The organism is Vibrio sp. QJM3NY_27 (assembly GCF_057785955.1).
Genome location: NZ_CM173511.1, coordinates 115,343 through 346,028, shown reverse-complemented (window position 1 = coordinate 346,028; position 230,686 = coordinate 115,343). Strand labels below are relative to the sequence as shown.

Below are 230,686 nucleotides of genomic sequence, written 5' to 3'. Positions count from 1 at the left end.
CCATTGGGCATGTAACGAATTTCAGGGTCATTACCTAGGTTACCCACTAATATAACTTTGTTAACTCCACGGCTAGCCATGATTTGCTCCGTCTAAATTCATAGTCTCAGAAAAATTTTAGCGCACAAGAATAGCATGCTTTTCTGCAGTGATAAATCGCATTCCTATTCTCGCCTCACTACAAAGAATAAAAACGTAACAAATCATGATATTCAGAGCGATGTTGCTTTTTTCTCCACTTACAAACCACTCATTTACTTTGATAATTGATATTCAACGCAAGTCACTATGAAGGCGGTAGAGAAGCGAAGGCCTGCATGACAACGTGGAATCTAATTCTACTTAAACAGGACGTTTCAATGAGAAAATCTCGATACGCTCGCACTTTGCATTTTCTGTGCATCGACCCAAACGACACCTATCTACATGTAAAAGAGATAGAAAAGCACTTATCTATTATTCTCTACAAAATGACACCGGACGATTTGATGTTATTTGATCGCAAGCAGAGCAACCGAATTTTACTGGTTGATTACAAAGAGGTCCCTCGATTAATCAACCTTCATCCAAATCTACCCGTGATGTGGAAAAATCATGAGATCATTTTATTCAATGTCCCCAAAGCTCTTCCCACATCGGAGTTGATTACGTTTGGCGTATTAAAAGGTCTCTTTTACAACTCTGAAGAGAAAGCCAAAATAGCGAAGGGACTTGAAGAGGTCATTAATGGAGACAACTGGCTACCTAGAAAAGTGGCAAGCCAATTACTCTTCTACTATCGAAATATCGTGAGCACCAATACCACCCCTACTAATGTCGACTTAACCATTAGAGAGCTGCAAGTGATTCGCTGCCTTCAATCAGGCTCATCAAACACGCAAATAGCCGATGACTTGTTTATTAGCGAATTCACCGTCAAATCTCATCTTTATCAAATATTTCGTAAGTTAGCCGTTAAGAATAGAGTCCAAGCTATTGCATGGGCAAACCAGAACTTGCTTGCATAATTGATCAGCCTCTTAAACTGACGATAATTTTGAGGAAAACTCTAGTGAACCATACGGATTGTTGCTGAATTTTCGACATAACTTATGCTAGAGTTGCCCTCAGAAATATCAACCATTCAGGTTGAATCCATAATTATTATAGATAAAGGGTCTTACCATGATCAAAAAGTGCCTTTTCCCGGCAGCTGGCTACGGTACACGTTTTTTACCTGCAACTAAGTCAATGCCGAAAGAAATGATGCCTGTCGTCAACAAACCTCTGATTGAATACGGTGTTGAAGAGGCGATCGAAGCCGGCATGGACGGCATGTGCATCGTGACTGGCCGTGGTAAGCATTCATTGATGGACCACTTTGATAAGAACTACGAGCTTGAGCACCAGATCAGCGGCACCAATAAAGAAGATTTGCTGATCAATATCCGTGAGACGATTGAAGCAGCAAACTTCACTTACATTCGTCAACGTGAAATGAAAGGCCTTGGCCACGCTATCTTAACGGGTCGCGAACTTGTGGGTGATGAACCTTTTGCAGTAGTGCTTGCTGATGACCTTTGTGTTAACGAACAGCAAGGTGTACTGGCTCAAATGGTTGCACTATACAAACAATTCCGTTGCTCAATCGTTGCTGTACAGGAAGTACCTGAAAACGAAACACACAAATACGGTGTTATCTCTGGCGAAATGATTAAAGATGACCTTTTCCGTGTTGATGACATGGTAGAAAAACCAGAACCAGGCACTGCGCCAAGCAACCTAGCAATCATTGGCCGCTACATTCTGACTCCAGATATCTTTGAGCTTATCGAGCAGACTGAACCAGGCAAAGGCGGCGAAATCCAAATCACTGATGCATTGCTAAAACAAGCAAAAGCAGGTTGTGTATTGGCTTACAAATTTAAAGGCCAACGTTTTGACTGTGGTAGTGTTGAAGGCTACATCGAAGCAACAAATTACTGCTTTGAAAACCTATACAAAAAAGACCAGCAACAAATCGAGCTAGGTAAGCACTCAACAACAAAAGAAGCTTAATCGCTAATTTTGGCTTACTCACTGTTTAGCTACTGAGCGGTTTAACTATTTAGCTATTTAGCTATTGAGCTATTGAGCTATTGAGCTATTGAGTTAACAGCAATTAGCGGTTGGTTAACAGCACATTAAATGATTCCAAGGGTGACTCAAAAGAGCCGCCCTTTTTTTGTTTACTGTTTTTTTATCCAGTAAAACTTTGCACAAATCTCACTCTATGTAATACTTTAGCCACTTAAAATTACATGGTCTGTTGAGATGGATAAAATAGAAATTAGAGGCGCTCGTACGCATAACCTCAAAGACATTAACCTAACCATACCCCGTGATAAGCTGACGGTTATCACCGGTTTATCAGGTTCAGGAAAGTCGTCACTTGCGTTTGATACTCTCTATGCGGAAGGCCAACGTCGTTATGTAGAATCTTTGTCTGCCTATGCTCGCCAATTTCTATCTCTTATGGAAAAACCCGATGTCGACCACATCGAAGGTTTATCTCCAGCCATCTCGATAGAACAAAAGTCGACCTCTCACAACCCTCGCTCAACCGTCGGTACCATCACTGAGGTCTATGATTACCTAAGACTGCTTTACGCGCGAGTTGGCGAGCCACGCTGTCCTGATCACAATATCCCTCTAGCGGCGCAAACCATCAGCCAAATGGTCGACAAGGTATTAGAACTGCCTGAAGGCTCAAAGATGATGCTGATGGCACCGATCGTCAAAGAACGTAAAGGTGAGCATGTAAAGACACTGGAAAACCTAGCTGCGCAAGGCTTTATCCGAGCTCGTATTGATGGCGAGACCTGTGATTTGTCCGATCCACCCACATTGGAACTTCATAAGAAGCACACCATTGAAGTCGTGGTAGACAGATTTAAGGTTCGTCCTGATCTTCAACAACGTTTAGCCGAATCGTTCGAAACCACATTAGAGCTATCTGGTGGCATTGCAGTTGTCGGTTGGATGGATGATAAAGAACAAGAAGAGATCGTGTTCTCAGCTAACTTTGCTTGTCCAAAGTGTGGCTACAGCATGCAAGAACTTGAGCCGCGCCTATTCTCATTCAACAATCCTGCAGGTGCATGTGGTACTTGTGATGGACTTGGTGTTCAACAATATTTTGATCCAAGTCGAGTGATTTTAGATGAGAACCTAAGCATTGCAGAAGGTGCAATAAAAGGCTGGGATCAGAAGAATTATTACTATTTTCAGATGCTAACGTCGCTATCAGACCATTATGGTTTTGATCTGTATGTGCCATTCAACTCTCTACCTAAAAAGACTCAAGAGATTATTCTTAAAGGATCAGGGCGTACTGAAGTGGAATTCAAATACATCAATGACCGTGGTGATATCCGAGTCAAGCGTCACCCATTTGAAGGTATTTTAAATACGCTGGAACGCCGTTACCGCGATACTGAATCTAGCGCGGTGCGTGAAGATCTTGCCAAGTACATATCAACAAAGTCGTGTTCTAGCTGTGATGGCACGCGTTTAAGATTAGAAGCTCGAAATGTCTTCATTGGCGATACCACACTGCCCGAAATCGTTGAGCTCAGCATTGCTGATGCACTCGAGTTTTTCCAAAACTTATCACTCAGCGGTCAGCGTGGTCAGATCGCTGATAAAGTAATGAAAGAGATCAATGACCGTCTGCATTTCTTGGTGAACGTTGGTTTGAATTACCTTAATTTATCACGCAGTGCTGAAACACTGTCTGGTGGTGAAGCGCAACGGATTCGTCTCGCAAGTCAAATTGGTGCTGGTTTAGTGGGTGTTATGTATGTACTCGATGAACCATCAATTGGCCTCCACCAGCGTGATAATGAACGTCTACTGCAAACTTTGGTTCACCTCAGAGACTTAGGAAATACCGTGCTTGTTGTTGAACATGATGAAGACGCAATCCGTTGTGCTGACCATGTTATCGATATCGGCCCAGGTGCGGGTGTGCATGGTGGACACGTGGTCGCAGAAGGCACCATGCAAGACATCATCGAAACCCCGAATTCTTTAACCGGGCAATACCTCAGCGGCGCCAAAGAAATTGCGATACCAAAACAAAGAACGCCTATCGACAAGAAAAAGGTCGTCGAGATCGTTGGCGCAACGGGGAACAACCTAAAGAATGTCACTGCGACGATCCCTGTAGGCTTGTTCAGCTGTATTACGGGGGTATCGGGGTCAGGTAAATCTACACTAATCAATGACACCTTCTTTAAAGTTGCCCACACTCAATTAAACGGTGCTACAACCGCAGTTCCGGCGCAGCACAAAAAGATAAAAGGCTTAGAGCATTTCGACAAAGTGATCGATATTGATCAAAGCCCTATCGGTCGCACCCCTAGATCAAACCCTGCAACCTACACTGGTATTTTCACGCCAATTCGTGAGTTATTTGCCGGTACCCAAGAATCACGATCTCGTGGCTACAAGCCAGGTCGATTCAGTTTTAACGTTCGTGGTGGTCGCTGTGAAGCGTGTCAGGGAGACGGTGTCATCAAAGTAGAGATGCACTTCTTGCCAGATGTGTATGTGCCGTGTGATGTGTGTAAAGGTAAGCGTTATAACCGTGAAACTTTAGAAGTTCGCTACAAAGGCAAAACCATTGACGAAGTTCTAGAGATGACAGTGGAAGATGCTCGAGAATACTTCAACCCTGTTCCTGTTATCGCTCGTAAGCTGCAAACATTGATGGATGTTGGCCTTTCTTACATTCGCCTCGGACAAGCAGCGACAACCTTATCTGGTGGTGAAGCGCAGCGTGTTAAATTAGCGCGTGAATTGTCTAAACGAGACACGGGAAAAACATTATACATTCTTGATGAACCAACAACAGGTCTTCATTTCCACGATATTCAGCAGCTATTGACGGTATTACATAGGCTGCGTGATCACGGTAATACAGTAGTGGTGATTGAACACAACCTAGATGTCGTCAAAACAGCAGACTGGATCTTAGATCTTGGTCCTGAAGGTGGTCAAGGGGGTGGTGAGATTGTTGCAGAAGGTACACCTGAAGATGTGGCGCTAGTCGAAGGTTCACACACTGCTCGCTTCCTTAAGCCTATGTTAAATTTGAAGTAGGTGTAAAATAGCGCCCTGCGATCAGACAGAAAAATGTTAAAGTAACAGAGCTTGTTTCAGAAGGAACAAGCTCTGTTTTTATAAGGTTAGGGATTTATGGCAACAATACACACTAGCGGTACCCAACTAGAAAATCAGGTAACTCAGCTACCACTCAATAAAGCATTTCTGGCTTCTTTAGCTGTTGTATTCTTGTTAGCCATGCATTTTTTCATGCCGAATCCTGGAGGCTCAGGCCTTGCGTTATCGTTTAACCCAACAACTTGGTTAGCTCTTAGCTTTACGTTAGCAATTGGCTTCTACCAACTCGCGACTAACCGAGTACTCAAATATTCCAAGTTAACCGTTGGCTTGCTGATCAGTTGCGTGATACTTACGCTACCCACGCTCTACAGTAACGCCTCTCCTCAAGCCGCATCAGGTCGACTACTTGGATTGTGGGCGGGCTTCGCTTTATTCGTTGTACTTCAGCAATTTAAGTTCAGCAATAAACACAAGCAACGCATGCTGTGGTTCATTGTGCTTGCTGTGGTTATACAAGCACTCTTTGGTTACGTGCAATATTTCTTACTGGAACCCGGCAATCTATTTGGTTACAACACTGCGGCTAATCGACCTTATGGGATATTCCAACAACCGAATGTAATGGCTAGCTTTTTAGCTACTGGTTTTGTGCTTTCAGCGTATCTTTTAGCGAGACAGCCCGCTAAATATAATCACAAAATTAGCGAGTCATTCTTACTATACCTAACCCCGACCTTAACCGTACCTTTGCTGATCATCATTGCATCACGTACCGGATGGTTGGCTGCCGTCATTGGATTTGTCTGCATTCTGCCTTATCTATACAAATTCTCGACCAAGAAACGCTTCTACGGATGGTGCGCATCAGTGCTAGTCGGTATCGTGGTCGCTTTTTCGGTAATCAGTCTCAGTACAACGGATAGCCTCGCCAGTAAAAGGGCTAACTTAGAAAGCCCACGAGCTTATACCTTTCCACAAGCGCTCGATATGATGATCGAAAAGCCATTTACAGGGTATGGCTACGGGAAGTTCGAATCCGAGTACACGCTATACACAGCTCGCCAGCATCAACTCAACCCAAATTATCATCCCGGCCTTCCTTCAATGGATCACCCACACAATGAGTTCTTGTTTTGGGGGGTTGAGGGCGGAATAGTACCAATCATCGGGATCTTGCTTGCTGCGTTCTTAGTCATGTCACGTATAGCAAGCTCAGCGAAGGGAACACGTCTAGCACTGCTCGCACTATTTATACCGATACTCTTACATTCTCAGCTCGAGTACCCTTTTTACCACTCAGCGATTCACTGGATAACCTTTATCATTTTGATTTACTGGGTCGATCAACGAGCTTCTCGTCACTACCAACAGCCGTTTAGTATCATCAGTAAAACCCTATTTAGAGTATCGAGCTTAGTCGTCCCTATCTTGGTCAGTTTTTATATGTTGAGTGCCTTACACACCAATTATGTCCTGACTCAATTTGAACTGTCTAAACCCAGAAACCCGGATATTCTTAAGCAGGTAACGAACCCTGTAGTCTGGAAAGATCGCTATGATTGGGACGTATACAGCACCTATCTAAATATCGGCCTCTACAAAGCTGATCCTAGCTTGATCCAACCTTATATAGATTGGTCGTTAGAGATCATAAAACGTAAGCCAAGGCCTGCTTTCTACAGCAACCTGATTCTTGCATATCAAGGATTGGGCGATCACAGTAAAGCGGAACAAATTCGTAGTGAAGCGAGCTTCTTGTTCCCAAATAGAGACTTTTCCAAGGTTCAATATAAGAAAATATCAGAAGCTGAAAATAACATTTCTTCTGCTAAATGACGCCAAGGAATCTAGAGTTAATTCACCATATTGACGTTTAGTCTAGACACAAAAAAGCGCACGATCTCTCGTGCGCTTTTCTTTTGAACTTGAGTTTATTGCCGCTATTTTAAAACGTCTTGCAACGCTTTTAAGCACAAAGCGACATTCTCTTTTCGAGCGCCATAACCCATTAAACCAATACGCCAAGCCTTGCCAGCCAAAGAACCAAGTCCCGCGCCAATTTCAAGGTTATATTCTTCTAGAAGTTGTGTTCTGATTTTGGCTTCATCGATTCCTTCAGGGAAATAAAGCGCATTGAGCTGCGGAAGACGACTCTCTTCATCAACCACAAACTTTAATCCTAGTGCTTCTACGCCTTCTTTAAGCTCTTGGTGCATCGCATGGTGACGTGACCACGCATTATCCAGGCCTTCATTTTTCAATAAAACCAACGACTCATGCAAAGCATACAGGCTATTCACGGGTGCCGTATGGTGGTAGCTACGCTTGCCTTCTCCACTCCAGTAACCCAGTACTAAGCTTTGATCTAGGAACCAGCTTTGTACCGGCGTTTGACGCGCCTTCATCTTCTCAACCGCACGTTGAGAGAAAGTCACTGGAGACAGGCCAGGAACGCAAGATAGACACTTTTGACTACCTGAATACACCGCATCGAGTTGCCATTCATCAACCAACAATGGCACACCACCTAATGACGTCACCGCATCCACAATCGACAACGCATCAAACTGACGAGCGACTGCTGAAATCGCTTGAGCATCCGATAACGCTCCAGTAGACGTCTCTGCATGCACAAAAGCGACAGCAACAGCATCAGGGTTTTCTGCCAATGCTTTTTCTACCTTTTCAACGGAAACGGGCTTGCCCCACTCGTCATCAACAAGGATCGCTTCACCACCACAACGCACAACATTCTCTCGCATACGCTCACCAAAAACGCCATTGCGACAAACAATCACCTTCTCACCGGGCTCAATCAAGTTAACAAAACAGGTTTCCATACCTGCACTGCCGGGCGCAGAAACAGCAATAGTAAATTCATTCTCTGTTTGGAATGCATACTTAAGAAGTTGTTTCAGTTCATCCATCATCGCGATAAATAACGGGTCGAGGTGACCAATAGTAGGACGGCTTAAGGCCTGTAAAACTTGAGGAGAAATGTCTGAAGGCCCCGGCCCCATTAACGTTCGGTGTGGCGGATAAAAGCTCTCGATAGCAGTAGCGAGTGTTAAATTAGACATGTACATCCCTTACGTTAATGTTGTGAACAATCCACCCTAAAGCAAATCGATACCGTCATCAATTAGCTAAAAGTATTGAGGTCACACCAGTGTCACATAATTGTTAAAATTATTTTTTAAATATCTCCAGTTACGGATTGACATTGTTACCGCAAACACGTTCAATGAAATGGCTATCTAGCAGAAGAGGAGCACTGCCCAGGCAGATGTTTTGTGGAACCGCATTTCCAATACAAAGCATCAAGGGGGAGCAGTGCCGAGATAATAAAAGGATGCAGGACCTTTATTATCGGTTGAGCGGGCTGAATCCCGGCAACTGTCGCCATTTCTATATGGTGAAGAGCTTCTGAGGTTACTATTCTAATAATTCCTCTCTTTTTGCTCTAAATACTCTCTTCGAAAAACATCGGACGTTGGATTACCCAACCGTAATTTTATTTTAGGAAGTCGTGGGAGATATATCGTGAGTGCATCTAATGTAGCTGGTTCTTTTAATGTCGCTAAGTTTGGTGGAACAAGTGTTGCCAGCTTTGAAGCAATGAGCCGTTGTGCTGCCATTATTGAAAATAACTCGAATACGAAACTGGTTGTGAGCAGCGCGTGCTCAGGCGTCACCAACTTGCTGGTTGAACTAGCGAATGGTGTCCAAGACAAAACTCGTCGTCAGGAATTATTGACGCAATTGACTGACATTCATAACGCGATTCTTGATCAGCTAGCTGACCCAATTAGCATTGAAAAAGATGTACACTGCATTCTCGATGACATTGCGAGTGCAGCCGAAGCGGCATCATTCCAAGCCAGTACTAAACTCACCGATCACCTAGTGGCATGTGGCGAACTAATGTCGACACATATCCTCGCTCAAATCATTCGCGAGCGTGGCACACCCGCTGTCCGTTTTGACATCAGAGAAGTGATGCGCACCAATGATGACTTCGGCAAAGCTGAACCACTGTTAAAAGATATTGCAGCCTTAGCTCAACAGAAATTGATTCCACTATGCCAACAGCAAGTTGTCGTTACCCAAGGCTTTATCGGCGCCGATAGCGAAGGTAACACCACAACGTTAGGTCGTGGTGGTAGTGATTACTCAGCGGCACTGATTGCAGAATCTGTACAAGCGATTGGTTTAGAAATCTGGACTGATGTTCCGGGCATCTACACCACGGATCCACGTATCGCATCGAAAGCATCTCCTATCCCAGAGATCAGCTTCAGCGAAGCATCGGAAATGGCAAACTTTGGCGCGAAGATATTACACCCTTCGACTCTAGTCCCGGCACTACGCCATCAAATCCCGGTATTTGTCGGCTCATCAAAAGCACCAGAGCTCGGTGGCACATGGATTCGTCAACAAGTTGAAAGCTCCCCTCTGTTCAGAGCGCTTGCCCTACGCTGCAACCAAACCATGGTTACGCTACGCAGCGCCAATATGTTCCATGCTTATGGCTTCCTCGCAAAAGTGTTCGAGATCCTGGCTAAGCATAAGATCTCTGTCGATCTTATCACTACCTCAGAGATCAGTGTCTCACTGACACTCGATCAAACAGATACATCAGGTGGTGCTCCTCAGTTACCAGAAGCCGCTCGAATTGAGCTTGAAGAGCTGTGTTCTGTGGATATTGAACACGACCTATGCCTTGTTGCTCTTATTGGCAACAACATGAGTGAAAGCAAAGGCTATGCGAAGCAAGTATTCGGCACGCTTGAAGACTTCAACCTACGTATGATTTGTTACGGAGCGAGCCCACACAACCTGTGCTTCTTGCTTGATGAATCTGTCTCCAAGTTAGCGATTCAAAAACTGCATCAAGAGCTGTTTGAATAAAACGACGGTTGCTCGATTAGTTAAAATCACCAAACGACAGATACAAAAAGGGTTGCTCTTAAGCAACCCTCTTATTTTTACGAATCAAAGCCCGTCATAGATTCAAACTAGTTAATGTTTGGACCTAACCACTTCTCAGCTTCCAACATATCCCAACCTTTACGGTCGGCATAGCTATCCACTTGATCCTGTTGAATCTGTGCAATCGCAAAGTATCGGGCATCAGGATGTGAGAAATACATACCAGACACTGAGGCACCAGGCCACATTGCGTAGCTCGTGGTTAGTGACATGTCGATTGCTTTTTCAACGTCCATCAACTCCCACAACGTGCCTTTCTCTGTATGCTCTGGGCAAGCAGGGTAACCCGGGGCTGGACGAATACCTTGGTACTTCTCTCGAATCAAATCGTCGTTAGACAAATTCTCATCAGGTGAGTAGCCCCAAATGTCCTTTCTCACTTCTTTATGCAAGTATTCAGCGAACGCTTCAGCCAATCGGTCAGCAACCGCCTGAATCATAATCGCGTTGTAGTCATCACCATTGGCTTTGTATTCATCAGCCAGCTCTCGCTCACCAATACCACCCGTTACTGCAAAACCACCAATCCAATCCGCTTTACCACTGTCTTTTGGCGCAATGTAATCTGACAAACAGTAGTTAAATCCTTTGGGCTTTTCGGTTTGTTGACGAAGGTTGTGCAGAACCTTTAACACTTCAGTACGCGATTCATCGGTATACACTTCAATATCATCGCCAACACTGTTTGCTGGGAACATGGCACACATACCGCGAGCTTCAAGTAGCTTCTCTTTCTGCACTCGATCCAACAAATCATTCGCATCTTTGAATAAGCGTTTCGCTTCCTCGCCCACTTCTTCATGATTGAGAATTGCTGGGTACTTTCCAACTAATGACCATGTCATAAAGAACGGAGTCCAGTCGATGTACTGACGTAAAGTAGCCACATCAAAGTCCTTGAAGATGTGTACTCCCAGCTTAGCGGGTGCTGGGGGAGTATACGCATTCCAATCGATAGCAACTTTATTGGCACGCGCTCTCTCTAGCGAGACTGGCTTAGTGCGCGGCTTTTTACGGTTGTGTTGATCGCGAACGCGATCGTAATCAATATCCAACTTCTCAACAAATGCAGGCTTCAGTTCGTTAGATAGTAGAGAAGTACACACACCAACAGCACGTGAGGCATTGTTTACGTAGACCACGGGTTCAGAGTAGTTCTGTTCAATCTTAACGGCTGTATGCGCTTTAGATGTGGTTGCTCCGCCAATAAGAAGAGGCAGCTTAAAGCCTTGTCTCTCCATCTCTTTAGCCACATGAACCATCTCATCCAATGAAGGAGTGATCAAACCCGAAAGGCCAATGATATCGACGTTCTCTTCTTTAGCTACCTTAAGGATTTTTTCACATGAAACCATCACGCCCAGATCGATAATTTCGTAGTTATTACACTGCAAGACAACGCCAACAATGTTTTTACCAATATCATGAACATCGCCTTTTACGGTCGCCAGTAAGATTTTTCCGTTAGTTGCACCAACGTCTTTGGTTGCATTAATAAATGGCTCTAGATGGGCTACCGCCTGCTTCATAACACGGGCAGATTTCACCACTTGAGGAAGGAACATCTTACCTTCACCAAAGAGGTCACCAACTACGTTCATGCCATCCATTAATGGACCTTCAATCACCTCGATAGGGCGAGAGGCATTAACACGAGCTTCCTCGGTATCTTCAACGATGAAATCAGTAATGCCTTTCACCAAAGAGTGCTCTAAGCGCTTTTCTACTGGCCAGGTGCGCCACTCTAACGCCGATTTATCTTCAACTTTGCCAACTGCACGCTCTAGATATTCAGTCGCGATATCGAGTAATCGCTCTGTTGAGTCGTCTCGGCGGTTTAGAACTACATCTTCAACGGCTTCACGCAAATCCTCAGGCACATTATCGTAAATCTCTAACTGCCCAGCATTTACGATGCCCATATCCATACCGTTTTTAAAACAGTGGTATAGGAATACTGCGTGGATTGCCTCACGAACGTAGTTATTGCCTCGGAATGAGAACGAAACATTAGATACACCACCAGAGATCATCGCATGAGGGAGATCGCGTTTGATGTCCCCTACTGCTTCAATGAAATCGACCGCATAGTTGTTATGCTCATCAATACCAGTAGCTACTGCGAAAATGTTCGGGTCAAAAATAATATCTTCTGGCGGGAAACCTACTTCATCAACAAGAATATTGTAGGCATTAGTACAAATCTCGACTTTACGCTCTCGAGTATCAGCCTGCCCTAGTTCATCGAACGCCATCACGATGACTGCTGCGCCATAACGACGAACCAGTTTAGCTTGCTCGACAAACTTTTCTTTCCCTTCCTTCAATGAGATAGAGTTAACGATGCCTTTACCCTGAATACATTTCAGACCCGCTTCGATAACTTCCCATTTTGAAGAGTCGACCATGACTGGTACTTTCGAGATCTCTGGCTCAGACGCACATAGATTAAGGAATTTAACCATACACGCCTCAGCGTCTAGCATCCCTTCATCCATGTTGATATCGATGATCTGAGCGCCGTTCTCAACCTGCTCTCGAGCAACACTCAAAGCTTCGTCGTAGAGCTCTTCTTTAATCAATCGCTTAAATCGAGCAGAGCCGGTAACGTTAGTACGTTCACCGACGTTCACAAATAGAGATTCTTTGGCAATCGTTAATGGTTCTAAGCCAGATAAACGGCAAGACACAGGCAAATCAGGTAATTGACGTGGAGTTACGCCTTCAACGGCCTCAGCCATGTGACGTATATGTTCTGGCGTCGTACCACAACAACCACCAATTAGGTTCAAGAAGCCACTCTCGGCCCATTCCTTAACGTGTTCAGCCATATCTTCAGGAGAAAGGTCATACTCACCGAACGCATTAGGTAAACCCGCGTTAGGGTGGGCGGAAACGTTACATTCTGAGATACGAGACATCTCACCAACGTACTCTCGCAATTCGTCAGGACCTAATGCACAGTTCAATCCAAATGAGATTGGTTTAACATGACGAAGGGCGTTGTAGAAGGCTTCTGTTGTCTGCCCTGAAAGCGTACGACCTGAAGCGTCAGTAATGGTACCGGAGATCATCACAGGAAGCGTGATGCCTACCTCTTCAAAAACAGATTCAACCGCAAAAGAACATGCTTTTGCATTTAACGTGTCGAAGATAGTCTCGATAAGAATAAGATCTGAGCCGCCTTTGATAAGTGCTCGTGTCGATTCGGAGTAAGCTTCAACAAGCTCATCAAAGCTAACATTACGATAGCCCGGATCATTAACGTCTGGGGAGATAGAACACGTTCGGTTAGTTGGACCTAACACACCCGCTACGAAACGGGGTTTGTCTGGGGTCTTTGCCGTCCATTCGTCTGCCGCTTCACGAGCTAATTTTGCAGCTGTAAAGTTAATTTCTTCGCTAAGGCTTTCCATATCGTAGTCGGCCATAGCGATGGTTGTAGAGTTAAAGGTATTGGTCTCGAGGATATCAGCACCGGCTTCCAAATATTCCATATGGATATCTTTGATAAGCTTAGGTTGTGTAAGTACCAAAAGGTCGTTGTTACCTTTTAAATCACTATGCCAATCAGCAAAGCGCTCACCACGATAGTCTTGCTCTTCCAATTTATAATCCTGAATCATGGTACCCATGCCACCATCAATCAGTAAAATTCGTTGCTTCAACAGAGCGTCAATCTTTTGCCTTACATTACTTCCCACGGTACAACCTCATTCCTTTAATTATCTCTCCATCCTACCACACATTAAAAAGGAGTCTAGACGTCTAAAAGATGAAATTGATTACCAAGTCATGACAAAAAAATGTTTGCTATTTGAGCATGAGACAACGAAAATTCATATTCATACTTTGTTACATGTTGGGATCCCAATGTCGGTCTATTACACCTTATGCTTCTTGTCCGCAGCTGCCATGCTTATTGCTTTCGTGAATACCAAAATTGGTAAAATGCAGACAACCATCGCCATTACAGCTGGCTCGATGATGTTATCTCTATTAATTATCATTGCGGGACAAAACAATTGGTTCCAATTGGCTGACATCGCCTCAGAAACCGTTGCCAGTATCAACTTTGAAGATTTCCTCCTGAAAGGAATACTGGGATTCTTACTCTTTGCAGGTGGTTTGGGGATTAAGTTACCTAATCTAAAAGATCAGAAATGGGAAATAACGGTACTCGCTCTTGGCGCTACACTGTTTTCGACATTCTTTATTGGCTTTGTACTGTATGGATTCTGTCAGTTTATCGGTATTCAATTTGACCTAATTTATTGCTTACTTTTTGGTTCTCTAATCTCTCCAACCGATCCAATTGCTGTATTAGCAATAGTGAAGAAGCTCGATGCTCCCAGACGAATCTCTACTCAAATCGAGGGAGAATCTCTATTCAACGATGGTTTTGGCCTAGTGATCTTCGTGACCCTATTTACCATTGCGTTCGGTACAGAAGCACCGACTGTAGGTAGCGTGACCATGTTATTCGTCCAAGAGGCTATCGGTGGTATCGTCTATGGCTTTGTTCTAGGTTTAATATTCCATTACCTAATCAGCAACACCGATGACCACTCGATGGAGTTGCTATTAACCATAGGTATTCCGACAGCTGGTTATGCCTTTGCTGAAGTCCTACATGTATCAGGACCGTTAGCAATGGTGGTATCAGGTATCATGATTGGTAACTGGACGCGCTTTATTGGATTCTCGAAAGAGAGTGAGGATCACCTAGACCACTTCTGGGAATTGATAGATGAATTCTTAAATGGCGTATTGTTCTTATTGATCGGTATGTCGATGTTGTTATTCAAATTCCACCAAGAAGACTGGATCTTAATGGCGTTCGCAGTACCTCTAGTGCTAAGCGCACGCTACCTAAGTGTTTTCTTGTCTTATATCGGATTCAAACGCTTTAGAACTTACAACCCTTGGTCAATCAAGATCTTAACTTGGGGTGGGTTGCGTGGTGGACTAGCTCTAGCCATGGCACTTTCAATCCCTTCAGGTATCTGGGTGATTGAAGACAAGGCAATAGATGTTAAAGAGATAATCCTCGTCATGACATACGCTGTTGTTGTGTTCTCAATCTTAGTTCAAGGTTCAACAATTACTCCGATGATAGAGAAAGCGAAACAAGCTGAGAAAGAGTTAGATTAACATCTCAAAATATTAAACTAGGCTGCCTAATATAGGTGGCCTTTTTTGTGTCTGATGAAAATCAGATTCACCAATTTCCTAACTGAAGCTCTAGCTGAAAGGTATATGTTACACATCGATCGTATCTCGACATTTGATGAACAATAATTAGAGTAGTCAAAGCTTAATCGGGGAATTTAGATTTGGCCTGAACCAAAGCGAAGACAAAGGATGTTTAATCATGATGCGAGCGACGTGATGAACAGCGATCTTAGCCAAAAATCTTACTGGCAGTGAAGCATACAAAGAACTCGTTCTTCTGCAGAGCTAGCGAGTCTATCCACTAGAAAAGAGTTCCGTTGCATAAGCATTCCTTCCAGAAAAATAATGAGACTCAAGGCCTAACAGCAACAGCTTTAGTCACTACCAGAAACTACGCAGCTAGATGAGTACTGAACAGAAAGCTCTAATGTTCGACTAAGTCTTTAAATACGGCAAGGTTGTACTTAGTAGGTGTTAAGCGATTCGATTAAATAGGGATAGCTAAAGGGAGACTTAATATTTCTAACATTACGTTAAAGGTGACAGGCATAAAAAAGCTCCAGCATTTCTGCCGGGACGCGCAGTCTAGAGCCTTAAATATCGCAGGGGTGGACTGAGCCGGCACTCCGGAGATTAGACCGGGCTGGCGATCCAGCTCCCAACATTGCTCCGTAGAAGCAACAGATGCAAAAAAGCCTCAGCATTTCTGCTGAGGCTTCGTATATGGCAGGGGTGGAGAGATTCGAACTCCCAACACGCGGATTTGGAATCCGCTGCTCTGCCAATTGGAGCTACACCCCTAAAACTTTTTACTACGTCAGATTCGAAAAAACCTCGCACTAGGCGAGGTTATCGAATAAGTGGCGGAGTGGACGGGACTCGAACCCGCGACCCCCGGCGTGACAGGCCGGTATTCTAACCAACTGAACTACCACTCCGCAGTGGTCAACTCACTAAGTGAGCGTCCATATCTCCAGGTCGGTCAACCTAAAGATTTAATTTAAAGCCTGGCGATGTCCTACTCTCACATGGGGAAACCCCACACTACCATCGGCGCTATTGTGTTTCACTTCTGAGTTCGGCATGGAATCAGGTGGGTCCACAATGCTATGGTCGCCAAGCAAATTTTAAAATTCGGAAAGCTTATCTAAAAGTATTTCTCTTCAAACGCATTCAAGGTCTGGTACATCTGAGTCCACAAAACCCCTTGGGTGTTGTATGGTTAAGCCTCACGGGCAATTAGTACAGGTTAGCTCAATGCCTCGCAGCACTTACACACCCTGCCTATCAACGTCGTAGTCTACGACAACCCTTTAGGGCACTTATAGTGCCAGGGAAAACTCATCTCAAGGCTCGCTTCCCGCTTAGATGCTTTCAGCGGTTATCGATTCCGAACTTAGCTACCGGGCAATGCCATTGGCATGACAACCCGAACACCAGAGGTTCGTCCACTCCGGTCCTCTCGTACTAGGAGCAGCCCCTTTCAATTTTCCAACGCCCACGGCAGATAGGGACCGAACTGTCTCACGACGTTCTAAACCCAGCTCGCGTACCACTTTAAATGGCGAACAGCCATACCCTTGGGACCGACTTCAGCCCCAGGATGTGATGAGCCGACATCGAGGTGCCAAACACCGCCGTCGATATGAACTCTTGGGCGGTATCAGCCTGTTATCCCCGGAGTACCTTTTATCCGTTGAGCGATGGCCCTTCCATTCAGAACCACCGGATCACTATGACCTGCTTTCGCACCTGCTCGAATTGTCATTCTCGCAGTCAAGCGGGCTTATGCCATTGCACTAACCACACGATGTCCAACCGTGTTTAGCCCACCTTCGTGCTCCTCCGTTACTCTTTGGGAGGAGACCGCCCCAGTCAAACTACCCACCAGGCACTGTCCGTAATCCCGATTCAGGGACCAACGTTAGAACATCAAAACTACAAGGGTGGTATTTCAAGGACGACTCCATCACATCTAGCGACGCAATTTCATAGTCTCCCACCTATCCTACACATGTAGGTTCAATGTTCAGTGCCAAGCTGTAGTAAAGGTTCACGGGGTCTTTCCGTCTAGCCGCGGGTACACTGCATCTTCACAGCGATTTCAATTTCACTGAGTCTCGGGTGGAGACAGCGTGGCCATCATTACGCCATTCGTGCAGGTCGGAACTTACCCGACAAGGAATTTCGCTACCTTAGGACCGTTATAGTTACGGCCGCCGTTTACCGGGGCTTCGATCAAGAGCTTCGACCGAAGTCTAACCCCATCAATTAACCTTCCGGCACCGGGCAGGCGTCACACCGTATACGTCATCTTACGATTTTGCACAGTGCTGTGTTTTTAATAAACAGTTGCAGCCACCTGGTATCTGCGACTCTCGTCTGCTCCATCCGCAAGGGACTTCACTGATAAGAGCGTACCTTCTCCCGAAGTTACGGTACCATTTTGCCTAGTTCCTTCACCCGAGTTCTCTCAAGCGCCTTGGTATTCTCTACCCGACCACCTGTGTCGGTTTGGGGTACGATTCCTTACAATCTGAAGCTTAGAGGCTTTTCCTGGAAGCATGGCATCAATGACTTCACTACCGTAGTAGCTCGACATCGTATCTCAGCGTTAGTAGTGGTCCGGATTTACCTAAACCACCCGCCTACATACTTGAACCTGGACAACCGTCGCCAGGCCCACCTAGCCTTCTCCGTCCCCCCATCGCAATTGTAAGAAGTACGGGAATATTAACCCGTTTCCCATCGACTACGCCTTTCGGCCTCGCCTTAGGAGTCGACTTACCCTGCCCCGATTAACGTTGGACAGGAACCCTTGGTCTTCCGGCGAGGGAGTTTTTCACTCCCTTTATCGTTACTCATGTCAGCATTCGCACTTCTGATACCTCCAGCAGCCCTTACAGACCACCTTCAACGGCTTACAGAACGCTCCCCTACCCCACATACCCTAAGGTACGTAGCCGCAGCTTCGGTGTATAGCTTAGCCCCGTTACATCTTCCGCGCAGGCCGACTCGACCAGTGAGCTATTACGCTTTCTTTAAATGATGGCTGCTTCTAAGCCAACATCCTGGCTGTCTGAGCCTTCCCACATCGTTTCCCACTTAGCTATACTTTGGGACCTTAGCTGGCGGTCTGGGTTGTTTCCCTCTCCACGACGGACGTTAGCACCCGCCGTGTGTCTCCCGGATAGTACTTACTGGTATTCGGAGTTTGCAAAGGGTTGGTAAGTCGGGATGACCCCCTAGCCTTAACAGTGCTCTACCCCCAGTAGTATTCGTCCGAGGCGCTACCTAAATAGCTTTCGGGGAGAACCAGCTATCTCCAGGTTTGATTGGCCTTTCACCCCTAGCCACAAGTCATCCGCTAATTTTTCAACATTAGTCGGTTCGGTCCTCCAGTTGATGTTACTCAACCTTCAACCTGCCCATGGCTAGATCACCTGGTTTCGGGTCTAATCCTAGCAACTGTACGCCCAGTTAAGACTCGGTTTCCCTACGGCTCCCCTAAACGGTTAACCTTGCTACTAAAATTAAGTCGCTGACCCATTATACAAAAGGTACGCAGTCACACCACGAAGGTGCTCCTACTGCTTGTACGTACACGGTTTCAGGTTCTATTTCACTCCCCTCACAGGGGTTCTTTTCGCCTTTCCCTCACGGTACTGGTTCACTATCGGTCAGTCAGTAGTATTTAGCCTTGGAGGATGGTCCCCCCATATTCAGACAGGATATCACGTGTCCCGCCCTACTCGTTTTCACTGATTATGATGTGTCGGTTACGGGGCTATCACCCTTTATTGCGAGACTTTCCAGACTCTTCACCTGCATCATTAAAAGCTTAAGGGCTAATCCAATTTCGCTCGCCGCTACTTTCGGAATCTCGGTTGATTTCTCTTCCTCGGGGTACTTAGATGTTTCAGTTCCCCCGGTTTGCCTCCTGTTGCTATGTATTCACAACAGGATACTTGCTTATGCAAGTGGGTTTCCCCATTCAGGAATCCCAGACTCAAAAGGTTATTACTACCTAATCTGGGCTTATCGCAAGTTATTACGCCTTTCATCGCCTCTGACTGCCAAGGCATCCACCGTGTACGCTTAGTCACTTAACCATACAACCCGAAAGGGTTTCTATTTGCTTTCACTTTAAAAAGTGAAGACAAATAAGCGTATGGCAACTAACCAAGGTTTTTGGTTGTCATCAAGAAGGGTTAATTCCTGATAACTGTTTGCCGGACTCAATTGTGAATCAAATAAATTTGATTCGAATACAAGACACTTGAATGTGTTTGTTGTGTTTATCTAATGAAAGATAAACATTGAGAACTTTTAAATTTGATTGAATTACTCGTAAGTAATCAATCAGTCAGCTTTCCAAATTGTTAAAGAGCTTGATTCAAACTAATGAACCATTTTTAAATACTCTGATAGAAGAGAATACTTAAAGATGGTATCCCGTAGGGGAGTCGAACCCCTGTTACCGCCGTGAAAGGGCGGTGTCCTAGGCCTCTAGACGAACGGGACACTAGTATCTCTTTTACTTTCTAAACCTAATCAATCTGTGTGGACACTCATCGTGGTATCTTCGTATAAGGAGGTGATCCAGCCCCAGGTTCCCCTAGGGCTACCTTGTTACGACTTCACCCCAGTCATGAACCACAAAGTGGTGAGCGTCCTCCCCGAAAGGTTAAACTACCCACTTCTTTTGCAGCCCACTCCCATGGTGTGACGGGCGGTGTGTACAAGGCCCGGGAACGTATTCACCGTGACATTCTGATTCACGATTACTAGCGATTCCGACTTCATGGAGTCGAGTTGCAGACTCCAATCCGGACTACGACGCACTTTTTGGGATTCGCTCACTATCGCTAGCTTGCTGCCCTCTGTATGCGCCATTGTAGCACGTGTGTAGCCCTACTCGTAAGGGCCATGATGACTTGACGTCGTCCCCACCTTCCTCCGGTTTATCACCGGCAGTCTCCCTGGAGTTCCCGACATTACTCGCTGGCAAACAAGGATAAGGGTTGCGCTCGTTGCGGGACTTAACCCAACATTTCACAACACGAGCTGACGACAGCCATGCAGCACCTGTCTCAGAGCTCCCGAAGGCACACCTGCGTCTCCGCTGGCTTCTCTGGATGTCAAGAGTAGGTAAGGTTCTTCGCGTTGCATCGAATTAAACCACATGCTCCACCGCTTGTGCGGGCCCCCGTCAATTCATTTGAGTTTTAATCTTGCGACCGTACTCCCCAGGCGGTCTACTTAACGCGTTAGCTCCGAAAGCCACGGCTCAAGGCCACAACCTCCAAGTAGACATCGTTTACGGCGTGGACTACCAGGGTATCTAATCCTGTTTGCTCCCCACGCTTTCGCATCTGAGTGTCAGTGTCTGTCCAGGGGGCCGCCTTCGCCACTGGTATTCCTTCAGATCTCTACGCATTTCACCGCTACACCTGAAATTCTACCCCCCTCTACAGCACTCTAGTTCACCAGTTTCAAATGCAGTTCCGAGGTTGAGCCCCGGGCTTTCACATCTGACTTAATGAACCACCTGCATGCGCTTTACGCCCAGTAATTCCGATTAACGCTCGCACCCTCCGTATTACCGCGGCTGCTGGCACGGAGTTAGCCGGTGCTTCTTCTGTTGCTAACGTCAAGATGTGCAGCTATTAACTACACACCCTTCCTCACAACTGAAAGTACTTTACAACCCGAAGGCCTTCTTCATACACGCGGCATGGCTGCATCAGGCTTTCGCCCATTGTGCAATATTCCCCACTGCTGCCTCCCGTAGGAGTCTGGACCGTGTCTCAGTTCCAGTGTGGCTGATCATCCTCTCAGACCAGCTAGGGATCGTCGCCTTGGTGAGCCATTACCTCACCAACTAGCTAATCCCACCTAGGCATATCTTGACGCGAGAGGCCCGAAGGTCCCCCTCTTTGGCCCGTAGGCATTATGCGGTATTAGCCATCGTTTCCAATGGTTATCCCCCACATCAAGGCAATTTCCTAGGCATTACTCACCCGTCCGCCGCTCGACGCCCATTAACGCACCCGAAGGATTGTTAGTGTCGTTTCCGCTCGACTTGCATGTGTTAGGCCTGCCGCCAGCGTTCAATCTGAGCCATGATCAAACTCTTCAATTTAAGATTTTGTGACTCAACGAATACTGACTTCAAAACTAATATTCATGTAAACATGAACATGTAATTCTAAAGCTATTACCATTCCAACAGAATGGTAATGAATTGACTGTGCCAAATAACCGAAGTTATTCGTATTGGTCACTCAGTTCATTGAAATCAAGTTTGTTACCGAAGTAACTGTTTTATCCAAAGGATAAAACGTTTTGATATTCATCAACGAGTGCCCACACAGATTGATAGGTTTAAATTGTTAAAGAGCGTGTTCTCTAAAAAGAGAACGCTTTCAGTGCCTTAGCACTTAAGCAGGACGCGTATAATACGCTTTCCACTTTGAAAGTCAACATAAAATACTAAGAAAACTTAGAACTCTATGGTGACTTGTCTAGAAACTAGACAAAGTCGAAATTAAAGCCTGGCGATGTCCTACTCTCACATGGGGAAACCCCACACTACCATCGGCGCTATTGTGTTTCACTTCTGAGTTCGGCATGGAATCAGGTGGGTCCACAATGCTATGGTCGCCAAGCAAATTTTAAAATTCGGAAAGCTTATCTAAAAGTATTTCTCTTCAAACGCATTCAAGGTCTGGTACATCTGAGTCCACAAAACCCCTTGGGTGTTGTATGGTTAAGCCTCACGGGCAATTAGTACAGGTTAGCTCAATGCCTCGCAGCACTTACACACCCTGCCTATCAACGTCGTAGTCTACGACAACCCTTTAGGGCACTTATAGTGCCAGGGAAAACTCATCTCAAGGCTCGCTTCCCGCTTAGATGCTTTCAGCGGTTATCGATTCCGAACTTAGCTACCGGGCAATGCCATTGGCATGACAACCCGAACACCAGAGGTTCGTCCACTCCGGTCCTCTCGTACTAGGAGCAGCCCCTTTCAATTTTCCAACGCCCACGGCAGATAGGGACCGAACTGTCTCACGACGTTCTAAACCCAGCTCGCGTACCACTTTAAATGGCGAACAGCCATACCCTTGGGACCGACTTCAGCCCCAGGATGTGATGAGCCGACATCGAGGTGCCAAACACCGCCGTCGATATGAACTCTTGGGCGGTATCAGCCTGTTATCCCCGGAGTACCTTTTATCCGTTGAGCGATGGCCCTTCCATTCAGAACCACCGGATCACTATGACCTGCTTTCGCACCTGCTCGAATTGTCATTCTCGCAGTCAAGCGGGCTTATGCCATTGCACTAACCACACGATGTCCAACCGTGTTTAGCCCACCTTCGTGCTCCTCCGTTACTCTTTGGGAGGAGACCGCCCCAGTCAAACTACCCACCAGGCACTGTCCGTAATCCCGATTCAGGGACCAACGTTAGAACATCAAAACTACAAGGGTGGTATTTCAAGGACGACTCCATCACATCTAGCGACGCAATTTCATAGTCTCCCACCTATCCTACACATGTAGGTTCAATGTTCAGTGCCAAGCTGTAGTAAAGGTTCACGGGGTCTTTCCGTCTAGCCGCGGGTACACTGCATCTTCACAGCGATTTCAATTTCACTGAGTCTCGGGTGGAGACAGCGTGGCCATCATTACGCCATTCGTGCAGGTCGGAACTTACCCGACAAGGAATTTCGCTACCTTAGGACCGTTATAGTTACGGCCGCCGTTTACCGGGGCTTCGATCAAGAGCTTCGACCGAAGTCTAACCCCATCAATTAACCTTCCGGCACCGGGCAGGCGTCACACCGTATACGTCATCTTACGATTTTGCACAGTGCTGTGTTTTTAATAAACAGTTGCAGCCACCTGGTATCTGCGACTCTCGTCTGCTCCATCCGCAAGGGACTTCACTGATAAGAGCGTACCTTCTCCCGAAGTTACGGTACCATTTTGCCTAGTTCCTTCACCCGAGTTCTCTCAAGCGCCTTGGTATTCTCTACCCGACCACCTGTGTCGGTTTGGGGTACGATTCCTTACAATCTGAAGCTTAGAGGCTTTTCCTGGAAGCATGGCATCAATGACTTCACTACCGTAGTAGCTCGACATCGTATCTCAGCGTTAGTAGTGGTCCGGATTTACCTAAACCACCCGCCTACATACTTGAACCTGGACAACCGTCGCCAGGCCCACCTAGCCTTCTCCGTCCCCCCATCGCAATTGTAAGAAGTACGGGAATATTAACCCGTTTCCCATCGACTACGCCTTTCGGCCTCGCCTTAGGAGTCGACTTACCCTGCCCCGATTAACGTTGGACAGGAACCCTTGGTCTTCCGGCGAGGGAGTTTTTCACTCCCTTTATCGTTACTCATGTCAGCATTCGCACTTCTGATACCTCCAGCAGCCCTTACAGACCACCTTCAACGGCTTACAGAACGCTCCCCTACCCCACATACCCTAAGGTACGTAGCCGCAGCTTCGGTGTATAGCTTAGCCCCGTTACATCTTCCGCGCAGGCCGACTCGACCAGTGAGCTATTACGCTTTCTTTAAATGATGGCTGCTTCTAAGCCAACATCCTGGCTGTCTGAGCCTTCCCACATCGTTTCCCACTTAGCTATACTTTGGGACCTTAGCTGGCGGTCTGGGTTGTTTCCCTCTCCACGACGGACGTTAGCACCCGCCGTGTGTCTCCCGGATAGTACTTACTGGTATTCGGAGTTTGCAAAGGGTTGGTAAGTCGGGATGACCCCCTAGCCTTAACAGTGCTCTACCCCCAGTAGTATTCGTCCGAGGCGCTACCTAAATAGCTTTCGGGGAGAACCAGCTATCTCCAGGTTTGATTGGCCTTTCACCCCTAGCCACAAGTCATCCGCTAATTTTTCAACATTAGTCGGTTCGGTCCTCCAGTTGATGTTACTCAACCTTCAACCTGCCCATGGCTAGATCACCTGGTTTCGGGTCTAATCCTAGCAACTGTACGCCCAGTTAAGACTCGGTTTCCCTACGGCTCCCCTAAACGGTTAACCTTGCTACTAAAATTAAGTCGCTGACCCATTATACAAAAGGTACGCAGTCACACCACGAAGGTGCTCCTACTGCTTGTACGTACACGGTTTCAGGTTCTATTTCACTCCCCTCACAGGGGTTCTTTTCGCCTTTCCCTCACGGTACTGGTTCACTATCGGTCAGTCAGTAGTATTTAGCCTTGGAGGATGGTCCCCCCATATTCAGACAGGATATCACGTGTCCCGCCCTACTCGTTTTCACTGATTATGATGTGTCGGTTACGGGGCTATCACCCTTTATTGCGAGACTTTCCAGACTCTTCACCTGCATCATTAAAAGCTTAAGGGCTAATCCAATTTCGCTCGCCGCTACTTTCGGAATCTCGGTTGATTTCTCTTCCTCGGGGTACTTAGATGTTTCAGTTCCCCCGGTTTGCCTCCTGTTGCTATGTATTCACAACAGGATACTTGCTTATGCAAGTGGGTTTCCCCATTCAGGAATCCCAGACTCAAAAGGTTATTACTACCTAATCTGGGCTTATCGCAAGTTATTACGCCTTTCATCGCCTCTGACTGCCAAGGCATCCACCGTGTACGCTTAGTCACTTAACCATACAACCCGAAAGGGTCTTAGCGTATGGCAACTAACCAAGGTTTTTGGTTGTCATCAAGAAGGGTTAATTCTTGATGACTGTTTGCCGGACTCAATTGTGAATCAAACTAAAGTTTGATTCGAATACAAGACACTTGAATGTGTTTGTTGTGTTTATACCGTTCTTATTGAATAAGAGCAGATAAACATTGAGAACTTTTAAATTTGATTTGAATTACTCGTAAGTAATCAAATCAGTCAGCTTTCCAAATTGTTAAAGAGCATAAAGCAAAAAGCTTTAATCAATAACTTACGTTATTAATTAAAGCTCTGGCTTTAACTAAATCTAAACCATCAATCTGTGTGGACACTCATCGTAAGTATCTTCGTATAAGGAGGTGATCCAGCCCCAGGTTCCCCTAGGGCTACCTTGTTACGACTTCACCCCAGTCATGAACCACAAAGTGGTGAGCGTCCTCCCCGAAAGGTTAAACTACCCACTTCTTTTGCAGCCCACTCCCATGGTGTGACGGGCGGTGTGTACAAGGCCCGGGAACGTATTCACCGTGACATTCTGATTCACGATTACTAGCGATTCCGACTTCATGGAGTCGAGTTGCAGACTCCAATCCGGACTACGACGCACTTTTTGGGATTCGCTCACTATCGCTAGCTTGCTGCCCTCTGTATGCGCCATTGTAGCACGTGTGTAGCCCTACTCGTAAGGGCCATGATGACTTGACGTCGTCCCCACCTTCCTCCGGTTTATCACCGGCAGTCTCCCTGGAGTTCCCGACATTACTCGCTGGCAAACAAGGATAAGGGTTGCGCTCGTTGCGGGACTTAACCCAACATTTCACAACACGAGCTGACGACAGCCATGCAGCACCTGTCTCAGAGCTCCCGAAGGCACACCTGCGTCTCCGCTGGCTTCTCTGGATGTCAAGAGTAGGTAAGGTTCTTCGCGTTGCATCGAATTAAACCACATGCTCCACCGCTTGTGCGGGCCCCCGTCAATTCATTTGAGTTTTAATCTTGCGACCGTACTCCCCAGGCGGTCTACTTAACGCGTTAGCTCCGAAAGCCACGGCTCAAGGCCACAACCTCCAAGTAGACATCGTTTACGGCGTGGACTACCAGGGTATCTAATCCTGTTTGCTCCCCACGCTTTCGCATCTGAGTGTCAGTGTCTGTCCAGGGGGCCGCCTTCGCCACTGGTATTCCTTCAGATCTCTACGCATTTCACCGCTACACCTGAAATTCTACCCCCCTCTACAGCACTCTAGTTCACCAGTTTCAAATGCAGTTCCGAGGTTGAGCCCCGGGCTTTCACATCTGACTTAATGAACCACCTGCATGCGCTTTACGCCCAGTAATTCCGATTAACGCTCGCACCCTCCGTATTACCGCGGCTGCTGGCACGGAGTTAGCCGGTGCTTCTTCTGTTGCTAACGTCAAGATGTGCAGCTATTAACTACACACCCTTCCTCACAACTGAAAGTACTTTACAACCCGAAGGCCTTCTTCATACACGCGGCATGGCTGCATCAGGCTTTCGCCCATTGTGCAATATTCCCCACTGCTGCCTCCCGTAGGAGTCTGGACCGTGTCTCAGTTCCAGTGTGGCTGATCATCCTCTCAGACCAGCTAGGGATCGTCGCCTTGGTGAGCCATTACCTCACCAACTAGCTAATCCCACCTAGGCATATCTTGACGCGAGAGGCCCGAAGGTCCCCCTCTTTGGCCCGTAGGCATTATGCGGTATTAGCCATCGTTTCCAATGGTTATCCCCCACATCAAGGCAATTTCCTAGGCATTACTCACCCGTCCGCCGCTCGACGCCCATTAACTCACCCGAAGGATTGTTAGTGTCGTTTCCGCTCGACTTGCATGTGTTAGGCCTGCCGCCAGCGTTCAATCTGAGCCATGATCAAACTCTTCAATTTAAGATTTTGTCGGCTCAATGAATACTGACTTCAAAACTACAAAAAGTAATTCTAAAGCTATTATCTTTCCAACAGAAAGATAATGAATTGACTGTGCCAAATACTTTCTTTCTACAAGAGAAAGTAGTTATTCGTATTGGTCACTCAGTTCATTGAAACCAAAGTTGATTCCGAGGAATCTGTTTTACTTCTCTTAATAAAAAGGGAAGATAAAACGTTTTGATATTCATCAACGAGTGCCCACACAGATTGATAGGTTTAAATTGTTAAAGAGCTTCTCTTCGTTGTGACTTACATCACTTCGGAAGAGGCGGCCATTCTAGCGTTTTAATTCTCAGTGTCAAACACTTTTGAAAATTAATTTCTACTTTTAAAAAGTAGAAGCGAATAATCGCTTAAAGCTAGTTGCCTTACTAACATTCTTCGCTGAAGCCTTGTGGCGTCTACCGTGTCAGTGAGGCGGCATTATAGAGATGTTCCTCACATTGGCAAGTGTTTATTACCGAAAAATGTAAAAATAACGGTTAGGTGACAAATAAACACTCAAAGCCTTATTTATGCAAGTTTAACTACAAAGTACTTACAGAATAACCACAGACTTATCCACAATTGCTCTAATTTTCATCCTAGAAACTAAAAAAGCTGCCTTGAGGCAGCTTTTTAAATGGCAATGAGTCTAAATCCCAGAGCCATATTGCTCTCCATCGTCTTCATGGAGACCACATTCTCGTTTTAGACCATTAAAACGGGTTTCTTCTTCAGTCATACCCGGTTCCCATTTCTTAGTCGTATGAGTATCTCCAACAGAAAGGTACCCCTGTTCGCGAAGTGGGTGGTAACTGAGACCATGCTCTTCTAAGTAATAATGAACATCTTTATTTGTCCAATCAATTACTGGCAAGAACTTAAACACACCATTTTGGATAGATAAGATAGGCAAGTTTGCACGCGATTGAGATTGCTCTCTTCTCAACCCAGAAAACCAAGTGCCAGCCTCGAGTTCATCCAGCGCTCTTCTCATCGGTTCAACTTTATTAAGCTTGTTGTACTTCTCTATCCCTTCTATACCTTGCTCCCAAAGTTTGCCATATTGCGCTTCTTGCCAATTAGGGCTCTGCTGAGAACGAAAAACTTGAAGGTTTAGAGTCAACTTCTGACTTAACTCATCGATAAATTGATACGTTTCCGGGAATAGATACCCAGTGTCCGTAAGAATAACCGGAATATCTGGTTTTGCTTGAGTCACTAAGTGCAGCATCAACGCCGCTTGGATTCCGAAACTAGAAGACACAACATGTGTCCCTTCTAAATGTTCGAGTGCCCACTTAACTCTTTCTAATGCGGTTAGCTGCTCTAACTCAGCATTGATTTGTCCAAGACGAAGTATTTGCTCCGTCTTAGTCAATGCGAGTAGCTCTGCTAACTTCAGTTTTGAAGCGACAGAATTATGCATGCAGATCCCTCTTTGAAATGATCACCTCTTCGATGATGCCAGCTCGGATTGTAAAATCACCGAACCCTTCATTGTCGTTACGTTCCGTAGCCCAACGTCCCACCAGCGAATCAATCTCTTCTAAGATCTGAGCTGAAGTGATGTTCTCTTTATACATCTTCGGGATACGAGTTCCGGCTTTGTTGCCACCTAAGTGCATGTTGTAACGCCCCGGAGCCTTACCGACTAACCCCAGTTCAGCCAACATTGCACGACCACAACCGTTTGGACAACCCGTGATACGAAGGATGATGTTATCTTCTTCTGGTAATCCATGTTTCTTCAGAATGTCTTCAACATCCGTTACAAACTCAGGAAGAAAACGCTCAGCTTCTGCCATTGCTAAAGGACATGTTGGGAATGCCACACAAGCCATTGAGTTTTTACGCTGCTCGGAAACGGCATCATCCATCAGACCGTATTGACGTGCCAGCTTTTCAATTTTTGTCTTTTGGCTCTTAGGTACACCAGCAACAATGAGGTTTTGGTTCGCTGTCATACGGAAGTCACCTTTGTGGATCTTCGCTATTTCAGCAACACCTGTTTTCAGAGCTTTACCCGGGAAATCAAGCAAACGACCATTTTCGATGAATAACGCTAAGTGGTGCTTACCATCAATGCCTTCCGCCCAACCAATACGATCGCCACGGCCAGTAAACTCATAAGGACGGCTTTCAGAAAACTCAACGCCTGCACGTTTTTCTACTTCTGCTTTAAATACATCAATACCAACACGGTCTAGTGTGTATTTGGTTTTTGCGTTCTTACGGTTCGAACGGTTACCCCAATCACGCTGAGTCGTTACCACCGCCGCTGCTACATCTAACGTTTTATCTAATGCCACAAAACCAAAATCGTCAGCTTTACGTGCATAAGTAGAAGTATCGCCATGCGTCATTGCAAGACCACCGCCCACTAATACGTTAAAGCCCACCAGCTTTCCGTCTTTAGCAATCGCGATGAAGTTAAGATCGTTAGCATGAACATCTACGTCATTTTGCGGAGGAATTACAACCGTCGTCTTGAACTTACGTGGTAAGTAGTTGCTACCTAAGATAGGTTCTTCGTCCGTTGTTGCTAGCTTTTCACCATCTAACCAGATTTCTGCATAAGCACGAGTCTTAGGTAATAGATGTTCACTGATCTTTTTCGCCCACTCATAAGCTTCTTGATGGAGCTCAGACTCAACCGGGTTTGTGGTACACAAAACATTTCGGTTTACGTCACCCGCCGTCGCAATGGAATCAATACCAATACTGTTTAGTGTTTGGTGCATTAACTTAATGTTCGGCTTCAACACGCCATGGAACTGGAAAGTTTGACGAGTTGTGAGACGGATAGAACCATAAGAGGTACTTTCATCTGCGAATTTATCAATCGCGAGCCACTGCTTCGGAGTGATGATCCCGCCAGGCATACGCGCACGCAGCATGACGTTATGTAAAGGTTCTAGCTTTTGCTTGGTACGTTCATTACGAATATCACGGTCGTCTTGTTGATACATACCGTGGAAACGAATCAACTGAAAGTTATCAGCAGTAAAACCACCCGTAATTCTATCTTGGAGATCTTGTTCAATCGTACCGCGAAGATTTTTACTTTCACGCTTAAGACGTTCGTTATCAGCCAAAGGTCCCAGTACTTGACCTAGCACTTCTTGCTCTATTACTTGCTTGCTCATTAGTACACATCCCTTTGGTAACGTTTCGCTTTACGTAAATCATTAATATATTGTTCAGCTTGCTCGCGGCTCTGATTGCCATGTTTTTCCGCAATTGTAACTAACGCTTCATGAACATCTTTCGCCATTCGAGTCGCATCGCCACATACATAGAGGTACGCGCCCTCTTGAAGCCATTGCCAAACCTGAGCTGCTTGTTCAATTAAGCGGTCTTGAACATAAACCTTTTCTTTTTGGTCACGACTAAAGGCAACATCAAGCTTGGTTAGCGCACCAGACTTAAGGTACTTCTGCCATTCAACTTGATATAAGAAATCTTGAGTGAAAGTTCGGTCACCAAAGAAGAGCCAGCTTTTGCCTTCAGCATCATTGTTTTCACGCTCTTGAACAAAACTGCGGAACGGTGCGATACCGGTACCCGGCCCAACCATGATGATTGGTGTATTGTCGTCTTGTGGTAGTTTGAAGTTATTGTTGTTCTCAACAAACACCTTCACTTCACCACCTTCTTCCAAGCGCTGAGCTAAGAAGCTAGAAGCTCCGCCTAAACGAGATTCATCGCCTTTTTGGTATTCAACCAAACCAACCGTCAAGTGAACTTCTTCATCCACTTCAGCTTGGCTTGATGCAATAGAGTAGAGACGCGGTGTCAGCTTACGTAGTAGACCAATCAATTCATCAGCCGATAGCTTAGTTTTCTTCTCAGCTAAAACATCGACAACTTGAGTATTACCCGCGTATTCACGAAGCTTGTCTTTATCTTCCACCAGCTTAATTAACTTCTTGCTGCCCGAAAGCTCAGCAAACTTAGTCACTAGTTGAGGATTTGAAGATGTAATTTCGAATTTACTGACGAGTGCGCTGTGGATAGATAAGTTATCACCATCGACATCAACACTTTCGATACCAGACAACCCAACCTTAGAAAGGATCTGATTTGCGAGTTCTGAACTGTTTTCAAACCATACACCTAGCGCATCACCCGGTTGGTAAGTAATACCCGACTCATCAAGATCAATCTCGATATGACGAACATCTTTGCCCGAGTCGCGACCGGTGATCTTTTGGCTCGTCAATAGTGTCGCGGTGTATGGATTTTGTTTAGTGTATTGCGAATGACCGGCAGCCGCTTGACCTACTGGTAATTGAACCACATCGGCTTCAGTGCCTGTCGATAGCGTCTCTTTTACTTGCTCTAATGCTTTAGCGCGCCATTCCGTTGCTGATTCTTCGTAATCAACATCACAATCAAGACGGTCGACAAACGATTTAGCACCAAGCTTAGCGAGGAAGCTATCGAAGTCTTTAGCCGTTTGGCAGAAGAACTCATAGCTTGAGTCACCTAAACCAATCACACCATATTGTAGGTTTGATAATTTTGGCGCTTTCTTCGATTGTAGGAATTCATGCAACTCAATAGCGTTATCAGGGGCTTCGCCCTCACCATTGGTTGAAGCCACAAAAATGACGTGTGTCTCTTTGGCTAGGTTCTTACCTTTATAATCACTGGCATCGAAAAGCTCGACCGCAATACCCAAGGCTTTAGCTTCTGCCTCAAGCGATTCAGCGACACCTTTAGCATTACCTGTTTGAGATGCGAAGATAATGCTGAGCTTACCCGCTGGTTTAGCCGCTACTGCAGCGGCCGCTTGAGCGATTGGCGCAGCTGCACCGACAGGCTGAGCTTGGCTAACTCCCCAAAGGTAACCACTGACCCATGCCAGTTGTTGTGAAGATAACTCAGAAACAGTGTGTTGAAGATGACCCAATTGTTGGTCATTAAGTGGTGCTGCTAGCCCAGGTAACTCATTAGCCCCAGACTGTGCATTATTATTTTGTGAAGACTCTTTCTTATTTAAAGACATGGTCACGACATCCCTAATCATTGCGTGACGATAGATTAACCACTCCTTTTAATAACAAGAAAGAATAGAAAAGTATGTTTTATAACTTTTTGGAAGTAAAAACCGATTGAAACCTAAATTGACTTACTGGTTTTCAATACGCACTTGCTGAAAGCCAACCGCCATTGCCGATTTAGATGCTAAGTCTAAATCCGCGTAATGGCACTCTTCACCATGAACATCAGTAAGCAGAACAAAGCCACCTCCCATATGGCGAAACTCCACAACCCAAGACCCTTCTTGAATTGAGGGCTCTATGATCGCTTCAACTAACAGATTTTCTCTATATAAATTTCGTAATTCATTGAGTGTCATATTCCATCCCTTGCTTTGACCTCACAACATAGACCTTATAAGAATAGACGCTAATTAGCTCTCTGTATAAAGGATGGTCGAAAGTGATGAATGTGCTAACTAATTCCAGAAAGATATATACCCAAGTAACCTCAAGATGCTTGGTTCAGCGAGAATGACTTGGTTTGTAGACGCGGCGACGATTTAAAGGTCTAGTGGGCCTAAATCAAGAATCGACAACAAAGTATACAAGCCAAGACAACTCGCCCTTTGGGAGCGTGTCATTGAACCGATTGCTGCGTCAAACAACTTGGAAAGAGCCAGCTATCACGCTGCGTCGTTTTCCTTACTTACTTTCGGTAATTAGGGGCTCAATGACAACGCTCTGAATCCAGCATCTTGAAGCCACTTGGGTATAACCAATAGATATAAAAAAACGCCACTTAATAAAGTGGCGTTCTCAAAATTCGTTCTAAATTTGCTTTCTATGGCCTAGAAGCGCACTTCAGCGCCAGCAAACCAGCCATCAACCATGACAAACTCTTTGCCAACCTCTGAAGAGAAGAACTCTTCCGAATCAAGGTCGATCACGCGGTAACCACCACGCAGTGCTATCTCAGTTTCTGCTACAGGAATTCGGTACTGAACACCTGCCATCAAATCCGTGCTCTTAATACCACTGCTATCACCGAACTCCATCGTACCGATGATATCGAAATTGGTCTCAGGAACGTTGATCTCTGCGTTGCCGTAGAAGCTCCAAGTGAACTCATCAAAGCTTGTTTGAGCGCCACCCGCTTTCGGTTCGATGTAATTCGAGTTTGAATACTGAGTAAACGTCACACCCGCATCGAAGTTCATCAGCTTATGATCTAACAGCGTGTAATAGAAGGTGTAGTCGTACTTATCGAAAGCCAATGAATCTGCATCAACAGAAGTAAAGCGAAAGCTAGCGTTTGGTAGCATCGGGGCATTATGCTCAAATGCGAGATACAACGAAGGTGAGTTAGAATCATCATCTTGTCTAACTTCGTTTAGCTTTGTACTTCCCCACCACATATCGGCACCGACTTTAGCCGTGTAAGAAAACTCTTCTTCAGCAGACACTGCCGAGCTTAAAGATAGCATTCCCACTAAAGCAATTAATGGCATTTTATTCATTTGAGATAGCTCCAATTCCATATCGTTGTGCTAATTGTATGCACATTCATAGATTATTGGGGAAAATTCTATCACACATCTTAAATTCTAAAACGATAAACCGCTGACGATCAAAGATTTGACGACACCATGACCTTAGTAACGTCTTTGGTTAGAACTGTGTACAAAGTTTTTGAAAAACCAGATACCCAATGCAATCACAATTAACCAAGGCAGCAACTTAAACACAACCCCCATCATACCCAAGACCAACATGACGACTAACGCGATTCCGGTTGCAGCCAATACCGTCATAAACGTGATACCAGTGACAAGTAGAGTTGCGACGAAAATAAGAACAAAGATTAATTCAAACATAATGGTCTCCCTAATGAGTTAATGACCTATCTTTCCTACTTTCTAACATTGCAGCTTCCATACCAAGTTAGTAAAACCAATAAAACCCTTACTTATCAGATAAATAAAAAGCCACACATCTAAATGCGTGGCTTTTAAAGAAACTATCAATGGCAAATTTAGCCTCTAGTGGCGAATTTAACCTTAGGTTTTTAAGCTTAGGTTTATAAGCTTGTTTTTTTAGCTTGGGCTTTTAAGCTCGAACTTTTAACCTAGAGGGAGGTTATACGTTTAGCTCTTTAGGGATTTTAGCCAATGCTGTCTGCATCACTTCGATACCTGCACCTTTCTTATGTGCGTTTTCACTGATGTAGCGACGCCATTGCCTTGCGCCCGGCATGCTTTGGAACAAACCAAGCATATGACGAGAGATGTGTCCTAAGCTTGCACCATTTGAAAGCTCACGCTCAATGTACGGGTACATTTCTTCAACCACTTGTGAGCGCTTCTTGATTGGCGTGTCTAAACCAAAGATCTGCTGATCGACTTCAGCCAAGATAAACGGGCTATGGTAAGCCTCTCGACCGATCATCACACCATCAAGGTGTTGCAAGTGCTCTTTAGTTTGCTCAAGAGTAGTAACGCCACCATTCACGGCAATCACGAGATCAGAGAAGTCTTTCTTGATTTGGTATGCACGATCGTAATCTAGCGGTGGAATCTCACGGTTCTCTTTCGGGCTAAGGCCACTCAACCATGCTTTACGAGCATGAATAGTAAATTGCTCACAGCCGCCTTTTTCAGAAACCGTCGAAACAAACTTAGTTAAGAACTCATAAGAGTCTTGGTCGTCGATACCAATACGCGTTTTCACGGTAATTGGAATATCAGTGACTTCTTTCATCGCCGACACACAATCTGCCACCAGCTCAGGCTCAGCCATTAGGCAAGCACCAAAGCGACCATTCTGAACTCGGTCAGAAGGGCAACCGACATTAAGGTTGATTTCATCATAACCACGCTCACCAGCAAGCTTGGCACAAGCAGCTAGATCAACCGGGTTTGAACCGCCGAGTTGAAGTGCAAGAGGATGTTCTTGCTCGTTATATTCTAGAAAGTCGCCCTTACCATGTAAGATCGCACCTGTTGTTATCATTTCCGTGTACAGAAGCGTCTGCTGAGAAAGCAAACGGTGAAAGTAACGACAGTGGCGGTCAGTCCAATCGAGCATTGGAGCAACGGATAAGCGGTTAGCCGCGTATTTACTGGTATTGTCAGGTTTCATAAAGCGTTACTCAAAATCTATACACTGCATATATATACAGAAACTCGCCAGTTCAGCCGCAAGCTCATCCACTCAGTACGCTTATAGTACGTATTGATGAAGTGAAACGAAGGCATCATTTAGCATTAAAAAAGGAACACTTCAAAGCGGTGAATCACGCTTCACAGTGGACATTGTAGTCAAAAATAATTGGGCGATTATACACAGGGAATCGAAAACATTCAGGAACAAAGACGAACTTATTTTCCCGTACAACTCACGAAGCGTTAGCGCAGGCTTTCAGCGAGTAAGGAACGAATTAGGTATTGAGGATTTGAGATATCACGACTTGAGAAGAGAAGGTGCTAGTCGTCTGTTTGAAAAAGGCTACTCCATTGAAGAAGTAGCCCAAGTAACAGGTCATCGGAACTTGAACATTTTATGGCAGGTTTATACGCAGCTATTTCCACATAAACTGCACAACAAGGCTCAGTAATTAGGCTTTCAATTTATATATATCGTCAAGTAGTTGTTGTTCTTCTTCACTTATGGGCAATTTAGGTGCATACACATATCCCAATTCTGAAAGTGTATCGTCCAACTTACTATCTTTCTTGCTGAAGAGGTTATCGAGCACGGCTTTAACTACATGGTCGTGCTTAACTAGTTCATCCATATACTCAGGCCTGTTCAAATCTTTTGCATGCGCTAATGCTCTGAATTTAGGGTTATCTAAGTAATGATCTCTCAAGCTTTCTGTTTCGTGGATATCCAAGTCTGCAATCAAGTCTAAAATACCATTAAAGTTATTAGTCTTATTTCTTAGTGCAATATAATGTGATTCAAAACTATCTGCACTTTTTTGACTATCTTCTAACTTGGTCTTTAAAGATTTAAGTTCTTCGTCTTGATTTTGTTGGATTTCATTCGAAGAATCGAATAGAGATTGCAGATTGCTAGTTGCAACTTCTGCGTCTTGCCTTAGTTGTGTTTGGTGTGCAATTTCGTCATTAAGTGTGACTATTTTTCCATTTAGAATATTACGTTGCTCTTCCCACTGATCTAAATTTCGACCTAACTTTTCTTTTTGATATTCCAAACTGCATTCAGCTTGTGCTCTTGCAGCCCCTCCAAGACTTTCATACTTGCTTTTATCTCGACTGTGTTTTGCTGTTATACGTTTATCATCAATAAAACCATGCTTTAACTGATCAACTTGGTGTTGTAGCCAAGGTAACCCGAAAGTATATAAAGCCGCCATAACTGCAGGAGTGAATAAATCAGACCAAAAATGAAACTCTAGTGATTTAACAAACGTTATCTTTTCTTTGCTTTCACTAAAAAAAAACTCTATGACATAGACATGATTCCAAGCCAACCAAGCTAATATGAATGCCCCTAAAATAGGGGTGTTAAGTCTATTTGCTGCTGCTTGTGATAAAGCTGAAATCAGGTCTTTCATTCTGTCATCCCTCAATATTTAACTAGGCACATATTACTACAGTGCATCTCAAAACAGTACGCATACACCATTAATATAAATAAGCATGAAATTCTCGGTTAAGGGATTGGATATAACTTAAGAAGTCATAACAACATTCCTAAATCAAAAAAGCCCTACGAATTAGGACTTTTACTTTCAAGTCGAGTCAAACGCTCATCCATCTTTTCCATCATCAAGCGCAGCCACTTAACATCGGTTTTGAGCGTGATGCCTACACCTACACCACTAGACAAAGCACTAACAACGGCAACAATTATTGTTTGATATTCTGCCATTTACTTGAACTCATTGCGTAGGGTTTCCTATAGGCCAAATACTATTGGAGCACTTGCGCTAATAATGCCACCGAATTGAACATCGTCTGCCGATACGCTCGCGGTGACAAGTTCAGGGTGACCGGCTACCAAAGCCGCTCCCGCGCCAAGTAACGCTAAACCTTTCTTAGTCGATGGCAAGCTAATGTCGATTGAGAGCTTTTTATTAAAAGCACCTTATTGCACATTTTTTTATAAACACATTCACCAGATCTCTAATTCAGCCTCATTAATCAGTTATGCCTTGAGTCACACTGTCATTTTGAGTTACCTTGTCTTATTCAAAGTCGTGGGTCACAATACGCTCTGTACCTGACTTTAATAGAAATCATTGGCTCCCAAAACGTAGTAACCTAGAAATAGGGTTTGAATAGGGATGTCCGATTGAATGGTGAAAAATTTGGACCACACATTAATAGAGCAAGTTGAAGGGATATGCGCATCTCGAGGCGTTAGATTAACACCTCAGAGAAAGCGAGTGTTTGAGCTCATTTTCTCTAATAAAAAAGCCTCTAGTGCTTATGAATTATTAGAGCAGTTGAAAGTCAGTGAACCGCAAGCCAAGCCTCCTACAGTTTATCGTGCTTTGGATTTCTTGTTGGAACAAGGTTTCATTCACCGAGTTGAATCAACCAATAGCTTCATATGTTGCTGTTCTTGCAATGCAAACAAACATTTCTCCCAACTACTGATCTGCGATAAATGTGGCACTGTGATAGAATTGCAAGACGATGCGCTTGTCACTCTACTCGCTAGTAACGCTGAGAAGCATGGCTTTCAATTGACCAATCATGTCATTGAATCGCATGGCATTTGCCAATCTTGCTCCTCCGAAATGAAAGAATAAGATTATAGAAGAACATTATGCGCGCTGAATTTGTAAACCCGTTTTTAGCTTCTTTGATGAATGTACTAAAAACGATGGCTTCTCTTGAATTGAAGCCACAAAAACCAAGAGTTAAGAAAGATGAGATCGCTCGTGGTGATGTATCCGGCCTAATTGGTATGGTTGGCACACAATCTCGTGGCTCAATGTCGATCACTTTTGATGAAGGTCTTGCCCTAGAAATCATGGAAAACATGTTGGGTGAACGACCAAATGGCTTGAACGAAGAAGTGACCGATATGGTGGGTGAAATCACTAATATGGTGACTGGTGGTGCAAAACGTATTCTTGCAGAAAGCGGCTTTGATTTCGACATGGCAACGCCAATCGTCGTTTCAGGTAAAGGCCACACCATTCGTCATAAGTGTGAAGGTGCTATTATCATCATGCCTTTCACGTCTCAGTGGGGTAACGCCTTCATCGAGATCTGTTTCGAATAGAGACAATCGAGTAAATAAAAAACGAAAGGCTGACGTACATACGTCAGCCTTTTTTATTGCCGTAAAATCAACGGACATAAAAAACGCCAACCGAAAGGTTGGCGTTTACAGTTATTACTTGGTGTTACTTAAACAGTCTTAAGCTTTCAACGCTTTAAATGCGTTGATTAGACCGTTAGTTGAGCTGTCGTGAGAGGTTACTTGAGCATCGTCAGCAAGCTCAGGAAGAATTTGGTTTGCTAGCTGCTTACCAAGTTCTACACCCCATTGGTCGAAGCTGAAGATGTTCCAGATAACGCCTTGAACGAAGATCTTGTGCTCGTACATCGCGATTAGGTTACCTAAAGAGCGAGGGTTGATTTGCTTAACAAGAATAGAGTTCGTTGGACGGTTACCTTCAAATACTTTGAAAGGAGCAAGCTCCGCTGCTTCTTCTGCTGTTTTACCAGCCGCTAGGAATTCAGCTTCCACTGTCTCTTTTGTCTTACCGAATGCTAACGCTTCAGTTTGAGCAAAGAAGTTAGACATTAGCTTCTGGTGGTGATCAGATGCTGGGTTGTGGCTGATTGCAGGCGCAATGAAATCTGATGGGATCAGCTTAGTACCTTGGTGAATCAGTTGGTAGAAAGCGTGTTGGCCGTTTGTACCAGGTTCACCCCAGATGATAGGACCTGTTTGGTACTCTACCGGGTTGCCTTCACGGTCAACAAACTTACCGTTTGATTCCATGTTACCTTGCTGGAAGTAAGCAGCAAAACGGTGCATGTATTGATCGTAAGGTAGAATCGCTTCTGACTCAGCGCCATGGAAGTTGTTGTACCAAACACCGATAAGCGCAAGGATCACTGGAATGTTGCTTTCAAACTCAGTTGAAGCAAAGTGGTTATCCATCTCGTGTGCGCCGTCTAGTAGCTCAGCGAAGTTATCGAAGCCGATAGAAAGAGAGATAGAAAGGCCGATTGCAGACCATAGTGAGTAACGACCACCAACCCAGTCCCAGAATTCGAACATGTTGTCAGTATCAATACCAAACTCAGCAACTGAAGTTGCGTTAGTCGATAGCGCTGCGAAGTGCTTAGCTACGTGTGCGTCATCACCCGCTTCAGCCAGGAACCAATCACGAGCAGAGTGTGCATTCGTCATTGTTTCTTGAGTCGTAAATGTCTTAGATGCTACTAGGAACAACGTTGTTTCTGGGTTAAGAGGCTTAAGTGTCTCAACAATGTGAGTGCCATCTACGTTAGAAACGAAGTGCATGTTCAGGCGAGTTTTGTATGGCGTAAGTGCTTCAGTCACCATGTATGGACCAAGGTCCGAACCGCCGATACCGATGTTAACTACATCAGTGATCTCTTTACCTGTGTAACCTTTCCACTCACCAGAAACGATGCGGTGCGTGAACAGTTCCATTTTCGCTAGTACTGCGTTCACTGCTGGCATTACGTCTTTGCCATCAACCATTACTGGGTTGTCGCTACGGTTACGTAGCGCAGTGTGAAGTACTGAACGACCTTCAGTCTTGTTGATTGCATCACCGCCGAACATTGCTTCGATTGCAGACTTAACTTCAGTCTCGTTCGCAAGAGCAAATAGGTGCTGCATCGTTTCAGCATCGATAAGGTTCTTAGAGTAATCCACTAAGATGTCAGAACCGAAACGAGTAGAAAAGCTCTCGAAACGCTTTGCATCTTGAGCAAACAGCTCTTTCATATCCATATCTTGAGCAGACTCAAAATGTGCAGTTAGAGCTTTCCACGCTTGTGTTTGCGTTGGGTTGATATTTTTCAACATGGTATCTATCCCGATGTTACTGTAGGTTTTATTCTAAACGTCACCTGGGTGATGAATAGAACCCCCGATTAGGCGAAAGTTTATATTTTTCTGTGATGACCAAACCGCGTCACCACTGAAAGATTCTTTGTAATTTTTTTTCACGACGTATTATGCCGCATATGAAGAGCTGTACCTTGAGATAAATCAGGATTCGATTTCCTGATACAAGAATCGGTACAGACTCTAGCTCTAACATAATTAAATGTGAGCGATACCTGATAAATTCAAGTTCAAAAGATAGCGTTAAACCACTTTTTTTCCAAATACATTATAAAGGATGGCGTATGTGGATTCAGAAGACTATACACCTAAATGCACGAAAGCGTGGATTTCATCTCATTACTGATGAAATTGAACAACAGATACACGATATCAATTCTCTATCTGTTGGTTTATTACATCTTTTTATCCAACATACCTCTGCCAGCCTCACGCTAAACGAGAACGCTGATCCTACCGTTCGTACCGATATGGAATCACACTTTAATAAGTTTGTACCTGAGCGAGCACCCTACTACAGACACACCTATGAAGGCGATGATGACATGCCAGCCCACATTAAAGCATCGACACTTGGCACCAGTGTGACAATACCAATTAGCAATGGTCGTTTAGCTTTAGGAACATGGCAGGGCATTTACTTAGGAGAACACCGAGATTGTGGTGGAAGCCGTACGGTTATTGCGACCATTCAAGGTGAATAACCTTAAGTAACCAGCTATAAAACATTATTAAAAACATAATGATAGAAAACAAAAAAGGGTGACACAGTTATGTGTCACCCTTTAAAATATGAGATATTCGAGTTAGTAAAACCAGATTAGAAAGGCTGGTTTATCATGACCCTAAAGGTCCCTTCATCACCACCTCGAGCTAACTCAGCACGAACAACAATACCCTCTACTTGGAAACGAACCGCGCCACCTAGGCTCCATTTCATATCCGAGTGCAGTGTTTTTATATCGTACTCATCCGCAACGCGCCCGACTTCGGCAAACGCCACCCATTGCCACCAAGGCAAATCGTAGTAGTTAATCAGTGGGATATCACCCAAAGGTTGCCAGTCAGGAATCACTCGGTACTCAGCAGAGTAATGAACCGCAGAACGTCCATGATAGCGACCTCCGGTATAACCTCGTAAGCGATATAAACCACCCAATCGAGCTTGTTCAGTTTCCGGTGGACGAGCACAATCTTGCCCAGAGCAGTTATCCCAGGTTGGTGTATCAGCGGTATAGAAATCGAGTGCCACGACTTGTTGGTCGAACAGGTCACCTAAAGGGCCTAATGCGAAGTACTGACTGTTTTGGAACGTCCACTTCAACCATAAATCATCGTTAGACCAGCTTTCTGCGCCAGTCGTGAATTCAAGGTTGGTATGAGAGCCCGTGGTTGGGTTGCGTGTGCTATCACGGTTATCCCAATCCAATGCCAGACTAAAGCCTGTCGCCTCTTCGGTGTTGTTTAAACCTTCTAGCTCACGAGCAGTATAAAAAGGCGTGAAGATAATCGAGCTGACACCCGACTCGACTGGCGAAGCAAAACTCACATCTTTGATTGGCTGAAAAGCCCCTAACAAGCCATGTTCTGCAACATTGCCCCAAGGTAGCAAATACTTAAATTCAAACTGATAGTTTTGCTCTAAGCCATCGGCAATGGTTTTATCATCAATAGATGAGTCGTTATCGCCTTGAGAACCAATATAATAAGGATTGTCGTTGAAGCGCGCTTGGTACATCTGAGTACTGAATAAAACATTCTCAGACAAAGCGTAGTTAAAGGCAGATAGAAAACCGACGTAACTGTCTTTGTCTGAATAAAGCGCCATACCAAACAGAGCGGCTTGAGGTTGCCAAACACCCTTTGCGACACCCGCAACCCCAAAGGTATTACCCAATGTTTCAGTACTAAAATAGAAAGGGACAAAGGCTGAATCTTTTTCTTCACTCAAGACAGAAGAAGAAAAGCTAACACCGAGCAATGCCATAGCTGACGTTAACCAGTGTCGAGTCGTTCGCTTGAACATCATTTAGTTTACAATATCCATAGCTACTTCACATACTCCATCGCAACACGTGAAGTCAGCTTAGTGACTAACTCGTACGCGATAGTGCCGATATGATCTGCTACTTCTTCTGAAGGTAAGCCTTTACCCCACAGAGTCGCTTCATCGCCCACTTGATCTGCAGCATCAGGGCCAAGGTCGACCGTTAGCATGTCCATTGACACTCGTCCTGCGATCGGTACTTTTCGTCCATTAACGAACACTGGAGTGCCGTTAGGTGCCATGCGTGGATAACCATCACCGTAACCAATCGCGATCACGCCAACCTTGGTATCACGTTCACTGGTCCAGTTAGCGCCATAGCCTACGCTTTCACCCGCTTTAACATCACGAACCGCAATCAGATGTGAGGTCAGAGTCATCACAGGCTTAAAGCCAAGTTCTTGCGCTGATTTATCAGCAAAAGGCGAAACACCGTAAGAGATGATTCCCGGACGAACCCAATCAAGGTGGCTGTTAGGCCAAGCCAATAGACCCGCAGAGGCAGCAAGTGAACGCTCACCTTCACAACCGTCAGTGAGAGATAAGAAAAGCTCAGTCTGTTCAACGGTGGTTGCTCTATCAAGTTCATCAGCACAACCAAAGTGGCTCATGTAACGTAGAGGTTTGGCAACATTCGCACATTGATGCAAACGCTCAACAAAGTTTTGGTATTGCTCAGGGCGAACACCCAATCGGTGCATGCCACTGTCGACTTTAAGCCATACCACAACCGGTGTTTCCAAATCTGCATTCTCTAGCGCGCTTAATTGCTCTTCACAATGCACCACGGTTTGAATGTTATTGGTCACCAGGATGGGTAAATCACCCGAAGAGTAAAACCCTTCCAGCAACAAAATGGGTTTAACAATACCACCAGCTCGCAGCTGTAAGGCTTCTTCAATACGTGCCACACCAAAAGCATCTGAGTTTTTCGAGTGCTTAGCGATATGCAGTAAGCCGTGCCCGTAGCCATTCGCTTTCACAACCGACATAACTTTACACTGTGGAGCCTTCGACTTTATCTGGTTCAGGTTATGTTCGAGCGCGTTTAAGTCAATGCTTGCCGTCGCTGCTTTCATATAAGTCATTAACTTACTCATCATCAAATGCAGGACCTGCATAGTTATCAAATCGGGAGTGTTGACCTTGGAATGTTAAACGAACCGAACCGATAGGACCGTTACGTTGCTTACCAAGGATGATCTCAGCGATGCCTTTCAGTGAACTGTCTGGGTTATAAACCTCATCACGATAGATAAACATGATCAAATCGGCATCTTGCTCGATAGAACCTGATTCACGCAAATCCGAGTTTACTGGGCGTTTATCAGCACGTTGCTCTAGGGAACGGTTAAGCTGAGAAAGTGCCACAACCGGAACGTTCAACTCTTTCGCTAGCGCTTTTAGGGAGCGAGAAATTTCGGCGATCTCTAACGTACGGTTTTCAGACAACGAAGGTACACGCATTAATTGGAGGTAATCTATCATGATCATAGAAATACCATCATGCTCACGAGCAATACGTCGAGCACGCGAGCGTACTTCTGTTGGTGTTAAGCCCGAGCTATCATCGATATACATATTCTTCTTATCCATAAGAATACCCATACTCGATGAAATACGCGCCCAATCTTCATCATCCAATTGACCGGTACGAATCTTGGTTTGGTCGACACGAGAAAGTGACGCAAGCATACGCATCATCAGCTGTTCGGCTGGCATCTCAAGAGAGAAAATCAGAACGGGCTTATCTTGTTTCATCGCCGCGTTTTCACACAAGTTCATCGCAAACGTGGTTTTACCCATCGATGGACGCGCAGCAACAATGATTAAGTCTGAACCCTGTAGGCCTGCTGTCTTCTTGTTAAGGTCGTTAAAGCCAGTATCGACACCAGTAACACCATCTTGTGGCGATTTATATAAGATTTCGATACGTTCTAGCGTCTTCTCGAGAATGCTATCAACGTTTTGTGGGCCTTCGTTTTCACTTGCTCGGCCTTCTGCAATCGCGAAGACTTTACTTTCAGCAAGATCAACCAGCTCTTCCGATGTACGACCTTGAGGGTCATAACCAGAATCGGCGATCTCATTCGCCACACCGATCAGGCTGCGAACCAGTGCTCGCTGTGCCACGATATCAGCATACGCATTAATGTTAGCGGCACTTGGGGTGTTTTTGGCTAAGTCAGCAAGGTAAGCAAAGCCACCTACGTCTTCTAGCTGCTCACGAAGCTCTAAATGTTCAGAGAGTGTAATCAGGTCCAGAGGAGAACTTTCTTCAAGGATATCCTTTACCGCTTCAAAGATCAGACGGTGAGGACGGCTATAAAAGTCTTTGGCCACAACCTTTTCAGCAACTGTATCCCAGCGTTCGTTATCCAATAACAAACCGCCAATAACAGATTGCTCAGCTTCTAATGAATGTGGCGGGACCTTGATGGCGTCCACCTGATCGTTGGCTGATTTCTGACTTTTGGTATCCACTATGACTACACTCAATAACTAATAATGATCGTTCATTATACCCAAGAACACTCATTTGTAATCCGTTCCTAAGCGTTTGTTTTATTCTTCAGGAAGAATTTACCTATTGCTGACGGAATTAACCAAGGGTAGCATTACGATCCTGCCATTCACTCACTGTATAACTAGAGGTATGCGTGTCCAAATTATTGGCTCTGAGCACTGGTCTTCTAAGCTCTGGTCTTCTAAGCACCAGCCTTCTGAGCTCTCCGTTGGCCTTAGCTGATGATGATGCTAAAGCCTCTGTCGATGCAATCCTCGACTCTATAGTAGTTTCAGAACCTACTGTTGAGCCGATCGTCGTTGCACCGACACCTGAAAAAGATATGGATATCGCACCGAGTGATACGAGTGACACAGAACTGCCGAACCCACTCAAGACGGAAGTCGAATTTGGGTATCAGTCGCATACTGGTAATTCTGATTCACGATCGCTAAATGCCCGCCTAAACGGTGAGTATACGGCTGGCCGTCATAGAACCAGTGGCGAATGGAAATACTACAACCTCTACAAAGACGGTGAAGAAGATAAAAGGCAATCGACTTACTCGGCTCAGAGTGACTACAAGTTAAGCCCTAAAACCTACCTTTACGGCAGCTTTAAAGGTGTCGATTCACGATACAGTGCTTACTTTAAAGACTACACAATCTCTAGTGGTTTGGGTTATCAGTTCTCGAACACTGAAGAGTTTGTGTTGGAAGTCGAAGTCGGACCGGGTTTTCGTTACCAAGAACCTAATCTCGATGAATTGGACGACGATGACATCATCTTCCCAGAGATTGTTGAAGAGGCGATTTTCCGTGGCAATGTGAATACATCATGGCAGGTGTTGAAGAATTTGCAGCTCAAGGCTGATGTGACGTTAGTATCTGGCCACAGTAACCTGAAATTTGATACAGAATTAGAAGCGATCAACGATATTACTGACAATATCGCACTGAAGATTGCTCACTCTCGTCAATACCACGATAAAGTGCCTCACGGATTAAGCAAAGAAGACTCAGTGCTGTCGATTAACCTGCTCTTTCAGTTCTAGTTTCAAGAACTATTCTAGTCTTAAGGCGACTTATAACCTTGAGAACAGCCTGTTCAGCAATAAGAGCTTTTGGATCACTGTAAGCTTTTTACTTACCATAACCCCTTCGCTATGCTTTCCTATATTTCAGACATAAAAAAACACCAGCCGAAGCTGGTGTTTAAAACTTTCAAAAGAAAGAATTCGTCTTGGTACTGAAATTACTCAGCTGCAACGATAGCGATTTTCGCAGTAGCAAAAACTTCAGAGTGAAGTTGGATGCTTACTTCGAATTCGCCGATGTTACGTAGAGCGCCTTCAGGTAGGCGTACTTCGCTCTTAACTACTGCAACACCAGCTGCTGTAATAGCATCTGCGATGTCACGAGTACCGATAGAACCGAATAGTTTGCCTTCGTCACCAGCTTTAGAAGCGATTGTAACGCCTTCTAGAGTGTTAACTGTCTCTGCGCGAGCTTCTGCAGCAGCTAGTTGCTCAGCAACTTTAGCTTCTAGTTCAGCACGGCGAGTTTCGAACATAGCAACGTTGTCTTTAGTTGCCATAACTACTTTACCCTGTGGGATAAGGAAGTTACGAGCGTAACCAGATTTAACGTTTACTTGGTCGCCAAGGCCACCTAGGTTACCGATTTTATCAAGTAGAATAACTTGCATTATCTTAGTCCTCTTAAACTATTGTTAACTATTACCGATTACTGATGCTTGTCAGTGTACGGTAGTAGAGCTAGGTAACGAGAACGCTTGATAGCGCGAGCTAGCTGACGTTGGTATTTAGCACTTGTACCAGTGATACGGCTAGGTACAATTTTACCAGCTTCAGTGATGTAGTTTTTTAGAGTTGCTACGTCTTTGTAGTCAATCTCTTGTACGCCTTCTGCAGTAAAACGGCAGAATTTACGACGACGGAAGAAACGAGCCATGGGCTATCTCCTGATCTAAATTTAATAATGCGGTATTAACACAGGCTTATAAATAAGCGTAAGCAAATGCTTGTAGTGAAAATACCTAAACGAGTTGAATAAAATTTAATGACCTAAAAGGCCAAAAAAGAATTACTCAGCAGCAGCTTCTGGCTTAGCTTCTTCTTCACGACGTGGTGCACGTTCTTCACGGTCATCACGACGAGGAGCACGCTCTGCACGCTCTTCTTTTTGCTTAAGCATGATAGATTGCTCAGTCACAGCGCCTTTAGTGCGCATGATCATGTTACGTAGAACTGCATCGTTAAAACGGAAAGCAGTTTCTAGCTCGTCCATCACTTCTTGGCCAGCTTCAACGTTCATAAGAACGTAGTGAGCTTTGTGAAGTTTGTTGATTGGGTAAGCCATTTGACGGCGGCCCCAGTCTTCTAGACGGTGGATAGTACCGCCAGCTTCAGTGATTGAACCAGTGTAACGCTCGATCATGCCAGCAACTTGCTCGCTTTGATCAGGGTGAACCATGAATACGATTTCATAATGACGCATTTGGTTGCTCCTTACGGATTATTAGCTTCCACGAAAGGCTCGGTCGTCCAAGGGAAGCAAGGAACTAAAGAAAAATGACCGAGTTTTAAGGACGGCAAATATTATAGAAAGAACCCGGTATTGGCAAGCGGTATTTGGCTAATAATGAAACAGTTTTTCTTTCGCCATCTAGCCATCTGACAAACCAAACGATTCCGTCATAACAGCCTAAAAAGAAACGCCCACCAGCAAGTGGTGAGCGCTAATAAATTCATAGACTTAGAGTCGTTTTGCCTTTTGACTCAGCTTAACGCTATTGAGCTAGGCGCTGACGTACCGCTTCGAACAGACAGATGCCTGATGCTACCGAAACGTTGAGGCTCGACACGCTGCCTGACATTGGAATCTTAATTAGGTCATCACAGGTTTCACGCGTTAAACGACGCATGCCGTCACCTTCTGCACCCATAACTACCGCAAGAGGACCCGTTAGCTTCGCTTGGTAGATGTCATGCGTCGCTTCACCTGCGGTACCCACGAACCATACACCTTGCTCTTGTAGAGCGCGCATTGTACGGGCTAAGTTGGTTACGCGCACTAGAGGAACGGTTTCAGCCGCACCACACGCTACCTTGCTTACGGTTGCCGTTAGCGGCGAAGAGCGATCTTTAGGTACGATAACAGCCGCCACACCCGCAGCATCCGCGTTACGTAGACAAGCACCTAGGTTATGAGGGTCTGTTACGCCATCTAGAACCAACAGCAGAGGCTGTTCGTGCTGCGCTAGGATATCGTCTAGGTGAGTTTCATTAAGCTGCTTAGCAGGCTTCACCTTAGCAATAAGACCTTGGTGATTTGCACCCTGTGCTTTTTCATCAAGCGGCTTACGGCCCATTTGTTGAATCGACACACCAAATTGCTGCAGTTGATTCAGTAATGGAAGAAGACGATCGTCTTGACGACCTTTAAGCACGTACGCTTCAATAAAGCGCGCTGGATCTTTTTCTAGTACGGCTTTCACCGCGTGAATACCGTAAATAAATTCGTTACTCATTGTCTCTGGTTACTCTTATTGCTCAGAGATGAATGACATCAAACCCGATGCACCCACCCCTGTGTTGTTTATTTCGAGAGTATGCGTCTTGCGCCTGATACTCTCGCATTAAAATCTTTTCGCGTTAAAGTCATGTCGCATTAAATTAGCGCTGTGCTAAACCTAACTAGCAAAGCGCCTTATTAAGCTTAAGACTTATAAACTTAAGACTTATCAGCCTTTGGCTTACGACTTGCGGTACGCTTTTTTTTAGCTCGCGCTTTCGCAGCACCGGTTTTATTCGCTGACTTCTTCTTAGCTGAACTTTCAGAGCTACCGTCTGGTCGCTTAGTAGGTTCAACTAAAGGCGTCGCAGGTACACCCGGCTTATTACTCTTCACCGCTGAACGCTTCTTGCTTTTCGCCTTTTTCATCGCTTCAGCTGCACGCTTCTTGGCCGTTTTACCTTTACCACGCGGCTGACGATCGGTGTCTTCTAAATCAAAGTCGATTTGGCGAGTTTCTAGATTAACCGCAGAAACCTTCACTTTAACCGAATCACCCAAGCGGTAGATATTACCTGAGCTTTCACCGACTAAACGCTGACCAACAGCATCAAATTGGTAGTAATCATTCGCTAGCGCTGAGATATGTACCAAGCCATCGATGTGCAGTTCAGTAAGACGAACAAAGAAGCCGAAGCCAGTCACGTTAGCAATTACGCCATCCATCACTTCGCCGACATGGTCTTGCATGTACTCACACTTCAGCCAGTCGTTCACTTCACGCGTAGCATCATCAGCACGACGCTCAGTCATTGAACACTGCTCGCCGTAGAAGTCCATATCATCGAAAGTGTAGTGGTAACCACCCGTTGGCGTCCAACGCTCACTCTGACGGCCTTCTTCTTTCGCAATAAGGTACTTAATCGCGCGGTGCAATAGCAAATCTGGGTAACGACGAATTGGCGAGGTAAAGTGAGCATAGCGTTTAAGAGCTAAACCAAAGTGACCTGCGTTGTCCGCGTTGTATACCGCTTGCTTCATCGAGCGCAGTAGCATGGTTTGGATTAACTCACGATCTTCACGCTCATTAATCTGTTGCATCAGTTGTGCATAGTCTACTGGTGATGGCGACAGGCCACCTTCCAGCGTTAAACCTAGCTCACTCAGGAAGCTCTTAAAGCCCGTTAAGCGCTCTTCTCCCGGAGTATCGTGAACACGGTACAGTGCAGGTTCTTTCGCTTTTTCTACGTAAGACGCCGATGCGATATTCGCAAGAATCATACACTCTTCGATGATCTTGTGTGCATCGTTACGGATGACGGGTTCAATACGGTCAATCTTACGATCCGCATTGAAGATAAACTTAGTTTCTACCGTTTCAAACTCAATCGCACCACGTTCGTCACGCGTTTTCTTAAGTACCTTGTACATCTTATGAAGCTCTTCAAGATGTGGTACTTCAGGCTCGTAACGCTCACGAAGTTCTTCATTGCCATCTAAGATAGCGCCAACTTTGTTGTAAGTCAGACGGGCATGAGAGTTCATTACCGCTTCGTAGTGCTTGTAACCCGACAGTTTACCTTTGTCTGAGATAGTCATCTCACACACCATACATAAACGGTCGACTTGAGGGTTCAATGAACATAAACCATTAGAAAGGACTTCTGGCAGCATTGGCACAACTTGTGACGGGAAGTATACCGAGTTACCACGGTTAATCGCTTCTTTGTCTAGCGCAGTGTCTGGGCGAACGTAGTAACTTACGTCAGCAATCGCTACCCACAGGCGCCAGCCTCCGCCTTTCTTCGCTTCACAGTAAACCGCATCATCGAAGTCACGCGCATCTTCACCATCAATGGTAACCAATGGCAGTTTGCGTAGATCAACACGTCCTTCTTTTGCTTCTTCAGGAACATGCTCACCGAGGTTTACGATTTGCTTATCTACCGCTTCAGGCCACTCTTGTGGGATCTGGTGAGTACGGATCGCGATCTGCGTTTCCATACCCGGAGCCATGTTTTCACCAAGAACTTCGGTCACTTTACCCATCATGTTACGAGAACGACCACCACGATCCGTAATTTCGATCACAACCACATTACCCATTCGAGCACCGCCTTTATGCTCAGTAGGGATCTGGATGTCGTGACTAATACGAGAATCATCAGCAACCACGTAAGAATGACCGTATTCTAGGAAGAAGCGGCCAACAAGTGGGGTTTTGCGCTCTTCAAGAACACGAACCAAACGACCTTCACGACGGCCACGCTTACTGTTGTCAGTAGGCTGAGCCAGTACGTAATCACCGTGCATGATGGTTTTCATCTGGTGATGCGGCAACACGATATCATTGTCTTTACCCACACTGCCGTCTGGGCGAACCCAACCATGACCGTCTTTATGACCAATCACATAGCCTTTAATCAATTCCATCTTCTCAGGCAATGCGTAGCACTGACGACGGGTAAAGATAAGCTGTCCATCACGTTCCATTGCACGTAAACGACGACGCAGCCCTTCATATTGTTCCTCTCCAGCCAAACCCAAAGCTTCGAATAGATCGTTACGGTTCATTGGGATATTCGCGTCTGTTAGAAACGAAATAATGAACTCTCGGCTTGGTACTGGGTTTTCGTAATTTTTCGACTCTCGGTCGGCAAAAGGATCAACAGTGGTTGTCGCTGTCGTGTTTTCTGACATTGGTGTGTTTTTTGACATAGGCGGGCCTGCTTAAGCAAGGAATGTATATACCCCTAGTATATCTGATGCTAGGGGTAAGCTACAGATATGCTTTGGAAAAGCCTAAAATAACCTAAGATTGATACATATCTTCACTTTGTGAAACATCGCTTCATAGAGGCGGACTATCATCAAAATTTCAAGCAAACGATAAAACAAACGTTTGCGCCATGAATGAAATACACTATTATCCTGACACTTTACCAACTCCTGTTCTGAGTATTGATATGAAACTAAAACGCACCCTATTGGCTTCAGCAATGGCAAGCCTCGCTCTATTTCCATTTGCGAGTTCAGCAATGGAAAAAGCCGATCTAATGATTACCGATGCGATGGTTCTAACCATGAATCAAGACAAAACGGTTTATGAGAGCGGTACTGTTGTCGTAAAAGACAACAAAATCATTGCCGTTGGTGATGCTTCACTAGAGAAGCAGTACCAAGCGAAACAAGTGTTAGACGTGGATGGCGATATCGTGATGCCGGGTCTCATCAATACTCATACTCACGTATCGATGACGGTTTTCCGCTCGCTGGCCGATGATGTGCCTGACCGTCTTCACCGTTATATCTTCCCTCTAGAGAAGAAACTGGTATCGCGAGACATGGTACGCATTGGCGCTAATCTCGGTAACGTTGAAATGGTGAAAGGCGGTGTCACGACTTACGCCGACATGTACTACTTCGAAGATGAAGTTGCGAAAACTGTCGATAAGATCGGTATGCGTGCCATTCTTGGTGAAACCGTGATTAAGTTCCCAGTAGCGGACGCTGCCAACGCGGAAGAAGGCATCCAATACGCGCTGAATTTCATTGAAGAATACAAAGACCACCCGCGTATCACACCCGCGTTTGCACCACACGCGCCTTACACCAACACCACAGAGATACTGCAGAAGATCTCTAAGCTCTCTCTAGAGCTCGATGTACCAGTAATGATTCACCTAGCAGAATCACACCGTGAAGAAGAGAAAATCGCCGAGCGTTCAGATGGACTATCACCGGTTCAATACATGGACAGCATTGGCGCACTCAACAAAAACTTGGTGGGTGCACACATGATCTTGGTTGACGATCATGATATCGAGCTGGTGAAAAAATCGGATATGGGTGTGGCTCACAACATGAGTGCTAACATCAAGTCAGCAAAAGGCGTATCTCCTGCCCTTAAGATGTACGACGAAAATGTACGTATCGGTTTAGGTACTGATGGCCCAATGTCTGGTAACACACTGAGCACCATTGATGAATTCAACCAAGTCGCTAAAGTTCACAAGCTGGTTAATAAAGATCGTGCCGCAATGCCGCCGATCAAAGTGATCGACATGGCAACAATGGGCGCAGCAAAAGCGCTACACATGGAAGATAAGATCGGTTCTCTTGAAGCCGGTAAACTCGCCGACATCATAGTGATCGATACGAAAGCGCCAAACATGGTTCCAGTCTACAACCCATACTCGGCATTAGTTTACTCAGCTAACTCGGGTAACGTTCGCCACACCATCGTTGACGGTAAGATCATCATGCAAGACCGCGACATGCTAACGGTCGATGAAGATAAGATTCGCCAAGAAGCACTCGATTTCACCAAAGTCGTTCGTAAGACGGTGATTGAATCTGGTGAAGTTGTTCAATAACGGCTAGGACTATAAATCACTGCGCTTTCTTTTTAATCTAAAAAGCGGTTAAACAAAAAAGCAGTTAAGATCAAAAAAGGCCTCATAGGTATTTACCTACGAGGCCTTTTTAATACGATATCTTTCTATATCAAGATAGATAGCTAACGAGTGCAGTCGTTCACCATCAACCTTAATTAATATTCGTCATTACCAGAACACGTCTCGACGTTTTGCTCGAGCGATAATGTTGTCCGGCATTCTCTGTTCCAGACCGCTACGAAGCACGGTGATGCGTTTGTGTTGCCTATCATCCGCAGTCACCGAGTTGTATAACCAGCGGTAAGCATCTTCATAATCTAACGGGCTACCGTAATCACGCAGCAAGAGTTCCGCTAAGTGAATGCTTGCACTTAGATTACCCATAGAGGCCGCTTCACGTAAATACGGAATCGCGCGCTCTTTGTCTTGTTGAACCAAGGTTCCACGAGAATAATAACGACCTAGCTGCTCTAGTGCAGCCGGTAAACCTTGATGCGCCGCGTTTTCCATATAGTAAATGCCAAGCTCGACATCTTGTGGAACACACACGCCCCAAGCCAACATATCACCGTATAAAAACTCATAAGAAGGCAAGCTAATACGCGTTGCACGAGCAACGATATCTTCAACTAACTGGCACTTATCAGCTTTCACTCGCTCTAGGTGTTGATTATTCTCGATTAAATTAATCAGTTCAGCTTCTGTATATATTGGAACGGGCTCTCCCACGTCAGTCAAATTTGCATGACTCAAGGGTGAGCTCAGCGCCATTATCAATGAAGCTGCTACAATTCGTAGCTTCATACCTGCACTCTATTATCTGTCGCTAAAGTTATCTATTGAGGGCCGCAGAGGATTTCTACACGCACAAAACAGGGTGAACTTCACTTTCCATGATATCTGTATCGGCAATAACCCTGACGGCTTTAGACAAAACTTGCCGCTAATGGGCAATATTTTGCCTGATGACGCTTAAAAGATCACCATCAAAGAGTGCGTGGCTAAATTGCAGGTATTAAAAAGCCGACTTAATAAAGTCGGCTTTTAGAAAACTATTTCATTATCAGAGCACTTTAATTACCACAGCACGGTTAGTGCCTGGTAATCACTCAGCGGGCATTACGCGCCGTATGGGTGAACCTTAATGATAGTTTCGTTACGATCTGGGCCAGTTGATACGATATCAATTGGAACGCCAGTTAGGTCTTCGATACGCTTGATGTAATCTAGAGCAGCTTGTGGAAGCGCGTCGATAGATTTAGCACCAAATGTGTTTTCAGACCAACCAGGCATTGTTTCGTAAATTGGCGTCGCTTCTTCGAATGACTCAGCAGCCATTGGAGAAACTTCTAGGATAGAACCATCTTTCATCTTGTAACCAGTACAGATTTTTAGTTCTTCTAGGCCATCTAGAACGTCTAGTTTAGTTAGACAGATACCAGATAGAGAGTTGATTTGGATTGCACGACGCATAGCAACAGCATCGAACCAACCCGTACGGCGTAGACGACCAGTCGTTGCGCCAAACTCGTGACCAACATCGCCTAGGTGCTTACCAACTGGGTCTTGTTTTTCAAGGCCATCGTATAGCTCAGTTGGGAATGGACCTGAACCAACACGAGTACAGTAAGCCTTAGTAATACCAAGGATGTAACCGATGTGACGAGGACCAAAACCAGAACCTGCAGCAACACCACCAGCAGTCGTGTTAGAAGACGTTACGTATGGGTAAGTACCGTGGTCGATATCTAGTAGCGTACCTTGAGCACCTTCGAACATGATCTTGTCGCCGCGCTTACGTGCTGCGTCTAGTTCGTCAGTTACGTCGATAACCATCGCAGTTAACATGTCTGCGTAGCTCATCGCTTGCTCAAGAACTTCTTCGTAGCTTACTGTTTCAGCTTTGTAGAAGTGCTCTAGTTGGAAGTTGTGGAATTCCATAACTTCTTTTAGCTTCTCAGCAAATGCTTCTTTATCGAAAAGGTCGCCAACGCGTAGACCGCGACGAGCAACTTTATCTTCGTAAGCAGGACCGATACCACGACCCGTTGTACCGATAGCTTTAGCGCCACGAGCGATTTCACGCGCGTTGTCGATTGCAATGTGGTACGGAAGAATTAGAGGACAAGCTTCAGAGATGAAAAGACGCTCACGTACTGGGATACCGCGATCTTCAAGAGGTTTCATTTCTTTAAGAAGTGCGTCAGGCGATAATACTACACCGTTGCCAATAACACATTTAACGTTATTGCGTAGGATACCTGATGGAATTAAGTGAAGAACGGTTTTTTCACCGTCAATTACAAGTGTGTGACCTGCATTGTGACCGCCTTGGTAGCGAACCACGTATTTTGCATCTTCAGTTAAAAGGTCAACGATTTTACCTTTACCTTCATCACCCCATTGGGTGCCTAGAACGACTACGTTATTTCCCATCTTTCCAATTTCTGTTGCTAATTAAAAATGGATTCTAGCACCGAATCACATTTCTTGCAGTCATTTTTTGTTCATAATTGTTAAAGCTAACGACAAGCAAATTTGCAATGACACCGCGAAGATCCGTAAAGATGCTGATATTATTATCTTTTTACAGACAAAAGGCAGCAACATGTCTAATTCTATCTGGCTCGCAATCGGGCTTGTTCTTATCGTTGAAGGGCTGGGGCCCTTGATTGCACCCAATGGCTGGAGAAACATGGTTGCTCAATTAAGCCAACAGCCAGACACGCAACTGCGTCGAATTGGCGGTTGCCTTGTGGTTGCCGGCGTCGTTATCGCTTTCATGACCTACCGCTAGGCTCTCTCAAAGCACGGCTCTGTCGCTCGATTTCCCTCGAGGACGCAATGGCCAATATTCAGTCTTTAGTCTTCAGTCTTCAGTCTTCAGTCTTCAGTCTTCAAAGAATAGAAAACAAAAAGGCTCCCATAATGGGAGCCTTTTAAGTTTTAACGTATTTTGCTTATTGAGCTAAGCATCCGCTAACGCATCAGCTTATTTTGCTGGAGCGCCGCTCGCTTGATTCATGTATTGGAAGAAGTCAGTCTTCGGATCCAGTACTAGAATGTCGCTCTTATCGCTAAATGAAGTCTCATAAGCTTGCAATGAACGCATGAAGCCATAGAACTCAGGATCTTTACTGTACACATCAGAGTAGATCTTCGCTGCTTCTGCATCTGCATCACCACGAGTGATTCGAGCTGTACGGTCAGCTTCTGCAAGAACTGTTGCTACTTCTAGCTCAGCTTGAGCACGGATAACTTCTGCTTTCTCACGACCTTGAGAACGGTGTCTACGAGCAACCGATTCACGTTCTGCACGCATACGGCGGTAGATAGATTCACTGATTTCGTCAGGAAGGTTAATCTTCTTCATTCGGAAATCAACAACTTCAACACCTAAATCAGCCATCGCACTTTCTGACGTTCCAGACAAAACGTTTTCCATGATCTTGTCGCGTTCGCCATCAACTTCTAGAGCTTCTGCAGCCGCTACCGTTGTAACAACTTCGCTATCAGCAGAGTCTGGCAGGATGTCCTTATTACGAGGGCCTGACACGATCTGCTTAATTTCACGCGCACCAATTTCAGAACGAAGAACATCTGTCACTTTACGCTCAAGAAGTGCTTCTGCCGTCATGATATTGCCGCCGCCGGTACTCAGATAAAAACGTCCAAAATCAGCAATACGCCATTTTGCGTAGGTATCAATTAGAACGTCTTTTTTCTCTGATGTTACGAAACGGTCAGAACGACCATCCATCGTTTGAATACGAGCATCAAGTACTTTTACGCGATCAAACAGTGGCAGTTTAAAATGCAAGCCTGGTTCATAGATTCGTGATACGCCGTTGTCATCGAGAACTCGACCAAAACGAATTACCATGCCACGTTCGCCTTCTTGAATCACAAATAGTGACATCAATAGAAGGGCAATCGTCACAACTAATACAGGGATCATTAATTTACGCATTATTAGTATCTCCCTTGACGTGAACTGTCTGAACGAGTTTGAGTGCTAGACTTTGGATCCGCTTGAGTTTCTAACTCAATTTGATCGTAAGTTGATGATGCTTTTGCAGGGCGAGTGCCCGACTGAGAACCACCTTGTGCGCCTAGCTTATCAATTGGTAGGTATAGCAAGTTACCGCTTGATTCAGAATCAATCAGGACTTTCGATGTGCTTGAGTACACTTTTTCCATTGTATCAAGGTACATACGGTTACGTGTTACTTCAGGAGCAGCTTGGTATTCAGGTAAAAGCTTCTCGAACTGAGCAACCTGACCCAAAGCACCATTAACAATACGCTCAGAATAACCGACCGCTTCTTTCTTCAAACGCTCAGCTCGACCTGTTGCTTTTGGAAGAATGTCATTTCGGTAAGCTTCAGCTTCACGTTCAAAACGCTCTTCATCCTCACGAGCAGCGATAGCATCATCAAATGCATCTTTCACTTGCTCAGGTGGACGTGCTGACTGGAAGTTCACGTCAACAATCAGAATACCCATGTCGTAGCTATCAATAATACGGTTCAACGTTTCTTGAGTGCTCTGACGAATCTGCTGACGACCACTTGTTAGGATACTATCCATTAGTGAGTCACCAATTACCGCACGAAGCGCAGAATCAGTTGCTTGGCGTAAGCTATCATCCGCATCCGTTACACGATACAAGTACTTGTACGGGTCAGAAACACGGTATTGAACGCCCATTTCAACCGTCACAACGTTTTCATCTTTCGTTAGCATGGTGCCAGAAGCACGTAGAGAACGAATCGCTTGAACGTTAACCAGTTGCTCATCTTTAATTTCATCGATGAAGCGTGGGTGCCAGTTAAGACCCGGTTCTTCGATACGGTCGAATTGACCCAGTCGAAGTACAACGGCTCTTTCTGCTTCGCCAACGGTGTAGAAACCAGCGAAGAACCAGATAGCAATCGCAATGACAGCAATGACACCAAAGCCAATCGCACCGCCACCACCAATAGATGGCCCGTTACCGTTGCCACCTTTTTTACCAAACTTGCCACCTAACTTTTGACTTAGTTTACTAAACACTTCGTCTAAGTCTGGCGGTCCTTGATCTCGGCCGCCGCGATTATTGTTCTTACCCCAAGGGTCATTATCGCGGCCGTTATTATCGCCGTTGTTATTATTTCCAGGCTCATTCCACGCCATTAGAAAGCTCCATCATTTGATATGACGTTATACTGTAGCAGTCTCTTTGGTAACGATAAAGTCACCTAAGAGCGCCCCTTCTCTTTTTTCAAGTTTAGACCAATCTATTTGTTGCATTCGGATATCTATCAACAAGTTACCATTTTCATCATACTCTTCCTGTTGAATACATTTCATCTCGAAGAATAAGCTGCGAATACGGCCTTGATGTTGATGTGGAATACACAACCGGAATTGAACCATTTGACTCGCTAAACGCTCAGTTAAAGCCTCAAACAGCAGTTCAATTCCTTCTCCTTCCATTGCAGAAACCCAAACAGCGCGTGGTGCGCCCTCTTCGTCTCTTTCAATTCGAGGTTTTTGGTCTTCCATGCAGTCAATTTTGTTCATGACTACAAGGGTTGGCACTTCATGAGCATCGATTTCTTCTAATACTTCATGAACAGCCTGAATGTTCTCACGAAAGCGGTCATCACTGGCATCAACAACATGTAACAAAATGTCAGCTTCCTGCGTCTCTTGTAACGTAGCCTTGAACGCAGCGACCAAGTCGTGTGGTAGATGACGGATAAAACCTACGGTGTCTGCGAGAATTGCAGGCCCGACATCTGCCAATTCAATCTTACGTAGTGTTGGGTCTAGAGTTGCAAACAGTTGGTCTGCCGCATAAACACCTGCACTAGTGATTTGATTGAAAAGTGTTGATTTCCCTGCGTTGGTATAACCAACCAAAGAAATTGTTGGGATTTCAGCTCGATTACGAGCACGTCGTCCTTGTTCACGCTGCTTAGCCACTTTCGCTAAACGACGTAATATCGCTTTTATACGGTCACGCAACAAACGTCGATCGGTTTCCAGTTGAGTTTCACCTGGACCACGAAGACCAATACCACCTTTTTGCCTTTCAAGGTGAGTCCAACCACGAATCAATCGGGTAGAGATATGACGAAGCTGAGCGAGCTCAACTTGTAGCTTACCTTCATGAGTTCGCGCACGTTGTGCAAAGATATCTAAGATTAAACCCGTGCGATCAATCACACGACATTTACACAATTGCTCGAGGTTTCGCTCTTGGGCAGGAGAGAGAGAGTGGTTAAAAATCACAATTTCAGCACCGGTCAGCTGAACGGCTTGAGCGATTTCTAGGGCTTTACCTTCTCCAACGTAGTATTTAGGGAGTGGGGATTGTCGGCTACCAGTTATCACTTGTAGCGTTTCTACCCCCGCTGAGGAGACCAGCATTTCACATTCGCTTAGGTCTTCCCATTCTCCCTCTTGCGTGAAGTTGATATGAACAAGTACGGCTCGCTCGCCGGATTCATAACGGTCAAACAAGCAACCAACTCCTTATTACAGCGCAAGCTGTATCAATTGAACGATTAATCTTCAGTCTTCTCTGGACGATCAGATGGCGCACGCTGTTGCTCGCCGCTGTGGTGACTAACTGCACGAGCAGGAACCACAGTAGAAATCGCATGCTTGTAAACCATTTGGTTTACTGTGTTCTTCAATAAGATCACGAATTGATCGAAAGACTCGATCTGACCTTGCAGCTTGATGCCGTTAACAAGATAGATAGAGACTGGAATGCGCTCACGACGGAGTGCATTTAGGAATGGGTCTTGTAGCGATTGCCCCTTAGCCATTTTATTTTCCTTATTTATATTTTGTTGTAATTATTTAGCTAGTGGTGCACAAAAAGGTGCGGCCTTTGCATCTGAGCTAAACGAATAAAAAAACTCCGTTGTTATTGAAAGGCTGTGATTTTTAAAAGCCTCAATAACTGATCCTTTTCAGAGTATATTCACGCAAAAAGCGATCACATTATACACAGCAATACTAATCAGATGCTATTGCATCTGAAAGAGTTTCTAACGCCTGATCAATGTTTTCGCTATCCAACCAAGTTAAATCATCCCAACTGCGTAACCAGGTGATTTGTCGCTTGGCCAATTGACGGGTTGCGCAGACACCACGGAAAACCGCTTCGTCTAAATCGCAATTCCCATCTAAATAATCCCACATCTGCCTATAACCAACGCATCGGATCGATGGCAGTTCAGGGTGAAGATCGTCTCTGGCATATAACGCCTTCATCTCATCTTCAAACCCCGCCTCTATCATCTTCTCAAAGCGAAGTTCAATGCGGCGATGGAGCTCTTTCCTTTCCTTGGGAGCTATTGCAAATTGTTTTACACGAAATGGCAGGCTATCGCCTTTCGTTTGAGTTAGCTCTGTTAATGTTTTACCCGAAATTCGGTAAACTTCCAATGCCCTTGAAAGCCTTTGTGGATCATTTGGGTGTATTCTTTCAGCGGATACGGGATCTATCTCTCTTAATTGATCATGCAATGCCTGCCAACCCTGTTCAATAGACTCCGCTTCAATCTGCTTACGAATCTCTTGATCCGCGGCCGGTAATGGCGATAAGCCTTCCAACAATGCTTTGTAGTACAGCATTGTGCCACCAACCAGTAACGGAATTTTTCCTTCCGCTACAATCTTATTCATTTCATTGATCGCATCACGACGAAAATCTGCCGCAGAATACGCTTCGCTTGGATCGAGAATATCAATCAAACGATGGGGCGCGAGCGCGAGCTCTCCTGCATCCGGTTTAGCGGTGCCGATATCCATGTCTTTGTAGATCAATGCTGAGTCGACACTGATGATCTCTACTGGGTATTTCTGACGTAAGCGGATAGCTAAATCTGTTTTTCCTGATGCCGTAGGGCCCATTAAAAACAACGCTAAAGGTAATTTTTCAGTCATGATATTTTGTATTTGTTTCTCTGTTAGAGCGCTTTATAAAAAAGGGCTTTGTGTCGCGACGTATTCAGCTAAAAAGACAAATGCCATCGCGAAAAAGTTAAACCGTAAACGCGGCTATGGTCGCTGAAAAGTCGATAGGATTGACAAACTCTGGATCATCTAATGGAAGTAGACCATGCCAAAGCTGTTCAAGTTCCCCAACTAGTTGAACCGCTTCAGATAAAGTGTAGTCGCTTTTTACTTGTGCCGTTTGAATCCCGATCCAGTTGACCAATGATGGCAACATATCGTTAAAAACATTAGCAGCGTTAGAAACATTATCTGCGTTAAAAACAGTAGCAGCGTGATTATCGACAATCTGAGCGTTTAATGAAGCCGCGTAAGATAACAGATCTGGGATCAAAATTTGTAAGTTTTGCTGCCTCAAAGGAGAAGGCACGCCCATCACCATTACCGCTTCACTGTTTCGCGCCTTAAGCTCAATCCCCAATAACGCCAGTGTTTGGCTCAACGCCTTAGCAACCTCGACAAGTTCACTACCAAGCTTAATCGATAAAGGCACCAATAACGGTTGGCTTTTTAACGCCCCTTCTCGAGTATCAAGTTGGCCAATCACACGTAGCAATTCCGCTTTGGCTAGAGACACCAATACGCTGCCGTTTTTGTTTCCCATTACCAAATACTGGCGTTCCACTACCGAGACGGCTTTGCCTAAGTCCATCACAGGTGCTCTTGGCTTTGAATGAACAGGATTCTGTTGAGCAGGCTTAGCTTCTATATTTTCTATGTTTTCTCTATTTTCTATGTTTTCTCTGGTTCCTACTGGTGCCACATGCTCTTGAGGAGATGATGGAGCTACAACTTGATCATCAAAATCTGGCGTTTTCAGAAGCTCTTTGTAGGCTTTCACTTCTCGCTTAGAGGGCGCGGGTTCACCATGATGCTGGTGTGGCTCTTTCTCTTTTTTAGGTTCAGGTCGAGACTCGATCCACTCTTGACGAGGAGACCCGGTAAAACTGGTTTCGCGAGGCGACGAGCCTGTGTTAGCTGAACTAATACTAGTAGACGAATCTAAGTTGGTTGAAGAACCTCTGTTAGACGATGAACCTCGGTTGGCTGTTGAGCCATAGTGTTGCCCACCATCATTAACGCTGTGTTGAGGTTGCTCATAAGCGCGCTCAGACTCTGCTTTTCTCGGGTAGGCTGGCGTTTGCTCAATAGCATGTCGCGCCCTTTCAGATGGAGGGCTTTGATCAGATGCTGGGTTTTGATCCGAATAAGCAGGGACAGTGCTTTCTTGCGTTGGGTAACTCGTCGTATCACTAGATTCAGGAATTGCATTATCTTGCTGATAATTCGTTGCTTCTGATTGATGAAACGCAGACTGCTTGATTGGTACCGCATTAATCTGTTTGCTTTGGGCTAGTCCATCACTCAATGCCTGATAAATGAAATCATGCACAAGGCGAGCTTGGTGGAAACGCACTTCATGTTTTGCAGGGTGAACATTCACATCCACCTGATGCGGGTCTAATTCAATAAACAGTACATAAGTTGCGAATTGGTCTGGACGTAGGCTGGTTTCGTAGCTTTGTCTGATCGCATGATTGATCAGCTTGTCACGCATCATACGACCATTCACATAGCAGTATTGCAAATCGCTTTGTTGTCTTGCTCCTTCTGGCGTGGTGATCCAGCCATGAAGTTTTAGGCCTTGATGCTCAAGTTCGATCTTAAGCATATGACGAACAAAAGGATTGCCACATACCGCAGCGATGCGTTTTTCTGCTTGAACTTGTGTTTTGGCAGCGCGGTACTGACGAATCATTTTGCCGTTATGACGAAGGTTAATCGTCACATCAAAGCGACTCAATGCGATACGTTTAAGCAGCTCATCGATATGCGTGAATTCGGTTTTCTCGGTGCGTAAGAACTTGCGGCGTGCTGGCGTATTGAAGAACAGGTCCAACACCTCGACCGAAGTACCAATGGGATGCGCCGCAGGCTGCAGTTTCACCTGCATGTCACGGCCTTCACTGTGTGCTGCCCAAGCTTGATCTTGAGTGGCAGGGCGTGAAGTCATGGTTAAGCGTGCAACAGAGCTAATACTCGCGAGCGCTTCACCACGGAAACCAAGGCTGACGATCGCCTCAAGGTCATCAAGGGTATGAATCTTAGAGGTAGCATGACGGCTCAGCGCTAAGGCAAGCTCATCTTTGACGATGCCCTTGCCGTTGTCACGAACGCGGATCATCTTAGCGCCACCTTTCTCGATATCAATATCGATACGTGTGGCACCTGAATCCAAACTGTTCTCAACCAACTCTTTTACAACAGAGGCTGGTCTTTCTACCACTTCACCCGCTGCGATTTGGTTAGCTAACCGAGCTGGCAGTATTTTGATCGTCATATTTACAGCTACCTTACTGCCATTGATGGAAACATGTCTGCGTTAAAAAGCTTACTTGTGCGGAATAATCAACACCTGCCCTACCGCTAGGCTGTCAGATCGTAGCTTATTCGCTTGGCGAATACTGTTAACACTCACGCCGTATTTCGACGCAATCTTGCCAAGATAATCACCTCTTGCGACTTTATGTTTACGCAGAGGGACATCTTTCACTTCAACCGTAATACGTAGCTTCTGACCCACTTTCAATGTTTCAGACTTCAAGCGGTTCTCACGTTTGATATCTGCCACCCGTACTTTGTAACGGCTGGCTATCTTGCCTAGGTACTCTCCAGACTTAACCGTGTGGGTTATGGTCTTGGTTTTCACTGCGCTGCTTGATGATGACCCTGAAGCACTGCTTGGGATCTTAAGCACTTGGCCGATCGCTAGGCTGCTCGATTTCAGATTGTTGAATTTCATCAACGTCTGTGTCGAGGTGCCATATTTACTCGCAATCACAGACAGAGACTCACCACGAGATACTTTATGTTGGCTCACGCTACCCGTTGACGACGTTGCATTAGACAAGATAATCCCTTCTGGCGGGTTAGCCTTCAAATACTTAACGACCGCTTTGGTCACTGCTCGTGCCAATTTATCTTGGTGCGAACGTTGGAAGAGCAGCTTCTCTTCGGTCGGATTCGAAATAAAGCCCGTCTCGACCAAGACCGATGGTATCTGTGGTGAACGTAATACCGCCAAACTGGTATTGATTGGTTTACTGTTATGAAGCTTAGCAACCTTACCCATCTCAGACAGAATGGTGGTTGCAAGCTTATAGCCCTCTTTCTGTGAGTGGCTGAACTGCAAATCAAGCAGAGTTTGGTTTACGTTCTTATCATCAATATTGCCAGTGAAAGCCGCACCGCTACCACCGAGTAATTCAGACTGCTTCTCTTTGTTCTCGATCCATCGAGAGATCTCAGTATTTGCGCGTCGAGTATTCAATACAAACACCGAACCACCTCTTGGTTGAGGGGTCGTAAAAGCATCCGCGTGAATAGAGATAAACAGATGAGCTTCGTTTTCACGAGCAATCGCGACACGTCGGTTAAGGTTTACAAAGTAGTCGGCGTTACGGGTCATACGAGTTTTGATCCCAGGAACCGCATTCAACTGTGCAGCAAGCTTACGAGAAATACTCAGAGTCGCATTCTTTTCATACTTACGACTTGGACCAATAGAGCCTGGATCCTCACCACCGTGACCAGGGTCAATCACGATCAGAATGTCCTTCTGACGTTTAACCTGATTAATATTTTTGCTCACCGTTGGTTTACTCGGCTTCGACGTCGTAGTCCCCTTGCTTGCCGCACCATGAGGTAGATCGATCACCAAACGATGTCCGTACTGACCACCAGGAGTCGGGCTGAGTTTAAACAACTCCGCTGTAGAGGACTTCTTCAGCTCAAAAACCAAGCGATAGGTATTTTTGTCTGGCGGAGAACTCTTACGAATCTTAGATAGAACGGGGCTATCTTTCACCACGACCGGTAACTTAGTTGCGAGGTTGGTATGTTTTAAATCGACCACTAAACGACTCGGGCTACTCAAGGTGAAATAGCTAAAGTCCGCTTCTGATTTTAAGTCAATAACCACACGAGTTTCTTCTGGAGAAGGCCAAACCCTTAAACTTTTCAGTGAGTTTGCAGAAACAAGTGAAGAAAACAGTATAGAAAAAACAGCAGCCATCATGGCTACTGCTGAAATAAGGCGTCTAGAAATCAACATAACTCCAACTGACTAAGTAAGCGCTGTCCGTATTCACTATTAGCGGTTAAAGAAACAATACGGTGGTCGTCTTGGTAACGAATATCAATGTCCAAATCGGCTTCTGGTAGCATCCCATAGCCTTTCTCAGGCCATTCAACCAAACAGATAGCATCTGGTGTGAAGTAATCACGAATCCCCATGAACTCCAATTCTTCAGGATCGGCTAAGCGATAAAGATCGAAGTGATATACCTGCCAATCGGCAAGTTGATAAGGTTCAACTAGAGTATACGTTGGGCTCTTTACATTTCCTTGATGGCCAAGTGCTTTTACAAAGCCACGACTGAAGGTCGTTTTACCTGCGCCAAGATCACCATGCAGATAAATAGTCGTCTGCTGTGAGCAAAGATTAGAAAGCTCCGTTCCTAATTGAATCGTTGCTTGTTCATCTTTCAAAGTAAATTGTTTCGTGCTCATGAATACGTTCTCTAAAAATCGATCGTTGACTATATAAAAATCAAAAGAACAAGAATAGTAAACCGTGATGCTTTTAGTAGACAAGCACTCAAGTGTAAGTTCTATGAAAAATACTGATCAAAACACGTCAGTTCTGGTCAATATCACTAAGATCCGTTAAGATCCGTTAAGATCCGCCCCCATTTTTGCCGAACCTAGTTTTAATTAGCCTTATCTCTAATTGTAAAACAGAGAAAATAAGAATTAAGAATGAAGCCATGAATCTAGACCATCTTGCTGAAAAAATTAAAATCTGGGGAAAAGAGCTAGGCTTTCAAAAAGTTGGCATCTGCGATGTTGATTTAAGTGAACACGAAGCCCCTCTTCAAGCATGGCTAGATGCTGGCAACCACGGCGAAATGGATTGGATGGCTCGACATGGAATGATGCGTGCACGTCCTGATGAACTTCATCCAGGCACCATTCGAGTGATCAGCGCCCGAATGAACTACCTGCCACCAGAAGCTCAGTTTGCTTCTAACCTAAGCGATACCACTCAAGGCTATATCAGCCGTTATTCCTTAGGCCGCGATTATCACAAATTGTTCCGTAACCAGTTGAAAAAGCTGGGACAAAGAATCGAAAAAGAAGTCGAAGGTTTAGACTCGCGTCCTTTCGTGGATTCAGCGCCTATTTTAGAAAGGCCGCTTGCTCAAAAAGCAGGGTTGGGTTGGACAGGAAAACATTCGCTAATTTTAGATAAAGACGCGGGGTCTTGGTTCTTCCTAGGAGAACTGCTCGTTAACATCCCTCTCCCAGTAGATACGCCAAGTATCGATGAGTGCGGGAAATGTACCGCATGTATCACTTCTTGCCCAACAGGTGCCATTATTGCTGATGGCGTAGTGGATGCTCGCAAGTGTATCTCTTACCTAACCATTGAATACGATGGTGTGATCCCGGAAGAATTTAGAGACGCAATTGGTAACCGTATTTATGGTTGTGATGACTGCCAGTTAGTTTGCCCATGGAATCGCCATGCCGAACTCACAGAGCAAAAAGACTTTCATCGTAGAGAAGATTTCCAAGAAGCCGATCTGGTTTCACTTTCAAGTTGGGACGAAGCAACCTTCCTAAAGAAAATGGAAGGCTCAGCAATAAGACGTATCGGCCACACCCAGTGGTTGCGCAATATCTTTGTTGCGATGGGCAATGCGCCATTTCAACAACGCATTGTTGAAACACTAGAATCTCATCAAGGCAAAAATGAAATGCTAGATGTGCATATTGAGTGGGCTTTGAATAAACAACTACAACAGTTGCCGAATGCCAGTAGCATCCAAGAAGGCAAGAATAAAGTCTCCACCAAAAAGCACAGACTTATCCGTATCGTGGAAAAAGGACTACCGAGAGACGCCTAGCCTTTAGGTACCAACGATTGGCGGACTAGCGGACGCCAACAGTCCAAGATTTAAGACAACTCGTTGCACATAATTTTAGAACAATGTTTGACCTTGTTCTCAATTTTAGCAATGTGGAAAAAATTCAGAACTCTCGTAAACTTCCGACACTCTCACAAAGTTAAACACAGTACCGATAAATGATTAAGATCAAAAAACAACAAGTTAACGATCTTTTATCAAATTCAAGATAAACACTCAAACTGATAAAAAACAACAAGTTACGATCGCCACAATTCAGCTAATATATTGAAAACAAGAAAGATCTTTTGGGGATATGTAAAGAATTAAGTCTGAAATAACTTTATCAACCAAGTTATCCACACCTAACATTTTGTGGATAAGTCTGTTTATAGATGTGAAAAACCTCAAGTATCTGCTTCAGAGACCTGATGTTTACTAGCATTCCAGTTGCTAAGAAAAATTTAAGACAAAAAAATATCCACCATGATGGAGGATTATTTGCTTTTTGGGGGGATTATGCTTCGCAGCATTAAAGAAAGAGCGTGACCTTTAAGGTCGTCTTTAAACTCTGTGATCTAAAGAAAAACACGGTGGCTTAAAGAGTCTTAATAGCTTTTTAGAAGAAAACTGGAGCGATACATCGGGTTCGAACCGATGACCTCAACCTTGGCAAGGTTGCGCTCTACCAACTGAGCTAGTATCGCATTAGTTAACCGTTAATTCTGTCTGCTAAGAAGCTAAGAGCTTACTGTAAAGCAGTGACTAACGTGTAACTGTAATGTGGTTGCGGGAGCCGGATTTGAACCGACGACCTTCGGGTTATGAGCCCGACGAGCTACCAAACTGCTCCATCCCGCGTCCGGATGTTTATTTTTTACGTCATAAACGCTTGAGTTAATGACTCTATATTTCCAACATCAATCCTAAGAAAGAATTTGGAGCGATACATCGGGTTCGAACCGATGACCTCAACCTTGGCAAGGTTGCGCTCTACCAACTGAGCTAGTATCGCATAAGCTAACCGTTCATCTTTTCTGCTAAGAAGCTAAGCGCTTACTGAAAGGCAGTGATCAACGTTTAACTGTAATGTGGTTGCGGGAGCCGGATTTGAACCGACGACCTTCGGGTTATGAGCCCGACGAGCTACCAAACTGCTCCATCCCGCGTCCGGATGTTTCTCTTTTCGCATCATTACCGTTTAAGACAATGAGACTAAACCATTTTCATTCTGAGCAAGGCTCTAAGAATAGAATTTGGAGCGATACATCGGGTTCGAACCGATGACCTCAACCTTGGCAAGGTTGCGCTCTACCAACTGAGCTAGTATCGCATAAGCTAACCGTTCATCTTGTCTGCTAAGAAGCTAAGTTCTTACTGCAAGAAAGTAATCAACGTTCAACTGTAATGTGGTTGCGGGAGCCGGATTTGAACCGACGACCTTCGGGTTATGAGCCCGACGAGCTACCAAACTGCTCCATCCCGCGTCCGAATGCATTATTTAAGTTAATGACTCTGTTCTCTAAAAAGAGAGAATTTGGAGCGATACATCGGGTTCGAACCGATGACCTCAACCTTGGCAAGGTTGCGCTCTACCAACTGAGCTAGTATCGCATAAGCTAACCGTTCATCTTCTCTGCTAAGAAGCTAAGTTCTTACTGCAAGAAAGTAATCAACGTTCAACTGTAATGTGGTTGCGGGAGCCGGATTTGAACCGACGACCTTCGGGTTATGAGCCCGACGAGCTACCAAACTGCTCCATCCCGCGTCCGGATGCATTATTTGAGTTAATGACTCTATATTCCCAACATCATTCCTAAGAAAGAAATTGGAGCGATACATCGGGTTCGAACCGATGACCTCAACCTTGGCAAGGTTGCGCTCTACCAGCTGAGCTAGTATCGCTTAGTTAACCGTTAAACTTGTCTGCTAGAAACTAAGTTCTTACTGCAAAGAAGCTATCAACGTTTAGCTGTAATGTGGTTGCGGGAGCCGGATTTGAACCGACGACCTTCGGGTTATGAGCCCGACGAGCTACCAAACTGCTCCATCCCGCGTCCGGATGCATTGTTTAAGTCAATGAGTCTATTTCCCAACATCAATCCTAAGAAAGAAATTGGAGCGATACATCGGGTTCGAACCGATGACCTCAACCTTGGCAAGGTTGCGCTCTACCAGCTGAGCTAGTATCGCTTAGTTAACCGTTAAACTTGTCTGCTAGAAACTAAGTTCTTACTGCAAAGAAGCTATCAACGTTTAGCTATAATGTGGTTGCGGGAGCCGGATTTGAACCGACGACCTTCGGGTTATGAGCCCGACGAGCTACCAAACTGCTCCATCCCGCGTCCGGATGCATTGTTTAAGTCAATGAGTCTATTTCCCAACATCAATCCTAAGAAAGAAATTGGAGCGATACATCGGGTTCGAACCGATGACCTCAACCTTGGCAAGGTTGCGCTCTACCAACTGAGCTAGTATCGCATAAGCTAACCGTTAATCCTGTCTGCTAAGAAGCTAAGTTCTACTGCAAGGCAGTGTTCAACGTGTAACTGTAATGTGGTTGCGGGAGCCGGATTTGAACCGACGACCTTCGGGTTATGAGCCCGACGAGCTACCAAACTGCTCCATCCCGCGTCCGGATGTTTCTTTTTTACGTCATAAACGCTTGAGTTAATGACTCTATATTCCCAACATCAATCCTAAGAAAGAAATTGGAGCGATACATCGGGTTCGAACCGATGACCTCAACCTTGGCAAGGTTGCGCTCTACCAACTGAGCTAGTATCGCATAAGCTAACCGTTCATCTTTTCTGCTTAAAACTAAGTTCTTACTGCAAAGAAGCTATCAACGTTTAGCTGTAATGTGGTTGCGGGAGCCGGATTTGAACCGACGACCTTCGGGTTATGAGCCCGACGAGCTACCAAACTGCTCCATCCCGCGTCCGGATGCATTATTTGAGTTAATGACTCTATATTCCCAACATCAATCCTAAGAAAGAAATTGGAGCGATACATCGGGTTCGAACCGATGACCTCAACCTTGGCAAGGTTGCGCTCTACCAACTGAGCTAGTATCGCAATCTGAAACGTCTTTCGTCGTTCAGGGCTGCGAATTATAAGAGCATTTTTTTGTGATGCAAGTCCTTAATGCAAAATTACGAAAGTTTTTACTCAACTGCTGTAAAAGCACGCAGATTTGCAAAAAAATCAGCTCTTATGTCCCTGAAAAGTTAGATAAACGTGATCATTTGATCTGATTAGATGTTAATAATCGTTTTTCGGTAGTACTGCAGTTCAGCGATCGACTCACGAATATCATCCAATGCAAGGTGACTTCCCGACTTTGAAAAACCATCAAGTACTTCGGGTTTCCAGCGACGAGTCAGCTCTTTCAGGGTACTTACATCGACATAACGGTAATGGAAGTACTCTTCCAGCTCTGGCATGTGTTTGTATAAGAAACGGCGATCTTGGCCAATGCTGTTACCACAAATCGGTGATTTGCCTTTTGGTACCCACTTCTCAAGAAACTCAATCGTTTGTTGAATAGCCTCTTGCTCTGAAACCGTGCTTTCTTGAATTCGTTTTACTAGGCCGCTGCCGGTGTGGGTGGTTGTACACCACTCGTCCATCTTGTCCAATTCACTCTGAGGTTGGTGAATAGCCAAAACAGGTCCTTCAGCCAGGATGTTAAGCTCACTATCAGTAACGATAGTAGCAATTTCAATGATTTTATGAGTTTCAGGATCAAGTCCTGTCATCTCTAGATCAACCCAAATAAGGTTCTGATCGCTAAAGGACATAAGGCGTCGCCTATTTGTTTATGTATAAAAGAGGTACTATACCCAAATAACTATACTCAAACTAGCTTTAGGGCCATCGAAATCAATGGTACCAACAACATTCCGTTTGAGTCCTCAATCATCAAGTTAGATGTGTTAAGTGAAAAATTGTGGCTAAAAAAAAGAAGTTAACCAAAGGTCAAGTGCGTCGTGTACGTAGCAACCAGAACAAGCGACTCAAGAAAGAAGATTCTATCCAGTGGGATGAGAACATGCTTGGCGGAACAAAAAGCGGACTCGTAATTACGCGCTTTGGCCAACATGCCGATATCGAAGATCTTGAAACCAACGAAGTTCACCGTTGTAACTTACGCCGCAGTATTGAAACGTTAGTTTCTGGAGACAAAGTCATTTGGCGCGCAGGACTTGAATCAATGGCCGGCATCTCTGGTGTTGTAGAAGCCGTTGAGCCAAGAACGTCAATGCTAACTCGCCCTGATTACTATGACGGCCTAAAACCGGTTGCCGCAAACGTTGACCAAATGGTTATCGTTTCAGCTGTACTGCCAGAGCTATCACTTAATATCATCGACCGTTACTTGATCGCCTCTGAAACGGTGAATATTGCCCCGTTAGTTGTGCTCAATAAAGTCGACTTGCTGACAGAACAACAAATTAGCGAATACCGCGAAACGCTGAAAATATACGAGAAAATCGGCTATAAAGTCATGTTCGTCAGTAAAGAGTCGGGTTACGGCATCAAAGAGTTGGAAGCCGAACTGAAAGATCGTATCAACATTTTCGTTGGTCAATCTGGCGTAGGTAAATCCAGCGTCGTGAATGCACTCATGCCAACATTAGACATTGAAGAAGGCGCGGTTTCTGAAAACTCAGGACTGGGTCAACACACCACCACAGCAGCGCGTTTGTATCACTTCCCTTCTGGTGGTGATCTTATCGATTCCCCAGGGGTACGTGAATTCGGCCTATGGCATTTAGAACCCGATGAAGTCACTGATGCTTTCATTGAATTCAAACCATACCTAGGTGGTTGTAAATTCCGTGACTGTAAACACAATGACGATCCTGGATGCCTTCTACGTGAAGCCGTTGAAGACGGTAAAATTAGCCGCTTACGTTTTGCTAGCTACCATCGCATTATTGAAACAATGGCTGACAACAAAGATAACCGTCAGTACTCACGCAGCAAGAAAGCCGATCTCTAATCGCGTTTTTGTGAACAAATGTGTGCATTTACTGACAATTGGCGCGAATTTAAGTAACATCTCGCGCCCTAAACCGTCATCGACAGATTTAATTGAAAAACAATTAGCATTGGAAAATTAATACAATGGATAAGATTAAAGTTGGATTGCAGTACTGGATCCCACAGCATGGGCTAACTCGCCTAGTCGGCAAACTGGCGTCTGCTAAAGCGGGTGGCTTAACGACAGCGATCATCAACTGGTTCATCAAGCAATACAAAGTAAACATGGATGAAGCTCTGCATAGCGATCCAAAACACTTTAAAACATTCAATGAATTCTTCGTACGTGAATTGAAAGAAGGCATGCGCCCTGTCGCTGAAGGCGAATCCGTGATTGTTCACCCCGCTGATGCTCGCGTAAGTCAGTTTGGCCCAATTACTGACGGTCAACTGATTCAAGCTAAAAACCATAACTACTCAGCTCGTGAGCTATTGGGTGGTGATGCTGCTCTAGCGGATGAATTTAAAGACGGCGAATTCGCAACGCTTTACTTGTCGCCAAGTGATTACCATCGCGTGCACATGCCATGTGACGGCACACTGCGTCAGATGATCTACGTTCCGGGTGACCTTTTCTCTGTAAACCCGTTAACGGCAGAGAACGTTCCAAACCTATTCGCACGTAACGAGCGTGTAGTTTGTATCTTTGATACTGAGTTTGGCCCAATGGCACAAGTGCTGGTTGGCGCAACTATCGTTGGCAGCATCGAGCAAGTATGGGCTGGCACCATTACTCCACCTCGTGGTAACTCAGTTTACAAATGGGATTACCCTGCACAAGGTGATACAGCCGTCGTCTTGAAGAAAGGCGAAGAGATGGGCCGCTTTAAGCTTGGTTCAACGGTTATCAACCTGTTCGCTAAAGACGCAATCAAGTTTGACGAAACGATGCAAAATGGCGAGAAAACCGTTCTAGGCACCCCTTTCGCGCATATCGCGGGCAAAGACGCTGAGACTGAAACTGTTGATTCAACAGAGAACACAGACCAAGTCTAACTCTCTGAGTTAACTTAATAAGCTTTAAGGGCGCGTTAGTTTTCTATTTTTAGAGAAGAACGCGCCTTTTTCTTATCTATTTCGAGATATTTCCCTTTAAGGCTTCAACCAATCTAACTACCGACAACCTTGCTCCCAACGAGCAGTACGTCGAATTGCCTCATAAAAAGATTGACCAAAAACAAAACAACTGTCGAAACCTTAAACAACTTTCCGATTTTACAACCCGTCTCCAAGTACCAAAAATCCAGATAACTTACTCTATTTGAAGATATTTTATTCATAGGGTCTTTGTACATGCCTAAACTCAATGTTGGCGTTCTAGCCAAGCTGTTGATTTGTTTTGCGATTCCCTTGGGCGTGTTATTCATGCCGATAGATTCAATACCAATCGATGATCTCACGCTGATTCAACACCGCTTGTTGGCAATATTCTTGTTGGCCGCTCTACTGTGGGTGCTTGAACCCGTTCCGGTATTCGCCACTTCCATTTTGATCATTGCGCTTGAACTGGTGATGATTTCCGACAAAGGCTTACACCTATTTAGAAATCCACCAGCGGGACACGACCTCGGTGATTTAATCAAATATACCGACATATTCGGTGCATTTTCGTCACCAATCATCATCCTCTTCATGGGTGGTTTCGCTCTCGCAATATCGGCATCTAAGTACGAACTCGACAACAACTTAGCGCGAGTATTGCTCAAACCATTTGGTACAGAACCGCGCTTCATTATGCTCGGCTTAATGCTGATCACCGCCGTGTTCTCGATGTTCATGTCAAATACCGCAACAACGGTAATGATGCTCGCACTGCTAGGTCCAATCGTGGCGTCAGCACCAAAAGGCGACATGGGGATCAAGGCGTTGGTGTTGTGTATTCCAATTGCTGCTAACACCGGTGGTATCGCGACACCCATAGGTACACCACCCAACGCCATCGCACTTCAATACCTGACGGGTGAGAACAGTATCGACTTCCTTAGCTGGATGATGATGGGCTTGCCCTTCGTAATCATTCAACTGACCATCGCTTGGTTCCTTCTACAGAAATTTTTCCCGTCCAAGGAAAGAAACATGGTGCTCAAGCTTGATGGCCAATTTAGAAAAAGCTGGCGTGCGATTGTGGTTTACGTCACCTTCGCCGCCACCATCCTATTGTGGATGACCACCAAACTGCATGGTATGAACACCTATGTGGTGTCTATCATTCCACTGGCTGTCTTTACCCTAACGGGCATCATGGGCAAAGAAGAACTTAAGCTGATTAACTGGGATGTATTGTGGCTAGTAGCAGGTGGTATTGCGATTGGTATAGGACTAGATAAAACAGGCTTAGCCGTGGCACTCGCACACGCGATTGATTATGAGTCGCTCTCACCAACGGCGGTAGTGCTAACGTTATCCATCGTATGTTGGTTAATGGCGAACTTCATGTCAAACACCGCAACGGCCAACTTACTGATGCCGATCGCCGCTGCGATTGGTGCATCAATGGAAAGCTTGGTTGCGATAGGAGGCCTGCAAGGACTACTGGTTGTGGTCGCCTTCTCTGCATCGCTAGGTATGATTTTACCCGTATCGACACCACCAAACTCGTTGGCCTACTCGACCGGGCTCATCGAAAGTAAAGACATGGCGAAGATGGGTATCATCTTAGGGATCGTCGGCTTGCTGATGGTCTACCTCGCACTGTTTATTATCACCTAGCACGTTAACTTATTATCACCTAGCACGTTAACTTTTCACTACAACCCTCCAGATAGCAATCGTGATTTCGCTATCTGGAGGGTTTAGCAGTTTTTAATCGATAGATAATTGTGATTCTACTTCACGGTTTATTAAAAATAACGATAAGTCATTTTAAATTCTTGATTTTAAACACATTTACTAACATCAAGACAACGGCACTATACACGCATCAGAGACACACCAATTTACCATCAAGTACGTAGTTAGGTTTTTGTCTAATAAAAGAGGAATGGACCTTGAGACATACTATTAAGTTTAAAATTCAGGTCGCCATTGCGGTCATTATTGCCGTCGTAAGTGGCGCTCAAGCTTGGATATCGGTTAATCAGCTGACTCAAGAGACTGAAGTCGCGATCAACCAAGAAATGAAAAATGTCAGTGTTGGCACCACCAATTACATTGCCGATTGGCTCTCAATCCGCAGTGATATGATGCTTGCCAATGAATCGACCATTTCAAGCAATAGCAACTCTGATCGCGAGTTATTGATCACCAAGCAAGCCGGACAATTCTTGTCTGTTTATGCTGGGTTCAGCGATGGCACTATCGCCTATGGCGACAAAGGTGAAGATTGGCCAGCAGGCTACGACCCGCGCACTCGCCCTTGGTATAAAGATGCAAACGCAACATCAGACCTCATCATTACCGAACCTTATCAGGACTTTGACGGCAGCATTGTCATCAGCTTTGCGAAAGCATTCAATGGAGATAGACAAGGTGTTCTCGCGGCCGATCTAACCGTAACCAGCATTATTGATACCGTGCTCAATGTAAAACTGGAGAACGATGGTTTTGCGTTTTTAGTCGACGGCAATAACAACATTGTGGCCTACAGTGATGAAGAACTGAGTCAGAAACCACTGACCAGTTTGAATCCCGAACTAACAACCAGCAAGGTGTCACAACTGCTCCAAGACCAAATGATCACCACTCTAACTTGGCCTGGTCAAGGCGATAAGCTGGTCTATATTGCCAATGTCCCGAATACTGATTGGTCGTTAGGTATCGTTATCGATAAAGACATGGCGTTTTCTGCAGTATCCGATGCCATTCAATTCATCACGCTGACCTCTTTGGTGTTGTACATCATCATTTCAATTGCGAGCACAATGGTGATCAACCGCCTACTTTCTCCATTACAAACCTTGTCAGAAGCGCTGACTCAGCTCGCACAAGGCAGAGGCGATCTCACTCAGCGTATTGATATCACACGTATGGATGAGATTGGTAAACTTGCCGAGCTTGTGAACCAGTTCTTAAGCCAAATGCAAAGCATGTTGAAGGGCGTGATAGAGCACAGCCACGATCTCAACAACCATGCAGAGAAAGCCAATCAACTGGCGACCCAATCTTCGATTAGCGTTGAGAATCAACAAAACGATATCAACCAAATTGCGACTGCGATTCATGAAATGTCGGCTACCGCAGCCGAAGTGGCTAGCCATGCCGAATTAACCGCATCCGCTTCTCAGGCATCCGCTACCGCTTGTAACGAAGGCCAAGAGGTAATCCAACAAAACCGCGATGCGATTACTGGCCTCGCAACTCAAGTTGAAGACGCCGCCAATGTTATTCGTGAATTAGAGAGTAACGCGCAAAGCATCAACCAGATCCTCTCCACCATTCAAGGCATTGCCGAACAGACCAACCTGTTGGCATTGAATGCGGCGATTGAAGCCGCTCGAGCGGGTGAACAAGGTCGTGGATTTGCCGTTGTGGCTGATGAAGTTCGAGTGCTCAGCCAACGAACGCATGGATCGACCGAAGAAATCCGCGTGATGATTGATACGCTGCAAAAGAATACCGAACATGCCGTTGAAAGCATGACCACCAGCACTCAACTGGCAGAGAATAGTGTTGGCTTCGCCGAGCAAGCTCATGGCAGCCTGACTAAAATCACGCAAGCGATCACGGAAATCAACGATATGGCGCTGCAAATCGCGAGTGCTGCAGAAGAGCAACGCGCCGTAAGCGAGGACATCAGCCGCAATACGCAAGGAATCAAAGATGCCTCTGACGATCTAGCACAACAAGCGGAAAGCAGTCGCAATAGCTCAAATGAAATGAGCAGTGCTGCTGAGTCAATGCGCCAAGACGTAGAGAGCTTTAAGGTATAGCGCTTTGAGGTATAGCGCGCCTCAAGCAAAGTAAGTTGAACCACACCAGCAAGCGACAGCTGACATAAACTAATCACTGAAACAAAGTCGTTCTTTCATAAGAATCACTTTGTTCTCAGTTCGGTTTGATGCATATTGATGAGCTAATTTATCCCAGACACAAGGATGTTATTCAGATGGGATTCGAATGGTTAGCTCTAGCTGCCGCTTTTCTTTGGGCGATTGCGAGCCTGATGTCAGTAAAACCCGCTCAACACTTAGGATCTTTTGCCTATAGCCGCTGGCGAATGGGTTGTACCGCGATCATCTTATCGAGCATGGCTTGGTTTACGGGTGGGTGGTCAAGTGTCGAAGCCGACCTAGTCACACCCATGATGCTATCTGGCCTAATTGGCATCTTCATTGGTGATACCGCCCTATTTGCCTGCTTGAACCGAATGGGTCCGCGCCAAGCGGGTTTGCTGTTCTCTTGTCACGCCGTGTTCTCGGCGATTCTTGGTTACTTCCTGTTTAGCGAAAGCATGACTTCGGTGGAGCTTATTGGCTCGGCGTTGGTGTTTAGTGGGGTATTAACCGCAATCTTCTTTGGTCGTCGTGGACAGGCGAACAACCAATTAGAAACCATTAAGGGCACGGTGTGGATTGGTGTTGCGTTGGGAATCACCGCCGCGATCTGCCAAGCATTGGGCGGCATTATTGCCAAACCCGTGATGCAAACCAGTATCGACCCAATTGCAGCCTCTGCCATTCGAATGATCACCGCCTTTGTTGCTCACTCGCTGTTTCGTTTAACAGGCGCTAAACTTTCACGCGCGATCAATCCAATGAATAAACAAATATTCACAATTACTGCGGTTAATGGCTTTTTAGCGATGGCCGTGGGAATGACACTGATTTTGTATGCGTTGCAGGAAGGCAATGTCGGTATGGTCGCACTGTTATCTTCGACCACGCCAATCATGTTGTTACCAATACTTTGGCTTTACACCAAGCAAAGGCCGAATGCCTACGCTTGGATAGGTGCTATTGTTGCCGTCGTGGGTACTGGTATTTTGGTCAGTTAGCCAAGCAGTAAGTAGGACTAACTGAACAAAAAGCTAAGAACGCGGGAACGGGAAAGCCGTCACATCATCGATGTGGTCGTAGCCGAGCGCCAGCATGATCAGACGATCGATACCTAAAGCAACACCGGCACAGTCTGGTAAGCCCGCTTTTAATGCCTCAATCAAGTGATGGTCAATCGGTTGAGGCGATAAGCCCATCTCAATACGTTTGGCATTATCACCTTCAAAGCGCTGAAGTTGTTCTTGTGGTTTATCTAGTTCATGGAAGCCGTTTGCCAATTCAATCCCTTTGAAGTACACCTCAAAGCGATCAGCCACTCGTGGATCATTCGGGTTAATCTTGGCTAACGCCGCTTGTGATGCTGGGAAGTCATAAACAAACGCAGGTACTTGTTGCCCTATCTTAGCTTCAACCCCAATACTAAACAGCAGCTGCAGCAAGGTGTCACGATCGTCTTCTGGATCTGCAATGTCGCTGAGCCCTAGTTTTGCGGCAGCCTGCTTTAAAGTATCCATAGAATCTTCTAATGGACACACACCCAATACATCAATAAAGGCTTGTTGGTAAGTCATTCGCTCCGCAACACCTGATTTTAGAACCTGCTGTAACAGCAAATCCATTTCATCCATCAGGTCATGATGATCAAAGCCAACGCGATACCACTCCAACATGGTGAACTCAGGGTTGTGATAACGGCCATTCTCTTCATTACGAAAAGACTTACAAATTTGGTAGATACAGCCACTGCCCGCCGCTAACAGTCGTTTCATATGAAACTCTGGACTGGTCATAAAGAACAATGGCTGGCCGTGCGCATAACCCGGCCCTACGAATTCAGTTTTGAACGTATGCAAATGCACATCCGTCACCGTAGCGTGACTCATCGCAGGCGTATCCACTTCCATCACGTTTCGTTCTGTAAAGAACTGACGAATTTGATTAAGGATATCAGCACGTTGCTTTAACTGCTTAATGGTTGCGGCCGGTTGCCATGTAGATTGCATTATTAAGTTCCATATCACTGAATTCTAGGCGACGAAAATTACCACCTTTCGTCTCTTTTGTAAGCTTCTATCTGTCTATTGATGAAAGCAAAATGTTGTTTTAATGAAGCCAGAAAATTACGTTCTACAATACAATTATCAATACAGCTTCCACATCAACATTGATAACGAAAATCATACTCAACAAGCCGTTAACACGTGTCTTGTGGGGGAATGGTTATCAACAATTCATTGCCGTGATTGCAGTCACATAACCTATAATTTCTATGCCCCCATATGCATTACCGACCTAAAAACCCAAATACATCAACTTTTCAAATACCTTCCTCTCGTACACTGAACCTACCACTTAAGGCTTAGGGGTGAGAAACGGTTGCTGCCGTTTATTGCTCTCTAAATAAGCTTTTTATAATTACAAGCGGAATACTCCGCATCACACTGGAGAATAACTGTGAAGACAATTACCACAGATATCGCAGTCATCGGCGCAGGCGGCGCTGGTCTTCGTACAGCTATCGCTGCGGCTGAAGCTAATCCTGAATTGGAAGTAGCACTGATTTCTAAAGTTTACCCAATGCGTTCGCACACGGTAGCAGCAGAAGGCGGTTCAGCAGCAGTAATTAAAGACGAAGATAGCCTAGATAACCACTTCAACGATACTGTTGGCGGTGGCGACTGGCTATGTGAACAGGATGTTGTTGAATACTTTGTTGAAAACTCGACTCGCGAAATGATCCAAATGGAACAATGGGGCTGCCCATGGAGTCGTAAAGAAAACGGTGAAGTAAACGTACGCCGATTCGGCGGTATGAAAGTAGAGAGAACGTGGTTCGCAGCGGATAAAACCGGCTTCCACATGCTTCATACTCTGTTCCAGACTTCGATGAAGTACGACACAATCAAACGATTTGATGAGTACTTTGTGGTGGATTTGATCGTTGAAGATGGCGAAGTACAAGGCCTAATCGCGATTCATATGTCTGAAGGTGAGCTTGTTACGATCAAAGCGAAATCTGTTGTATTAGCAACGGGTGGCGCAGGTCGTGTTTACCACTGCAATACCAACGGCGGCATCGTAACTGGCGACGGTATGGCAATGGCTTATCGCCACGGTGTACCACTGCGTGATATGGAGTTCGTTCAATACCACCCAACAGGCCTACCGGGCACTGGCATCTTGATGACCGAAGGTTGTCGTGGTGAAGGCGGTATCATCGTCAACAAGAACGGCTACCGTTACCTACAAGATTACGGCATGGGCCCTGAAACTCCAGTGGGCGAGCCGAAAAACAAATACATGGAACTGGGTCCTCGTGACAAAGTTTCTCAAGCATTCTGGCACGAGCAGCAGAAAGGCAACACCATCAAGCACCCACTTGGTGATGTCGTACACCTTGACCTTCGCCACCTTGGTGAAGAGTACCTGCAAGAGCGTCTTCCGTTCATCTGTGAGCTTGCAAAAGCATACGTAAACGTTGATCCAGCAAAAGAGCCAATCCCAATTCGCCCTACCGTTCACTACACCATGGGTGGTATTGAAACTAACGGTACGTGTGAAACTCGCATTAAAGGCCTATTCGCCGTTGGTGAATGTGCTTCAGTTGGCCTACACGGTGCAAACCGCCTAGGTTCTAACTCTCTGGCTGAGTTCGTCGTATTTGGCCGCGTAGCCGGTGAACAAGCCGTGAAACGTGCAGCTGAATTCAAAGGCTGGAATGAAGAAGCCATCACTAAGCAAATTAAAGCGGTTGAAGATCGCATCGCAGGTATCTTGGCTCAAGAAGGCGATGAGAACTGGGCTGACATCCGTACTGAAATGGGTCACACCATGGAAGCGGGTTGTGGTATCTACCGTCAAGAAGACTTGATGCAAGAAACCATCGACAAAATCACCGAACTGAAAGCGCGCTACAAGAAGATCAGCATTAAAGACAAAGGCAAAGTGTTCAACACTGACCTACTTTACGCTATCGAAGTGGGCTACGGTCTTGAAGTTGCTGAAGCAATGGTTCACTCAGCGATTCTTCGCAAAGAGTCTCGCGGTGCACACCAACGTCTAGACGACAACTGCACAGAACGTGATGATGTGAACTTCCTGAAACACTCTCTGTCTTTCTACAACGAAGATGCAGCACCAACTATCGACTACAGCGGCGTTAAGATTACTAAATCTCAACCTAAAGCTCGTCTATACGGTGAAGCAGCCGAGAAAGCCGCTGCTGCTGAAAAAGCGGCAGAAGAGAATGCTAAGAAGAGCGAAGAGGAGCAAGCATAATGTCAGCGAATCGAATCCAAAAAATTGAAATCCTGCGTTATGACCCTGAGCACGATGCAGAACCTCACTTTCAAACCTTTGAAGTTCCGTTTGATGAAACCATGTCAGTACTTGATGCGATTGGTTACATCAAAGATAACCTAGATAAAGACCTGTCTTACCGTTGGTCTTGTCGTATGGCGATTTGTGGTTCTTGCGGCATCATGGTTGATGGCGTGCCAAAACTGGCATGTAAAAGCTTCTTACGTGATTACCCGAATGGCTTCAAAATTGAACCATTGGCTAACTTCCCAATCGAGAAAGATTTGATTGTCGACATGACGCCGTTCATCGAGCGCCTTGAAGCAATCAAGCCTTACATCATTGGTAACGACCGTAAGCCAGAAGACGGCACTAACATCCAAACTCCAGAGCAAATGGCGAAGTACAAACAGTTCGCTGGCTGCATCAACTGTGGTTTGTGTTACGCCGCGTGTCCTCAGTTTGGTCTAAACCCTGAGTTCATCGGCCCTGCGGCACTTGCTCTTGCTCACCGCTACAACCTAGATAGCCGTGACAATGGTAAAGCTGAACGTATGAAGCTTATCAATGGCGACAATGGCGCTTGGGGCTGTACGTTTGTAGGTTACTGTTCTGACGTATGTCCGAAGAAAGTAGACCCAGCGGCTGCAGTAAACCAAGGTAAAGTTGAGTCTTCAATGGACTTCGTTATTTCGATGTTCAAACCTGATGGCGAGCCGGTTAAAGCGACGGAGGAAGCGTAATATGAGCAATCGTAAACCTTATGTTCGTGAAATGAAGAGAACGTGGTGGAGCAACCATCCGTTCTACCGTTTCTACATGCTACGTGAAGCGACTGTACTGCCTTTAATTCTATTCACTCTGTTCCTAACCTTCGGTTTGGGTTCGCTAGTGAAAGGTCCTGAAGCGTGGGAAGGTTGGTTGAGCTTTATGGCTAACCCTGTCGTTGTTGGTATCAACATCGTGGCACTGCTAGGCAGCTTACTGCACGCTCAGACCTTCTTCAGCATGATGCCTCAAGTAATGCCAATCCGTCTTAAAGGCAAATTGGTAGATAAAAGAATCATCGTACTGACCCAGTGGGCAGCGGTGGCATTTATTTCTTTAATCGTTCTCATGGTGGTGTAAGGAGCTTCGTTATGAACACAAATTACAAAATGAAACCTGTTAACCACAATCCTAAACGCTCTGATGAACCAATCTGGTGGGGCCTATTTGGCGCTGGCGGTACTTGGTTCGCGATGATCACACCAATCACGATTTTAGTGCTGGGTATCTTAGTGCCAATGGGCATTATCGATGCGGATGCAATGAGCTACGAACGTGTCTCTGAGTTCGCCACCAGCATTATCGGTGCGCTATTCATCATCGGTACACTAGCACTACCAATGTGGCACGCAATGCACCGTCTTCACCACGGCATGCACGACCTTAAGTTCCACGTCGGCGTTGCAGGTAAAGTTGGCTGCTACTTTGTTGCAGGCCTAATCAGCGCACTGTCTGTTATCTTCATCTTTATGATTTAAGAGCAGATACGAGATTCGCGTAAACGAGTATCGAAGAGCTTAAAAGCAGATGCGGGATTCGAGTAAACGAGTATCGAAGAGCTTAAAAGCAGATGCGGGATTCGAGTAATCGAGATTCGAAGAGCTTAAAAGCAGAAAAGCGAAAGCAGAGCTAGGTTATCCAGCTCTGCTTTTTTATTGCTTGTCGAATCTATTATCCTCTAACTCGCTCCTGCTCTTCGTATCTCGCATCCCGCTTACTCGAATCTGCCCCTTCCGCTTTTCGTATCTCGCATCTCGTTTACTCGAATCTGCCTTTCCCGCTCTTCGTATCTCGCATCCCGCTTACTCGAATCTGCTCTTTCAGCTTTTCGTATCTCGCATCCCGCTTACTCGTATCTGCCCTTCCAGCTCTTCGTATCTCGCATCTCGGTTACTCGTATCTGCTCTTCAAGCTCTTCGTATCTCGCATCCCGTTTACTCGAATCTGCCTTTCCTGCTCTTCGTATCCCGCATCTCGGTTACTCGAATCTGCCTTTCCCGCTCTTCATATCCCGCATCTCGTTTACTCGTATCTGCTCTTCAAGCTCTTCGTATCCCGAATCTCGTTTACTCGCATCTGCCCTTCAAGCTCTTCGTATCTCGCATCTCGGTTACTCGCATCTGCCCCTACCGCTTCTCCTGATCGCCAGATACAAAAAAGGCCGCTCATAAGCGACCTTTTCTATTTCACTGAGCCACCTTAAACAAGGTGGACACAATCAAATTATTTTACACGACCAACGTATTCGCCAGTACGAGTATCAACTTTAACAACTTCACCGATAGCGATGAATAGAGGTACACGAACTACCGCGCCTGTTGCTAGAGTTGCAGGTTTACCACCCGTACCCTGTGTATCGCCTTTCAGGCCAGGATCAGTTTCAGTTACTGGGATCTCAACAAAGTTTGGCGGAGTAACTGTGATAGGGTTATCATTCCACAACGTTAGAGTACAAACGTCATTTTCAACTAACCATTTTGCTGAATCAGCGACTGCTTTTACGTCTGCTGCGATTTGCTCAAATGTTTCGTTGTTCATGAAGTGGTAGAATTCGCCATCGTTGTATAGGTAGCCTAGTTCAACGTCAACAACATCTGCAAGCTCAAAGCTTTCGCCTGACTTGAATGTTTTCTCTAACACTTTGCCTGACAGCAGTTTACGAAGTTTTACACGGTTAAACGCTTGGCCTTTACCTGGCTTAACGTATTCATTGTCGATAATTGCGCAAGGCTCATTATCTAACATGAATTTTAAACCGCCTTTGAATTCATTGGTGCTTACTGACGCCATGATTTTCTCTTCCACATCTTTGAGTTAATTTCAATGCCGCATATCATAACCCGAAAAGTCGAATCTGTTGAGCAAAACTGGCTCAAACAACTATCGAATGCGATCTCTGACCCGACAAAACTGCTTCAAGCATTGGAAATAGACCCAACACCGTGGCAAAACGGATTCGCGGCACGTGAGCTGTTTTCACTTCGAGTTCCCTTAAGCTTTGTAGAACGAATGGAAAAAGGCAACCCACACGACCCTCTATTGCGTCAGGTGTTACCACTCAATGAAGAGTTCGAGGTTCATCAAGGCTATTCAGCCGACCCATTAGAAGAGCAAGAAAACGCGATTCCTGGACTGCTGCATAAATACAAAAACCGCGCACTGATGATTGTAAAAGGGGGGTGCGCTGTAAACTGCCGCTACTGCTTCCGCCGTCATTTCCCTTATCAAGATAACAAGGGCTCGAAGTCTGTGTGGCAAACCAGCCTCGACTATGTAGCCACTCATCCAGAGATCAACGAAGTTATCTTATCCGGTGGCGACCCTTTAATGGCCAAAGACAGCGAACTCGAATGGCTGATCAATGCCATCGAACAGATTCCGCATGTAAAAACCGTTCGAATTCATAGCCGATTACCGGTTGTGATCCCTGCTCGAGTGACGGATGAGCTATGCCAATTGTTAGCTCGAACTCGCCTCAACGTGGTGATGGTCAGTCATATCAATCACGCCAATGAAATCAATTTAGAACTCAAACAAGCCTTTCATAAGCTAAAGCTAACTGGGGCGACTCTGCTTAATCAGGGGGTGATGCTAAAAGGCGTTAACAATAGCGCTAACTCTTTGAAAGAATTAAGCGAAAAGCTATTCGATGCCGGTGTTTTACCTTACTATATGCATGTACTTGATAAAGTTCAGGGCGCCGCTCACTTCTATATCTCCGATGAAGAAGCAAAGATGCACTTTAAGGGTTTGATCTCTGAGATTTCTGGCTACCTCGTACCTAAGTTAACTCGCGAGATTGGCGGCCGTAGCAGCAAGACGCCACTCGATCTACACATTGAATAACCCTATCTGGAATAATCGTCGCTTCTTATCGTCTTAAACATCAAGAAGCGACAAAAGAAAACTCCCCTACCTTCTCGTTGACCACCACCGGCTGTTAAACCTTAAGCAGACAATCCAATCGTTAAGACAAAAAGTTTTTGTTCGATCGTCCGGTCTATTATTAGCATACTCGGCTCTATTCTAAATTTTTAGGAGGGGTGATATGACACAATTTATAGAACAAACTCTCAACCTTGCCCCCTTTAGCTGGGCAGGCCTCGCAGCATGTATGCTGTGTGGATCATTAATCGGAATCGAAAGGCAAACCCGCGGTAAACCCGTTGGAATACGAACCTCCATTTTGATTATCAGCGGTACTTATTTCTTTCTCACCATGGCGATTAGCTTATCTCCCAACACACTCGATCAAGCCCGTGTGCTTGGTCAGATAATAACGGGGGTGGGATTTCTTGGGGCCGGGGTAATGATGACATTGGATGGCAAGATTCATGGCGTCACTTCAGCCGCGATTATCTGGGTACTCGCAGCATTAGGCATGATGATTGCCTTAGGACACCTTTCTCAGTCTGTCATCATCACTCTAATGGCGCTTGTGATACTGCTTGGTGTCGACAAGGTGGAAAACAGTTTCCAAAGCCTGCGTCGTGGTGTGCATCAGAAGTGGATGAATAAAGGTCGCGTGAAGAAGTAACCTCTAATTTTAGATGCGTTTATCTTAAAGACATTTTGTCCTTAGATTCGATTTCTTAGAGGAAAATTCTTAGAGACGAATTCTTAGAAACGAAAAAGAAGCCTAGTCAAACGACTAGGCTTTGAGTTTTTAGACAAGCGCTTAATGCACGTGAATACACACTTGATTCTTACCCGCGGTTTTCGCCTTATAAAGCTGTTCATCAGACGAACGAATACTCTGGTTTTCCCACAAGTGCCCGACACTATCGAACTTGTACAGAGAATAGAGCGTCGCTCCCCCAGAAACAGAAATATTCACCTTATCACCCGTCGGACATCGGTAACTTTGCAGGCTAATGTCATTTTGAATCCGTTGAAAAATCGATGAAAGCAATTCAGATGATTCACCCGTGATCGCGACAACAAACTCTTCACCACCAAACCGTGCCACGATATCTTGCTGCCTAACGCTGTTCAGCATCAACTGAGCCACATGGCAAATCACCTCGTCCCCTGTTTTGTGGCCATAGCGGTCATTAACCACTTTAAAATCATCGATATCAAACACCCCAACACCAATAATCGGCTGTTCGTCCTGAGCCAGTAATCGAGCTTCAAAGCCGCGTCGATTCAGTAAACCAGTTAATGGGTCGCACATTGCTAGGTCATTCAAACGCTGGTGTTCTTGTCTTGTATAAAAACGCCATAGCCATAAAACCGAGAGCAAATACAAAACAAACAGTATCGAAAGCTGAATCTTCTCCATCTCCAATACATGCAGAAAGTGCTCGCTCTTCTCTTCTTCAATACTGAGATATAACTGAGTGTTAATGTCATCAACATACAAAGGCTTGGAATAGGTAAAGTCCATAACCCCGTACTTGTTTGCGCCTCGAGTACTGGTGACTTTATAACCATGAGTAGGGTTCGATACGAGGTTAGAGACATAGCCATCGACACCCAATACCCCTTTAAACTCACCATTAACGTAAATGCCTTTGGTTAACGTCACGACTTTTTTACCCGTCAGGTAATCATCATATTGGCCCGTATAGACAACTTGGTCTTGACCTTGCGCTAAGCCAAAACGAATCGTATTCACCCAGTATGGACGACTGTTCACCACAGAATCAAAGGTATCGCCCTTAATCGTGCGGGCAAAATCAGAAGGCGAAGAGATAATAAACTTCTCTTTCGAGATAAAATAAATCGCAGAGATGGTATCAATAGTATTGGCAAAATAAGCCATGGTTGGAGCGATGAATAAGCGCTTACCGGCTTCCGAGTTAAGCTCTGACTTCGGATCACACATTTCGCTAGGGCCGGAGAACATGAAGTCAAAACGAGGGGCTTGTTGCTCCTCACTGATGAAATAGCATGTCTCACCCTCTACCTTTTTTTCATGCGAGAACACATAAGTATCGCCATGCAGTGGGTAAAGTGCCGTGATGTTGTATTCAAGGGCATTAATGATCTTTGTGAGCTCAGCAAGAGAGCGCGTGACACCTTGGTTTTCGATTCCATACTGTTTATCTGATTCTTCCGCTGAATCAACGAGCAATAAGCCCAAAACGACTAAAAAACTGGCGGTAAGGCTTAAGAAAGCCTTTTTAAAATCGATGGTATGGTGTTTTATCAAAGCATATAAGTCGACGTTGTGATTTTAGCGCACATTGTACTTATAAGTAAAAATACTGCAATAGAAAGTATAAAACCAAGTGCTTATTAACTAATTTGAGGTAGGTAAATCGGAAAGGGGATTGAAACAACAGAGCTTCAACAAAAGAACAGTGTCTAAACAAAAGAACAATGCTTAAACAAAAGAATAATGCCTAAACAAAAGAATAATGCCTAAACAAAAGAATTTAGGCATTGATAGGTTTGAACACTAATAAATCGCTTAACTCACCAATAGTGAATCTAGAGGCTCAACCGTGTTTTATTTCGTGAAATTCATGTTCTATTTAGCGAAGTTTACAATTGGGAAGCACGGGAAGAAGCCGTTATCAGCACAGTTGATCAAGCCAATTTGCACGCCTTCAATCTTCGTTGTTTTGTTGAAGATACCAACCTGGACCGTAGACACTTCTGAAAGGTTAGCCGCACCAACATCAACCAAAGTGTCGCCTTCAGAATAGTTAACAAAACTCACGTTCGCGCCTTTTACATCATTAGTGATGTTAACTGCACCCAAGTTCAAACCTGTCGTTTTTCCAGGGTTCCAGTTGAATATACCCAGTGAAGCACCGGTCATTTCTTGGTTTACTTTATGCGCACCAAAAATACCCAAGTTTACACCTGTCGTCGTTTGCGTCTCTGACATACCAATAATAGCAAGGTCGACACCTTTAACGTCATTCACTTGCCCATGAAGCAACGCAACACGTACACCGCCAACCGCATCTGAATCGGGTGCGTTAAAACCGTTGATCGTTGAGAACATAACAGGCGAAGAAGCAAATGCTGCTGGCGCCATTACCGCTGCAGAAACAGCAAGTACTGAAAGTAGTTTTTTCATTGGGGAGTCTCCACTGACTTATTGTTGACTTGATTAATCCATTTTCAATCAAGCATTTATTATCCTTTATTCAACAGCTATCCATGTTAGATCAATGTCATAACTGTACTGTTGAATATAAGACGCAAAATCATAAAGAGCAATGGTTAAGAGCAGATGCGGGATGCGAGTAACGAGATGCGAAAAGAATAAAAGCAGATGAGGGATTCGAGTGGCAAGATGCGAAAAGACTAAAAGCAGATTAGAGATACGAGTGAACGAGGTGCGAAAGGCAAAGAGCAGATGCGGGATTCGAGTGAACGAGATGCGAAAAGCAAAGAGCAGATGCGGGATTCGAGTGAACGAGATGCGAAAAGCAAAGAGCGGAGGTGAAAGACCAAAACATAACAGCGAGTTTATTAAGCAAGAAGAAGGGGAAGTTATTGTTCTAGTGACTTGATTAAAGCTCCTAACATGCGTGAGATTTGAAGCGCTTCAGATTGCCACAGCTCACCAACGTCCCTAGGAATAAATCCGACTTCAACGCCTATATCAGCTTGTGTTGCAAACTCACCGATTGAGCCCTTCGCGATTGCAAAGAAGTGCTTACGCTCTTTAAGAGACTTTCGCTCACAACCTTCAGCAATATTGCTAGGTACAGATAAAGCACTGCGAGTAATCTGATCTTTAAAACCAAAATCTCTGCATATAGACATTCCCCGATAAACATTTATCGATAACTGCCGACTTCGTTGCCAAACATCAAGTTTTCTATAAAGCACAATTTCTACCTAAAGACCGAAAACCTAATCATCTCAAAAGAACATCGTAGAAAAGTATTAATAAAGAACCAAGTTAGAGACAGTTCAGATTCTATGCTTTTATCTTCTCAAATTTCGCTTACTCGTCTCTCTCATCTGCCTTTCAAGCTCTTCGTATCGCGATTACCCACATCTCTCATCTGCTTTTCAAGCTCTTCGTATCTCGATTACCCGTATCTCGTATCTGCCCTTAAAGCTCTTCTCATCCCGATTACTCGCATCTCGTATCTGCTCTTCAAAAACAAAAACGGAGACCGAGGTCTCCGTTCTAAAGCTTATGTATAGCTTTCTCTGTTACGAGAAAGGGGGATGATTACATCATGCCGCCCATACCACCCATACCGCCCATGCCACCCATATCAGGCATTGCAGGGCCAGAATCTTGAGGCTTGTCTGTGATCATCGCTTCTGTTGTGATCATAAGACCAGCAACTGATGCTGCGAACTGAAGTGCAGAACGAGTCACTTTAGTTGGGTCAAGAATACCCATCTCAATCATATCGCCGTATTCGCCAGTAGCCGCGTTGTAACCGTAGTTACCTTCGCCAGCACGAACATTGTTAGCAACAACTGATTCTTCATCACCAGCATTGGTTGTGATTTGACGGATAGGCGCTTCCATTGCACGTAGTGCAACGCGGATACCTACGTTTTGCTCTTCGTTGTCGCCTTCAAGGCCAGCAACTTTAGACGCAGCGCGGATAAGTGCAACACCACCACCAGCAACCACACCTTCTTCAACAGCAGCGCGAGTTGCGTGAAGTGCATCTTCTACGCGGTCTTTCTTCTCTTTCATCTCAACTTCAGTCGCAGCGCCAACTTTGATTACTGCAACACCGCCAGCTAGCTTAGCTACGCGCTCTTGAAGTTTTTCTTTATCGTAGTCAGACGTTGCATCTTCGATTTGTTGACGAATTTGAGAAACACGACCTTTGATCATGTCTTCATTACCCGCACCATCGATGATGGTTGAGTTTTCTTTAGTGATCGTAATGCGCTTAGCTTGACCTAGGTCTTCTAGCGTTACTTTCTCAAGGTCTAGGCCGATCTCTTCAGAGATAACCGTGCCGCCCGTTAGGATAGCGATGTCTTGCAGCATAGATTTACGACGGTCGCCGAAACCAGGGGCTTTAACAGCAGCCACTTTAACGATGCCACGCATGTTGTTCACAACAAGAGTTGCCAGCGCTTCGCCTTCTACATCTTCAGCGATGATAAGAAGTGGACGAGATGCCTTAGCAACTGCTTCTAGAGTCGGAAGAAGTTCACGGATGTTCGAAACTTTCTTGTCGATAAGAAGAATGAACGGGCTATCCAGATCAACAGAACCGGCTTCTTGGTTGTTGATGAAGTAAGGAGATAGGTAACCGCGGTCAAACTGCATACCTTCAACTACGTCTAGCTCGTCTTGTAGAGCCTGACCTTCTTCAACCGTGATAACGCCATCACGACCTACTTTTTCCATCGCTTCAGCAATGATGTTACCTACTGTCGAATCAGAGTTCGCAGAGATAGTACCTACTTGCGCGATAGCTTTCGTGTCTGAACAAGGAACAGAAAGGTTCTTCAGCTCTTCAACAGCCGCGATAACCGCTTTGTCGATGCCGCGCTTAAGATCCATTGGGTTCATGCCAGCAGCAACCGCTTTTAGGCCTTCAGCGATAATAGACTGAGCCAATACTGTTGCTGTAGTTGTTCCGTCGCCCGCCGCGTCATTCGCTTGCGAAGCCACTTCTTTAACCATTTGTGCGCCCATGTTTTGGAACTTGTCTTCAAGTTCGATTTCACGTGCAACTGAAACACCATCTTTAGTGATAGTCGGTGCGCCAAATGATTTGTCTAGAACAACGTTACGGCCTTTAGGACCTAGCGTTACTTTTACTGCGTCAGCCAGAACGTTTACACCTTCTAGCATTTTAATACGTGCGTCGTTACCAAATTTAACGTCTTTAGCAGCCATCTTAATTTCCTTTAAAATTCTTTATTAAATCAGTTCAATGTGTGGCGCGGATTACTCAACGATCGCCATGATGTCGTTTTCAGACATGATCAGAACTTCTTTGCCGTCGATCTTTTCAGTTTTAGTGCCGTAGCCTTCAGAAAAGATAACAGTATCGCCAACTTTAACGTCCAATGGTTGTACTGAACCATTTTCTAAAATGCGGCCTTTGCCGACAGCTAGAATAGTACCGCGCGTTGATTTTTCAGCGGCAGAACCAGTTAGAACGATGCCACCAGCAGACTTAGATTCAACTTCTTGGCGCTCAACGATAACTCGGTCGTGTAGAGGACGGATATTCATCGGTCGTATCTCCTGATAATTTCCATTTAATATGATAGTTGCCACAATTGGCATGGGTTAATCAGTATGTTGGGGCGATGTGAAAGAACCCAAGGGGGAAAAGATAAAAATTGTGATCCAATGAGCAGATAAGAGCAAGTAAGAGCAGATGCGAGTAAACGGGATGCGAGATACGAAAAGCAAAAACGCCCCCTGCGAATAATCCTGTGTAAATGTCAGGGGGTTAAGCAAAAGAAGGCTGCTTTTCTTTTCTCCGCTTTTAGCTCTTCGATACTCGTTTACCCGCATCTCGTATCTGCTTTTAAGCTCTTCGCATCTCGCTTACTCGAATCCCGCTTCTGCTTTTAAGCTCTTCGTATCCCGATTACTCGCATCTCGTATCTGCTCTTTAAGCTATTCCCTTCCCGCCCGCATCTGTTTATCCTACGGTTTTGGTTTCAATCGGCGTTTTACATGCAAGATAAGCACGGGCTATTAACCGCCCCAATTGAGAGTACATTGCGTACCATGACCATACCGACCATATTCGGTATGGTGGCGATCTTGATGTTTAACCTTGTCGATACTTTCTTTATCTCATTGCTCGGCACACAAGCACTCGCAGCGGTGAGCTTTACCTTCCCTGTCACCTTCGCCATCAACTGCATTACTATGGGTATAGGCATTGGCTTGTCGACATGTATCGGACGGTTGCTTGGCCAAGGCTGCGCGCAAAATGCAGCTCGTTTTACCTGCCACGGTTTATTGCTTGCTGTGCTGCTTGTTGGTTTTGCATCGACACTAGGGCTTTTCACGCTAGAGCCTATGTTTACTCTATTAGGTGCTGAACCTGAATTACTGCCACTCATATCTGAATACATGACAGTCTGGTATTTAGCGATACCACTGCTTGTTATACCAATGGCAGGCAACAGCGCGATACGAGCGAGCGGCGACACCAAAACACCCGCTAAGATCATGATGCTGGCCGGCCTTATTAACGGCATTCTCGACCCGCTGCTGATCTTCGGTTATGGGCCTTTCCCGGAATTAGGGATTCAAGGCGCAGCCATTGCTAGCGGATTCAGTTGGTTTGGTGCGTTGTGTGGCTCACTGTATGTATTAACCATACGAGAAAAGCTACTTGCTCCGCCCAAACTAAAAAAACTCATCGATGACTGGAAACAGATCTTAACCATCGGCACACCCGCCGCCCTTTCCAATGCCCTGAACCCAATTGCTGGCGCCATTATCATGATGATGTTAGCCAAACAAGGGACAGAAGCCGTAGCGGCTTACGGGGCTGCCCAGCGTATTGAATCGATTTTGATCATCGTGTTGATGTCTCTAACTTCTGCCCTCACGCCTTTCATGGCGCAAAACTTTGGCGCTGATAACCCACAGCGTAGTTTCAAGGCTCTGTTCTTAAGCATGCGCTTTGCCGTGATGTTCCAAGGTTTGATTTTCTTAATGATGGTGCCATTGAGCATCCCTTTAGCCGCCCTATTTTCTCAAGAAGAATCCGTGCGAGGCATCTTGTGGCACTACTTATTAGTTGTCCCGTTTAGCTATGGGTTCCAAGGTATTGTAATGATGCTGATCAGCGCGATGAACGCGATGCATCAACCACTTAAAGCATTCCAATGGAGCTTCATGCGCCTGTTTGTATTCACCTTGCCCTTTGCGTGGATAGGCAGCCAAGTCGATGGTGTCGAAGGGATGTTTGTTGGCTTAGCACTAGGAAACATCATGGGCGGTATTTCTGGGTACTTGTTTGCGCTTCGTATTAGGGGGAAAGCAGATGCGGGATGCGAGTAATCGGGATACGAAAAGATATAAGAGCAGATTCGAGATTCGAGTAACCGAGATGCGAAAAGATATAAGAGCAGATGCGAGATTCGGGTAACCGAGATGCGAAAAAATGTAAGAGCAGATGCGAGATTCGGGTAATCGGGATGCGGAAAGATATAAGAGCAGATACGAGATTCGACTAATCAGGATGCGAAAAGATTTAAGAGCAGATACGAAATTCGAGTAATCGGGATGCGAAAAGATATAAGAGCAGATACGAGATTCGAGTAATCGGGATGCGAAAAGATATAAGAGCAGATACGAGATTCGAGTAATCGGGATGCGAAAAGATTTAAGAGCAGATGAGAGATTCGAGTATCGAGATTCGAAGAGCTTGAGAACAGAAAAAGACTAGAAGAAGGAAGATGACATGGAAGGCACCACTTACAAAATGCTTTATGACGCACCGATTGGCAAGATGATCATTGTGAGTAATGGTGTATCGCTTATTGAAATTGACCATGTAAATCACGAAGAGCTAATGACTAGCAATCCAGATGAACTTTGCCAACTGGCGGCGAAACAGTTAGACGAATACTTTGCAGGCCAACGCACCCATTTTGACTTACCTTTAGAACCCAGAGGTACCGATTTTCAACTTAAAGCATGGGTCGCATTGACCAGTATCCCTTATGGGGAAACCATCAGCTACGGTGAACAAGCGAAAAGAATGGATAACCCGAAAGCCGTAAGGGCCGTCGGTGGTGCGAACGGTAAAAACCCGTTTAGCATTGTTGTCCCCTGCCATCGAGTGATTGGGGCGAACGGTACATTAACGGGCTACACTGGCGGCATGAACCGCAAAGAATGGTTGTTGGATTTGGAGCGTTCGGTTGTAGATAAAACGCTATAAACCTTATCTCGTTAGGCAAACAATATAAAGTTTCACCATCAAGAAGCGCCATTATCACCAGACAACACAGTCTATATTTAAAATTTAATATGAAGAGATAATGATAATGATAATGCCCACTAAAACGATAAGTTACTTAAAAAAGCACGCGGCTAACCTCGATTTATCGGAGCCTATGACCATTACTCAAAATGGTAAACCCGCTTATACGATTGAATCTTATGAAGATCGAAAGCGTAGAGAAGAAGCTATAGCGCTAATGAAACTATTATCGTTTTCTATTGATGATAAAAAACATGGCCGAGTCAATTCAGGTACTCAGGTTCGAGATAAACTGGCAAAGCGTAAACAATCGGTTCAATAATCAACATCATCGATACACTAATAAAAATACGCTCGATTATTTGAGTTTAATCCCATAGGTGTCAATATGGGCAAGTAGCTCATTCGATGTAATTCTATGCTTAACGAGCAAGTCAACCTTGAATGGAAGTGACGATTGTTCTAAACGATCTTGCAAGCCTGCGACGACACTTAACGAAATACCGTCCCCCTCGATAACAATATCGATGTCAGAGTTATCTTTATAAGTTCCAAGGGCTCTAGAACCAAACACCCAGGCATGAATGACTGAAGCATGGTTCAAAACAACATCCTCAATCAGCTGATATTGATGAGGCTTAAGGCCGACAGAGCCTGGGCTAACCAAATAACTATCGATCACATTTAACCTCTTGTTCGCATTGACCCTCTTGATCACATTTAAGCTTTAAATAGAGTGTGACTTGCCCTATCACTGGTGAAAATGACTCTAAGATCAGTGACTGAGCTTCAAGGACATTTTCCTCATCATAGGTGTGGGACAATAAATTTCGTTTTATGAGTGCTTCAAGCATGATCTCACACTGCTCCGAAGATAGGTGCTTAGCTTCTAAGGCTGTACGAAAAACGCTCCTCGGCGAAGCCACATCAAACCCTTCAAACTCAAGTAAGTCTTTAAGGGTCTTCCATGTAAGTTCGAAAGAAAATTCAAAAGTTTGTACTAACCCAGCGAGCTCTAACTCATTGTAGCTATCTTGTGAGCACGCTCTCTCAAGCCTTTGCTGCGCTTTCATTAAGTTTTGCAGTCGTTGCTTCCAACGGTCTGGGTTTGAGTTCATATAAACAGCCTAGGGATAAGGTAAAAGACAAGTATAGTATGAGCCTTAAGCTACCTAATCATTCAAGAAATGTCACTCTTTCGATATATATCAAGGCCGTTCTTTTCGTCTTTTGTTTAAGGTCGTGTCCTTCTGTTCTCCCCTACCTGTATCCTGCATGTTTTTCTCACCCAATACCTGCCTTAAGCTCTTCGAACCCCGTTTACTCGCATCATGCACCAGCCCTTAAGCTCTTCGATACTCGCTTACCCGAATCCCGGATCCGCCCTTAAGCTCTTCGATACTCGCTTACCCGAATCCCGGATCCGCCCTTAAGCTCTTCGCATCTCGTTTACCCATACCACCCATCTGCTCTTAAGCTCTTCGTATCTCGTTTACTCGCATCCCGTATCTATACTCAAATTCCAGATACAAAAAAACGGCCACACTCGCGTGCAGCCGTTCTAGTATTCGATGAAAGTTAAAAGCTATTTAACGATCACTTCACCTGACATTTCAGCCGGAATTGCGATACCAGACAGAGAAAGCATCGTTGGTGCAAGGTCAGACAGCTTACCGCCTTCTTTGAACTCAACGTTTTTGCTGCCTACATAGATAAGTGGCACTGGTAGGTTAGTGTGCGCCGTGTGGATGCCGCCCGTTTCTGGGTTTACCATCATTTCCGCGTTACCGTGGTCCGCTGTGATAAGCAGTTGGCCATCGGCTTCTTTGATTGCTTCAACTACTTTACCCAGACATTCGTCTAGCGACTCTACGGCTTTAACCGCTGCATCGTAAACGCCAGTGTGGCCAACCATGTCACAGTTAGGGAAGTTACAAACGATAGCGTCGTATTTGCCGCCTTTGATCGCAGCAACAAGCTTTTCAGTAAGCTCTGGTGCGCTCATTTCTGGCTGTAGGTCGTACGTTGCTACTTTTGGAGAAGCAACAAGCTGACGCTCTTCGCCTTCAAACTCGTCTTCTTTACCGCCGTTGAAGAAGAACGTCACGTGCGCGTATTTCTCTGTTTCAGAGATACGTAGCTGCGTTTTGCCTTCTTTTGATAGCCATTCACCATAAGTGTTCTCTAGAGAAGCCGGTGGGAATGCACATAGAAGTGGGATGTCTGCAGCGTATTGAGTCAGCATCACGAAATCGATCGCTGGGAATACGTTACGCTCAAAACCGTCGAAGTTAGGCACGAACGCACGTGTGATTTCACGAGCACGGTCAGCACGGTAGTTCATGAAGATAACCGCATCGCCATCAACGATAGCTGCTGATTCTTCGCCTTCTGCTTTGATTTCAGTCGCTTTTACAAACTCATCGTTTTCATCACGAGCGTAAGCCGCTTCTAGGCCAGCAACGGCTGTATCAAACGTGAAGTCACCTTTCGCTTGAGTAAGCAGGTCGTAAGATTCTTGAACGCGATCCCAGTTGTTATCACGGTCCATGGCGTAGTAACGACCAATAAGCGAAGCCACACGGCCTTTGCCTAGTTTAGCGAATAGATCTTGGAAACGCGCTAATGTGTTTTCTGCGCTACGTGGCGGCGTATCACGACCGTCTAGGAATGCGTGTAGGTAGATTTTCTCTGCGCCACGCTCTGCTGCCATTTCAACAGCCGCGTAGATGTGATCTTCATGAGAGTGAACGCCACCTGGAGACATAAGGCCCATGATGTGCACGGCTTTGTCTGCTTTAACCGCTTTATCTACAGCATTTACTAGCGCTTCAGTTTGACCGAACTCGCCATCTGCGATTGATTTAGTAATGCGCGTTAAATCTTGGTATACCACGCGACCCGCACCGATGTTGGTGTGACCCACTTCAGAGTTACCCATTTGGCCATCAGGTAGGCCTACATCTAAGCCAGAAGCCGAGATTAGCGTGTTAGGTTGGTTAGCAATAAGACCGTCTAATACAGGTGTATTAGCGTTCGCGATAGCGTTGTCTTGGTTGTCTTCACGGTAACCGTAACCGTCAAGGATCACTAGAGCCATTGGCTTCTTAGCTGACATAGGACTGACCTCGTTCAATTCAAAATAAATCGGTATAAAAACAAATTAGCGTAATTTTACTACAGTTTACAGTCAAAACTGTAGTGGAAGATCAAGAAAGGGCGCAGGTAGGATGATCGAATGTGAAAAAAAGCGTCATTTTAGGAGGGCGTAAAGTAGGGATATGAAAATTTATATCCCTACATCTACATTGAAAAAGCGGAACCACAATAAACTCTCGGTTCTTCAGTTTAGAAGATTAATTTCAGTGTCATGATCTTCATCATCGTCCTGTGACTTTAGATCATGCACCACCGGTTGCTCTATCACTGTGGTTTTGTTGGTAACATATTGAAAGCTAAAATCATCCCACAATATTTGATCCAAACTTTCTTCAATTTCTTGATTAGATGAAATATCTATTATCATGATTACTGCCTCATATCGCTATTAAAGCTAATAGTAATTATGGACAATAAACAGAACACCTTCGAAAGAATTGTGTAAAAAACACGCTAACGGAAGGTCATAATTCACATCACCGAACCCAATATCGGTCTAGGTTCTAGGTTCTAGGTTCTAGGTTCTAGAAGGAGCGTCTCTTTGTACTGAGCAGCATTCCAAACCAAATCCCCCACCCCATCTGTCGGCTTAAACCCGGTTGGTGCATCGAGAAGAAGCTGGCGAATCGCATCATGTTGTAGGTTGTGACAAGCGAAATCCAAAGATTCAAGTAGCGTGTCATATTCATTAATCGGTAAGAACACTTCTTGTGCCGTCATGATTCGCTCATGAGCGGTTGGAGCGACATTATCGCCAATCAACAACTCTTCATAGAGCTTCTCACCAGGGCGTAGGCCAGAGAACTGGATCTCAATATCACCATGAGGGTTCTCTTCATTCTTAACAGAAAGCCCTGAAAGATTGATCAAGTTTGCTGCAAGGTCTGTGATTTTGACCGATTCACCCATATCAAGAACGAAAACATCACCGCCTTTACCCATCGCACCCGCCTGAATCACCAATTGCGCCGCTTCAGGGATGGTCATAAAGAAACGGGTAATATCACGGTGGGTAACAGTGAGTGGACCACCGGCTTTTATCTGCCTTTTAAACAGAGGAATGACCGAACCAGACGATCCCAGCACATTACCAAAACGAACCATACAGAAACGTGTGCCGTGCTCTTTTTGGTTCTCTTGCTCAGCCAAAGCTTGCAGGCCTAATTCCGCCATACGCTTGGTGGTACCCATTACGTTAGTTGGGCGTACCGCTTTGTCTGTCGAGATAAGCACAAAGGATTCAACACCCGCTTCAATCGCCGCTTTAGCCGTATAGTAAGTGCCGTAAACATTATTACGCACACCTTCGACAACGTTATACTCGACAAGAGGAACGTGTTTATAAGCCGCGGCATGATAAACCGTCTGCACACCAAAAGACTGCATTGAGGTTAACAAGCGATGTGTTCGTTGTACCGAACCTAATAGTGGTACGATCTCCACTTCATAACCTTTGGTTTCTTTGACCAGCGAAAGCTCGCGATCAATTTGGTATAAGCCAAACTCAGAGACTTCAAACAGCACTAATGTTTTAGGTTGTTGTTTAAGGATTTGACGACAAAGTTCAGAACCAATAGAGCCGCCAGCACCGGTCACCATTACCACTTTACCTTTGATGTTGGCTTCCATCAGAGCTTGTTGAGGCGCAACCGCATCACGGCCGAGCAAATCTTCAATAGGCACATCGGTAAGCTCATCAATTTTCGCTTTACCTGACACAATATCCGCCATTTCAGGAACGGTTTGAATCTCAACAGGCAGTGGCGCCAATAACTCCAACACTTGCTTACGGCGAGCGCGAGAAGCACTGGGTATCGCAAGCAAGATTTTAGAAACGTCGTGCTTTTCAATTAGCCCTTCCGTTTTATCCAAATCAATAACCGGCAAACCCAAAATAACGGTATTGGTGAGCGTTTTATCTTCATCAATAAACGCGCGTACTCGATAGTTTTCAGATGCTCTTAACGCGACAGCCAATTGTCGGCCGCCAGACCCCGCACCGTAGATAAGCACTTCTTGACGAATATCTTTTGACGTCGTCGCGACAAGATTGCGAACCACCAAACGAGAACCACCGCACAACAAGGCCAAATAAGCACCGTAAATAATAGGCACCGTACGAGGGACAGGTTCTTGCAGATAATAGGCAAACAGAGCCAAAGAGATTGCCGACAATATTGCGCCAGCCGTTACCACAAACAATGCTTGAAAGGTGAGGTACCTAAGTACTGCGCGATAAAGCCCTAATTTAGTAAAAATAAGCACGGTAGTTATTACTGTTAAGCCTGTCAGTAATAACTTATCGCCATCATTCAAAAATTGGAAATCACCTAGCCTTGTCCACAGCGCAATGTGCAGAGAGAATATAATGAGTAAAGCATCAATAGAAACACTGATAACCCGCTTTTTAAAACGAGAAAGGTGCCATATGAAGTTTAGACGTTGCATAAAGTTATTCTTATTTATGAGTATTTAATAAACCACAAAAACTGCATGAGTGGGATGTGTTGAACATTATTTAAATTCGCAAAGAGAACTTGCAAAAGATAACCCGAATATTTCATTCGTGCTTTAATTTGTTATTGATATAAATACCCCAACAATTCGAACACTTTAAGCTATTGGGGGATTGGTGACTCATTAAGACAGTATCTTACACGAACAATACTCTCATGCATGAAACTCTCAAATCACTAAGCCAATGATTAGAAGAGCAAGGGTCAAAAAGAGAAAGATTCATTCTTAGAATGGAGTTCATTTAACTGCATCACCAGAGCCACTGCCCGTCGCTGTCATCAAGATATATTTGAAGTAATCTTTCAAGGTTAGCGTATCTATCATCTGCTTATCCGTTTTAGCCAATAACTTCGGTGTAGACATGTCAATGTTCTGAACCTGAGCTAAGCCAGTTACACCTGGTAAAACATCATACACACCTTGTGCGTCGCGCTCTCTAATCAATTCTTCTTGATTGAATAGATTAGGGCGTGGGCCGACTAAACTCATATCACCTTTCACAACATTAATTAATTGCGGTAGCTCATCAATTTTAGTTTTACGCAAAAAGCCACCAAGTTTGGTAATTGATGTATCGCTAGCTAAATGACTTGCTACAGACTTCGTCTCAACCGACATGGTTCGGAACTTAATTAGCTTAAATGCCTTTTTATTACGACCTACACGTTCTTGAATAAAAATTGGCGAACCCGTATCAAAAAGACCAATAACAATAACAACTAAAAGTATCGGCCATAAGAGCAACAGACCGAGAAATGCCGCTAAAAAATCTAAAATACGTATCATTATTTTCTCTCTTTATTATGTCCTTTTAACAGTGCCATTGACTCTTCCATCGTATATGGAGGCGTCCAACCTAACACTGTTTTCAAGTCCGATGAATCTACCTGTAAATTACCAACCAACTGTTCAACCATCGCAGACTTACCAAGTAACTTCCCAGCGAATCGCATTAGGCTTACGGGGACAGGGAGCTGATAGACTTTTTTACCTAGGCCTTTTGCTATCGCGTTTGTAAACTCTTTGGTGGAAACCGTTTCACTTTCTGAAGCGAGAAAAGTGTGACCTGCTGCTTCTGGGTGCGTGGCACAAGTAGACAAAAGGTGCGCTAGATTTTGAACAGAAATAAAATCTCGTTGATTACAAACCAAACCAAAAGGCAATAATGGGGATTTGTCAATTAACCGAGTTAACGCCCCAAAATTGCCTGGTGCATCTACGCCATATACTAAAGGAGCTCTGGCTATCACAACTTCAATTCCAGTAGAGTTGGATAATTCTAATAACGATTTTTCAGCTGTGTATTTACTATTTGTCGCTATATCAAAATATCTATTGTCTTCCTGCACCCAACCTATATTCATAGTACTAAGATATACAAATCGCTTTATACCCGAACTTGCAGCGTGGCGGGCCAGTTCTATCGTTAATTCAATATTAATTGACTGATATTCTGATTCTGAATACTTATGATGAGCCAAACCAGCTAAGTGTACTATTGTAGTACAACCTGTCAGATCCCATTCATTCTTGGGAAGTCGTAAATCAATCACTCGGAAATCTGTGGGAAGATTACGCCCAATAAACCCAGTTTTTCCGGTTAAAGCTACATTCTCCATATGTTAGGCTCTCAAACCTTTGTATATAAAACTTAAAACCCTTTTAGGAAGTAGTCGCAAAAATATTCTAGGAAACAAATATTTAATAAGATCGTACTTGTCAAAATAGTTAGTAGTTAAGCATTGTCTCGCAAAATTAAATTCATATTTAAAATAAGCTAGTCCTTTCCTACGCCCTATAAGATCGTTCCCAACTCGAACATCGACTAATACTCGGTCAATATTAGAGATATATAAACCAGACATTATCGACTTAACCCACAAATAGTAATCCTCATGAAACAAGACTGATTCGTAACTACCAATTTCTATTACTTTATTTCTTTTCATACATACTGTCACGTGATTCATTGGATTTCGTTTTTTTCCAAAAGACACTATATCTTCAAATAATAATGGTACTTTACGGAGTCTATTTAGATCACCTGGAGTATCGTTAAACTCCTCTATATAAGAACCCAATATATCAATAGATGGTTTTTTTTTGATATATTCCTGCGTCAATTCAATCCTATCCGGTCTTGAAATATCATCACTATCCATTCGTATAACATACTCCTGATCGCAATGTAACATCCCGGCTTTAAGAGCCAAACCTAAACCAACGTTTTTTTCTAGTTGAACCACAACAAAGTCAATCGTTGAATCTGATAATCTATTTTTGATAATCTTTATTTCTTCTAAATATCGTTCACCTAAAGGTCCATCACAAACCAAAACAAATTGTTCAGGCTGAACAGTCTGATTTAGAATGCTATATACTGCATCTTTAAAAAAAGATATGTTATCTTTATAATATACACTCATCAAAACTGAGAACATAAAAAATACCTAAATTAATAATCCCTATGTCTTTCATTATTATCAGAAATAATTTCATAGACGTAATAAAAAGGTGAACTGTCGAAGTAATCATATGCTTTAAAAACATCCGAATAGTCACCCTTAGCTGAATATATTGGGGTGTAGAACCTTAAAATAGCCAAAACAAAAAAGAAAGCCAACATTAAAGTCCGAACATTATTATTACTTACCCTATAGAAAGACAAATAGAAAATAAGCCCCGCCATTAAAATAAGAGGGAGCATAAATCTAACGGAAAGATAAGGGATAGAATAGTCAATTACAAAACAGAAACTAATAACAACAAATAATAACTTGGTCAGATAATGGTCCTTAGAAAGGAGCAAAAAAAACAAAGAAAGGAATAGATATTTGTAATTAGAAATGAAGGTAACAATTGAAAATTCGACATCTAAAATCAACCAGGCTCTTATCTTATCTAGATAATAATATTCTGATTTTAAAATAGCCATACAAATAGGTAGAAAAATAAATATAACTAAAAAACTTACTCCAAAAAATAATCGTTTCTTACTATACCTTTCAATTAACTTGTACAAACCATAAAATATAACTAATGAATGATGGCATAAAAAAGAGACAATGAAGAATATTAATCTATACCGAGTTAAATTGAGTGATAATGCAAGAATAAAGAATGATATTGCAAGCCCTTGCCTAATATAAATAGTAAAAGAGAAAAACGGGATAAAGGCAAGACAAAGAAACATATAAATGCCAAACTCATTCCTTTCAGCTCCCTTATCAGCACATACCTTGCTATATATCTTAAACAATGCAAAAACAAGCACAGAATACTGAATACAAACATAGATGAATAAAAGACTGTGCGGATTAAGATCGCCCAAAAAAAACTTAATTACTAAATTAAGGACAGGTAAAGAAATCTCACTTCCAAAATAGTAAAAAGAGTACAATAATTCATCACTAATAAAGTTCTGATAATAAGTTTCAAAATCATCTCGATATGTAGAAAATAACTCTCTAGAAATACTGGTTAATACAAAAGTCAATATAACGCCGGGAGCTATCGCTAAAAATGTTTTCCTATTTGAAAATAAAGTAGCAAATACAAAAATAAAGTATGATATATATGGAGAAAATGGAACAACCGCATATGCTAATATCACCATATAAGTAAGATACATACTCTAACCCTCTCCCTTTGATTTGATCAAAATACACATATCAATATAACGTTCAATCATGGAAGATGATGTAAGATTCTTTTCAAAGCCTAACTTTGCATTTTCAGCATCATAACGCCTTTTATCGTTGTCATCCAAATACTCCTTAATAGCTGAAACCGCACTTGATATGACATCATTATCATTATTCGCCTCGATTAATACACCTGAAGTCATTTCAATTAGCTCACGAGCCCCTCCAGCATTTGTTAATATTACTGGGCATCCTCGAGACGTAGCTTCAACAGCCGCCATAGGGAAGCCTTCCTTTTTACTCAACAATACAAATAAATCACCAAACTTAAAATTATTATATGGTTTATCGTAATATCCGTAGAATTTTATTTTATCTTCCAAGCCATACTTATTCCTAGATAAAATAAGCTTATTGATATCAGGCCCACTTCCATAAACATGTAATTTAATGTCATATTCTTTAAAATGACGCATTATGGGGATTAGTAAATATTGTCTCTTTCTAGAGCAAAGTGTTCCAGAAACATGGAGTGAGACGCTATTACTAAAATCACATTCAACCTCTTTTTCTGAAGAAAACCCGTTATAAATAACTGATATTTTATTTTCAGATATAAATGGGTATTGTTCTAAAACTCTAGATTTAGCCAGAGTAGACAGCACCATCAAATGAGATATTTCTACTAAAATCGATTCTAGTTCCAATGACAATTTATTATAGTACTTCGAATCATTCAAAGGCTTAAAAACCTCTTTTATAAAACCAGCTAATTCGCCATCTGAGTGATTAACATAACAACATTTGCCAAGAAATCCTTTATAATAACGGCTTATCGTAAGTATTGACCACAAATCATTAACTAGAATAACGTCGGCGCCTTCTAGAATAGATTTATTCCTATCAATTACCTCTCGAGCTCTTTTTAGGTATAAAAACTCAACGTATTGTCTTGAGAAAAACTGATAATTCTCAGCCAATTTCCACCAAGATGTCCTAACTTTACCTCTCGCGATCTTGAGAATCGACTTTCTTCTGGTTGCATCACTTTTAATTTTGACACCACCGTCAAGTGATATCGTTTTGTATTCAATATTACGACTTGACCATTTACACTCTTCATGAAGAGTCTGTAACACTGTTCCTATTCCAGTTTGAGCATTCACATTCCCAGAATATAGATTAATAACCTTCATTACTTATAACACCCACTTTTGACAACAGTATTCTCTGTTTTTTACTAAAATATAAGTTTTTCACTGGAATATCTAACCTAAAGGCTAAAACATTAAAAACCTCTGACAAAGAAATCAAAGATGTTGAGTAAAACGAACTAATCGCGACTATGTCATCTTCTAAAAAAAACAGTTCTTCCATTGAACCATCAAAATCAACTAGTTCTTCTTCAATATTTAGCCCTTTAGGGCATTCCAAGGGATGAGGCTTATATACAAAATCCCAGCCTTTGCGTTTACAAATATCTCTAACTAGGTTGATTGAATCTAGATAATCACTTTTCTTTACAGTCCCCAATGTGATAAGTGGCTGGCCGATAAAAACCATCGTTCTATTTTTCAATTTTTTATTATAAGCACCTTTATAAATCGAGTTGCTTGATTTATAAAGAACTTTTTTAAGTGCCTTTGTATAAGCGTGATTTATACTTAGATCTTTGCTATTGTGTAGATAGAATTCTTCGTAAGGAATAACCTTTGATATAAGTCTCTCACCAAAGTACTTGATTAAAAGTGTTAAAAACGAAATATCTCTACCTGCCCTCTTAAAATTAAAATACATACTTTTAAAAGACGGATAGGAACTAAGACCATCATTGATAGTTACAAGATTAATCCTAGTGTGTTTAACCTTAAAGTGGTATTTGGGGAAATTAATTGAAACAACGCTAATATTTAATCTAGCATGAGTTTTCAAGCAATCTAAGATATCATTATGACCATTTAAAGGTAAAACACTACAATTATATAGCTTCAGAAGAGCTTGATATTTATGAAACCTTTCAATTGCTTCACCTGAAACAAAGATAATATTTTCTTTAGTACCTACCCTTTCAGAGTAAGCTAAAAAGGATAGTAAGTGTAAAGGGGTTTTTAAATCAACACCAATGTTTATATTTTCCATTAAAATTTAACTCTCAGTATCCAATTGATTGAACATTCCTTATTTACAAAATAGAGGGTCACACACAGTTGTATCAATTTCGACAACATAAACGCTACAGCAGCACCGTGTATTCCATAATTGCCAACCAATGAAAACAACAATACAACATTAATCGTTCCACTGATTACTGAACTATAAGATAGATATTTTGTTTTTTTGTAGAATAGAAACAAGTTTGATATAAATAGTGACGAGGACGAAAGTATTTGCCCCAAAAATATAAAAACAATAAAGTCTTTAGCCGGGTAATAGTTTTCATTAGAAAATAAACTGACCATGTATGGGGATAATACCCAAGAAAACAACATTGACACACTCAAAAAAGATACTAGTGATAAATATAGCTTCCTTACAAAAACTTTATTATTCTTCGATAGGTTGGAAAATAATACGGGTAGAATAGCCTTATTTAAACTAGTAAAAAAAACGCTAACAATAAGACCAAGTTGCACAGCCAGCATATAGATACCAACATCAGCCATACCCAGATATTTATTTATAACAATCCTATCAACCGAGTTTAGAACTAGATTAAATATTACATGGGGTACTATGGGTATTCCAAAATTAAGCACTTCAGTAATCTTTGATTTGGTAATACCATTATACGAAACTAAGTTATCTTTTACTAATGACCAATAACAGAACATTGCTACTATTATAGTTGATATAGCAATCCCTATAACTCTAGAATCCACACCACTTAAAATTATATATAGAAAAATAAGACTAATGCCAAAGTTGAGTAAAGTCCGGAAAAGCTGTGTTATTCCATATTTAGCTGCATTTTCTTTAACTTGCCACATACCTAGTCTAATTAATATAAAGAAATTAAAAAGAGAGCAAACAATCGAAACATATAACCAAACAGGAGGTATATTGAATAAGGCCACAATATACTTCTCTAAGATAAAAGCCAAAAAACAAAATATTATAAAAGATACCAATAATATGAATATTGCACTACCAATATAACTTTTTATCTCTCTACTCGTTGTTTCAAAATACTTTCTTTCAACTGCAGCATTCACATTAAAGCCAAGAATAGCATTAAAAAAAAGAATTAAGAGTTGGAACATAGCAACCATCCCAAACTCTTGAGGAGTCAAAACATCGGTCAGAATCGGGATAAAAACAAAAGGAACTGCTGAAGATAATATATTTGTTGAAAGATATATTGATGAGTTACCTATTAGCCTTGAAATCAACTTTAATCCTTAATAATAAAACGTTAACCAAGAAAATATTTACGATAAAAATTCATAGTAGATTCTTTTATTTCATAAAGCTTTTGTTTATTGACAGTAACTCTTGAAATATCCATATTGACTATTTTGTCAGAAAACCCAGGTTCGATGTACAAGCTTGATTCTTCGTCCGTCAACTGGTTATGTATATATTCAATTCTTTTAAGAGGAGAAAGGCCAATTGTTGGCACGCCAAACTTCAATGAACAAACGTTGCAGTGATATCGAGAGCCAATATTAACTTTGCTATGTTTATAGATATTAAATATATACTCGGTTCCAGTATCACCTTGCATATAAGAGGAGACTATCATTTTATTTCTAACTATATCTTGTGGTAAATAATTAATAAACTCTGAAATTGCTTGAATATCACTATATATATGAGGCACTAATACCAACTTATAATTGTGTTTTTTTACTACATATTCAACTACCTTTGCTAATTCTTTATAATACCATATTTTATCTTTTAACATTCGCCCTTCATTAAACATAGCAACTTGATCATTTGTTATGTTAATACAAAAGTAGTCTTCATTAATAAAGGGAGGAAGATCACTTTCAGTGTCATAAAAAAAACCATGATCTGCTATCATGGCTATTTCATTATACTGAATATTGGGGAAATCTTTCTTTAATGAGTCATGTGACCCATCGTTTCTTAATGCTATAGAAATATTATCTTTTTCTAATGCGAATTTAATGAAAGATTCAAACTTTTCATAGTTTTCTTTAGGTACTTCTTTGTGTGGATTAGAGCCGATACTAGTAAATAATACCCTTGAACTTATCTTATTCAATATATCATTAGATATATCAAATGTAGTTCCATTCGAACTTCCAGGAACCCAATAATCTAAGAAACCTCCCCCTCCAACAACTACAAAATCAAAACGATTAGCATAGTCGACAAAACCCTCATCAAAGAATATTTTATCATCTCCCACGTAGTTTTTATATGCCCGGCGAATTTCAAGCCTCTCGATTTCAAATTTAATGCCAATATTATTTAGTATATATTCAAAGCCGGAATGACTTGCATTATCACCAACGTTACCGTTAAACGAAGCTATATGAAGTAGTTTAATCATTATATATCCATAAATTTTTTTTGTTTATTTACATTCCAAGTACATTCACTTTCAATTGCATTAATAAATAACTCATCACTTTTACCATATCCAAATTCCTGAGTTTTTCCAAAGCTACAATTGGCAACCTTGGCGACGGCTTCAAGTATCAATTGTGCGTTCTCATCAATATTCATGATTGACTTTGCATCTGATCGATTATTTTGGCGCGAACCCAAATTAATAGTCGGTTTACCATAGAATGGGACTTCTCGAATTCCGGCACTTGAATTACCAATCATAAAATCAGCATGTTTAAGCAATGTTAAAAAACACTCAAAACGTATACTTGGAAATATTCTAAATCTAGAATTACCTTGAAGCCTAGAAAGTTCATTAATGATAATGTCTGAACCATGATCATTATTTGGATAAATAACTACATAATTTTTTTTACTTGCAATAATACCGCTAACCGTTTCTGAAATATGCTGTGATAGCTTATTAATTTCAGTCGTTACTGGGTGATACATAAATACAGCATAGTCATCAAAGTCAATTTCATAACGCAGCTTTACTTCTTTAAGCGATGGTAGAGTACCTGAATTCATAATATCTAAGTCAGGAGAACCTATTACAAAAATACTGGATTCGGATTCACCGAGTTGAATCAATCTAGTTTTGGCTATATCGTTAGAAACAAAATGTAAATGCGACATCTTTGATACTGAATGTCGTATAAGTTCATCGATTGTTCCTGACACCTCCCCGCCTTCAATATGCGCTACCAAAATATTGTTTAACGCACCAACAATTGCACCAGCCATAGCTTCAACACGGTCTCCGTGTACAACAATCATGTCAGGTGCTAACTCTTTGACATAGTCAGATAAACCTTGAATTGTTTTTGATAAGATCACATCCATTGAGTCGTGACCATTTTGGTTTATATACTTGAATAGTGATTTAAAGTCGGCCTTCTCAACCTCACTAGCTGTCATCCCATACTTTGCAATCATATGCATTCCAGTGATAAATATATGAGCTTCGAAATCAGCATGTAGCTCGACTTTGGCAATCAAGCTTTTTAACTTACCAAAGTCGGCACGAGTACCCGTCAAAAACAATATCTTCTTCATATAAGTTAACCAATATGCTCTTTCTTTAATTGAACGTCAGCAGGAATTTCTTGAGTCGCTAATTTCCCGATTAGAGATTCATAGTCTTCAGCTAAAAAGTCACCAGTGCCAGGTCTTTTAACCCATAGATTATCGTGAGTTAGGGTTTCACCTTCACTAATATCAGCAATAGTAACTACACTTGCATATGCAAAATCAATAGTTACTTGCTCTTCTTTAGCTGCTTCTTTATTACCGCCTCTCATTTTCGCCATACGCGCTGATTGTTCAATTAACTCAGCGCACTCTTTTGCATCCATAGAGCAGCAAATATCAGGGCCAGGACGTTTCTTGCTATCAGTAAAGTGTCGTTCTAACACAGAGGCACCAGCAGCAACAGCACCTAAACATGCAAGGTTATCAACACTATGATCTGACAAACCAACAACAGCGTCAGGAAATGCGTGTTGTAATTGCTCCATTGCCCCAATACGAATTAGATGCTCTGGAGTGGGGTATAAGTTGGTCGTATGTAATAGGCAGAAAGGTGTTTGGTGTTTACGAAAAATATTAACCGACTTTTCTATCGAAGGAATATCATTCATACCCGTACTCAGAATAATCGGCTTACCGAAACTTGCGATTAAGTCTAACAACGGATAATTATTACATTCACCAGAGCCAATCTTATAAGCAGGCACATTCATTCGCTCTAAACGAAGAGCCGCTGCACGTGAAAAAGGAGTACTAATAAAGATTGCCCCTTTTGATTCAACATATTCCTTTAACTTCGTTTCATCAGCTTCATTGAGGGAACAACGCTCCATGATCTCATAGATCGAAACATCCGCGTTACCAGGAATGACTTTCTTTGCTTCGCCACTCATTTCATCTTCTACCACGTGAGTTTGGTGTTTGATCACCTCAGCTCCACCTTCAATAGCAGCGTCTACCATTTCAAATGCTACTTTCAGAGAACCTTCGTGGTTGATGCCAATCTCAGCTATAACTAGTGGGTCGTAGTCCAGACCAATTTTTCGACCAGACACTTCAAATACAGGGTTTGTCATTTACTTAATTCCTTCAATCTTTTTTCTACAAGTTTCAAGTCTTCGATGGTGTCGATATCAGCTGAGTTTGCTTCAGACATCATATATGGAAAAGCATTGGTTCTTGGGAAATGGTTTATTTTCTTAAATTCGGCAACGGAAAATGCATAAATAGCTCCGTTAGGTTGAAATGCTTTAGGTAAGTCTTGCCTACGCTCATAAGGTGCTTCATTACTATAAAGCCCGCTAATTGACCCGTCACCTGATTGGATATACGATTTAATTGGAGTATGGGTAGGCTCAAAAACACTAATGACAAGGGATGCATTACGTTCGTCATATAGACTCAAGGCCTCATACAAGTGAGTACAAGTACGTAATGGGGACGTTGGCTGCAATAGAACCATGTGTTCAAATAGTTCTTGCCGTTCTGTTAGCCACTCAATTGCGTGTGAAATAACATCTATACTGCTTGCTGTATCATTGGCTAGATGCTCTGGTCTTTGTATTACTTTAGCGCCAAATTGCTCGCTTATTTCTGCAATCTCTGCGTCATCCGTAGAAACGTATACTTCACTTACTAACCCACACTTTTGTGCAGCAGTGATAGTCAAACCAATTAATGGAGTACCATTGATCGGCAATACATTTTTACGCGGTAGCCCTTTGGAGCCACCTCGGGCTGTAACTAGCCCAACAAACTTTTTATTCATAATGCCACAAGTTGATTTAGCTGATATATTCATCTCACAGATTTTGTGCTTTTCGAAACTTTTCATTCACTTTGAGACAACCCCTTATAAAACCCAGATTTTACTCTCTTTCTTAAAATCGCCCCAATAGGCCACCAAAAACAGCCTTTCTATAGCTTTTTTGACTTACTAGCCATTCACATTTGGGCACGCTACCGCCCTTAGGTTTGGCTCCTACAGGCAATGAATCACAATTTATCACTGTGTTTCAGGTTTATGCGTTTTTCATACGGTTTTAATTTGCTGCGTATTCTAGCAAATCAAGTGCATATTGACCAGTTTGCAATTTACCTCATTTTGACAAGTGCCTCACAAAGCATTGACCCAGCGAGAGCATTGTACGTCTTGTAGATACTGAGTCCCTATGTGGTACCTGTTTTCTTGTGCTGCGTCGCAGTAGCGTTTCTCTATATCAATGAAAATATTGCCGTTGCGGTACAGCGACACAAAGCTTGGGTTGTTGTTTACCGCTAATAACGCTTTAATTTCTGTGCGTGTTAGCCCTTGCGGGTAGTGGTTAACCAGCAATTTCAAGAACTCGCCAATGCGCCCTTCTACTCGCGCTATCTCTTTTTCTAAAATGGTGACTTTTTCTTCCGTTGTCAGTTTTTTTAGGCTGGTATCGTCCATTTGCCCTCTCCCTCATTCTACTTTTGTCTCTTGACGTTTTTTGTCTGTATTCGCGTTTGGTCTGCCTTCGCCTTTGGTTCTCCTAAGCTTTTGGTTTCCCTGAGCCTTTTCCTTTCTAAGCTCTTGGTTTTCAATAGCTTTGGGCTGTGTGAACAAGCGTTTAGTCTGTGAATAATCGAATTGTCACTACTTAGAATCCGTGCCGGGCGATTTGGATTGAACTAGGGCCTTGATACGCGCTTCAAACGGGTTCGTGGTGCTTTTGCTTTTGGCTTTGTAGTCCGCGAGGGCCTGAGAGACAGGTGTGGGTTGTTGAGATTTGCTTTCAGCGTGATTACTTTTGATTGGCTGCGCTTGGTTTGAAGCTGTTGTGGGCGCATCTGCCTTTATCGATCCTACGGCTTTTCTTGATCTAGCTTTCTTTGAGGGTTTCACCGCTTGTGTTTGCTTAACCGCTTTGGCTTGTTTAGCCGCTCTTGTTTGCTTAAAGACTGGCGATGAGTCTCGCTTCGCCTTGGCTTGGGCGCTTCTTCTTAGCCAGCCATTCACAAAATGGCCAATGTGCTCAAAGGGTTTGCGCTTATCGGGGTTGATGTACAGCCAGGCTTGCATGGCATGCAGTTCTTGCAGCACATCTAACTTGGGGTAGGTGCATTCTAATATTGTGGTGAACTCATGGTAAATCGGCGCGCTGCCTTCTTTGGTGAGCAGATGAATCACGGCTTCATTTTTGGTTTTAGATGTCGATAGCTCATGTTGTTCAGAACCGCTTGGGGGATCAAGAACAGCGGCGTCATCTGAGATGTCGTTTTTCAAGTTCAACTCTGTTTTATGTTCTTTATGAAAGATTATGTGTGCCGGACGATCACTCTCCGTGTTGGATCTTGAGTCACCCAGGGGAGTGTCTGAATGGTCTGTTTTCTTTGCGAGCTCTGTTTTCTGTGGATATTTCGACGAGGCTGGCGGTAAACCTGTTTGTTCTACATTAGTGTTCTCTTGATTCGCTTGGTCTAGATCGGCCTGCTGAATGTGGCTGTCGTTGGGTAGGCGCAGCTGATATATATTGCTGCGCTGGCGTCCTGAATCATCAAACCGCTTTATCCGCTTCACAAAGCCTTGTTTCTCGAGTTCGTTAACGTGTCGCTTAACGGTTCTTACCGACACTTCGCAATATTGTGCTAAGTAATTTAAGGATGGGAAACACACGCCGCGCGCGTCGGCGTTATCGGCCAATTTTAATAACACCAACTTACTTATCGGCGAGCCGGTTTTTAATGGGATGAAAGAAAGAATTAGAGAAACACACATGGTTAACGCTCCTTGTTAATTAGTCATTCGTATAGAAATCCATTGATATACAGAGCATTAACAACACTTTTTGGCGCTTTAGGGGCAAAACGCCCATGAGATAAGTTGTAAGAAAAGATGTTTGGTTAAACGCCTCGGATAGATATGCAACACCAGCCTTATTGATCTGTGATTTTTCGAAGCACTTCTCACTTTTCTGTGTCCCTTCATTTTCGCGCTATTCCCGCCAACCCCAATCAAGAATGTTGAAGTACATTGCCCTCCCCATGCAGCAATAAGGTGCTTAATGAAGGCGATAGTTTCTCTTTTTATTTCAGCGTACCAACCCGGAATGGCGAGCCTCGAGTGCCGTGCTAATTCCCTGAATCAATCACGCCAGCCGTTATTTTTTAGTGATAGTGATGTGTCTGGCCAAGTACTGAGCTATGAAGCCGGCGGTTATAAAGAAAGCCAAATGGACGGTTGTGATTTTAATGAGGATGAATGCGGTGACGTCCCCAGCTATGAGGATACTTGTTGGATGATCAGCCGAGCTCGGCGTAGGCAGCCTCTGGGTTATTACGTGATGTATTTACGTTATGTCAGTCACCACTCTGGCTATGCAAAAACCGTAGCAGCGAGTTTGCGACAACACATCGCACTGCACCCTGATTTAAAAGAATCGTTATCAACGTATTTAACCGCCTATTTACAACAACACGAGGATTTATTTTGTCAAACACTCCACCAGCAACTGACCGAGTTCCACACCAGCCGTTAGAAACGTCTGCTTTACAAGAGCCGACCTGTTTGCAAGAGCGAGCTAGCACGGAAGAGCGAAGTCCTTCGTTAGAGCCTTGTTTCTCACTCGCGCCCTATTCATTCAGTCTCGTTTCGGTTTTACTCCGTTTGCCTCATTGCCCGGCATTCTCATTTATTACGGTGCATTGCAGCGCCACGCCACCACAGCAAGATGTAGATGTAGCCGAGATTCGTCGATGGCATAAAAAGAAAGGCTGGCGTGATGTGGGGTATCACTTTGTTATTCGTCGTAATGGCGATGTCGAACTTGGCAGGCCGCTGTCGCAAACCGGCGCGCATGTGAAAGGCTACAACAAGGGCAATATTGGGATTTGTCTGGTCGGCGGCTGTAATGCCGAGCTGCAACCAGAAGATAACTTCACGCTTGCGCAGCGCAAGGCGTTGTTTGGTTTGATGGCTGCCTTGCAAGAGCAGTTTTTGATTTCAGATGAGAATGTTAAGGGGCATAAAGATTGGGGTGTGAATAAAGCGTGTCCTGTTTTGAAGATAAAAGCTTAAGAGTTTAAGGGCAGATGAGAGTAGCGAGATGCGAGTAAACGAAGAGCTTGAAGAGCGGATGCGGGTAAACGAGATGCGAAGAGCTAGAGGAGCAGATGCGGGATGCGGGTAGCGAGATGCGAAGAGCAGGAAGAGCAGTTGCGGGATTCGAGTGAACGAGATGCGAAGAGCAGGAAGAGCAGTTGCGGGATGCGGGTAGCGAGATTCGAAGAGCAGGAAGAGCAGTTGCGGGATGCGGGTAGCGGGTAGCGGGTAGCGGGTAGCGAGATTCGAAGAGATTAAGAGCGGGAGTGACGAGAACCATCAATAAACCAAGGAGCAGTATGACATTGTTCGGAAGAATATTCGGGAGCCAGTCTTCCATTAGCAAAGGGTTAGATGCACTCACCAACACAGGAGATGCGATGTTTTTTACTGATGAAGAAAAAGCGAAGCACAAGCTGGCACTGCTTAAAGCGTATGAACCTTTTAAGTTGGTACAGCGCTACATTGTGTTGTTGTTCACCATTCCTTATGTGGCACTGCATGTGATGGTGATTCTGGGTTGTATGCACGGTTACGATTGGAAACCATTAGGGGAAATGACCAATGAAGCGTTTGGCTATCCGGTGTTAGCGGCGATTGGATTGTATTTAACGGGTGGCGTGGTTAAGAAGTAGAAAAGCAGATGCGAGTAGTGCTTTTAGCTCCTCCCCTTTATCACGACTGTTACTTGGCAGAAAATTTCAATATAAGGGGAGGCTGGGAGGGGTTGGTTAGGCATCGCTAACAACCCCCTCTAACTCCCCCTTCTATTAACACCATCACTCACAATAGTCCGGTGTTCAAGGGGGAGAACCAAAAGCTAAGTCCTCGAATAATTTAAAGTGCAGATGCGAGTGGATAAATAATAGATACGAATGACGAGTAAACGAAATGCGAAGAGCTTAAAATAATAGATGCGGGTAGCGGGTAAACGAGTAACGAAGAGATGAAGAGTGGATTCGAGTGGCGCTTTTCGATACTCGATAACTCTCATCTCGTATCTGCCTTTCTGCTCTTCGTTTACCCGGTTACTCGAATCCCGTTACTGCTTTTAGTTATTTCTTGTCGCTCGAATAGGCGTAGTTGTAGTAGCCGTAGCCATACGAGCTTGATGCTTTCTTCTCGATGGCGTTGAAGATAACGCCTTTCACTTCGATGCCCGATTGTTCGAAACGGTTGCGAGCAACGTCGATCTCTTTAATGGTGTTTTGGCCGTAACGCGCCACCATTAATGTGGTACCCGCGAAAGCGCCCACAATGCTTGGGTCAGTTACCGCCAGTACTGGTGGAGTATCGACAATCACCAAGTCATACTCTTTTGATGCCCACTCCATTAGCTCTGCAAAGCGTGGGTGCATCAGCAACTCTGATGGGTTGGGTGGCACTTGGCCGCGAGTAATAATATGTAGGTTTTCTACTGGTGTTGCTTTTACTGATTGAGCGAACTCTTGCTTACTGCTTAATACATCAGAAAGGCCGTTGTCCCATTTCACACCGAAGCTTTGTTGTAGGTAGCCTTTACGCATATCCGCATCAATCAATAGCACCTTCTGGCCTGTTTTTGCGGCTACTGCAGCAAAGTTGGTCGAGATAAAAGATTTACCAATACCCGGCGCTGGGCCAGAGATCATCAAGACGTTATTTTTCGCTTCTAGCATCGCAAAGTGCAAGCTGGTACGAAGGCCACGCAGCGCTTCAACCGAAAGATCGGCAGGGTTCGATTCGGCAAGCAGTGCTTGCGTCCCCTTGGTTTGCTGCTTCTTCGATTTAAAGCGGTTAGTTAGCTCTATCTGCAAATCAGATTTTGGTACCGCTGCGTAAACCGGCAGGCCAATTTGTTCAATTTGATCTGGGCTTTCGACACCACGGTGGAACGCCGCTTTTACCAATACAAACGCCACACTTAGCATGCCACCTAATAGCGTTGCTAATACAACAATTAGAGGCTTCTTAGGTTTTACGGCACGAGCATACGCTTGCGCGTCATCTAAGATACGAACGTTACCGACCGTACCGGCTTTAATGATGCTTAGCTCTTGAACCTTGTTTAAAAGCTGGATGTAGATTTGTTGGTTTACTTCAACGTCACGTGTCATGCGCAGTACTTCACGCTGTGTTTTTGGCAGCTTTTGCACTTGCTTGTTTAGGCGCTCTCGCTCACCTAATAACGTTTTACGCTTATCAATCAGCGACTTATACGCTGGGTGATCTTTAGTAAAACGCTGGCTGATATCACTCTCTTTAAACGTCAGTTCATTCAATTGCGCTTCAAGCTCTACCATTACCTTTAAGGTTGATTGTGCTTCTAAACCCAAATCGATCGATTCATTCTTTTGGCGGTAATTGTTTAGTACGTCTTCATAGCCAGTTAACTCAGATTTAATACCCGGAAGGTGGCTTTCTAAGAAAGAGAGGCTCTTCTCTGCTTCTGCTGAGTTACGCTTCACGTTTTGTAAGAAGTAGATCTGGCTAATATGATTGAGGATTTCAGAGATCTGCTGTTTGTTTTCGCCTTCAAAGCTCAGCTTCAAAATGCCAGTCTGCTTGCCTTGCTCAGACAGAGACAACGATTTTTTCAACCATTCGATCGCTTCTAGTCGGCTACGTTGACTAATAGAGAATTCAAAATCGTTGTGTGATTCAAAACCTGCCACAAACAAGCTGTAGTCGTCGGCGGTTGCTAGCTCGCCCACTTTGCCTTGCAAGATAACGCGCTCATCATCGCGAACTAATTGGTAAGTACCCTGCTCGGCATCGAGAATTTGAATGGTGTGTGCGTAACCGCTCGCATAGCTTGGCAAAGTAAAGCGGCTCACTGCGATGTGGTTGATGTCGCCAGTTAAGCGAGCAAAGCCTTTGCCGACGATGGGTGCGTAGTTTGGAGAGGTTACGGTGGTTAAATTGAATTTATCAACCGTTTCGCCCAAGATCATACGAGATTTGATGATCTCCACTTCTGTCGTGGCAGAAGATTCTTGAGAGAACAACTCGCCCATGTCACCGACCATTGAAGAAATGCCGCCAGAGCTCTTCTCTTCAATTTGAATCAGGGCATCGGCTTTGTATATCGGCGTTGAAAGCAGAGCAAACGCAATACCAAACACAGCAAAAGCGAATGTGGTCAGCATGATTAGCCATTTAGCGTCCAGCAGAATGCCAAGCAGTTTTCCTAAATCTATCTCATCAGAATTATCTGTATGCGATTGCTGAGAGGGTTGTGTTGTCATTTGTTTGCTACTTCCTAAATTATTGCTATTTAAGAGACGATATATACGCTCCGCGTACTTCTCTTTTATATGATTCTATTGGTGGCTTAGCCACGCCTACATTTAGAGCATGACATTTAAAAAGCTGTCTATTTAAAACCTACTGCATCTAAAATCTACTGCATTTAAACCTACAGCTTTTTTGCCCACGCTTGTGCGGCTTCGTCAATCAGCTTATAAGCGTATTCAAAGGCTTCACGGCTTTGACGGTGTGGATCGGGGATGTCTTTTTGGCCAATCCACTGACCAAACAGCATGGTTTTACCACGTGCCTCTGGTGAGATTTGAGTGAGCGCTTCTAAATGGCCCTTCTCCATCACCAAGATCAAGTCATACTGAGCACAAAGCTGTGGCGTCACTTGTTGAGACTGATGGTTTTCAACATCGACCCCGTTTTCTGCAGCGATCAAAATCGCCGTGTCGTCTGCAGGCTTGCCAATTAAACGGCTTTTTTCAGCAGCGATGCCTGCAGAGGCTACCTCTTTGTTCGGAAGCAACTGTTGAAGAACGCGCTCTCCGGTCGGGGAACGACAAATGTTACCCACGCATACGACTAAAATTTTATTAAACATAATTCACTTATAACGTTAGTTTTTCGTAAACCGAGCGTATTTATAAACCTGATGCACTTATAAAACGAGTTTTTTGTAAGCCGAATGCATCGATAAACCGAGTGCATTTGTAAGCTAGACGTTCTTAATAAGATAGGTGTGCTTACAAACAGGATTTACTTTTAAATATAAAAAATCAGGTTACACGCAACATGTAACCTGATTATCAATCAGAGCTTATTACCAATTACGAACGCGCAACATGCCTTCGGTTAGGTCGTTGAAGCCAGAGATAGTCGGTACAAGCTGACCGATAACACGGTTCCAACGGCTGATTGGTGCAGCGGTAACGTAAACAATGTCGTAAGGTTTTAAATCAAACTCGGTACCAATCACTAAAGCTGATGCATCTTCCATATTTAGTTGGTAGATGTCCGCCATGCGTTCTGATTTGTCATCAGAAGTTCGGATCACAAACACACCCGTTGCATCTGCCGTCAGCTGGTTAATACCACCTACGTTGCTGAGTGCTTCGGTTAGGCTCATCCCAACGCGATCAATCTTGAGTAGTTGAGGATCGTTCACTTCACCCATCACGAACACTTTCTGATTATCGTTACGAGGTACGTGAACAATATCACCGGCTTGCAGTAAGCGGTTTTGCGTTAAGTCACCACGTTGCATTAAGCCATAAAGCGAAAGGTTCTCTTCCACGCCATTACGGGTTAATGAAACATTACGCCAATCAGCATCTTCAGATAAACCACCAGAACGGTTCACGGCATCCAGTAATGTAAGTGGGATATTAGTGATTGGCTGCTGGCCAGGGTTAGATACTTCGCCAGTAATATAAGTTTTCTTAGATCGGAAAGCCGCTACGTTTACATCAACTTGAGGGCTTTCGATGTACTTAGCTAAGCGACTGGCAATATCAGTACGCACTTCACGAACGGTTTTTCCTGCAACTTCGACTGTACCAATGTAAGGGTAGAAGATGGTGCCATCGGCATGTACCCAGTTACCCGCTTCGGTACTACTACGGTAAGAGCCCGCAGGAATGGTCAGTTCAGGATGGTCCCAAATGGTGATGTTTAGGATGTCACCCACACCCACTTGGTATTCATATTTTGCGATGTCTACGTCGAGTTCAGGGTTGGCTTGTGACACCGATAATGTACCCGTTTGGTAAGTCGATACTAGCTGTGCCGTCAGCGGATACACATTCACTACTTCAGAGATATCAGACTCTTGCTGTTCCTCAGAAGGCTGAATCACATTCTTACCACCGGTTGACAGGTGAGTACCTGGAGTCGTACACCCTACAAGCAATGCAGGTATAAGCGCGAAAAGGAGACGAGTTTTATTGATCTTCATGTTAACCAAGTAATAGAGATGGAATGTGTTGTGATACCCAAAAGGACACCCAAAGGAAGTAAAGCGCGTAATTTTATCAGCTATGCGGCTTTAAATAGCGCTGACGTGGAATAATAATAAGATCTAACTCTCATTTATCATCGAAAAATCAAGATGCTACCGCCCCTTGATAGTCCGCAACACCACACTGCGTAGTTATCCCAAAACGCAGCAAAAACGATGCTTGCATCCGGTCATTTTAATCCGTAAACATTATCCACAATTTGTGTTTATTATCAACCTAGTTGAATGGTTTTAAGGGTTAAGAGCAGATACGGGATGCGGGTAAACGAGTAGCGAAGAGCTTAAGGGCTGATACGGGATGAGAGTAAACGAGATGCGAAAAGCCTAAGAGCAGATGCGGGGTACGAGTAGCGAGATGCGAAAAGCTTAAGAGTAGATGCGGGATACGAGTAACGAGATGCGAAAAGCCTAAGAGTAGATGCGGGATACGAGTAGCGAGATGCGAAAAGCCTAAGAGTAGATGCGGGATACGAGTAGCGAGATGCGAAAAGATGAGAGCAGATGAGAGTAGCGAGATACGAGTAAACGAAGAGCAAGAACAAGAGCAAAAGAGCCAACACATGAGGTGCTGGCTCTTAGATTTAGATGTTACGCTAAATTATTTTACTGCTTCTAAATATTTTAGGTAAGCATTGCGTAAGCGCTGTCTGTTTTCATAGTAGTAACTCGCACCGATGCGGTTACGGTTGAAGTACTGCCTTTCAATATTGTGCTGTAAGCCAGTATCGACACCTAAGCCTTCACCTAAACTGTTACGACTGTCACCAACACGGGTTTGAAGCGCGTATACAAACTGGTCGATACCACGCAATTGAACGTAGTCAGGGCTCATATCACGCCATAGTGTCAGCGGAATCGCGATGGAAAGTGTCACAAAATCTTCGGCTTCACTGCTGCCTACGGCTTTGGTGGTCTGGTATGAAGCATCAACTCTTACGTCACCTAACCAATGACTGGTGGTGACACGTACCCCTTCATCACCTTTCCAGAATTGACCGGCTTGTACTTTACCTTGCCAGTTCCATTCCGGTCTTGAATAAGTGTAATGGCCAATCATCGGGGTCGCATCTAAGATAGCTTTCCCTCTTGAGTCGTACTTATCTTGAGCAGAAAAGTTGGCGTATTCAGCTCCTAGAATGTGACGACCGCTATTGCTGGCATACTGCGTTTCATTCAAAAAGCCCAAAAAGTTTCCGTAAACTTGTCCGAATGAGAATTGAGTCGTGAGGTTGTAAGGCAATTGGAATGCTTGGTGGAAAAGAACCCTATCGACTTCATTTTCAAACGCGTCGTCGCCCCAAATTTCACCGTCTTCAAAGTCGTCACTCTCTGCCAATGGCATGACGTGTCGAACATCCAACGCAGCGCCTTTCCACAGAGGTGTGTAAAGGTTAGTAGCAAGCGCTAAAGAGTAGTCAAATACACCGTATTCTGTGGCGGTATTGTGATACAAAGCAGGAGACACAATCACCTGCGTACGGCCAAAGCCAGAACGAGCCACCTCTTTATCAAAGTTCGCTTTTGCATAACTCTTTTTCACATCAGAAGTACGCACAAGAAGGGTTTTGCAAGGTTCACCCGTTTTTACAAATTCACGGTAACATGGCGCACTGGTGATCATTTCCATCATCGGAATGTCATTCACCAAGTTAAACAAGCGAATGTTTTGTTGTTGGTAATTTTTAACCCCAAGGTCTTGCAGCATACCTTCACCCACGTAGGAAGAGATAATACCCAACGCAACACCAACGCCATCCACTTGGTTACGATTATAACGTCTGTTTTCCAGAGCAACGTTTAAACCAATATCATCCGCAGAAATTCTAACGTTAAGAAAGCCTTCATCAACCAGTGCTTTTTTAAGTTGAACCATACCGGCAAATTTATGATGCGCTTGTTCTACTGCGATCTTGTCTTCTAAGGTTAACTCATTCACTCTGCGAGATTCAGAGAAGCCCATTAAGGGGGTTGATGCCGCCACCGACCAAATGTCTATATCAGCATTACCACTGGTGTAAAACTGGTATTGAAAAGATAGCTGTGTATCCAGTGGTAGGTAGTGTTCTGGTGTGAACACCTTCAAGCCAGCGTTAAATTGGTGAGAGTCGTGCTCTGCAATAAGCTGAACAAAATCCAACGGTTGATACTCTAAGCTGGCAAAGGGCCCGTTCAGAACGCCATGGCTCACTTCTGATTTACCATAACCGGCACTAAACCTTGCTGGGACAAAGTCAGGCTCAAAATCGGCTACCGCATAGTAGGTTTCAAAGTTGCTGGCCGCGCCACCGAGATCTTGCACACCTATGGCAAAATCGAACCCTGTCCAATCTTTAACGAAAGGAAGCTGGTATTTAAACGATGCCGACAAATCACGAATACCGTTACCACAATTAGGATTGTAGTTGGGTACATTTGGGTAAAGGTGACAGTCATAAGTTTTTGTGACAATTCGACCCGCAGCCTCAAAGCCATCGAATAAACCAACGCTAAATAATATGTTATCTAACTCGCTGGTTTTTCCTTTGTACGGTACACCTTGCCCATAGAGGTAAGAGATGTCGCCAGTGTCCATCACTTGAGCATTAGGCACAATGATTGCGCCGGTATAACTTTGGGACGACATCAAGTTATCGACAGCATAGGCATTAGAAGCGATAGCTAATGCACTAAGAGATGCTATGAGAGATGCGCTTTTAGAATAACTGATTATTTTCATTGGGATACAATAGGTTTTAACCGTATTTGACAGTGACTATGTTAGATAGTGGCCGTGTTTATTAGTAACAGTGTTTAATGGTGACAGAGCTTGATAGTGACTATGCTTAATTGTGACTATGTTGATAGTAACAGCATGTAAAAAAGGCACCGTGTGGTGCCTTTATAATTGATGCTTAAATTAGCCGCCAGTACCACCGCCGTTACCGCCACCGCCAGTACCACCAGTACCGCCAGTACCACCAGTGCCGCCAGTTGGTGGCTTAGTGCCTTCATCTGGGTCTGGAACAGGTTCAGATGGTTTTTCTGCTGAAGGTGGAATTGTCACAGGGGCAGTTGGGTCAGCCACGACATCTTTAATAAAGTCAGGGTCTGTAGTTAGATCCAAGTAGATGTCACCGCCACCCGGAGCTTCAGGATAATCTGGGTAGCTTGTAATCACTTCTTTTGTGATTGATTCCGTGGCAGCAGCCAATTCATCAGCTGTTGCAGTAGGGCTTACTACAAGTACGTCTGATAGTACTGCTGCAGTTGCTGAAACTAGGCTTGCTTCAGATGCAGGGAGAGCTTTGATTACTTCATCAGTGCGACGTAAGAAGTCAGCAACACTGCTCACACTGCCGTTGTTCAATAAGCTATCTAAGCCAAGGTCTTTCAATACTTGAATACCCGTTGCTTCATTGTATGCTGCACCATCTAGCTCTTTCTCAATCAAAGTTGAGATTGGAGAAGATGTGATGAGGTCATCGAGGTTAGCTAGGCCTTTAGGGAACTTGTAGCTTACCTTGCTCATGTCTTTGCCGTTAGAAACATCTTTGGCACCCGGTGTTGCGTTATATGTAAACGCACAAGTTTCAGGCTTGTTAAACACGGTAAGCTCTGTGACTTCAGAAACACCATAAAAGTTAGTTGCCTTTAAAGTGCCCGTTGTTCCATCACCACAGCTGAATGTGCCTTTCATACCCATAACTGCAGGGTCGAAAGCCATGATGTTACGGTACGCTTGTTCCGGTGGCACGCTGTTGTTGTTGTCACTGCCACAACCACCAAGGATTGCACCAACGACTGATAACGCTAAAATTTTATATTTCACAATTTATCCCTAAAAATGATTAAAAGCTGTGCGACAAAGCAACATTAAACGAGTCGATATCGACGCCACCAATATCTTGATATAGCTGGTATTCAATACCGACTTTCATTGCCGACGTAATCGAGTATTCAGTACCAAAAGCAATCGTTGGAGTCACACCAGAATCGTCAGACTCAACACCTGGACCGTTTGCTTTCCAGTCATAAATGGCGATGCCACCTTTTGCGTATAGCGCTAAGCTATCAGTTACATTTCCAGAGGCTTTAAGCACCACATCAAAGCTGCTTGCTTCGTAGCTGCCACCTGCAATGTCTTTAAGATCATACTCACCAAGGTAGTTATAACCACCTTCGATGGCTAGTGTATCTACGATATGATAACCAACAAACAGACCGTAAGATGTGTCTGAGTCATCAATAGCCGTGCGGCTCTCTACTAATGGTGCAAAGTTATCGGCAGTTACATTACCAACTTTAGCGCCTACGTATAAATTATCAGCTCCAACAGCTGCTGTTGATAGTAACAACAAAGGTGAAACCCTAACTAACCACTGCATTTTCATATAATTATATCTTCCATATTTCAAACTGAACTGAGGCTGATTTTCCTAGCAAATCTAAGCGATAGTCTAATCAGTTTTTGTATGAAAGCCCAAAAAGCAGACACTCATACACGCCATTCCGTACCAAAGCTACTGACACAATTGCACAATATTGAATGCTGAAGCTAGAAGCTACAGACAACTCAACACTGTACTTTTGAATTTCGCCAGATTTCTCAATGTTGTTTAACAAGTACAAAGAATTTGAGAGTAGCTTGCTTACTACGTTGCAAGCGAGCAGCTAGCATAATCTTTTCGTATGACACTACAAAAATGGTACTCAGAAGATACCAACACAAGAAGATTGCTGCTTTGCTTTCAATATCCAACTAAGACCATCTACTCAATGATAGATAACCTAACAAGGAATTACTCTGATTAAACAACTAATTGAACAACATGATAGGTAATAACCGCTATCAAGTAAATGTATAATTAGTAAACGCACCACAGCGATTCAAAAAAACGTCAGGATTGCGTCAGGAAGGAGTAAAAAAATGGATGGGGAAAATTGAACGCGGTCGCCCGCACTTTCGCTTAATGCTGGTTTAGTGATGTACGGAGGTCGGTCTGGCATTCGATGTGTTAAGGAGAAGCAACCTTAATTCGCCAAACGTTAGGTATCGGTATTTAGTTGGAGTTACGATAGCCATTCGTTGTGCCGGCCGTGGCTCAGGGGATAGTATGTAAGGGGAATAAAAAATGGCTAGTGTGAGACACTAGCCATTAAAGCGAATTAATCTTCTTTTCTAAACACGAAGCGTATTAACACAATTGCCGCACCGACCAGCCCACCAAATAATGTGAAAATAATCACAATAAGTGCACGTTTAGGTTTATCTCGAGAAATTGGTTGTTGAACATTATCTAAGAAGCGAAATGTTTGAAACTCAACACTACGGTCAATTTCAAGGTTATTGAGCATGTCCAATTTTGCATTTATTTGTAGTAAGCGAGGTTCGATAACACTCAAATTTTTTACTGACTCTAGCGCTTTGACCTTCGCTTCTAACCCTTTTGAGCCTAGCTCTATACCAAATAGCTCATTTTCATTACCCGCTGGGATAGGTTTATCGACACCGGCCGAGCGTGCTATACCCATAGCATATTTGGTTCGCTCAGTTTCAACCGATAACTGATTTTTTGCTTGTGTTTCCAAAATCCTCTTTTGTTGAATCAACTCATTTCGCTTACCGCTCACCATAGCCTTTAAGTTGTTAAACGCATCTTGGTGAATTTGAGACTCCGTAAAAGCGATGTAAGCGGTGAGTAAATCAAAACTGCCTTGTTTTGTTGTGGTTTGAAAGCGAACAAAATAGGGGGAATTAGGATTTTCTATGTTTTCCATAGACGCGGTAATTCTTTTAAACCAATCCGAGTACAATATACGTTCCGCAACTTCCGTCATATCAGAACCATCAGCAGAAAGGCTAGCTTTAAACGACTGGAAAGATGAGCTGTTATCTAAAAATACTCGTTTATTATTCGCTGAGTTAAAAGTGTTGATAAAACGCTGAAAGAGAACTTTAGAGTCCCCCAGGCTATTCAGTTCTTTACTGACTAAAACAGTACCATCTTCCTGATAAACATTGAAAACAGGTTGAAATTGTCTGACTTGTTGTTGATATGCAGCTATATTTTGAGGCTGAGCTTTCGTGATCTTAGCACTTGAAGACCACCACTCTTGAACAAACAATGCAAAACAAATACTAGCAATAGTGAATAAAGCTGTAACCAATATAACGACTAGCTTACCGTCCCACAATGCCTTAAAAAGCTCTCGAAAATCAAGTTCATTGTGGTCTGTATACGTCATTGAACTTTTGGTGGTAAACGGCTGTGATTGGATCTGAGGTTTCACTGTAAATCTCTCAAAACATCTAAAATTGATAACGAAAAATACTATCACATCGTATACTTTTAGTATTGTCTGAGTTGTAAACTTTATGAAAGTGATCTTCTGAACCTTAACATTGATTATAGACTCCCACCTATATATCGAACAGAATTACAACGAGGCGTAGAAAGGCGTTCAAGAAGAACATAAAGTAAAAAGTTCAGGTTTAACAAACTCCAGACATTTCTAATTATTTACACGAAGAGATCACGGAGACCATTAGCCCCTCTTTTATATTGAGCTCAAATACACTAAAATTCACCTCAACATCCATTATTAGGCTTAGTCGTGCTCATTTCATTTCTTGACCTCTCTTTTCTGTTTTTCTTTTCTCTCGCGACTATTTTTCTAATGCGTAAGGTTGCTAAGAAAGTCGGTTTAGTTGATAAACCTAATATACGCAAGCTTCATACAGGGGCGGTACCATTAGTTGGTGGTATATCCATTTGTATATCAACCCTTTACTTTTTACTTAACAACCCAGACATCTTACCCAATACTGGCCTTTATGCGGCATGCATCCTGCTCCTTGTTAGTGTTGGGGCTCTAGATGATAAGTTTGATTTAAGCTTCAAATTGCGCTTTGTTGTTCAAGCAGCCCTATCTGTCGCGATGATGGTTGTCGGTGGCATTGAGCTCAATACTATTGGGGACATTTTTGGCTCTGGAGATGTCGTAACATTGGGTTGGTTTGGCTATCTAGTTACGGTACTTGCCGTTGTAGGAGCAATCAACGCATTTAATATGGTCGATGGTATCGATGGACTTTTAGGTGGGTTATCTGTAGTCACTTTCGGTGGATTAGGGATTATGTTGAATTATGACGGGCAATATAATCTAGCTTATATTTGTTTAGTACTCGTTATAATAATCATCCCTTATATTCTTCTAAACTTAGGTGCTTTTGGCCGAAAAAGGAAGGTTTTCATGGGGGATGCGGGAAGTATGCTCATAGGCTTTACTGTTATTTGGCTGTTGTTACTATCAAGCCAAAATGGTACAAGACCTCCTTTACGCCCAGTAACCGCCCTGTGGCTAATTGCGATACCATTGATGGATATGGCTGCAATTATGATCCGTCGTGTACGACGAGGTGACTCACCATTTAAACCTGACCGCGAGCACTTGCATCATATTTTTCAACGTTTAGGTTTTAGTTCCGCACAAACATTAATCGTAATTTGCAGTATTGCTGTACTATTCGCAGGCATCGGTATTTATGCCGAAATGGTGGGAATTCCCGAATATGTCATGCTTTACACATTTCTCATCTGCTTTATCGTGTATTTGATTCTTTTAAGTAATGTTTGGAAAATAACAGCTTACTTTAGGAAGGAATTAAATAAGCCATCAACACATAAAGATCATGACAAGTAAACTAGACTCTATTGGCTACTGTTGTTACGAGTATTAAGAGTTCGACACGTTTAAAAGGTAGGTTTAAGACACTTAAATTTTGCTGATACCAATATTATAGCAATTGGTATCAGCATCAAGTGACTAATTATACGCCCTGGCTAACAGGCCTTTACCTTCATACTTATACCAACTAGCGCTATAAGGCACAAATACACTCTCTCCAGCCTTTAGATTCAAAGACATCTCACCCGACCATATTTTCATTTCACCATCAATACAAAATAAGATTTCTGCACTCCGAACGCGTTGCTCTTTTGCTGTCGGTTCTACATTTAGGATATCAAACGCAAAATCATCTACCGGTACCGGAAAATTTAGGCGTCCCTCTATCGATATAGGCATGAGCTTTAATTGTTCAGGTCGAATAGATTCAAAGCGAGTATTAGCGATAAGCTCTTGGACATCAATATGTTTCGGCGTTAAGCCTGCACGGAGAACATTATCAGAACTTGCCATGATTTCAAGTGCAGTGCCTTTAACATACGCATGAGGCGTTTCTGAATGAAGGAACATTGCCTCACCGGGTTCGAGTTCGACAACATTTAAAATCAATGGTGCTAATATGCCAATATCACCCTCATAATACTCTACAAAGCTTTTACTGTAAGTAAGAGCCTGTTGAAGCCTATCAGACATATGTGCATGATCGAAAACACCTTGGAGTTCATTAAGTATCGCCAGCTTTTTCTTTCCCGAAAATGTCATTAAAGCTGTAAAAAAGCGCTGTAGCCCATCAGAGTTGGGCATTTTCTTTAGCGAAGATAGTTCATATTCAAGAGCAGGGAGACCTAGCTCGTCGAACAGTGCAATTATATGCTGAATCGGCCTAAACCCATTCATCGCTTTATAATGCGTTAACGCATACACCAGTTCAGGTTTATGGTTGGGATCTTTGTAGTTCCGATTAATAGCATCAAGTGCAATTTCTTGCGCACTTTCTCGTTCAAAACCACGCTCTGAGTTAACTTTATTAGGGTGAACTTGGATCGAGAGTGGGGTATGAGCAGCAAGTACTTTAAACAAAAAAGGCAGCTGGCCATATCGTTGAGCAGTATAAGTTCCCAAAATATCGTCAGCATCTTGGTTAATATAGTCCGTAAGTAAAACACCAAGTTGTTCAAGCATAGAACATCCGCCAGGGTGCGCACCCATCCAGAGTTCTGCCTGCGGCTTGCTGTCTACATTCTCAAACCCAAATAGATCAAACATAGAAGTCTGACTACCCCAAGCATAATTTTGAATATGGTTCTTGAGCTTAAAAATTGCCATTAACCGTTACCACTCACTCACATCAAGATCTTGAACATTATTAAGTACTTGTTTAACCGTTTTTTGTGCTTTTTCAACGGTCGCCGACTCCGCATAACAACGAAGCTCGGGCGCATTACCTGAAGGGCGAAGGTGAATAATATCACCCGAATTCAACGTAATACGAAGACCATCTGTAGTATCAACATTCGTGACAATAGCCTCTTTAAACCCCAAAGTATCAATCAAACGCCCTTCTTGCCCAATCGCTTTGGCAATGATCGCTTTACTCTTGTCTGTCTCAAAATTTTGAATACGGTTACTGCTCGTAAAGCGAGGAGCAAGTGCACAAACCAATGAGGTAATACTACAATCTTTGGCTGCTGAAAGTAACATAAGTGCAGGTAGAACCGCGTCGCGAGTCGGGAGTGCCTTTAAAGTTTGATTATTTATCGTTGCATCACTTCCTAGCAAAAAACCACCATTAGCTTCGAAACCGGCAATTACCGTATAGTTTTTTTCAAGCTCTGAAAAAGCTTCAATCACATAGGGTGACCCAATTTTAGTTCGAGCCACTTTTTTAAATGACTCAGAAGAATCAATTACTGTATTGCAGCTTACTGGCAGTGCTAACGCTTCAATATTCATGGCTTCAGCACAGAGTAACCCTAGGATATCCCCACGTAACCATTCTCCTTTTTCATCGGCTACTAGTGGCCTGTCACCATCACCATCCGTTGAAAATATAAAATCTAGATTGTACTTTTGGGACCAAAAACGAGCTTTCTCTTTATCGACTTCTGCTACCGCTTCAGTATCAATTGGGACAAATTCATCTGTACGCTCAAGAGAAACAACTTCGGCCCCTATTGCTTCAAATAGCATTGGGTATATATCGCGCCCTGCACTAGAGTGCTCATAAATGCCAATGCGTTTCCCCGTCAGGAAATTAGAATCAAAAAGCACTGTATAACGCTCTACATATTGCTTTTGAGCTCTAAGTGATACCTGTAACTCTTTCAATACCGGTGCTTCAAATTCAACTTTCGCGCTCAGAATGTCTTGCTCATTGGCTTTTGTTATTTCGCCATCAGGTCGGTAAAACTTAATACCATTGCGATCAAATGGTATGTGGCTTCCGGTAATCATAATACAAGGGATATTGTCTTGCATTGCAGAGTATGCAAGCGCGGGAGTTGGTAGAACCCCATAATATACAGCTTCATATCCCATGGAGCTAATTGCTGAAATAGTTGCCTGCGCCATTTCGGGGCTACTTGGGCGATTATCAATAGCAACGGCAACTTTGTGAAAATCATAACTACCTTTAATGCTGAAAATAAACGCATGAGTAAAAGCGGCGCACACTTCTGGCGTAAATTGTTCAACTAATCCCCGAGCCCCACTTGTTCCAAACTGAATGCCAGAATCCGAGAGCACTTGTGATGTATTTAACATAATAAGACCTTAAATTAGTTAGTAACCTTCACCTTGGGGAGGTGTTCGTACGATATCATCTTCACCTAAGTAGCTACCTGATCTTACTTCAATAATTTCCAAAGGTAACTTTCCTGGGTTTTCAAAACAGTGCTCTTCGCCAACAGGAATATAAATTGACTCGTTTTCGGTAATAACGTACTGATCACTACCTCTATATACTTTAGCTGTTCCTGACACAACAACCCAATGTTCTGAACGATGATAATGTAATTGCATTGCCGTTTTCTCACCCGGCTTTACAATGACTTTTTTTACATGATAACGGTTGCCTCCAGCAATATACTCATGCTTGCCCCAAGGACGATATACTTCACGATGATGTAAAAACTCAGTTCGCTCTTCGGCTTTTAAGTTTGAAACAATGTTTTTGACATTTTGAACTTCATCTCGATGTGCGACCAATAATGCATCTTTAGTATCAACAATGACCAGATCTTGTACCCCAACAGTCGCAACCAATCGATGTGGAGAGTTAATGTAACAACGATGGGTGTTATCAGTTAATACATCCCCTTTAATTACGTTGTCATAGCAATCTTTATCGCTCACTTCCCAGAGTGACGACCAAGCTCCAACATCACTCCAACCAACATCCATTGGACAAACGACAGCATCGCTCGTTTTTTCCATTACTGCATAATCAATAGATTCGTCAGGGCATTTAGCAAATTCTTCTTCATCCAACCGAATGAAATCAAGGTCGAAATTAGCGCCCAAATAAGCTTGTTTCACAGTCGCTAAAATATCTGGACGAAACTTTTCAAGTTCTTCTAAATAACGTGAGGCAGTGAACATGAACATTCCACTGTTCCAGTAATATCCACCATCTTTTAAGTATTGCTCAGCTAAAGCATAGTTAGGCTTCTCAACAAAAGTATCGACCGAATAAAGTCCACTTTCATCGATTTCTTGACCACCTCGAATATAACCATAACCAGTTTCCGGCTTGGTAGGAACTATACCAAAAGTTACTAGCTTCCCACTCTCAGCGAATGGTTTTGCAGTTTCCAGCGTTTCTCTAAATGCTTGCTCATTCTTGATCAAATGATCAGCCGCTAATACCAATAATACCGGGTTCTGTTCGTTTTCAATTGCTCTCAAAGCCGCCAAAGCCACCGCGGGTGCAGTATTGCGCCCAAAGGGTTCTAAAATAATCCCGGAATGCTTGACGTCATTGGAGCGCAACTGTTCAGCGACTAAAAAACGATGTGCTTCATTGCAAATCAAGGACACAGGGCCATGTTCAAGCCCCTCTAAACGAAGGATAGTATCTTGCAACATTGAGGTTTCGTTTGTCAGGGGCAAAAACTGCTTCGGGTAGTGAGTGCGAGACATCGGCCAAAGTCGTGAACCTGACCCTCCGGCTAAGATAACAGGTAAAATATTGCTCATAAAAAAAGGCTCTCTATCCAAGAGTTAATACTGTACTTATTACGAAGTTCGCACTCAATAGGGGAGTATGGAACATCGACAAACTCATTGATTGTTTCTGTTGAAGTTGTATCATCTACATACAATATATTGTTGGGATGATAAAAGTCATAAGATAAGACTTGACTATTAGTAGTGATTAATTTCTTGCCTGCACCTAGCATCTCAATAGTTCTCATCGTCAAACCTATTTGATCTGGATGGCTAATATCTATTATCGTGTTCGTTTTTTCTATTAAACTGACCACATCAGCTCTACTCATAGATGAAAAAGACACATCGGATAATTTCAAGCCTTGCAACTCTCCTTTTAAATACTTCTTAAATAGAAAGACCATATAACTCGGACAATAGAAAAACAAAAATTTAGCATCACTACCTTTTGTAATATTAGAAACGGACCTAAACCTTTCAGAGTGAGCTGTACCAACAAAAGAAAAGTCATACATAGTCGGCTTTAGATCTAATCCATCATATTCTTTTACATAGAACAAAGGAAGAAAACCAATATTGTTTTCTTTCGCATCACTCGGGTCAAAAGTAAAAAATGAACAAGATACATCTATATATTTTTTTGAATAAGGTTTATTTCTAAAAGAATCCCACATATAAGTAATTATTTTAATTTGTGGATTAACTTTTATAGCTTTTTCTAAAATATCGACTGACACTGTCTCAGGGTTAACTAACAGAATATAGTCGATTTCTTTTGCCTTACTTACAAGATTTTCAGAATAAAAGTCATCAATATAGGAGTTAATTAAACGATGAAAGCCTAAACGAACCAGAGCTCGGCCTAGAGTGTTTGTGAAGACACGTTCGTCAAGCAAAGATACCTTTGCACCTGCTTTTTCTAATGTATTTTTTATATCATTATCGTAACCAAAAAAAGCAGGACAAAACACTGCTATTTTTTTATCCTTAAGGTTTAAATCTAACATCAAACTCTTTCCCATAACTCAGTTTCGAAGTTATATTTTTTAATTACCTTTGCCGGAGCCCCAACAATGACACAGTAATCAGGAAAACTTCCCCTGACCACAGAATTTGCTCCCACAATACAATGGTTACCAAGCTTTGTTCCTGCCTGTATCGCTGCGCCAATACCTATGAAGCAATTATTTCCAATTTCAGTATTCTTAAAAAGATTATCTTGTTCAAGAATGGGGATATTAATATTTTCATATTCATGATCAATATTCGTCACGAATACATTGGCTGAAATTACGGTATCAGAACCAATATTCAACTCTCCGCCGGAGGTTACATGAAAATTTTGGCCTATCCCTACATTATTGCCAATTTTAATATAACCTTTATTGTGAACCTCAAATCGACTACCAGGGAAAATTCTTACTTTTTTCCCTATCGAGACATTATTTAACCCCTTAAAAAAAATAGGAAAACTAAAATAAGATGGCATCTCCAATTTTTTACAAAAAAACTTCAAAAATAAGGCAGATATAAACCACTTTAACTTAAAAATCATGCAGACCTCATCTTAACTAACAGTAATCTTCGTAAGTATTTTGCATAGTAAAAGGCTTTAAATACGAAATAAGAAGTTTTTGAAATAACTTTGTTTTCACAAGCAATATTTAACATTTTTAAAGTACCAAAATGCATCTCTTCGAGATTTGAAGACAAACCCGAGGCTCCAAAATTTTCTTTACCTCCGCCAGTAATTACTAGAGATTCTGGCATATAGTAAAAACCTCCCTCAGCGCATATCCTAAGCCAAAGCTCCCCATCTTCTGCATGAGTCATCGTTTCATTATAGTTGCCAACCGTATTCAGTACAGATCTTCTCACTAGTGCAGTTGATGTCTGAGGGAACATCTTTATCAACAAATCATTACAACAAGCAAGGTATAAGCTGTCAATTTTCTTCCCTAAAATAGATAGCTCTTCATCATTTCTAGCACACCCAATAAAATTGACGCTATCTTTTTTTCTTATGATGTCTACTTGCTTTTGAAGCTTATTGGGGAGCCATACATCATCAGCATCTAAAAATGCTATCCAATCTCCCTCAGAATTTTCTATTCCAACATTTCTAGCCGTTGAAACTCCACCATTTTTCTTATTTATCAAATGTAGCTTGTGCTTAGTCGATGTTCGATAATCATTAATGACTTCGACTAAATTATCGGATGAACCATCATTAACAATGATAATCTCAATATTCACTGCATCTTCAATCACTTGATTTTCCACTGAAGAAATTGCATCTATAATTGTTGCCGATGTATTATATGCAGGTATTACGACTGAAATTTTCATTTAAATATACCTTTCCATATTTTACTTATCCTCTCATTTGACCAACCATCGGCTAATTCCCTAGAACCTTTACTTAATGACAATAGTTTTTCTTGACTCATCATCATCTCACTCAGATTAGCTTGATATGCACTATCACTTTCAATATCGACTAAATAACCATTAGTTTCATTGATCATATCTCTTGGTCCTGATGGACAATCGAATGAAATTAGTGGTAGGCCAAAACCAGCAGCCTCTAACAACACCATACCAAAGCCTTCACTCCGAGAAGACAAAGCAAATACAGAAGCATTAGAGTAATAGGTTTCGATGTCTTTTCTTGGGGGAAGTAAGTTGACGGAGTCTTTCAAGTTATTGTCATTGATATAGTTATCCAAATCCTTTTTCAACTCTCCACTACCTACAATGTTTAATTTCCAATCCCCCCTAACCGAAGGGCTTATGTTGTTCCATATTTTTAACAAACGCAGTTGTTTTTTGTCTTCCGTATATCGACCAATATTCAGGACAACCTTACTACTTAGATCTGCTTTGTTGTAAGCCAAAGTGGGCTTGTAGTGTGGTGTATATACAACCGGAAAACCAAAATTCTTGTACTTTTCACAATCAAGAGTTGTTGGCACGCAGTAATATTTACAACGTTTATAAGTGAGTTTTTTAACAGTTCGATAAACTCTGTTGTAGTTGTTTTCTGAACCGTGTTCTGAGATGATGATTTTATTGCTATTTATTCCAGACAACAGAAGCTCTAAATGTGACAAAGGGTGCGTTACATACACATAATCAAAATCATTAGATTTTAAGTAATTATATAATTTAAAACTTGAACTAACTATACTTTTTAACTTTGCCATCGCCCTTTTTAAGCGATTATTCATGTTTAATTCATAATAAGAATGCAATGAATCAATACTAATTTTCTTATCAACCTCATAGAAGCTATCCTTACCATCCTGAGTTAATATAGTTATATTGAAATCATCACACAGCTCATTTACGATCGTAGTTACAACACGTTCAATCCCGCCAGAGGGTGATAACGAAGGAATATAAAACAGTAATTTTTTATTTTGGTTTTTCATACATTCAAATAACTCATATGACGGGGTTACTAGTTATACATTAATCTTACATAATTTCTATACTAGTAACATCTGATGTTTATTAAAATAATCATGGTTTATAGGATATATAAGTAGCACTATTGCCTATGAAAGCATTGAGTCCACATAAATTAAATCCTAAAATCCAAAAAGATAACTCCGATAATTATCATATAATTCTGGATAAAAATTGAGGCCAGAGTTCAACTGTCTCAAACACAACATAAAAAGGATCAACGTTAAAAGTATTCTATGTGCTTTATTTTTTGCTGCTGAAACCATCAAAGAAACAATTACTATCTCTGATATTCTAAAATAGACACTAGCCCTCATGAATGCCGCATTGATTGGACCGGCAACTGCATCAAATATTACAGAAAAGAAATACAAATTATAGAAAAGATTACATAACTCGTTTTTAACTTTACTTAAAACTTGCTGATAGTATAAATCAAACAAAATAAGAATAATAATTTTCTTAAGCATGGACATTATACTAAAGTTGTCAAAAATCACGCTTTGATATATCGTTAGTTTATCAACCACATATCCGAAACCAATAATAGAAAATAACTTTATCGCGATGCCTATTAGAAAAGGAGCTATATATGCACCAAGTATTAGACAACCACTTAAAAGAAAATATCTTATTTTGGTAGATATATAACCAATGGTAAAAAAATAAGCCACGATATAGATAATAGCTGAAACGTGGAAAAGACAGGCAAATAAAATGCAAGAAATAAATCCAATTTTATTGCGTTCAAGAATAAATATGTTGCTAAAAAACACTATTCCTATTGCAATTATTTGCCTATTCCCTCCCATGAATGAAAGCATATAGTTTGCAATGAAAAACATTATTGCGACAATCGCATAATCTACTCTTGAAAACAAAAAATATGATATAAGAAAAATAGAAAAAGAAGTAATAAAAAACAAAAAGTAAGAATAATCTAAGTGATTAGAATAGAACATTTTTTCTAAAAACACATAGCCAATTTCAAACTGTTCACTCTGAACAATATTATAGTGATTTAAATAGACACCCCAATCAGACCCAACACTCCATCTAAATCCAACAAACACTGATAGCATAAGCCCAATCAATAATAATAATATCAACTGAAGCTTCTTTTCATTATTATACGCTATATCTACATTAGCAAAAAAATAGGCTATAGAAAGTATAAGGAAATAGGTCATAATAATAGGCTAATATTTTCTATATAGTAGTCACTGGACAGTTCAGATTTAACAAACTGTAAGTTGGATACTATTTTATTTATTTCTAGTTGATTATTAGAGACTTGTTCAATAATAATTGCCATTTCATTTAGATCCTTACAAAGGTAACCTAACTGGCCATATTTTTTAAAGTAGCTTTCTAGCATATTGGTTTTGATAGCTATTATTGGTTTCTCGAGAGCAATGCAATCTGAAAAGACACCACTAGGTGTTAATTCATAGCTACTGTTGTTTTGGTTAAAAAATAGAGCACAGTCGATTGATGCTACATTCTTCATGAACTCATCAAATGGTATTAAGCTCTCTTTTAAGGCCCCTTTACATTTGTGTTGGACTTTATCATCACAATCATACGAAAAAGTGCCATCGGATACACCAACAGTGACTAAACTGTTCGATTCGTAGAAGTCATTTGACAAAAAAGTAGAGAGAGCATAAATTTCCTCACTGTATTTGTTAGTCGACTGCACCCCAAATGTACCAAAAACCAACCCATCATTTTGATTCTTTGATGGCTCATATTTACTTTGAATAGGGTGCTCTATATGAATAAAGTTGCCATCTTTATATAGATTTTTTAAATTATCATAAATGTAAGCGTTAATAGCTATAAAGCTTACTTTAGATTTTAAGCCAAACGCTAGCTCTAAAAATCTAGCACCCAATTTTTGACCATAGCCGTTAGCTTTCTTTAAGTAACCAAGTTCACCATGCATAAATATATTAACTTTTATTCCAAAAAACTTGGATATAACTGTAAGGATTATGTATTGCATTGGTGTCGCTGAAAGAAATGTATAGGTACTTCGCTTTCCGTAAGTTAGTAAAACTTGAGCAAGAAGTATATTGGATTTTATCCAGAGATAATACTTTGAGTTTTCGACATTTAGTAACTTTACATTATTCTTATCTTTAATTTTTTCAATAGATGATGAGTTTGCATCTAGATGAAATATAGCATCGCCCAATAAATCAAAATATTTTACAGTCTCAGAATTGAAGACGTGATGCTCATTATTACGTCTGATGAAATCTATTATAATATTCACTATTTTAACCTCAATAAAGATGTTATTGGTTTAAAGCCGCTAATATTTAGCTCGCGAAACACTAAGAGAGGCCACTTCCAGTTATTGTACAACAGTTGTAATATTAATTGAGATAAAACCACCCCCCATAATCCATAAAAATATGCGGAGATTATGGAGCATAAAGAAATCATTACACCCGTTATAAATAGAGGCCACATGAATATAATTTCATTTTTAGTTGTTAGAAATGCCGTACACAACGAATGATTCATCTCTAAAAAGGCAGCTACTAAGAAAAATAACAACATTATATTTGGCAGGAGTTGGGTATCTTGCGATATTAAACCCAATAGATATGGGCCAAGAACCAATAAAGAACATGAAAAGCTAAAAAATAAAACCCATGAAAGACCAAGTGAGCGACAAAAAACTCGTTTAATACCTTCAATATTACCTTTAACTTGTTCTGAGTTCATATATGGCAACTGTAACCCAAAATACATGGATGATACTATGACAGCAATAGAAGTAATTTGTAAGGTGAAGCCATACATGGCAGCAGCTTTAAGCCCAATAACAGATGATACAACTAACACGCTTCCTCTAACCGTTAGGAAGTTTCCCAATTGTACAACACCCATGAGCTTTGCATTTTTCCATATAGTCATGGTGTAATCTTTTGTTCGTTTTAGCTGAAACGCCTTTATCGTCTCAGAAGCATTACTATCAAAAACACTTAATCTAACTAGAACTCGATCGACCACAACGCTACATAACATCCCAATAGAAAGCGACATTAGACCATAACCTAAATACAATAGTGGGATAGCGCAAATTATATTTGTTATTTTAGAGCATACGACCACTTTATTAAGTTGTGTTTGATCACCTCGACCTTTTAATAATGCATTATAATGACCAAAATAAAATAGAATGACGGTTGCAGAACCATATATTAACCAAGAAAAATAAAGTAACTCTCGATCACCTGAATAGTCTAATGTAGATAAATAATACGTACCACCAACCGAAATGATTAAAAATGCCATCAATGAAACCAATAAGTATATTCGCCTAGATGCGAATATAACATTTGATAGTAAACTTATATTGACTTCATTTTTTTCATTGCATTCAGGAATACACTTATCTGAGATATCATCAGCACCAGCAAAAACGTAAGATATATATCTCGATATAGTTGGTAAAAAGCCAAATTCAAGTAACTGAATCAATCCAATAAATGTTATAAATACATACCAAACACCTACATCTTCTTGACTTAAAAAATATAGTATAAATGGTAATAATAATAAACCAGATGCCATATTCAGTACTTGTGACAAATACCCCCATATAACGTCTTTTTTCTCAACCCTATGTTTCATTTTTCTACAACTCGTTTTTAAAGTCTTCAATAAGAAGCTTCAAATCATCAAGTACATATCTAGGTTTGTAATCAATAAGTGACTCTAAAGTCGATATATCTGTTTCTGGGAAAACTTCACACGTATTCCCGAGCGTATTTAACCAGTTAACTTTTGTTCCGGTGTTGTGAACCAATACATCAGAAACTTCTCTAGCCGTAACATTTTTTCCATAAGCAATGTTCACAATACTAGGGATGCTATTTAACTTGATTAACGCCAAAGTACTTGAAACTACATCCATTACCGAAACGTAATCTTTGGCGTAAGATTTGGCTATATACATATCAACTTGGCCATTATTTATTGCATTTCTAATTATAGAGGGTAAAAATAAATTACTATTCAGAGCCAAGCCATATACGTTGCTTGGTCTAATGACCAAACAGTTGCGGTTACTTTTTAAACAGAGCTCTTCAGCAGTCATTTTGGTCAGATTAAATAATCTTCGACTATCGTCTTCACAAACAGTTAGGTCACTAGTTTCATTTGAACCACTTTGGTTCATATATACTCTTGTTGACGATACATAGACTAGTTGACTAAACTTTGCTTTTTCTAATAGAGAGCTTAGTAATACCACGTTAGCAGTAAGAACATTATATGGATCTTTATTGCAATCACCGTAACCTGCACTATATATTACAGTACCTAAGTCATGCTCATAAACATTGGTATCATCTCTCTCAGGAACATAAACATCGTGTCCTTGACTCTCCAGTTCAGTTACAAATTCAGAGCCAATAAATCCTCGCCCACCAAAAACTGTAAACTTTCCCATCACTTCCACCCTTGTCTAATTTTATATTCAATTTCACTGAGTAACGGCTGAATGCGGTCTTTATCTGAAAGAAGTGGGGTAGCAATAGGCCATTCAATATTGATAGCAGGATCGCTCCATAACAAGCCACTCTCGTCACTAGGGTCGTAATAATCAGTGCATTTGTACTGAAAGTCAGCAGATTCACTTAAAACACAAAAACCATGAGCAAAACCAGGAGGTACATAAAATTGAAGTTTATTTTCACCAGTTAAAATTACCGATTCATATTGACCGAATGTTTCTGAGTCTGGGCGCAAATCAACAGCAACGTCAAAGACCTCTCCATGAGTAACACTCACCAACTTTCCTTGCTGTTTTAATTTTTGAAAATGTAAACCCCTCAGGACGCCACGAGAGGACTTAGAACGATTATCTTGTACAAAACGTTCTTTGATACCCGCGTTAAAGTAACGCTCTTCCTGAAATGTTTCTAAAAAGAAGCCTCGCTCATCACCAAAAACTTTAGGCTCGATAATTATACAATCTTGAAGTTTAGTCTTTATAATTTTCATTATCGATTTACCTTTAGTGACTCTCTAAGAGTTTGATCATTAATCAAAGAAACCAGATACTTACCATAGCTGTTTTTCAACATTGGTTGAGCAAGGCGAATAATATCTTCATCCGATAACCATCCATTTGCCCAAGCAATCTCTTCTAAACAAGCCACTTTTAGACCTTGAACATTTTCCAGCGTCTCGACAAAAGAAGATGCCTCGTGAAGGCTTTCATGAGTCCCTGAATCCAACCACGCGAATCCGCGGCCAAGCAATTCAACATTCAGAGAACCATCATTTAAATACATTTGGTTTATTGATGTTATTTCAAGTTCACCACGCTCTGATGGTTTGACTTGTTTGGCAAATTCAACAACTCGATTATCATAAAAATATAACCCCGTGACTGCCCAATTCGATTTTGGTTGTATGGGTTTCTCTTCAATGCTGAGAGCCTTATAATTGTCATCAAATTCCACAACACCAAAACGCTGTGGGTCTTTCACATGATAACCAAATACAGTCGCCCCATTTTCTCGTCTAACTGCGCTTCTCAATGTTCGACTAAATGACTGTCCATAAAATATATTGTCACCGAGAACTAAGCAGACATTATCATCACCGATAAATTTTTCACCAATAATAAAGGCTTGAGCCAAACCGTCGGGAGACGCTTGAACTGCATATTCCAAGTTGATACCAAAATCAGAACCATCACCAAGTAAGCGCATAAAGCCAGCTTTATCCTCGGGAGTTGTGATAATCAAGATATCACGAATCCCTGCAAGCATTAGGGTTGATATCGGGTAAAAAACCATCGGCTTATCATAAACCGGGAGAAGTTGCTTAGAGACGCCACGAGTCAACGGGTATAGACGAGAGCCAGAACCACCGGCAAGAACAATACCTTTCATTATTCATTTCCCTTTAATTCAGTGATTTCTACACCCAAACGCTCACGTTGATAGCTACCATCTTGCACGTTTTGACACCATATAGAGTTATCTAGATACCATTGCACTGTTTTACGAAGGCCCGTTTCAAATGTTTCTTCTGGCATCCAGTTTAGCTCACGTTGCATTTTAGATGAGTCAATGGCATAGCGACGGTCGTGACCAGGACGGTCTTGAACATAGGTGATTTGCTCTGAGTATTTGGTCTCTTTTGGTACTAGCGCGTCAAGGATGTCACAAATCGTGTTCACAACTTCAATGTTTTTCTTTTCGTTATGACCACCAATATTGTAAGTCTCACCTACTTTACCTTCGGTCACGACTTTGTAGAGCGCTCGTGCATGGTCCTCAACGAACAGCCAGTCACGAATTTGATCACCTTTGCCGTAGATAGGAAGGTCTTTTCCTTCAAGAGCATTAAGGATAACAAGTGGAATCAATTTTTCTGGGAAGTGATATGGGCCGTAGTTATTTGAGCAGTTAGTGACGATAGTTGGCAGGTCGTAAGTTCGTAGCCATGCGCGAACTAAATGGTCGCTTGATGCTTTTGAAGCAGAGTAAGGGCTAGATGGTTCATAAGGTGTCGTTTCCAAGAACATTGGAAGCTCAGTTCCTTCAGGAACTTCATCAGGGTGAGGAAGGTCACCATACACTTCATCGGTAGAGATATGATGGAAGCGAAACTCTGCTTTAGCTCGCTTTTCAAGTTTATTCCAGTACTCGCGTGTCGCCTCTAATAACGTATATGTTCCAACTACGTTCGTCTCAATAAATGCAGCAGGGCCAGTGATAGAACGGTCAACATGCGACTCGGCAGCTAAGTGCATCACTGCATCTGGTTTATGCTCTGCAAACACTCGGTCAAGCTCTGAACGATTACAAATATCCACTTGCTCAAATACATAACGTGCGTTTGTATCAACTTCAACAAGCGATTCTAAATTTCCGGCATAAGTGAGCTTATCAACGTTGATTACGCTATCAGTTGTATTATTTATAATATGACGTATGACTGCTGAACCGATAAAACCAGCACCACCGGTGACTAATATCTTCACAAAAACTCCTAAAGTAAGCCTGGAAAATCAACTCCTAGCACGTAAGGCGCTTGCCATTAAGCATGCTACCGCCCATTGGTCACAAAGCGAAACCACACTACGCATTCAAAGTTAAAAATGTAAATCTCTCTATTATCTATGTATGAGTGAATATAATCAAAAAAAAATCCAGTTATGTGCGTGGGTAAGCTAACTCTATGTACACCAAGCCCAAAACCTCGCTATACTCCTGACCTATAGTTTTTCGCCCAATAACGAATAAGAGTTCAAGATATGCAAGAGTTAGTTCCATTTGTTCAAGAGAATATGATTTTAGCCATCGTATGGATCGGCTTGATTGTTGCCATCATTGCGAACGTTATCAAAACATCAAACGCTGCCTACAAAGAGATCACGGCAGCACAAACCACACATCTGATTAACCGTGAAAACGGCGTTGTGGTGGATATTCGTACAAAAGATGAATTCAAAAAAGGCCACATTACTGACGCACTTCACATTTTGCCGTCAGATATCAAAGCAAATAGCTTTGGTAGCCTTGAAAGTCATAAAGCAGACCCAATCATCGTAGTATGCAAGACAGGTCAGACAGCTCAAGAAAGCGCTAACCTACTGGTTAAAGCAGGCTTCGAAAACGTAAGCGTACTGAAAAGTGGCTTAGTGGCTTGGAGCGAAGCAAACCTTCCTTTAGTTAAAGGTAGGAAGTAGGCTAAAGGTAAGAAGTAAGCTGACCTAATTACACGAATATGACTTTAAGATTTTGTTCGGCAGATATGACGAACAAAACCTAATTATAAATTTTTAAGGACAAGAAAATGGCTGAAGCAGCACAACAAGACGCACAACAAAACTTCTCAATTCAACGTATCTTCCTAAAAGACGTATCTTTTGAAGCGCCAAACTCTCCAGACATGTTTCAAAAAGAGTGGAACCCAGATGTAAAACTGGACCTAGACACTCAAAGCCGTGAACTTGGCGAAGGCGTGTTCGAAGTAATTCTACGTCTAACCGTTACGGTGAAGAACGCAGATGACACAGCATTCCTTTGTGAAGTTCAACAAGGTGGTATCTTCTCTGCAAGCGAAATGGAAGCTGGTCAACTAGCACATTGCTTAGGTGCATTCTGCCCTAACATCTTATTCCCATACGCTCGTGAAACGATTTCTAGCCTAGTGGTTAAAGGTACGTTCCCACAACTGAACCTAGCGCCAGTAAACTTTGATGCTTTGTTCATGAACTACCTACAAAACCAAGCTCAACAAGCAGAACAAACTGAAGGCGAGCAAGCTTAAGTTTCTAAGTAGAACTTAACGCTTAGTTAGCCAATGGTCCTTATAAACTCTTAGTTTATTAGAAGATTGGTTTTGATTAGAAGCTTGGCTTTTATTAAATAGTTAGTTTTAAATGCACATCGCAGCTTCTGCGATGTGCATTTTTTGTATATTCTTTTAGTGAAGAGCGTTTTCTTTTAGCGGAGAGCGCTGTTATTTAGTAGAGAGCGCCTTTAGTTGGTAGAGAGCACTATCTTTTAGTAAAGACCTCTTTCTTTTATAGAGAACTTCTCCAGAACTCTTCGATTTCCCTCATTATTTTTAGGTGGAAGCATGACAGAAACAACTCGCCCGACTCACGCGACAGACGCTTACGGTAAAGACAGCACTTACGGTAAAGACATTGCGATGACAGTGGTAGGCGCAGGTTCTTATGGGACATCTTTAGCGATCTCTCTAGCGCGTAACGGTGCAAACGTTGTTCTTTGGGGGCATGATCCGGTTCATATGGCTCGCCTTGAATCAGAGCGTGCGAATAATGAGTTTCTGCCGAATATCGACTTTCCTGAAAGTCTCATCATCGAATCAGACCTTGAGAAAGCGGTAACAGCAAGCCGTGACCTTCTTGTTGTTGTTCCTAGCCACGTGTTTGGTATCGTTCTAAATAGCCTAAAACCTCACTTAACTACGAACTCTCGTATCTGCTGGGCAACGAAAGGGTTAGAGCCAGAGACTGGCCGCCTACTCAAAGATGTCGCACACGATGTGCTTGGTGATGGTTACTCGTTAGCGGTTCTATCAGGCCCCACCTTCGCCAAAGAGTTAGCGATGGGTATGCCAACGGCTATCTCTGTCGCTTCACCTGACGAAGTTTTCCTAGAAGAGCTACAAGAGAAGATTCATTGCGGCAAAACATTCCGCGTATACGCAAACTCTGATTTCATCGGCATGCAACTGGGTGGCGCGGTTAAAAATGTTATCGCAATTGGCGCAGGTATGTCGGATGGTATTGGCTTTGGTGCTAATGCACGTACCGCACTTATCACGCGCGGCTTAGCTGAGATGAGCCGATTAGGTGCAGCTCTTGGCGCGCAACCAGAAACCTTTATGGGCATGGCAGGACTAGGCGACCTAGTGCTAACCTGTACCGATAACCAATCGCGAAATCGCCGTTTTGGTTTGGCGCTAGGCTCAGGTAAAGACGTCGACACGGCTCAAGAAGAAATTGGCCAAGTTGTCGAAGGTTATCGCAACACCAAAGAAGTTTGGTTATTATCAGAACGCATGGGCGTTGAGATGCCAATTGTTGAACAAATTTATCAAGTGTTGTATCAAGGGAAAGATGCACACTTAGCAGCACAAGATCTACTTGCACGAGACAAGAAGTCAGAAAGATAGAAGAGCAGATACAGGTAACCCAAGAGCAGTAGAGAGATTCGAGTAAACGAGATACGAAAAGAGTAAAAGCAGATACGAGATTCGGGTAATCGAGATGCGAAAAAAGTAAAAGCAGATACGAAGAGAGTAAGAGCATGTTGAGCACTTAAAGAAGGCTGCTTTTCGTTACTCGCATCTCGCTACCTTAATCTGTTCTTGTCGCCCTTCGAATCTCTCATCTCGTCATTCGTATCTGCCCCTTAAAAATTATGGATGGTAAAATGAAACACTGTGAACAACAAAAAGTTTGGCAATGCATTGTGAAGGAAGCTCGACAGCAGTCGGAGCAAGAGCCTATGCTTGCGAGTTTTTATCATGCCACGATCATCAACCATGAAAGTTTAGGCGCAGCCCTTAGCTATATCCTAGCAAACAAGCTAAAGACGGCTTCAATGCCAGCAATGGCGGTGCGTGAAGTGGTTGAACAAGCATTTAAGCAGGACCAATCGATTATTGATGCTGCCGCTTGTGATATCTGCGCGACGGTAAATCGAGATCCTGCGGTCGAGATGTACTCGATGCCTCTGCTTTATCTGAAAGGCTACCACGCTCTGCAAGGCTACCGAGTGGCTAACTGGCTATGGAAACAAGGTCGTATTGCACTTGCTACTTACTTACAAAACCAAATTTCAGTTGCTTGCCAAGTTGATATTCATCCGGCGGCTCGCATCGGTAAAGCAATCATGCTCGACCATGCGACAGGTATTGTGATTGGTGAAACTGCCGTCGTTGAAAATGATGTCTCTATCCTTCAAGACGTGACCCTTGGCGGTACAGGTAAAGAAGGTGGCGATCGTCATCCTAAGATCCGCGAAGGCGTAATGATTGGTGCCGGCGCTAAAATCCTCGGCAATATTGAAGTCGGTGAAGGCGCTAAAATTGGTTCTTGCTCTGTGGTACTACAAGCTGTACCACCTCATACAACAGTCGCTGGCGTTCCTGCAAAAATTGTCGGCAAACCAAAAACTGACAAGCCGTCTTTGGATATGGATCAAGGCTTCAATGGTCGCTCACAAAACTTCATCCATGGTGATGGGATTTAAGAGCAGATTCGAGATTCAAGTAACCGAGATACGAAGAGCTTAAAAGCAAATGCGGGATTCTAATAACCGAAATGCGAAAAGCTTAAAAGCGGATGCGGGATTCGATTCAGCGAAATTCGAAAAATCAAGAGCAGATGAATACAACTAAATGACGATAATGATGAAACAAATTCGAGCCATTAGCCGGACTCTTCTGATATCTACCAGCCTTTGCGCTGCTCTGTTATCTACATCGTCATTTTCCGCCTCTCAGGGGGAACTGAAAGGCGTATCGAGCGAAATATCTCGCCAACAAAAAAACCTTTCCTCACAGCAAAAAAAACTCGATAGCCTACAGGCAAACCTCAAGAAACAAGAGCTGTCCATTGTGTCGCTTGAAAAGGCGATTCTAGACAGTAAAAAGCAACTCAATACCGCTAATGCAAATCTTGCTAACTTAGACACCAAGATTAAAGCGCTTACGGCTCAGAAAAAAATCCATACCGACAAGTTAGAACAACTGATTCAAACTTACTACATGACAAGTCGAGCTAAAGCGTCTTCTCACATCCTCAACACGGGTGTTGAAGAAGATCGCATCAGTCACTATTACCAACACCTTGCCAAAGCGCGCTCCGCAACAATCAAAACGATTGAACAGACGCAACTTGAATTAGAAGAAAGCCATAAACAGCGTCAACTTGAGCAAGAACAGATAGCATCACTATTAAAACAGCAAACCACCAAGCGCGATACGTTAGCCAAAACTCAAACTCAGCGTAAGAAAACCGTTGGCAGTATTAAAAAGAACATTTCGGGTGATAAGAATTACTTGGCGGAGCTTCAGCGCAATGAAACTCGCCTAAAAGCTGAAATAGCGAAAGCAGAGAAAGCGGCTCGCGAGAGACGTAATGCAATCCCTATGGATGGGTTAGCCAAACGTAAAGGCAAACTGCCTTGGCCAATCAAAGACAAAGTTCTGCATAACTACGGTTCACGCCAAACGGGGCAAATTAACTGGAAAGGCATGGTGATCAACGCTAAATATGGTCAGCAAGTTAAGTCTGTTTATTCAGGCACGGTGGTTTTTGCCGAGTACTTACGAGGTTATGGCTTAGTTGTTCTTCTTGACCACGGTAAAGGCGATATGACGCTCTACGGCTTTAACCAAGCACTTTTAAAGAAAGAAGGTGACAAAGTGAAAGCGGGTGAAGCGATTGCACTTGCAGGTGACACTGGCGGCCAAACGCGCCCATCACTGTATTTTGAAATTCGCAGAAACAGCCAAGCTCAGAATCCAAAGAGTTGGTTAGTTAGGTAAGAGCAGATACGGGATGCGCAGATCTTAAAAACAGATACGGGATTCGAGTAAACGAGATTCGAAGAGCTTAAAGAGACGCTGGGTTCGAGTCACCTAAATACGAAAAGCTTAAAGCCGACACAAGGTCAGAGTAAAACATGACATGAAAAATGCTAGCCTAGTCGCCGCTCTACCCTGCTTTTCGTTTACTCGTATCTCGCTACTCGAATCTGCTCTTTCCCGATCTTCATTACTCGTATCTTTCTACTTTGAATTCAAAGCCCTTACACCATCTTCCAACAGTGTCAGCTGCTCAAAGCCTTGAGTTGTCGCAATTGGTTTAACGGTCGCGATCATCTGTAGCATTCCTTGATGGACCACTTGCTCTGTAATTTGAGCTTTTGGAGACATTGCAGACTGATACGCCAACCAACCCGATGCGATCAAGTGAAGAGAAGTGACCATCGACTTCATTTCCGCATCCGTTGCTTTAAGCAAGTTCAACTCAACAAAGGCTCTCATAATATCGACAAGGTTGGTTTGCAATCTTTCTTGCACAGCCATGTAATCAAGGTGGAGCTTTTCATCACGTGACAATATTTCAGGCAGATTCGCATAGAAGAATCGGTACTTCCACATTAGCGTGAAGATAGAATCTAAGTAGGTCTTTAGTAGCGTCAGGCTTTCTTGCTGGCCTTGAATCGGCGTGAACCTTTCAAGCAACTCTGTTGAATAGAGGGTGAAGATATCACGTACAATTTCTTGTTTGTTACGGAAGTGGTAGTAGAGGTTACCAGGGCTAATCTCGATATGCTCAGCAATATGATTGGTCGTAATACTACGCTCGCCGTGCTCATTAAAAAGCTCTAGAGCAGCGTAAACAATCTTGTCACGTGTTTTCATTAGTTACTAGTATCCCTATCCGTTTAGTGGTTCAGTATATCGCCACTAAGCGGATAGATCGAGCTGATAACATCTGGTCGAATTAGCAAACGCTAAAATTCACCTTCAATCCATCACACCTTTGATCAATCACAGCTGTAATTAATCGCTGCTGGAATCAATCACTGCCAAACAGGTCTCGTGTGTACACCTTATCTGCAACGTCTGATATTTCATCGACCATCCTGTTGGATACAATCACATCAGATACGGCTTTGAACTCTTCTAGGTCAGAATAAACCTTCGAATTAAAGAAGTGTTCTTCTTCCAACACAGGTTCGAACACAACCACTTCAATACCTTTAGCTTTCAAACGCTTCATGATGCCTTGAATCGACGACGCACGGAAGTTGTCTGAACCGGCCTTCATGATCAATCGATAAATGCCCACCACTTTAGGCGAGCGCTTAATAATGGACTCCGCAATAAAATCTTTACGAGTGCGGTTAGCGTCAACAATAGCGCCCACAATGTTGTTAGGTACATCTTGGTAATTAGCCAACAGTTGCTTGGTGTCTTTCGGTAAGCAGTAACCACCATAACCAAATGAAGGGTTGTTGTAATGATTGCCAATTCGAGGGTCTAAACCCACACCTTCGATGATCTGACGAGAATCTAAGCCATGCGCTTCCGCGTAAGAATCGAGCTCATTGAAATAAGAAACTCGCATCGCTAGATAAGTATTTGAGAATAACTTTACTGCTTCTGCTTCCGTTGAGTGAGTAAACAGTACGTCGATGTTTTCTTTTTCTGCGCCTTCAACAAGAAGGTTTGCAAACACTTTAGCTCGCTCAGAACACTCACCAACAATGATTCGTGATGGGTGCAGGTTGTCGTACAGGGCTTTGCCTTCACGCAAAAACTCCGGTGAGAACATGACGTTTTCGCAGTTCAGCTCTTGCTTAATACGCTCGGTATAGCCAACCGGCACCGTTGATTTAATAACCATCACCGCATCAGGATTGATCTCCATGACGTCTTTGATGACAGATTCTACAGAGCTGGTATCAAAATAATTGTTTTTAGGGTCATAATCGGTAGGTGTAGCAATGATGACAAATTCAGCATTTTTGTAAGCGGCTTTATCCATTGTCGCCATGAAGTTCAGCGTCTTATTTGATAGAAAGTGCTCAATCTCATTGTCTACAATCGGTGACTGCTTATTGTTTAGCATTGCCACTTTTTCATCGATGATATCTACCGCAATGACTTCATGATGTTGTGCCAAAAGCATAGCGTTTGATAGACCCACATACCCAGTACCGGCTACTGCAATCTTCATGATAATACCTATAGTTTTGAGTAATTAACTCAACAGAATTTATAACTTAGCTTGCCGTATCATACTCTGGTTGGGGAATTATTCCACTAGCCCGCTTTATCTATTCCTTGCTATACTCGTGACAGTTTTGTATTCAAAAGAGTTAGAAAATTATGATTATCGTAACAGGTGGTGCTGGCATGATTGGCAGCAATATTGTTAAAGCGCTTAATGAGGCGGGCCACAACGATATTCTAGTCGTCGACAACTTAAAAGATGGTAAGAAATTTAAGAATCTTGTAGACCTAGACATCACGGATTACATGGATCGTGATGACTTCCTAACTCAAGTCATGGCCGGTGATGATTTTGGTCATATTGAAGCTGTTTTCCATGAAGGAGCATGCTCTGCTACCACTGAGTGGGATGGCAAATACATGATGCTCAACAACTATGAATACTCAAAAGAGCTACTTCATTACTGTGTTGAGCGTGAAATCCCTTTCTTGTATGCCTCTTCAGCTGCGACTTATGGTGAAACCGATACTTTCATTGAAGAGCGAGAGTACGAAGGTGCATTGAATGTCTACGGCTATTCAAAACAACAATTTGATAACTACGTTCGCCGCTTAACCGCGGATGCAGCAGCACACAACGAAACGCTTTCGCAAATCGTAGGGTTTCGTTACTTCAATGTTTATGGTCCACGCGAGCAACACAAAGGCAGCATGGCCTCTGTCGCTTTCCACCTAAACAACCAAATGAATGCCGGTGAAAACCCTAAGTTGTTCGCTGGTAGCGAGACCTTCAAGCGTGATTTTGTGTATGTCGGTGATGTCGCGGCGGTAAACCTATGGTTCTTAGAAAATGGCGTATCAGGCCTCTTTAATCTAGGTACTGGCAATGCTGAGTCGTTTGAAGAAGTCGCCAAGGCAGTTATCAAGCACCATGGTAAAGGCGAAATCGAAACGATTCCTTTCCCTGAGCATTTAAAAGGCGCTTACCAGGAGTTCACTCAAGCAGACCTAACGAAGCTTCGCGGTACAGGTTGCGATATCGAGTTTAAAGCAGTAGCCGATGGCGTTACTGAGTACATGAAGATCGTAAACGCTTAACGGTATATTTCAGATTAGGACCAATAATACACCCTACTTTTAGCGTGTATTATTGGGAATGTCTAACGAATATAATCATTCCCAGAGTGACCGATATTAAGTTAACTCTCTGATTTAAATAATGTAGTGAATGAATGACCACACAACGCAATGATTTTGATCCAAAAGCTTACAATCCTGAGTTTGAATGGGGTTTTCTAGCTCCTAAATACTGGGGAACTTGGATTGCTGTTTTGTTATCGTCTTTAGTCTGCTTCTTACCTAATAGCATTCGTTTAGCATTAGCTAAGTTTATGGCTAAGCAAGCTGTAAAAATTAAGAATAAGGCTAACCGCCGGGCTCGGGTGAACCTTGAGATGTGTTTCCCTGAGCAATCAATCGAAGAGCGCGAAGAAACTCTCTATCAGTCATACGTTACTTCCATCTCATTTTTGATGGGATTTGCTTCACTGACACTCAAGAGTAAAACTTGGCTAGAGAATAACACCTCGATAAACGGCCTGAGTAACCTAACCGATATTACGGACAGCGGCGAGAATGTGATCTTGCTGGTACCACACACATGGGCTATCGATATCCCAGCTGTATTATTAGCATCACGCAATTTACCTGTGTCTGCGATGGCGAAAGCTCAGAAAAACAAACTCAGTGACTGGCTAATGCACCGACAGCGCGTGCAATACGGCGGTCGCGTTTACGACCGTAGTGGAGGCATCAAACCTTTCATCAAGTCAGTGAGAGATGGCTACTTGGGTTATTACCTACCCGATGAAGATCTTGGCCGTGAACACAGTGTCTTCGTTGACTTTTTCGCGACTCAAAAAGCAACTATCTCGGGCCTTGGTCGCCTATCAAAACTAAGTAAAGCTAGAATTGTTCCTCTGTTTGCTCAATACGACAGCAACACTGGCCAATATACCCTGGACTTCTACCCTGCTCTACCCTTCCCAACAGGAAGCGAAGAAGAGGACGCACGTATGATGAACCAATGTATTGAAAATTACGTGAGCAAAAACCCAGACCAATATATGTGGATCTTAAGGCTGCTTAAGACTCGTCCGGACAGTAATATAAACCCCTACAATAGCTAGTACAAAACGCAATGAACATTACAAAAAAAAATGTATATACAATGCTATTATCATTACCTTACTTTTTCGCCGTTACTGGAATGATAATATTAGATAATGGCGATAAAAAAATAATCCCATTACTTTTAGTTACTATCGCAATTAGTATAACTGCCCTCAGAAAAGAAACCATATTAAACAATATACGCTACCCTTTTATTTGGCTGATAATAACCTCATGCCTATATGCCATATTTAGTTACTATTATCATGGAGCTAGCTCTAGGGAAATCAGGGCGTTAGTTGGTACAACACTCTTCTTATTAGCTTTTCCTTATAAACTCCTAACCAAGCAACTAATCCGTTGGATCATTTTAGTTGGCGGCTTCGCCATATGCTTTAATAGTATTTATTTTAATCTGTATATGGGCATTGAACGCGATGCTGGGTACATTAACCCCATACCATATGCTACAACTTCAGCATTACTCGCTATTGTAGCCCTTTCTTTATTGATGGATAAATCAACCTTTAAACATCATGCTATGAACCTTTTGGCCTTTCTACTTTACTTACCACCAATTATTTTGAGTGAGGCTCGAGGTGTTTGGTTAGCTCTATTATTAAGTGTTCTTATCATCATAGTTATTAAGTGCATAAAGACCCCTCCCTCTAAAAATAAAATCTTATTGTCCTTATTTACAACTATAATTTTATTATCTCTTGGTTCAATTATTTTTAAAGACAAAATCAGCCATCGATATGAACATACCATTTATGAGATTAATAATATTAAGTCTGGGAATTACGACACTTCGATTGGTTGGAGGCTTCAGTTGTGGGAATTAGCACCAGAACTTTATATACAAAGCCCAATAATAGGCCAAGGTCATGGTCATAATTATGAAAAAATATTAAAGGAAAAACTAGAGACCAACGCTATCTCTCATTATATTTATTATTATGCTTCTAGCCATTACCATAACCAAATAATTGACAAATTGGTAAAATCAGGGGTTATAGGTTTAACCTTACTAGTAGGATTGTTAGCTTACCCAATCTCAACCTTAAAATATTTAGTAGATCATGAAAAGTTCATTGTAATTGGTTTGACATCACTTTTCTTTATTGCTGGATTAACGGATGTTCCTTTTAATCACCCTCAACCCCTGATGTTGTATTTATTATTTCTAGTCCCTATTTGCTCAAGATGTAAGAGAGTTTCCAATGACTAAAATCTTTGTGATAAATTTAGAACCTTCCACAGAAAGAAAAGAGAACATTAGTCGTCAGCTTGATGGACTATCCCTTCCTTTTGAGTTGTTTACGGCAGTAGATGGAAGAGTGTCGCCGCCTCATCCGCTTCTCAGCCATTATAATGATGAGTTGAGCCAAACATACCGAGCAAAAACACTAAGCGCTGGTCAGTTAGGGTGTTATGCAAGCCATTACTTATTATGGCAGAAGTGTGTCGAACTCAACCAGCCAATAATCGTAATTGAGGATGACGCTCTTCTATTTAAAGAGACGTTTCTTAATTTTATACAGGACACAGCAGAGCTACCTAACCATATAGAATGTATTCGGTTATTTAAAAACAAACGTCGAAAGTTTAGTTCATATTGTATCTTTGAGTGTAGTTCAACCAAAATACATAGATTCACTAAAGGTCACATGAGTGCAACAGGCTACTTTCTAACGCCCTCAGGCGCAAAAAAACTACTTAATAATTCAAATGAATGGTATATGGCCGTCGATATTTATATGGACCGATTCTGGCAAAACGAAGTCGAGTGCTACGGCACTGCGGTACCCTGCTTAACGAATGACCCAAAGTTTGATTCTGATATCGGCTATGAAAAACGCACCTGCACCAGAAGTTTATTCAAGAAATGTAAGCGTGAGTGGTTCAATTTAAGCGAAACTATTCAACGTCACTTACATAATTTAAAATTCAAACTGAGTAGAAGTAAATCATGAACTCAACACATAAAGATATTTATGTCTGCTCGACGGTAAGGCACTTATTACTTAGCTTGTATAAAGCACAAGATGAGATTAATCCGTCGACCATAATTTATTTCTATGATTATCAAGATGTAGATCCTAAAGACATAGACACAGATCAACTCCCTACAAGAATAGAGTTAGTGTTAATGAATAGGGAATCGTTAGTTAATCATATAAAGAAGATTGGATATATTGGTAAATATATTTTATTTTGCTCTCTTCGTGGTTGGTCAATACCAGAACCATTAAAAAAAATATTGGTGTCTTCAATATATGAAAGCAATAACAACGTAGACTTAAAGGTTGGGATAAATAAACTATTCTTATTCAATGATAATAATAAGATGTCTAGGTTATTTCGCCTTCTAGTTAAATCTTACTCAATGATAGAAGATGGAATGGGTAATTACGTTAAGCACCAGATTGATGATAAGCCCAAGCAATTATTTCGTTTGCTATCAAATCAACCGCCTAAGCATTACGTATTTGGTGAAAGAAAGCAATGTGACCACATTTATGTGATACACCCAGAAAAGCTACCAAAATCAGTACAACACAAAGGAAGAAGACTTATTTTATCAAAAGATAAAGCAAAAATATCAAAAATTCAACAATGCTTTAATTTTGACAGTACTAATAATTTCGACAACAATACATTGATCATCGCCACGCAACCCATATTTAACAAATTGAAAGGTAAGCTTAAAAACAATGGTTTCTTTTATGACATCTATAGTAGGTTAATATTAGAGAGTAAACGTAAAGGTTTAACCCCAATTTTAAAGTTGCACCCAAAGGAAAGTGAGTCTGATTATTTATCTTTCAAAGAAAAAGGGGTGAGATTTTTATCTAATAAACTACCTTTGGAAATTTATCTACTATCTAGCAAAGATAAGGTGAACATAATATCAATTAACTCTTCAGCCGGAATGGGGATCGAGGAATATTGTGAAATATATAAATTAATCCCAGATAGCAAAGTTCATGACTTAGAGAATATATTAATTGAATTAGAAAAAAAACAAGATAGCCTTCAAAATTTAATATCTCTACAGCTATCTAATATCAAATAACTGACTATATAAATAAATTCAAGGATAAAGGAGTTCCTGAATTTATCTTAGTTAGAGCTTTTTTTCCTAGAACCTCTTCATAGTATTTTGGTGGCAAGCCAAAACCAGGCCTGATACTCCGAATGTTTTCGGGGGTCAACAATTCACCTTCCGCTATGTCTTTTACCACATATAAAGAGCGACGGAACTTAACATTACCTTTTTCAGCTTCTGTTCTTGCGTAGTTCACTTGCCCCATCGCTTGCCAAGCCGTTTTCGTGTCTTTACATAATGCAGCTAATTCATGAGGCTCAAGAGAGAAGCTATCATCTGCACCGCCCCCGTTACGATCCATTGTGACATGTTTTTCAATCAAACATGCGCCTAGAGTAACTGAAGCAACTGCGGTAGCATTGTCGATAGTGTGATCAGAAAGGCCAGATAAAACGTCAAACCGCTCTGCGATATCGGCAATCGTCTTTAAGTTATATTGTTCTGCAGGGGCTGGATAACCGCTTACACAATGCAATACAACCAATTCCTTACATCCATTATCTCTCGTTGTTTTTATTGCTTCTGCAATCTCTTCCTCGTTGGCCATTCCGGTTGAAATAATCATCGGCTTACCCGTTTGAGCAACACGCTTAATCAGAGGTAAATCAACCACTTCGAAAGATGCTATTTTGTATGCGGGAGCGTCTAGCTCCTCTAATAAATCTACAGCGGTAAAATCAAATGGTGAACTAAATATCGTAATACCTAACTCTTTTGCTTTTTCAAACAAAGGCTTGTGCCATTCCCAAGGCATATGCGCTTCTTTATACAACTCATACAGAGTTTGGCCATCCCATAAACCGCCATGAATTTGAAACTCTTCCGAGTCACTATCCATAGTGATAGTTTCATGGGTATAGGTTTGAAGTTTAATCGCATCAGCACCTGCTTTTTTTGCTTCTTCCATAATCTGAAAAGCTCGGTTTATATCGCCATTATGGTTAGCAGAAAGCTCAGCAATAATATATGGAGGACAATTAGGACCAATTTCTCGATTATCGATGTATATGTTTTTATTCATTTTCTTCGTATACTCTCAATTTATCTTTCATAAGGTTTCTAATATCTTTCCACTCATGTGAAAAGATACCCAAATGTACTACATCGTGATATTCAGTCCCATTGAAGAAAGCATCTCGATGAGTACCTTCAACTTTAAAGCCAAATTTGGAGTGTAATTTCACTACTGGTTGATTAAAGCCTAAAACCTCACAGCGTAATTTGTGCAAATCTAATTCAGTAAATGCATGCTCTAGGGCCCGATATTCCATCAAAGATCCGGTACCTCTTACCGCGTTGGGCGACGCATAGAATGCCCAAGAAGCGATTCTAGGAATTCGATTTATATCAGTAAATCCAACAACCCCTGCTGGCTCTCCATTTAACTCTGCTAGAAAATATTCTTTTGAACTATCCTTGCACATGCTCGAAAACCATGACTTATGCTCATCCATAGTGATTTCATGAGAGGTGTACATATTTATTCTAACATCTGGAGAGTTTCTCCAAGCAAGAATTTCTTCTAAATCACTTTCTTCAAGTAGCCTAAATTTAATCACTCTTTGTTTCACGATAAAAGCTCTCCATTGTTTGAACGACCTTATTCGCACCGAAGCCATCAACTTCAAAATCACTAAAAGGTTTGATGTCATCCCACCTTTCACATAAACGCGCTAGCTCAAGTGCATAAGTATCGGTACTCGTCGTTATACCTTCACCTAAGTATTCAACAAACCCTAAATCTGACAAGTAATTTGAAAGTATTACTTGATTCTCCGCTACGGAAACTATCGAGGCTGGAACCCTCAGACAAAAACGCTCCCAGTTACTTACTCCTGAGGCGCCAATTGCATATTTGCTATTACTTAAAGATAAATCAAAACTCTCTAAATTTTTGTATATAGAAACATTGCTCTTTTGATTAAGCTTTATCAAAGCATCAAAACGAGGGTTGATTCTCCCCGTGATCAAAATAGTATTAAACGGGAGTCTCTTAAACTCATTTGCTGCAAGAATAAACTTCTCGCACTCATTTGTAGGATCTGTTCCACCAAAAAAGACTAAGAGTTGATTGGATATTGAATCTCGGGGCGAATCCCGCAATGTTGAAAAGCTCTCTCTTAAAAGAGCATATTCAGGACCAAGGAGCTTGGTAGCAGAACAATCCGAATATCTTTTTGAAATGTTTGGCCATAGGTTTTGGTCGAGAATAATATCACTACAGTGTTCACGGTTAAGGTCATCAATCGATAAAATAGCGCATGACAGCTTACCTATAATGATACTTTCCCATTCATGGTCCAGCGCATAGTGATCCACAATCACCCACTCGGAAGAATCAACTTTAGATAGAAAGTCATTTGCATCTTCTTCAACGCTACGTTGAAGCCAAGCTTTATAATCAGCGCTATGGGAGGGAGTCATTTGTAGACAAGAGGGAGTCAGCTCTAATACGTCAAAGCCTCTATCACGGGTATATGTAATCATGTCCCCAGGCTGAGGCAGACAAGCAAAGCATACAGAAAAACCTTTGCTTTTTAATATATCAGCAAGCACCAAACAGCGCATGACGTGGCCACTACCGATAAATAGTGACGCATCCACTCGGAAGGTAACCTTCATTATTTATCCTAACCTCAATGCTGAAAAAAGAGATTCAGCCAGTTCCCAGTCTTCTTGGGTATCAATATCTTGAACGCGTTTTCTCGGCAAGAGCACGGCCTTAGAGTGGCTGGAAAACACCGATAGTTTATTCAGGAAAGCATCTTTACGACCCCAATAAAACTGGCCAGCATCGTGATACGCTTCTTCCAAGTCTTGTGATCTTACCTGTTCGTTTTCAGGCGAAAACATCGAAACATAGCCTTGCTCATCAAGCTTAATTGCACGCTGAATCGGAAAAGGAAACGATGTGGCACTAAATGTAAATTGCACACTATTTCCTCTAAGTAGCTCGTAGCCTTTCTGAAGATCTTCAGGTAAAACAAACGGAGCAGTGGCGTACAAACAACAAACATCACCAATATCCCAGCCATTATTAGCGCACCAAGTTATTGCATGGTGTATCACATCCATAGTGGTAGCATAGTCATCGGAGATATTTGAAGGCCGTAAAAATGGCACTTCAGCACCATACTTTATCGCTACCTCGGCTATCTCAGCATCATCAGTAGAGACAATAACCTTATCAAAACAATCCGAAGCAAGTGCAGCCTCGATTGAGTAAGCGATCATAGGTTTGCCATGAAAGTGCTTTATATTTTTACGAGGAATACGCTTGCTGCCACCACGTGCAGGAATAATAGCAACGTTCATTATTTACCTGTCAAAATTTCAGTTACTACACGAACAACGGTATTTTGCTGTTCTTCCGTCATACCGTGGAACATTGGCAGTGAGATGGCTTCTTGATAGTAGCGTTCTGACTCAGGGAACTCCCCTTCAGTAAAACCCATAGCTTGGTAATATGGCTGAGTATGCACAGGAATGTAATGCAAATTAACACCGATACCATTTTCACGCAGGGCGTCAAACACTTGTTTATGAGTTAATGATATCTCATCCAACTTCAAACGAATTACGAATAAATGCAAACCTGAGTACGTGTTTTCAAGTTGATAAGGAAGTACCAAGGGTAATTCAGATAACATTTGATTATAACGCTTAGACAACACATGGCGCGCCGCAACAAATTCATCAAGACGTTGCATTTGAGTGACACCCAACGCCGCTTGAAGTTCTGTCATGCGGTAGTTGAAACCTAAATCAACCTGTTGGTAATACCAGCCACCATGAGAAGCTTCCGTCATCATTTCAGGATCTCGTGTAATACCATGACTGCGCAAGAGAGCCATTTTATCCGCTAGCTCTTTCTGGTTCGTTAATGCAGCACCACCTTCAGCCGTTGTGACAATTTTTACAGGGTGAAAACTGAACACTGTAATATCAGAATACTTACAATTACCGATTGGTTGTTCATGATATTGACCACCAATAGCATGAGAAGCATCTTCAATGACTTTAAAGCCATATTCTTTGGCTAGCTTAGCAATGGATTCCATATCACAAGGTTGACCACATAAGTGAACAGGAACCACGACTTTAGGTAGAGTTCCTGTAGCTTTAGCAGTAATTAGCTTTTGCTCTAGCTTTTTAGGGCACATATTATAAGTTGCTGAATCAATATCAACAAAGTCCACTTTAGCTCCGCAATAAAGACCACAGTTTGCAGACGCAACAAAAGTAATAGGCGTTGTCCACAACCAGTCACCTTCCCCTAAACCTAAAGCCAAACAAGCGATATGCAGAGCCGAGGTTGCACTATTCACTGCTAACGCATACTGAGCACCAATATGTTCTGTTAACGCTTTTTCAAACGCAGGAACTTGTGGTCCTTGAGTTAGAAAGTCAGATTTAAGGACATCAACTACACTGTCAATATCTTGCTGACTGATATCTTGCTTGCCGTATGGAATCACTGCTCTACTCACACTGTAAATTTAGGGTCAACATGCTCTTTGATTAGGTCACGTAGACCTTCAATGGTTTCCCATTCAGTATTGGTACCTGAGTTATACTTAAAACCAAATGGGACTTTTTCAGCTTTATGATGATTCATATATTCATCTTCTGTATACGTAAAAGATACAGAAGGAAGGATCGCGTAATAACGACCTAAATCAATCGTATTAAGAGAATCGGTATCAGTGATCATTTCTTCATGAAGCTTTTCACCAGGGCGAATACCTACAACCTTAGTTACCATGCCAGGCGCAATAGCTTCAGCGATGTCTAAAATTTTGTATGAAGGGATCTTAGGAATAAAGATCTCACCTCCCAAATGGTTTTCAAGTGCATACATGACCATATTCACGCCATCTTGAAGAGAAATATTAAAACGCGTCATCTCTTCATGTGTAATTGGCAGTACACCTTCTTCTTTTTTCTGCATAAAGAATGGAATAACCGAACCACGAGAGCCCATAACATTGCCGTAACGTACAACACTGAAACGAATGTCTTTTGAGCCTTTAATATTGTTCGCAGCGGCAAATAGCTTATCTGAAGCAAGCTTTGTCGCACCATACAAGTTAATTGGTGCACATGCCTTATCGGTCGAGAGAGCAACGACATCTTTCACACCACACGCAAGAGCCGCACTAATCACGTTCTCTGCGCCATCAATATTGGTGCGAATACATTCAGTTGGGTTGTACTCAGCAGTATCTACTTGTTTGATCGCAGCGGCGTGGATAATAACATCAACATCTTCACACGCTTGAATCATACGGTTACGATCACGAACATCGCCAATAAAGAAGCGTAATTGTGGAAAATCCTTGTGAGGATATTGCTGCTTGATTTCAAACTGCTTCAGTTCATCACGAGAAAAGATAATGATCTTCTTTACGTCTTGATATCGTTCCAGAATTGTTTTGATAAATTGCTTACCAAACGACCCTGTGCCACCTGTAATTAATACTGTCTTGTTATTTAGCATACTCAACTACTCTAATATTTTTCTATTTATCTAAGTTTTTAAACTTAGATATTTGAATTTCAAATTGATATCTAACTACATTTAGTTGACTAACAACTTCTCAAAAAATTCCAGGTGCTTCTTCACTGTCACTCGTGAACTAAAGCTTTCATCTAATCGCTGCTTAGCCGCTTCACTCATTATTGTGCACTTGGTCTTATCTTGTGCGAGCTTGTCCATAGCCTCACCTAACGCCTTGGCGTCACCAGTCGGGACAATATAACCAGTCTCGCCATCTACAACGAGTTCAGGAGCTCCACCGGTAGTGGTTACCACTGATGTTGTGCCATTTGCCATCGCTTCGACAATCGTGCGTGGTAGCCCTTCTCCGCTAATCGATGGCTGAACTTGAAAGTCAGCCATACACATGATTGAAGGGATGTCAGTACGATGACCAATGTAGTGAATTCGCTCACTCATAGGGCTCGCTTTCATCTCATCAAAATGAGGCTCGTAGCCGCTGCCCGCTAAGATCAAATGGAAGTTCGGTGCAGTAATGTATTTGGTCGCCTCAAGTAAGACAGAGATACCCTTACTTGGCCTTACGTGCGCTGCAGTAATTGCGACTACATCATCTTCATTCAAACCAAACTCAGAACGCTCGGTTGGTGGTACTTTATACCAATCCAATTCATGCCCTTTGTATATGGTAACAACGTTATCTTTGTTCTTCCAAACGCGCTTCACCACATCTTGTCGAACCGCTTCAGAAACACAGACTATGCCATCTACACGAGGATGTAGCTGTGTTAGATAAGCACTTGGGTCATGTCGATATAAACCTCCAGTAGTGCCTCGATAAACAACTAATTTAACCTTGAAACCAATACAGGCAAACGCCGCATTAGGTATCGTTTTGGAATTAAAAGCATAGCAGATGTCGTAATCATGCGTTTTCAGCTCGTGGCGAATTTTTTTTATGGTATCAAAACAAATTTTACGCTTTGGATAACCATCAACGACTCGAATGCCATACTCTTCTAACTTTGATACATGCTCAGACTCACCTTGGGTCATGATAGTGACTTGGTGACCTTGACGCGCAAGTTCAATAAAGATTGCGGCTTCAGGGCGTAAGCTGTTCCATGCATGTAAGTAAGATGCACAAACTAAAATTTTCATCTATCGGTTCCTATTTGGCTTGGTCTTTTGAGCTGTCTTCTGAACGGTTTTCAATAATCCACAAACCGACGTATTTATTAAAATTAACTTGGGCGTAGGTCATCGCCATAATGAAGCCGACACTGCCATCCATAAAGCCACGGCGAATGATATACACAAGGAAGAACGTCCATGTAGCACGTAATAAAGCCAAGAATAAACCGTGTGATTTCTTTCCTTTACGATGGTACTTTTGCGAACCAAGCCAAGCGTACTGCGCTGCTTTATCTAAACCATGGCCATAATCGCGGTGGGTGTAATGAAGAAGAAACCCCTTCAATATCCCTGTCGAGCCTTGCTCTGGAACAACCGTCTCATGAACCTCGTCTAACGTATATCGAGAGCCTTCTCTCTTGAACAATCTTAAGACTGCGCGAGCGCTACGGCCATACTTGAGCGTTGTGCCATAAAGGGTCACTCCCCAAGGAAGTTTATACGCTGTGTGTTTGATTTGATCTTGCTTCAATAGTTCAACAAGAGCCTTGCTCATCTCTTCATCTAGAGCTTCGTCAGCATCAATCGATAGCACCCAATCACATGTCGCTTTATCTAGCGCTCGCTGCTTTTGCTTACCAAAGCCAGGCCAATCAGTGATGGTCACGTTATCTGTATATTTTTGGCATAATTCAACTGTTGCATCTGTTGAGCCACTGTCTAAAACAATCAGCTCATCAGCAATATCAACAACAGATTTAAGACAGGTTTCAATTCGGTCTTCTTCATTCTTGGTAATAACAATGACAGACAGGGTATGTTTTCTCATTATTCAGCCCTAGAATTTCCAATAGTTTAATGATTTACGGATTTTAAAGTTACGAATCCAATTTTTTGGCTTGTTATCTTGCCAGCCGCTTTCTAGCACATCAGTAATAGCACTCAGAACTCTCGCTGAGGATTGCCCATCTAAATATGGCGTTATTGACGGGCCATAATGAGCGATAGCGTTATCTCTGTCTTCATCAGGTAGCATTGCTTGCTTAATTGCTGACTCTAATTGCTCGGCTTGAGTAATGTTAATAAAGCTTGCTTGTGGGTCTCGATTATTTACCGTGACAACAGGCTTATTGAGCAACAAGAATTCCTGAAATATCGATGAGTTGTCACACACCATAACATCAGCACGATGTTGCATTTCAATCACTCGGTCATTATCGAAAAAGAGAAGGTTATCCCCTTCCAGTGCTTGATATTTCGTTCTCGTCTCTTGATTCATTTTAGGATGAAGAGTCACTAACCATTGCCACTGACTCAGTTGACTGAGGCGCTTAAGTTCTTCATAAACCAACTCTGCACACGATAAGCTTGGCGAAAAAGTGGAAGCGAACAGAATTTGAGGTCTCTCATGACGGTTCTCACTAGCTTGATAATTAAACAAGCTATCGAGCTTCAGCCACCCGGTCTCTTTAACTTGAAAATAGCCGCGCTGCTTAGCTAGCGGCTCAAGCGAGCTTGTTCTTTCATGGCCTTCGGTGCAATACAAATCAAATAGACCACGTTCAGGGTATAAGTTCCCACGTTTGCTCTCGTTCAAACCATGAAATACTTGTACCTTCAACCCTGGAATAAACGCTGGAACACGATCACCGGGCACTAGAACGGCAGAAGGATTAAAGGCAATAGCTTCTGTCAAAGAGACGCTCTGCTCTTGATCCAGTAAAAGATGTTCAGAAGCGTCTTCACCAACAAGCAACCACTTAACCTCATGGCCGAGTTGCTTCGCGTAATCATAGAATGGGCGAAGAATAGCAAATGAATAATTTTGCTCGACGTAGAGCAAGAAACGATAGGTTTGATCGGTTTGCATAAGCGATGAGATAAAATTCACCATGTCCGTTTGAAAGCGCAACTAAGCATTTAATTATAACGCTCTTTACTTTCGAGATTGAAGAAAATACTCTTCTGAATATTGATTTTACCTTCTGGTGTCACTGTTCTTATGCTTATACGACTTATCTATACTCTCATATTGTCATTAGCTTCTCCGCTACTGCTGTATGGGCTTTATAAGAGCAAACCTGGAAAGCCAAGTTTTGGTCAGCGTTGGAAAGAACATTTCGGGATCACACCGCAAACTCAAGGTAAGAATCCTATCTGGATTCACGCAGTATCGGTTGGTGAATCGATTGCCGCCGTACCGATCATCAAGCAACTGAAGCGACGCAATCCAAACCAAGCCATTATCGTTACCACGACAACCAGCACGGGTGCAGAGCAGATAGAAAAACTCGGTGATTTAGTCGAGCATCGCTACATGCCGATTGATTTTTCTTGGTGTATTCGAGGTTTTTTGAAGACTGTTCAGCCTAAACAGATGCTAATCATGGAAACCGAGTTATGGCCAAATACACTGCACTGCGTCGCGAAAGCAGGAATCCCCATTTCGGTACTCAACGCTCGCCTATCTGAACGCTCGTGCCAGCGTTATGCTAAATTCCAAGCCGTTTTTGATCTCTTAGCCAAAAATCTCTCTCAAGTACTTTGCCAATACCCAAGTGATGCTGAGCGTTTTATACGATTAGGGTTAGATAAAGCATCTGTGCATGTGACTGGGTCGATCAAGTTTGATATTGAAGTTTCAGCTGAACAAGTATCAAAAGGCAAAGCGTTACGTGAACAAATTGGCTTTGAACGCTGTGTGTGGATAGCAGCCAGCACTCATCAAGGCGAAGATGAAATTATCTTAGACGCTCATAAACAGCTCCTTAGAGACAACCCTAATGTATTACTGATAATTGTGCCTCGTCACCCTGAGCGATTTAATCAAGTGACGGAACTGGCTAAACAACACCAATTCAACACCATCACTCGAACGAGTCAGCAACCAATCACCTCTGATGTTGAAGTGTATATTGCGGATACGATGGGAGAAATGTTGGTATTACTCGGCGGATCTGATGTGTGCTTTATGGGAGGAAGCCTTGTGGGCGATAAGGTAGGTGGCCACAATCTTCTAGAACCGGCAGCACTACAGTTACCTTTACTCAATGGCCCTAGCTATTTTAACTTCAGCGAGATCACAGACAAACTGCTTGAAGCTCAAGCCGTCACTATTTGTCAAAACAGTAATGAAATTGCAGGCCAGCTAAGAGAGCTATTCACTCAGCCTGACTTGCGTAAAAACAGAGGCTTAGCGGCTTATCAAGTGATTGAGCAGAACCGAGGGGCGTTGGATAAAACCTTGGCATACATTCTTAATTAATGACCATTCTTAGCTAATGGCCTTCTTAGCTAGTCACCACTCTTAACTAACAGCAACTAACCTTGGTAGCCTTGCAATAACAGTTCCCAATCCGGCTCTTGCCATTGAATCTGGCGCTTGTTCACTTCTTTTAAGAACGAGCGCTTTAAGCGATTCAAGTTGCCTTCTTTCCAGTCATCACCCGCTTGATGACCACACTTATCAAAATCAATAATCCACACGTTTTGCGAGTCATCAAGCAAGATATTATGAATGTTGAGATCGGTATGATTAACCCCAGCATCGTGCATCTTGCGTACCTCTTGGCCAATTCGACGATAAATATCCGCATCTATCGGGCCATTGACCAAGACATCAACCAGATCTTTGGCATTGGGAATTCGTTCAGACATTAAGTCCGCTCGATAAAGTAGTCCGCTTTTAATGGCTCTAGCAGCAATGGGCTTCGGTACATTCACACCTGCGTTTGCCAATGCCTTGAGAACATTAAGCTCCATCGCACAGCGCGTGCTTTCCCAATCAGAGAAACGATATTGGTCTTCGACTAGCTTCCCAAACAATCCGCCACGGCGATAATGGCGTAATGCGGCCTGTATTCCATCAAGCTGAATGAACCATGTGGTACCGCGTCCTTGAGCACTTCCTGAAATGGCGTCTTGTTGCTGCCAATATTCAGCCTCAAAGATCTGAGCGATATCGCCCTCTGGTACCTGAGCCAAAAGTTCAGGGTCGTACCAAATTGTTTGGTTCTTGGTGCTAATCGTTTCCATCTATGAGGCCTTTGGGTCGCTTTTCGTCATTGCTATTTTACAACTAATGCGAGTATCTGCATAATTCTGATGTTATTCACTTTTTTCGGGCACTTTATGTCACTGTTCTCAACTGCACCTCAATCTCTTTGCATACTTCGCCTCTCCGCGATTGGCGATGTTTGTCATGCTATTTCTGTGGTTCAAGCCATCCAGAAGCAGTGGCCTGAAACGAAAATCACTTGGATAACGGGCAAAATAGAAGCCATGCTGATCGGCGATCTACCCGGTATTGAGGTGATTGTTTTCGATAAGAAACAAGGCTTCAAAGGAATGCGTGAATTATGGCGTCAGCTATCTGATCGTAAATTTGATGCACTTCTGCATATGCAAGCCGCACTCAGAGCCAGCGTGCTATCTTGGGGGATAAAGGCGAAGTGCAAAGTGGGATTTGGCAAAAATCGTACTCGTGAAATGCAGTCACTCTTTACCAACCACCATCTACCTATTTCAGATAAGTTTCATGTGTTAGATAACTTTGCCGAATTTGCTCGCTACATTGGTGTCCCCTTCGATAAGCCTCAATGGGATATCCCTTTAACACCTGAAGATGAACAACTCGCAATTAGCACCATGGCAGACAAGCCGACCTTGGTTATCTCCCCAGCTGCAAGCAAAGATTCACGCAATTGGTTAACTGAGCGATATGCAGCTATTGCTGATTATGCTGTCGAACAAGGCATGCAAGTGGTGTTATGTGGTTCTCCGGCACCAAGAGAAGTTAACCTTGGTAGCGACATCGAAAAATTATGCCAGTCGCCAGTAACCAACTTGATTGGCAAAACGAACTTGAAGCAACTGACTGCCGTACTGAAACATGCAACGGTGGTATTGGCACCTGATACTGGCCCAGCCCACTTGGCAACTACGCAGTCAACGCCTGTAATCGGCTTGTACGCGCACAGCGATCCTCGTAGAACAGGACCTTACAACGATCTCGATATCGTAGTGAGTGTTTATCAACAGCACGTAGAAGCACAACAAGGTAAACCAGTCGCAGACCTTCCATGGGGAACCCGTGCTAAAGGCGATGACCTGATGAAAGACATCACTCTCGATATGGTAAAGCAGCAACTCGATAAGGCCTTAAACTCTAGTAAAGCACCGAATTCGAACACTACATTAAGCAAGGACAGCTAAAATGAGCACACACGTTATTTATCCAGGAACTTTTGATCCGGTGACCAATGGCCACCTTGATATCATTGTTCGTGCCGCTAGCATGTTTGACCATATCACTGTTGGAGTAGCAGCGAGCCCAAGTAAAAAAACCATGTTTGAATTAGATGAACGTGTAGAGTTGTTACGTGATGCGGTGTCTCACTTACCTAACGTGTCTGTTGAAGGATTTTCGGGGTTGCTGGTCGACTTCGTTAAACAGCAACAAGCAAACGTGTTGGTGCGAGGTTTGAGAACAACAATGGATTTCGAGTACGAGTTTGGTCTCACTAGCATGTACAGGAAGCTACTGCCGGGGCTTGAAAGTGTATTTTTAACGCCTTCAGAGGAGTATGCATTCCTCTCTTCGACCATAGTTCGAGAAGTGGCCATTCATGGTGGGGATATTCGTCAGTTTGTGCCACAAAAAGTGGCAGCCGAAATAAAGCTCAAAACGACCAACTAATCCTCCCAGACCCAAAAATAAACATAGCGCTCATTGATCGCTATGTTTTAGTAGATGTGATACCAACCCTAAAAACTTCTCAGGACAGAGTTCTGGTCTCAACAAAGGTTCAATATTCAAGAGCAAGGCGTTTTAACAGGTCGTGTATCAAAGCTACTTCGTGGTAGTCCTTCATTGAAATGAATCCGTTTCTCTCTAGCATTAGAGTGGATTGCTCTTTCTGCAGTTAGAACCTCTTAGAAAAAAGAACAACCATTACAAAAATTCTAAGTGAGTGATAACATATCTCTCTTATATATGAATACATACAATTTATGAAAGCATACTGCATTACCTTAAAAGGCAACGATAGCCGACAAATATCAACAGCTAATGCTCTCAAAAGTGTTCAGGTTGATTTTGAGTTTTTTATTGGAGTGGATGCGCGAACCGATGAGCACCCTCTACTAAAAAAAATTAGAGGTAAAGCATTTTTATACAATATGGGAAGATCGCACGCTATCGGTGAAGTCGGGTGCTATGCAAGTCATTACCTTATTTGGCAAAAGTGCGTGGAACTTAACGAGCCAATTTTTGTATTTGAAGACCATCTCGATATTGAATCAAGTACCTTTCAAAAAACGCTCTCTATTGCAGAAAAAAATATAGAACAATGCGGTTATATTCGCTTACAAAACAGTAAGAACAAATTACATTATCCTGTATGCCGCTACAAAAGCCAGAAACTTGTAAAGTACTTAAAAGTTCCTCAAGGTACTGCTGCCTATGCTTTATCTCCTAATGCAGCAAGATCTTTTATTGAGCATAGCCAAGTTTTTAGTTACCCCGTAGATGTCTTTTTGAGAAACACTTGGGTTCATAAACGCCCCATGTTCGGCGTTTCTATTGCGGGGTTACAACGTAGTAAACAGCCTTCCATTATTGGCAACCGTAAACATAAAGGTAAAAAAAATTATTTTGTAGCCTTTATGAAGATTGTTAACAAAATAAAAAGCATGACGTTCAATCTGACAACCAATCTTTATCACCTTGTCTCCTTAGGTAAAGAATACAGACCAAAGTTATAAAGGTAGAAAGGTAGAAAGGTAGAAAGGTAGAAAAACGAAACACTGGATCTCCTTACCATCAACCAATTCCTTACTAACACAGTTGCCCATGAAGTCGCTATTCATTGTGGGGATATTCGTCAGTTTGTACTACAAAAAGTGGCAGCCGAAATAAAGCTCAAAACAGCTAAATAGTCCTCATAAACAAAAGAAAAATAGCGCTCATTGAGCGCTATTTTTGATGAAACCGTGACTTTTTAAAGCGAGTGATAGGCCTTATACCAATCCGCGAAAGCTTTTGCTCCCTCTTGGATCTTCACTTGAGGCTTGTAGCCAACGGCTTCAAACAGATCTTCCGTATCAGCATAAGTCGCGTACACATCACCCGGTTGCATTGGCATGAAGTTCTTTTTCGCTTCAATACCTAGAGCACTTTCTAATGCTTCGATGTAGTCCATTAGTTTAACTGGGCTGCCATGGCCGATGTTAAACACGCGATACGGAGCAGAACTGGTCGCTGGCGAGCCTTGCTCCACAGTCCAATCTGGCTGCTTAGCCGGAATACGATCTTGAACACGAATAATACCTTCAACAATATCATCGATATAAGTGAAATCACGCATCATGTCGCCATTGTTGTAGATGTCGATCTGTTTGCCCGCTACGATTAGATTCGCAAACTTAAACATCGCCATATCAGGGCGACTCCAAGGGCCGTAAACCGTAAAGAAGCGAAGGCCTGTCGTTGGTACGTCATATAAATGAGAATAGGTATGTGCCATCAACTCATTCGACTTCTTAGTCGCGGCGTACAGTGAGATAGGGTGATCAACACTGTCTGCTGTATGGAATGGCATTTTTTGGTTCAGGCCATAAACAGAGCTCGATGAAGCGTAAACTAGGTGTTCAACTTTGTTATGACGACAACCTTCTAGAATAGCCAAGTGGCCAACAAGGTTGCTGTCAGCATACGCCATTGGGTTATCAATTGAGTAACGAACGCCAGCTTGCGCTGCTAAATGAATCACACGGTCAAACTTTTGTTCAGCAAACAGCGAAGCCATTCCTTCTCTATCAGCAAGATCTAACTCGATAAAGGTCAGGTTCTCATGTTCAATGCGTTTTAGTCGGTCATGTTTTAAAGAGACTTCGTAGTAATCATTTAAGTTATCAATACCGATAACCTCATGTCCTGCCGCACATAGTCGCTCTGACACTGCGGAGCCAATAAAACCGGCAACGCCAGTTACTAAATATTTCATTCTACTATTCTCAATTCGTATCATTAATGTAATTGTAGCGACTAGCCCGCATATCTACTAGCAGTAAAAAGTGAACGTAAGTTTAGTTTTTTTAAACTTGGCACTCTTTACAAAAGAACGTATTCCGCTGCCCTATTTTTAACTCTTGGATTAGAGCTTCACAGTTAGGGCACTTTTCACCGGCTTTCCCATAGACTTGTAGCTCTTGGGCGAAATACCCCGGCTTGCCATCTGCTTGCGCGAAATCTTTTAAAGTGGTGCCACCTTGTTTTATAGCAGTGGCAAGTACCTCTTTAATCTCTTGAGTTAACAAGATCCACTCGGCTTGAGTTATCTTGTTAGCAGGGCGAAGTGGATGAATTCTTGAAGAAAATAATGCTTCGTTGGCGTAGATGTTTCCCACGCCTACCACTACTTTGTTGTCCATAATGAACTGTTTGACGGCAACCTTACGCTTTTCTGCCTTTTCAGCAATGTAGTCTGCATTGAAGTCATCGGTTAACGGCTCAGGACCAGAACCCAATAATACAGTATGTATCTCATCAGGCGCCGACCATAACCACGCACCAAAGCGACGCGGATCGTTGTAACGCAATATCTTGCCATTGGTTAACTTAAGATCCACGTGATCGTGTTTTGCTGGCGGGAAATCTGCGTCTAACACGCGCAGTGAACCAGACATCCCAAGGTGAACAATGGCTGTTCCGGTATCAGTTTCTATCAATAGGTACTTAGCTCGGCGTGAGATAGAGCGAATCACCTGTCCTTCTAGTTGCTTAAGTTCTTGAGGGATATCCCAACGCAGTTTCGGTGTACGAAAAGTCAGAGTCTTTATCTTCTCACCGACTAAATGAGGCGAGATCCCCATGCGGCTTACTTCAACTTCGGGTAATTCAGGCATAGTTAGTCGTCCGATTTAGGTGGTTTGTCTGATATAGGTAGCTTGTCTGCTTTAAAGATATGGTCTGATTTAAATGAATCTTCCGAGCTAAAGCTTGGAAACAAGTAGCTCTCTTCAATAGACACCGCCAACCACTGATCATTCCAGTTTTTTAGCAGCCAGAACTGAGGCAGTTGATAATAGGTAATGCGTTGTGGTTCTTCTTGATCTTGATACCACACCTCGATAGTGTGCGGGGTATTCAGTTGTGGTGAGAGGTCTGTATAGGTTTGAGAATCGACTTCGGTGCCCACAAGTTCCTGCCATCGCTGCGACAACTCTTGCGCATTGGTAGTTTGAGGAAGTGTTGTATCTTGAAATTGATAAACCCAATGATCGTCTTCTAGCACAACGGACCAATTAGCAAAGTGCAAAGCTTGAAGCTCAGCTGCTGGATTTAAAAGAGAAGGATAAAGGCTGCTGACCGTAACTTCAGGTTCGGGCTCGATCAAATAAGCTTTGATCAATGTTGGAAGGTTTAACACCCCAATAAAAGCAATCACACTGAACATGAGTATGTTGTTCCATCGGCGTCCACGATATCTCATCTGATTCTGCTCATCTAACCTATTGAGTGTTCAGTATATCGTGAAAAAGGCGATACTTGCTATGTTGCGCTGTTTTCTATCACATAAGCCCATCGGCAAGTGTAACGTCTGTGCGGTAGGTGCCAAATTGAGCCAAATTGAGCCAATGAAACTTACGCCTCTCAAAAACACTGAGTCTTCTCGAAAAAGCTTAAGCTTCTCAAAAAACCTCAGGTTTCTCAAAATACTGGGGCTTCCTAAATTTTGGGCATAAAAAAACCCAGCTATAAGCTGGGTTTTTAATTTATTCTTCTATAAAAGAAGAGACAAAGGGGCTATCAATTACTTGATTTTAGCTTCTTTGTACATAACGTGCTGGCGAACTACTGGATCAAACTTTTTGATCTCAAATTTGCCTGGCATGTTACGCTTGTTCTTGTCAGTTGTGTAGAAGTGACCAGTTCCAGCAGAAGATACTAGACGGATTTTCTCACGAATGCCTTTAGCCATTGCTTAATTCCTCTTAAACGTTTTCGCCACGTGCACGGATATCAACAAGAACAGCATCGATGCCTTTCTTATCAATAATACGCATGCCTTTAGCAGTTAGACGTAGTTTAACAAAACGTTTTTCGCTCTCTACCCAGAAACGGTGAGTTTGTAGGTTCGGCAGAAAACGACGCTTGGTAGCATTGCGTGCGTGTGAACGGTTATTACCCGTTACTGGACGCTTACCAGTTACTTGACATACTCGGGACATGAATGTCTCTCCAAATCGTTTCAGCTCGATATCAACCTTGGTGGCCGAACCTCTCTATCAATTCTGAAAATAGAGGTAAAAACCATAATGGAAAATCCATTCAAGGCTATCAAAGGTCGCGTATTATACTAACTTGACATGCATTGCTCAAGACCCGAACAGATCCTTTTTAAGGATTTCGTGATCTTTTTTTGAACAGGGCAGCTATTTGAGTAATCAGAGCTGATTTAAGGTTCTAAAATGTGGGCGGAATGATAGCAGATTTAACGCAACTAACAACCTAAAATGTGATTCAAATCCATCCGCGCTCTGCAAAAGAGATAACTTCGCCATCTCCAACCACAAAATGGTCGAGAATTCGGATGTCCACCAGCGCCAATGCGTCGGTTAATCTGCGTGTAATTCGCCTATCTGCTTGGCTTGGCTCCGCAACACCAGAAGGATGGTTGTGCGCTAGGATTAATGCTGCTGCATTATGATGAAGTGCCCGTTTCACTACTTCTCTAGGGTAAACTGATGCGGCATCGATGGTTCCTTCAAACATCACTTCATCCTTTATTACCCTGTTTTGATTATCTAGGAACAAGATATAGAAGGCTTCTCGCTGGCGATCGCGCAATATACTCGAAAGATACAACTTGGTATGGCTTGGGCTAGTGAGTGCATCACCTCGAGATAAAGTTTCGGCTAAATAACGTTGCGTCATCTCTAAAACGGCCTGCAACTGAACATATTTCGCCTGCCCCATCCCTTTATGAGCACAAAACTCAGTCTCGGTTGCAGAAAAAAGTTGGCGCAGCGAACCAAAATCTTTGATCAACTTGTCAGAAAGCTCTAAAACGTTCATTCCTTGTGTACCCGTTCGAAGAAATATCGCTAACAACTCCGCATCACTTAGAGAATCTGGCCCTCGACTCAGTAACTTTTCTCTTGGCATCGACTCAACCGGCATCTTACTTATAGGCATATAAAGGCTATTTAGGGTGATGAATACGATCCATCACCCTAATCCGTTTGTCTACGGAGAGCTTCCACAGCGTTATAAAGAAGACTAATGCCTAGCAAAACCGTGTAATTGATAGGTTTGATAACACCAACTTGATGAGCATCAAGTCTGTTCGAATTCTGCTTCTAGGCACTAATCCTTTGTTCTGATATCGTAAGTCCCAGAGAAATTAAGGAACAGAATCATGCAAACATTGGTTAATCAACTGAGCAGCGCTGACCAACAAGGCCTAGCAGGGAAAAAAATCCTCCTTGGCATTAGTGGTGGTATCGCTGCGTATAAATGTGCCGAACTGACTCGACGCTTAATTGAACGTGGTGCGCAGGTACAAGTCGTCATGACGAATGCAGCCAAGGAGTTCATCACTCCTCTCACCATGCAAGCCGTCTCTGGAAGGCCAGTGTCTGATAGTTTGCTTGATCCTGCTGCTGAAGCTTCCATGGGGCACATCGAACTGGCGAAATGGGCTGACCTAGTCTTATTAGCACCCGCAACCGCTGATCTTATTGCACGCATGACCGCAGGCATGGGTAACGACCTACTGACCACTTTGGTTTTAGCAACCGATGCGCCAGTTGCGGTATCTCCTGCAATGAACCAACAGATGTACAGCCACCCAGCGACTCAAGAGAACATCGCGACGCTAAAACGTCGTGGCTGTGAAATCTGGGGCCCTGCCGCAGGCGAACAAGCGTGTGGTGATGTCGGCATGGGTCGTATGCTAGAACCAATGCAGCTCGTGCACCGTTGTGAAGACTTCTTCCAGCCTAAGCCGCTTGCTGGCCGTTCGGTGTTGATTACTGCGGGTCCAACTCGTGAAGCCATCGACCCGGTGCGTTACATTACTAACCACAGCTCAGGCAAGATGGGCTATGCACTGGCTGAAGCGGCCGCGAAACAAGGCGCAACAGTGACTCTAATCAGTGGCCCTGTCTCATTAGCGACGCCAAACCAGGTTAATCGTATTGATGTCGACAGCGCACAACAGATGTTTGATGCTGTGAGTACCAATGCAGCTCAACACGATATATTCATTAGCTGCGCTGCAGTAGCCGACTATCGTCCACTGTCCATTGCAGACCAAAAGCTTAAAAAGGTCGATGGTAAAGACGACATGACCATTCAAATGGTTAAGAACCCAGACATTGTCGCTTCTGTTGCCTCAATGACAGAAGGCCGTCCATTTACTGTCGGCTTCGCTGCAGAAACTCAAGATGTTGAGAAGTACGCGCGCGGCAAACTGGAAAGAAAGAACCTCGATATGATTTGTGCTAACGATGTCTCTGTCGAAGGCCAAGGCTTCAATAGCAGCAGTAATGAATTGCACCTTTATTGGAAAGACGGTGATAAATCTCTGCCACTGGATAGCAAAGACACACTTGGTTTCCAGATCCTCGATCAGATCCAACAGCTTATTGGTGCATAAACGCACAAATTTGCTCTGACAATCTGCTGACACCTCTCGATTCTGTTGACCTAGGGCTCACAAAACTAGGAAACAGAATTGAATGGTGTTTATAATCCTGCTTCACTCAATCCTCATCTTTAGGAAAGGAAGTAAATAGATGGCTGGTACTCGAAAATCAAACCGTCGTGAAGAAATCCTACAAGCTCTCGCACAAATGTTGGAATCGACCGAAGGTGCTTCTCGTATCACAACGGTAAAGTTGGCCAAGCAAGTCGGCGTATCTGAAGCTGCGCTCTACCGCCACTTCCCAAGCAAAGCTCGCATGTTTGAAGGCCTGATCGAGTTCATTGAAGAAGCGTTGATGTCTCGAATCAACCGTATTCTCGATGAAGAAAAAGACACTCTTGAGCGTATCCGCCTCGTGATGCAACTTATCTTAGTCTTTTCTGAGCGCAACCCTGGTTTGACTCGTATTTTGTCGGGCCATGCCCTAATGTTTGAGAATGAGCGCCTGCGTGAACGCATCAATCAGCTTTTTGAGCGTATTGAGACTCAACTTCGCCAGATCTTACGTGAAAGGAAGCTTCGTGAAGGGAAATCGTTCCCTGTTGATGAGAAGATCTTAGCGGCTCAACTGCTCGGTCAGGTTGAAGGCAGTCTGAATCGATTTGTTCGCTCTGATTTCAAATATCAACCGACAGAAAACTTTGATGCTTATTGGGCACTGCTGAGCGCTCAGATTAAGTAGCAATCAAATTCAGTAGCAATCAAATCTTAAGTGATGGTTATGACGACGAAAACTTCTCCGACAAACAGCACGGCACAACACGTTATTACTAAGCCACCTTTTACTCTGGCACTGCTCCACCCTAAATACTGGGGAGTGTGGTTCGGTTTTGGGCTATTGGCGCTTATCGTTAATGTTCTCCCTTACCGTATATTATTACTGCTAGGTCGTTCATTGGGCTCTCTTGGGGCTCGCTATGGTAAAAAGCGCGTAGCGGTCGCAACACGTAACTTGGAACTCGCCTTCCCAGACAAGCCTGCAGATGAAGTCGCTGCCATGGTCAGTGAGAACTTTAAGAATACTGGTATGGCGCTGATCGAAACCGGCATTACATGGTTCTGGCCAACGTGGCGTTTCAAGCGAATCCTTGTCGATAAAGACACTCAAGCACTGCGTACGCACAAAGCCAACGGTAAAGGTGTTCTTCTATGCTGTGTGCATGCCTTGAACTTAGAGATCACTGCGCGAGCAATGGCCGTTCTTGGTATTTCTGGTTTAGGTGTTTACCGCCCGCACAACAACCCAGCTTATGAATTCATTCAATACCGTGGTCGTACTCAGAACGGCAACCGCCTTATCCACCGTAAAGACGTGAAGCGTATGATTCGAATCCTGCGTCAGGGTGAGATCCTTTTCTACCTGCCGGATCATGACTACGGCCGCAACAAGTCTGTGTTTGTGCCTTTCTTCGCTGTAGAAGATGCGTGTACCACAACAGGCACCAGTATTCTGGCTTACACTAGCCGATGCGCTCTTGTTCCGGGTTCAGGGTTTAGGAATGCCGATGGTAAGTATGAAATCATGGCGGATGAGTCAATCGAAGATGACTATCCACGCAAAGATGAAAAAGCCGCAGCCGCTTATCTAAACCGCTATCTTGAGAAAATTATCTTACGAGCACCAGAACAATGGATGTGGCTACACAAGCGCTTCAAAACAATGGAAGACCCAGAAGTTGAGCGCGGCATTCGTTACAAATAGAGTAGCCGTTATAAATAGAGTAGCCGGCGCCTATCTTCAGATAAGAAAGCAGCTCACCTCATAGAAAAGTAAAAGGCCCGAAAGAGTTATCTCTCGGGCCTTTTTGCTTTTTCGATTCTTAACCTAGAGCGCTAAACCATCAGGTTCAACTTCTTCAGTTTACGAACTAAATACCATATTGAGCGCGGTACGCTTTTACTGACTCAAGATGTGCTGCGTCTGTGCCTTTCTCTTCAAGGAAAGTCACCAGATCAGTCAGGCTAACGATTGAGATAATCGCACAACCGAAGTCACGTTCAACTTCTTGAATCGCAGACAGCTCGCCTTTGCCTTTCTCTTGACGGTCAATAGCAACCAGAACACCCGCTAAGTCAGCGCCGTTTGCTTGGATGATTTCCATCGACTCACGGATCGCAGTACCTGCAGTGATCACGTCATCCACTAGCATGATACGACCTTCAAGTTCGCTACCCACTAGGTTGCCACCTTCACCGTGGTTCTTCGCTTCTTTACGGTTGAAACAGTAAGGCGTGTCCACATCGTGGTGATCAGCAAGTGCAACCGCTGTTGTCGTTGCAATTGGGATACCTTTGTACGCAGGGCCAAATAGTACGTCGAACTCAATACCTGAATCTGCCAATGCTGCTGCGTAGAAGCGACCTAAGCGTGCTAGGTCACGACCTGTATTAAACAATCCAGCATTGAAGAAGTAAGGGCTCTTACGGCCAGACTTTAAAGTAAACTCACCAAACTTAAGTACTTCTTTCTCTAGTGCAAATTCAATAAATTCACGTTGATATGCTTTCATGTTCTTCCTCTACGTTTATTCAATAAAACTTAATTAACTTAAACTCTTCTTAGTATCTTCTTAGTAGTCGTGTTTTCCGCTAGGCAACAAGCTTGCGAACCTCGTGAGCTTACGAGTAGTAAGTGATTCGGGTGAGTAAGCACAGTTAACAACGCGGAAGGCGCGAATACGACGAAGATAAAAAAATAGCCCCCAAATGGGAGCTATTAAATGATTAGTCGGCCAACGCAGCTTTCTGCGCTTCGACGATATCGACAATGCCCTTATTCGCCAGGGCCAAAAGCTGCATCAGCTCTTCGTGGCTGAACGGTTCGCCTTCTGCGGTGCCTTGAATCTCAATCATCTTACCGTCTTCCGTCATTACAACGTTCATGTCGGTATCGGCTGCTGAGTCTTCAACATACTCAAGGTCACACAGTGCTTGTGCACCAACGATGCCCACTGAAACTGCCGCTACGTGGCCTTTCATTGGGTTCTTTTTCAGTTTACCGCTTGCTAGTAGGCTGTTGATAGCGTCGGCCATTGCAACGCTTGCACCTGAAATAGAAGCAGTACGTGTACCGCCGTCTGCTTGGATAACATCACAATCGACAGTGATCATGATTTCACCCAGTACTTTCAGATCAACTACAGCACGCAGGCTACGAGCGATCAGACGTTGGATTTCCATCGTACGACCACCTTGCTTGCCGCTCGCCGCTTCACGACGGTTACGAGTGTGCGTTGCTCGTGGAAGCATACCGTATTCAGCGGTTACCCAACCCTTTCCTTGGCCTTTTAACCAACGCGGCACGTTTTCTTCTACCGTCGCATTACATAGAACTTTAGTGTTGCCGAACTCAACTAATACAGAACCTTCAGCATAAGCTGTGTAGTTACGAGTAATTTTAATTGGACGAATTTGATCTACAGCGCGGTCATTTGGACGCATTGGTATCTACCTTATTAACAGTCTGAAGTGATTTACTATCGAAAGAGTGCATCACCTAAGAAAGGGGTGAGACAGTTTTGATTGGGGCAAGATTATATAGCAGTTTATCTTTCAAATCTATTTACCGTTCAAATCTACTGCTCGCTACAAGCTATGATCGCGAAAAGCGACAGGCTTCGGGAGCACCCCATATCGTGATACTATTCGTGCGCGTTATTTTCAGAATGATAAAAGACAGGAAAATTCGATGATTTATAGTATGACTGCGTACGCACGCAAAGAAGTAAAAGGCGATTGGGGTACAGCAGTATGGGAAATCCGTAGTGTAAACCAACGCTACCTAGAAACTTACTTCCGTATGCCTGAACAGTTCCGTGGTTTAGAGCCAATCCTACGTGAGCGTTTCCGTAAGCGTCTAGCGCGCGGCAAGGTTGAATGTAACCTACGTTTTGAAGCCAACCCAGCAGCGAAAGGCGAGCTAAGCATTAACGAAGGTTTGGCTCAGCAAGTAATCAATGCTGCTAACCAAGTAATGACCATGACAGGTGAAGACAGCCGTCTGAACCCATTCCAAGTTATGAACTGGCCTGGCGTGATGGAAACGCCAGAGCAAGACATGGATGCCATCAACAAAGATCTACTGGAAGCATTCAACGATGCCATCGCAGAGTTCATTGATGCTCGTGCTCGTGAAGGCGAAAACATGAAGGCACTCATCGTACAGCGCTTAGATGCTATCACTGAAGAAGTTGTTAAAGTTCGTGCTCGCATGCCTGAGATCTTAGAATGGCAACGTGAACGCCTTCTTAATAAGTTTGAAGATGCGAAAATTGAACTTGAAGGCTCTCGTGTTGAGCAAGAACTTATCCTGTTAGCACAGAAGTCAGACGTAGCAGAAGAACTTGATCGCCTAGACTCTCACGTGAAAGAAGCGAATGTCGTCTTGAAGAAAGGTGGCGCTTGTGGCCGTAAGCTTGACTTCATGATGCAAGAGTTCAACCGTGAATCAAACACGCTGGCATCTAAGTCTATCAGCACAGACATCACAGCATCAGGCGTAGAGCTTAAGGTTCTTATCGAACAGATGCGTGAGCAGATCCAGAATATTGAATAGTATTTCATGCGCCTTCAATAGATACTTAACCTCATGAAAATAAAGAAACTTAGTGTAATTAACAATTTCATTAGATTTCATAAGTGGTGACAAAATCTCTTTTAGATGGTGACATAATTGGTGACAGATATTCATAGCAATGATACGTTGCTTGTTATCTGTCACCAAATTTTTATAACCTATGAATGACGCACAATTAAAAGCCAAATTAAAAGAAGGTAAAGTTGGGAAGTTTAAGGTAGATACTGGTCTCTACTTTCGAGTAACCGATCAAGGTAATGCCTTTTGGGTGCTCCGTTATTCGATTAACGGTAAACGGAGAGAGCTGACAATTGGCAGGTATGGTAAAGTACCTGAAGGTATCCCCCTTAGTGACGCAAAACTACAAGCTCTACAGATTCGAGCATCGATAAAGAATGGAACCGATCCTCTTGCAGAAAAAAAGAGGCAGCAACTCCCTCAATTTCAAACAGTCGACGATGTTGCAAAAGACTGGCTCACCGAGTGCGAACGTCACTTAAAAAACCCTCAAATTCCTGCTCGTGTATACCGCAAAGACATCTCCCCGTACATTGGAGAATTAGATGTTGATAAAGTAAGTTCTCGGGATATTATCCAAATCATCCGCCTAATTAATCAAAGTGGTCGCCCTTCAATTTCAAATGATGCATTGAACTACTGTAAACAGCTATTTAACCACGCTCTAAAACTGGATCTATTACAAAATAATCCAGCAGCTCCATTTACAGAAAAGGATGCAGGTGGAACAGAAAAAGCCAGAGAGAGAGTTTTATCACTCAAAGAAATTGAAACCATTTTTCAAGTCTTTCGTGAATATTCAGATATCATGACCCGTGAAAACTACCTTGCCATCGCCATGCTCATCATCTTTGGCGTACGTAAAGGAGAGTTAATCGCAGCACAATGGAGTGAATTTGATTTTCATAACATGAATTGGGCACTTCCCGCTGAAAGAACGAAAACGGGCGTAAAAATCGTTATACCGATTCCTGAGAAAACATTAAATTTGTTCAAAGAATTACATGTAAGGGCCAATGGTTCGGATTATCTTTTTCCTTCGCGTCGAGCGAGCAGAAGGAGGAAATACATTAGCGATGACACACTAAATCACGCACTCGCCAAGCTGTTTGGTAAAAAAGTAGACTCAAAAAAGCAACCACTACCCAACATCCTTGGAGAGCATGGAATCGAGCATTTTGTTGTACATGATCTAAGAAGAACCTGTCGCAGCCTTCTAGCAGAAAACGGTGTTCCTAGCCATGTAGCAGAGCGTTGTCTTAACCACAAGGTTAAGGGGGTTGAAGGTATTTATGATAGATATGATTATTTAGAAGAGCGCAGAAGTGCTCTAAATGCACTGTCGAGCTTAATTATTCAAATTATTTATGAATTAGGCAACGATAGTTCACCTTTGCTTAACTAGATACCTTGATAGAGTTTCGATCGATTAACAAATTTCAATCGAAACTCAGTAAGTATTTATTCTCATTAATTTGACATTCTTAATGTATAAAATCTTGCACTAGATAACTAAATCAACACAGAGAGATACAAATGAACTCTACAGCACTGTTATTTTAAATCATTACTGATAGTTTTTTGAGACACCCCTAACCGAGTAGCTATTTGTTGTTGTGTATGACCGGCTTCCCTTAACCGTGCAGCCTCATTTCTACGAGCCTCTATACTACTAGGTTGAAAAGTTGACAAAGTACCTTCTGTGAACCCATTCGCATCATAACTATTGATTCTAATCTGTTGTCCATTTTGATTAGTTCCGGTAACTGTTAATTCACCGTTATTACACTCTACATTAAAGTTAACTAATCCTGCACTTTGAATTATCCCGGGCAAAGCAGTTACATCGCATGTGTTAGCCATACCTTCGGAACCGTTAGGTAGTATTGTTTTTGGTGGTTTAGCCATAGTCTGTTCTCACATATCTTTACTTACTAGAATTACTAGTAAATACTAGTAATTCAGTAATTGCAATAACTTTAATGCGCCTACAAGATGATTTTTATTAACTTTGCACTTCAGTTGCAACTATACCAATCTTCTTAAGCTGAGCTCTTACTTTATCCAGTGTCAACCCCGTTTCTAGAGCGATCTGTGTCTGAGTCACTCCTTTCGCACGTAGCTCAACAATAATTTGTTGCTCAGGTGAAAGATTGCTTAAGAACTTTAACTTGAGGTCCTCTGCGATGTACTTCCTTTCTGGGTCACTTACATACATTGCCTCAATTTCATTTTCATCAAATTCAGAAAACCCAAAATCAAACTTCCTCTTTGAGCTTTCTATGCCAGAACTAGAATCTACTTCTTTCTTAAGCTTTTCCTCTAGAGCTTTCTTTTTCCTAGTTTCAGTACTGTCTTTTGAACGGTGATTTTCTGTACGTGTATACATGCTATAGGCTCTATCCTTAGCGATTGTATCAATCAAACCACCAATTGAGCCGTCCTCATCAAACGTTAGACTTCCTAGCGGTTTCATAAGCAAATCTGCCAAAACCATGGATTTAAAGTCTACAAATAAATGCTCAACCGAAAAAGACAATGATTTTTCTATTGATTTGAAGCTCTTATAAAAAATAGCTTTAAGTTTTGATTCATAACGTTTTCCTAAGATAGTAAATGCTGAAGAGTTCCCTTTCACGCTACCCGAAAAAAGTTCTTTGTCTGTTGAGTTATTGGAATAAATGAACATAGATCAGCCTTATTAATCATGCAGTTATATGAATTATATAAATAACACTTAAACATCTATCACACCACTATATTAGATAGGAAAGGCTGAATATTTGTCTATTCACATTTATTCCCCTCAATTGAAATCTAAGAATTTCAAGGGTTTGCCTTGCCTCTACCATTTCCCAGAAAACCATCGGTAAAGATAACTCTGGGGGATGAAGTATCCCATTGCTTAGGGGCAAGAGGGTTAAAAAATTATCCGCTTTCCCACTTTTCAAAAAACCGTCGGTAGAGATAAGTAAGGGGGATGAAATATCCCATTACTTAGGGCAGAGGATTAAAAATTTTATCCACTTCCCCCACTTTTCAAAAAGCCGTCGGTAGAGATAAGTAAGAGGGATGAAATATCCCATGACTTAGGGCAAAGGATTAAAAATTTTTATCCACTTCCCCCACTTTTCAAAAAACCGTCGGTAGAGATAAGTAAGGGGGGATGAAATGTCCCATTACTTAGGCAAGAGGATTAAGAAGTTTGGAAATAAACACACAGAGCAAAACACGCCTTTTCATCAGAGCAAATGAGCTTTCCGAAGCCTTAGGTATAAGCCTTTCCACATTGTGGCGCTATAGGAAGTCTGGCGTGATTCCCGCCCCAATTGCTTTAGGCCCAAGAATTGTTGGTTGGCGAACAAGCGACATTCAGAACTGGTTAAACAACCAATAAGGAAATTTTATGAACATATCGATAAAAGCACTCAAAAACTTGTTTTCAAAAAAGAAAACAAGACCAACACAAAAAGAATTGGATAACTGTAGAGTTATATTAATGCCGCTCAGTTATACGAGTCCAATGCAAGAAGAAAGAAAAAAATTACAATCTCAGAGAAAAATCAAAAGGGATTGGGAGGATGTTGAAAATGAAGCTTTGCAGTACTTAATGCAAAGTGGAATAGAAGACCCAACCCCTAAGCAATGCAGACAGACGTTGATAAAAGCAATCAAGAAGCCACTTTACCCTGACCTATAAAGGACTCAGACCAGATCGCCGCTAAGTCAGCTTTAGGCTAAACCTAAAATACACGCTAAAGCCAATCAAGATAAGGGGTTGGCGTGTATTCACCTCTGAATACATACGTTAGGTTTTCTGCAAAAAAACCTAATACATTCAAAGAGTTTACATTGAACACATCAAGAGAAAGAAATATGACTCGCTCAAAGCCAAAATCAAACACTGAAAAGACAATAACCTTGCGTGTTACAAGACACCAATATAACCGAGTAACTCAAGCAGCGGAAGAAAAAAACATGAATAACTCCGCCTTTATTCGCTCAGTAGTCGAAGACCGACTCACTCAACAAGATACAAATAAAAAAATAGATTTACTCGAAAGGCGATTAGAAAAGCGAATATTCGAGATGGTCGCCTCAATTGCAGGGCTTGATGAACATCAGCGTCTACAAGCTAAAAAACAATATCTGTCGAACCTAAAGCCTGAGGCTAAGTAATGAATTCAGTTTTTAGCACTTATAAAGTCCTCATGTTCTCGTTGGCTAGCATAGTATTATCTATCCCTGTCACTTTTATCACGGTGAACATCTACTGGGACATGTCATCTAGTCTCAATATCATGCTCTTACTCACTGTATTACTTGATTTCATTTCTACTTTAAGAAGTCCAACACCACCAATAGACTTGAGTACATTGTGGGAGCTATTTGCCCATAGTAAATATTCTGGATTAATCTTTCAGTTTATCGGCATTCCATTTTTATTGTCATTCACGTTATCAGTCTTATTTATTGTACTTTGCTTGAAAAGCAGAGTGTCGTCTAAACAATTAACTCACGTGAGTGGCCCCAAGTTTTACTTGGGAAATAAAGCCATCAAACATGCTCAATCGAAGCATAAACATGACTTGAAAAGTAGCCGTATGACGCCATGTGGTGTCAACATTCATCCCAAAATTAAAATCACTCAAGCAAGAGAGCAAAACAACTTTCTCATACTAGGAACGACTGGTGCAGGCAAGTCAACCGTATTCAAGCCCCTCGTTGAGCAAGCTATTGAACGGGGTGATAACGCTGTTATCTATGACGAGAAAGCGGAATATACAGAGAGCTTTTATCACAAAGAAACAAGCATATTAATCGCACCTTGGGACAAAAGAAGTGCGAAATGGAACATTTCTGAAGATATAAAAAGCAAGCAAGATGCAGAATTATTCGCACAATGCCTAATCCCGAGATCCCCTAGTGCAGACCCTTTATGGGATCAAGGGGCTCGAATTATTCTCGTCAGCATGCTGATGAGATTAATCAACGAACAAAGGAACGCATGGGGGTGGTGTGACCTATACAAACAACTCACATTTAGCCCAGAAAAAGCACGTTCCATATTTGTTGAGCATTACCCTTTAGCCAATACTCTACTTGAGCCCAACTCAAAAACAACTCAGAGCTTTTATGTTCACATTATGAGTAAGTTAAGCTGGATTGAAGATTTAGCAAAAGCATGGCCTCCACAATTCAAAAAAGAATTCAGTCTTAGTCGGTGGGTCAAGAAAGATAGTGCAAAGCGCATCGTAATAATTCAAGCAGATAGCCAGTTTCAAAATCTCGGTGAGCCTCTATGTAATGCAATTATTTCATTCATGACTAGGCACTATTTGAGTGGCAGCAATCCATCTAAAAAAAGAACTTGGTTATTCATTGATGAGTTTGCCAACCTTCCACGCAACCCGAGCATTTCTAAATGGTTAGAACTTGCACGAGCTAATGGCGCACGATCAGTACTTTGTACTCAGTCGATCTCACAACTCCACGATATCTATGGGAAAGACGAAGCAAACACCATTCTCAACTTATTGTCCAACGTCATCGCTTTTCGAATGGGAGCGGCGGGGAGCGATGCAGAAGACACTGCGAATATTTTTGGGCAGTACGAAGCAGAGATTCCAGACTACGAAAATCGCAAGCGAATCGGAACAAGGATCGATAAGCCACTAGTTAAAAAATCAGATCTTGTTCAACTAGCTCAGCCGACCCGAAGAGGTGTCGAAGGGTATATGCAAATACCTGGCTGGGAGTCGGTTTACAAACTGAGATGGCCTTTATTCAAAAGTGTTCGGAATGCCAAAAAGAAAATACCAGCAAAATGGTTAACAGACTCAAAACCAAGAAAACAAGCAATAAATAAGAATCAAACAAATCGACTAAATAAAAGGGATGCAAACCATGATGTCAATTAGCCCAGTAAACAACATCGCTTATTACGCTGACTTGGCGAAAGAAGATTATTACTCTGGGCATGGGGAGCCCAAAGGTACTTGGTCTGGGCTTGGTAGTAAGCTTTTTGGACTAGAGCATCAAATTATCAATGACAATGATTACCAAATGCTGATGACTGGCTTTTCACCTTCAGGTGATGCACTCGTTCAAAATGCAGGTAAAGATAATCGTCGGGCAGCATGGGATTGCACCCTTAGCGCCCCGAAGAGTGTAAGTCTTATATGGGCTAGCTCTTCACCTCAATTAAAAAATAAAATTGAGAAAGCCAAAAAAACAGCGGTACAAAAAACCATTAGCTTTATGGAACACCAAGTTGCACTGACACGCAGAGGTAAAAAGTCTTCGCTCTATGAGCGCACATCGGGTCTTGTCTTTGCTTGCTTCAATCACTGTACAAATAGAAATGAAGACCCACAGTTACATACACACCTGTTAGTTCTGAATGTAGCTCCTCGCCTCGACGATACATGGGGAGCCATTGCTTCTGATAGCCTTTATCATTGGAAAATGGCTGCTGGTGCTATATATCGGGCTGAACTTGCATTTCAATTGCAAACACTAGGCTTTGGCATAGAACGGGATGGCGATTCTTTTCATATAAAAGGGGTATCAAAACAAGCATGTGATGCCTACTCCAGCCGAGCCAAAGAGATTGAGAGTGGACTAAAAAAAGCTGGTATAAAAAGCAGTTCCAGTAAACAAGGCGCTCGCTTTAAAACTCTAACTAGAAAAGCGAAAAAAAATGTCGAACGAGGCCAGCTATTACAACGCTGGAAAAGTGAACTCGAAAGATATGGGCTGTCAGAATCTTACATTGAAACCTTAACTCACTCTGAAAAAACAATGACCTCTGTTGAATTAGAACAAGACCTAACCTTATCGGAACTCATTGACAAAAAAGCAGTTTTTACCGAGCAAGAACTTTTCAAGGCTGTTGCAGTACAAGCTTCACACCGCGGCATCAATGCCACTCAAGCTGAAGAATTATCACTATTAATGATAGAAAGCGAAGAGCTAATACCTTTGCAATCGAAAAACGCATTTTCCCGTCAATTCACAACTGAAGATGTACTTTCATGTGAACGGCTAATGGTTCATGACGCACAAACTTTAGCGGAGCGTCATACAAAAAACGTTAGCATTGAGCTAGTAAATGACGCTGTTACAACTGCTCAAAAACAATTGGGATTTTCTTTTGACGAAGAGCAAAAAGAAGCTATTCAGTACACATTGTGTTCGGGTGACTTCTCAATCACTCAGGGCAGTGCTGGCGCAGGAAAAACAACACTAATGCTTGCGGCAAAACTTGCTTATGAAAAGCAAGAATTGACTATAAAAGGAGCCTGCATTGCGAAGAAAGCAGCCGATAACCTAACTCAAGAAACTGGGATTCAATCTTATACCGTAGCCTCCTTGGCTACAGCGATTAACAATAATAGACACCCTCTTAATAAGGTCGATGTGCTAGTCGTGGATGAAGCAGGGTTACTACCCAGTACTGACTTGCAATTGCTACTTTACGAAGCAAAGGTATCAAACTGCAAAGTCATTCTCACAGGAGAAGATAAGCAGCTAGATGCTATCAATCGCGGCGGTGCCTTGCGCTTTCTATCTCGACCTGAAATTCTCGGTACACAACGAATAGAAACAATCCGCCGCCAACGAAATAGGTGGGCAAAGCAAGTCGTTGTAGATCTCCGAGATAAGCGTTCAGAGCGAGCACTGAATACTCTACAACAGCACAACTGCCTGCACTGGGCGAGTAACAATGACGAAGCTATACAAGCACTCATCAAAGATTGGAATCACTATCAAAAGGCATACCCAGAGAAACAATCGTTAGTCATTGCTCGTGAATGGAAAGACGTCAAAAAACTAAGTAAAGCGATTAGAGAGATCTACATCAAAGACGGTCAAGTTGGCACTGAGAACGTTAAGCTAACTTGCAGTGTTGCAGATAAACGCTTTGATTATGACTATTCCGTAGGCGACAGGGTCAAGTTTTGCCGCAATGAATACAGGCAATTACAGGTGTCTAACGGTACATTTGGAACTATATCTTCGATAACTCAATTAGATGACGATGTACGGTTGTCTGTATTGCTTGATGATGAACGAACAATTTCATTTTTAGCATCAGAATACAGTGACGAGATTGGTGTCAATTTATGCCACGCTTACGCATTAACAGTTTTCAGTTCACAAGGTACTACTGTTGATGGAAATACATTTACTCTCTATTCAGGCAGAATGGCCCAGCGAGAAACTTATGTGGCTCTCAGTCGTCATAAAGATGAATCTCACGTCTATATCAATGAAGCTGAAGTAAATGAGCGTGTAAGGTCATATGGTGAGGATTTGGAGCTAACTGATGAGTTAAGGCAGGCTGAGTTAGCTAAGTTAATGAAACAAGATCATCGCGCTTCTTTAGCTACTGAGTATTTAGATGAGGAAGTACAACACGTAAAATCAATTCAATGGCTTTCTGTCTGCGATTAAAGCGTTTATAGGGGTAATTAGCAGTAAGTAGACCGATTTAGATTGCTGGTTTTCATTAGAGCTAACCTCGTCTTCTTCAATGGCCGTAAGCCAAAACCAGGGATGCTCGCAGTTACATTGAGCATCACTTTCATTGCTTAAAGAAAACTTCTTCCCACAATCCCAACACCATATATGAAACTCACCACAAGCATCACATTTACCAATACTGGAAATAGAGACTGCTGAAGCAGTAAATCCGATTCCCATAGGGGCATCCCAAAGAACCAACCCCCTTTCAGCTCTTTCGTCACAATTATTACTGAGACAATCATCCCATGACTCAAGATCGACATTCTCCAGCTCTTCCAAAGACACGATCTTAAGGTTGATAAAGTCCTGCGCCCTCTTTTTTGCAGCAGTACTATAGCCATTAGGACAAACTAGAATTCCTGCCTTTGATGAGCAATCGATCATCATTCCGTGGAAACTCTCCACATCTTTGACATTTAGAGGGCGATTATATTTCTTTGCATCTACAATTATTCTTCGATTTCTATCGTCGCCAAAACGGGAGTCAATTAAGACATCTACCTGCCGGGTCGTTTGACTTAAACACCCCTTAATCTTGGCATTAGGCATTACTGTTACACTAGGAGACTGATAATCTTCAGAGCACAATTCAGCGACAAACCTTTCGTACTTCTTCCAACTTGTCATAACAGCCTCAAAATATCGATATCAAGTTTCAACTAGAAATTTCCATCGGCTACTTGAAAACAAGTCAAACCTAACTCTCTCCACATTTTGACTACTTTGTCTCGATCATCGAACACGCAAAGAATGTCATCTTTGTAGTTTGGGTAAAGGTCTAGTAACCAAAAACGTTTCAATATTTCATCTGCTGTGTATGTGTCCATTTCCCTCATCGTTAACTCATCGTACAAAATGCCATGTACGGAGAGCCAATTAACCGTTTTATCTCTAACTATGTCGCCTCTGGCAGAGAAAATATGCACTCTATATCCTTGTTTCTTGAGAGCATTTACACTTGCAATCACCGGCAGATGAGGTAAGTCTTTATCGCAAGCCTTAAAGTATGAGACCCAGTCCGGTTTCTGACCGTTCGACTTATCAATAAAGTGGCTTCTGTGCTGGTTCAAAGCTAAAGTACCATCTAAGTCCACAATTACAGTTTTCATTCAATACCCAGTAACGTCTCTATGTTTGATATATGACGCTTAGTTTCCATACGAATCAGCTTAATGTTCTCTGCTGTATGAACTTCTTCAATCGCTTCACATGGTTCATGCGCGTAAATATTTCTTAGATTATTTAGGCTATCCCCACGATCAGTCCCATTGTAAAAATCTGACAGAACATTGCCATGATGCTTGAGATCTTGCGATTTCTTTAACATTTCACGTAAGGACTCAGCTCGCGTATGGCAATCAGTGATTCTTGGATTATCTTTCAAGAAACCAATTACTTCCTCATAGCTCCAATCATCTATATTTTCTAAAGCATCCTCTAAGCTTCTTTGTTTTCTTCTCAAACGAGCCTTTATTTGGTTGCTAACTCTACCTCTTGAATCACCTAAGACATCATCTTTACATTGTTCGAAAGCCCTTAGAATGCAATGATCAACGTACCCAACTCGATCCATTAACATGCCCCTAACTGAATTTATTTGTTCATCATTTCTTAATTGTGACTTTACTATTTTTAAGAATTTGTCACTAATATTATCTCTGTGGCAGTAAAAAATACCATCGATGAACTCAACCCCATCAGAGTTCTTACTGTTAATAGCATTAGATAAATCTAAAGGGTCATCTCCGGTATAAAATAGAATAGGAGTGTGATAGTCATGAAGTGTTTTTCTTATATATTCAATAACGTCAGAACCATTTAAACCTGGCATATTAAAATCTATTAATATGAAATCTAATTCTTGAGAATCAAGTGCTCTAATAAAATCTTCATTTTCAACGAGGCTACTACCAGCATTAGCTTCGATAGAAATCAAGTCAAGTTCAATTTCTTTACTTTTAAAGAATGTAGATATTGTTCTTTTATCTCCTCTGACTAAACTTATTTGATCATCTATCCAGATTATATTATATTTAAGCTTCATTTAAACTCCAAAGCAACAACTGCACCTGATTCGTTGTTATTATTAATTGTCAATTCTGCACCTAAAGATTTAGCAATATTACGGCAGTGAGATAAGCCCAACCCAGAGCCACCAGTTGTTGTTGTTATGCCCTTTTTGAAATAAGCTTCTTTATCTAGCCTCTCGAAATCAAATCCTTTACCATCATCAATGAATTTTATCGAATTTTTATCGCAAAGCACTTTCAAATTTTTTGCTTCAGCTCTACGAGCATTCTCTAAAATATTTACAAACAAAACACATGCCTCAGCGGGTTTAAAGTTAATATTTCTTTCGTACTCTCCAGTGTTTTCGAAAGAGATTCTTACCCCCCATTTACCGCTTCGGGACACAACCTTGTCAATATAACTTTCAATAAAGAAAATAATGTCTTGCTTGACTGATGAAACTTTGATGTTGAAGTCAGCTTTAGTTGCCATGTTGGCAGTTTCTTTTATCGTAGCGATATCGAGGACAGCGTGCTCAATAACCTCAATCAATTCATCTTTAGAAACTAAGTCTGGAGATTCATAATATGCATTAAGTATAGATCTAGCATCCTTTTCTATACCTCCTGATATTTGTTGAATAACATGAGTAATCAATGCATCTAGTGTTTTTTCTGGATCAACTAACCTCTCAAGAAAAACACTTCTTTTTTCTTCATTTTTTAGTCTATCTGCTGTAATTATTTTTTCTTTTACTGCTACATCAGCTATTTTTTCTGCTTCAACTTTCTGTTCAATAGCAATATCTTTCTTAATCTTTAGCTCTTGTATTATTTTCTTTGTCTGTGTTTTTTTATGCTTAGTTAAGTCAGCGAAACTATCGTCACCCAGAGAATCTACGAACTCATCTAGGTATTCATTATATTTTTTATCATTAATAGCTTTGAGCTTAAGAATCAGCTCATCATTCAAATCATATTCAACAACATTAAAGTTGCTACTTACCATTTTCTCTATTGAGCTCTTTACTTTCTCTGTTGAAAGCTCTTTGGGTATATATCTATTTGGGTCTCTTTCTGCATCTTTTGCAGATACTGCATTCTTTTGATTTAGAGTATCTACTAGTCGATTCCACTCTAAACCCTCAACAACAAAAGCTTCTAACTGTCTTAATACAACTAATATATATCCATATTCTCTATGGTTATTTGATAGAGTTACTTTTTCTTCTTCATCAGAAGCAGCTAACTCATAATAAGCGTTATTATGAACTAACCCCTCACGGCTTGTAATCACACTAAATAAGTCTTTCTTATCCTTGATGGTAACTTTCCCGAAGATGTCTCGAGTACCTAAATTTCGAGATACACCTTGAGTTTTCCTTTGGTCTAGGTTTAGCCAATCATTCTTTTCATTACCATATGGAGATATTCTAAATCCATTATAAAATAGAAATATAGAACCATATCGATTAGGGTTAACCCCTACTCTTCGTGTAAAGTAGCTCTTTGATAAAGTATCTAAATAATGAGCCTCTATAGAAATACCAGATAACAGCTTAAATGGGTTTTCAGCCTTATATCTATATAGCTCTTCCCCTTGATAATACAATATCGTATTAATAAACTCTCCATTATCATCTATATTAGATTCGATATAAGACGTTTTGATCTTTAACTTATCTAAAATACCATTATCAACCTTGGAGTTAAGTTTCTTATTGAGACTTTCATCAGAGTCAAATAACATATTACTTTTTATATGTATTTCGAATCCATTATCTAATGCAGGTGAGAACTTTTCCAATTCTGATAATAGTTTTCTTAATTTTTTCTCATCCCACACAGTTCGGAGCTTAGATATTTTAAGAACAGTTCCTGACGGAAATCGGTCTTCACCAACTTCTTTCAAAAAGTCACTTTCTTCCATAAGCTTGATTGTTAAAGGGATTGTTGATATTTCATCATTACGTCCTTTATTTTCATATAGCGTCCAATCAATATACAACTGAATAAAATCGCCATTTCTAGCTCTAGTATAGAGAGTTAATTCCTTACCCAACCGATCACAACTGAACCTTCCAACACCTTTGTTACCGGCATATTCTTTATTTCTAATGTTTTTCTTCTCAGAATAAGCGATATTTAACCATTTATTCTGAATGTCTTCTTTAGTCATGCCAACACCAAAATCTTTAATTATGATGTTAGGGCTAAAAAGCTCGGAAAGTATATCGCCTTCTGGATCTATTTGAACATCAGTAAGCTCTATTATTGCCTTAATTGAATCTGCATCTTTAGAATTTTTAACCAACTCAATAATTGCAACATTATCATTATATATTAGCCCTCGACCTACAATATCCTTTACACCTGCATTGGCAACAAAGTTTACATCCAGAGTATTATCATTCATTATTTAATCTCTTTATAAGTAACCCTAAAGCTTCTCCTAACAGAGGAGGAACTGCATTCCCTACTTGCGTATAACGGGGACACTCTTGAGTCCTTCTTTCACCACCAGTCGTGTACTTACCTAAAATATCAAAATCATCAGGAAATGATTGGATTCTAGCCATCTCCCTTACGGTCAGTATTCTTGGTTCAGCATAGTGAAGTAGATCATCAGGTAGAGTAGTTAGCGTCTTAGAAGGCTCATTAGCATTAAGTACTGTTATAGCTTGCTTCTTCGTACCAATCTCCAGCCGCATAGCATCATTCAAACTAATACCCGGATTGCAAATCTGCTGAATTCTAGTGAATTTCTCTATAGTTGTATCTTTGTGGCGAGCCAGTCGAAGACTATTGGGTTTCTTTTTACCTGCATTCCTTCTTATAACTCGAAGGTACTTTGACATCTTCTCAGGCTGAGTGTAGTTAATTTCTTTAAAACCATTAACTTCATTCCCAGAGTGATAAGCAAGTCCATTTTCACTTACTAGAAGATCACCGATAGCATCACTAACCTTTACGTGACGTAGTGGGAGCTTTTTATCAGTTAAGAACTCTCTTTGTGTACTTGTTAATACTTCGAAAGGGTTTTTAAAATCACTCTTAACCAGCTCTTTTTTAATTCCAATCATGATGAATCGAGTTCTTTTCTGAGGAACACCAAAATCAGCACTACACAAAAAGTCAGTAAAAACTTTGTAGCCAAGCTTTTCTAATTTGGCTTTTACAATCATAGAATGCGGTTTTCTAGCCTTCTTACCTTCTGCTGGCTTAAAAGATGCGTTAAACCCTCGAACATTTTCTAGCAACAAATACTTAGGTGAGACTATCTCAACCATCTTGATGTATTCGTCAGACAACTTGTTACGAGGATCTTTTGCATTTCTTCTACCAGCCAAGGAAAAGCCCTGGCAGGGAGGTCCCCCTGCAATTAGATCAACTTGACCTTTCAGAGCCGATAGTTGTTCTAGGTGATTTTCAAGAAGATCTTGAATTGTAGTTTCTTGTTTTGGTAACCAAGTGGGCCAGTTAAAGTGAGCATGGGCTCCATCAATCAAATTGTGCCTAAAAGTAGAAAATGCCATTGAATCCTTTTCTACAGCAAATAGACCCTCCCAACCAGCATTACCAAGACCTAGCGAAAATCCGCCACACCCTGAGAAAAGGTCTATATAAGTGCCTTTTTTACGTTGATTCAATTTGTCCGACATTTACAAAAATACTCTTAAGATTTAATTGCATATAGATAGTATTATTTTAAAGTAATTCTGGCAAAAGACCAGGACTAAAAGGTTTGCAGTTTGTGAGTTAACATGAAAATAGTTAGCTAAACTCAACTGGTGACAGAATTGGTGACATGCGCTAGAAATAAAATATATACATTCATTAAAATCAATGACTTAAATTATTTTACTTCATTCAGATCCAGAATATTGAATAACAGTTTGTCAGTAACACGCTGTGAATAGCCATTAGCTGAATCAGTGTTGATTAGATCAAGATAAGCTCCTAGTTTTAGGGGCTTTTTTTATGGATACAATAATGCCAATCAGGATGAGTAAGTGAGCAGGTTGTTACGCAGGAGATTTGTTTGGAGCAAGAGATAAAGATAGACACAGCTATAGATAGAACAGAGAAGCGGATGTAGCAAAGGATTTTAGAATATTTTGAGGGGGGTATTACAGGTGGAACTAGAGGGGAAAGATTTAAGGGAGAAAGTGACGCAAGTTGCTAATGCAACCTGCGCCGACTTAAAATCTTATAGAGCTACAACGTTTGCAGCTTGAAGACCTTTTTGGCCTTGCTCTACTTCGAAAGACACTTGTTGGCCTTCTTTAAGAGTCTTGAAACCTTCAGAAGCGATTGCACGGAAGTGTACGAATACGTCAGCGCCGCCGTTGTCTTGAGTTAGGAAACCGAAACCTTTCTCTTCGTTAAACCATTTTACTACGCCGTTTGTTTTGTTAGACATGATGTGTCCCTTATATAAAAATAAAAAATTAATCGCCAAAAGTGCGATGCGCTGAAAGCTTGAATTATTTAATGTATCTATGAAGCCAAGGGAAACACTGAGAATAACAATGAAGCAATACTAAGGGTTTTACTTTACAACTGATGTTTCATTTAATAACTCTGAAAACAGAGCGAGGCCATTCTTGGTGATCTGGGTCGGGTTGTAAAGCTTTATTTGAAAATAATTGATGTTTTTTTGTTCGGTTGGCTTAAATTACAGCCCTACTACGCCATTAAGCTCATTTATAACGCTTTGATCTTAAGAAATTTACTCATAGTACGACTCTCTAAGCACTCCCCCTCAGGTAAGTCCGTATTTCTAGTATGCATAGAAAAGCTCAACCCCATCCCAGGTTTGAACCAGTAATTAAGACGACCTTATTTTCTGGTTGTTGAGCTTTATTTGTCATCATTATGTCTTTTTGATGATTAGCACTGATGATCGGGTAAGTCTTGGGTTTTATAGAGATCGGCAATGTCGTGATTCTTATCTCTATGTTTAGCTTCATCTTCCCTTATGCAGAAAAGCACATCCAAAAACGTAGCATTCTCGGGTAAGCGATAATATTTAATCGCAATTTCAGGCGCAGGATGATTGGGCAACGTGCCATCTTGAATTTTCGAGATATATTCGGAGTAACTATTACAAGCTTCCTCTTCAAAATACCCAACAATCCTATGTGCCGTTTTAGATGAGACTAAGTAAATCAATCCATAGATGAGTAGAAAGATGAACTGTAATAGCATCACTAAAATGCGCTCTATAATGGACGGGTTGGTAACGGTAAGGAAAATCATCAAATGCATCCGTTCATTATCCGCTTCGTCCAGTAGCTCTTTGATCCAACCACCATCGTCTTTCATGCGGCGCAGAGCTTTGAGGTGGTTGAACACTCCCGCCACCATGCCCGGCACCGCCGCTATGGTTTCTAACAGCATCGCTCGTTTGGCTAAGTGTTTTCCATAAAACAAGTTAAGTGTCTTTTTGAGAAGTCGAGTAACAAGAAGTGCAACCTTTTCGGAGAAGATTTCAGGTTTATAATGAGTGCTTTCAAAATGCATAGCGTGTTCCTTATATGAGTCTAATACTTATTAATCAACATTCATGCCAAGACACAAAGCCTTGTACATCAAGGTAAAAACAACAATTAGAGTCTTATTGACAACACAATCACCGTAATAAAAAAGACATCTTTATGTCCTTTAGACACGTCGAGGGCAATAAAAAACCCAGCAACATGGCTGGGCTCTTATTAGCTTATAACCTGATTAATTTACTCATCCGGCTGCTTGGTTCTTAGATCGACATATGGCCAATAATGATGCCCAACACGAATCAAGAGTGTTGCTGCGGCCAAGATAAATGCCGCTAAAGATAACCAAACGATCAATACCGCATCGAGTTCTTTCATGCCTAAAGTGATATAACGAGCAATTGCCATCATCGCGATGTAGATGGGGTATCGCACTGGGATCTTACCGTTCATCACAAACTGCTGAACCATCGCCAACACTTCTAAATAGATAAACATCAGCAGAATGTCGGTCAATTGCACTCGGCGTTCAGCGAAGACATGCATGAACTCTTCGACCATCGCAAACAAGGTCGCCAGTGTGATCGCCACCAGCAATACCGCTTCCATAATGTGGAATACTTTTAAAAACGGCTTACTAAAAGATTTAGGCAAGTTAGAAGGCATAGTCACTCTTCAAAAAATAATTAATCCAGTCTCTACAATAGCATGCATCAATATAAGTCGCGTACTGTCAAAGCATCGCCATCAATTCATCGGTAACCACCAGTAAGAAGCAAAGGTAAGAAACAACAGATAAAACAATGGCCCCACATTCACTGCAGAGCCATCTGTTTGTCTTTTACTTAGCGGCTTTTTAGTGGCTAATTAGCCTTAAAGCAGAATCAGGTAAGTTAAGAACACCACACACAGGCCGTAGATAAGTGGGTGCACTTCTTTGCGCTTACCCGCAACAACCATAGTAAATGCGTAGCTAATGAAACCCATCGCCATACCGTTTGCTGGAGAGAAGCTTAGAACGGTGAACATGATGGTGAAGAAAGCCGCAATGCGTGACTCTTTCTTTTCCCAGTTAATCTGACCAAGACGGCCAACCATGTAGATACCCACCACGACCATCGCCGGCGCAACCATTGCCGCTGAGAAGATAGAGAAGATTGGGTATAGAAATAGAGACACTAGGAATAAGCCAGCCACCATGACTGCTGCCAAGCCCGTTTTCGCCCCTTGAGAAGAAGCAATACCAGATTCCGAGAACGCGGTGATCGATGTGGTACCTAAAATAGAACCAATCACTGTTCCACCTGCATCAGCAACTAAAGCCGATTTCGCATTTGGTACCTTGCCATCTTTGTCGATGATACCCGCATCACGACCAACACCAACAATCGTGCTTAAGCCATCGAAGAAATCGACAATCAGGAAAATAAGGACGATGAACAATAGGTCGAACATTTTCTCAGGGGTGAAAGCTGAGAAATCAAAGATCGCACCGAAGCTGCCCGCCATACTTGGTGGCATAGAAACGAATTGATCTGGGATTGGTGCGTTTGATGTACCTAAGAACACATCAGCCAAAATCGTCAATGCAATCGCTGAAACAAACGAGATAAACGTTGCCAGCTTAATGTCACGAACCATACAGCCCAGAGCGATGAAGATACTCACATAAGCGATAACCACTTGTGGGTCTGAGATGTCACCTAAGCCAACCAGTACAAACGGGTTAGACACGATGATGCCTGCATTCTTAAGTCCTAAGAAAGCAATGAATAAGCCGAGAGATACGGTAATCGCCAACTTCAAATCTTCAGGAATCGATTCAATCATCGACTTACGAATATTGGTCAATGAGAAAGCGAGATAAAGGATACCCGATAGGAAGATGCCAAATAGCGCTTCATTCCAAAGTACAGCGACTGAACCACTTAACAGTAAGCCTTTGAAGAAGCCGTTCATGCTCATACCTGGCGCCAGCATCACTGGGTAGTTACCCCAAATGCCCATGATAAGCGTTGCGATAGCCGCAGAAAGAGCGGTTGCCGTAAATACAGCCCCTTTGTCCATTCCTGGGATGCCACCTAAAATCGCTGGGTTAACCGCCAAGATGTAGCTCATCGCTAAGAAGGTAATAAAACCTGCATATAGCTCAGTGCTGATCGCGGTCTTTCTCTCTGAGAGTTTGAACATGGTGTCAAGCGAACCAGATGCTTTCTGGGCTTTCAGGGTGGAGTCGGTATTCACAACAAAACCTATGTAATAAATTGAAAAATTTGAGATTCAAATGCTGTGAGAATAGAGGGGTCTCTACACTAAAAACTGTAGTCACCAAGGTAGGCTCGGTAGTAGAAACATCTAGTCCATATCACTAGATATATACAGCATTTAATCGTTTGCGCGGATTGTAAGGATTGAGATTAAAACTTCAACAAATTTTGTCCAGATCACATAAAAAAGTGAAGATGACGAGTCATTGCAGTTATACAAAGATCCTTGAAAAGATCATTCGCTGATAAATAACGATCAAGCCAGTTGTTCTCAATCATCTAAATATGCTACTCTTCGCCTCCATTTTTCTGACCTAATTTTCACCAGTTGTCTCTATTGGTTTCACTCGTTATCCCTTTATAGATGTAACCACCGAAACAATTAGTAGATGCACCACCGGAACAAAAATTAGGGTCAGTGCTATCTTTTATAGTGTCGGTTTATCGCCTTCACTCAATCCAACCAACAGTGGAAATATACAGATGGGCATAGGTACTCTTTACATCGTATCTGCACCTAGTGGCGCAGGTAAATCGAGCTTGATCTCAGCAATGCTGGAAACCAATCCAACCTACGCAATGAAGGTATCTGTTTCACACACCACTCGCGGTATGCGCCCTGGTGAAGAAAATGGTGTTCACTACCACTTTGTAGAGAAACATCACTTTGAAGATCTCATCAAGAAGAGTGAGTTCCTAGAGTATGCTGAAGTATTCGGCAACTACTACGGTACGTCACGTGTTTGGATTGAAGAAAACCTAAACCGCGGTATCGATGTATTCCTAGATATCGACTGGCAAGGTGCTCGTCAGATCCGTGAACAAATGCCTCAAGCGAAGAGTGTCTTCATTCTTCCACCATCAAATGGTGAGCTAGAGCGTCGTTTAAATGTTCGCGGTCAAGATAGCGACGAAGTTATTGCGAAACGCATGAGCGAAGCAAAATCTGAGATTTCTCACTATGCAGAATACGATTATGTGATCGTGAATGATGACTTTGATGCAGCCTTAATGGACTTCAGAGCAATCATTCGTGCGGAACGTTTGAAAGAAGATAAGCAAGCAGCTAAATACAGCGGCATGCTTACTGCTTTATTAGCGGAATAATCTAGAACTAGATTTTCCATTGAGATAAGTATACGGTGAACTAGAAAGTCTCTAGTTAAACTTGTATACTTTCTCGTCATATAAAATTTATTAGTTAATTACTATTTGGAGTCCTCATGGCACGCGTAACTGTTCAAGACGCTGTTGAAAAAGTTGGCAACCGTTTCGACCTAGTTCTTATTTCGGCTCGCCGCGCACGTCAAATGCAAACTGGCGGCAAAGATTCACTAGTGCCTGAAGAAAACGATAAGCCGACGGTTATCGCTCTTCGCGAAATCGAAGAAGGTCTTATCACTAAAGACGTACTAGATGCTCGTGAGCGTCAAGAGCAACAAGAACAAGAAGCGGCTGAACTTGCAGCAGTAAGCAGCATCGCTCACACTCGCTGATAGAATCAACGTCATTCGAACTAATTAACCTTCCGGGCCTTTAATTTGTATCTATTCGATAGCCTCAAAGACGTTGCCCAAGAATACCTAACAGAGCCTCAAATTGAGGCTCTGCGTCAATCTTATGTGGTAGCGAGAAATGCCCATGAAGGGCAAACCCGTTCAACGGGTGAACCATACATAATCCATCCTGTTGCTGTTTCAAGAATCCTGGCAGAAATGCGTCTGGATATCGAAACCCTGCAAGCCGCCCTACTCCACGATGTAATTGAAGATACTGAAGTTACAAAAGAGGAGCTAGAAGCTCAATTCGGCAATACCGTTGCTGAACTGGTTGATGGTGTATCTAAGCTGGATAAGCTTAAATTTCGTGATCGCAAAGAAGCGCAAGCAGAGAACTTCCGTAAGATGGTTCTCGCCATGGTGCAAGACATCCGCGTTATCTTGATCAAATTAGCTGACCGTACTCACAACATGCGTACGCTTGGGGCACTTCGTCCTGACAAAAAGCGTCGTATTGCTCGTGAAACTTTAGAGATCTATTCTCCGCTAGCTCACCGTCTTGGTATTCATAACATCAAGACCGAACTAGAAGAGTTGGGCTTCGAAGCCCTCTACCCTAACCGTTATCGCGTACTCAGAAATGTAGTGAAAGCTGCGCGTGGTAACCGTAAGGAAATGATCCAACGTATCCATAGCGAAATTGAAGGCCGTCTTGAAGAAGTCGGTTTGTCTGCTCGCGTCGTAGGTCGTGAAAAGAACTTGTTCTCCATCTATAACAAGATGAAAACCAAAGAGCAGCGCTTTCACACCATTATGGACATCTACGCTTTCCGCGTAGTGGTTGATACCCCAGACACTTGTTATCGCGCACTTGGCCAGGCTCACAGCTTGTACAAGCCACGTCCGGGCCGCATGAAAGATTACATTGCGGTACCAAAAGCCAACGGCTACCAATCTCTTCATACGTCAATGATCGGCCCTCACGGGGTACCTGTAGAGGTTCAGATCCGTACCGAAGATATGGAGCAAATGGCCGACAAAGGTGTCGCGGCGCACTGGTCTTACAAAGGCAGTGGCTCACGCAGTAGTAATGGGACAACCGCACAGGTTAAAGCACAGCGTTGGATGCAGAGCTTGCTTGAGCTTCAACAAAGCGCAGGTAACTCATTCGAATTTATTGAAAACGTTAAGTCTGATCTGTTCCCAGATGAGATCTTCGTGTTCACGCCGAAAGGTCGTATCGTCGAACTTCCTGCGGGTGCAACAGCGGTCGATTTTGCTTACGCGGTACATACCGACGTCGGCAATATGTGTGTAGGGGCTCGCGTCGACATGAACCCTTACCCACTCAGCAAGTCGCTGAAGAACGGTCAAACCATTGAGATCATCAGTGCTCCGGGCGCACGTCCGAATGCTGCATGGCTCAACTACGTGGTGACCTCACGTGCTCGTACTAAGATCCGTCAGGTTCTGAAGACAATGCGCCGTGAAGAGTCGATTACCCTAGGCCGTCGTCTACTGAATCATGCACTTGGTGAACACTCTATTGCCGATATCGGCCAAGAGAACCTCGAGCATGTATTGTCTGACTTACGCCTAGAAAGCGTTGAAGACTTGCTAGCATCGATTGGTCTTGGCGAGCTGATGAGTATCGTCATTGCTCGTCGCCTACTGGGTGATGCTGACGAACTGACTGAAGTGAAAAACAACAGCGATGCGCCTAGGAAGAAACTAGCTATCCGCGGAGCTGAAGGTCTACTACTGACTTTTGCAAATTGTTGTCACCCGATCCCAGGCGATCACATCATTGCTCATGTATCTCCAGGTCGTGGCCTTGTGGTTCACCGCGAAACGTGTCCAAACGTCCGTGGCTACCAAAAAGAACCAGACAAATACATGGCGGTGGAATGGTCTGACGATTACGATCAAGAGTTCACAGCTGAACTTCAGATCGACATCCAAAACCACCAAGGTGCACTGGCAGAGTTAACGAACGTTATCTCGAAAACGGGCTCAAACATTCACGGTATTTCAACCGAAGAACGTGATGGACGCCTGTACACAGTGACTATCTTGCTGACGACCAAAGATCGTGTTCATCTTGCAAGTATTATGAAAAAGCTACGTGTGATGCCACACGCGCTAAAAGTAAAACGTCGTAAGAACTAGATCTAACAGCAGATAAATAAAGCAGATGAGAGATACGAGTCTCGAGATGCGAAGAGCAAAAGCTTTTCACCACCTCAACTCTTCGTATTTCGAGTCTGCTTTAATTTTTTGTACCGCCCTGTTTTCTATATCCCCCCTTTAGTACCCCGTTTACTCGTATCCCGAATCTGCTTTTAACCTTTTCGTACCTCGTTCACCCGTATCCCGAATCTGCTCTTACCTCTTCGAATCTCGTTTACCCGCATCCCGTATCTGCTCTTATTCCCTTCGCATCTAGCTTACTCGCATCCCGAATCTACTCTTATCTCTTCGTATCTCGTTTACCCGTACCCCGCATCTGCTCTTATTACCTTCGCATCTCGTTCACTCTCATCCCTCATCTGCTTCTAAGCTTTACCCTGTACAAAAATCCAGTAAAATGCTTGAATAGATTATCTCTCTTACGTTTATGAGCCTTGTTATGTCACAGCTTTTATCTGCTATCCCTCTCAACTCTTTATCTGGAGTCGGCGCTAAAGTCGCAGAGAAACTAGAGAAGGTTGGGCTTAACAATGTACAAGACCTGCTGTTTCACCTGCCTTTGCGCTATGAAGATCGAACGCGTATCTATCCCATCGTAAAACTGCATGCTGGTTTATGGGCAGCAGTGCAAGGCAAGGTAATGCACGTCGATACCATTTTCGGTAAACGTAAGATGCTCGCAGTAAAGATCAGTGATGGTAATGGCACTATTACCCTACGTTTTTTCAACTTCACTGCAGGCATGAAAAATAACTTTGCCGAAGGCAAACAAGTGCATGCTTATGGTGAGATCAAGCGCGGTAATATGGGGCTTGAGATTGTCCATCCCGACTACAAATTCTTTGCGCCGAGGCAACAGCCAGACGTTGAAGCCAACCTAACTCCGGTGTACCCAACCACCGAAGGGCTAAGACAAGTCACACTGCGTAATCTTACCGATCAAGCTTTAGAGTTAATCGACAAGGCCGCAGTTAATGAGTTGCTTCCATCCGGTTTATACGACCACCAAATAACACTCGCGCAAGCACTGCATACCATTCACAGGCCTCCTCCGGGCATTGACCTAGAGCTGTTTGATGAAGGTAAACATCCTGCGCAGCTGCGCCTGATTATGGAAGAGCTACTGGCTCAAAACCTATCGATGCTGTCTGTTCGTAGTAAAGGGCAGCAAGACAAAGCGATGCCTTTCCCTCCGGTAAACACCCTCAAAGATAAGTTGTTAGCTCAACTTCCGTTTTCACCAACCAATGCTCAAGTAAGGGTGACTAAAGAGATCGAAGCCGACCTTGAAAAGCCACACCCTATGATGCGTTTAGTACAGGGTGATGTAGGTTCAGGTAAAACCTTAGTCGCCGCACTGGCAGCCGTTCGCGCACTCGAACATGGTCAGCAAGTGGCACTGATGGCACCAACCGAGCTATTGGCAGAACAGCACGCGATTAACTTTGCCAATTGGTTTGAGGCGATGGGCGTTCAAGTTGGCTGGCTAGCGGGCAAACTCAAAGGCAAAGCTCGCGAAACAGAACTAACACGTATTGCCAGCGGCGAAGCGCAAATGGTGGTTGGTACTCATGCGCTGTTCCAAGAGCATGTCGAGTTCAAAAACCTTGGTTTAGTGATCATTGATGAGCAACACCGATTTGGCGTCCACCAGCGACTGGAGCTGCGTGAAAAAGGCGCGAAGCAGGGTTATTACCCTCACCAGCTGGTAATGACTGCAACCCCGATTCCACGAACGCTAGCAATGACGGCCTATGCCGATCTTGAAACCTCGATTATTGATGAGTTGCCACCGGGACGAACTCCAATTCAAACCGTAGCAATACCTGATACCAAACGTGATGACATTGTTGAGCGCGTGCGTAATGCCTGTCTCAATGAAGGTAAACAAGCCTATTGGGTATGTACGCTGATTGATGAGTCGGAAGTACTGGAAGCTCAAGCCGCAGCTGACACTGCAGAAGAGCTGCAACGCACACTGCCTGAGGTGAAAATCGGTTTAGTTCATGGCCGTATGAAACCCGCCGAGAAACAAGCGGTGATGCGAGAGTTCAAAGAGAACAAGCTGCATCTATTGGTTGCGACAACCGTGATTGAAGTGGGTGTGGATGTTCCGAATTCGAGCTTAATGATCATCGAGAACCCAGAACGTCTTGGCCTAGCGCAACTGCACCAACTGCGTGGCCGTGTTGGCCGAGGTTCGGTCGCAAGTCATTGTGTATTGTTGTATCACTCTCCGCTGTCTAAAACCGCTCAGAAACGCCTAGGGGTGCTACGTGAAAGTAACGATGGCTTTGTGATTGCACAGCGCGACTTAGAAATCCGTGGCCCCGGTGAATTGCTCGGTACCAAACAAACTGGCTTAGCTGATTTCAAGATCGCCGATCTAATTCGTGACCAACGTTTAATCCCAGAAGTACAACGTATCGCAAGACATATCCACGATAGCTACCCAGACAACGCCAAGGCGATCATCAACCGCTGGCTAGGCGAGCGCGATGTTTACTCCAAGGCGTAGTTAACACTGAGACCGCATTCAAACGTAAAAAAGGCTTCCTCAAGGAAGCCTTTTTAGTGTGCGTTACTTTCATCAAGCAAGAGCGACGATCTCTATACAGGTCCCCAACTCCCAATAGTATTTAAGGCTTCACAGGGAAACTGATCTGCGCTTTTAAGCCACCTTCACTGCGATTATTCACCACCACCGCGCCTTGGTGCTGGCTGACAATACGTTTCACAATCGCTAAGCCTAAACCTGTCCCTTCACTGCCACGAGCGGTGTCACCACGCGTGAACGGTTCAAACAACTTACCGACTTGGTCTTGCGGGATCCCAGGGCCGTTATCTTCAACGGTTACCCAAGCCAATTTATTATCGGCCGTCATCCCCGTCGAAACCTTCACCCAACCATTGCCATAGCGCAGCGCATTCACCACCAAGTTACTCACGGCACGCTTCATCGCGATCGGGTTCCCTAGTGCAGGCTTCATCGAATCTGGTATATCGGTTTCAATTTGTACCTCGTAGCCACCTTCAGAGCTAGAAACTTCTCGGGCAATATCATCGACAAATACCTCTTGGAATGAATCTCGATCAACGGGCTTTAGGTAATCCATAAACTGGCTGATGATCTCATTACACTCTTCGGTATCACTGATGATCCCTTCCGCTAAATAGCTGTCTTCTGGTGACATCATCTCGGTCGCTAAGCGAATACGCGTTAACGGAGTACGTAAATCATGACTGATACCTGCCATCAACAAAGCGCGGTCTTCTTCGAGTTCTTGGATACCTTTCGACATCTGATTAAAGGCTCGAGTTACCGAGCGGATCTCTTGCGCACCTTGTACTGGTAGCGGTGGTGGAATATCACCACGCCCCACACCTTGGGCGGCTTTCTCTAGCGCTATCAAAGGCCGGTTTTGCAAGCGAATGAACAGCCAGCCACCCGCGACAATCAACATCGCCATGATCAGGCTGTTACGGAACAGAGGCGCAAAGTCTTCTTCTTGCAGCTCAGACAGAGGAATACGAATCAAGGAGTTAGGCAGCTGTGCGATGTCCATCCACAACACGTAGCTATCTTTACCCAAGATCAATCGCACTTCGGTTTCAGAGCCCAACTCTTTGGTCATCTCCTCACTCATCAGGTCGATTGCTACCGCATGGTAATACTCACCCGCGGCTTCGCTGTCCTTGGCGTGAACCGTCACTCCTAACTGCTCAAGCACACGTTGACGTAGTGGCGCATCAATCTCGATATCCATGTCAGTGCCTTGGTCCAACACAAGGTTTAACTCATGAGCCAAGATCTTATTAAACTGCTGCAAACTCGGCATCAATGCATAGTTAAACACCGCGTAATAAGAAAAGATTTGGCTAGCGACCAACAGGGTTAAGAAGAGTACTATCGACTGAGTAAAGGAGCTACGTATGCGCATAGAAGACCTAAATTGAGGGGATGATAAAGGGGTATAATGGGAACTATAGCTGTAAACCCTTGTGCTGAATACAAAACGGGCCATCGCATATTAATGAGATGACCCGTAAATATAGAATTCTGATTCACAGAACCGATGAAGCTGATATAGAGCTTACAAAACCGGCTTAGACTGCTTTGCCATCTGGAACGAATACGTAACCCAAGCCCCACACCGTTTGGATATAACGAGGTTTACTTGGATCTTCTTCAACTAGACGACGCAGACGTGAAATCTGAACATCGATAGAACGTTCCATCGCTGAATACTCACGGCCACGTGCCATGTTCATCAGCTTATCGCGAGACATTGGCTCACGAGCGTTAGTCACTAGCGACTTAAGAACCGCAAATTCACCTGAGGTAAGAGGCATTGGCTCTTCACCGCGGAACATTTCACGTGTACCTAGGTTCAAGCGGAACTCACCAAACTCAACCACAGACTCTTCTGTGCTTGGCGCGCCCGGTGCTTCAATTACTTGGCGACGCATTACCGCTTTGATACGAGCAAGCAGTTCACGTGGGTTAAATGGTTTTGGCAGGTAATCATCAGCACCCACTTCCAAACCCACAATGCGATCCACTTCATCACCCTTTGCGGTCAGCATCAGGATTGGTAGCGAGTTGTTTGCGTTTCTTAGGCGGCGACAGATCGATAGGCCGTCTTCGCCCGGCAACATTAAATCCAATACCATCAAGTGAAAATTTTCACGGGTTAACAGGCGGTCCATCTGCTCACTGTTTGCCACGCTACGCACTTGAAAGCCTTGCTCTGACAGATAGCGTTCTAACAGTGCACGTAAACGAGCATCGTCATCGACCACTAAAATTTTGTAGTTTTCTTGCATGTAATGGTTCCACCTATTAAAGCTTAAACATAAGGTTAAGCATTCTTGGTAAATTGTATATTGGTATAAGACATTAAAAATGTAACATTATTGGAGAAAAAGTCGCCTAAATAATTGTTAACGTATGTTGCCTTTCTATATATTCTATCTTAGATCATCATTTCATTAAGTCAGATTTATGAAAACCAAACTTATCACCCGCGAAGGTTATAACAAGCTCAAAGCAGAACATGACCACTTATGGCACGAGAAGCGTCCAGAAATAACCAAAATAGTCACTTGGGCTGCAAGCCTTGGAGATCGATCAGAAAACGCAGATTACACCTTCAATAAGCGTTTGCTTCGTCAGATTGATCGCCGAGTCCGTTTCTTAAGAAAATTCCTACCTGATGTGACTATCGTTGATTACTCACCGCAACAAGAAGGTAAGGTATTTTTCGGTGCTTGGGTGGAAATTGAGAATGATGATGGGGAAATTAAGAAGTTTCGTATTGTCGGCCCTGAAGAGATCTACGGCGATGCCAAAGGCTATATCTCTATCGACTCACCTATGGCTAGAGCTTTGCTTAAAAAGGAAGTCGACGATGAGTTCGAGGTGAAGACCCCGGAAGGCATAAAAGAATGGTTTATCAATTCGATTCACTACACAGATAACGCTTAGAACTGACTAGACAAGCGCAGTTAACCGACTATAACAGCTCGAAGCTGGCAAAATCACAAACGCCAGATAAAAGAAAACCCCGCTAGGCTTGCGCCTGGCGGGGTTAAGTCTCTATCGCAGCAATCCGGCTACTGTTTATCTCTTCGAGATAAGGTGCTCCCTGCATCTGTCCTTGATAGTGGCTAAATCCTTTAACCAATTTCCTTTTTGTTCATCGCCATCCTAGCGGTGTCCATTCTAGCCTGTCATCCTGACTGGCGAATCTCATCCAGAGATTATTACTTCCTTGCTGACCACTCATCCTAAGTAATCAAATCTTCATCCTGAAGATACCTAGTCCATTAGGCTTTTTCCTGTTCCTGCCAACTCCCTGTCGACAAGTTAAATATTACGGTATTTGGGCGAGTTTCCTAGATAGTCCCAAAAAACATTTCAGGTGAGAAATACGCCCCAAAACATCATGTAATTAAAAATCAACAACTTAAAATTAAATTAAGACATATTGACAGGTTTAAGGCGACTTAGGCTTACATCACGTGTGAGAGATCTCGCACAAAGCGGATATCACAAACGGAAATTCGACTTCTGACAGGATAATTACACAGCCAAAGCTAGAAAAAGCGTACGCTCACCCCCATGTATTTGTCATGATATTAAATAAGAGATTCATCGGATGAGCCAAGCTATCTGTCGACTGATCGCTGAAGAACTGAATGTTCGTTCAGAGCAAGTCACCGCCGCAGTCAACCTAATTGACGACGGTAACACCGTTCCCTTTATTGCCCGCTACCGTAAAGAAGTCACGGGTGGCTTAGACGATACCCAGCTACGTAACCTTGATAGTCGCCTTTCTTACCTTCGCGAACTTGACGATCGCCGCCAAACGATTCTTAAGTCAATTCAAGACCAAGGTAAACTCACGCCAGAATTAGAGCGTGATATTACTCAAGCCGACAGCAAGACTCGCCTAGAAGATTTATACCTGCCATACAAACCAAAGCGCCGCACCAAAGGCCAGATCGCGATTGAAGCAGGCTTAGAGCCACTTGCAGATACACTTTGGAATGAACCACAACACGATCCTGAAACCGAAGCCGCTAACTTCATCAGCAGCGATAAAGGCATTGCTGATACTAAAGCGGCACTGGATGGGGCACGTGCAATCGTGATGGAGCGTATTGCAGAAGACGCAAACCTACTTGAAAAGATTCGCCAACATCTAACACGCAACTCTGAGCTCGTTTCACGTGTCGTGGCAGGCAAAGAGCAAGCTGGCGAGAAATTCAAAGATTACTTCAAACACAACGAAACACTCAACAAAGTACCTTCACACCGTGCGCTTGCGATGTTGCGAGGCCGAAATGAAGGCTTCCTAACGCTGGCAATGAATGCTGATCCAGAGCAAGAAGAAGGTGTACGTGGCTCTTACTGCGAGAACATCATCTCTGATCATTATGGCATTACCCTGAGCAGCGCACCTGCAGATGCATGGCGTAAGCAAGTGATTAGCTGGGCGTGGCGCATCAAAGTTTCTATGCACATGGAAACCGAGTTGATGGGCGCGATGAAAGAACGCGGTGAGATCGAAGCGATTGAAGTGTTCGCAACCAACCTTAAAGATTTGTTGATGGCAGCACCTGCTGGCCCTCGCGCAACCTTGGGCTTGGATCCGGGTTTACGTACCGGTTCGAAAATCGCCGTGGTGGATTCAACGGGTAAGGTTCTAGCAACAGAAACCATTTACCCTCACCCACCACAGAAGCAATACGACAAGTCTGCGCACGTGGTTGAGCAGATGGTTCGCCAATACAATGTTGATTTGATTGCGATTGGTAATGGTACGGCTTCACGCGAAACAGACAGCTTTGTTGCTGATGTGATTAAGCGTGGCAACCTTACAGCGCAAAAAATCATAGTGAGTGAGGCTGGCGCATCGGTTTATTCGGCTTCTGAGTTAGCAGCAAAAGAATTCCCTAACATGGATGTATCGATTCGTGGTGCGGTGTCTATTGCCCGTCGTCTGCAAGATCCATTGGCAGAGCTGGTGAAGATTGACCCTAAATCGATCGGTGTGGGCCAATACCAACACGACGTGAGCCAAACTATGCTCGCTAAGCGCCTAGATGCGATTGTCGAAGACTGTGTAAACGCGGTTGGTGTTGATGTGAATACTGCTTCTGCTGCACTGTTAACTCGTGTAGCCGGCCTTTCTACCACCATCGCTCAGAACATCGTAGACTTCCGTGATGAAAACGGTCGCTTCGAAGCGCGTACAACACTCAAAAAAGTCGCTCGTTTAGGGCCAAAAGCCTTTGAACAGTGTGCGGGTTTCCTGAGAATCATGGATGGTAAGAATCCATTAGACGCATCTTCAGTTCACCCAGAAGCTTACCCATTGGTGAAAACCATCGCCGAGAAAAACCACAAAGACATCAAGTCTCTGGTGGGTAATACAGACTTCTTACGTGGTTTACATGCGGTTGATTACACCAATGAGAACTTCGGTGTACCTACGGTAACCGACATCATCAAAGAATTGGATAAGCCGGGTCGAGATCCTCGTCCTGAATTCAAGACAGCAACCTTCGCCGATGGTGTAAATAGCATGTCTGACCTAGAACCCGGCATGATCTTAGAAGGTGTAGTTTCAAACGTAGCCAACTTTGGCGCCTTCATTGACATTGGTGTTCACCAAGACGGTTTAGTGCATATATCAGCGCTAACCGATCGTTTTGTCTCTGATCCTCATGAAGTCGTGAAAACGGGGGAAATCGTCAAAGTGAAGGTGATGGAAGTCGATGTTCAACGTAAACGTATTGCGCTAAGCATGCGTATGAAAGATGAACCCGGCCAAGACAACCGTACCCAACGTTCAAGTACACCTCGCACGCAAAACCGCCCGAATCAAAATTCGCAAGGTGGACAACGTCGTCGAGAAGAACCGCAACAAAACGCGGCGATGGGTGGTGCTTTTGCCGCTGCCTTTGCTAAAGCGAAGAAATAATAGGTCAATAAAACGACTGCGTGTCGTGAAATAAATAGCCTGTAAAAACAGAAAACCTGCATCCCTTAGGGTATGCAGGTTTTTTTATTATGTGTTCAAAAGAGACATCAAAACCAGCTGTATCGCTATTTGATCAGTTCACATGAATCATGTTCACAACACCAAACGGTTTACAATACAACTAGCATTCCTGATGGAGCATGAGGCACAACAGCATGACCATAATGATATTTTATGACCTTACGTCGTTTCTCCATCTGTCCCTCCTGAATCGCCGCATCTAAAACATGCTTTGGCAGGCGGAATCGCATGGTATAGCCTTTTCCTTGATCAGCACTGTATGTTCTCAGTGCCAATAAGCTGAACAGCCTATCAAAAGGATCTTGTGGCTCTTCTTGGCTAATCGAATTGGCCTCTGACTCGTTCTCCATTTCATAACCAGGATGGTCTGAAGGGTCCCAAGCCGACTGCTGCCTTCGCTTATCGTCCGGTTTTACCTTTCGCTCTGCATTGGTTTTCGCCAATGCTACGGCGGGAGCGACAGGTTCTCGAACTCTATTATCACGCGCAACTTGCTCTGTTTGCACATTAACGGATGGGGCGATCAGTGGCACACTCACTGCAGTTGCAGGTGACACAATCATCGCGAACTCCTCAAGAATCGCCCATCGTTATTGCTATAACGCTGTTGTACTGAGTTACACAGCAGGCATAGCCCAAAACTTACCGCAATCAGCTCAGGAGAGAGTTAGGTCTGAGTATCATGCAACGCCTTGGTTAGATCATATATCGACCAAGCCAGCGATAAATTTAGCGATTATTTTTGCGCGAAGCTGACCAGTTCACTGCAAAAGGCATCTGCTTCAGTCATAAAAGGCGCATGTGAAGACTGAGTGAAGATGTATTGTTCGGTATGAGGTAAGGCTTTGCCCAAGTCTTTTGCAACCTTGATTGGCACAAGCCCATCTAATCGACCGTATAAACGCAGCATAGGCACAGAGATCTGCGGTAATTGTTCACGGAGGTCAACGTCTGACAGCATCTTTAAACCAGCCAATAATGAATCGGGATTCGGCAACGGGCGTGAAAGCACCGCTTGCTTGAGTTGTTTGACATCTTGTCTTGCAGAAGGGCTACCCATGGCTTGCAACGCCATAAAGCGTTCGATGGTGGTTTGAAAGTCTTCAACCAGTTGCTCTGTGAATGCGGTTAATACGTTTGGCTGAATGCCTCGCCATAATACGGGTTCTTTTGCAGCGGCGAATTTAGGAGAGCTAGCAACAGTCACCAGTTTGCTTACGTAATCTGAGTGATGGAGAGCCATGTGTGTCGCGACCAAACCACCGAGTGACCAACCCACCCAAATCGCTTGCTTGGGCGCGTCGGCCAATAGTTGTTGAGCAATCTCTTCAAGATCTTGAGCGTGGCAATGCGCACTGTGTCCATAACCTGGCAGATCTACGACATGTACTCGGAAATCGGACTCTAAAGCAGTAACCGTTTGCTGCCATACGGCACCATTCATACCCCAGCCGTGAACCAGAACTAAATCAGGTCCTTGCCCTGAAACATGCCAATATAACGCGTCACTCATTCTCAATATTCCCTACTTTTTCCATCAGCAATAACCTGCATTTTTCAGTATGGTGAGCAAAAGGAACACCATAACCCAAAAGCATCACAAGCTATGTTATCCGATTGGCTTCAAAAACACACACCACGTCTGGTCACACCTCAATGCCACTTATGCAAGCTAGATAAGTCGTACAGCGATGTTCACCCTCGATGGTGTGATTCTTGTCTTAATCTCTTTGAGTCAGTTCCTCGTTGCCAACGATGTGGCTTGAAAACACTGACGATCGTCGAACAGTGTGGTCAATGCTTATCTCAACCTCCACCTTGGCATCGCCTCTATTGTGTTGGGGACTACACCTTCCCAACGGCACGTTATATCCAACAGATGAAGTACGCCGATAAGTTCTGGTTTGCTCGTGATCTGTCGAAACTGCTAGCGTCACGTATTCAACACCCAGCAACGTTGATTACCAGTGTTCCTTTACATTGGACTCGATACATTCATCGAGGCTTTAATCAGAGCCAGTTATTGGCACATTACACAGCTCAGGAACTGAACGTTAAAAATACGGTTTTATTTCGACGTTCTCACTCAACACCTTCACAACAAGGATTAACCAAATCAGCAAGACAGAGCAATCTCAAAGATGCTTTCACGCTGCGTAATACGAATTTCTCAGCGATTGATTACCCTAACATCGCGATAATTGATGATGTTGTAACCACAGGCAGTACAGTGCATCAATTATGCCAATTACTACTTGAAGTGGGCGTTAAAAGGATTGATATTTACTGCATCTGCCGCACTCCTGAGCCCTCTGGATAATTGCTGTGAATCGCTACTTGTACAGCAATCCAACAAAAAAGGGCTGAATTACAAATCTGACAGGAGTAGAATGGCGCTAATAACCTACAAATCTACTCAGGTATTCGTCGTGTCAAATATTACTATTACAGAAACAGCTCAAACTCACTTTGCCAATCTGCTGTCACAGCAGCCTGAAGGTACAAACATTCGTGTGTTCGTGGTAAACCCAGGCACACAAAACGCTGAGTGTGGTGTTTCTTACTGCCCAACAGATGCTATCGAAGCGTCTGACACTAAGCTTTCTTTCGACGCTTTCTCGGCATACGTTGATGAGCTAAGCCTACCATTCCTAGACGAAGCTGAGATTGACTTCGTAACTGACAAAATGGGCTCTCAACTCACGTTAAAAGCACCAAACGCTAAGATGCGTAAAGTATCAGACGACGCAACTCTGATAGAGCGTGTTGAGTATGCAATCCAAACACAAGTGAACCCACAGCTTGCTGGCCACGGCGGTCACGTTAGCCTAGTAGAGATCACTGAAGAAGGCGCAGCTATCGTTGCATTCGGCGGCGGTTGTAACGGTTGTTCTATGGTTGACGTAACGCTTAAAGAAGGCATCGAGAAAGAACTTCTTCAACAATTCGAAGGTGAATTGACGGCCGTTCGTGATGCCACTGAGCACGATCGCGGTGAGCACTCTTACTACTAATCACTTTACGACTAAGCACTCATGCAGTCTTAGCCAGTAGAAAGTTAAAGATTCAATCAAAAGGTTGATGCGCAAGCATCAACCTTTTTTTGTGTTTAAAACAGCAGAGCACTTCCGAACCGTCTATTTCTCGTTCAATGCCAATAATGACGGGCGCGTTACCATTTGGAGTAAGGTATTCAAGTGATCGCAATCGGTTCCTGATCCAATAATTCCAGGATATGAAAACTAGGATCTAGGAACTCAACTCTATTTCCCCTATATTAGAATGACTTTATAAGAAAGAATTCCAATGAGCTAAGGAGCGAGCGCAATGACAAAAAGGACCAAGCCAGAAATTTTGGCTCAACAAACTGTCGCTCAATCAAAACTATTCTCTATCGAGTCTCTCGATTTACTCTTTTCCAACGGTGTAGAGCGTACCTACGAACGCATGAAGCCCAGCGGCCGCAACGCAGTAATGATGGTTCCGATTACTGAACAAGGCGATATTCTGTTAGTGCGTGAATACGCAGCGGGCACAGAGCGCTATGAACTCGGCTTCCCAAAAGGGCTAATTGATCCAGGTGAGCAGCCCAATCAAGCCGCCGTTCGTGAACTAAAAGAAGAGATTGGCTTCGGTGCCAACAAGCTCACTCCTCTTAAAGAAGTGATCCTTGCACCCTCTTATTTCTCTAGCAAAATGACGCTGTTTATCGCAGAAGAACTCTACCCAGAGAAACTAGAAGGTGATGAGCCAGAGCCACTAGATATTGTGCGCTGGCCACTTGCTCAAGCAGAAGAACTGTTAACGCATCTCGACTTCTGTGAGGCTCGCAGTATTACAGCCCTACTATTAGCCCTTCGTGTATTAAACAATAATTAGAACATTTAGGCTCGCTCGAAGAGTAAGAGAATATTTATGCCAATAACAAAAGATTTGTCTCACCTCCTACCCTCTATCATTGAGATTGCTCGATCTGCAGGCCAACTCATCTTAGAGATCTATGAAAAAAAGGATTACGAAGAGTTCACCAAGAGTGATGACACTCCGGTAACCAGTGCTGATCTTGCAGCACATAAGCTGATATTAAAAAAACTCAGTGAATTGACGCCTGATATTCCCGTATTATCCGAAGAAGACGCCGACATCAGCCTAGAGCAACGCTCTCAATGGGATCGCTACTGGTTGGTTGACCCACTCGATGGCACGCAAGAGTTCATCGCAAGAAGTGGCGACTTTGCAACAATCATCGCCTTAATTGAGCATAACAAGCCGGTAATGGGCGTCGTGTACGCACCTGTTTCAGGCGTGAGCTATTACGCATACAGTGGCAAAGGCGCTTGGAAGATCCCAGACCTCAATGACAGTGTAAAAATCAAAACGCATCGTCACGAGCTGCCAAACCAATCCATCGCGATGGCAATCAGCCGTCGCCAAGACATCAATCGCATCACTAACCGTATGAGCTCTGCTTGGAACTATGATTTGGTTCCTCTAGGTTCAGCAGCGCTGAAGGCATGCTTGGTTGCCGAAGGCGCTGTGGATTGTTATCTACGTATTGGACCAACCGGAGAGTGGGATACCGCGGCAACCCAATGCATTGTTGAAGAAGCGGGAGGCCGAATCCTAAGCACTCAATTAGAACCACTCTCGTACAATGAAAGAGAGACGCTTGAGAACCCGAACTTCATTGTTCTTGGTGATGCAGACTTACCTTGGGCAGAGATCTTACAAGGTAAAGATTAGGCGAGTTTGCTCTCTTTAACCGTCAGATATCCTCTAGATTCTCAGAACAAAAAAAACGGGCACCTCAGTGAGGTGCCCATTTTTATATCTTGCGATTTGATCGCCAAATGTACTAACCAACAGATACTAGCTCAGAAGTAGATACCGGGCTAAAAGCGGCCTTGATAAGTAAATTGGTATTTACCTTGGCTATCAGGGTTGCCCAACCACTTAAGCTGACTCTGCATCGCGGGAGGGAACTCAGCACCCGGTTTAAACCACGCCGCTGATGTGTAGCGTTGGTTAGGCGTTACGCTCGCGGAAAACTCACTGTCCACTTGCTCGCTCTTCTGAATGCCTTTGGCTGCAATTGTGTTGTCTTCACAGGTTATGTCCGCAATCACAGGACCAAGGTCTAATGAACCCACTGGCGAGTCGACAGCTGCACCAGACCAAGCAAGCGTACCTTCGCCCGATTGGCACCAAGGTTGAGCATGAACAGCATGTTTGATTGTCAGTTCAACTTGCCCTGCAATAGACACTGGCACTGGGATAGTAGGCGCATATTTCATCACGTTGCTGGCAGGCATTGATGCCACTAAGTTTTCCGCGTAAGCACCGCTCATGCTATACCCGACACGTCCTTTACCTGATAAGTTCATATCGCTGTTACGACCAAAGCGAACCGCAAGTTCTGCTTTGGCTTGGAATAGTTTAGAGAACTGGAAGTCCCACTGCACTGAGCCGTAATTGATACGCTGCCACGCAATATTGTTAGCGCGACCTTGCCAAACTGTGCCCTCAACGCCTTCAATGCTTAAACCACGCACGACGGGTGCATGCTTGAGAGCAAAAGCGACAGGCAAATGCAGCAACAAGCTTACCGAGAAAAAAACGATAAAAATGACGCTGAATAACAGGCCATATTTGAAAGATAAACCGCGTTTCACATTAACCTCGTTTAAACTGTAGTCGGTTGATCTCAATAACCCCAGGGCTATCAGAGCGATCAATATCCATGAACTCAACCTCAACACCCTGCTTTTCTTTCAGGTATGTCAGCCAGTCAACGAACTTATTAAATGGCACAGGCTTAATCCAAACTTGCAGCATCTCACCGCGTGGTTGTACGCGTATCAGCTCGATGTTAAAACGGCGCATAGAAGCAGGCACAGATTGGTTCAAAGGCTGGCTCGCACTGATGCCACCACTGCCTCGTAGTTCAACCACTTGATTGGCTTTGTCGGTTACCCAAGCCAGAAGTTGCTTCTCACTTTGAATGCGGCTTTGTGCAAGCTCGGCTCGTTGGCTAAGTGGTTGTATTAATCCCCAATAGACAACACCCAGTATCAATAAAATAGAACAACCAATGACTAATCGTTGCTCTCTTTGACTTATTGAAGTCCACCACGCTTGGAGTGGTTCAATCATATTTCTCATCACTGATCTCCTTACGCAGGTTATTGATGGGGTTTAAGAGTAAAACTGCCAAATACGGCATCGCCATTACGGTTCAATGGCCCTTGCTCAACGACAAACTTCTCTTCGAGCTTCACCCTTGCGGTCTCAAAGTGTTGGAAGTCAGAACTTTTCGCCTGCAGTCGAACCTCAGAACGGTTGCCATCGTAGCGAATGCTTTCAACTTCGATCGTCTTCACTTGCCCTAAGGTTTCAGGCAGCAAAGCTAACCAACCAAGTAAGGAATCACCCTCGCCTGAACCACCGTATTTCTTAGCTTCGTCGTTCATCTGACGCTTGAGGTAACTCACGGTCGGAATGCGTTGTTTACCAGGCAGCACCGCTCTAAAGATACGCTCACTCTCCATGCGGTAGGCTTGTGCTTGCGCTTCGTATTGCTGAACCTTCAACACTTGTTGAGTCACAATCACGGCCACCAGCAAACAAGCAGCAATCGCCACTTTCTGCCAAACACGCCAATATTTACTGAATGAAGATTTGGTTTTAAAGGTGCCAGTCAGTAAATTTACGCCGCTTGTGATCGCTTGCTGACTCAATAAAGACATCACCAACTCGGCAGGCTTTGCTTGCCACTCGAGACCGCTTTGCTGTTGAACGTCGTCGCTCGGCATCGCGGTATAGCTGAAGATAGTCGTCGCTTGCTCTTCCTCACCAGCGACAACCCAATCACTTTGCAAAAACATCGGTAACCATGCTTCGCTGATTGATACGGCTTGATAGTTACCTTGACGTTGAGAGTGACCTTGGCGTAATAACCAATGTTGGTCGATCTGTAATGCACTGATGCCTTGTTCTTCAAAAGGCACGGCTAGTGTATCTGGTAGCACCTTGCGGAAGATTATATTGGCTTCGCGAAACAGGTCTAAAGCTTGTTTTAACCATTCACGATCCACACCACACACGGTAGCGTGAGTGGCATCTTTATCTAAAATGGTCAGGTGTAAGTCTTCGATATCTTGTGCGACTTCGTCTTCTAACAAAAACGGCAGCATAGAGTCGAACTGGCGAGCAGCACCTTTCGGGATCTCAACACGCTTAATTAAGCATTCATTTCCCGGCAATAAAGCGATACAGCTGCGCTTCTCAGCGTAAGGCGTTAACTCGTCAAGCTGTTCCCAGCTAGACAGTTCACCGCTTGCTATCACTTCTTGTTGGCTTGTCGACCAAACTAACCACTGCACAGGGCTCTGTGGTTCGCTACTCAGTCGAACGGTCAGAAACTCGCTCACTGATTCCTCCAAAACGACGGCGTACTACCGTCACTGTTTCTCGATTACTACTATAGAAAAGCGTCCGTATACGTACACGTGACTGCTCAACTAATACCTCTGCATCTAGCTCAAAATAGGCGCTATCTACAGTTAAATATGCTTTCGCTTTCTTGCTGACTTCGGCACTTACACCAACAATGGCAGGTTCAGCCATAAATGCATCTACCGTATCCCAACCATCAAATGGGCGTTTATCTATCAGCTGTTTGGCATCCGATTCACTTAAGCCTGGCGCAAACATCGCTTCCAATAAAGGCGCTTGCTTTTCCGTGAGTGTATTCACGTTCAAACGGAAATCATCGGTTGGCAGAGCACAAACAAAGGGGCGAACCTTATTCATCACCTCACCAGTGACCTGATAAACCGCTCGTAACTCGGATTCATCGGCCATCAAGCCATTCGCCGCTAAATAAGAGGGCTTCATCGCTTCATAGGTGCTGTCTTCTACGCCAGACGAAGAGGTAGTTCGTGTATCAGCATCAACAAACTCCCACGTTGAATTTGCGATAACCTCAGCCTGATAAGGCTCAACGTCTTGGTTTTCCAGTAAGGTTTGCCAAACCGTGATTAAATAAGGAGCCTGGTTACTTGAAGTGGTCGTCACTCCGGCTAAGGCATTAAGATTAAAGCAAGCCTGTGCATCCACGATACGACCTTTGACTTGGCCATAATCCAATGGGTATACCTGCTCTTCTAACGCCCATGGTTGGCTTAGGTTCACCGTATCACTGTCTTTGTAACTTTGCCTAATACCGTCTTGCACCAACGCTTCTACACCAATGCTATACCAGTAAGCTTGTTGGTAATTCAGTTGGTTGCCAACGCGCTTGAATTGGGTAAACAAACGCTCGGACATACTGCCCGCAATGGTGGCCATGATCGCCAGTAGCATCAGGATCACGATCAGTGCCACACCACGCTGCTTACGCCCTAAGGCAGAGCTTCTCTTAGTAAGGCGATTGATTCGATTAGCCATTATTCCCCTCACTATTTGAAGAGTCATCAGCGTCATCGGCTTGGTCTAACGTACCACTTGGCGTGAGATAAACACGTTCTATCTCACCATAATCTTTCAAAGTCAGCTTTAGTCTTACCGCTTTAGGCAATGATTTATCGGTTTGCCACTCTTTACCCCAACGACTGCCGTCATAAAACTCAAATTCCAAGCTTTCGACATCATCAAGCAGAGGGGTAATCACACCTTCTTGGCCTGAAGGTGTATCGGGATAACGCCACCATACACGCTCAAGTGTTTCTTCTTTAATGCGGTAGCCAACCTTCGTTACTTCTCCGCGAGGAAACTGCTGCTGCGGGTTGTGCCAACCTAGGCGAGTAAACATGATGCCAACACTGTCGGAATCCAGTAAATACTCTTTCATTAAGATCAGCTTAGATGATGCTTCTTCACCATTGGTACGAAATTGTCGCACCGCCATCTGGCGAAAATCATTATCTAAAATGACTAAACTGCGTTGCAGTTGGTTCAAACGAGCACTGCGCTCAATCGAGATCTCGTTACTTCGCTGCACCTGATTAACCACCTGATAAGCCGCCATACTTAACGTGGCAAAGATAGCGATCGAGACCAAAACTTCAATTAAGGTAAAGCCTCTCCCTTTTGAAGATAGACCTTGCTTGCGTGGCATACGCTTATTTGCCGACATGCTTTTAGTTAGCGACACGATCTTAGTTAACCACATAACTGCGCACCGTGACGACTGGAGAAGCTTTCTTACTGGTTGCCGCACTCACATCAAACGCCTTTAATAAATTATCGCTAGTATCGATGGGAGTCACCTTCCAGAACCACTCTCTTCCCGCTAACTCTTGCGTACCTTGCGCTTTTTTAAGTTTCTCAGGATGCAGCATCACCAAGGCCATTTGATTATCAACAACCATCGCAGCGAAGGTTTTCTCTTCTAGATAACTGAGTGTATTGATGTGCTGGGTGACGGCACGAATCACACTGATCGCCGCCGTAGCAAAGATAGCCAGCGCAACTAATACTTCAAGCAGAGTCATTCCTCGAGAACGATAAGGAGAACGTTTATTCCTCTTCATCTTCTTCTCCCGGCTCTAGCAGTCGAATCACACCATTATCTAACACGCGAATACGCCAGCCATCTTGCACGGTATCGCCGGTATTCGGGTAAAAAGAAAGCGTAAAAGGTGTCGTTTCAGCACTCGACAAGATGTAGATCTGTGGTGGCTTTGGCTTCTTTTCCTCTTCAAGATCCGCAAACATATCTTCATCAAATAAGCTTCCCGGATTAAAAAGGCGATCGTCGTCTTCCCACGCACCACCACCGAGTGTCAGCGTCAGTGCGAGGTCTTCTGGTAATTCAGTTGAAGAAGGGATCTTTTCGAACTCAGTTTCTTGCCAACCATCAGACTTCAAAGTCATCAGAACGTAGGTCGATTTCTTTTCATCAACACGAACACCAAAATCTAAGCCACTCAAAATAGCCTCTTCATTGAGTAGTTGAATTCGCTGATAAAAGCTTTGAGCGTATTTTTTAGCAACATCTTTGCTATTGGTAGGGATGGTCGAGATCACCGCGACTGCCGATACTGACAGTAATACCAACACCAAAAGAATCTCAATCAAGGTGAAACCTGGCTGTGTTTGCTTAGTTTTCACCTTGTAGACTCCATTTTTTTGCGTACTACCATCAATAACGTATCAAGCGACAATAACGAATCAAACAACAGGAACGTATCAACCGACAACAAGCCGAAGCTTATTGGAAGTCCTGCATGTTCCAGTTGCCGATATCCGCAGCAATACCTTCACCACCTTCTTGACCATCTGCGCCAAGAGTGAAGATATCAATTGTGCCGTTATCGCCAGGACTTAGGTATTGGTACTCATTGCCCCATGGGTCGTTAGGTAGACGCTTGATGTAACCGCCGTCTCGGTAATTACGAGGCTCTGGGCTGCTTGGCTTTGTCACCAACCCGTCAAGGCCTTGATCCGTTGTTGGGTAAACGCTGTTATCCAGTTTGTACATGTCGAGCGCGTTCTCTAGCGCCACGATATCAGTGATGGCTTTTTGTTGATCCGCCTTCTCTTTGTTGCCCAACAGGTTAGGCACAACAAAACTTGCTAAAACACCAAGGATAACGACAACAACCATGACTTCTAATAGGGTAAAGCCTGACTGTTTTTTCATTTTATTTTTCATTATTTTCTCCAAATTACAGACAGCGAGTTGAAGGTAATGATGTCCTTCGTCTCGATAATCCAAAAACTAACGTCCTATGAGCGACTGATTAACCGCTCATCAAATTATTCATTTCAAGCATCGGCATCAGCGTCGCCATCACAATGAACAGCACTAAGCCTGCCATCAAAGCGATAAGCGCTGGGGTAAAAATGCCTAAGGCGATGTTTACGGTCGACTCAAAACTTTGGTCTTGGTTATCAGCCGCTCTTGTCAGCATCTGTTCCAATTGGCCGCTCTGCTCACCACTGGCGATCATATGCAGCATCATCGGGGGAAAGAGTTTGGTTTGATCAAGCGCTTTACGCAGGCTTGCCCCTTCTCTAACGCTATCTGATGCCTGTAATACTTGTTGTTTCACGTGATGATTCGACATCACATCTACCGCGACCTTCATCCCTTCAAGGATAGGAATCGCACTCGAGGTACAGATAGAGAGTGTTCGTGCAAAACGAGAGGTATTGATCCCTTTCGCTATCTTGCCGATCAACGGGATGCTCAATAATTTGCGATCCCAGCTCATGCGAACGCCCGGTTTTTTCAGCGCGGTCTTAACCAGAACAATCACACCAATGGTCAACAACAGTAATTGGATGCCCCAATTCTGGATAAATTCACTCGATGCTAATAAAAATTGTGTCGATTGAGGAAGTTCTTGGCCCATCTGAATAATCGGCTCAACGATCTTAGGCACTACCGTTGCTAGTAGGAACGAAACAATCGTCACCGCAAACACCACCAGCACGATTGGGTAGATCATCGCTTGCAGCAGCTTAGAGCGCATTTTCTGACGATTCTCAGCGTAGTCAGCCAGTCGTTCCAATACCGCATCTAAGTGGCCAGATTTCTCACCAGCTGCAACCATGGCTCTAAATAGCTCATCGAAGATGTGAGGGAAATCAGACAGACTGTCCGCTAACGAATAACCTTCCGTCACCTTAGAGCGAACTGCCAACAACATCGTTCGAATACGTGGCTTTTCAGATTGCTCGGCTACAGCCTTCAAACACTCTTCCAACGGCATACCAGACTGAACGAGCGTTGATATCTGACGAGTAATCAAAGCCAAATCAGGCGTACTAATGCCGCGTTTAAAGCTGGTCGACGGCTGAGCACCTTTCGTTGTTTTTGCTTTAGCCTCGGTCATCTCAACCGGCATCAAGCCAAGTTCTTTTATTCTTTGGCGAGCCTGACGAGCATTATCTGCTTCAATAGAGCCTTTTTTACTTTTGCCTTTGGCATCCAATGCTTTGTATTCAAATGCCGCCATACTAGACTTCCTTGGTCACACGCATCACTTCTTCTAGGGACGTTACCCCTTTCAGAACTTTGCTCAAGCCATCATCTCGAATACTTGGTGTTGTGCCACGAATTGCTTTTTCAATCGCCTGTTCACCCGCTTCACTGTGAATCAACTCTTGTACTGAATCATCAATCATCAGCAGCTCATGAATACCGGTACGGCCTCTGTATCCCTTATGGCCACACTCTTCACAACCTTTGGCATGGTAAAGCGTCAGGCTTTCTTTCTTCTTCAACCCAAACAGTTTCTTCTGCTCTTTATCGGCTTCATAAGGTTCTTTACATTCGTTACATAAAGTACGAACCAAGCGCTGAGCCAAAACACCCAGCAGCGAAGAAGAGATTAAGAAAGGTTCAATGCCCATATCACGTAGACGCGTGATCGCACCGATTGCTGTATTGGTGTGAAGGGTCGACATAACTAAGTGACCCGTTAAAGAAGCTTGAACAGCGATCTCAGCGGTCTCCAAATCACGTATCTCACCAATCATAACCACATCAGGATCTTGACGAAGAATGGCACGTAAGCCTCGCGCAAAGGTCATATCAACCTTAGGGTTCACTTGTGTTTGACCAATGCCATCAATATCGAATTCGATTGGGTCTTCAACGGTTAAAATGTTTCGTTCATTACTGTTGAGTTCTTGCAGACCAGCGTACAAGGTCGTCGATTTACCTGAACCTGTCGGGCCGGTCACCAAGATAATGCCGTGTGGGCGCTGAATCAGCTTACGGAAGTTTTCATGGTTTTCTGCTGTCATACCTAAACTGTGCAAGTCTAGACGAGTGGCGTTTTTGTCCAACAGACGCATTACCACACGCTCACCGTGCGAAGAAGGCATGGTTGAAACACGAACATCAACCGCTCGGCCACCAATACGCAGAGAAATACGACCATCCTGTGGCACGCGTTTTTCCGCAATGTCCAATTTAGCCATAACCTTGACACGCGAAACCAATAACGGAGCCAGTTTACGGCTTGGCGCTAAAACATCACGCAGCACACCATCAACACGGAAACGAATCGACAACGACTTCTCAAAGGTTTCGATGTGTATATCCGAAGCACCCTCTTTGATCGCCTCACCCAGCATCGCATTGATTAACTTGATGATTGGTGCATCATCTTCTGATTCAAGTAAGTCTTCGTCTTGAGGCAGTTCTTCCGCTAGTGAGAAGAAATCATCACTATCAGCACCAATGTCTTCCATGAGCTGACGAGCTTCTGAAGAGTCACGCTGATAAGCATCGGTCAGTTTTTTATCAAACTCATCGAGAGTAATCGCTTGTGGCGTGAAACCATTTTTCACAACACGACTCACTTCAATGATCGCCGCCGATTTCAGTGGCTCAACATAATAAAGTATCGGTGCGCGCTCTGGATGTTGATACTCCAACACCATCTTATAGCGATTCGCAAAGCTAAACGGCAAGCGCTGATAAGTACGTGCCGTCCCTACCAATTCAGCCATTATTCTTGTTCCATTTGATCAATGAAGGCTTGAATTTCAGCCGGGTGATTCATGTCGGCACCAAATTTAGGCAATACCGGGATGTTATCGTCTGCCATTAATTTCAGCCCTTGCTCAGCCTTGTACAACTGCTCAGCACGGATGAAGTTGTATTTACGCTGGGTGATACCATCAGCTGTCATACCATCACGAATAATGGTTGGTTTGATGAAGACCATTAGGTTCTTTTTCTCAACCTGAGTACTGGTTGATTTGAACAGGTAACCAAGAAATGGGATATCACCCAAGAATGGGACCTTAGCTTCACTTTCCAGTGCGCGCTCATCAATCAAACCACCCAGCACCAGCATCTGACCATCTTCAATGATAACGGACGTGTTCAGTTGACGCTTAGCAAAACGAACATCAACCGCACCATTTGCACCCAACACATTCGATACTTCTTGTTCAATATTTAGTTGTACTGAGTTACCTTCATTGATTTGTGGCACGACCTTAAGCTTGATACCCACTTCTTTACGTTCAACCGTTTGGAATGGATTGTCGTTGCTTGAACCCGCAGTAGAACCGGTTAGAACTGGCACTTCTTCACCCACAATGAACGAAGCCTCTCCATTATCCATCACGGTAATACTTGGAGAAGACAAAATGTTGGAATTCGAATCAGTCGAAACCGCACTAATCAGTGCTGTCCAGTCTCCCATAACAATTGGCAATGCTGCCCCATTTAAGCCACCTAAAGCAGATGCTAATGTACTATAATCACCCTCTTCGGTAGTATTCTCATTGCGTAAAAAATTACCATCAGAATCATAAACAGCTTTAGTTGTCGTCGAATCTTTCGCTTCTTCGAGACCCACCATTACTTCACCAATTTTTGGCCCACCATTAGAGAACTGAATCGCTCCACCATTCTCTAGAGAACCCCATTGCACACCAAGGTTAATACCGTCACCCTCTGCCATCTCGACAATTAGTGCTTCAATCAATACTTGAGCACGACGAATATCCAGCTGTGCGATCACGTCTTGTAGCGCATTCATGATGTCCGGCTGAGCGGTAATAACCAGAGAGTTGGTGTCGCTGTGAGCGGAGATCATCACTTGGTTGCGTTGCGATGAACTGCCTTTGGTTGATGTTTGCTTCTCTGATTGCAGGTTGTCCGACACGCCTTTCAGTACATCGACTAAATCTTCGGCTTTTGCGTATTTAAGGTAAATAACTTGATTATTGCCCTTGGTTGCCATTTCAACATCAAGCTGTTCAATCAGCCTTCTTAAACGGCTACGCACCTTAGGGTCGCCTGAGATAAGAATCGCATTGGTACGCTCATCAGCAACTAATTTAGGTTGTAGGAAAGCAGGTGTGTTTTTAGCATCTGTGGTTTTGCTTAACGCATCAACGATACGTACCATTTCTGCCGCAGAGGCATTCTTTAGCTCAACGACTTCAATCTCTTTATCACCCGCTTGGTCAACGCGCTTGATGATTTCAGCTAAACGGTTTACTACCGCCGCTCGGCCTGTAATAAGGATGATGTTGGCTGGGTCGTAGTGCACAACGTTACCCGCGCCTGCATTGTCGTTTAGTTGACGAAGCAGAGGAGAAAGTTCACGTACTGAAACATTACGAACCGTTACAACACGTGTCACCACGTTGTCGCCTTTGATCGTATCACTGTCTCCAACGACTGGAATTGCCGATGTTTTCGAATCCTTGGCCTTGATGATCTTAAGAACACCCGAGTCCATTTCGACAACCGCGTAGCCATACACTTCCAATACGTTTAGGAAGAAGCTGTAATATTGCTCTTCATTGAGTACGTCGTAGCTGCGTACATCGATTTTTCCGCGCACCGAAGGGTCAACGATGATCGTCTTCTCTAGGTTACGACCAACAATATTAATAAACTCTTGAATATCAGTGCCTTTAAAGCTGGCACTAAAATCACTCGCGATGGCTGCGGGTGTGCAGATTAAGCTTCCTGCCAATAACCATGCACTTTTCTTAAACCAATGCTTCACGTACTTCTCCTACACTTTCGTCCTTCGTTAGACGCAAAGTTTTAAAATTCAATAAACACTTCATGTTGTTGACCATCTCTCTCGACGACGAGGTTTAGCTCTGTCAGCTCTGAGATAGAACGGAATATGTTGCCCATAGCAGCAGGGTCTGTCAGGTCTTGTCCATTTAACTGAGTCGCAATATCTCCGTTTTGGAGCCCAACAGAGTTAAAAAGTTCTGAATCTTTGCCAGGGCTCACACGATAACCAATCACTTTATCGTCGCGTTTCACCTGAGACAGTCGAACATATTGGAAGATTTGTTGCGGATCTTTCATTATCTTCGCTTTAATTTCATCTAGCTTCTCTTCTGTAGAAGCTGGGTTGTTGCCACGCACAGAAGAAGAGGTACGAGGTGGCGCAGGCGCTGATACAGACAAACGCTTGTACTCAATACCTTCAAGCATCAGGGTTTCGTCTCGCCCAGAGTTATCGATGATCACACGATCGACCAATACGGCCTTGAGCTTAGCTCTAGTGCCTTCAATCTCTTCGTTAATTCCGTAGGTCGCTTGTGTGCCGCGATTGGCAATCACCGCCAAGCTCAGTTTTGGATTAGAGCTGGCGACAGCGCCCACTAAAACGAGGTTCAGTCGCGTCTTTGGCGCATCTTGGATAACTTGCTGCTCAACCACAGCAGGCGTGGTTGGGTTATAAGCACCAAACATGTTGCTCTGCTGCAAAGAAGAGATATCAAGAGTCGATTGAGGCGTTGAAGACGAGGAAGCCGTTGCAGCCCATGGCACGACGGTTTGCTCAGCAGGTTCAATAAACCATGCAAGCTGTCCTAAAATCCATGCGGAAGCTGCGATCAACACACAACAAAGAACAAGGCTCAGTTTCTGCTGGAGTAAAAATCCATTCTCTAAAAATCGGCTCAGCACCGGAGAGTTATCCATGCGAAGTTTGAGCTCTAAAAAGTTCACGTTCCCTAACCCTTTCTATAACGAATAAAGCTGTAACCTACTAAACTATCAGCTTTTTTGTTCATAAATTCTGTTCCTGCTTATTAAAAGCATAAGATCCTGAACTATATCATAGCAAATCTATAAATCGGCATTACCTGAGCTATTTTGTAATCTTCCTTGAAAAAAAAGCCAATCGCCTCCACATAAGCTTCTACTAAATGTGATAAGCGTCATCAAATAAAATAAGTTGCATACTGTGAATAACAGTTAAACCGCATTCATTTCTAACTGAAAAGGCACTGTCCTATATGAAAACGACTAATGAAGCTGTCAGACTCGATAAATGGTTGTGGGCAGCACGCTTTTATAAAACTCGTTCAATTGCTCGCAACATGGTCGATGGTGGCAAAGTCCACTATAATGGTCAGCGCAGTAAACCCAGCAAAATCGTAGAACTTGGGGCAGTGATTACCCTGCGCCAAGGGAATGAAGAAAAGACGGTCACCATAGAGAAAATATCCGCACACCGTGGCGGGGCGCCAGTCGCTCAAACCCTCTATGAAGAAACCACCGAAAGCTTGGCAAAAAGAGAAGAGTTTGCACAACAGCGCAAGCTAAATGCTCATAGCCCAGCACCAGAACGTCGCCCAGATAAAAAGCAACGTCGTGACATCATCAAGTTCAAGACTCAATAAGCTAGAAGGAATAGCCAAATGGCAGACCCAATGTCTACAAGTAATGTTTTAAATCGCTACCTATTTGAAGACCTATCAGTACGTGGTGAATTGGTACAGATGAACGAAGCGTACCAACAGATTATTTCTAGCAAGGAATACCCAGCGCCAGTACAAAAGCTGTTGGGTGAGCTACTGGTTTCAACGACGCTGCTAACGGCGACGCTAAAGTTTGAAGGCTCTATCACGATGCAACTGCAAGGTGATGGCCCAGTATCTCTCGCTGTTATTAATGGCGATAACGATCAGAAGATTCGTGGTGTTGCGCGCTTTGACGGTGATATTGCTGACGACGCTGGCCTGCACGACCTTATAGGTAAAGGCCACCTAGTGATCACTATCGATCCTAAAAAAGGTGAGCGTTACCAAGGTATCGTTGGTCTTGAAGGCGAAACACTTGCTGACGTTCTTGAAGGTTACTTTGCTAACTCAGAACAGCTTAAGACTCGTCTGTGGCTACGTACGGGTGAACATGAAGGCAAAGCACACGCTGCAGGTATGTTACTGCAGGTTATGCCAGACGGCACCGGCACGCCAGATGACTTCGAGCACCTGGAGCAGTTAACTGACACGGTTAAAAACGAAGAGCTATTCTCTCTAGAAGCGAATGATTTGTTATACCGCCTATATAACCAAGAGAAGGTTCAGGTATTTACCCCTCAACCTGTCGAGTTCTTCTGTGGTTGTTCTCGTGAACGCAGTGGTGCCGCTATCATTACCGTTGCTCAAGAGGAGATCTACGACATCCTGAGTACGGAAGGTAGTGTTGCTCTTCACTGTGATTACTGTGGCACAAACTACTCGTTCGATAAGGGCGACGTTGATGCACTGTACGCAGAAGCAGCAGATAAAGGCGACAATACGGTTCATTAATTTACAGCGTACCAAAAACACGTAATTTACCCCACAAAGGTCAGCACTAAGCTGGCCTTTTTTGTGATCAAAATAGCGCAAACTCCGTAACATCTCGTAATAAAATCACCGCTTAATTTTAATCAATTAATAATGTTCTCGCCCCTAGCGCAAAGGTTTGCGTACAGGATAGACTAGTTAGGCCAATATGTGACGAGACGCTTAAAACCCCAAGATTAATATGGATACTTTTTGAGCTGTATCCCTGTTTCCCCAGAGTCTCGTTGCTAGCATGGTGAGCAGATAACAATAAAAAATTAATACAAAATCCCTACAAAATATCCTACAAGGAGCACCTATGACCGTTATGGAACATACTAAGGCTGCACAAATTGATCTAACTAAGCACGGACTGACTGGCGTTACTGAAGTTCTTCGTAATCCTAGCTACGAGCAGTTATTCGTTGAAGAGACACTGCCAGGTTTGGAAGGCTACGAAAAAGGCGTAGTAACGGAACTAGGCTCTGTTGCGGTTGACACTGGTATCTTTACTGGCCGCTCACCAAAAGATAAGTACATTGTTAAAGATGACACTACGCGCGATACCATGTGGTGGTCAGATCAAGGCAAAAATGACAACAAACCGATTACAACTGAAGTTTGGAGTGAGCTGAAAGAGCTTGTGACAACTCAGCTATCTGGCAAGCGCCTGTTTGTCATCGACGGTTATTGTGGTGCTAACCCAGATACGCGTTTAAGTGTGCGTATTATCACTGAAGTAGCGTGGCAAGCGCACTTCGTTAAGAACATGTTCATTCGTCCAACTGACGAAGAGCTAGCAACGTTCGAACCTGATTTCGTGGTAATGAACGGTGCTAAAACAACTAACCCTAACTGGGAAAAACAGGGGCTAAACTCTGAGAACTTCGTTGCTTTCAACCTAACAGAGCGCGTTCAAATCATCGGTGGTACTTGGTACGGCGGTGAGATGAAGAAAGGCATGTTCGCAATGATGAACTACCTGCTTCCTCTGCAAGGCATTGCTTCAATGCACTGTAGTGCTAACGTTGGCGAGAAAGGCGATGTAGCCATCTTCTTCGGCCTGTCTGGTACAGGTAAAACAACCCTATCAACCGATCCTAAGCGTGAGCTAATCGGTGATGATGAGCACGGTTGGGATGACGATGGTATCTTCAACTTCGAAGGTGGTTGTTACGCGAAGACTATTCGTCTATCTAAAGAAGCAGAACCAGAAATCTACAATGCAATCCGTCGCGATGCACTGCTAGAAAACGTAACGGTTCGTGGTGATGGTTCTATCGATTTCGATGACGGTTCAAAAACAGAAAACACTCGTGTTTCTTACCCGATTCACCACATCGACAACATTGTTAAGCCAGTATCAAAAGCAGGTCACGCTCAAAAAGTTATCTTCCTAACAGCGGATGCGTTTGGTGTGCTACCACCAGTATCTAAGCTGACTCCGGAGCAAACTAAGTACCACTTCCTATCTGGCTTCACAGCTAAGCTAGCAGGTACAGAGCGCGGTATTACTGAACCAACACCAACGTTCTCTGCGGCATTTGGTGCAGCATTCTTAACTCTTCACCCAACTCAGTACGCTGAAGTGCTTGTGAAGCGTATGGAAGCAGCTGGCGCTGAAGCTTACCTAGTGAACACAGGTTGGAATGGCACAGGTAAACGTATCTCAATCCAAGATACTCGTGGCATCATCGACGCTATCCTAGATGGCTCAATCGACCAAGCTGAAACTAAGGTTATCCCTATGTTTAACCTAGAAGTACCGCTAGCGTTGCACGATGTTGACCCAGCGATTCTTGACCCACGTGATACTTACACTGACCCACTACAATGGGAAAGCAAAGCGAAAGATCTAGCAGAGCGCTTCATCAACAACTTTGATAAGTACACAGACAATGCTGAAGGTAAGTCACTGGTTGCGGCAGGCCCTCAACTAGACTAACCCAACATCTGCTCGGGCCAAGCCAAAAGCGAACGCCCAATTTAAAGTGATATTTTTGTAGCAAGCCCCTCTTTTGAGGGGCTTTTTTGTTGCTGCTTGCCCCTTTTTGTTCCACTCTGTTTTGAGACTATTGAAATTTAAGGCTTTCAGGGAATGAAAAAGGTATTCATGGTGATTGGCATTGTGGTGGCCATCATCGTTGCGACTATCGCAGCGTTGTTATTAAGCCTACAAACTCAATACCGATCGGATGTTGCTAACTTTTTTATCAAGCATACGCTTGAACAACCTATACTCATTGAAGACGTTGAGTATCAGGCGCCTTATCACATCACCTTGATGGGCATTACCCAAAGCCAACCTGATAAACAAAAACCTCTCTATATCGACAAGATCGATCTTTGGTTCAGTCCCAGCTCGATTACAGAAGCTAAACTGGTCTTGGACTCCGTCTTGATCAGTGGCCTACAGTTGGAGATAAGCGATCTAGAGACATTCACGCCGTTATTCACCCAACCAAACATCAAGCTCCATCAGCTAGCCATCAATAATCTCGACTTTTCGACCCCAGACTTTAATGCGCGAGGCATCGACCTCCAGATCTCCGATCCAACGTGGGATGACAACAACGCATTGCTGCCTTATGGAAAAACTCAACTCACCGCCACGCAACTTTACTGGCAAGGTGAAGCCTTCGATAACCTTCTGATTGATCTAGACCTAAAACCCAGTGATAGCACTCTGTATGGCGCTTCATTCGACTGGCGCGGTGCCAAGATTTCAGGACAAGCAGAGCAGTATCAGCAAGATTGGTCGTTGGTGAATGTGACCGTCGATAGCTTACGACTCAATCAGAAACAGACCCAAAGCCTACTAAGCAAAGAGTGGGATGTCGCAGGTATTCAGATCAATCACATCAATAGCTTAGATATTCTGCGCAGCGACGTGGAATGGCAAGATGGCCACTTAACCGCTTTTGATGCGTCACTAGAAAATATCCAACTGCCTTTTGAGCTGTGGAAGCAACAGAAGGCCATTTTCTCTCTGCAAGCAGAGGGAGTGACCATTGATGATGACATGTTCATAGAGCCAAGTATCAAGCTCAATTTAGATCCGAACCAGATTCTGATTGAAGATTTCTATACTCAATTCTTACAAGGCAGTATTCAACTTAATGGCGAAGTAACCCCTAACAGCATTCAATTAGCGCAGCTCGACCTGCAAGGCATAAAGTGGATTACGGAAAGCAAAAATAAAGTTCTACCATCCGCTCGCCTATTGCCTTGGCTGACACAGCTTCAGCAAGCCTCTATTGACCGACTTAATATAGAACGTAGCCAACTTATCCAACTCGCAACCAAACCCTACTGGCAGGTCTCAGGGCTGCATGTAGAAGGACATCAGGTTCAGCTGCTGCAACAGAGAAAGTTAGGACTGTGGCAAGGCAAGTTGATGGTTAGCGCCAACGATGCAAGCTATCAAAATATTGTCAGTGTTCAACCCGTAGTTGAAATGAATAGCGAACAAGGAAAATGGACGCTGACACGCCTGTTTATGCCACTAAAGCACGGCTATATTGAAGCCAATGCGACACTCGACTTCAACCAAATCAGTAAGCCATGGAGCTTAGATATCTCTGCCGACGGGTTACCCATAGCACCCATGCTGCAGCAACTCGAATTACCGCTCGATGCAACGGGCTATGGTGAGTTTGAACTTCAAGCCGCAGGCTTGTATGGCGATTCCTTGATGCTCGGTTACTCAACCACAGGGCAACTCACTGGCAGTGTTCGCCAAGGTATGATGACCTTTAACGATAAGCTTTCTGAAACATCGACCAATAACGTGTTTGAAATCCCAGAGCTTAATGCGAATTTTGACCGTGGTCGCTTCACTCTTGAACCAATGCACATTATTGGTGCGTCCGCAGCAGAGCAAGGTACACAAAGAGTTCAAACGCTCAACGGTGAGGTCTCTGGAGAGCTCGATTTGCTTAAGATCGAGCAACACACTCTCTCTATTTCCTTATCGGATCAATGCCACCAAATATCAGGAAAGCTCACCCAAGCAGAGTATTCCGAGAGTAACGACTGCCAACAAAAAAGCGCCACTCCACAGGAGTAGCGCCTTCTATCTGTATCTGTATCTGTTAGCCAGTGTCAGCTATACGCTTACGTTGGAGTCTGTTGATAATCGCTTTTTGTAGTCAGGGATCAGCATATAGGTTCCCGTAAACTCGACCGCTTCCACATCGCCACTGTTAATGGTCACATGAATGATGATGCGAGCTTTTCTGCCAGACGCGAGGCGATCTAAATCGCCACTGATCCCATCCAATGACGTAGATGCGACTGGGTTTTGCTCGACG

The 230,686-nt window shown here is 43.3% G+C and carries 196 protein-coding genes, 20 tRNA genes, 6 rRNA genes and 2 riboswitches (2 of these 224 cut by a window edge); of the genes, 70 read left to right on the top strand and 152 right to left on the bottom strand.

The features are described from left to right. Positions 1-80 carry the start of a single-stranded DNA-binding protein gene (locus AC3CIA_RS01620; protein ID WP_017078845.1) on the bottom strand. The gene continues 487 nt to the left of window position 1, outside the view, so 80 of the gene's 567 nt are visible here — the first part of the coding sequence; the start codon lies at positions 78-80; its stop codon lies beyond the left edge, outside the window. 279 nt (positions 81-359) lie between these two features. Between AC3CIA_RS01620 and AC3CIA_RS01615 the strand changes: the two genes are divergently transcribed. From AC3CIA_RS01615 to AC3CIA_RS01600, 4 genes are all read left to right on the top strand, one after another. Beyond that, positions 360-1,007 (top strand): LuxR C-terminal-related transcriptional regulator, encoded by a 648-nt coding sequence (locus AC3CIA_RS01615; protein ID WP_017084684.1) that lies wholly within the window; start codon positions 360-362, stop codon positions 1,005-1,007. 157 nt (positions 1,008-1,164) lie between these two features. Continuing rightward, entirely contained in the window at positions 1,165-2,037 is an 873-nt protein-coding gene (gene galU, locus AC3CIA_RS01610; RefSeq protein ID WP_004735975.1) for a UTP--glucose-1-phosphate uridylyltransferase GalU, read from the top strand. A gap of 255 nt (positions 2,038-2,292) precedes the next feature. After that, positions 2,293-5,124 (top strand): excinuclease ABC subunit UvrA, encoded by a 2,832-nt coding sequence (gene uvrA, locus AC3CIA_RS01605; RefSeq protein WP_171308602.1) that lies wholly within the window; start codon positions 2,293-2,295, stop codon positions 5,122-5,124. A 96-nt stretch (positions 5,125-5,220) separates the two neighbouring features. Then, positions 5,221-6,984: a PglL family O-oligosaccharyltransferase gene (locus AC3CIA_RS01600; RefSeq protein WP_488518420.1), complete on the top strand. Its 1,764-nt coding sequence runs from the start codon at positions 5,221-5,223 to the stop codon at positions 6,982-6,984. Positions 6,985-7,088: 104 nt separating this feature from the next. On the opposite strand, the gene AC3CIA_RS01595 is transcribed toward AC3CIA_RS01600, so the two are convergent. Further along, positions 7,089-8,228 (bottom strand): pyridoxal-phosphate-dependent aminotransferase family protein, encoded by a 1,140-nt coding sequence (locus tag AC3CIA_RS01595; RefSeq protein ID WP_146453680.1) that lies wholly within the window; start codon positions 8,226-8,228, stop codon positions 7,089-7,091. A 176-nt stretch (positions 8,229-8,404) separates the two neighbouring features. Beyond that, a riboswitch (Lysine riboswitch) is annotated at positions 8,405-8,582 on the top strand. A gap of 109 nt (positions 8,583-8,691) precedes the next feature. On the opposite strand from AC3CIA_RS01595, the gene lysC reads away from it, so the two are divergent. Beyond that, positions 8,692-10,059 (top strand): lysine-sensitive aspartokinase 3, encoded by a 1,368-nt coding sequence (gene lysC, locus AC3CIA_RS01590; protein WP_146453678.1) that lies wholly within the window; start codon positions 8,692-8,694, stop codon positions 10,057-10,059. Between the two features lie 107 nt (positions 10,060-10,166). Here the strand turns inward: lysC and metH are convergent, their stop codons facing one another. After that, a complete protein-coding gene (gene metH, locus AC3CIA_RS01585) occupies positions 10,167-13,844 on the bottom strand; it encodes a methionine synthase (RefSeq protein ID WP_488518419.1) in 3,678 nt (1,225 codons plus the stop codon). Between the two features lie 169 nt (positions 13,845-14,013). Between metH and AC3CIA_RS01580 the strand changes: the two genes are divergently transcribed. Next, positions 14,014-15,294 carry a cation:proton antiporter gene (locus AC3CIA_RS01580; protein WP_017078851.1) on the top strand — a complete coding sequence of 427 codons (1,281 nt, stop codon included), beginning with the start codon at positions 14,014-14,016 and terminating at the stop codon, positions 15,292-15,294. Between the two features lie 745 nt (positions 15,295-16,039). Here the strand turns inward: AC3CIA_RS01580 and AC3CIA_RS01575 are convergent. The 16 genes from AC3CIA_RS01575 to dusA form a co-directional block, all read right to left on the bottom strand. Beyond that, a tRNA-Trp gene (locus tag AC3CIA_RS01575) sits at positions 16,040-16,116 on the bottom strand. Positions 16,117-16,176: 60 nt separating this feature from the next. Then, positions 16,177-16,253, bottom strand: a tRNA-Asp gene (locus AC3CIA_RS01570). Between the two features lie 67 nt (positions 16,254-16,320). Further along, a 5S ribosomal RNA gene (gene rrf, locus AC3CIA_RS01565) occupies positions 16,321-16,436 on the bottom strand. 97 nt (positions 16,437-16,533) lie between these two features. Next, positions 16,534-19,427, bottom strand: a 23S ribosomal RNA gene (locus AC3CIA_RS01560). Positions 19,428-19,763: 336 nt separating this feature from the next. Continuing rightward, positions 19,764-19,839: transfer RNA gene (locus AC3CIA_RS01555), tRNA-Glu, on the bottom strand. 66 nt (positions 19,840-19,905) lie between these two features. Then, positions 19,906-21,460: ribosomal RNA gene (locus tag AC3CIA_RS01550) — 16S ribosomal RNA — on the bottom strand. Positions 21,461-21,870: 410 nt separating this feature from the next. Then, positions 21,871-21,986, bottom strand: a 5S ribosomal RNA gene (gene rrf / locus AC3CIA_RS01545). A gap of 97 nt (positions 21,987-22,083) precedes the next feature. Beyond that, positions 22,084-24,977, bottom strand: a 23S ribosomal RNA gene (locus tag AC3CIA_RS01540). A 371-nt stretch (positions 24,978-25,348) separates the two neighbouring features. Next, positions 25,349-26,903, bottom strand: a 16S ribosomal RNA gene (locus AC3CIA_RS01535). Together the 16S, 23S and 5S rRNA genes with 3 tRNA genes alongside form the textbook arrangement of a ribosomal RNA operon. A gap of 676 nt (positions 26,904-27,579) precedes the next feature. Beyond that, positions 27,580-28,356: a phosphoadenylyl-sulfate reductase gene (locus tag AC3CIA_RS01530; RefSeq protein WP_017073463.1), complete on the bottom strand. Its 777-nt coding sequence runs from the start codon at positions 28,354-28,356 to the stop codon at positions 27,580-27,582. Then, on the bottom strand, positions 28,349-30,076 hold the full coding sequence (gene cysI / locus AC3CIA_RS01525) for an assimilatory sulfite reductase (NADPH) hemoprotein subunit (RefSeq protein ID WP_171317381.1): 1,728 nt from the start codon (positions 30,074-30,076) through the stop codon (positions 28,349-28,351). Before cysI ends, AC3CIA_RS01530 begins: the two co-directional genes overlap by 8 nt. After that, a complete protein-coding gene (locus AC3CIA_RS01520; RefSeq protein ID WP_054548389.1) occupies positions 30,076-31,941 on the bottom strand; it encodes an assimilatory sulfite reductase (NADPH) flavoprotein subunit in 1,866 nt (621 codons plus the stop codon). Before AC3CIA_RS01520 ends, cysI begins: the two co-directional genes overlap by 1 nt. A 123-nt stretch (positions 31,942-32,064) precedes the next feature. Then, positions 32,065-32,295, bottom strand: a complete 231-nt coding sequence (locus AC3CIA_RS01515) for a hypothetical protein (RefSeq protein ID WP_004735813.1) — start codon at positions 32,293-32,295, stop codon at positions 32,065-32,067. A 471-nt stretch (positions 32,296-32,766) separates the two neighbouring features. Next, positions 32,767-33,435, bottom strand: coding sequence for a TIGR04219 family outer membrane beta-barrel protein (locus tag AC3CIA_RS01510; RefSeq protein WP_488518418.1), 669 nt, complete (start codon positions 33,433-33,435; stop codon positions 32,767-32,769). Positions 33,436-33,570: 135 nt separating this feature from the next. Beyond that, positions 33,571-33,792 (bottom strand): envelope stress response protein PspG, encoded by a 222-nt coding sequence (gene pspG, locus AC3CIA_RS01505; protein WP_004735816.1) that lies wholly within the window; start codon positions 33,790-33,792, stop codon positions 33,571-33,573. Between the two features lie 262 nt (positions 33,793-34,054). Next, positions 34,055-35,056, bottom strand: a complete 1,002-nt coding sequence (gene dusA, locus AC3CIA_RS01500; RefSeq protein ID WP_017080832.1) for a tRNA dihydrouridine(20/20a) synthase DusA — start codon at positions 35,054-35,056, stop codon at positions 34,055-34,057. 166 nt (positions 35,057-35,222) lie between these two features. Between dusA and AC3CIA_RS01495 the strand changes: the two genes are divergently transcribed. Further along, positions 35,223-35,531 (top strand): tyrosine-type recombinase/integrase, encoded by a 309-nt coding sequence (locus tag AC3CIA_RS01495; protein ID WP_488518417.1) that lies wholly within the window; start codon positions 35,223-35,225, stop codon positions 35,529-35,531. Here the strand turns inward: AC3CIA_RS01495 and AC3CIA_RS01490 are convergent, their stop codons facing one another. The 3 genes from AC3CIA_RS01490 to AC3CIA_RS01480 form a co-directional block, all read right to left on the bottom strand. Further along, positions 35,532-36,497, bottom strand: coding sequence for a hypothetical protein (locus AC3CIA_RS01490; protein ID WP_488518416.1), 966 nt, complete (start codon positions 36,495-36,497; stop codon positions 35,532-35,534). A gap of 155 nt (positions 36,498-36,652) precedes the next feature. Further along, positions 36,653-36,814, bottom strand: a complete 162-nt coding sequence (locus tag AC3CIA_RS01485; protein WP_172837676.1) for a hypothetical protein — start codon at positions 36,812-36,814, stop codon at positions 36,653-36,655. 27 nt (positions 36,815-36,841) lie between these two features. Next, on the bottom strand, positions 36,842-36,994 hold the full coding sequence (locus AC3CIA_RS01480) for a hypothetical protein (protein ID WP_488518415.1): 153 nt from the start codon (positions 36,992-36,994) through the stop codon (positions 36,842-36,844). 247 nt (positions 36,995-37,241) lie between these two features. On the opposite strand from AC3CIA_RS01480, the gene zur reads away from it, so the two are divergent. Further along, complete coding sequence (gene zur, locus AC3CIA_RS01475) at positions 37,242-37,700, top strand: zinc uptake transcriptional repressor Zur (RefSeq protein ID WP_017078243.1); 459 nt, start codon at positions 37,242-37,244, stop codon at positions 37,698-37,700. A gap of 17 nt (positions 37,701-37,717) precedes the next feature. Then, positions 37,718-38,179, top strand: a complete 462-nt coding sequence (locus AC3CIA_RS01470) for a chemotaxis protein CheX (protein ID WP_004735847.1) — start codon at positions 37,718-37,720, stop codon at positions 38,177-38,179. Between the two features lie 138 nt (positions 38,180-38,317). Here AC3CIA_RS01470 and pgi read toward each other — a convergent pair whose 3' ends face one another. Continuing rightward, positions 38,318-39,970: a glucose-6-phosphate isomerase gene (pgi, locus tag AC3CIA_RS01465; protein WP_488518414.1), complete on the bottom strand. Its 1,653-nt coding sequence runs from the start codon at positions 39,968-39,970 to the stop codon at positions 38,318-38,320. 326 nt (positions 39,971-40,296) lie between these two features. On the opposite strand from pgi, the gene AC3CIA_RS01460 reads away from it, so the two are divergent. Then, on the top strand, positions 40,297-40,716 hold the full coding sequence (locus tag AC3CIA_RS01460) for a secondary thiamine-phosphate synthase enzyme YjbQ (protein WP_004735849.1): 420 nt from the start codon (positions 40,297-40,299) through the stop codon (positions 40,714-40,716). A 116-nt stretch (positions 40,717-40,832) separates the two neighbouring features. On the opposite strand, the gene AC3CIA_RS01455 is transcribed toward AC3CIA_RS01460, so the two are convergent. Genes AC3CIA_RS01455 through AC3CIA_RS01445 form a run of 3 tightly spaced genes read right to left on the bottom strand, consistent with a single transcriptional unit; the run spans position 40,833 to position 44,543 of the window. Then, complete coding sequence (locus AC3CIA_RS01455) at positions 40,833-42,038, bottom strand: BamA/TamA family outer membrane protein (protein WP_029224181.1); 1,206 nt, start codon at positions 42,036-42,038, stop codon at positions 40,833-40,835. 23 nt (positions 42,039-42,061) lie between these two features. Then, positions 42,062-43,147, bottom strand: a complete 1,086-nt coding sequence (gene alr, locus AC3CIA_RS01450) for an alanine racemase (protein WP_017078240.1) — start codon at positions 43,145-43,147, stop codon at positions 42,062-42,064. 4 nt (positions 43,148-43,151) lie between these two features. Further along, on the bottom strand, positions 43,152-44,543 hold the full coding sequence (locus tag AC3CIA_RS01445) for a replicative DNA helicase (protein ID WP_171309440.1): 1,392 nt from the start codon (positions 44,541-44,543) through the stop codon (positions 43,152-43,154). Positions 44,544-44,719: 176 nt separating this feature from the next. Between AC3CIA_RS01445 and AC3CIA_RS01440 the strand changes: the two genes are divergently transcribed. Further along, positions 44,720-45,619 carry a DUF481 domain-containing protein gene (locus AC3CIA_RS01440; protein WP_029222163.1) on the top strand — a complete coding sequence of 300 codons (900 nt, stop codon included), beginning with the start codon at positions 44,720-44,722 and terminating at the stop codon, positions 45,617-45,619. Positions 45,620-45,819: 200 nt separating this feature from the next. On the opposite strand, the gene rplI is transcribed toward AC3CIA_RS01440, so the two are convergent. The 5 genes from rplI to rnr all read right to left on the bottom strand — a co-directional run bounded on the left by rplI (position 45,820) and on the right by rnr (position 50,819). Further along, positions 45,820-46,272 carry a 50S ribosomal protein L9 gene (gene rplI, locus AC3CIA_RS01435; RefSeq protein ID WP_004735854.1) on the bottom strand — a complete coding sequence of 151 codons (453 nt, stop codon included), beginning with the start codon at positions 46,270-46,272 and terminating at the stop codon, positions 45,820-45,822. Positions 46,273-46,310: 38 nt separating this feature from the next. Continuing rightward, positions 46,311-46,538 (bottom strand): 30S ribosomal protein S18, encoded by a 228-nt coding sequence (gene rpsR / locus AC3CIA_RS01430; protein ID WP_000090472.1) that lies wholly within the window; start codon positions 46,536-46,538, stop codon positions 46,311-46,313. A 132-nt stretch (positions 46,539-46,670) separates the two neighbouring features. Then, positions 46,671-47,084: a 30S ribosomal protein S6 gene (gene rpsF / locus AC3CIA_RS01425; protein ID WP_004735855.1), complete on the bottom strand. Its 414-nt coding sequence runs from the start codon at positions 47,082-47,084 to the stop codon at positions 46,671-46,673. A 292-nt stretch (positions 47,085-47,376) separates the two neighbouring features. Continuing rightward, on the bottom strand, positions 47,377-48,117 hold the full coding sequence (rlmB, locus tag AC3CIA_RS01420) for a 23S rRNA (guanosine(2251)-2'-O)-methyltransferase RlmB (protein ID WP_004735856.1): 741 nt from the start codon (positions 48,115-48,117) through the stop codon (positions 47,377-47,379). A gap of 203 nt (positions 48,118-48,320) precedes the next feature. Further along, on the bottom strand, positions 48,321-50,819 hold the full coding sequence (rnr, locus tag AC3CIA_RS01415) for a ribonuclease R (RefSeq protein ID WP_017078239.1): 2,499 nt from the start codon (positions 50,817-50,819) through the stop codon (positions 48,321-48,323). A gap of 248 nt (positions 50,820-51,067) precedes the next feature. Here rnr and AC3CIA_RS01410 point away from each other — a divergent pair, with 248 nt between their 5' ends. Next, a complete protein-coding gene (locus AC3CIA_RS01410; protein WP_029224282.1) occupies positions 51,068-52,477 on the top strand; it encodes an amidohydrolase in 1,410 nt (469 codons plus the stop codon). A 189-nt stretch (positions 52,478-52,666) separates the two neighbouring features. Here the strand turns inward: AC3CIA_RS01410 and motX are convergent, their stop codons facing one another. Then, positions 52,667-53,302 (bottom strand): flagellar protein MotX, encoded by a 636-nt coding sequence (gene motX / locus AC3CIA_RS01405; protein ID WP_004735859.1) that lies wholly within the window; start codon positions 53,300-53,302, stop codon positions 52,667-52,669. A 315-nt stretch (positions 53,303-53,617) separates the two neighbouring features. After that, the gene (locus tag AC3CIA_RS01400) at positions 53,618-54,934 is read right to left on the bottom strand and encodes an adenylosuccinate synthase (RefSeq protein ID WP_017078237.1); all 1,317 of its coding nucleotides are present in this window, start codon (positions 54,932-54,934) and stop codon (positions 53,618-53,620) included. Between the two features lie 172 nt (positions 54,935-55,106). On the opposite strand from AC3CIA_RS01400, the gene AC3CIA_RS01395 reads away from it, so the two are divergent. After that, a complete protein-coding gene (locus AC3CIA_RS01395) occupies positions 55,107-55,295 on the top strand; it encodes a DUF2065 domain-containing protein (protein ID WP_026012244.1) in 189 nt (62 codons plus the stop codon). 195 nt (positions 55,296-55,490) lie between these two features. Here the strand turns inward: AC3CIA_RS01395 and hflC are convergent, their stop codons facing one another. The 8 genes from hflC to tsaE all read right to left on the bottom strand — a co-directional run bounded on the left by hflC (position 55,491) and on the right by tsaE (position 65,086). Further along, complete coding sequence (gene hflC, locus AC3CIA_RS01390) at positions 55,491-56,468, bottom strand: protease modulator HflC (RefSeq protein WP_054548394.1); 978 nt, start codon at positions 56,466-56,468, stop codon at positions 55,491-55,493. A 2-nt stretch (positions 56,469-56,470) separates the two neighbouring features. Further along, complete coding sequence (gene hflK / locus AC3CIA_RS01385; RefSeq protein ID WP_017078236.1) at positions 56,471-57,673, bottom strand: FtsH protease activity modulator HflK; 1,203 nt, start codon at positions 57,671-57,673, stop codon at positions 56,471-56,473. A 27-nt stretch (positions 57,674-57,700) separates the two neighbouring features. Continuing rightward, a complete protein-coding gene (gene hflX, locus AC3CIA_RS01380; RefSeq protein WP_004735864.1) occupies positions 57,701-59,008 on the bottom strand; it encodes a ribosome rescue GTPase HflX in 1,308 nt (435 codons plus the stop codon). A 44-nt stretch (positions 59,009-59,052) separates the two neighbouring features. Beyond that, on the bottom strand, positions 59,053-59,319 hold the full coding sequence (gene hfq, locus AC3CIA_RS01375; RefSeq protein ID WP_004735866.1) for an RNA chaperone Hfq: 267 nt from the start codon (positions 59,317-59,319) through the stop codon (positions 59,053-59,055). 193 nt (positions 59,320-59,512) lie between these two features. Next, positions 59,513-60,445, bottom strand: a complete 933-nt coding sequence (gene miaA, locus AC3CIA_RS01370) for a tRNA (adenosine(37)-N6)-dimethylallyltransferase MiaA (RefSeq protein WP_054548395.1) — start codon at positions 60,443-60,445, stop codon at positions 59,513-59,515. A gap of 97 nt (positions 60,446-60,542) precedes the next feature. Continuing rightward, entirely contained in the window at positions 60,543-62,855 is a 2,313-nt protein-coding gene (mutL, locus tag AC3CIA_RS01365; RefSeq protein WP_488518413.1) for a DNA mismatch repair endonuclease MutL, read from the bottom strand. Positions 62,856-62,906: 51 nt separating this feature from the next. Next, positions 62,907-64,628 carry an N-acetylmuramoyl-L-alanine amidase gene (locus AC3CIA_RS01360; protein WP_065205755.1) on the bottom strand — a complete coding sequence of 574 codons (1,722 nt, stop codon included), beginning with the start codon at positions 64,626-64,628 and terminating at the stop codon, positions 62,907-62,909. After that, positions 64,622-65,086, bottom strand: a complete 465-nt coding sequence (gene tsaE / locus AC3CIA_RS01355; RefSeq protein ID WP_004735870.1) for a tRNA (adenosine(37)-N6)-threonylcarbamoyltransferase complex ATPase subunit type 1 TsaE — start codon at positions 65,084-65,086, stop codon at positions 64,622-64,624. Before tsaE ends, AC3CIA_RS01360 begins: the two co-directional genes overlap by 7 nt. Positions 65,087-65,343: 257 nt before the next feature. On the opposite strand from tsaE, the gene queG reads away from it, so the two are divergent. Continuing rightward, a complete protein-coding gene (queG, locus tag AC3CIA_RS01350) occupies positions 65,344-66,486 on the top strand; it encodes a tRNA epoxyqueuosine(34) reductase QueG (protein ID WP_171309443.1) in 1,143 nt (380 codons plus the stop codon). A 631-nt stretch (positions 66,487-67,117) separates the two neighbouring features. Here the strand turns inward: queG and AC3CIA_RS01345 are convergent. The 18 genes from AC3CIA_RS01345 to orn form a co-directional block, all read right to left on the bottom strand. Beyond that, positions 67,118-67,193: transfer RNA gene (locus AC3CIA_RS01345), tRNA-Gly, on the bottom strand. A 77-nt stretch (positions 67,194-67,270) separates the two neighbouring features. Further along, positions 67,271-67,347 (bottom strand) — tRNA-Met (locus AC3CIA_RS01340). 78 nt (positions 67,348-67,425) lie between these two features. Next, positions 67,426-67,501: transfer RNA gene (locus AC3CIA_RS01335), tRNA-Gly, on the bottom strand. A 77-nt stretch (positions 67,502-67,578) separates the two neighbouring features. Continuing rightward, positions 67,579-67,655: transfer RNA gene (locus AC3CIA_RS01330), tRNA-Met, on the bottom strand. A gap of 88 nt (positions 67,656-67,743) precedes the next feature. Beyond that, positions 67,744-67,819 (bottom strand) — tRNA-Gly (locus AC3CIA_RS01325). A 77-nt stretch (positions 67,820-67,896) separates the two neighbouring features. After that, positions 67,897-67,973 (bottom strand) — tRNA-Met (locus tag AC3CIA_RS01320). Between the two features lie 51 nt (positions 67,974-68,024). Beyond that, positions 68,025-68,100 (bottom strand) — tRNA-Gly (locus AC3CIA_RS01315). 77 nt (positions 68,101-68,177) lie between these two features. Beyond that, positions 68,178-68,254, bottom strand: a tRNA-Met gene (locus tag AC3CIA_RS01310). 61 nt (positions 68,255-68,315) lie between these two features. Continuing rightward, positions 68,316-68,391, bottom strand: a tRNA-Gly gene (locus AC3CIA_RS01305). Between the two features lie 75 nt (positions 68,392-68,466). Then, a tRNA-Met gene (locus AC3CIA_RS01300) sits at positions 68,467-68,543 on the bottom strand. Between the two features lie 60 nt (positions 68,544-68,603). After that, a tRNA-Gly gene (locus tag AC3CIA_RS01295) sits at positions 68,604-68,679 on the bottom strand. Positions 68,680-68,754: 75 nt separating this feature from the next. Continuing rightward, a tRNA-Met gene (locus tag AC3CIA_RS01290) sits at positions 68,755-68,831 on the bottom strand. A gap of 60 nt (positions 68,832-68,891) precedes the next feature. After that, positions 68,892-68,967, bottom strand: a tRNA-Gly gene (locus AC3CIA_RS01285). 76 nt (positions 68,968-69,043) lie between these two features. Then, positions 69,044-69,120 (bottom strand) — tRNA-Met (locus AC3CIA_RS01280). A gap of 78 nt (positions 69,121-69,198) precedes the next feature. Continuing rightward, a tRNA-Gly gene (locus tag AC3CIA_RS01275) sits at positions 69,199-69,274 on the bottom strand. Positions 69,275-69,350: 76 nt separating this feature from the next. Beyond that, positions 69,351-69,427 (bottom strand) — tRNA-Met (locus tag AC3CIA_RS01270). A 61-nt stretch (positions 69,428-69,488) separates the two neighbouring features. Then, positions 69,489-69,564 (bottom strand) — tRNA-Gly (locus AC3CIA_RS01265). A 179-nt stretch (positions 69,565-69,743) separates the two neighbouring features. After that, entirely contained in the window at positions 69,744-70,289 is a 546-nt protein-coding gene (gene orn / locus AC3CIA_RS01260; RefSeq protein WP_004733351.1) for an oligoribonuclease, read from the bottom strand. Positions 70,290-70,438: 149 nt separating this feature from the next. Between orn and rsgA the strand changes: the two genes are divergently transcribed. The 5 genes from rsgA to AC3CIA_RS01235 all read left to right on the top strand — a co-directional run bounded on the left by rsgA (position 70,439) and on the right by AC3CIA_RS01235 (position 77,467). Continuing rightward, positions 70,439-71,494: a small ribosomal subunit biogenesis GTPase RsgA gene (gene rsgA, locus AC3CIA_RS01255; protein ID WP_004733350.1), complete on the top strand. Its 1,056-nt coding sequence runs from the start codon at positions 70,439-70,441 to the stop codon at positions 71,492-71,494. A 125-nt stretch (positions 71,495-71,619) separates the two neighbouring features. Next, positions 71,620-72,531, top strand: a complete 912-nt coding sequence (gene asd / locus AC3CIA_RS01250; protein WP_488518412.1) for an archaetidylserine decarboxylase — start codon at positions 71,620-71,622, stop codon at positions 72,529-72,531. Between the two features lie 297 nt (positions 72,532-72,828). Next, a complete protein-coding gene (locus AC3CIA_RS01245) occupies positions 72,829-74,244 on the top strand; it encodes an SLC13 family permease (protein ID WP_065207275.1) in 1,416 nt (471 codons plus the stop codon). Positions 74,245-74,522: 278 nt separating this feature from the next. After that, a complete protein-coding gene (locus tag AC3CIA_RS01240; RefSeq protein ID WP_488518411.1) occupies positions 74,523-76,403 on the top strand; it encodes a methyl-accepting chemotaxis protein in 1,881 nt (626 codons plus the stop codon). A gap of 176 nt (positions 76,404-76,579) precedes the next feature. Further along, complete coding sequence (locus AC3CIA_RS01235) at positions 76,580-77,467, top strand: DMT family transporter (protein WP_488518410.1); 888 nt, start codon at positions 76,580-76,582, stop codon at positions 77,465-77,467. 33 nt (positions 77,468-77,500) lie between these two features. Here AC3CIA_RS01235 and epmA read toward each other — a convergent pair whose 3' ends face one another. Next, the gene (epmA, locus tag AC3CIA_RS01230) at positions 77,501-78,472 is read right to left on the bottom strand and encodes an elongation factor P--(R)-beta-lysine ligase (protein WP_488518409.1); all 972 of its coding nucleotides are present in this window, start codon (positions 78,470-78,472) and stop codon (positions 77,501-77,503) included. A gap of 451 nt (positions 78,473-78,923) precedes the next feature. Between epmA and frdA the strand changes: the two genes are divergently transcribed. Genes frdA through frdD form a run of 4 tightly spaced genes read left to right on the top strand, consistent with a single transcriptional unit; the run spans position 78,924 to position 82,294 of the window. After that, complete coding sequence (gene frdA / locus AC3CIA_RS01225; protein WP_004733344.1) at positions 78,924-80,747, top strand: fumarate reductase (quinol) flavoprotein subunit; 1,824 nt, start codon at positions 78,924-78,926, stop codon at positions 80,745-80,747. Beyond that, complete coding sequence (locus tag AC3CIA_RS01220) at positions 80,747-81,511, top strand: succinate dehydrogenase/fumarate reductase iron-sulfur subunit (protein WP_004733343.1); 765 nt, start codon at positions 80,747-80,749, stop codon at positions 81,509-81,511. The genes frdA and AC3CIA_RS01220 overlap by 1 nt, the downstream gene beginning before the upstream one ends. Before the next feature lies 1 nt (position 81,512). Next, positions 81,513-81,896 carry a fumarate reductase subunit FrdC gene (frdC, locus tag AC3CIA_RS01215; protein WP_004733341.1) on the top strand — a complete coding sequence of 128 codons (384 nt, stop codon included), beginning with the start codon at positions 81,513-81,515 and terminating at the stop codon, positions 81,894-81,896. Between the two features lie 11 nt (positions 81,897-81,907). Further along, entirely contained in the window at positions 81,908-82,294 is a 387-nt protein-coding gene (frdD, locus tag AC3CIA_RS01210) for a fumarate reductase subunit FrdD (protein WP_029225230.1), read from the top strand. Between the two features lie 745 nt (positions 82,295-83,039). Here the strand turns inward: frdD and efp are convergent. Further along, complete coding sequence (gene efp / locus AC3CIA_RS01205) at positions 83,040-83,606, bottom strand: elongation factor P (protein ID WP_004733338.1); 567 nt, start codon at positions 83,604-83,606, stop codon at positions 83,040-83,042. A 33-nt stretch (positions 83,607-83,639) separates the two neighbouring features. Here efp and epmB point away from each other — a divergent pair, with 33 nt between their 5' ends. Together epmB and AC3CIA_RS01195 are read left to right on the top strand one after the other, a co-directional pair. Then, the gene (epmB, locus tag AC3CIA_RS01200) at positions 83,640-84,662 is read left to right on the top strand and encodes an EF-P beta-lysylation protein EpmB (protein ID WP_488518408.1); all 1,023 of its coding nucleotides are present in this window, start codon (positions 83,640-83,642) and stop codon (positions 84,660-84,662) included. Positions 84,663-84,864: 202 nt separating this feature from the next. Continuing rightward, on the top strand, positions 84,865-85,353 hold the full coding sequence (locus tag AC3CIA_RS01195; protein WP_488518407.1) for an MgtC/SapB family protein: 489 nt from the start codon (positions 84,865-84,867) through the stop codon (positions 85,351-85,353). 141 nt (positions 85,354-85,494) lie between these two features. On the opposite strand, the gene AC3CIA_RS01190 is transcribed toward AC3CIA_RS01195, so the two are convergent. From AC3CIA_RS01190 to AC3CIA_RS01170, 5 genes are all read right to left on the bottom strand, one after another. Beyond that, complete coding sequence (locus AC3CIA_RS01190; protein WP_488518406.1) at positions 85,495-86,973, bottom strand: sensor domain-containing diguanylate cyclase; 1,479 nt, start codon at positions 86,971-86,973, stop codon at positions 85,495-85,497. A 321-nt stretch (positions 86,974-87,294) separates the two neighbouring features. Further along, positions 87,295-87,852 carry a VC2662 family protein gene (locus tag AC3CIA_RS01185; protein WP_017076345.1) on the bottom strand — a complete coding sequence of 186 codons (558 nt, stop codon included), beginning with the start codon at positions 87,850-87,852 and terminating at the stop codon, positions 87,295-87,297. Between the two features lie 419 nt (positions 87,853-88,271). Next, positions 88,272-88,547 carry a four helix bundle protein gene (locus tag AC3CIA_RS01180; protein ID WP_488518405.1) on the bottom strand — a complete coding sequence of 92 codons (276 nt, stop codon included), beginning with the start codon at positions 88,545-88,547 and terminating at the stop codon, positions 88,272-88,274. Positions 88,548-88,965: 418 nt separating this feature from the next. Beyond that, complete coding sequence (gene groL / locus AC3CIA_RS01175) at positions 88,966-90,612, bottom strand: chaperonin GroEL (RefSeq protein WP_488518404.1); 1,647 nt, start codon at positions 90,610-90,612, stop codon at positions 88,966-88,968. 51 nt (positions 90,613-90,663) lie between these two features. Further along, a complete protein-coding gene (locus AC3CIA_RS01170; RefSeq protein ID WP_004733324.1) occupies positions 90,664-90,954 on the bottom strand; it encodes a co-chaperone GroES in 291 nt (96 codons plus the stop codon). A gap of 453 nt (positions 90,955-91,407) precedes the next feature. On the opposite strand from AC3CIA_RS01170, the gene AC3CIA_RS01165 reads away from it, so the two are divergent. From AC3CIA_RS01165 to AC3CIA_RS01155, 3 genes are all read left to right on the top strand, one after another. Beyond that, positions 91,408-92,751, top strand: a complete 1,344-nt coding sequence (locus tag AC3CIA_RS01165; RefSeq protein ID WP_488518403.1) for an MATE family efflux transporter — start codon at positions 91,408-91,410, stop codon at positions 92,749-92,751. 403 nt (positions 92,752-93,154) lie between these two features. After that, positions 93,155-93,637, top strand: coding sequence for a methylated-DNA--[protein]-cysteine S-methyltransferase (locus AC3CIA_RS01160; RefSeq protein ID WP_488518402.1), 483 nt, complete (start codon positions 93,155-93,157; stop codon positions 93,635-93,637). A gap of 112 nt (positions 93,638-93,749) precedes the next feature. Further along, entirely contained in the window at positions 93,750-94,001 is a 252-nt protein-coding gene (locus tag AC3CIA_RS01155) for a type II toxin-antitoxin system Phd/YefM family antitoxin (protein WP_488518401.1), read from the top strand. A 36-nt stretch (positions 94,002-94,037) separates the two neighbouring features. Here the strand turns inward: AC3CIA_RS01155 and AC3CIA_RS01150 are convergent, their stop codons facing one another. The 17 genes from AC3CIA_RS01150 to AC3CIA_RS01070 all read right to left on the bottom strand — a co-directional run bounded on the left by AC3CIA_RS01150 (position 94,038) and on the right by AC3CIA_RS01070 (position 112,357). Beyond that, a complete protein-coding gene (locus AC3CIA_RS01150; RefSeq protein WP_017093684.1) occupies positions 94,038-94,361 on the bottom strand; it encodes a nucleotidyltransferase family protein in 324 nt (107 codons plus the stop codon). Continuing rightward, positions 94,351-94,797: an HI0074 family nucleotidyltransferase substrate-binding subunit gene (locus tag AC3CIA_RS01145; RefSeq protein WP_017093683.1), complete on the bottom strand. Its 447-nt coding sequence runs from the start codon at positions 94,795-94,797 to the stop codon at positions 94,351-94,353. The genes AC3CIA_RS01150 and AC3CIA_RS01145 overlap by 11 nt, the downstream gene beginning before the upstream one ends. 467 nt (positions 94,798-95,264) lie before the next feature. After that, positions 95,265-96,797, bottom strand: coding sequence for a 2,3-bisphosphoglycerate-independent phosphoglycerate mutase (gpmM, locus tag AC3CIA_RS01140; RefSeq protein ID WP_488518400.1), 1,533 nt, complete (start codon positions 96,795-96,797; stop codon positions 95,265-95,267). A gap of 551 nt (positions 96,798-97,348) precedes the next feature. Beyond that, positions 97,349-99,286, bottom strand: a complete 1,938-nt coding sequence (locus tag AC3CIA_RS01135) for a polysaccharide biosynthesis protein (RefSeq protein WP_488518399.1) — start codon at positions 99,284-99,286, stop codon at positions 97,349-97,351. Between the two features lie 306 nt (positions 99,287-99,592). Continuing rightward, positions 99,593-100,141, bottom strand: a complete 549-nt coding sequence (locus AC3CIA_RS01130) for a sugar transferase (protein WP_488518398.1) — start codon at positions 100,139-100,141, stop codon at positions 99,593-99,595. Further along, complete coding sequence (locus AC3CIA_RS01125; protein ID WP_488518397.1) at positions 100,141-100,974, bottom strand: NAD-dependent epimerase/dehydratase family protein; 834 nt, start codon at positions 100,972-100,974, stop codon at positions 100,141-100,143. The genes AC3CIA_RS01130 and AC3CIA_RS01125 overlap by 1 nt, the downstream gene beginning before the upstream one ends. 3 nt (positions 100,975-100,977) lie before the next feature. Then, positions 100,978-101,796 carry a glycosyltransferase gene (locus tag AC3CIA_RS01120; RefSeq protein ID WP_488518396.1) on the bottom strand — a complete coding sequence of 273 codons (819 nt, stop codon included), beginning with the start codon at positions 101,794-101,796 and terminating at the stop codon, positions 100,978-100,980. Positions 101,797-101,810: 14 nt separating this feature from the next. Then, positions 101,811-102,986, bottom strand: a complete 1,176-nt coding sequence (locus AC3CIA_RS01115) for an EpsG family protein (protein ID WP_488518395.1) — start codon at positions 102,984-102,986, stop codon at positions 101,811-101,813. Positions 102,987-102,989: 3 nt separating this feature from the next. Continuing rightward, positions 102,990-104,195 carry a glycosyltransferase gene (locus tag AC3CIA_RS01110; RefSeq protein WP_488518394.1) on the bottom strand — a complete coding sequence of 402 codons (1,206 nt, stop codon included), beginning with the start codon at positions 104,193-104,195 and terminating at the stop codon, positions 102,990-102,992. Continuing rightward, the gene (locus AC3CIA_RS01105) at positions 104,182-105,138 is read right to left on the bottom strand and encodes a polysialyltransferase family glycosyltransferase (protein WP_488518393.1); all 957 of its coding nucleotides are present in this window, start codon (positions 105,136-105,138) and stop codon (positions 104,182-104,184) included. Before AC3CIA_RS01105 ends, AC3CIA_RS01110 begins: the two co-directional genes overlap by 14 nt. Further along, on the bottom strand, positions 105,138-106,388 hold the full coding sequence (locus AC3CIA_RS01100; protein ID WP_488518392.1) for a lipopolysaccharide biosynthesis protein: 1,251 nt from the start codon (positions 106,386-106,388) through the stop codon (positions 105,138-105,140). The genes AC3CIA_RS01105 and AC3CIA_RS01100 overlap by 1 nt, the downstream gene beginning before the upstream one ends. 23 nt (positions 106,389-106,411) lie before the next feature. Then, positions 106,412-107,521 carry a polysaccharide pyruvyl transferase family protein gene (locus AC3CIA_RS01095; protein WP_488518391.1) on the bottom strand — a complete coding sequence of 370 codons (1,110 nt, stop codon included), beginning with the start codon at positions 107,519-107,521 and terminating at the stop codon, positions 106,412-106,414. Beyond that, positions 107,521-108,639, bottom strand: coding sequence for a UDP-N-acetylglucosamine 2-epimerase (neuC, locus tag AC3CIA_RS01090; RefSeq protein ID WP_488518390.1), 1,119 nt, complete (start codon positions 108,637-108,639; stop codon positions 107,521-107,523). Before neuC ends, AC3CIA_RS01095 begins: the two co-directional genes overlap by 1 nt. Before the next feature lie 5 nt (positions 108,640-108,644). Next, complete coding sequence (locus tag AC3CIA_RS01085) at positions 108,645-109,688, bottom strand: N-acetylneuraminate synthase family protein (RefSeq protein WP_488518389.1); 1,044 nt, start codon at positions 109,686-109,688, stop codon at positions 108,645-108,647. Next, positions 109,685-110,446 (bottom strand): acylneuraminate cytidylyltransferase family protein, encoded by a 762-nt coding sequence (locus AC3CIA_RS01080; protein WP_488518388.1) that lies wholly within the window; start codon positions 110,444-110,446, stop codon positions 109,685-109,687. The genes AC3CIA_RS01085 and AC3CIA_RS01080 overlap by 4 nt, the downstream gene beginning before the upstream one ends. A gap of 282 nt (positions 110,447-110,728) precedes the next feature. Beyond that, positions 110,729-111,049: a hypothetical protein gene (locus AC3CIA_RS01075; RefSeq protein WP_479299481.1), complete on the bottom strand. Its 321-nt coding sequence runs from the start codon at positions 111,047-111,049 to the stop codon at positions 110,729-110,731. Positions 111,050-111,235: 186 nt separating this feature from the next. Further along, positions 111,236-112,357, bottom strand: coding sequence for a helix-turn-helix domain-containing protein (locus AC3CIA_RS01070; RefSeq protein ID WP_488518387.1), 1,122 nt, complete (start codon positions 112,355-112,357; stop codon positions 111,236-111,238). Positions 112,358-112,643: 286 nt separating this feature from the next. Between AC3CIA_RS01070 and AC3CIA_RS01065 the strand changes: the two genes are divergently transcribed. The 3 genes from AC3CIA_RS01065 (at position 112,644) to AC3CIA_RS01055 (ending at position 114,315) form a co-directional block, all read left to right on the top strand. Next, positions 112,644-113,117, top strand: a complete 474-nt coding sequence (locus AC3CIA_RS01065) for a hypothetical protein (protein ID WP_488518386.1) — start codon at positions 112,644-112,646, stop codon at positions 113,115-113,117. After that, positions 113,069-113,656, top strand: a complete 588-nt coding sequence (locus tag AC3CIA_RS01060) for an N-acetylmuramoyl-L-alanine amidase (protein ID WP_488518385.1) — start codon at positions 113,069-113,071, stop codon at positions 113,654-113,656. Before AC3CIA_RS01065 ends, AC3CIA_RS01060 begins: the two co-directional genes overlap by 49 nt. 323 nt (positions 113,657-113,979) lie before the next feature. After that, complete coding sequence (locus AC3CIA_RS01055) at positions 113,980-114,315, top strand: hypothetical protein (RefSeq protein ID WP_004733275.1); 336 nt, start codon at positions 113,980-113,982, stop codon at positions 114,313-114,315. A 420-nt stretch (positions 114,316-114,735) separates the two neighbouring features. Here the strand turns inward: AC3CIA_RS01055 and AC3CIA_RS01050 are convergent, their stop codons facing one another. From AC3CIA_RS01050 to AC3CIA_RS01020, 7 genes are all read right to left on the bottom strand, one after another. Beyond that, the gene (locus tag AC3CIA_RS01050; protein WP_488518384.1) at positions 114,736-116,907 is read right to left on the bottom strand and encodes a polysaccharide biosynthesis tyrosine autokinase; all 2,172 of its coding nucleotides are present in this window, start codon (positions 116,905-116,907) and stop codon (positions 114,736-114,738) included. A 170-nt stretch (positions 116,908-117,077) separates the two neighbouring features. Continuing rightward, on the bottom strand, positions 117,078-117,518 hold the full coding sequence (locus AC3CIA_RS01045) for a low molecular weight protein-tyrosine-phosphatase (protein WP_102449500.1): 441 nt from the start codon (positions 117,516-117,518) through the stop codon (positions 117,078-117,080). 219 nt (positions 117,519-117,737) lie between these two features. Continuing rightward, positions 117,738-118,871 carry a polysaccharide export protein gene (locus AC3CIA_RS01040; RefSeq protein ID WP_488518383.1) on the bottom strand — a complete coding sequence of 378 codons (1,134 nt, stop codon included), beginning with the start codon at positions 118,869-118,871 and terminating at the stop codon, positions 117,738-117,740. Between the two features lie 661 nt (positions 118,872-119,532). Beyond that, the gene (locus AC3CIA_RS01035; protein WP_488518382.1) at positions 119,533-121,650 is read right to left on the bottom strand and encodes a YjbH domain-containing protein; all 2,118 of its coding nucleotides are present in this window, start codon (positions 121,648-121,650) and stop codon (positions 119,533-119,535) included. 180 nt (positions 121,651-121,830) lie between these two features. Beyond that, entirely contained in the window at positions 121,831-122,742 is a 912-nt protein-coding gene (locus AC3CIA_RS01030; RefSeq protein WP_488518381.1) for a serine/threonine protein kinase, read from the bottom strand. Positions 122,743-122,761: 19 nt separating this feature from the next. Then, a complete protein-coding gene (locus AC3CIA_RS01025) occupies positions 122,762-123,304 on the bottom strand; it encodes an outer membrane beta-barrel protein (RefSeq protein ID WP_488518380.1) in 543 nt (180 codons plus the stop codon). Between the two features lie 775 nt (positions 123,305-124,079). After that, on the bottom strand, positions 124,080-125,204 hold the full coding sequence (locus tag AC3CIA_RS01020) for an LPS O-antigen chain length determinant protein WzzB (protein WP_488518379.1): 1,125 nt from the start codon (positions 125,202-125,204) through the stop codon (positions 124,080-124,082). Positions 125,205-125,528: 324 nt separating this feature from the next. Here AC3CIA_RS01020 and wecA point away from each other — a divergent pair, with 324 nt between their 5' ends. After that, positions 125,529-126,617, top strand: coding sequence for a UDP-N-acetylglucosamine--undecaprenyl-phosphate N-acetylglucosaminephosphotransferase (gene wecA, locus AC3CIA_RS01015; RefSeq protein WP_123311707.1), 1,089 nt, complete (start codon positions 125,529-125,531; stop codon positions 126,615-126,617). Positions 126,618-126,740: 123 nt separating this feature from the next. Here wecA and manA read toward each other — a convergent pair whose 3' ends face one another. The 14 genes from manA to rfbB all read right to left on the bottom strand — a co-directional run bounded on the left by manA (position 126,741) and on the right by rfbB (position 141,264). Next, positions 126,741-127,928, bottom strand: a complete 1,188-nt coding sequence (gene manA, locus AC3CIA_RS01010; protein ID WP_488518378.1) for a mannose-6-phosphate isomerase, class I — start codon at positions 127,926-127,928, stop codon at positions 126,741-126,743. 6 nt (positions 127,929-127,934) lie between these two features. Then, positions 127,935-129,365, bottom strand: coding sequence for a phosphomannomutase (locus tag AC3CIA_RS01005; protein ID WP_488518377.1), 1,431 nt, complete (start codon positions 129,363-129,365; stop codon positions 127,935-127,937). A gap of 18 nt (positions 129,366-129,383) precedes the next feature. After that, positions 129,384-130,799 (bottom strand): mannose-1-phosphate guanylyltransferase/mannose-6-phosphate isomerase, encoded by a 1,416-nt coding sequence (locus AC3CIA_RS01000; protein WP_488518376.1) that lies wholly within the window; start codon positions 130,797-130,799, stop codon positions 129,384-129,386. Continuing rightward, on the bottom strand, positions 130,796-131,779 hold the full coding sequence (locus AC3CIA_RS00995; RefSeq protein WP_488518375.1) for a WaaS/CpsH family glycosyltransferase: 984 nt from the start codon (positions 131,777-131,779) through the stop codon (positions 130,796-130,798). Before AC3CIA_RS00995 ends, AC3CIA_RS01000 begins: the two co-directional genes overlap by 4 nt. Further along, positions 131,779-132,327, bottom strand: coding sequence for an acyltransferase (locus AC3CIA_RS00990; protein WP_488518374.1), 549 nt, complete (start codon positions 132,325-132,327; stop codon positions 131,779-131,781). The genes AC3CIA_RS00995 and AC3CIA_RS00990 overlap by 1 nt, the downstream gene beginning before the upstream one ends. Next, complete coding sequence (locus AC3CIA_RS00985; protein WP_081230161.1) at positions 132,324-133,121, bottom strand: glycosyltransferase family 2 protein; 798 nt, start codon at positions 133,119-133,121, stop codon at positions 132,324-132,326. The genes AC3CIA_RS00990 and AC3CIA_RS00985 overlap by 4 nt, the downstream gene beginning before the upstream one ends. Further along, positions 133,118-134,206, bottom strand: coding sequence for a glycosyltransferase family 4 protein (locus AC3CIA_RS00980; RefSeq protein ID WP_488518373.1), 1,089 nt, complete (start codon positions 134,204-134,206; stop codon positions 133,118-133,120). Before AC3CIA_RS00980 ends, AC3CIA_RS00985 begins: the two co-directional genes overlap by 4 nt. A gap of 159 nt (positions 134,207-134,365) precedes the next feature. Further along, positions 134,366-135,352: an EpsG family protein gene (locus tag AC3CIA_RS00975; RefSeq protein ID WP_488518372.1), complete on the bottom strand. Its 987-nt coding sequence runs from the start codon at positions 135,350-135,352 to the stop codon at positions 134,366-134,368. A gap of 77 nt (positions 135,353-135,429) precedes the next feature. Then, positions 135,430-136,524 carry a hypothetical protein gene (locus tag AC3CIA_RS00970; RefSeq protein ID WP_488518371.1) on the bottom strand — a complete coding sequence of 365 codons (1,095 nt, stop codon included), beginning with the start codon at positions 136,522-136,524 and terminating at the stop codon, positions 135,430-135,432. Continuing rightward, the gene (wzx, locus tag AC3CIA_RS00965) at positions 136,524-137,894 is read right to left on the bottom strand and encodes an O-unit flippase-like protein (RefSeq protein WP_488518370.1); all 1,371 of its coding nucleotides are present in this window, start codon (positions 137,892-137,894) and stop codon (positions 136,524-136,526) included. The genes AC3CIA_RS00970 and wzx overlap by 1 nt, the downstream gene beginning before the upstream one ends. Before the next feature lie 4 nt (positions 137,895-137,898). After that, positions 137,899-138,714 (bottom strand): SDR family oxidoreductase, encoded by an 816-nt coding sequence (locus AC3CIA_RS00960; protein ID WP_488518369.1) that lies wholly within the window; start codon positions 138,712-138,714, stop codon positions 137,899-137,901. Continuing rightward, positions 138,714-139,268: a dTDP-4-dehydrorhamnose 3,5-epimerase gene (gene rfbC / locus AC3CIA_RS00955; RefSeq protein WP_488518368.1), complete on the bottom strand. Its 555-nt coding sequence runs from the start codon at positions 139,266-139,268 to the stop codon at positions 138,714-138,716. The genes AC3CIA_RS00960 and rfbC overlap by 1 nt, the downstream gene beginning before the upstream one ends. Next, on the bottom strand, positions 139,268-140,167 hold the full coding sequence (gene rfbA, locus AC3CIA_RS00950) for a glucose-1-phosphate thymidylyltransferase RfbA (RefSeq protein WP_081230168.1): 900 nt from the start codon (positions 140,165-140,167) through the stop codon (positions 139,268-139,270). The genes rfbC and rfbA overlap by 1 nt, the downstream gene beginning before the upstream one ends. Continuing rightward, the gene (gene rfbB / locus AC3CIA_RS00945; RefSeq protein WP_488518367.1) at positions 140,167-141,264 is read right to left on the bottom strand and encodes a dTDP-glucose 4,6-dehydratase; all 1,098 of its coding nucleotides are present in this window, start codon (positions 141,262-141,264) and stop codon (positions 140,167-140,169) included. Before rfbB ends, rfbA begins: the two co-directional genes overlap by 1 nt. 273 nt (positions 141,265-141,537) lie before the next feature. Between rfbB and AC3CIA_RS00940 the strand changes: the two genes are divergently transcribed. From AC3CIA_RS00940 to AC3CIA_RS00920, 5 genes are all read left to right on the top strand, one after another. Beyond that, positions 141,538-141,972: a rhodanese-like domain-containing protein gene (locus tag AC3CIA_RS00940; protein WP_488518366.1), complete on the top strand. Its 435-nt coding sequence runs from the start codon at positions 141,538-141,540 to the stop codon at positions 141,970-141,972. Positions 141,973-142,079: 107 nt separating this feature from the next. Next, positions 142,080-142,556 carry a protein-export chaperone SecB gene (secB, locus tag AC3CIA_RS00935; RefSeq protein ID WP_017074437.1) on the top strand — a complete coding sequence of 159 codons (477 nt, stop codon included), beginning with the start codon at positions 142,080-142,082 and terminating at the stop codon, positions 142,554-142,556. A gap of 312 nt (positions 142,557-142,868) precedes the next feature. After that, positions 142,869-143,933, top strand: a complete 1,065-nt coding sequence (gene gpsA / locus AC3CIA_RS00930; RefSeq protein WP_488518365.1) for an NAD(P)H-dependent glycerol-3-phosphate dehydrogenase — start codon at positions 142,869-142,871, stop codon at positions 143,931-143,933. A gap of 260 nt (positions 143,934-144,193) precedes the next feature. Continuing rightward, positions 144,194-145,015, top strand: a complete 822-nt coding sequence (gene cysE / locus AC3CIA_RS00925; protein ID WP_009847961.1) for a serine O-acetyltransferase — start codon at positions 144,194-144,196, stop codon at positions 145,013-145,015. 148 nt (positions 145,016-145,163) lie between these two features. Continuing rightward, entirely contained in the window at positions 145,164-146,315 is a 1,152-nt protein-coding gene (locus AC3CIA_RS00920) for a murein hydrolase activator EnvC family protein (RefSeq protein WP_428784001.1), read from the top strand. A 243-nt stretch (positions 146,316-146,558) separates the two neighbouring features. Here the strand turns inward: AC3CIA_RS00920 and AC3CIA_RS00915 are convergent, their stop codons facing one another. Further along, the gene (locus tag AC3CIA_RS00915; RefSeq protein WP_050644515.1) at positions 146,559-147,197 is read right to left on the bottom strand and encodes a TetR/AcrR family transcriptional regulator; all 639 of its coding nucleotides are present in this window, start codon (positions 147,195-147,197) and stop codon (positions 146,559-146,561) included. A 157-nt stretch (positions 147,198-147,354) separates the two neighbouring features. Further along, on the bottom strand, positions 147,355-148,518 hold the full coding sequence (locus tag AC3CIA_RS00910) for a nucleotide sugar dehydrogenase (RefSeq protein ID WP_488518364.1): 1,164 nt from the start codon (positions 148,516-148,518) through the stop codon (positions 147,355-147,357). Between the two features lie 152 nt (positions 148,519-148,670). On the opposite strand from AC3CIA_RS00910, the gene rfaD reads away from it, so the two are divergent. From rfaD to AC3CIA_RS00885, 5 genes are all read left to right on the top strand, one after another. After that, complete coding sequence (gene rfaD / locus AC3CIA_RS00905) at positions 148,671-149,612, top strand: ADP-glyceromanno-heptose 6-epimerase (RefSeq protein WP_488518363.1); 942 nt, start codon at positions 148,671-148,673, stop codon at positions 149,610-149,612. A 134-nt stretch (positions 149,613-149,746) separates the two neighbouring features. After that, on the top strand, positions 149,747-150,703 hold the full coding sequence (gene lpxM / locus AC3CIA_RS00900) for a lauroyl-Kdo(2)-lipid IV(A) myristoyltransferase (RefSeq protein WP_488518362.1): 957 nt from the start codon (positions 149,747-149,749) through the stop codon (positions 150,701-150,703). A gap of 11 nt (positions 150,704-150,714) precedes the next feature. Further along, complete coding sequence (locus tag AC3CIA_RS00895) at positions 150,715-151,917, top strand: O-antigen ligase family protein (RefSeq protein ID WP_488518361.1); 1,203 nt, start codon at positions 150,715-150,717, stop codon at positions 151,915-151,917. Continuing rightward, complete coding sequence (locus tag AC3CIA_RS00890; protein WP_488518360.1) at positions 151,910-152,662, top strand: glycosyltransferase family 25 protein; 753 nt, start codon at positions 151,910-151,912, stop codon at positions 152,660-152,662. Before AC3CIA_RS00895 ends, AC3CIA_RS00890 begins: the two co-directional genes overlap by 8 nt. Beyond that, on the top strand, positions 152,659-153,765 hold the full coding sequence (locus AC3CIA_RS00885) for a polysialyltransferase family glycosyltransferase (protein ID WP_488518359.1): 1,107 nt from the start codon (positions 152,659-152,661) through the stop codon (positions 153,763-153,765). Before AC3CIA_RS00890 ends, AC3CIA_RS00885 begins: the two co-directional genes overlap by 4 nt. 4 nt (positions 153,766-153,769) lie before the next feature. Here AC3CIA_RS00885 and pseI read toward each other — a convergent pair whose 3' ends face one another. From pseI to AC3CIA_RS00840, 9 genes are all read right to left on the bottom strand, one after another. After that, the gene (gene pseI, locus AC3CIA_RS00880; protein WP_488518358.1) at positions 153,770-154,819 is read right to left on the bottom strand and encodes a pseudaminic acid synthase; all 1,050 of its coding nucleotides are present in this window, start codon (positions 154,817-154,819) and stop codon (positions 153,770-153,772) included. Beyond that, positions 154,812-155,369, bottom strand: coding sequence for a UDP-4-amino-4,6-dideoxy-N-acetyl-beta-L-altrosamine N-acetyltransferase (pseH, locus tag AC3CIA_RS00875; RefSeq protein WP_488518357.1), 558 nt, complete (start codon positions 155,367-155,369; stop codon positions 154,812-154,814). The genes pseI and pseH overlap by 8 nt, the downstream gene beginning before the upstream one ends. Further along, positions 155,350-156,420 (bottom strand): UDP-2,4-diacetamido-2,4,6-trideoxy-beta-L-altropyranose hydrolase, encoded by a 1,071-nt coding sequence (pseG, locus tag AC3CIA_RS00870; RefSeq protein WP_488518356.1) that lies wholly within the window; start codon positions 156,418-156,420, stop codon positions 155,350-155,352. Before pseG ends, pseH begins: the two co-directional genes overlap by 20 nt. Positions 156,421-156,423: 3 nt before the next feature. Beyond that, on the bottom strand, positions 156,424-157,113 hold the full coding sequence (pseF, locus tag AC3CIA_RS00865) for a pseudaminic acid cytidylyltransferase (protein WP_488518355.1): 690 nt from the start codon (positions 157,111-157,113) through the stop codon (positions 156,424-156,426). Beyond that, positions 157,113-158,288: a UDP-4-amino-4,6-dideoxy-N-acetyl-beta-L-altrosamine transaminase gene (pseC, locus tag AC3CIA_RS00860; RefSeq protein ID WP_488518354.1), complete on the bottom strand. Its 1,176-nt coding sequence runs from the start codon at positions 158,286-158,288 to the stop codon at positions 157,113-157,115. The genes pseF and pseC overlap by 1 nt, the downstream gene beginning before the upstream one ends. Continuing rightward, positions 158,285-159,298 carry a UDP-N-acetylglucosamine 4,6-dehydratase (inverting) gene (pseB, locus tag AC3CIA_RS00855; protein ID WP_488518353.1) on the bottom strand — a complete coding sequence of 338 codons (1,014 nt, stop codon included), beginning with the start codon at positions 159,296-159,298 and terminating at the stop codon, positions 158,285-158,287. Before pseB ends, pseC begins: the two co-directional genes overlap by 4 nt. 81 nt (positions 159,299-159,379) lie before the next feature. Next, complete coding sequence (locus AC3CIA_RS00850; RefSeq protein WP_488518352.1) at positions 159,380-160,459, bottom strand: glycosyltransferase family 4 protein; 1,080 nt, start codon at positions 160,457-160,459, stop codon at positions 159,380-159,382. Positions 160,460-160,469: 10 nt separating this feature from the next. Continuing rightward, a complete protein-coding gene (locus AC3CIA_RS00845; RefSeq protein WP_488518351.1) occupies positions 160,470-161,261 on the bottom strand; it encodes a glycosyltransferase family 2 protein in 792 nt (263 codons plus the stop codon). A gap of 9 nt (positions 161,262-161,270) precedes the next feature. Further along, positions 161,271-162,302, bottom strand: coding sequence for a CDP-glycerol glycerophosphotransferase family protein (locus tag AC3CIA_RS00840; protein ID WP_488518350.1), 1,032 nt, complete (start codon positions 162,300-162,302; stop codon positions 161,271-161,273). 132 nt (positions 162,303-162,434) lie between these two features. On the opposite strand from AC3CIA_RS00840, the gene waaA reads away from it, so the two are divergent. Continuing rightward, a complete protein-coding gene (gene waaA / locus AC3CIA_RS00835; RefSeq protein ID WP_488518349.1) occupies positions 162,435-163,697 on the top strand; it encodes a lipid IV(A) 3-deoxy-D-manno-octulosonic acid transferase in 1,263 nt (420 codons plus the stop codon). Between the two features lie 56 nt (positions 163,698-163,753). On the opposite strand, the gene AC3CIA_RS00830 is transcribed toward waaA, so the two are convergent. Next, positions 163,754-164,467, bottom strand: a complete 714-nt coding sequence (locus AC3CIA_RS00830; RefSeq protein WP_488518348.1) for a 3-deoxy-D-manno-octulosonic acid kinase — start codon at positions 164,465-164,467, stop codon at positions 163,754-163,756. 96 nt (positions 164,468-164,563) lie between these two features. On the opposite strand from AC3CIA_RS00830, the gene AC3CIA_RS00825 reads away from it, so the two are divergent. The 3 genes from AC3CIA_RS00825 (at position 164,564) to AC3CIA_RS00815 (ending at position 167,197) form a co-directional block, all read left to right on the top strand. Further along, entirely contained in the window at positions 164,564-165,646 is a 1,083-nt protein-coding gene (locus AC3CIA_RS00825) for a glycosyltransferase family 9 protein (protein ID WP_010433790.1), read from the top strand. Position 165,647: 1 nt separating this feature from the next. Continuing rightward, positions 165,648-166,130, top strand: a complete 483-nt coding sequence (gene coaD, locus AC3CIA_RS00820; protein WP_488518347.1) for a pantetheine-phosphate adenylyltransferase — start codon at positions 165,648-165,650, stop codon at positions 166,128-166,130. A 314-nt stretch (positions 166,131-166,444) separates the two neighbouring features. Then, positions 166,445-167,197, top strand: coding sequence for a glycosyltransferase family 25 protein (locus AC3CIA_RS00815; RefSeq protein ID WP_145570089.1), 753 nt, complete (start codon positions 166,445-166,447; stop codon positions 167,195-167,197). A 236-nt stretch (positions 167,198-167,433) separates the two neighbouring features. On the opposite strand, the gene AC3CIA_RS00810 is transcribed toward AC3CIA_RS00815, so the two are convergent. From AC3CIA_RS00810 to radC, 6 genes are all read right to left on the bottom strand, one after another. Beyond that, positions 167,434-168,438, bottom strand: a complete 1,005-nt coding sequence (locus AC3CIA_RS00810) for an NAD-dependent epimerase (RefSeq protein ID WP_237300517.1) — start codon at positions 168,436-168,438, stop codon at positions 167,434-167,436. Positions 168,439-168,529: 91 nt separating this feature from the next. Next, on the bottom strand, positions 168,530-169,339 hold the full coding sequence (gene mutM / locus AC3CIA_RS00805; RefSeq protein WP_488518346.1) for a bifunctional DNA-formamidopyrimidine glycosylase/DNA-(apurinic or apyrimidinic site) lyase: 810 nt from the start codon (positions 169,337-169,339) through the stop codon (positions 168,530-168,532). A gap of 2 nt (positions 169,340-169,341) precedes the next feature. Further along, positions 169,342-169,926: a hypothetical protein gene (locus tag AC3CIA_RS00800; protein WP_488518345.1), complete on the bottom strand. Its 585-nt coding sequence runs from the start codon at positions 169,924-169,926 to the stop codon at positions 169,342-169,344. Between the two features lie 321 nt (positions 169,927-170,247). Next, positions 170,248-170,415 carry a 50S ribosomal protein L33 gene (gene rpmG, locus AC3CIA_RS00795; protein ID WP_002535344.1) on the bottom strand — a complete coding sequence of 56 codons (168 nt, stop codon included), beginning with the start codon at positions 170,413-170,415 and terminating at the stop codon, positions 170,248-170,250. A gap of 13 nt (positions 170,416-170,428) precedes the next feature. Next, positions 170,429-170,665 (bottom strand): 50S ribosomal protein L28, encoded by a 237-nt coding sequence (gene rpmB, locus AC3CIA_RS00790; RefSeq protein WP_004728407.1) that lies wholly within the window; start codon positions 170,663-170,665, stop codon positions 170,429-170,431. Between the two features lie 292 nt (positions 170,666-170,957). Next, positions 170,958-171,632, bottom strand: a complete 675-nt coding sequence (radC, locus tag AC3CIA_RS00785) for a RadC family protein (protein WP_026012282.1) — start codon at positions 171,630-171,632, stop codon at positions 170,958-170,960. A 223-nt stretch (positions 171,633-171,855) separates the two neighbouring features. Here radC and coaBC point away from each other — a divergent pair, with 223 nt between their 5' ends. From coaBC to lpxL, 3 genes are all read left to right on the top strand, one after another. Continuing rightward, the gene (coaBC, locus tag AC3CIA_RS00780) at positions 171,856-173,097 is read left to right on the top strand and encodes a bifunctional phosphopantothenoylcysteine decarboxylase/phosphopantothenate--cysteine ligase CoaBC (protein ID WP_488518344.1); all 1,242 of its coding nucleotides are present in this window, start codon (positions 171,856-171,858) and stop codon (positions 173,095-173,097) included. A 139-nt stretch (positions 173,098-173,236) separates the two neighbouring features. Next, the gene (slmA, locus tag AC3CIA_RS00775) at positions 173,237-173,827 is read left to right on the top strand and encodes a nucleoid occlusion factor SlmA (RefSeq protein ID WP_016768952.1); all 591 of its coding nucleotides are present in this window, start codon (positions 173,237-173,239) and stop codon (positions 173,825-173,827) included. Positions 173,828-173,866: 39 nt separating this feature from the next. Continuing rightward, complete coding sequence (lpxL, locus tag AC3CIA_RS00770; protein ID WP_114634199.1) at positions 173,867-174,847, top strand: LpxL/LpxP family Kdo(2)-lipid IV(A) lauroyl/palmitoleoyl acyltransferase; 981 nt, start codon at positions 173,867-173,869, stop codon at positions 174,845-174,847. A 166-nt stretch (positions 174,848-175,013) separates the two neighbouring features. On the opposite strand, the gene pyrE is transcribed toward lpxL, so the two are convergent. Both pyrE and rph read right to left on the bottom strand, forming a co-directional pair. Next, positions 175,014-175,655, bottom strand: a complete 642-nt coding sequence (gene pyrE, locus AC3CIA_RS00765; protein WP_004735727.1) for an orotate phosphoribosyltransferase — start codon at positions 175,653-175,655, stop codon at positions 175,014-175,016. Between the two features lie 214 nt (positions 175,656-175,869). Beyond that, positions 175,870-176,586 carry a ribonuclease PH gene (rph, locus tag AC3CIA_RS00760; RefSeq protein ID WP_135455775.1) on the bottom strand — a complete coding sequence of 239 codons (717 nt, stop codon included), beginning with the start codon at positions 176,584-176,586 and terminating at the stop codon, positions 175,870-175,872. A 247-nt stretch (positions 176,587-176,833) separates the two neighbouring features. Between rph and AC3CIA_RS00755 the strand changes: the two genes are divergently transcribed. Together AC3CIA_RS00755 and AC3CIA_RS00750 are read left to right on the top strand one after the other, a co-directional pair. Beyond that, a complete protein-coding gene (locus tag AC3CIA_RS00755; RefSeq protein WP_017075362.1) occupies positions 176,834-177,700 on the top strand; it encodes a YicC/YloC family endoribonuclease in 867 nt (288 codons plus the stop codon). Between the two features lie 181 nt (positions 177,701-177,881). Then, entirely contained in the window at positions 177,882-179,144 is a 1,263-nt protein-coding gene (locus tag AC3CIA_RS00750) for a tyrosine-type recombinase/integrase (protein WP_327785025.1), read from the top strand. A 149-nt stretch (positions 179,145-179,293) separates the two neighbouring features. Here AC3CIA_RS00750 and AC3CIA_RS00745 read toward each other — a convergent pair whose 3' ends face one another. Further along, on the bottom strand, positions 179,294-179,647 hold the full coding sequence (locus tag AC3CIA_RS00745; protein ID WP_327785024.1) for a helix-turn-helix domain-containing protein: 354 nt from the start codon (positions 179,645-179,647) through the stop codon (positions 179,294-179,296). Positions 179,648-179,744: 97 nt separating this feature from the next. Then, positions 179,745-180,428, bottom strand: coding sequence for an RNA polymerase sigma factor (locus AC3CIA_RS00740; RefSeq protein ID WP_327785023.1), 684 nt, complete (start codon positions 180,426-180,428; stop codon positions 179,745-179,747). Between the two features lie 516 nt (positions 180,429-180,944). Here AC3CIA_RS00740 and AC3CIA_RS00735 point away from each other — a divergent pair. The 5 genes from AC3CIA_RS00735 (at position 180,945) to mobF (ending at position 186,199) form a co-directional block, all read left to right on the top strand. Continuing rightward, a complete protein-coding gene (locus AC3CIA_RS00735; RefSeq protein ID WP_327785022.1) occupies positions 180,945-181,136 on the top strand; it encodes a helix-turn-helix transcriptional regulator in 192 nt (63 codons plus the stop codon). 9 nt (positions 181,137-181,145) lie between these two features. Continuing rightward, positions 181,146-181,439 carry a hypothetical protein gene (locus AC3CIA_RS00730; protein WP_327785021.1) on the top strand — a complete coding sequence of 98 codons (294 nt, stop codon included), beginning with the start codon at positions 181,146-181,148 and terminating at the stop codon, positions 181,437-181,439. 176 nt (positions 181,440-181,615) lie between these two features. Then, positions 181,616-181,918: a hypothetical protein gene (locus tag AC3CIA_RS00725; protein ID WP_102572541.1), complete on the top strand. Its 303-nt coding sequence runs from the start codon at positions 181,616-181,618 to the stop codon at positions 181,916-181,918. Beyond that, a complete protein-coding gene (locus tag AC3CIA_RS00720; RefSeq protein ID WP_327785020.1) occupies positions 181,918-183,660 on the top strand; it encodes a type IV secretion system DNA-binding domain-containing protein in 1,743 nt (580 codons plus the stop codon). The genes AC3CIA_RS00725 and AC3CIA_RS00720 overlap by 1 nt, the downstream gene beginning before the upstream one ends. Next, positions 183,647-186,199, top strand: coding sequence for a MobF family relaxase (mobF, locus tag AC3CIA_RS00715; protein WP_488518343.1), 2,553 nt, complete (start codon positions 183,647-183,649; stop codon positions 186,197-186,199). Before AC3CIA_RS00720 ends, mobF begins: the two co-directional genes overlap by 14 nt. Here the strand turns inward: mobF and AC3CIA_RS00710 are convergent. The 9 genes from AC3CIA_RS00710 to AC3CIA_RS00670 form a co-directional block, all read right to left on the bottom strand. Continuing rightward, a complete protein-coding gene (locus AC3CIA_RS00710) occupies positions 186,170-186,898 on the bottom strand; it encodes a restriction endonuclease (RefSeq protein ID WP_327785018.1) in 729 nt (242 codons plus the stop codon). The two genes, mobF and AC3CIA_RS00710, sit on opposite strands and share 30 nt — an antisense overlap. A 32-nt stretch (positions 186,899-186,930) precedes the next feature. Continuing rightward, positions 186,931-187,380, bottom strand: a complete 450-nt coding sequence (locus tag AC3CIA_RS00705) for a phosphatase domain-containing protein (protein ID WP_327785017.1) — start codon at positions 187,378-187,380, stop codon at positions 186,931-186,933. Further along, positions 187,377-188,315, bottom strand: a complete 939-nt coding sequence (locus AC3CIA_RS00700; RefSeq protein WP_327785016.1) for a response regulator — start codon at positions 188,313-188,315, stop codon at positions 187,377-187,379. The genes AC3CIA_RS00705 and AC3CIA_RS00700 overlap by 4 nt, the downstream gene beginning before the upstream one ends. Beyond that, entirely contained in the window at positions 188,312-190,696 is a 2,385-nt protein-coding gene (locus AC3CIA_RS00695) for an ATP-binding protein (RefSeq protein ID WP_327785015.1), read from the bottom strand. The genes AC3CIA_RS00700 and AC3CIA_RS00695 overlap by 4 nt, the downstream gene beginning before the upstream one ends. After that, the gene (locus AC3CIA_RS00690; protein ID WP_327785014.1) at positions 190,689-191,942 is read right to left on the bottom strand and encodes a DNA cytosine methyltransferase; all 1,254 of its coding nucleotides are present in this window, start codon (positions 191,940-191,942) and stop codon (positions 190,689-190,691) included. Before AC3CIA_RS00690 ends, AC3CIA_RS00695 begins: the two co-directional genes overlap by 8 nt. Before the next feature lie 548 nt (positions 191,943-192,490). Then, on the bottom strand, positions 192,491-192,703 hold the full coding sequence (gene cspE, locus AC3CIA_RS00685; protein ID WP_004735656.1) for a transcription antiterminator/RNA stability regulator CspE: 213 nt from the start codon (positions 192,701-192,703) through the stop codon (positions 192,491-192,493). Positions 192,704-193,173: 470 nt separating this feature from the next. Beyond that, on the bottom strand, positions 193,174-193,806 hold the full coding sequence (locus AC3CIA_RS00680) for an alternative oxidase (RefSeq protein WP_114634193.1): 633 nt from the start codon (positions 193,804-193,806) through the stop codon (positions 193,174-193,176). 212 nt (positions 193,807-194,018) lie between these two features. Further along, positions 194,019-194,444 carry a phosphate-starvation-inducible protein PsiE gene (locus AC3CIA_RS00675; protein WP_017079068.1) on the bottom strand — a complete coding sequence of 142 codons (426 nt, stop codon included), beginning with the start codon at positions 194,442-194,444 and terminating at the stop codon, positions 194,019-194,021. A gap of 207 nt (positions 194,445-194,651) precedes the next feature. Further along, positions 194,652-196,022, bottom strand: a complete 1,371-nt coding sequence (locus tag AC3CIA_RS00670) for an NCS2 family permease (protein ID WP_488518342.1) — start codon at positions 196,020-196,022, stop codon at positions 194,652-194,654. 58 nt (positions 196,023-196,080) lie between these two features. Beyond that, positions 196,081-196,180, bottom strand: a riboswitch (purine riboswitch). Positions 196,181-196,528: 348 nt separating this feature from the next. Here AC3CIA_RS00670 and gmk point away from each other — a divergent pair. The 4 genes from gmk to recG all read left to right on the top strand — a co-directional run bounded on the left by gmk (position 196,529) and on the right by recG (position 202,252). Further along, a complete protein-coding gene (gene gmk / locus AC3CIA_RS00665; protein ID WP_017109197.1) occupies positions 196,529-197,152 on the top strand; it encodes a guanylate kinase in 624 nt (207 codons plus the stop codon). Between the two features lie 116 nt (positions 197,153-197,268). Continuing rightward, on the top strand, positions 197,269-197,541 hold the full coding sequence (gene rpoZ, locus AC3CIA_RS00660) for a DNA-directed RNA polymerase subunit omega (RefSeq protein WP_004735648.1): 273 nt from the start codon (positions 197,269-197,271) through the stop codon (positions 197,539-197,541). A gap of 45 nt (positions 197,542-197,586) precedes the next feature. Then, a complete protein-coding gene (spoT, locus tag AC3CIA_RS00655) occupies positions 197,587-199,713 on the top strand; it encodes a bifunctional GTP diphosphokinase/guanosine-3',5'-bis pyrophosphate 3'-pyrophosphohydrolase (protein WP_004735646.1) in 2,127 nt (708 codons plus the stop codon). A gap of 460 nt (positions 199,714-200,173) precedes the next feature. After that, a complete protein-coding gene (gene recG / locus AC3CIA_RS00650) occupies positions 200,174-202,252 on the top strand; it encodes an ATP-dependent DNA helicase RecG (RefSeq protein ID WP_488518341.1) in 2,079 nt (692 codons plus the stop codon). Positions 202,253-202,373: 121 nt separating this feature from the next. Here the strand turns inward: recG and envZ are convergent, their stop codons facing one another. Next, positions 202,374-203,675, bottom strand: coding sequence for a two-component system sensor histidine kinase EnvZ (gene envZ / locus AC3CIA_RS00645; protein WP_065207348.1), 1,302 nt, complete (start codon positions 203,673-203,675; stop codon positions 202,374-202,376). Between the two features lie 166 nt (positions 203,676-203,841). Further along, the gene (gene ompR, locus AC3CIA_RS00640; protein WP_009848007.1) at positions 203,842-204,561 is read right to left on the bottom strand and encodes an osmolarity response regulator transcription factor OmpR; all 720 of its coding nucleotides are present in this window, start codon (positions 204,559-204,561) and stop codon (positions 203,842-203,844) included. Positions 204,562-204,739: 178 nt separating this feature from the next. Here ompR and greB point away from each other — a divergent pair, with 178 nt between their 5' ends. Both greB and AC3CIA_RS00630 read left to right on the top strand, forming a co-directional pair. Next, a complete protein-coding gene (greB, locus tag AC3CIA_RS00635) occupies positions 204,740-205,222 on the top strand; it encodes a transcription elongation factor GreB (RefSeq protein WP_010433615.1) in 483 nt (160 codons plus the stop codon). 673 nt (positions 205,223-205,895) lie between these two features. Further along, positions 205,896-208,226, top strand: a complete 2,331-nt coding sequence (locus tag AC3CIA_RS00630) for a Tex family protein (protein WP_488518340.1) — start codon at positions 205,896-205,898, stop codon at positions 208,224-208,226. A 170-nt stretch (positions 208,227-208,396) separates the two neighbouring features. Here the strand turns inward: AC3CIA_RS00630 and AC3CIA_RS00625 are convergent, their stop codons facing one another. After that, the gene (locus tag AC3CIA_RS00625; RefSeq protein WP_488518339.1) at positions 208,397-208,870 is read right to left on the bottom strand and encodes an ATP-dependent Lon protease; all 474 of its coding nucleotides are present in this window, start codon (positions 208,868-208,870) and stop codon (positions 208,397-208,399) included. 173 nt (positions 208,871-209,043) lie between these two features. Beyond that, entirely contained in the window at positions 209,044-209,820 is a 777-nt protein-coding gene (gene bioH / locus AC3CIA_RS00620) for a pimeloyl-ACP methyl ester esterase BioH (protein ID WP_488518338.1), read from the bottom strand. A gap of 93 nt (positions 209,821-209,913) precedes the next feature. On the opposite strand from bioH, the gene AC3CIA_RS00615 reads away from it, so the two are divergent. The 4 genes from AC3CIA_RS00615 (at position 209,914) to cysQ (ending at position 213,050) form a co-directional block, all read left to right on the top strand. Next, on the top strand, positions 209,914-210,627 hold the full coding sequence (locus tag AC3CIA_RS00615; protein ID WP_488518337.1) for a ComF family protein: 714 nt from the start codon (positions 209,914-209,916) through the stop codon (positions 210,625-210,627). A gap of 109 nt (positions 210,628-210,736) precedes the next feature. Next, positions 210,737-211,321 (top strand): Fe-S biogenesis protein NfuA, encoded by a 585-nt coding sequence (gene nfuA, locus AC3CIA_RS00610; protein ID WP_004735612.1) that lies wholly within the window; start codon positions 210,737-210,739, stop codon positions 211,319-211,321. A 313-nt stretch (positions 211,322-211,634) separates the two neighbouring features. Further along, positions 211,635-212,186 carry an ADP compounds hydrolase NudE gene (nudE, locus tag AC3CIA_RS00605; protein ID WP_488518336.1) on the top strand — a complete coding sequence of 184 codons (552 nt, stop codon included), beginning with the start codon at positions 211,635-211,637 and terminating at the stop codon, positions 212,184-212,186. Positions 212,187-212,222: 36 nt separating this feature from the next. After that, positions 212,223-213,050 (top strand): 3'(2'),5'-bisphosphate nucleotidase CysQ, encoded by an 828-nt coding sequence (gene cysQ, locus AC3CIA_RS00600; RefSeq protein WP_004735610.1) that lies wholly within the window; start codon positions 212,223-212,225, stop codon positions 213,048-213,050. Positions 213,051-213,199: 149 nt separating this feature from the next. Here cysQ and AC3CIA_RS00595 read toward each other — a convergent pair whose 3' ends face one another. The 12 genes from AC3CIA_RS00595 to gspC form a co-directional block, all read right to left on the bottom strand. Continuing rightward, the gene (locus tag AC3CIA_RS00595) at positions 213,200-213,979 is read right to left on the bottom strand and encodes a type II secretion system protein N (RefSeq protein ID WP_171328747.1); all 780 of its coding nucleotides are present in this window, start codon (positions 213,977-213,979) and stop codon (positions 213,200-213,202) included. Between the two features lies 1 nt (position 213,980). Next, positions 213,981-214,469 (bottom strand): type II secretion system protein M, encoded by a 489-nt coding sequence (locus AC3CIA_RS00590; RefSeq protein ID WP_017081685.1) that lies wholly within the window; start codon positions 214,467-214,469, stop codon positions 213,981-213,983. A gap of 20 nt (positions 214,470-214,489) precedes the next feature. Next, a complete protein-coding gene (gspL, locus tag AC3CIA_RS00585) occupies positions 214,490-215,737 on the bottom strand; it encodes a type II secretion system protein GspL (protein ID WP_488518335.1) in 1,248 nt (415 codons plus the stop codon). Further along, positions 215,706-216,755 (bottom strand): type II secretion system minor pseudopilin GspK, encoded by a 1,050-nt coding sequence (gene gspK / locus AC3CIA_RS00580; protein ID WP_065207355.1) that lies wholly within the window; start codon positions 216,753-216,755, stop codon positions 215,706-215,708. Before gspK ends, gspL begins: the two co-directional genes overlap by 32 nt. Continuing rightward, positions 216,748-217,479 (bottom strand): type II secretion system minor pseudopilin GspJ, encoded by a 732-nt coding sequence (gene gspJ, locus AC3CIA_RS00575; RefSeq protein WP_488518334.1) that lies wholly within the window; start codon positions 217,477-217,479, stop codon positions 216,748-216,750. Before gspJ ends, gspK begins: the two co-directional genes overlap by 8 nt. Continuing rightward, entirely contained in the window at positions 217,466-217,840 is a 375-nt protein-coding gene (gene gspI, locus AC3CIA_RS00570; RefSeq protein ID WP_488518333.1) for a type II secretion system minor pseudopilin GspI, read from the bottom strand. Before gspI ends, gspJ begins: the two co-directional genes overlap by 14 nt. Further along, complete coding sequence (gspH, locus tag AC3CIA_RS00565) at positions 217,827-218,420, bottom strand: type II secretion system minor pseudopilin GspH (protein ID WP_488518332.1); 594 nt, start codon at positions 218,418-218,420, stop codon at positions 217,827-217,829. The genes gspI and gspH overlap by 14 nt, the downstream gene beginning before the upstream one ends. Before the next feature lie 100 nt (positions 218,421-218,520). Next, positions 218,521-218,964, bottom strand: coding sequence for a type II secretion system major pseudopilin GspG (gene gspG / locus AC3CIA_RS00560; RefSeq protein ID WP_004735601.1), 444 nt, complete (start codon positions 218,962-218,964; stop codon positions 218,521-218,523). An 88-nt stretch (positions 218,965-219,052) separates the two neighbouring features. Further along, complete coding sequence (gene gspF / locus AC3CIA_RS00555) at positions 219,053-220,273, bottom strand: type II secretion system inner membrane protein GspF (protein ID WP_488518331.1); 1,221 nt, start codon at positions 220,271-220,273, stop codon at positions 219,053-219,055. Position 220,274: 1 nt separating this feature from the next. Continuing rightward, positions 220,275-221,777, bottom strand: coding sequence for a type II secretion system ATPase GspE (gene gspE / locus AC3CIA_RS00550; protein ID WP_428785073.1), 1,503 nt, complete (start codon positions 221,775-221,777; stop codon positions 220,275-220,277). Next, complete coding sequence (gspD, locus tag AC3CIA_RS00545) at positions 221,777-223,801, bottom strand: type II secretion system secretin GspD (RefSeq protein ID WP_372192949.1); 2,025 nt, start codon at positions 223,799-223,801, stop codon at positions 221,777-221,779. Before gspD ends, gspE begins: the two co-directional genes overlap by 1 nt. Before the next feature lie 41 nt (positions 223,802-223,842). Then, positions 223,843-224,739, bottom strand: coding sequence for a type II secretion system protein GspC (gene gspC, locus AC3CIA_RS00540; RefSeq protein ID WP_488518865.1), 897 nt, complete (start codon positions 224,737-224,739; stop codon positions 223,843-223,845). A gap of 317 nt (positions 224,740-225,056) precedes the next feature. Between gspC and hslR the strand changes: the two genes are divergently transcribed. The 4 genes from hslR to AC3CIA_RS00520 all read left to right on the top strand — a co-directional run bounded on the left by hslR (position 225,057) and on the right by AC3CIA_RS00520 (position 230,442). Then, entirely contained in the window at positions 225,057-225,443 is a 387-nt protein-coding gene (hslR, locus tag AC3CIA_RS00535) for a ribosome-associated heat shock protein Hsp15 (protein WP_004735595.1), read from the top strand. A gap of 18 nt (positions 225,444-225,461) precedes the next feature. Continuing rightward, positions 225,462-226,355, top strand: a complete 894-nt coding sequence (hslO, locus tag AC3CIA_RS00530; RefSeq protein ID WP_054547993.1) for an Hsp33 family molecular chaperone HslO — start codon at positions 225,462-225,464, stop codon at positions 226,353-226,355. 337 nt (positions 226,356-226,692) lie between these two features. Beyond that, complete coding sequence (pckA, locus tag AC3CIA_RS00525) at positions 226,693-228,318, top strand: phosphoenolpyruvate carboxykinase (ATP) (protein ID WP_017091441.1); 1,626 nt, start codon at positions 226,693-226,695, stop codon at positions 228,316-228,318. A gap of 153 nt (positions 228,319-228,471) precedes the next feature. Further along, on the top strand, positions 228,472-230,442 hold the full coding sequence (locus AC3CIA_RS00520) for an AsmA family protein (RefSeq protein ID WP_488518330.1): 1,971 nt from the start codon (positions 228,472-228,474) through the stop codon (positions 230,440-230,442). Positions 230,443-230,481: 39 nt separating this feature from the next. Here the strand turns inward: AC3CIA_RS00520 and AC3CIA_RS00515 are convergent, their stop codons facing one another. Next, a protein-coding gene (locus AC3CIA_RS00515) for a bifunctional GNAT family N-acetyltransferase/hotdog fold thioesterase (protein WP_004735591.1) crosses the window boundary here: on the bottom strand, positions 230,482-230,686 show its end. It continues 731 nt past the right edge of the window; 205 of the gene's 936 nt are visible here — the last part of the coding sequence; its start codon lies beyond the right edge, outside the window; it ends in the stop codon at positions 230,482-230,484.

What these genes read in the sequence shown, in the direction of transcription:
- AC3CIA_RS01615 (WP_017084684.1), top strand. Translation starts at nt 360, where the DNA reads ATGAGAAAATCTCGATACGCTCGCACTTTGCATTTTCTGTGCATCGAC.
- galU (WP_004735975.1), top strand. Translation starts at nt 1,165, where the DNA reads ATGATCAAAAAGTGCCTTTTCCCGGCAGCTGGCTACGGTACACGTTTT.
- uvrA (WP_171308602.1), top strand. Translation starts at nt 2,293, where the DNA reads ATGGATAAAATAGAAATTAGAGGCGCTCGTACGCATAACCTCAAAGAC.
- AC3CIA_RS01600 (WP_488518420.1), top strand. Translation starts at nt 5,221, where the DNA reads ATGGCAACAATACACACTAGCGGTACCCAACTAGAAAATCAGGTAACT.
- AC3CIA_RS01595 (WP_146453680.1), bottom strand. Translation starts at nt 8,228, where the DNA reads ATGTCTAATTTAACACTCGCTACTGCTATCGAGAGCTTTTATCCGCCA.
- AC3CIA_RS01580 (WP_017078851.1), top strand. Translation starts at nt 14,014, where the DNA reads ATGTCGGTCTATTACACCTTATGCTTCTTGTCCGCAGCTGCCATGCTT.
- AC3CIA_RS01530 (WP_017073463.1), bottom strand. Translation starts at nt 28,356, where the DNA reads ATGCATAATTCTGTCGCTTCAAAACTGAAGTTAGCAGAGCTACTCGCA.
- cysI (WP_171317381.1), bottom strand. Translation starts at nt 30,076, where the DNA reads ATGAGCAAGCAAGTAATAGAGCAAGAAGTGCTAGGTCAAGTACTGGGA.
- AC3CIA_RS01520 (WP_054548389.1), bottom strand. Translation starts at nt 31,941, where the DNA reads ATGTCTTTAAATAAGAAAGAGTCTTCACAAAATAATAATGCACAGTCT.
- AC3CIA_RS01515 (WP_004735813.1), bottom strand. Translation starts at nt 32,295, where the DNA reads ATGACACTCAATGAATTACGAAATTTATATAGAGAAAATCTGTTAGTT.
- AC3CIA_RS01510 (WP_488518418.1), bottom strand. Translation starts at nt 33,435, where the DNA reads ATGAATAAAATGCCATTAATTGCTTTAGTGGGAATGCTATCTTTAAGC.
- pspG (WP_004735816.1), bottom strand. Translation starts at nt 33,792, where the DNA reads ATGTTTGAATTAATCTTTGTTCTTATTTTCGTCGCAACTCTACTTGTC.
- dusA (WP_017080832.1), bottom strand. Translation starts at nt 35,056, where the DNA reads ATGAAACCTGACAATACCAGTAAATACGCGGCTAACCGCTTATCCGTT.
- AC3CIA_RS01490 (WP_488518416.1), bottom strand. Translation starts at nt 36,497, where the DNA reads ATGAAAGACCTGATTTCAGCTTTATCACAAGCAGCAGCAAATAGACTT.
- AC3CIA_RS01485 (WP_172837676.1), bottom strand. Translation starts at nt 36,814, where the DNA reads ATGGCAGAATATCAAACAATAATTGTTGCCGTTGTTAGTGCTTTGTCT.
- zur (WP_017078243.1), top strand. Translation starts at nt 37,242, where the DNA reads ATGGTGAAAAATTTGGACCACACATTAATAGAGCAAGTTGAAGGGATA.
- AC3CIA_RS01470 (WP_004735847.1), top strand. Translation starts at nt 37,718, where the DNA reads ATGCGCGCTGAATTTGTAAACCCGTTTTTAGCTTCTTTGATGAATGTA.
- pgi (WP_488518414.1), bottom strand. Translation starts at nt 39,970, where the DNA reads ATGTTGAAAAATATCAACCCAACGCAAACACAAGCGTGGAAAGCTCTA.
- AC3CIA_RS01460 (WP_004735849.1), top strand. Translation starts at nt 40,297, where the DNA reads ATGTGGATTCAGAAGACTATACACCTAAATGCACGAAAGCGTGGATTT.
- AC3CIA_RS01455 (WP_029224181.1), bottom strand. Translation starts at nt 42,038, where the DNA reads ATGTTCAAGCGAACGACTCGACACTGGTTAACGTCAGCTATGGCATTG.
- alr (WP_017078240.1), bottom strand. Translation starts at nt 43,147, where the DNA reads ATGACTTATATGAAAGCAGCGACGGCAAGCATTGACTTAAACGCGCTC.
- rplI (WP_004735854.1), bottom strand. Translation starts at nt 46,272, where the DNA reads ATGCAAGTTATTCTACTTGATAAAATCGGTAACCTAGGTGGCCTTGGC.
- rpsR (WP_000090472.1), bottom strand. Translation starts at nt 46,538, where the DNA reads ATGGCTCGTTTCTTCCGTCGTCGTAAATTCTGCCGTTTTACTGCAGAA.
- rpsF (WP_004735855.1), bottom strand. Translation starts at nt 47,084, where the DNA reads ATGCGTCATTATGAAATCGTATTCATGGTTCACCCTGATCAAAGCGAG.
- rlmB (WP_004735856.1), bottom strand. Translation starts at nt 48,117, where the DNA reads ATGAGTAACGAATTTATTTACGGTATTCACGCGGTGAAAGCCGTACTA.
- rnr (WP_017078239.1), bottom strand. Translation starts at nt 50,819, where the DNA reads ATGTCAAAAAACACACCAATGTCAGAAAACACGACAGCGACAACCACT.
- AC3CIA_RS01410 (WP_029224282.1), top strand. Translation starts at nt 51,068, where the DNA reads ATGAAACTAAAACGCACCCTATTGGCTTCAGCAATGGCAAGCCTCGCT.
- motX (WP_004735859.1), bottom strand. Translation starts at nt 53,302, where the DNA reads ATGAAGCTACGAATTGTAGCAGCTTCATTGATAATGGCGCTGAGCTCA.
- AC3CIA_RS01400 (WP_017078237.1), bottom strand. Translation starts at nt 54,934, where the DNA reads ATGGGAAATAACGTAGTCGTTCTAGGCACCCAATGGGGTGATGAAGGT.
- AC3CIA_RS01395 (WP_026012244.1), top strand. Translation starts at nt 55,107, where the DNA reads ATGTCTAATTCTATCTGGCTCGCAATCGGGCTTGTTCTTATCGTTGAA.
- hflC (WP_054548394.1), bottom strand. Translation starts at nt 56,468, where the DNA reads ATGCGTAAATTAATGATCCCTGTATTAGTTGTGACGATTGCCCTTCTA.
- hflK (WP_017078236.1), bottom strand. Translation starts at nt 57,673, where the DNA reads ATGGCGTGGAATGAGCCTGGAAATAATAACAACGGCGATAATAACGGC.
- hfq (WP_004735866.1), bottom strand. Translation starts at nt 59,319, where the DNA reads ATGGCTAAGGGGCAATCGCTACAAGACCCATTCCTAAATGCACTCCGT.
- miaA (WP_054548395.1), bottom strand. Translation starts at nt 60,445, where the DNA reads ATGACTGAAAAATTACCTTTAGCGTTGTTTTTAATGGGCCCTACGGCA.
- mutL (WP_488518413.1), bottom strand. Translation starts at nt 62,855, where the DNA reads ATGACGATCAAAATACTGCCAGCTCGGTTAGCTAACCAAATCGCAGCG.
- AC3CIA_RS01360 (WP_065205755.1), bottom strand. Translation starts at nt 64,628, where the DNA reads ATGTTGATTTCTAGACGCCTTATTTCAGCAGTAGCCATGATGGCTGCT.
- tsaE (WP_004735870.1), bottom strand. Translation starts at nt 65,086, where the DNA reads ATGAGCACGAAACAATTTACTTTGAAAGATGAACAAGCAACGATTCAA.
- queG (WP_171309443.1), top strand. Translation starts at nt 65,344, where the DNA reads ATGAATCTAGACCATCTTGCTGAAAAAATTAAAATCTGGGGAAAAGAG.
- orn (WP_004733351.1), bottom strand. Translation starts at nt 70,289, where the DNA reads ATGTCCTTTAGCGATCAGAACCTTATTTGGGTTGATCTAGAGATGACA.
- asd (WP_488518412.1), top strand. Translation starts at nt 71,620, where the DNA reads ATGGATAAGATTAAAGTTGGATTGCAGTACTGGATCCCACAGCATGGG.
- AC3CIA_RS01245 (WP_065207275.1), top strand. Translation starts at nt 72,829, where the DNA reads ATGCCTAAACTCAATGTTGGCGTTCTAGCCAAGCTGTTGATTTGTTTT.
- AC3CIA_RS01235 (WP_488518410.1), top strand. Translation starts at nt 76,580, where the DNA reads ATGGGATTCGAATGGTTAGCTCTAGCTGCCGCTTTTCTTTGGGCGATT.
- epmA (WP_488518409.1), bottom strand. Translation starts at nt 78,472, where the DNA reads ATGCAATCTACATGGCAACCGGCCGCAACCATTAAGCAGTTAAAGCAA.
- AC3CIA_RS01220 (WP_004733343.1), top strand. Translation starts at nt 80,747, where the DNA reads ATGTCAGCGAATCGAATCCAAAAAATTGAAATCCTGCGTTATGACCCT.
- frdC (WP_004733341.1), top strand. Translation starts at nt 81,513, where the DNA reads ATGAGCAATCGTAAACCTTATGTTCGTGAAATGAAGAGAACGTGGTGG.
- frdD (WP_029225230.1), top strand. Translation starts at nt 81,908, where the DNA reads ATGAACACAAATTACAAAATGAAACCTGTTAACCACAATCCTAAACGC.
- efp (WP_004733338.1), bottom strand. Translation starts at nt 83,606, where the DNA reads ATGGCGTCAGTAAGCACCAATGAATTCAAAGGCGGTTTAAAATTCATG.
- epmB (WP_488518408.1), top strand. Translation starts at nt 83,640, where the DNA reads ATGCCGCATATCATAACCCGAAAAGTCGAATCTGTTGAGCAAAACTGG.
- AC3CIA_RS01195 (WP_488518407.1), top strand. Translation starts at nt 84,865, where the DNA reads ATGACACAATTTATAGAACAAACTCTCAACCTTGCCCCCTTTAGCTGG.
- AC3CIA_RS01185 (WP_017076345.1), bottom strand. Translation starts at nt 87,852, where the DNA reads ATGAAAAAACTACTTTCAGTACTTGCTGTTTCTGCAGCGGTAATGGCG.
- AC3CIA_RS01180 (WP_488518405.1), bottom strand. Translation starts at nt 88,547, where the DNA reads ATGTCTATATGCAGAGATTTTGGTTTTAAAGATCAGATTACTCGCAGT.
- groL (WP_488518404.1), bottom strand. Translation starts at nt 90,612, where the DNA reads ATGGCTGCTAAAGACGTTAAATTTGGTAACGACGCACGTATTAAAATG.
- AC3CIA_RS01170 (WP_004733324.1), bottom strand. Translation starts at nt 90,954, where the DNA reads ATGAATATCCGTCCTCTACACGACCGAGTTATCGTTGAGCGCCAAGAA.
- AC3CIA_RS01165 (WP_488518403.1), top strand. Translation starts at nt 91,408, where the DNA reads ATGCAAGATAAGCACGGGCTATTAACCGCCCCAATTGAGAGTACATTG.
- AC3CIA_RS01160 (WP_488518402.1), top strand. Translation starts at nt 93,155, where the DNA reads ATGGAAGGCACCACTTACAAAATGCTTTATGACGCACCGATTGGCAAG.
- AC3CIA_RS01155 (WP_488518401.1), top strand. Translation starts at nt 93,750, where the DNA reads ATGCCCACTAAAACGATAAGTTACTTAAAAAAGCACGCGGCTAACCTC.
- AC3CIA_RS01145 (WP_017093683.1), bottom strand. Translation starts at nt 94,797, where the DNA reads ATGAACTCAAACCCAGACCGTTGGAAGCAACGACTGCAAAACTTAATG.
- gpmM (WP_488518400.1), bottom strand. Translation starts at nt 96,797, where the DNA reads ATGTCAGCTAAGAAGCCAATGGCTCTAGTGATCCTTGACGGTTACGGT.
- AC3CIA_RS01135 (WP_488518399.1), bottom strand. Translation starts at nt 99,286, where the DNA reads ATGCAACGTCTAAACTTCATATGGCACCTTTCTCGTTTTAAAAAGCGG.
- AC3CIA_RS01130 (WP_488518398.1), bottom strand. Translation starts at nt 100,141, where the DNA reads ATGATACGTATTTTAGATTTTTTAGCGGCATTTCTCGGTCTGTTGCTC.
- AC3CIA_RS01125 (WP_488518397.1), bottom strand. Translation starts at nt 100,974, where the DNA reads ATGGAGAATGTAGCTTTAACCGGAAAAACTGGGTTTATTGGGCGTAAT.
- AC3CIA_RS01120 (WP_488518396.1), bottom strand. Translation starts at nt 101,796, where the DNA reads ATGTTCTCAGTTTTGATGAGTGTATATTATAAAGATAACATATCTTTT.
- AC3CIA_RS01115 (WP_488518395.1), bottom strand. Translation starts at nt 102,986, where the DNA reads ATGTATCTTACTTATATGGTGATATTAGCATATGCGGTTGTTCCATTT.
- AC3CIA_RS01110 (WP_488518394.1), bottom strand. Translation starts at nt 104,195, where the DNA reads ATGAAGGTTATTAATCTATATTCTGGGAATGTGAATGCTCAAACTGGA.
- AC3CIA_RS01105 (WP_488518393.1), bottom strand. Translation starts at nt 105,138, where the DNA reads ATGGAAAATATAAACATTGGTGTTGATTTAAAAACCCCTTTACACTTA.
- AC3CIA_RS01095 (WP_488518391.1), bottom strand. Translation starts at nt 107,521, where the DNA reads ATGATTAAACTACTTCATATAGCTTCGTTTAACGGTAACGTTGGTGAT.
- neuC (WP_488518390.1), bottom strand. Translation starts at nt 108,639, where the DNA reads ATGAAGAAGATATTGTTTTTGACGGGTACTCGTGCCGACTTTGGTAAG.
- AC3CIA_RS01085 (WP_488518389.1), bottom strand. Translation starts at nt 109,688, where the DNA reads ATGACAAACCCTGTATTTGAAGTGTCTGGTCGAAAAATTGGTCTGGAC.
- AC3CIA_RS01080 (WP_488518388.1), bottom strand. Translation starts at nt 110,446, where the DNA reads ATGAAAAGTTTCGAAAAGCACAAAATCTGTGAGATGAATATATCAGCT.
- AC3CIA_RS01075 (WP_479299481.1), bottom strand. Translation starts at nt 111,049, where the DNA reads ATGGACGATACCAGCCTAAAAAAACTGACAACGGAAGAAAAAGTCACC.
- AC3CIA_RS01070 (WP_488518387.1), bottom strand. Translation starts at nt 112,357, where the DNA reads ATGTGTGTTTCTCTAATTCTTTCTTTCATCCCATTAAAAACCGGCTCG.
- AC3CIA_RS01065 (WP_488518386.1), top strand. Translation starts at nt 112,644, where the DNA reads ATGAAGGCGATAGTTTCTCTTTTTATTTCAGCGTACCAACCCGGAATG.
- AC3CIA_RS01055 (WP_004733275.1), top strand. Translation starts at nt 113,980, where the DNA reads ATGACATTGTTCGGAAGAATATTCGGGAGCCAGTCTTCCATTAGCAAA.
- AC3CIA_RS01050 (WP_488518384.1), bottom strand. Translation starts at nt 116,907, where the DNA reads ATGACAACACAACCCTCTCAGCAATCGCATACAGATAATTCTGATGAG.
- AC3CIA_RS01045 (WP_102449500.1), bottom strand. Translation starts at nt 117,518, where the DNA reads ATGTTTAATAAAATTTTAGTCGTATGCGTGGGTAACATTTGTCGTTCC.
- AC3CIA_RS01040 (WP_488518383.1), bottom strand. Translation starts at nt 118,871, where the DNA reads ATGAAGATCAATAAAACTCGTCTCCTTTTCGCGCTTATACCTGCATTG.
- AC3CIA_RS01035 (WP_488518382.1), bottom strand. Translation starts at nt 121,650, where the DNA reads ATGAAAATAATCAGTTATTCTAAAAGCGCATCTCTCATAGCATCTCTT.
- AC3CIA_RS01025 (WP_488518380.1), bottom strand. Translation starts at nt 123,304, where the DNA reads ATGAAAATGCAGTGGTTAGTTAGGGTTTCACCTTTGTTGTTACTATCA.
- manA (WP_488518378.1), bottom strand. Translation starts at nt 127,928, where the DNA reads ATGGCAATTTTTAAGCTCAAGAACCATATTCAAAATTATGCTTGGGGT.
- AC3CIA_RS01005 (WP_488518377.1), bottom strand. Translation starts at nt 129,365, where the DNA reads ATGTTAAATACATCACAAGTGCTCTCGGATTCTGGCATTCAGTTTGGA.
- AC3CIA_RS01000 (WP_488518376.1), bottom strand. Translation starts at nt 130,799, where the DNA reads ATGAGCAATATTTTACCTGTTATCTTAGCCGGAGGGTCAGGTTCACGA.
- AC3CIA_RS00995 (WP_488518375.1), bottom strand. Translation starts at nt 131,779, where the DNA reads ATGTTAGATTTAAACCTTAAGGATAAAAAAATAGCAGTGTTTTGTCCT.
- AC3CIA_RS00990 (WP_488518374.1), bottom strand. Translation starts at nt 132,327, where the DNA reads ATGATTTTTAAGTTAAAGTGGTTTATATCTGCCTTATTTTTGAAGTTT.
- AC3CIA_RS00985 (WP_081230161.1), bottom strand. Translation starts at nt 133,121, where the DNA reads ATGAAAATTTCAGTCGTAATACCTGCATATAATACATCGGCAACAATT.
- AC3CIA_RS00980 (WP_488518373.1), bottom strand. Translation starts at nt 134,206, where the DNA reads ATGAAAAACCAAAATAAAAAATTACTGTTTTATATTCCTTCGTTATCA.
- wzx (WP_488518370.1), bottom strand. Translation starts at nt 137,894, where the DNA reads ATGAAACATAGGGTTGAGAAAAAAGACGTTATATGGGGGTATTTGTCA.
- AC3CIA_RS00960 (WP_488518369.1), bottom strand. Translation starts at nt 138,714, where the DNA reads ATGGGAAAGTTTACAGTTTTTGGTGGGCGAGGATTTATTGGCTCTGAA.
- rfbC (WP_488518368.1), bottom strand. Translation starts at nt 139,268, where the DNA reads ATGAAAATTATAAAGACTAAACTTCAAGATTGTATAATTATCGAGCCT.
- rfbA (WP_081230168.1), bottom strand. Translation starts at nt 140,167, where the DNA reads ATGAAAGGTATTGTTCTTGCCGGTGGTTCTGGCTCTCGTCTATACCCG.
- AC3CIA_RS00940 (WP_488518366.1), top strand. Translation starts at nt 141,538, where the DNA reads ATGCAAGAGTTAGTTCCATTTGTTCAAGAGAATATGATTTTAGCCATC.
- secB (WP_017074437.1), top strand. Translation starts at nt 142,080, where the DNA reads ATGGCTGAAGCAGCACAACAAGACGCACAACAAAACTTCTCAATTCAA.
- gpsA (WP_488518365.1), top strand. Translation starts at nt 142,869, where the DNA reads ATGACAGAAACAACTCGCCCGACTCACGCGACAGACGCTTACGGTAAA.
- cysE (WP_009847961.1), top strand. Translation starts at nt 144,194, where the DNA reads ATGAAACACTGTGAACAACAAAAAGTTTGGCAATGCATTGTGAAGGAA.
- AC3CIA_RS00920 (WP_428784001.1), top strand. Translation starts at nt 145,164, where the DNA reads ATGACGATAATGATGAAACAAATTCGAGCCATTAGCCGGACTCTTCTG.
- AC3CIA_RS00915 (WP_050644515.1), bottom strand. Translation starts at nt 147,197, where the DNA reads ATGAAAACACGTGACAAGATTGTTTACGCTGCTCTAGAGCTTTTTAAT.
- AC3CIA_RS00910 (WP_488518364.1), bottom strand. Translation starts at nt 148,518, where the DNA reads ATGAAGATTGCAGTAGCCGGTACTGGGTATGTGGGTCTATCAAACGCT.
- rfaD (WP_488518363.1), top strand. Translation starts at nt 148,671, where the DNA reads ATGATTATCGTAACAGGTGGTGCTGGCATGATTGGCAGCAATATTGTT.
- lpxM (WP_488518362.1), top strand. Translation starts at nt 149,747, where the DNA reads ATGACCACACAACGCAATGATTTTGATCCAAAAGCTTACAATCCTGAG.
- AC3CIA_RS00895 (WP_488518361.1), top strand. Translation starts at nt 150,715, where the DNA reads ATGAACATTACAAAAAAAAATGTATATACAATGCTATTATCATTACCT.
- AC3CIA_RS00890 (WP_488518360.1), top strand. Translation starts at nt 151,910, where the DNA reads ATGACTAAAATCTTTGTGATAAATTTAGAACCTTCCACAGAAAGAAAA.
- AC3CIA_RS00885 (WP_488518359.1), top strand. Translation starts at nt 152,659, where the DNA reads ATGAACTCAACACATAAAGATATTTATGTCTGCTCGACGGTAAGGCAC.
- pseI (WP_488518358.1), bottom strand. Translation starts at nt 154,819, where the DNA reads ATGAATAAAAACATATACATCGATAATCGAGAAATTGGTCCTAATTGT.
- pseG (WP_488518356.1), bottom strand. Translation starts at nt 156,420, where the DNA reads ATGAAGGTTACCTTCCGAGTGGATGCGTCACTATTTATCGGTAGTGGC.
- pseF (WP_488518355.1), bottom strand. Translation starts at nt 157,113, where the DNA reads ATGAACGTTGCTATTATTCCTGCACGTGGTGGCAGCAAGCGTATTCCT.
- pseB (WP_488518353.1), bottom strand. Translation starts at nt 159,298, where the DNA reads ATGCTAAATAACAAGACAGTATTAATTACAGGTGGCACAGGGTCGTTT.
- AC3CIA_RS00850 (WP_488518352.1), bottom strand. Translation starts at nt 160,459, where the DNA reads ATGAAAATTTTAGTTTGTGCATCTTACTTACATGCATGGAACAGCTTA.
- AC3CIA_RS00845 (WP_488518351.1), bottom strand. Translation starts at nt 161,261, where the DNA reads ATGAGAAAACATACCCTGTCTGTCATTGTTATTACCAAGAATGAAGAA.
- AC3CIA_RS00840 (WP_488518350.1), bottom strand. Translation starts at nt 162,302, where the DNA reads ATGCAAACCGATCAAACCTATCGTTTCTTGCTCTACGTCGAGCAAAAT.
- waaA (WP_488518349.1), top strand. Translation starts at nt 162,435, where the DNA reads ATGCTTATACGACTTATCTATACTCTCATATTGTCATTAGCTTCTCCG.
- AC3CIA_RS00830 (WP_488518348.1), bottom strand. Translation starts at nt 164,467, where the DNA reads ATGGAAACGATTAGCACCAAGAACCAAACAATTTGGTACGACCCTGAA.
- AC3CIA_RS00825 (WP_010433790.1), top strand. Translation starts at nt 164,564, where the DNA reads ATGTCACTGTTCTCAACTGCACCTCAATCTCTTTGCATACTTCGCCTC.
- coaD (WP_488518347.1), top strand. Translation starts at nt 165,648, where the DNA reads ATGAGCACACACGTTATTTATCCAGGAACTTTTGATCCGGTGACCAAT.
- AC3CIA_RS00815 (WP_145570089.1), top strand. Translation starts at nt 166,445, where the DNA reads ATGAAAGCATACTGCATTACCTTAAAAGGCAACGATAGCCGACAAATA.
- AC3CIA_RS00810 (WP_237300517.1), bottom strand. Translation starts at nt 168,438, where the DNA reads ATGAAATATTTAGTAACTGGCGTTGCCGGTTTTATTGGCTCCGCAGTG.
- mutM (WP_488518346.1), bottom strand. Translation starts at nt 169,339, where the DNA reads ATGCCTGAATTACCCGAAGTTGAAGTAAGCCGCATGGGGATCTCGCCT.
- AC3CIA_RS00800 (WP_488518345.1), bottom strand. Translation starts at nt 169,926, where the DNA reads ATGAGATATCGTGGACGCCGATGGAACAACATACTCATGTTCAGTGTG.
- rpmG (WP_002535344.1), bottom strand. Translation starts at nt 170,415, where the DNA reads ATGGCTAAAGGCATTCGTGAGAAAATCCGTCTAGTATCTTCTGCTGGA.
- rpmB (WP_004728407.1), bottom strand. Translation starts at nt 170,665, where the DNA reads ATGTCCCGAGTATGTCAAGTAACTGGTAAGCGTCCAGTAACGGGTAAT.
- radC (WP_026012282.1), bottom strand. Translation starts at nt 171,632, where the DNA reads ATGCCTATAAGTAAGATGCCGGTTGAGTCGATGCCAAGAGAAAAGTTA.
- coaBC (WP_488518344.1), top strand. Translation starts at nt 171,856, where the DNA reads ATGCAAACATTGGTTAATCAACTGAGCAGCGCTGACCAACAAGGCCTA.
- slmA (WP_016768952.1), top strand. Translation starts at nt 173,237, where the DNA reads ATGGCTGGTACTCGAAAATCAAACCGTCGTGAAGAAATCCTACAAGCT.
- lpxL (WP_114634199.1), top strand. Translation starts at nt 173,867, where the DNA reads ATGACGACGAAAACTTCTCCGACAAACAGCACGGCACAACACGTTATT.
- pyrE (WP_004735727.1), bottom strand. Translation starts at nt 175,655, where the DNA reads ATGAAAGCATATCAACGTGAATTTATTGAATTTGCACTAGAGAAAGAA.
- rph (WP_135455775.1), bottom strand. Translation starts at nt 176,586, where the DNA reads ATGCGTCCAAATGACCGCGCTGTAGATCAAATTCGTCCAATTAAAATT.
- AC3CIA_RS00755 (WP_017075362.1), top strand. Translation starts at nt 176,834, where the DNA reads ATGATTTATAGTATGACTGCGTACGCACGCAAAGAAGTAAAAGGCGAT.
- AC3CIA_RS00750 (WP_327785025.1), top strand. Translation starts at nt 177,882, where the DNA reads ATGAATGACGCACAATTAAAAGCCAAATTAAAAGAAGGTAAAGTTGGG.
- AC3CIA_RS00745 (WP_327785024.1), bottom strand. Translation starts at nt 179,647, where the DNA reads ATGGCTAAACCACCAAAAACAATACTACCTAACGGTTCCGAAGGTATG.
- AC3CIA_RS00740 (WP_327785023.1), bottom strand. Translation starts at nt 180,428, where the DNA reads ATGTTCATTTATTCCAATAACTCAACAGACAAAGAACTTTTTTCGGGT.
- AC3CIA_RS00730 (WP_327785021.1), top strand. Translation starts at nt 181,146, where the DNA reads ATGAACATATCGATAAAAGCACTCAAAAACTTGTTTTCAAAAAAGAAA.
- AC3CIA_RS00725 (WP_102572541.1), top strand. Translation starts at nt 181,616, where the DNA reads ATGACTCGCTCAAAGCCAAAATCAAACACTGAAAAGACAATAACCTTG.
- AC3CIA_RS00720 (WP_327785020.1), top strand. Translation starts at nt 181,918, where the DNA reads ATGAATTCAGTTTTTAGCACTTATAAAGTCCTCATGTTCTCGTTGGCT.
- mobF (WP_488518343.1), top strand. Translation starts at nt 183,647, where the DNA reads ATGATGTCAATTAGCCCAGTAAACAACATCGCTTATTACGCTGACTTG.
- AC3CIA_RS00710 (WP_327785018.1), bottom strand. Translation starts at nt 186,898, where the DNA reads ATGACAAGTTGGAAGAAGTACGAAAGGTTTGTCGCTGAATTGTGCTCT.
- AC3CIA_RS00705 (WP_327785017.1), bottom strand. Translation starts at nt 187,380, where the DNA reads ATGAAAACTGTAATTGTGGACTTAGATGGTACTTTAGCTTTGAACCAG.
- AC3CIA_RS00700 (WP_327785016.1), bottom strand. Translation starts at nt 188,315, where the DNA reads ATGAAGCTTAAATATAATATAATCTGGATAGATGATCAAATAAGTTTA.
- AC3CIA_RS00695 (WP_327785015.1), bottom strand. Translation starts at nt 190,696, where the DNA reads ATGAATGATAATACTCTGGATGTAAACTTTGTTGCCAATGCAGGTGTA.
- AC3CIA_RS00690 (WP_327785014.1), bottom strand. Translation starts at nt 191,942, where the DNA reads ATGTCGGACAAATTGAATCAACGTAAAAAAGGCACTTATATAGACCTT.
- cspE (WP_004735656.1), bottom strand. Translation starts at nt 192,703, where the DNA reads ATGTCTAACAAAACAAACGGCGTAGTAAAATGGTTTAACGAAGAGAAA.
- AC3CIA_RS00680 (WP_114634193.1), bottom strand. Translation starts at nt 193,806, where the DNA reads ATGCATTTTGAAAGCACTCATTATAAACCTGAAATCTTCTCCGAAAAG.
- AC3CIA_RS00675 (WP_017079068.1), bottom strand. Translation starts at nt 194,444, where the DNA reads ATGCCTTCTAACTTGCCTAAATCTTTTAGTAAGCCGTTTTTAAAAGTA.
- gmk (WP_017109197.1), top strand. Translation starts at nt 196,529, where the DNA reads ATGGGCATAGGTACTCTTTACATCGTATCTGCACCTAGTGGCGCAGGT.
- rpoZ (WP_004735648.1), top strand. Translation starts at nt 197,269, where the DNA reads ATGGCACGCGTAACTGTTCAAGACGCTGTTGAAAAAGTTGGCAACCGT.
- recG (WP_488518341.1), top strand. Translation starts at nt 200,174, where the DNA reads ATGTCACAGCTTTTATCTGCTATCCCTCTCAACTCTTTATCTGGAGTC.
- envZ (WP_065207348.1), bottom strand. Translation starts at nt 203,675, where the DNA reads ATGCGCATACGTAGCTCCTTTACTCAGTCGATAGTACTCTTCTTAACC.
- ompR (WP_009848007.1), bottom strand. Translation starts at nt 204,561, where the DNA reads ATGCAAGAAAACTACAAAATTTTAGTGGTCGATGACGATGCTCGTTTA.
- greB (WP_010433615.1), top strand. Translation starts at nt 204,740, where the DNA reads ATGAAAACCAAACTTATCACCCGCGAAGGTTATAACAAGCTCAAAGCA.
- AC3CIA_RS00630 (WP_488518340.1), top strand. Translation starts at nt 205,896, where the DNA reads ATGAGCCAAGCTATCTGTCGACTGATCGCTGAAGAACTGAATGTTCGT.
- AC3CIA_RS00625 (WP_488518339.1), bottom strand. Translation starts at nt 208,870, where the DNA reads ATGATTGTGTCACCTGCAACTGCAGTGAGTGTGCCACTGATCGCCCCA.
- bioH (WP_488518338.1), bottom strand. Translation starts at nt 209,820, where the DNA reads ATGAGTGACGCGTTATATTGGCATGTTTCAGGGCAAGGACCTGATTTA.
- AC3CIA_RS00615 (WP_488518337.1), top strand. Translation starts at nt 209,914, where the DNA reads ATGTTATCCGATTGGCTTCAAAAACACACACCACGTCTGGTCACACCT.
- nudE (WP_488518336.1), top strand. Translation starts at nt 211,635, where the DNA reads ATGACAAAAAGGACCAAGCCAGAAATTTTGGCTCAACAAACTGTCGCT.
- cysQ (WP_004735610.1), top strand. Translation starts at nt 212,223, where the DNA reads ATGCCAATAACAAAAGATTTGTCTCACCTCCTACCCTCTATCATTGAG.
- AC3CIA_RS00590 (WP_017081685.1), bottom strand. Translation starts at nt 214,469, where the DNA reads ATGAGAAATATGATTGAACCACTCCAAGCGTGGTGGACTTCAATAAGT.
- gspK (WP_065207355.1), bottom strand. Translation starts at nt 216,755, where the DNA reads ATGGCTAATCGAATCAATCGCCTTACTAAGAGAAGCTCTGCCTTAGGG.
- gspJ (WP_488518334.1), bottom strand. Translation starts at nt 217,479, where the DNA reads ATGTGGTTAACTAAGATCGTGTCGCTAACTAAAAGCATGTCGGCAAAT.
- gspI (WP_488518333.1), bottom strand. Translation starts at nt 217,840, where the DNA reads ATGAAGAGGAATAAACGTTCTCCTTATCGTTCTCGAGGAATGACTCTG.
- gspG (WP_004735601.1), bottom strand. Translation starts at nt 218,964, where the DNA reads ATGAAAAATAAAATGAAAAAACAGTCAGGCTTTACCCTATTAGAAGTC.
- gspF (WP_488518331.1), bottom strand. Translation starts at nt 220,273, where the DNA reads ATGGCGGCATTTGAATACAAAGCATTGGATGCCAAAGGCAAAAGTAAA.
- gspE (WP_428785073.1), bottom strand. Translation starts at nt 221,777, where the DNA reads ATGGCTGAATTGGTAGGGACGGCACGTACTTATCAGCGCTTGCCGTTT.
- gspC (WP_488518865.1), bottom strand. Translation starts at nt 224,739, where the DNA reads ATGGATAACTCTCCGGTGCTGAGCCGATTTTTAGAGAATGGATTTTTA.
- hslR (WP_004735595.1), top strand. Translation starts at nt 225,057, where the DNA reads ATGAAAACGACTAATGAAGCTGTCAGACTCGATAAATGGTTGTGGGCA.
- hslO (WP_054547993.1), top strand. Translation starts at nt 225,462, where the DNA reads ATGGCAGACCCAATGTCTACAAGTAATGTTTTAAATCGCTACCTATTT.
- pckA (WP_017091441.1), top strand. Translation starts at nt 226,693, where the DNA reads ATGACCGTTATGGAACATACTAAGGCTGCACAAATTGATCTAACTAAG.
- AC3CIA_RS00520 (WP_488518330.1), top strand. Translation starts at nt 228,472, where the DNA reads ATGAAAAAGGTATTCATGGTGATTGGCATTGTGGTGGCCATCATCGTT.